This window comes from Spirillospora sp. NPDC029432, assembly GCF_040703975.1.
Taxonomy (GTDB): domain Bacteria; phylum Actinomycetota; class Actinomycetes; order Streptosporangiales; family Streptosporangiaceae; genus Spirillospora.
In genome coordinates this window covers 1-223,975 of sequence record NZ_JBEZWH010000005.1, presented here as the reverse complement: position 1 = coordinate 223,975, position 223,975 = coordinate 1, and the positions used below count along the sequence as shown (strand labels likewise).

At 71.8% G+C, this 223,975-nt stretch carries 213 protein-coding genes, 2 tRNA genes, 2 pseudogenes and 2 riboswitches (1 of these 219 cut by a window edge); of the genes and pseudogenes, 93 read left to right on the top strand and 124 right to left on the bottom strand.

Annotation, left to right across the window (positions count from 1 at the left end):
• From AB0881_RS06150 to AB0881_RS06140, 3 genes are all read right to left on the bottom strand, one after another.
• A protein-coding gene (locus AB0881_RS06150) for a hypothetical protein (RefSeq protein WP_366614649.1) crosses the window boundary here: on the bottom strand, positions 1-395 show its 5' portion. Its footprint begins 157 nt before the window's first position; 395 of the gene's 552 nt are visible here — the first part of the coding sequence; its start codon is at positions 393-395; its stop codon lies off the left edge, out of view.
• Between the two features lie 365 nt (positions 396-760).
• On the bottom strand, positions 761-976 hold the full coding sequence (locus AB0881_RS06145; protein ID WP_366614695.1) for a DUF397 domain-containing protein: 216 nt from the start codon (positions 974-976) through the stop codon (positions 761-763).
• A 23-nt stretch (positions 977-999) separates the two neighbouring features.
• Positions 1,000-1,863: a helix-turn-helix transcriptional regulator gene (locus AB0881_RS06140; RefSeq protein ID WP_366614647.1), complete on the bottom strand. Its 864-nt coding sequence runs from the start codon at positions 1,861-1,863 to the stop codon at positions 1,000-1,002.
• Between the two features lie 172 nt (positions 1,864-2,035).
• Here AB0881_RS06140 and AB0881_RS06135 point away from each other — a divergent pair, with 172 nt between their 5' ends.
• From AB0881_RS06135 to AB0881_RS06125, 3 genes are all read left to right on the top strand, one after another.
• Positions 2,036-2,842: an ATP-binding protein gene (locus tag AB0881_RS06135; RefSeq protein ID WP_366614645.1), complete on the top strand. Its 807-nt coding sequence runs from the start codon at positions 2,036-2,038 to the stop codon at positions 2,840-2,842.
• 660 nt (positions 2,843-3,502) lie between these two features.
• Positions 3,503-3,847 (top strand): hypothetical protein, encoded by a 345-nt coding sequence (locus tag AB0881_RS06130; RefSeq protein ID WP_366614643.1) that lies wholly within the window; start codon positions 3,503-3,505, stop codon positions 3,845-3,847.
• Positions 3,847-5,484: a YDG/SRA domain-containing protein gene (locus AB0881_RS06125; protein WP_366614641.1), complete on the top strand. Its 1,638-nt coding sequence runs from the start codon at positions 3,847-3,849 to the stop codon at positions 5,482-5,484. Before AB0881_RS06130 ends, AB0881_RS06125 begins: the two co-directional genes overlap by 1 nt.
• 38 nt (positions 5,485-5,522) lie before the next feature.
• On the opposite strand, the gene AB0881_RS06120 is transcribed toward AB0881_RS06125, so the two are convergent.
• The 8 genes from AB0881_RS06120 to AB0881_RS06085 all read right to left on the bottom strand — a co-directional run bounded on the left by AB0881_RS06120 (position 5,523) and on the right by AB0881_RS06085 (position 14,541).
• Positions 5,523-6,434, bottom strand: coding sequence for an HNH endonuclease (locus tag AB0881_RS06120; RefSeq protein ID WP_366614640.1), 912 nt, complete (start codon positions 6,432-6,434; stop codon positions 5,523-5,525).
• A 309-nt stretch (positions 6,435-6,743) separates the two neighbouring features.
• Positions 6,744-7,415, bottom strand: a complete 672-nt coding sequence (locus AB0881_RS06115; RefSeq protein WP_366614639.1) for a siderophore-interacting protein — start codon at positions 7,413-7,415, stop codon at positions 6,744-6,746.
• A gap of 58 nt (positions 7,416-7,473) precedes the next feature.
• A complete protein-coding gene (locus AB0881_RS06110; RefSeq protein ID WP_366614638.1) occupies positions 7,474-8,103 on the bottom strand; it encodes an alpha-ketoglutarate-dependent dioxygenase AlkB in 630 nt (209 codons plus the stop codon).
• Between the two features lie 37 nt (positions 8,104-8,140).
• Entirely contained in the window at positions 8,141-9,034 is an 894-nt protein-coding gene (locus AB0881_RS06105) for a helix-turn-helix transcriptional regulator (protein ID WP_366614693.1), read from the bottom strand.
• A gap of 141 nt (positions 9,035-9,175) precedes the next feature.
• Positions 9,176-9,997: an SAM-dependent methyltransferase gene (locus AB0881_RS06100; RefSeq protein WP_366614637.1), complete on the bottom strand. Its 822-nt coding sequence runs from the start codon at positions 9,995-9,997 to the stop codon at positions 9,176-9,178.
• A 220-nt stretch (positions 9,998-10,217) separates the two neighbouring features.
• Complete coding sequence (locus AB0881_RS06095; protein ID WP_366614636.1) at positions 10,218-11,243, bottom strand: CoA transferase; 1,026 nt, start codon at positions 11,241-11,243, stop codon at positions 10,218-10,220.
• Positions 11,240-13,354, bottom strand: a complete 2,115-nt coding sequence (locus AB0881_RS06090) for an acetate--CoA ligase family protein (RefSeq protein ID WP_366614635.1) — start codon at positions 13,352-13,354, stop codon at positions 11,240-11,242. Before AB0881_RS06090 ends, AB0881_RS06095 begins: the two co-directional genes overlap by 4 nt.
• A gap of 38 nt (positions 13,355-13,392) precedes the next feature.
• Entirely contained in the window at positions 13,393-14,541 is a 1,149-nt protein-coding gene (locus tag AB0881_RS06085) for an acyl-CoA dehydrogenase family protein (protein WP_366614633.1), read from the bottom strand.
• Positions 14,542-14,627: 86 nt separating this feature from the next.
• Between AB0881_RS06085 and AB0881_RS06080 the strand changes: the two genes are divergently transcribed.
• From AB0881_RS06080 to AB0881_RS06070, 3 genes are all read left to right on the top strand, one after another.
• Positions 14,628-15,413, top strand: coding sequence for an SDR family NAD(P)-dependent oxidoreductase (locus tag AB0881_RS06080; RefSeq protein ID WP_366614631.1), 786 nt, complete (start codon positions 14,628-14,630; stop codon positions 15,411-15,413).
• Positions 15,414-15,423: 10 nt separating this feature from the next.
• Positions 15,424-16,224: a crotonase/enoyl-CoA hydratase family protein gene (locus AB0881_RS06075; RefSeq protein WP_366614629.1), complete on the top strand. Its 801-nt coding sequence runs from the start codon at positions 15,424-15,426 to the stop codon at positions 16,222-16,224.
• A gap of 66 nt (positions 16,225-16,290) precedes the next feature.
• Positions 16,291-16,923, top strand: a complete 633-nt coding sequence (locus tag AB0881_RS06070) for a TetR/AcrR family transcriptional regulator (protein ID WP_366614627.1) — start codon at positions 16,291-16,293, stop codon at positions 16,921-16,923.
• Here AB0881_RS06070 and AB0881_RS06065 read toward each other — a convergent pair.
• From AB0881_RS06065 to AB0881_RS06000, 14 genes are all read right to left on the bottom strand, one after another.
• Positions 16,910-17,938: a TIGR03617 family F420-dependent LLM class oxidoreductase gene (locus tag AB0881_RS06065; protein WP_366614625.1), complete on the bottom strand. Its 1,029-nt coding sequence runs from the start codon at positions 17,936-17,938 to the stop codon at positions 16,910-16,912. The genes AB0881_RS06070 and AB0881_RS06065 overlap by 14 nt on opposite strands.
• A complete protein-coding gene (locus tag AB0881_RS06060) occupies positions 17,935-19,089 on the bottom strand; it encodes a thiolase family protein (protein WP_366614624.1) in 1,155 nt (384 codons plus the stop codon). Before AB0881_RS06060 ends, AB0881_RS06065 begins: the two co-directional genes overlap by 4 nt.
• A complete protein-coding gene (locus AB0881_RS06055) occupies positions 19,086-19,469 on the bottom strand; it encodes an OB-fold domain-containing protein (protein ID WP_366614622.1) in 384 nt (127 codons plus the stop codon). Before AB0881_RS06055 ends, AB0881_RS06060 begins: the two co-directional genes overlap by 4 nt.
• Positions 19,470-19,472: 3 nt before the next feature.
• The gene (locus AB0881_RS06050; RefSeq protein ID WP_366614620.1) at positions 19,473-20,429 is read right to left on the bottom strand and encodes an oligopeptide/dipeptide ABC transporter ATP-binding protein; all 957 of its coding nucleotides are present in this window, start codon (positions 20,427-20,429) and stop codon (positions 19,473-19,475) included.
• Positions 20,426-21,457, bottom strand: coding sequence for an ABC transporter ATP-binding protein (locus AB0881_RS06045; RefSeq protein WP_366614619.1), 1,032 nt, complete (start codon positions 21,455-21,457; stop codon positions 20,426-20,428). Before AB0881_RS06045 ends, AB0881_RS06050 begins: the two co-directional genes overlap by 4 nt.
• The gene (locus AB0881_RS06040) at positions 21,454-22,353 is read right to left on the bottom strand and encodes an ABC transporter permease (protein ID WP_366614617.1); all 900 of its coding nucleotides are present in this window, start codon (positions 22,351-22,353) and stop codon (positions 21,454-21,456) included. The genes AB0881_RS06045 and AB0881_RS06040 overlap by 4 nt, the downstream gene beginning before the upstream one ends.
• Positions 22,350-23,297, bottom strand: coding sequence for an ABC transporter permease (locus AB0881_RS06035; RefSeq protein WP_366614615.1), 948 nt, complete (start codon positions 23,295-23,297; stop codon positions 22,350-22,352). Before AB0881_RS06035 ends, AB0881_RS06040 begins: the two co-directional genes overlap by 4 nt.
• 25 nt (positions 23,298-23,322) lie before the next feature.
• A complete protein-coding gene (locus AB0881_RS06030; RefSeq protein WP_366614613.1) occupies positions 23,323-24,819 on the bottom strand; it encodes an ABC transporter substrate-binding protein in 1,497 nt (498 codons plus the stop codon).
• 168 nt (positions 24,820-24,987) lie between these two features.
• Positions 24,988-25,956, bottom strand: coding sequence for a hypothetical protein (locus tag AB0881_RS06025; RefSeq protein WP_366614612.1), 969 nt, complete (start codon positions 25,954-25,956; stop codon positions 24,988-24,990).
• Complete coding sequence (locus AB0881_RS06020) at positions 25,953-27,056, bottom strand: hypothetical protein (RefSeq protein ID WP_366614611.1); 1,104 nt, start codon at positions 27,054-27,056, stop codon at positions 25,953-25,955. The genes AB0881_RS06025 and AB0881_RS06020 overlap by 4 nt, the downstream gene beginning before the upstream one ends.
• Positions 27,053-27,502 (bottom strand): DUF4188 domain-containing protein, encoded by a 450-nt coding sequence (locus AB0881_RS06015; protein WP_366614610.1) that lies wholly within the window; start codon positions 27,500-27,502, stop codon positions 27,053-27,055. Before AB0881_RS06015 ends, AB0881_RS06020 begins: the two co-directional genes overlap by 4 nt.
• Entirely contained in the window at positions 27,502-29,136 is a 1,635-nt protein-coding gene (locus AB0881_RS06010; RefSeq protein WP_366614608.1) for a phenylacetate--CoA ligase family protein, read from the bottom strand. Before AB0881_RS06010 ends, AB0881_RS06015 begins: the two co-directional genes overlap by 1 nt.
• 202 nt (positions 29,137-29,338) lie before the next feature.
• The gene (locus AB0881_RS06005; RefSeq protein WP_366614607.1) at positions 29,339-29,968 is read right to left on the bottom strand and encodes an MBL fold metallo-hydrolase; all 630 of its coding nucleotides are present in this window, start codon (positions 29,966-29,968) and stop codon (positions 29,339-29,341) included.
• Positions 29,968-31,053: an S-(hydroxymethyl)mycothiol dehydrogenase gene (locus tag AB0881_RS06000; RefSeq protein ID WP_366614606.1), complete on the bottom strand. Its 1,086-nt coding sequence runs from the start codon at positions 31,051-31,053 to the stop codon at positions 29,968-29,970. Before AB0881_RS06000 ends, AB0881_RS06005 begins: the two co-directional genes overlap by 1 nt.
• A 106-nt stretch (positions 31,054-31,159) precedes the next feature.
• Between AB0881_RS06000 and AB0881_RS05995 the strand changes: the two genes are divergently transcribed.
• The 3 genes from AB0881_RS05995 (at position 31,160) to AB0881_RS05985 (ending at position 36,361) form a co-directional block, all read left to right on the top strand.
• Positions 31,160-32,356, top strand: coding sequence for an amidohydrolase family protein (locus AB0881_RS05995; RefSeq protein WP_366614605.1), 1,197 nt, complete (start codon positions 31,160-31,162; stop codon positions 32,354-32,356).
• A 214-nt stretch (positions 32,357-32,570) separates the two neighbouring features.
• A complete protein-coding gene (locus tag AB0881_RS05990) occupies positions 32,571-35,012 on the top strand; it encodes a substrate-binding domain-containing protein (protein WP_366614604.1) in 2,442 nt (813 codons plus the stop codon).
• A 62-nt stretch (positions 35,013-35,074) separates the two neighbouring features.
• Positions 35,075-36,361, top strand: coding sequence for an ABC transporter substrate-binding protein (locus tag AB0881_RS05985; protein WP_366614602.1), 1,287 nt, complete (start codon positions 35,075-35,077; stop codon positions 36,359-36,361).
• Here the strand turns inward: AB0881_RS05985 and AB0881_RS05980 are convergent.
• The 3 genes from AB0881_RS05980 to AB0881_RS05970 all read right to left on the bottom strand — a co-directional run bounded on the left by AB0881_RS05980 (position 36,337) and on the right by AB0881_RS05970 (position 41,046).
• Positions 36,337-39,297 carry an FAD-linked oxidase C-terminal domain-containing protein gene (locus AB0881_RS05980; RefSeq protein WP_366614600.1) on the bottom strand — a complete coding sequence of 987 codons (2,961 nt, stop codon included), beginning with the start codon at positions 39,295-39,297 and terminating at the stop codon, positions 36,337-36,339. The genes AB0881_RS05985 and AB0881_RS05980 overlap by 25 nt on opposite strands.
• A gap of 405 nt (positions 39,298-39,702) precedes the next feature.
• Positions 39,703-39,915, bottom strand: coding sequence for a DUF397 domain-containing protein (locus AB0881_RS05975; protein ID WP_366614598.1), 213 nt, complete (start codon positions 39,913-39,915; stop codon positions 39,703-39,705).
• 258 nt (positions 39,916-40,173) lie between these two features.
• A complete protein-coding gene (locus tag AB0881_RS05970) occupies positions 40,174-41,046 on the bottom strand; it encodes a helix-turn-helix transcriptional regulator (RefSeq protein ID WP_366614597.1) in 873 nt (290 codons plus the stop codon).
• A gap of 875 nt (positions 41,047-41,921) precedes the next feature.
• Between AB0881_RS05970 and AB0881_RS05965 the strand changes: the two genes are divergently transcribed.
• Positions 41,922-43,325, top strand: coding sequence for a cyclic nucleotide-binding domain-containing protein (locus AB0881_RS05965; RefSeq protein ID WP_366614595.1), 1,404 nt, complete (start codon positions 41,922-41,924; stop codon positions 43,323-43,325).
• 58 nt (positions 43,326-43,383) lie between these two features.
• Here the strand turns inward: AB0881_RS05965 and AB0881_RS05960 are convergent, their stop codons facing one another.
• The 6 genes from AB0881_RS05960 to AB0881_RS05935 all read right to left on the bottom strand — a co-directional run bounded on the left by AB0881_RS05960 (position 43,384) and on the right by AB0881_RS05935 (position 48,563).
• Positions 43,384-44,760: a HAMP domain-containing sensor histidine kinase gene (locus tag AB0881_RS05960; RefSeq protein WP_366614593.1), complete on the bottom strand. Its 1,377-nt coding sequence runs from the start codon at positions 44,758-44,760 to the stop codon at positions 43,384-43,386.
• A 94-nt stretch (positions 44,761-44,854) separates the two neighbouring features.
• Positions 44,855-45,433, bottom strand: coding sequence for a nitrile hydratase subunit alpha (locus AB0881_RS05955; protein WP_366614592.1), 579 nt, complete (start codon positions 45,431-45,433; stop codon positions 44,855-44,857).
• Positions 45,420-45,698, bottom strand: coding sequence for an SH3-like domain-containing protein (locus AB0881_RS05950; RefSeq protein WP_366614591.1), 279 nt, complete (start codon positions 45,696-45,698; stop codon positions 45,420-45,422). The genes AB0881_RS05955 and AB0881_RS05950 overlap by 14 nt, the downstream gene beginning before the upstream one ends.
• Entirely contained in the window at positions 45,691-45,954 is a 264-nt protein-coding gene (locus AB0881_RS05945; protein WP_366614589.1) for a hypothetical protein, read from the bottom strand. The genes AB0881_RS05950 and AB0881_RS05945 overlap by 8 nt, the downstream gene beginning before the upstream one ends.
• 21 nt (positions 45,955-45,975) lie before the next feature.
• Positions 45,976-46,833 (bottom strand): glycerophosphodiester phosphodiesterase family protein, encoded by an 858-nt coding sequence (locus tag AB0881_RS05940; protein WP_366614588.1) that lies wholly within the window; start codon positions 46,831-46,833, stop codon positions 45,976-45,978.
• A 125-nt stretch (positions 46,834-46,958) separates the two neighbouring features.
• Positions 46,959-48,563: an adenylate/guanylate cyclase domain-containing protein gene (locus AB0881_RS05935; protein ID WP_366614586.1), complete on the bottom strand. Its 1,605-nt coding sequence runs from the start codon at positions 48,561-48,563 to the stop codon at positions 46,959-46,961.
• A gap of 216 nt (positions 48,564-48,779) precedes the next feature.
• Here AB0881_RS05935 and AB0881_RS05930 point away from each other — a divergent pair.
• Together AB0881_RS05930 and AB0881_RS05925 are read left to right on the top strand one after the other, a co-directional pair.
• Positions 48,780-48,857 (top strand) — tRNA-Asp (locus AB0881_RS05930).
• Positions 48,858-48,877: 20 nt separating this feature from the next.
• Positions 48,878-48,951, top strand: a tRNA-Phe gene (locus AB0881_RS05925).
• Between the two features lie 79 nt (positions 48,952-49,030).
• Here the strand turns inward: AB0881_RS05925 and AB0881_RS05920 are convergent.
• Both AB0881_RS05920 and AB0881_RS05915 read right to left on the bottom strand, forming a co-directional pair.
• Positions 49,031-49,441 (bottom strand): hypothetical protein, encoded by a 411-nt coding sequence (locus tag AB0881_RS05920; RefSeq protein WP_366614584.1) that lies wholly within the window; start codon positions 49,439-49,441, stop codon positions 49,031-49,033.
• Between the two features lie 94 nt (positions 49,442-49,535).
• Complete coding sequence (locus AB0881_RS05915; RefSeq protein ID WP_366614583.1) at positions 49,536-50,330, bottom strand: site-specific integrase; 795 nt, start codon at positions 50,328-50,330, stop codon at positions 49,536-49,538.
• 397 nt (positions 50,331-50,727) lie between these two features.
• On the opposite strand from AB0881_RS05915, the gene AB0881_RS05910 reads away from it, so the two are divergent.
• Positions 50,728-51,309 (top strand): SMI1/KNR4 family protein, encoded by a 582-nt coding sequence (locus tag AB0881_RS05910; RefSeq protein WP_366614582.1) that lies wholly within the window; start codon positions 50,728-50,730, stop codon positions 51,307-51,309.
• Between the two features lie 179 nt (positions 51,310-51,488).
• Here the strand turns inward: AB0881_RS05910 and AB0881_RS05905 are convergent, their stop codons facing one another.
• The 6 genes from AB0881_RS05905 to AB0881_RS05880 form a co-directional block, all read right to left on the bottom strand.
• Positions 51,489-52,139: a class I SAM-dependent methyltransferase gene (locus AB0881_RS05905; RefSeq protein WP_366614580.1), complete on the bottom strand. Its 651-nt coding sequence runs from the start codon at positions 52,137-52,139 to the stop codon at positions 51,489-51,491.
• A 291-nt stretch (positions 52,140-52,430) separates the two neighbouring features.
• Positions 52,431-53,567 (bottom strand): HAMP domain-containing sensor histidine kinase, encoded by a 1,137-nt coding sequence (locus AB0881_RS05900; protein WP_366614579.1) that lies wholly within the window; start codon positions 53,565-53,567, stop codon positions 52,431-52,433.
• Positions 53,568-53,578: 11 nt separating this feature from the next.
• Positions 53,579-54,235 (bottom strand): response regulator transcription factor, encoded by a 657-nt coding sequence (locus tag AB0881_RS05895; RefSeq protein ID WP_366614577.1) that lies wholly within the window; start codon positions 54,233-54,235, stop codon positions 53,579-53,581.
• 37 nt (positions 54,236-54,272) lie between these two features.
• A complete protein-coding gene (locus tag AB0881_RS05890) occupies positions 54,273-54,740 on the bottom strand; it encodes a PPOX class F420-dependent oxidoreductase (protein WP_366614575.1) in 468 nt (155 codons plus the stop codon).
• A gap of 68 nt (positions 54,741-54,808) precedes the next feature.
• Positions 54,809-56,347, bottom strand: coding sequence for a carboxylesterase/lipase family protein (locus tag AB0881_RS05885; RefSeq protein WP_366614574.1), 1,539 nt, complete (start codon positions 56,345-56,347; stop codon positions 54,809-54,811).
• Between the two features lie 62 nt (positions 56,348-56,409).
• A complete protein-coding gene (locus AB0881_RS05880) occupies positions 56,410-57,204 on the bottom strand; it encodes an alpha/beta hydrolase (protein ID WP_366614691.1) in 795 nt (264 codons plus the stop codon).
• Between the two features lie 361 nt (positions 57,205-57,565).
• On the opposite strand from AB0881_RS05880, the gene AB0881_RS05875 reads away from it, so the two are divergent.
• The gene (locus tag AB0881_RS05875) at positions 57,566-58,480 is read left to right on the top strand and encodes a PaaX family transcriptional regulator C-terminal domain-containing protein (protein ID WP_366614571.1); all 915 of its coding nucleotides are present in this window, start codon (positions 57,566-57,568) and stop codon (positions 58,478-58,480) included.
• Between the two features lie 22 nt (positions 58,481-58,502).
• On the opposite strand, the gene AB0881_RS05870 is transcribed toward AB0881_RS05875, so the two are convergent.
• Positions 58,503-59,339, bottom strand: a complete 837-nt coding sequence (locus tag AB0881_RS05870; protein ID WP_366614570.1) for a helix-turn-helix transcriptional regulator — start codon at positions 59,337-59,339, stop codon at positions 58,503-58,505.
• Positions 59,340-59,440: 101 nt separating this feature from the next.
• On the opposite strand from AB0881_RS05870, the gene AB0881_RS05865 reads away from it, so the two are divergent.
• The gene (locus AB0881_RS05865) at positions 59,441-59,980 is read left to right on the top strand and encodes a YceI family protein (protein ID WP_366614569.1); all 540 of its coding nucleotides are present in this window, start codon (positions 59,441-59,443) and stop codon (positions 59,978-59,980) included.
• Positions 59,981-60,015: 35 nt separating this feature from the next.
• On the opposite strand, the gene AB0881_RS05860 is transcribed toward AB0881_RS05865, so the two are convergent.
• From AB0881_RS05860 to AB0881_RS05825, 8 genes are all read right to left on the bottom strand, one after another.
• Positions 60,016-60,834 (bottom strand): MHYT domain-containing protein, encoded by an 819-nt coding sequence (locus AB0881_RS05860; protein ID WP_366614568.1) that lies wholly within the window; start codon positions 60,832-60,834, stop codon positions 60,016-60,018.
• A gap of 157 nt (positions 60,835-60,991) precedes the next feature.
• Positions 60,992-62,203 (bottom strand): hypothetical protein, encoded by a 1,212-nt coding sequence (locus AB0881_RS05855; RefSeq protein WP_366614567.1) that lies wholly within the window; start codon positions 62,201-62,203, stop codon positions 60,992-60,994.
• A gap of 103 nt (positions 62,204-62,306) precedes the next feature.
• On the bottom strand, positions 62,307-62,714 hold the full coding sequence (locus AB0881_RS05850) for a hypothetical protein (RefSeq protein ID WP_366614566.1): 408 nt from the start codon (positions 62,712-62,714) through the stop codon (positions 62,307-62,309).
• Positions 62,711-63,829 (bottom strand): molybdopterin-dependent oxidoreductase, encoded by a 1,119-nt coding sequence (locus AB0881_RS05845; RefSeq protein ID WP_366614564.1) that lies wholly within the window; start codon positions 63,827-63,829, stop codon positions 62,711-62,713. Before AB0881_RS05845 ends, AB0881_RS05850 begins: the two co-directional genes overlap by 4 nt.
• Positions 63,805-64,422, bottom strand: a complete 618-nt coding sequence (locus AB0881_RS05840; protein WP_366614563.1) for a methyltransferase domain-containing protein — start codon at positions 64,420-64,422, stop codon at positions 63,805-63,807. Before AB0881_RS05840 ends, AB0881_RS05845 begins: the two co-directional genes overlap by 25 nt.
• A complete protein-coding gene (locus AB0881_RS05835; RefSeq protein WP_366614562.1) occupies positions 64,419-65,045 on the bottom strand; it encodes a TIGR04282 family arsenosugar biosynthesis glycosyltransferase in 627 nt (208 codons plus the stop codon). The genes AB0881_RS05840 and AB0881_RS05835 overlap by 4 nt, the downstream gene beginning before the upstream one ends.
• Positions 65,042-65,704: a glycosyltransferase family 2 protein gene (locus AB0881_RS05830; RefSeq protein WP_366614560.1), complete on the bottom strand. Its 663-nt coding sequence runs from the start codon at positions 65,702-65,704 to the stop codon at positions 65,042-65,044. The genes AB0881_RS05835 and AB0881_RS05830 overlap by 4 nt, the downstream gene beginning before the upstream one ends.
• On the bottom strand, positions 65,697-66,830 hold the full coding sequence (locus tag AB0881_RS05825; RefSeq protein WP_366614559.1) for an NAD-dependent epimerase/dehydratase family protein: 1,134 nt from the start codon (positions 66,828-66,830) through the stop codon (positions 65,697-65,699). Before AB0881_RS05825 ends, AB0881_RS05830 begins: the two co-directional genes overlap by 8 nt.
• Before the next feature lie 76 nt (positions 66,831-66,906).
• Between AB0881_RS05825 and cbiT the strand changes: the two genes are divergently transcribed.
• On the top strand, positions 66,907-67,500 hold the full coding sequence (gene cbiT, locus AB0881_RS05820; protein WP_366614557.1) for a precorrin-6Y C5,15-methyltransferase (decarboxylating) subunit CbiT: 594 nt from the start codon (positions 66,907-66,909) through the stop codon (positions 67,498-67,500).
• Here the strand turns inward: cbiT and AB0881_RS05815 are convergent.
• Entirely contained in the window at positions 67,497-68,537 is a 1,041-nt protein-coding gene (locus tag AB0881_RS05815) for a cobalt-precorrin-5B (C(1))-methyltransferase (protein ID WP_366614555.1), read from the bottom strand. The two genes, cbiT and AB0881_RS05815, sit on opposite strands and share 4 nt — an antisense overlap.
• Before the next feature lie 55 nt (positions 68,538-68,592).
• On the opposite strand from AB0881_RS05815, the gene AB0881_RS05810 reads away from it, so the two are divergent.
• From AB0881_RS05810 to AB0881_RS05800, 3 genes are all read left to right on the top strand, one after another.
• The gene (locus AB0881_RS05810) at positions 68,593-69,327 is read left to right on the top strand and encodes a cobalt-precorrin-6A reductase (protein ID WP_366614553.1); all 735 of its coding nucleotides are present in this window, start codon (positions 68,593-68,595) and stop codon (positions 69,325-69,327) included.
• Between the two features lie 126 nt (positions 69,328-69,453).
• Entirely contained in the window at positions 69,454-71,280 is a 1,827-nt protein-coding gene (locus AB0881_RS05805) for a substrate-binding domain-containing protein (protein ID WP_366614552.1), read from the top strand.
• A 168-nt stretch (positions 71,281-71,448) separates the two neighbouring features.
• A complete protein-coding gene (locus tag AB0881_RS05800) occupies positions 71,449-72,411 on the top strand; it encodes an alpha/beta hydrolase (protein ID WP_366614551.1) in 963 nt (320 codons plus the stop codon).
• A gap of 132 nt (positions 72,412-72,543) precedes the next feature.
• Here AB0881_RS05800 and AB0881_RS05795 read toward each other — a convergent pair whose 3' ends face one another.
• A complete protein-coding gene (locus AB0881_RS05795) occupies positions 72,544-73,872 on the bottom strand; it encodes a helix-turn-helix domain-containing protein (protein ID WP_366614549.1) in 1,329 nt (442 codons plus the stop codon).
• 258 nt (positions 73,873-74,130) lie between these two features.
• On the opposite strand from AB0881_RS05795, the gene AB0881_RS05790 reads away from it, so the two are divergent.
• From AB0881_RS05790 to AB0881_RS05750, 9 genes are all read left to right on the top strand, one after another.
• Positions 74,131-74,931, top strand: coding sequence for an ABC transporter ATP-binding protein (locus AB0881_RS05790; protein ID WP_366614547.1), 801 nt, complete (start codon positions 74,131-74,133; stop codon positions 74,929-74,931).
• Positions 74,928-75,815, top strand: a complete 888-nt coding sequence (locus tag AB0881_RS05785; protein ID WP_366614545.1) for an ABC transporter ATP-binding protein — start codon at positions 74,928-74,930, stop codon at positions 75,813-75,815. The genes AB0881_RS05790 and AB0881_RS05785 overlap by 4 nt, the downstream gene beginning before the upstream one ends.
• Positions 75,812-76,711: a branched-chain amino acid ABC transporter permease gene (locus tag AB0881_RS05780; RefSeq protein WP_366614543.1), complete on the top strand. Its 900-nt coding sequence runs from the start codon at positions 75,812-75,814 to the stop codon at positions 76,709-76,711. The genes AB0881_RS05785 and AB0881_RS05780 overlap by 4 nt, the downstream gene beginning before the upstream one ends.
• A complete protein-coding gene (locus AB0881_RS05775) occupies positions 76,704-77,879 on the top strand; it encodes a branched-chain amino acid ABC transporter permease (protein WP_366614541.1) in 1,176 nt (391 codons plus the stop codon). The genes AB0881_RS05780 and AB0881_RS05775 overlap by 8 nt, the downstream gene beginning before the upstream one ends.
• On the top strand, positions 77,876-79,150 hold the full coding sequence (locus AB0881_RS05770) for an ABC transporter substrate-binding protein (protein WP_366614539.1): 1,275 nt from the start codon (positions 77,876-77,878) through the stop codon (positions 79,148-79,150). The genes AB0881_RS05775 and AB0881_RS05770 overlap by 4 nt, the downstream gene beginning before the upstream one ends.
• 4 nt (positions 79,151-79,154) lie before the next feature.
• Positions 79,155-79,916 (top strand): glucose 1-dehydrogenase, encoded by a 762-nt coding sequence (locus AB0881_RS05765; protein ID WP_366614537.1) that lies wholly within the window; start codon positions 79,155-79,157, stop codon positions 79,914-79,916.
• A 144-nt stretch (positions 79,917-80,060) separates the two neighbouring features.
• Positions 80,061-82,880, top strand: a complete 2,820-nt coding sequence (locus AB0881_RS05760) for a LuxR family transcriptional regulator (protein ID WP_366614535.1) — start codon at positions 80,061-80,063, stop codon at positions 82,878-82,880.
• 219 nt (positions 82,881-83,099) lie between these two features.
• On the top strand, positions 83,100-83,726 hold the full coding sequence (locus AB0881_RS05755) for a hypothetical protein (RefSeq protein WP_366614534.1): 627 nt from the start codon (positions 83,100-83,102) through the stop codon (positions 83,724-83,726).
• Between the two features lie 317 nt (positions 83,727-84,043).
• A complete protein-coding gene (locus AB0881_RS05750) occupies positions 84,044-84,463 on the top strand; it encodes an ATP-binding protein (RefSeq protein WP_366614533.1) in 420 nt (139 codons plus the stop codon).
• A 4-nt stretch (positions 84,464-84,467) separates the two neighbouring features.
• Here the strand turns inward: AB0881_RS05750 and AB0881_RS05745 are convergent, their stop codons facing one another.
• Positions 84,468-86,087 (bottom strand): AMP-binding protein, encoded by a 1,620-nt coding sequence (locus AB0881_RS05745; protein WP_366614532.1) that lies wholly within the window; start codon positions 86,085-86,087, stop codon positions 84,468-84,470.
• The gene (locus AB0881_RS05740) at positions 86,084-86,323 is read right to left on the bottom strand and encodes a WhiB family transcriptional regulator (protein ID WP_366614530.1); all 240 of its coding nucleotides are present in this window, start codon (positions 86,321-86,323) and stop codon (positions 86,084-86,086) included. Before AB0881_RS05740 ends, AB0881_RS05745 begins: the two co-directional genes overlap by 4 nt.
• Before the next feature lie 345 nt (positions 86,324-86,668).
• Here AB0881_RS05740 and AB0881_RS05735 point away from each other — a divergent pair, with 345 nt between their 5' ends.
• Positions 86,669-87,724 carry an alpha/beta hydrolase-fold protein gene (locus AB0881_RS05735; protein ID WP_366614528.1) on the top strand — a complete coding sequence of 352 codons (1,056 nt, stop codon included), beginning with the start codon at positions 86,669-86,671 and terminating at the stop codon, positions 87,722-87,724.
• Here AB0881_RS05735 and AB0881_RS05730 read toward each other — a convergent pair.
• Positions 87,705-89,264 (bottom strand): MDR family MFS transporter, encoded by a 1,560-nt coding sequence (locus tag AB0881_RS05730; RefSeq protein WP_366614689.1) that lies wholly within the window; start codon positions 89,262-89,264, stop codon positions 87,705-87,707. The two genes, AB0881_RS05735 and AB0881_RS05730, sit on opposite strands and share 20 nt — an antisense overlap.
• Positions 89,265-89,416: 152 nt before the next feature.
• Here AB0881_RS05730 and AB0881_RS05725 point away from each other — a divergent pair, with 152 nt between their 5' ends.
• On the top strand, positions 89,417-90,007 hold the full coding sequence (locus tag AB0881_RS05725; protein ID WP_366614526.1) for a TetR/AcrR family transcriptional regulator: 591 nt from the start codon (positions 89,417-89,419) through the stop codon (positions 90,005-90,007).
• On the opposite strand, the gene AB0881_RS05720 is transcribed toward AB0881_RS05725, so the two are convergent.
• Both AB0881_RS05720 and AB0881_RS05715 read right to left on the bottom strand, forming a co-directional pair.
• A complete protein-coding gene (locus AB0881_RS05720; protein ID WP_366614524.1) occupies positions 90,004-91,695 on the bottom strand; it encodes an ankyrin repeat domain-containing protein in 1,692 nt (563 codons plus the stop codon). The two genes, AB0881_RS05725 and AB0881_RS05720, sit on opposite strands and share 4 nt — an antisense overlap.
• A 364-nt stretch (positions 91,696-92,059) precedes the next feature.
• A complete protein-coding gene (locus AB0881_RS05715; protein ID WP_366614523.1) occupies positions 92,060-92,320 on the bottom strand; it encodes a hypothetical protein in 261 nt (86 codons plus the stop codon).
• Positions 92,321-92,534: 214 nt separating this feature from the next.
• Here AB0881_RS05715 and AB0881_RS05710 point away from each other — a divergent pair, with 214 nt between their 5' ends.
• Entirely contained in the window at positions 92,535-93,761 is a 1,227-nt protein-coding gene (locus tag AB0881_RS05710; protein WP_366614522.1) for a hypothetical protein, read from the top strand.
• 49 nt (positions 93,762-93,810) lie between these two features.
• Here AB0881_RS05710 and AB0881_RS05705 read toward each other — a convergent pair whose 3' ends face one another.
• Positions 93,811-94,488, bottom strand: coding sequence for a helix-turn-helix domain-containing protein (locus AB0881_RS05705; protein ID WP_366614520.1), 678 nt, complete (start codon positions 94,486-94,488; stop codon positions 93,811-93,813).
• A 93-nt stretch (positions 94,489-94,581) separates the two neighbouring features.
• Here AB0881_RS05705 and AB0881_RS05700 point away from each other — a divergent pair, with 93 nt between their 5' ends.
• From AB0881_RS05700 to AB0881_RS05650, 11 genes are all read left to right on the top strand, one after another.
• Positions 94,582-95,034: a nuclear transport factor 2 family protein gene (locus AB0881_RS05700; protein WP_366614518.1), complete on the top strand. Its 453-nt coding sequence runs from the start codon at positions 94,582-94,584 to the stop codon at positions 95,032-95,034.
• Complete coding sequence (locus tag AB0881_RS05695; protein WP_366614516.1) at positions 95,031-95,819, top strand: SDR family oxidoreductase; 789 nt, start codon at positions 95,031-95,033, stop codon at positions 95,817-95,819. The genes AB0881_RS05700 and AB0881_RS05695 overlap by 4 nt, the downstream gene beginning before the upstream one ends.
• Positions 95,812-96,597, top strand: a complete 786-nt coding sequence (locus tag AB0881_RS05690) for an SDR family oxidoreductase (protein WP_366614514.1) — start codon at positions 95,812-95,814, stop codon at positions 96,595-96,597. Before AB0881_RS05695 ends, AB0881_RS05690 begins: the two co-directional genes overlap by 8 nt.
• Positions 96,594-98,000 carry an FAD-dependent oxidoreductase gene (locus tag AB0881_RS05685; RefSeq protein WP_366614512.1) on the top strand — a complete coding sequence of 469 codons (1,407 nt, stop codon included), beginning with the start codon at positions 96,594-96,596 and terminating at the stop codon, positions 97,998-98,000. The genes AB0881_RS05690 and AB0881_RS05685 overlap by 4 nt, the downstream gene beginning before the upstream one ends.
• Before the next feature lie 25 nt (positions 98,001-98,025).
• Positions 98,026-99,357, top strand: coding sequence for an MFS transporter (locus AB0881_RS05680; protein WP_366614511.1), 1,332 nt, complete (start codon positions 98,026-98,028; stop codon positions 99,355-99,357).
• A 44-nt stretch (positions 99,358-99,401) separates the two neighbouring features.
• Complete coding sequence (locus AB0881_RS05675; RefSeq protein WP_366614510.1) at positions 99,402-99,956, top strand: MarR family winged helix-turn-helix transcriptional regulator; 555 nt, start codon at positions 99,402-99,404, stop codon at positions 99,954-99,956.
• Positions 99,957-100,083: 127 nt separating this feature from the next.
• Positions 100,084-101,289, top strand: a complete 1,206-nt coding sequence (locus tag AB0881_RS05670) for a cupin domain-containing protein (RefSeq protein WP_366614508.1) — start codon at positions 100,084-100,086, stop codon at positions 101,287-101,289.
• A complete protein-coding gene (locus AB0881_RS05665) occupies positions 101,286-102,134 on the top strand; it encodes a hypothetical protein (protein ID WP_366614506.1) in 849 nt (282 codons plus the stop codon). Before AB0881_RS05670 ends, AB0881_RS05665 begins: the two co-directional genes overlap by 4 nt.
• Entirely contained in the window at positions 102,131-103,309 is a 1,179-nt protein-coding gene (gene fahA / locus AB0881_RS05660; protein WP_366614504.1) for a fumarylacetoacetase, read from the top strand. The genes AB0881_RS05665 and fahA overlap by 4 nt, the downstream gene beginning before the upstream one ends.
• 96 nt (positions 103,310-103,405) lie before the next feature.
• Positions 103,406-104,611 (top strand): Ig-like domain-containing protein, encoded by a 1,206-nt coding sequence (locus AB0881_RS05655; RefSeq protein ID WP_366614502.1) that lies wholly within the window; start codon positions 103,406-103,408, stop codon positions 104,609-104,611.
• 57 nt (positions 104,612-104,668) lie between these two features.
• On the top strand, positions 104,669-105,286 hold the full coding sequence (locus AB0881_RS05650; protein ID WP_366614500.1) for a helix-turn-helix domain-containing protein: 618 nt from the start codon (positions 104,669-104,671) through the stop codon (positions 105,284-105,286).
• A gap of 80 nt (positions 105,287-105,366) precedes the next feature.
• Here the strand turns inward: AB0881_RS05650 and AB0881_RS05645 are convergent, their stop codons facing one another.
• Both AB0881_RS05645 and AB0881_RS05640 read right to left on the bottom strand, forming a co-directional pair.
• On the bottom strand, positions 105,367-106,221 hold the full coding sequence (locus AB0881_RS05645) for a carboxypeptidase-like regulatory domain-containing protein (protein WP_366614688.1): 855 nt from the start codon (positions 106,219-106,221) through the stop codon (positions 105,367-105,369).
• 21 nt (positions 106,222-106,242) lie between these two features.
• A pseudogene (locus tag AB0881_RS05640) lies at positions 106,243-107,676 on the bottom strand (MFS transporter); the annotation flags it as partial.
• A gap of 300 nt (positions 107,677-107,976) precedes the next feature.
• Between AB0881_RS05640 and AB0881_RS05635 the strand changes: the two are divergent.
• Positions 107,977-108,510, top strand: coding sequence for a GNAT family N-acetyltransferase (locus AB0881_RS05635; protein ID WP_366614498.1), 534 nt, complete (start codon positions 107,977-107,979; stop codon positions 108,508-108,510).
• Between the two features lie 14 nt (positions 108,511-108,524).
• On the opposite strand, the gene AB0881_RS05630 is transcribed toward AB0881_RS05635, so the two are convergent.
• Positions 108,525-110,057: a hypothetical protein gene (locus AB0881_RS05630; protein WP_366614496.1), complete on the bottom strand. Its 1,533-nt coding sequence runs from the start codon at positions 110,055-110,057 to the stop codon at positions 108,525-108,527.
• Positions 110,058-110,233: 176 nt separating this feature from the next.
• Between AB0881_RS05630 and AB0881_RS05625 the strand changes: the two genes are divergently transcribed.
• The gene (locus AB0881_RS05625; RefSeq protein WP_366614494.1) at positions 110,234-110,803 is read left to right on the top strand and encodes a hypothetical protein; all 570 of its coding nucleotides are present in this window, start codon (positions 110,234-110,236) and stop codon (positions 110,801-110,803) included.
• A gap of 126 nt (positions 110,804-110,929) precedes the next feature.
• On the opposite strand, the gene AB0881_RS05620 is transcribed toward AB0881_RS05625, so the two are convergent.
• A complete protein-coding gene (locus AB0881_RS05620; RefSeq protein WP_366614493.1) occupies positions 110,930-111,295 on the bottom strand; it encodes an ATP-binding protein in 366 nt (121 codons plus the stop codon).
• Between the two features lie 423 nt (positions 111,296-111,718).
• Between AB0881_RS05620 and AB0881_RS05615 the strand changes: the two genes are divergently transcribed.
• Both AB0881_RS05615 and AB0881_RS05610 read left to right on the top strand, forming a co-directional pair.
• A complete protein-coding gene (locus AB0881_RS05615; RefSeq protein WP_366614492.1) occupies positions 111,719-112,564 on the top strand; it encodes a helix-turn-helix transcriptional regulator in 846 nt (281 codons plus the stop codon).
• Between the two features lie 13 nt (positions 112,565-112,577).
• Positions 112,578-112,802 (top strand): DUF397 domain-containing protein, encoded by a 225-nt coding sequence (locus AB0881_RS05610; RefSeq protein WP_366614491.1) that lies wholly within the window; start codon positions 112,578-112,580, stop codon positions 112,800-112,802.
• A 30-nt stretch (positions 112,803-112,832) separates the two neighbouring features.
• Here AB0881_RS05610 and AB0881_RS05605 read toward each other — a convergent pair whose 3' ends face one another.
• Positions 112,833-113,648: a PhzF family phenazine biosynthesis protein gene (locus AB0881_RS05605; RefSeq protein ID WP_366614489.1), complete on the bottom strand. Its 816-nt coding sequence runs from the start codon at positions 113,646-113,648 to the stop codon at positions 112,833-112,835.
• A gap of 95 nt (positions 113,649-113,743) precedes the next feature.
• Here AB0881_RS05605 and AB0881_RS05600 point away from each other — a divergent pair, with 95 nt between their 5' ends.
• The 6 genes from AB0881_RS05600 to AB0881_RS05575 all read left to right on the top strand — a co-directional run bounded on the left by AB0881_RS05600 (position 113,744) and on the right by AB0881_RS05575 (position 119,183).
• Positions 113,744-114,928, top strand: a complete 1,185-nt coding sequence (locus tag AB0881_RS05600; RefSeq protein ID WP_366614488.1) for an FAD-dependent oxidoreductase — start codon at positions 113,744-113,746, stop codon at positions 114,926-114,928.
• Between the two features lie 22 nt (positions 114,929-114,950).
• The gene (locus AB0881_RS05595; RefSeq protein ID WP_366614486.1) at positions 114,951-115,835 is read left to right on the top strand and encodes an RNA polymerase sigma-70 factor; all 885 of its coding nucleotides are present in this window, start codon (positions 114,951-114,953) and stop codon (positions 115,833-115,835) included.
• An 86-nt stretch (positions 115,836-115,921) separates the two neighbouring features.
• On the top strand, positions 115,922-116,443 hold the full coding sequence (locus AB0881_RS05590) for a hypothetical protein (protein ID WP_366614485.1): 522 nt from the start codon (positions 115,922-115,924) through the stop codon (positions 116,441-116,443).
• A gap of 91 nt (positions 116,444-116,534) precedes the next feature.
• On the top strand, positions 116,535-117,380 hold the full coding sequence (locus AB0881_RS05585) for a DUF4097 family beta strand repeat-containing protein (protein ID WP_366614484.1): 846 nt from the start codon (positions 116,535-116,537) through the stop codon (positions 117,378-117,380).
• A 28-nt stretch (positions 117,381-117,408) separates the two neighbouring features.
• Positions 117,409-118,383, top strand: coding sequence for an ATP-binding cassette domain-containing protein (locus AB0881_RS05580; RefSeq protein ID WP_366614482.1), 975 nt, complete (start codon positions 117,409-117,411; stop codon positions 118,381-118,383).
• Positions 118,380-119,183, top strand: a complete 804-nt coding sequence (locus AB0881_RS05575; RefSeq protein ID WP_366614480.1) for an ABC transporter permease — start codon at positions 118,380-118,382, stop codon at positions 119,181-119,183. Before AB0881_RS05580 ends, AB0881_RS05575 begins: the two co-directional genes overlap by 4 nt.
• A gap of 9 nt (positions 119,184-119,192) precedes the next feature.
• On the opposite strand, the gene AB0881_RS05570 is transcribed toward AB0881_RS05575, so the two are convergent.
• From AB0881_RS05570 to AB0881_RS05540, 7 genes are all read right to left on the bottom strand, one after another.
• Positions 119,193-120,188 (bottom strand): DUF664 domain-containing protein, encoded by a 996-nt coding sequence (locus AB0881_RS05570; protein ID WP_366614478.1) that lies wholly within the window; start codon positions 120,186-120,188, stop codon positions 119,193-119,195.
• Positions 120,189-120,197: 9 nt separating this feature from the next.
• A complete protein-coding gene (locus tag AB0881_RS05565) occupies positions 120,198-121,541 on the bottom strand; it encodes a DUF4032 domain-containing protein (RefSeq protein WP_366614476.1) in 1,344 nt (447 codons plus the stop codon).
• Between the two features lie 5 nt (positions 121,542-121,546).
• Positions 121,547-122,827, bottom strand: coding sequence for a sn-glycerol-3-phosphate ABC transporter ATP-binding protein UgpC (gene ugpC, locus AB0881_RS05560; protein WP_366614474.1), 1,281 nt, complete (start codon positions 122,825-122,827; stop codon positions 121,547-121,549).
• A gap of 15 nt (positions 122,828-122,842) precedes the next feature.
• Positions 122,843-123,673 carry a carbohydrate ABC transporter permease gene (locus AB0881_RS05555; RefSeq protein ID WP_366614473.1) on the bottom strand — a complete coding sequence of 277 codons (831 nt, stop codon included), beginning with the start codon at positions 123,671-123,673 and terminating at the stop codon, positions 122,843-122,845.
• Positions 123,673-124,611 (bottom strand): sugar ABC transporter permease, encoded by a 939-nt coding sequence (locus AB0881_RS05550; protein ID WP_366614472.1) that lies wholly within the window; start codon positions 124,609-124,611, stop codon positions 123,673-123,675. Before AB0881_RS05550 ends, AB0881_RS05555 begins: the two co-directional genes overlap by 1 nt.
• Before the next feature lie 13 nt (positions 124,612-124,624).
• Entirely contained in the window at positions 124,625-125,959 is a 1,335-nt protein-coding gene (locus AB0881_RS05545; RefSeq protein WP_366614470.1) for an extracellular solute-binding protein, read from the bottom strand.
• A 329-nt stretch (positions 125,960-126,288) separates the two neighbouring features.
• Positions 126,289-127,266, bottom strand: a complete 978-nt coding sequence (locus tag AB0881_RS05540) for an SCO0930 family lipoprotein (RefSeq protein ID WP_366614468.1) — start codon at positions 127,264-127,266, stop codon at positions 126,289-126,291.
• A 204-nt stretch (positions 127,267-127,470) separates the two neighbouring features.
• Between AB0881_RS05540 and AB0881_RS05535 the strand changes: the two genes are divergently transcribed.
• Positions 127,471-128,547 (top strand): hypothetical protein, encoded by a 1,077-nt coding sequence (locus AB0881_RS05535; RefSeq protein ID WP_366614466.1) that lies wholly within the window; start codon positions 127,471-127,473, stop codon positions 128,545-128,547.
• Between the two features lie 53 nt (positions 128,548-128,600).
• On the opposite strand, the gene AB0881_RS05530 is transcribed toward AB0881_RS05535, so the two are convergent.
• A complete protein-coding gene (locus tag AB0881_RS05530; RefSeq protein ID WP_366614464.1) occupies positions 128,601-128,777 on the bottom strand; it encodes a DUF6243 family protein in 177 nt (58 codons plus the stop codon).
• Positions 128,778-128,993: 216 nt separating this feature from the next.
• Here AB0881_RS05530 and AB0881_RS05525 point away from each other — a divergent pair, with 216 nt between their 5' ends.
• On the top strand, positions 128,994-130,064 hold the full coding sequence (locus AB0881_RS05525) for a quinone-dependent dihydroorotate dehydrogenase (protein WP_366614463.1): 1,071 nt from the start codon (positions 128,994-128,996) through the stop codon (positions 130,062-130,064).
• Position 130,065: 1 nt separating this feature from the next.
• On the opposite strand, the gene AB0881_RS05520 is transcribed toward AB0881_RS05525, so the two are convergent.
• The 4 genes from AB0881_RS05520 to AB0881_RS05505 form a co-directional block, all read right to left on the bottom strand.
• Complete coding sequence (locus tag AB0881_RS05520) at positions 130,066-131,505, bottom strand: class I SAM-dependent methyltransferase (RefSeq protein WP_366614461.1); 1,440 nt, start codon at positions 131,503-131,505, stop codon at positions 130,066-130,068.
• Positions 131,506-131,514: 9 nt separating this feature from the next.
• Positions 131,515-132,327, bottom strand: a complete 813-nt coding sequence (locus tag AB0881_RS05515) for an N-acetylmuramoyl-L-alanine amidase (protein WP_366614460.1) — start codon at positions 132,325-132,327, stop codon at positions 131,515-131,517.
• Positions 132,328-132,405: 78 nt separating this feature from the next.
• Positions 132,406-132,642, bottom strand: coding sequence for a hypothetical protein (locus AB0881_RS05510; RefSeq protein ID WP_366614458.1), 237 nt, complete (start codon positions 132,640-132,642; stop codon positions 132,406-132,408).
• A gap of 142 nt (positions 132,643-132,784) precedes the next feature.
• Positions 132,785-133,840: a LacI family DNA-binding transcriptional regulator gene (locus AB0881_RS05505; protein ID WP_366614456.1), complete on the bottom strand. Its 1,056-nt coding sequence runs from the start codon at positions 133,838-133,840 to the stop codon at positions 132,785-132,787.
• Between the two features lie 287 nt (positions 133,841-134,127).
• Here AB0881_RS05505 and AB0881_RS05500 point away from each other — a divergent pair, with 287 nt between their 5' ends.
• Positions 134,128-134,799, top strand: a complete 672-nt coding sequence (locus tag AB0881_RS05500) for a TetR/AcrR family transcriptional regulator (protein ID WP_366614454.1) — start codon at positions 134,128-134,130, stop codon at positions 134,797-134,799.
• 373 nt (positions 134,800-135,172) lie between these two features.
• On the opposite strand, the gene bldC is transcribed toward AB0881_RS05500, so the two are convergent.
• Together bldC and AB0881_RS05490 are read right to left on the bottom strand one after the other, a co-directional pair.
• Positions 135,173-135,376, bottom strand: a complete 204-nt coding sequence (gene bldC / locus AB0881_RS05495) for a developmental transcriptional regulator BldC (RefSeq protein WP_012850682.1) — start codon at positions 135,374-135,376, stop codon at positions 135,173-135,175.
• Positions 135,377-135,694: 318 nt separating this feature from the next.
• On the bottom strand, positions 135,695-136,573 hold the full coding sequence (locus tag AB0881_RS05490) for a hypothetical protein (RefSeq protein ID WP_366614453.1): 879 nt from the start codon (positions 136,571-136,573) through the stop codon (positions 135,695-135,697).
• Between the two features lie 120 nt (positions 136,574-136,693).
• Here AB0881_RS05490 and AB0881_RS05485 point away from each other — a divergent pair, with 120 nt between their 5' ends.
• Positions 136,694-137,794: a Glu/Leu/Phe/Val dehydrogenase dimerization domain-containing protein gene (locus AB0881_RS05485; RefSeq protein WP_366614452.1), complete on the top strand. Its 1,101-nt coding sequence runs from the start codon at positions 136,694-136,696 to the stop codon at positions 137,792-137,794.
• Positions 137,795-138,088: 294 nt separating this feature from the next.
• Positions 138,089-138,310, top strand: a complete 222-nt coding sequence (locus tag AB0881_RS05480) for a DUF3073 domain-containing protein (protein WP_366614687.1) — start codon at positions 138,089-138,091, stop codon at positions 138,308-138,310.
• A 123-nt stretch (positions 138,311-138,433) separates the two neighbouring features.
• Here the strand turns inward: AB0881_RS05480 and AB0881_RS05475 are convergent, their stop codons facing one another.
• The 5 genes from AB0881_RS05475 to AB0881_RS05455 all read right to left on the bottom strand — a co-directional run bounded on the left by AB0881_RS05475 (position 138,434) and on the right by AB0881_RS05455 (position 142,921).
• The gene (locus tag AB0881_RS05475) at positions 138,434-139,084 is read right to left on the bottom strand and encodes an ElyC/SanA/YdcF family protein (RefSeq protein ID WP_366614450.1); all 651 of its coding nucleotides are present in this window, start codon (positions 139,082-139,084) and stop codon (positions 138,434-138,436) included.
• Positions 139,085-139,206: 122 nt separating this feature from the next.
• The gene (gene purM / locus AB0881_RS05470) at positions 139,207-140,235 is read right to left on the bottom strand and encodes a phosphoribosylformylglycinamidine cyclo-ligase (RefSeq protein ID WP_366614449.1); all 1,029 of its coding nucleotides are present in this window, start codon (positions 140,233-140,235) and stop codon (positions 139,207-139,209) included.
• Positions 140,232-141,686, bottom strand: coding sequence for an amidophosphoribosyltransferase (purF, locus tag AB0881_RS05465; protein WP_366614447.1), 1,455 nt, complete (start codon positions 141,684-141,686; stop codon positions 140,232-140,234). Before purF ends, purM begins: the two co-directional genes overlap by 4 nt.
• 56 nt (positions 141,687-141,742) lie before the next feature.
• A complete protein-coding gene (locus AB0881_RS05460; protein ID WP_366614446.1) occupies positions 141,743-142,369 on the bottom strand; it encodes a LamG domain-containing protein in 627 nt (208 codons plus the stop codon).
• Positions 142,370-142,480: 111 nt separating this feature from the next.
• Positions 142,481-142,921, bottom strand: a complete 441-nt coding sequence (locus tag AB0881_RS05455) for a sterol carrier family protein (RefSeq protein ID WP_366614445.1) — start codon at positions 142,919-142,921, stop codon at positions 142,481-142,483.
• Between the two features lie 168 nt (positions 142,922-143,089).
• Here AB0881_RS05455 and AB0881_RS05450 point away from each other — a divergent pair, with 168 nt between their 5' ends.
• From AB0881_RS05450 to AB0881_RS05440, 3 genes are all read left to right on the top strand, one after another.
• Positions 143,090-144,871 (top strand): serine/threonine-protein kinase, encoded by a 1,782-nt coding sequence (locus AB0881_RS05450; protein ID WP_366614444.1) that lies wholly within the window; start codon positions 143,090-143,092, stop codon positions 144,869-144,871.
• 159 nt (positions 144,872-145,030) lie between these two features.
• On the top strand, positions 145,031-146,197 hold the full coding sequence (locus AB0881_RS05445; RefSeq protein ID WP_366614443.1) for a S8 family peptidase: 1,167 nt from the start codon (positions 145,031-145,033) through the stop codon (positions 146,195-146,197).
• Between the two features lie 162 nt (positions 146,198-146,359).
• Positions 146,360-146,553, top strand: a riboswitch (cyclic di-AMP (ydaO/yuaA leader).
• A gap of 3 nt (positions 146,554-146,556) precedes the next feature.
• Entirely contained in the window at positions 146,557-147,498 is a 942-nt protein-coding gene (locus tag AB0881_RS05440) for a DUF4200 domain-containing protein (RefSeq protein WP_366614441.1), read from the top strand.
• Between the two features lie 51 nt (positions 147,499-147,549).
• Here AB0881_RS05440 and AB0881_RS05435 read toward each other — a convergent pair whose 3' ends face one another.
• Positions 147,550-147,732, bottom strand: a complete 183-nt coding sequence (locus AB0881_RS05435) for a hypothetical protein (protein WP_366614440.1) — start codon at positions 147,730-147,732, stop codon at positions 147,550-147,552.
• A 177-nt stretch (positions 147,733-147,909) separates the two neighbouring features.
• On the opposite strand from AB0881_RS05435, the gene AB0881_RS05430 reads away from it, so the two are divergent.
• Both AB0881_RS05430 and AB0881_RS05425 read left to right on the top strand, forming a co-directional pair.
• Positions 147,910-148,575 (top strand): hypothetical protein, encoded by a 666-nt coding sequence (locus AB0881_RS05430; protein WP_366614439.1) that lies wholly within the window; start codon positions 147,910-147,912, stop codon positions 148,573-148,575.
• Positions 148,576-148,744: 169 nt separating this feature from the next.
• Positions 148,745-149,359: a dihydrofolate reductase family protein gene (locus tag AB0881_RS05425; RefSeq protein WP_366614438.1), complete on the top strand. Its 615-nt coding sequence runs from the start codon at positions 148,745-148,747 to the stop codon at positions 149,357-149,359.
• A gap of 53 nt (positions 149,360-149,412) precedes the next feature.
• Here AB0881_RS05425 and purL read toward each other — a convergent pair whose 3' ends face one another.
• From purL to purS, 4 genes are all read right to left on the bottom strand, one after another.
• The gene (gene purL, locus AB0881_RS05420) at positions 149,413-152,763 is read right to left on the bottom strand and encodes a phosphoribosylformylglycinamidine synthase subunit PurL (RefSeq protein WP_366614437.1); all 3,351 of its coding nucleotides are present in this window, start codon (positions 152,761-152,763) and stop codon (positions 149,413-149,415) included.
• Entirely contained in the window at positions 152,760-153,440 is a 681-nt protein-coding gene (gene purQ / locus AB0881_RS05415; protein ID WP_366614435.1) for a phosphoribosylformylglycinamidine synthase subunit PurQ, read from the bottom strand. The genes purL and purQ overlap by 4 nt, the downstream gene beginning before the upstream one ends.
• Before the next feature lie 108 nt (positions 153,441-153,548).
• Positions 153,549-153,995: an ATP-binding protein gene (locus AB0881_RS05410; RefSeq protein WP_366614434.1), complete on the bottom strand. Its 447-nt coding sequence runs from the start codon at positions 153,993-153,995 to the stop codon at positions 153,549-153,551.
• 281 nt (positions 153,996-154,276) lie between these two features.
• The gene (purS, locus tag AB0881_RS05405) at positions 154,277-154,519 is read right to left on the bottom strand and encodes a phosphoribosylformylglycinamidine synthase subunit PurS (RefSeq protein ID WP_366614433.1); all 243 of its coding nucleotides are present in this window, start codon (positions 154,517-154,519) and stop codon (positions 154,277-154,279) included.
• 92 nt (positions 154,520-154,611) lie between these two features.
• Between purS and AB0881_RS05400 the strand changes: the two genes are divergently transcribed.
• The 5 genes from AB0881_RS05400 to AB0881_RS05380 all read left to right on the top strand — a co-directional run bounded on the left by AB0881_RS05400 (position 154,612) and on the right by AB0881_RS05380 (position 160,469).
• The gene (locus AB0881_RS05400; RefSeq protein ID WP_366614432.1) at positions 154,612-156,231 is read left to right on the top strand and encodes a hypothetical protein; all 1,620 of its coding nucleotides are present in this window, start codon (positions 154,612-154,614) and stop codon (positions 156,229-156,231) included.
• Positions 156,232-156,448: 217 nt separating this feature from the next.
• On the top strand, positions 156,449-157,585 hold the full coding sequence (gene pdhA, locus AB0881_RS05395) for a pyruvate dehydrogenase (acetyl-transferring) E1 component subunit alpha (protein ID WP_366614430.1): 1,137 nt from the start codon (positions 156,449-156,451) through the stop codon (positions 157,583-157,585).
• Entirely contained in the window at positions 157,582-158,592 is a 1,011-nt protein-coding gene (locus AB0881_RS05390; protein ID WP_366614429.1) for an alpha-ketoacid dehydrogenase subunit beta, read from the top strand. Before pdhA ends, AB0881_RS05390 begins: the two co-directional genes overlap by 4 nt.
• A gap of 2 nt (positions 158,593-158,594) precedes the next feature.
• Positions 158,595-159,986 carry a dihydrolipoamide acetyltransferase family protein gene (locus tag AB0881_RS05385; protein ID WP_366614428.1) on the top strand — a complete coding sequence of 464 codons (1,392 nt, stop codon included), beginning with the start codon at positions 158,595-158,597 and terminating at the stop codon, positions 159,984-159,986.
• 162 nt (positions 159,987-160,148) lie between these two features.
• Positions 160,149-160,469, top strand: coding sequence for a PGPGW domain-containing protein (locus AB0881_RS05380; protein WP_366614427.1), 321 nt, complete (start codon positions 160,149-160,151; stop codon positions 160,467-160,469).
• A 7-nt stretch (positions 160,470-160,476) separates the two neighbouring features.
• On the opposite strand, the gene AB0881_RS05375 is transcribed toward AB0881_RS05380, so the two are convergent.
• From AB0881_RS05375 to AB0881_RS05365, 3 genes are all read right to left on the bottom strand, one after another.
• Positions 160,477-160,707 carry a DUF6458 family protein gene (locus AB0881_RS05375; RefSeq protein WP_366614425.1) on the bottom strand — a complete coding sequence of 77 codons (231 nt, stop codon included), beginning with the start codon at positions 160,705-160,707 and terminating at the stop codon, positions 160,477-160,479.
• Between the two features lie 88 nt (positions 160,708-160,795).
• A complete protein-coding gene (locus AB0881_RS05370; protein ID WP_366614424.1) occupies positions 160,796-162,517 on the bottom strand; it encodes an OmpA family protein in 1,722 nt (573 codons plus the stop codon).
• A gap of 181 nt (positions 162,518-162,698) precedes the next feature.
• Positions 162,699-164,534, bottom strand: a complete 1,836-nt coding sequence (locus AB0881_RS05365) for an acyl-CoA dehydrogenase (RefSeq protein ID WP_366614422.1) — start codon at positions 164,532-164,534, stop codon at positions 162,699-162,701.
• A gap of 255 nt (positions 164,535-164,789) precedes the next feature.
• On the opposite strand from AB0881_RS05365, the gene AB0881_RS05360 reads away from it, so the two are divergent.
• From AB0881_RS05360 to AB0881_RS05340, 5 genes are all read left to right on the top strand, one after another.
• Positions 164,790-166,121 (top strand): UDP-glucose/GDP-mannose dehydrogenase family protein, encoded by a 1,332-nt coding sequence (locus AB0881_RS05360; protein WP_366614421.1) that lies wholly within the window; start codon positions 164,790-164,792, stop codon positions 166,119-166,121.
• 44 nt (positions 166,122-166,165) lie between these two features.
• Positions 166,166-166,233: riboswitch (guanidine-III (ykkC-III) riboswitch) on the top strand.
• Between the two features lie 43 nt (positions 166,234-166,276).
• Positions 166,277-166,603 (top strand): multidrug efflux SMR transporter, encoded by a 327-nt coding sequence (locus AB0881_RS05355; protein WP_366614419.1) that lies wholly within the window; start codon positions 166,277-166,279, stop codon positions 166,601-166,603.
• 113 nt (positions 166,604-166,716) lie between these two features.
• The gene (locus tag AB0881_RS05350) at positions 166,717-167,502 is read left to right on the top strand and encodes a sporulation protein (RefSeq protein WP_366614418.1); all 786 of its coding nucleotides are present in this window, start codon (positions 166,717-166,719) and stop codon (positions 167,500-167,502) included.
• An 88-nt stretch (positions 167,503-167,590) separates the two neighbouring features.
• Positions 167,591-169,045 carry a hypothetical protein gene (locus AB0881_RS05345; protein ID WP_366614417.1) on the top strand — a complete coding sequence of 485 codons (1,455 nt, stop codon included), beginning with the start codon at positions 167,591-167,593 and terminating at the stop codon, positions 169,043-169,045.
• Positions 169,046-169,093: 48 nt separating this feature from the next.
• A complete protein-coding gene (locus AB0881_RS05340; protein ID WP_366614416.1) occupies positions 169,094-169,858 on the top strand; it encodes an SDR family oxidoreductase in 765 nt (254 codons plus the stop codon).
• 10 nt (positions 169,859-169,868) lie between these two features.
• On the opposite strand, the gene AB0881_RS05335 is transcribed toward AB0881_RS05340, so the two are convergent.
• Positions 169,869-170,462 (bottom strand): rhomboid family intramembrane serine protease, encoded by a 594-nt coding sequence (locus AB0881_RS05335; protein WP_366614414.1) that lies wholly within the window; start codon positions 170,460-170,462, stop codon positions 169,869-169,871.
• Positions 170,463-170,614: 152 nt separating this feature from the next.
• Positions 170,615-170,932, bottom strand: a complete 318-nt coding sequence (locus tag AB0881_RS05330; protein WP_366614413.1) for a WhiB family transcriptional regulator — start codon at positions 170,930-170,932, stop codon at positions 170,615-170,617.
• 164 nt (positions 170,933-171,096) lie between these two features.
• On the opposite strand from AB0881_RS05330, the gene AB0881_RS05325 reads away from it, so the two are divergent.
• On the top strand, positions 171,097-171,573 hold the full coding sequence (locus AB0881_RS05325) for a GNAT family N-acetyltransferase (RefSeq protein WP_366614686.1): 477 nt from the start codon (positions 171,097-171,099) through the stop codon (positions 171,571-171,573).
• Between the two features lie 135 nt (positions 171,574-171,708).
• On the top strand, positions 171,709-173,208 hold the full coding sequence (locus AB0881_RS05320; RefSeq protein ID WP_366614412.1) for a CYTH and CHAD domain-containing protein: 1,500 nt from the start codon (positions 171,709-171,711) through the stop codon (positions 173,206-173,208).
• Between the two features lie 173 nt (positions 173,209-173,381).
• Here AB0881_RS05320 and AB0881_RS05315 read toward each other — a convergent pair whose 3' ends face one another.
• Positions 173,382-174,308, bottom strand: a complete 927-nt coding sequence (locus AB0881_RS05315) for an NUDIX domain-containing protein (RefSeq protein WP_366614411.1) — start codon at positions 174,306-174,308, stop codon at positions 173,382-173,384.
• Complete coding sequence (locus AB0881_RS05310) at positions 174,301-176,385, bottom strand: RNA degradosome polyphosphate kinase (RefSeq protein ID WP_366614410.1); 2,085 nt, start codon at positions 176,383-176,385, stop codon at positions 174,301-174,303. Before AB0881_RS05310 ends, AB0881_RS05315 begins: the two co-directional genes overlap by 8 nt.
• Positions 176,386-176,552: 167 nt before the next feature.
• On the opposite strand from AB0881_RS05310, the gene AB0881_RS05305 reads away from it, so the two are divergent.
• Positions 176,553-177,017: a gamma-glutamylcyclotransferase family protein gene (locus AB0881_RS05305; RefSeq protein ID WP_366614408.1), complete on the top strand. Its 465-nt coding sequence runs from the start codon at positions 176,553-176,555 to the stop codon at positions 177,015-177,017.
• Positions 177,018-177,083: 66 nt separating this feature from the next.
• On the top strand, positions 177,084-177,383 hold the full coding sequence (locus tag AB0881_RS05300) for a hypothetical protein (protein WP_366614407.1): 300 nt from the start codon (positions 177,084-177,086) through the stop codon (positions 177,381-177,383).
• 24 nt (positions 177,384-177,407) lie between these two features.
• On the opposite strand, the gene AB0881_RS05295 is transcribed toward AB0881_RS05300, so the two are convergent.
• The gene (locus AB0881_RS05295; RefSeq protein WP_366614405.1) at positions 177,408-177,794 is read right to left on the bottom strand and encodes an STAS domain-containing protein; all 387 of its coding nucleotides are present in this window, start codon (positions 177,792-177,794) and stop codon (positions 177,408-177,410) included.
• A gap of 83 nt (positions 177,795-177,877) precedes the next feature.
• Positions 177,878-179,050, bottom strand: coding sequence for a PP2C family protein-serine/threonine phosphatase (locus AB0881_RS05290; RefSeq protein WP_366614404.1), 1,173 nt, complete (start codon positions 179,048-179,050; stop codon positions 177,878-177,880).
• 62 nt (positions 179,051-179,112) lie between these two features.
• Between AB0881_RS05290 and AB0881_RS05285 the strand changes: the two genes are divergently transcribed.
• Entirely contained in the window at positions 179,113-179,592 is a 480-nt protein-coding gene (locus AB0881_RS05285; protein WP_366614402.1) for a MarR family transcriptional regulator, read from the top strand.
• Between the two features lie 8 nt (positions 179,593-179,600).
• Here the strand turns inward: AB0881_RS05285 and AB0881_RS05280 are convergent, their stop codons facing one another.
• A complete protein-coding gene (locus AB0881_RS05280) occupies positions 179,601-180,017 on the bottom strand; it encodes an ATP-binding protein (RefSeq protein WP_366614401.1) in 417 nt (138 codons plus the stop codon).
• Between the two features lie 202 nt (positions 180,018-180,219).
• Here AB0881_RS05280 and AB0881_RS05275 point away from each other — a divergent pair, with 202 nt between their 5' ends.
• Complete coding sequence (locus AB0881_RS05275) at positions 180,220-181,410, top strand: hypothetical protein (protein ID WP_366614399.1); 1,191 nt, start codon at positions 180,220-180,222, stop codon at positions 181,408-181,410.
• A 30-nt stretch (positions 181,411-181,440) separates the two neighbouring features.
• Positions 181,441-181,806, top strand: a complete 366-nt coding sequence (locus AB0881_RS05270) for a signal peptidase I (RefSeq protein WP_366614398.1) — start codon at positions 181,441-181,443, stop codon at positions 181,804-181,806.
• Between the two features lie 51 nt (positions 181,807-181,857).
• Here AB0881_RS05270 and AB0881_RS05265 read toward each other — a convergent pair whose 3' ends face one another.
• The 8 genes from AB0881_RS05265 to AB0881_RS05230 all read right to left on the bottom strand — a co-directional run bounded on the left by AB0881_RS05265 (position 181,858) and on the right by AB0881_RS05230 (position 195,777).
• On the bottom strand, positions 181,858-183,546 hold the full coding sequence (locus tag AB0881_RS05265) for a BCCT family transporter (RefSeq protein ID WP_366614396.1): 1,689 nt from the start codon (positions 183,544-183,546) through the stop codon (positions 181,858-181,860).
• 356 nt (positions 183,547-183,902) lie between these two features.
• Entirely contained in the window at positions 183,903-184,943 is a 1,041-nt protein-coding gene (locus tag AB0881_RS05260; protein ID WP_366614394.1) for a hypothetical protein, read from the bottom strand.
• 25 nt (positions 184,944-184,968) lie between these two features.
• Complete coding sequence (fxsT, locus tag AB0881_RS05255) at positions 184,969-189,048, bottom strand: FxSxx-COOH system tetratricopeptide repeat protein (RefSeq protein WP_366614393.1); 4,080 nt, start codon at positions 189,046-189,048, stop codon at positions 184,969-184,971.
• A complete protein-coding gene (locus AB0881_RS05250) occupies positions 189,045-190,079 on the bottom strand; it encodes a MoxR family ATPase (protein WP_366614391.1) in 1,035 nt (344 codons plus the stop codon). The genes fxsT (AB0881_RS05255) and AB0881_RS05250 overlap by 4 nt, the downstream gene beginning before the upstream one ends.
• A gap of 63 nt (positions 190,080-190,142) precedes the next feature.
• Positions 190,143-191,633, bottom strand: coding sequence for a hypothetical protein (locus AB0881_RS05245; RefSeq protein WP_366614390.1), 1,491 nt, complete (start codon positions 191,631-191,633; stop codon positions 190,143-190,145).
• 83 nt (positions 191,634-191,716) lie between these two features.
• A complete protein-coding gene (locus AB0881_RS05240) occupies positions 191,717-193,234 on the bottom strand; it encodes an MFS transporter (protein WP_366614388.1) in 1,518 nt (505 codons plus the stop codon).
• Between the two features lie 394 nt (positions 193,235-193,628).
• Positions 193,629-195,497 carry a tetratricopeptide repeat protein gene (locus AB0881_RS05235; protein ID WP_366614386.1) on the bottom strand — a complete coding sequence of 623 codons (1,869 nt, stop codon included), beginning with the start codon at positions 195,495-195,497 and terminating at the stop codon, positions 193,629-193,631.
• Between the two features lie 97 nt (positions 195,498-195,594).
• Positions 195,595-195,777 (bottom strand): hypothetical protein, encoded by a 183-nt coding sequence (locus tag AB0881_RS05230; RefSeq protein ID WP_366614385.1) that lies wholly within the window; start codon positions 195,775-195,777, stop codon positions 195,595-195,597.
• Between the two features lie 332 nt (positions 195,778-196,109).
• Here AB0881_RS05230 and fxsT (AB0881_RS05225) point away from each other — a divergent pair, with 332 nt between their 5' ends.
• Complete coding sequence (gene fxsT, locus AB0881_RS05225; protein ID WP_366614384.1) at positions 196,110-198,641, top strand: FxSxx-COOH system tetratricopeptide repeat protein; 2,532 nt, start codon at positions 196,110-196,112, stop codon at positions 198,639-198,641.
• On the opposite strand, the gene AB0881_RS05220 is transcribed toward fxsT (AB0881_RS05225), so the two are convergent.
• Positions 198,638-199,852 (bottom strand): FxsB family cyclophane-forming radical SAM/SPASM peptide maturase, encoded by a 1,215-nt coding sequence (locus tag AB0881_RS05220; protein ID WP_366614383.1) that lies wholly within the window; start codon positions 199,850-199,852, stop codon positions 198,638-198,640. The two genes, fxsT (AB0881_RS05225) and AB0881_RS05220, sit on opposite strands and share 4 nt — an antisense overlap.
• An 88-nt stretch (positions 199,853-199,940) precedes the next feature.
• Positions 199,941-200,438 (bottom strand): GNAT family N-acetyltransferase, encoded by a 498-nt coding sequence (locus tag AB0881_RS05215; RefSeq protein ID WP_366614381.1) that lies wholly within the window; start codon positions 200,436-200,438, stop codon positions 199,941-199,943.
• A 146-nt stretch (positions 200,439-200,584) separates the two neighbouring features.
• Here AB0881_RS05215 and AB0881_RS05210 point away from each other — a divergent pair, with 146 nt between their 5' ends.
• Positions 200,585-200,956 (top strand): ClpX C4-type zinc finger protein, encoded by a 372-nt coding sequence (locus AB0881_RS05210; RefSeq protein WP_366614380.1) that lies wholly within the window; start codon positions 200,585-200,587, stop codon positions 200,954-200,956.
• A 48-nt stretch (positions 200,957-201,004) separates the two neighbouring features.
• Here the strand turns inward: AB0881_RS05210 and AB0881_RS05205 are convergent, their stop codons facing one another.
• Positions 201,005-201,478, bottom strand: a complete 474-nt coding sequence (locus AB0881_RS05205) for a carboxymuconolactone decarboxylase family protein (RefSeq protein WP_366614379.1) — start codon at positions 201,476-201,478, stop codon at positions 201,005-201,007.
• A gap of 148 nt (positions 201,479-201,626) precedes the next feature.
• Between AB0881_RS05205 and bla the strand changes: the two genes are divergently transcribed.
• Positions 201,627-202,589 (top strand): class A beta-lactamase, encoded by a 963-nt coding sequence (bla, locus tag AB0881_RS05200; protein ID WP_366614377.1) that lies wholly within the window; start codon positions 201,627-201,629, stop codon positions 202,587-202,589.
• A gap of 7 nt (positions 202,590-202,596) precedes the next feature.
• Positions 202,597-203,325 (top strand): ATP-binding cassette domain-containing protein, encoded by a 729-nt coding sequence (locus AB0881_RS05195; RefSeq protein ID WP_366614375.1) that lies wholly within the window; start codon positions 202,597-202,599, stop codon positions 203,323-203,325.
• A 12-nt stretch (positions 203,326-203,337) separates the two neighbouring features.
• On the opposite strand, the gene AB0881_RS05190 is transcribed toward AB0881_RS05195, so the two are convergent.
• Entirely contained in the window at positions 203,338-204,387 is a 1,050-nt protein-coding gene (locus tag AB0881_RS05190) for a hypothetical protein (protein WP_366614373.1), read from the bottom strand.
• Between AB0881_RS05190 and AB0881_RS05185 the strand changes: the two genes are divergently transcribed.
• The gene (locus tag AB0881_RS05185) at positions 204,349-204,792 is read left to right on the top strand and encodes a hypothetical protein (protein ID WP_366614371.1); all 444 of its coding nucleotides are present in this window, start codon (positions 204,349-204,351) and stop codon (positions 204,790-204,792) included. The two genes, AB0881_RS05190 and AB0881_RS05185, sit on opposite strands and share 39 nt — an antisense overlap.
• Before the next feature lie 40 nt (positions 204,793-204,832).
• Here AB0881_RS05185 and AB0881_RS05180 read toward each other — a convergent pair whose 3' ends face one another.
• Positions 204,833-205,336, bottom strand: coding sequence for an FBP domain-containing protein (locus AB0881_RS05180; RefSeq protein ID WP_366614369.1), 504 nt, complete (start codon positions 205,334-205,336; stop codon positions 204,833-204,835).
• A 73-nt stretch (positions 205,337-205,409) separates the two neighbouring features.
• Between AB0881_RS05180 and AB0881_RS05175 the strand changes: the two genes are divergently transcribed.
• Positions 205,410-205,775: a hypothetical protein gene (locus AB0881_RS05175; RefSeq protein ID WP_366614367.1), complete on the top strand. Its 366-nt coding sequence runs from the start codon at positions 205,410-205,412 to the stop codon at positions 205,773-205,775.
• 23 nt (positions 205,776-205,798) lie between these two features.
• Positions 205,799-205,924 carry a hypothetical protein gene (locus AB0881_RS05170; RefSeq protein ID WP_366614366.1) on the top strand — a complete coding sequence of 42 codons (126 nt, stop codon included), beginning with the start codon at positions 205,799-205,801 and terminating at the stop codon, positions 205,922-205,924.
• Positions 205,925-205,951: 27 nt separating this feature from the next.
• Here the strand turns inward: AB0881_RS05170 and AB0881_RS05165 are convergent, their stop codons facing one another.
• Positions 205,952-206,350, bottom strand: a complete 399-nt coding sequence (locus tag AB0881_RS05165) for a hypothetical protein (protein ID WP_366614364.1) — start codon at positions 206,348-206,350, stop codon at positions 205,952-205,954.
• 169 nt (positions 206,351-206,519) lie between these two features.
• Positions 206,520-207,155: a TetR/AcrR family transcriptional regulator gene (locus AB0881_RS05160; protein WP_366614362.1), complete on the bottom strand. Its 636-nt coding sequence runs from the start codon at positions 207,153-207,155 to the stop codon at positions 206,520-206,522.
• Between the two features lie 146 nt (positions 207,156-207,301).
• Here AB0881_RS05160 and AB0881_RS05155 point away from each other — a divergent pair, with 146 nt between their 5' ends.
• Complete coding sequence (locus tag AB0881_RS05155; protein WP_366614360.1) at positions 207,302-208,060, top strand: SDR family oxidoreductase; 759 nt, start codon at positions 207,302-207,304, stop codon at positions 208,058-208,060.
• 172 nt (positions 208,061-208,232) lie between these two features.
• On the opposite strand, the gene AB0881_RS05150 is transcribed toward AB0881_RS05155, so the two are convergent.
• A complete protein-coding gene (locus AB0881_RS05150) occupies positions 208,233-208,667 on the bottom strand; it encodes a hypothetical protein (protein ID WP_366614359.1) in 435 nt (144 codons plus the stop codon).
• Positions 208,668-209,047: 380 nt separating this feature from the next.
• Here AB0881_RS05150 and AB0881_RS05145 point away from each other — a divergent pair, with 380 nt between their 5' ends.
• Positions 209,048-209,467, top strand: coding sequence for a hypothetical protein (locus AB0881_RS05145; RefSeq protein ID WP_366614357.1), 420 nt, complete (start codon positions 209,048-209,050; stop codon positions 209,465-209,467).
• Positions 209,468-209,815: 348 nt separating this feature from the next.
• Positions 209,816-211,309 carry an alpha/beta hydrolase gene (locus tag AB0881_RS05140; protein ID WP_366614355.1) on the top strand — a complete coding sequence of 498 codons (1,494 nt, stop codon included), beginning with the start codon at positions 209,816-209,818 and terminating at the stop codon, positions 211,307-211,309.
• A 973-nt stretch (positions 211,310-212,282) separates the two neighbouring features.
• Here the strand turns inward: AB0881_RS05140 and AB0881_RS05135 are convergent.
• Entirely contained in the window at positions 212,283-212,462 is a 180-nt protein-coding gene (locus AB0881_RS05135) for a DUF1737 domain-containing protein (RefSeq protein ID WP_366614353.1), read from the bottom strand.
• A gap of 1,043 nt (positions 212,463-213,505) precedes the next feature.
• Positions 213,506-214,345, bottom strand: coding sequence for an SDR family NAD(P)-dependent oxidoreductase (locus AB0881_RS05130; protein ID WP_366614351.1), 840 nt, complete (start codon positions 214,343-214,345; stop codon positions 213,506-213,508).
• 118 nt (positions 214,346-214,463) lie between these two features.
• Between AB0881_RS05130 and AB0881_RS05125 the strand changes: the two genes are divergently transcribed.
• On the top strand, positions 214,464-215,093 hold the full coding sequence (locus AB0881_RS05125) for a TetR/AcrR family transcriptional regulator (RefSeq protein ID WP_366614349.1): 630 nt from the start codon (positions 214,464-214,466) through the stop codon (positions 215,091-215,093).
• Between the two features lie 385 nt (positions 215,094-215,478).
• Here the strand turns inward: AB0881_RS05125 and AB0881_RS05120 are convergent, their stop codons facing one another.
• The 7 genes and pseudogenes from AB0881_RS05120 to AB0881_RS05090 form a co-directional block, all read right to left on the bottom strand.
• Positions 215,479-216,120 (bottom strand): SMI1/KNR4 family protein, encoded by a 642-nt coding sequence (locus tag AB0881_RS05120; protein WP_366614347.1) that lies wholly within the window; start codon positions 216,118-216,120, stop codon positions 215,479-215,481.
• Positions 216,121-216,414: 294 nt separating this feature from the next.
• Positions 216,415-217,210, bottom strand: a pseudogene (locus AB0881_RS05115) (IS5 family transposase).
• A gap of 480 nt (positions 217,211-217,690) precedes the next feature.
• Complete coding sequence (locus AB0881_RS05110) at positions 217,691-218,020, bottom strand: helix-turn-helix domain-containing protein (protein WP_366614345.1); 330 nt, start codon at positions 218,018-218,020, stop codon at positions 217,691-217,693.
• Entirely contained in the window at positions 218,017-218,391 is a 375-nt protein-coding gene (locus AB0881_RS05105; protein WP_366614344.1) for a type II toxin-antitoxin system RelE/ParE family toxin, read from the bottom strand. The genes AB0881_RS05110 and AB0881_RS05105 overlap by 4 nt, the downstream gene beginning before the upstream one ends.
• 657 nt (positions 218,392-219,048) lie before the next feature.
• Positions 219,049-219,516, bottom strand: a complete 468-nt coding sequence (locus tag AB0881_RS05100) for a gamma-glutamylcyclotransferase family protein (RefSeq protein ID WP_366614343.1) — start codon at positions 219,514-219,516, stop codon at positions 219,049-219,051.
• A gap of 26 nt (positions 219,517-219,542) precedes the next feature.
• Complete coding sequence (locus tag AB0881_RS05095) at positions 219,543-220,103, bottom strand: SUMF1/EgtB/PvdO family nonheme iron enzyme (protein WP_366614341.1); 561 nt, start codon at positions 220,101-220,103, stop codon at positions 219,543-219,545.
• A 461-nt stretch (positions 220,104-220,564) separates the two neighbouring features.
• The gene (locus AB0881_RS05090) at positions 220,565-221,008 is read right to left on the bottom strand and encodes an aminotransferase class IV (RefSeq protein ID WP_366614340.1); all 444 of its coding nucleotides are present in this window, start codon (positions 221,006-221,008) and stop codon (positions 220,565-220,567) included.
• Between the two features lie 488 nt (positions 221,009-221,496).
• Here AB0881_RS05090 and AB0881_RS05085 point away from each other — a divergent pair, with 488 nt between their 5' ends.
• Together AB0881_RS05085 and AB0881_RS05080 are read left to right on the top strand one after the other, a co-directional pair.
• Positions 221,497-221,682 (top strand): hypothetical protein, encoded by a 186-nt coding sequence (locus AB0881_RS05085; RefSeq protein ID WP_366614339.1) that lies wholly within the window; start codon positions 221,497-221,499, stop codon positions 221,680-221,682.
• Positions 221,683-221,931: 249 nt separating this feature from the next.
• Positions 221,932-222,090, top strand: a complete 159-nt coding sequence (locus tag AB0881_RS05080; protein ID WP_366614337.1) for a hypothetical protein — start codon at positions 221,932-221,934, stop codon at positions 222,088-222,090.
• Between the two features lie 68 nt (positions 222,091-222,158).
• Here AB0881_RS05080 and AB0881_RS05075 read toward each other — a convergent pair whose 3' ends face one another.
• Positions 222,159-222,500, bottom strand: coding sequence for a winged helix-turn-helix domain-containing protein (locus AB0881_RS05075; RefSeq protein ID WP_366614335.1), 342 nt, complete (start codon positions 222,498-222,500; stop codon positions 222,159-222,161).
• 136 nt (positions 222,501-222,636) lie between these two features.
• On the opposite strand from AB0881_RS05075, the gene AB0881_RS05070 reads away from it, so the two are divergent.
• Entirely contained in the window at positions 222,637-222,963 is a 327-nt protein-coding gene (locus tag AB0881_RS05070; protein WP_366614334.1) for a hypothetical protein, read from the top strand.
• Positions 222,964-223,975 lie beyond the last annotated feature (1,012 nt).

Genomic DNA, 223,975 nt, shown 5'->3' with positions numbered 1-223,975 from the left:
GAACCGACCTCCTCCATCGGGTCGATCCGCTCGTCCCCGACCGTGCAGAGATGCGCCCAGTCGTCCCCCATGTCGAAGACGTACGCGAACCGTTCGCCCGCCTTCAACCGGCTGAGACTCGTCAGATCGCTGTCCAGCGCCCCCTCGGGCGCCTCCCCGTCCCACATGGCCGTATGCGTGAGCGGCGTCCCGCCGTCCAAGGTGAACATGTGCAGATGCGCCATGTCCCACCGCGCGAACGCCACATCGATCGCCTCACCGAGCTGCGCGAACGTATGCGACCGAGCCGCCGCGAACACCCTGCCGGGCCGAGGCCAGAACGCCTCCCCATGCCCGGACACCAACTCCACCCGGATCGACAGCCAAGAACGCGCCACCGCCGGCCTCTCCTCCACCTACAACAAGCAGAACCGCCCCAACGCTAGCCCGTACAACCCCCCAGGGCACGAACGATCCACACCACCACTCACCACAGCCCGAACACCCCGCTCTTGATCTCCCCAAGGAGAGAACAGCGAGCACCCCAACTGAACACCAGCAACCGACCCGCATGACCTGCGTGTCCCGCACGGCGAGGACGACCGGAGACGTCAAGGCAACCTCGACGCACGTGGTCCCCGCCGCACGCGAGACCGCCGAAGATCGAGAAGGGGGAAGGTTCGCGTCAGGGCTCTGGAGACACGAACGAGCACGTCAAAGCTGCTATCCAGTGCAGCGTTCCTCGCTCAGTGCAGCCTCTTCCACACTTGTTGCCTCACTATCAAGGTGGAGCGATGGACCCTTTCTTAACTTCCATAAAGAACAGTCCCAACTGCCGCTTACTGAAGGTTAATACCGGGCCAGTCGGGTCCACACTGTCTCGGACAGCAACCTTCGAAGAAGGAACAGATGCGAGCTCGACACACTCTCCCTGCTGGCCACTGTAAGAACTCTTGCGCCAGGAAATAGGGGACGAACGATCAGAGTTCGAGTACATCACCGAGCCCCTCTATCCATGCGTCACACTTGCGCCGCCATGGCGGAAATCATGCTCAGCGTATCGCGGGGCGTGAGCGCCACAGCGTTCAGGCGGCGAAAGGCCAGCTGGTAGCTCTGCACCTCCTCCGCCTCCTCAATGAAGAGCTCACCGGCGATCGTCTCCACGTAGACCGCGTCAGGATCGCGATCCTCGGCGAACGAGAGGATCGAGAACGCTCCTGTCATGCCCGCGTGCGCTCCGGCCTCGAAGGGAACGACTCGAACACCAATATGAGGAAGAGCAGCCGCATCCTGTAGATGCTTAAGTTGCGAGCGCATGATCTCGCCGTCACCGACTCGCCTTCTGATGGCCGCCTCATCCAGGATGACCGACAACTCCGGTGGGCGCGGCCCCACGAGTATCTTCTGGCGCTCGGCACGAATATCGACCCGACGCTCGACCTCCTCCGCAGTAATCTCGGCCGGGCCGTCCAGAATCAGCGCACGCGCATAGTCCACCGTTTGCAAGAGACCTGGCACCATCAACGGCTGGAATGTACGCAGCGATGAAGCCTCGATCTCCAGACCGATGTAGGTGCTGTATCGCTCACTGAGCATGTCCTTATAGGCATGCCACCAGCCACGTTGGCGTCCCTGCCTCGCCAGAACAACAAGGGTCTCCCGCTGCCGCTCGTCGACGACCCCGTACACGTTCAGCAGATCAACGATGTCCCGCGGGTTCGGACGCTGCCATTCGCCCCGCTCCATGCGAGTGAGTTTGCTCGTCTGCCAGTCCAGCCGCTTCGCCACCTGGGTCGCTGTCAGCCCGGACTGGTCCCGCAGACTCCGCAACTCGGCGGACAAACGGCGGCGCCGCAGGGTCGGACTCTGCGGTCCCTCGGTCATGCTTCCTCCCTCGCCCGCGCGGTGAACGATCGTAGAGCACACGCTCGATCACAGAGCGAAAACACTCATTACCACATCAATCGTACGCGACTCAAAATAGGTATTGCGAATTGAGCCGCCTTCGAGCATCCTGTCTCCAGACGGTCACTGTTCGTGACCTCCCGCTGAGCTAATGTCTCGCGCCAAGCTGCGGGCTTGCCCACGGGCAAGGTGGCTCAACCAACGCCTTCTGGAGGCAACGGTGTCCCCCGGCAACCCCCTTGACCTGCCATACGGCGGGATCTATCTGCAAAGACTCTCTTCAGCCGCGTGCTGTGCTTCGCAGGCACGGTCGGCCCTGACTCGAACGATGGAGGCCCTCGGCTTCCCTCAGCCGACGATCGACGATGGCGCGCTGGCGATCAGCGAGCTGGCCACGAACGCGCACCTCCACACTCATCCGGAACGGCCTCCCACCGGCCCCGAACTCTGGATCTGGGCCCGAACGCGCCCCACACACGACCTCCTGGTCGCGGTCTTCGACACCTGCCGCGACGCTCTCCCCGCACCATCACCAAGCCACGTACTGGACGAACAGGGCCGGGGCCTCGGAATCGTCGCCACCCTCGCCAGAACATGGGGCTGCCACCCGTCCCGCTCCCGGCTCAACCCCACACCGACCCCCGGCAAGGCCACCTGGTTCACCCTGCCGCTTCCTGCCCACTGGCCAACTCCCCAGCAGCCCATCCCGCCGGCTCTCGCCGCCCAGCGACTCGCCCTCACCCTCCAATCCCGCGGCCTCGACTGCGCCCGGCGCAGCGATGACACCGGCATATCCGTCGTCACCGTCGAAGACCTGATCGTCTGGGTCAAGCGAGCGTCCTTCTCCTGGCGGTCAGACACACGCACCTACGCCAGCCACCCGCTCATCGACCTCCAGGAAGCCGCCGAAAGCGTCGTGCGCACCCTCGAACAGACTGCGCTCCCGTACTCCATCTGACCGGCGACGGCCACTCCCCGAGACAGGACCACACCCCATGGACGAGGACGTCCTACTCCTGTTCCTCCGCAGCCTGTTCCCACTGTGGACGTTCAGCCGGGACACTCACGGCACCTGGCGAGCCACAGGCCGCCTCCACATCAGCTCGTCCACAATCGACGGTCTCCTCGACTCCCTCGCCACCGCCGACCCCACCGCGTTCACCCGAGCCCTCTGCCTACTGAACGGCACCATCGCATGACGGAACGCCAACCCATCGCGGACCTGACGCCCAGGCCAGGGGCATGTCGGCGTGCGAGACACACCACCTTGCTGCGCCGTGCCGGCCACCTGTGGACTGGCCAACGCAAGCACTGCTGCAGTGCATCGCTTCCGCTGACCGCCCACTGACCCTGCCGGAAGAGCCTCGATTGACGGTGCACTGGTACATGAGGCACTCCAGCTTTGAAGTCGTCGCTATGGATCGTTCTAACCAAGGAGAACGGTCGCGGATCGCATGACACCCTTCCGGTAGGGGTCACCTGGAGCGCGGCCGCGATAGATCGCTTCCTCCGCGATCCACCCCACATCACATCAAACGGACATACGAAATAACTCACCACAAGCTCCCCGAGCTGGCATCATCCTGTAGCGATCGTCTTGATCGCCTAAGGAGGGGCCGTGCTCATCAAGGTACGCATCGATGGAAGATACGCTGACGAGGAGCTGCGGTCCCTCTATACCTGGCTCCGTCAGGAGCCGGAGATTCGCCGCAACGTCGAACTTGACCTCGCCACCGAAGGCCCGCTAGAGGGCAAGATGGGCGACGGCCTGGACCTGATCACTTTGGCCGTTACAGGGACTCTCGCGTTTCCCGCGTTCATCCATACTATCGCTAATTGGCGCCATAACAGGCGTCGCGAGTACCAAGTCACGGTCGAGATCGGCGACAAGAAAGTTGTCGTACCTGACGCAGACAAAGACCTGATCCTGAAGATCGTCGAAGAGTTCGACGGAAGCAACTGATGCTCCCAGACGCCTGGACATCACGAGCAGTTTTGGTCGGAACCAGCTCTTACGAGAGCCTTTCTCAGTTGCCGGCCGTACAGCGAAACCTTGAAGAATTCAGTGCACTACTGCAGGACTCGTTTCTCTGCGGGTTGCCACCAGAGCACTGCACCGTGGTTTCCAATCCCACCTCGGCCGCAGAAATGCTGGACCCAATCTCGGAGGCAGCAGCGGAGGCGTCCGATGTACTTATTGTTTACTTTGCCGGTCACGGCAAGCTGCACTCAACAGGCAGCGACCTGTATCTTGCTCTCGTAGGATCTGACCGCAAACGGATGTACAGGTCAGTGGCCTTCAATCACATTCGAGATGAGCTCCGCGAGAGTGCGGCCCAACGGATCATCGTCATACTTGACTGCTGCTATAGCGGCCAGGCACTCAATCAGATGGATGCATCAGATTCAACGAGTCGCCTTGCAGATAACGCGGCGCTCCAGGGAACCTACTTGCTCGCGTCGACCGCAGAGAACCGAATGTCCGACGCCGGTCACACTTATACGGTCTTCAGCGGCCAAATATTTGATCTCATCAAGAATGGGATACCTGGAGAACCAAGTCTCCTCAGCATGGACGCGATATACGCGGCGGCCAGACAAGCACTAGAAGAGCAGGGAATGCCCAGCCCGCAGCGGCGAGAGAAAGGTTACGGCGGAGACCTGGCCATCTTTCGCAACCGTGCACGCAAAGGAAACGGGGATACCACTTTCGGAGAGATCGCCAGGGAAACTCGGGAGAACTGGTTTACAAATCGGCGCGCACTACATGATGAAGGAATACACCGCCCACTTCAAGCTGGCATCTGTGGGACGGCAACTAAGGGTGGCGCCGAATCGATCGTCGTTTCCGGAGGGTATAAGGATGACCGAGACTACGGAGACGTCATCCTGTATACCGGCCATGGAGGGCGGGATCCCGACACAGGAGCCCAAATTAGAGACCAGACACTCAACGATTCTGGAAATGCCGCCCTCTTGAAGAGCCTGCTAGTTGATATGCCCGTTCGAGTGGTGCGCGGATCGGCCGGGAATCCTAAGTTCTCTCCTGACACCGGATACTCGTACGACGGCCTCTACGCTGTGCGTGACTACTGGACCACGCCCGGCGTCGATGGCCCACAGGTTCTACAGTTTAGACTCGAAAAAGTCAATCAGAATGACGCGGACAACGAGTCCGTACACCGAGGACGCGATCTCGCATTCGGTGGACTTAGCAAGTTGCCGTCCGGCGGCTACACAGACCGACAACTGGTCCGCGAACTCGAGAACATTTATGATTTTGCTTGCCAGGTATGCGGCGAAATCCTTGAAGTGCCGGGCGGACTACGCTTTTCATCGGTCTTTCATATACGTGCCCTAGAGTTGCCACATCGGGGGCCCGACTCACTGGACAACATGCTATGCGTGTGCTCCAATCACCGCGACCTCTTCGCCTACGGCGCCATAGTCATCACGGATGACTTCATACTTATCGACCAATCGGATGACGAGGAGATAGGGCCTCTCACCCGCAAACATGAAATAAACCTCGAGCATGTTCGTTATCACCGCATGCACCATAAACTGTCTCAATGGCAGCGCCATGGCAACGCACTCTGATCAGGGTTTTATCGGGCGCACGGTGAGCGCTTAATCTCCTAGGCGACCTGCGCGAAGGCAGCGTACCGGACCTCCAGCGCTTCCCGATCAGGCTGATCGCTTCGCCTGCGCGGGATATGCAGGCGCGTGCCATGCATATCCTGAATACCGTGACGGAGCATGGGGCCGTCCTCTTCCTGCAATATTCCGCTTCTGACCTGAACGACGAAGTCCGGGGTGACTCCGATCAAGTTCTGATCGTACGCAGCATGATGGATCTTGCAGAGTGCGAGCCCGTTTGACACGCTCGGAACACCGTCCGGATGGCGATCAGGCAAGATGTGTGCAGCGTCGAGCAGGCCAGAATGGCGGAGCCGGCACATCGCGCAACTGACTTCGTATGCCTGGATCACTCGCTGACGGAAGACAGGTTGATGGACTCGGTGCTTCGTCATCCGCTCCACGTAACGACGCTGCACCACGCTTTCCAACCCGGCACTGAGAAGTCCCCTTTGGGCTTCATCCACCGCCACCACAACTTGGAGCATCTCGGGCTCATCAGCAATAAGCCATACGGGGTAGAAGGGAATATAAAGGCCGGTGGCCACGCCATAGAACCAGATCAGCGGCACTTGCAACTCGTACGCGCTACGTAGAGCAACGTTATCGGACTGGTTCGGATCCTTGCCTCGGTACTTGTAACGAAGCAGACCGTCTTTTCCTGGACGATCCTCGTACGGAGGTTTCTGCTGCGACGGCGTAAAAGTCGTCAGGATGGACAGGGCGGCCACCAGGTTGCGGGGTTTACGGATTCCTCTGCTCTGGTCAACCAGCCCGATCCGTGCGCCCTCGAACATGAAGTTCATGAGTTCGTCCCGCCTGATCACCGGTTCGTCCGGCGTGCGCCGAGCGTCGAGCCAAGCCATGGCTGCCGCCCGTACCCGGCGGTCGAACTCCACAGGGTCACTCACGAGTGATGTTCTATCTCAGAAGGCAGCCTGGGCGCTATCGCGCACTTCACGGCGGAGCGGATCTCGATGGCCGGGGCGGTTGACGCTGTGCGCCGTGGCCGTCGTCATGCCGGGGAGGGACCGGACGGCGGAGGAGCGGCTGCGGGCCACCCCGCCGTTCTCGTCATGCCGTACGACGCGCACCTGGCGCGAGGAGAGGCGGTCGATCCCGCCCTCATCGATGTGCCGTACTGCTGCGCCTCGCGGCCACCCTGGTAGCCGACTAGGGACGGCGCACGCTCTCCTCGGACGTCGTGTCGGAGGCCGGGGTCACTCCATGCCCTTCTTGCCGGGGGTCCAGAACGGTTTGGTCAGGATCGTGCGTCTCGGCCAGCCTCGGTCGTTGACCAGGTGGGCGCGTACGGACTGGATGGTCTTGGCCTCGCCGGCCACGTAGGCGACGCCTGGTTCGTCGGGCAGGGACAGGTCGCGGACGGCGTTCAGGAGGGTATCCGAGGAGGCGGCCGGGGCGCCTTCACGGTAGTGCCAGTGGACGTTCTCCAAGGGGAGGCGGTCGTCCGGGGTGTCCACCTCGATGACGGCGTGGTGCGGGGAGCCGTTCAGGGAACGGAGCATGGGGCCGAACGGGACGGAGGCCGTCTCCTCGCCCACGAAGAGGTGGTACGGGGCGTCCGGGCGGGGGACGAAGGAGCCCTCGGGCTTGGTGAAGACGACCTCTTGGCCGGGGCGGGCGGTACGGGCCCAGCGGGCACCGGGGCCGTCGCCGTGGTCGAGGACGCGGAGTTCGAGGCCGGTCTCGTCGCCGTCCCAGATGGAGTAGGTGCGGCGGGTCAGGAGGCCGTCCACGCTGATCCGGATCTGCTGGCCCGGGGTCCATGACTGCGTCGGGCAGTTGATGCGCAGGCGGAGCATCCGCTTGGTGACGGGGGTGGGGGCGTCCTCGATGGTGCCGGTGACGAAGAAGAGATCTCGCAGGCGCATGGGATTCCTTGAGATATGTCGCGTTTGAGATCAAGATACATCGTGTTCAGGCCGGGGGTCAGCGGACGCCGCGGGGGCGGAACTGGATGCTCATGCGGGGGCCGGTCGGGCGGGCGGTCTTGGGGATCGCGTGGTCCCAGGTGCGCTGGCAGCTGCCGCCCATGACGATCAGGTCGCCGTGGCCGAGCTCGTACCGGAGGGCGGGACCGCCGGAACGGGGACGCAGGTGCAGGGCGCGGGTGGCGCCGACCGAGAGGATCGCGACCATCGTGTCGTGGTCGCGGCCGCGGCCGATGCGGTCGCCGTGCCAGGCGACGCTGTCGCGGCCGTCGCGGTAGAGGCAGAGGCCGGCGGTGCGGAACGGCTCGCCCAGCTCGTCCATGTAGTGGGCGTTCAGGACGTCCTTGGCCTCATCGAGGGACGGGTCGGGCAGCGGGTCGGTCACGTCGTAGAACGCGAGCAGGCGCGGGACGTCCACGACGCGGTCGTACATCCGGCGGCTCTCCGCCCGCCAGGGAACGGTCTCCGCGAGGCGTTCGAACAGGGCGTCCGCGCCCGCCATCCAGCCGCGACGGAGGTCGATCCAGGCCCCGTGCGCCAGCGGCGTCCGCCGGACGGACGCGCCGAGGGCGCGCGGGCGCGGGTCGTCCCAGCAGTCGAGGAGGGAGCCCTGGAAAGCGCTGCTCATGCCTCCAACATACCCAGCGGGTCAAACATGTGTTCGATCAGCAGGTGGCCAGGACCCCGTCGATGATGTGGCGGGTGCGTTCGGGCGGGTCGGCCTCGGTGACCAGCGTGTTGAAGACGTGCCAGTGGCTCTCGATCTCCTTGGGGCGGCTCGGGTAGCGGGCGGTGCCGAGGCCCTCCAGGTAGACGATGTCGGGCAGGTGCGCCTGCGGGAAGCGGACGAGCGTGAGCGGGCCGGTCGCCGCGCGGCGGGCGTCGTACGGCGCGATCTGGACGGTCACGTTGGGCCGTTCGGCGATCTTCTTGATGTGCTCCAGCTGGGCGCGCATGACCTCGGCGTTCCCGACCGCCCGCCACAGGGCGGCCTCGTGCACGACGGCCCAGAGGTTCACCGGGCGGGGCCGGCGGCGCAGGAGGCGCTGCCGCCTGGCCAGCAGCTCGATCCGCCGGTCCGCGGCGCGCCCGGACGCGGCGGCGAGGCCGTTGGCGAGCAGTTCCCGCGCGTAGGCCTCGGTCTGCAGCAGCTCGGGGACGTACTGGTCGTCGAAGCAGCGGACGAGCTTGGCCGCCTCCTCGGCGCTGAAGTAGCGGCGCTCGTACCGGGCGACGACGTCGCGGAGGTCGTACCACCACGGGCGGGCGCCGGTCTCGTCGGCGAGCGCGAGCAGCGTCGCCCACTCGCCCTGGTCGGGCAGGCCGTACAGGGTGAGCAGCGCGATGACGTCCTCGCGCCGGACGCCGCTGCGGCCGGCCTCCAGCCTGATCACCTTCGAGTCGTGGGAGCCGATCCCCTCGGCCGCCTCCAGGCGGGTGAGGCCCGCCTCCTCGCGCAGATCACGGAGTCGCTTTCCCAGCAGCATCCTCGGGACCAGCGGATCGCCCTGGACCAGCGTGGCCCGCCCGCCGTTCGGCGCGCTGCTCGTCGTCGTCACGGAGGCCAAGGCGGCTCCTCGAAATGGTGGCGGCCGGGGGCACGACCACTTCACTATAGCTTCCGGTTCCGCATCGGTCCCGCGTGCGACCTACGACCCCGGGAGATCTATTGCGGCGGTGCCCCCACCGTACCCGCGAGGCTAGCGTTTGAGCGCGACCCCGCACATTGTGAAATCCTTCGACGGATCGAACACGTCGATTTCCGGACGCCATCGCATGACCGAAACGAGCCCGGGTTCCACCGGTTCGAGCCCGTCGAAATAGCTTTTGATGAATTCCGGGCTGCGCAGAACGTAGGGGACGGCGCCGGTGTCGTCGTAGCCGTCCTGGGCCTCGTTGAACGAGACGTCCTCGTCGGTGCAGTCGTACAGCGTGAGGTAGCTGCCCGGCGGCAGCTGCGCGACCAGCCGGCGGACGATCGTCCGGGCCTCCTCGGCGTCCTGCATGTGCCCGGTGATGCCCATCAGCATCAGGGCAACCGGCTGCGTGAAGTCCAGCCGCTCCTTCGCCAGCTCGATGATCTTGTCGGGGTCGTGCAGATCCGCGTCGATGTAGGTGGTCTCGCCCTCGGGCGTGCTCGTCAGCAGGGCCCGCGCGTGCGCCAGGACGAGCGGGTCGTTGTCGACGTACACGATGCGCGAGTCGGGGGCCACCCGCTGCGCCACCTCGTGGGTGTTGTCGACGGTCGGCAGCCCGGTGCCGACGTCGAGGAACTGCCGGATGCCGGCCTCGCCGGCCAGGTACCGCACCGCCCGGGCCAGGAAGTAGCGGCAGGTGCGCGCCATCTCCTGGATCTGCGGGAACACCTTCACGTACTCGTCGCCGGCGATCCGGTCGACCTCGTAGTTGTCGGTGCCGCCGAGCCAGTAGTTCCAGATGCGCGCCGAATGCGGCACGTCGGTCTTGATCTTCGGGGGAAGACCTTCAGTGGTTTCGGGAGGGCCGTCCTGCACGGTCGACATCTCCTTCCGCTCCGTCGCGCCGAGTGATGCCACCAACCTAGGCGCCAGACCCCCCGAACGTCGAGATTCCGGGATTCGGTCCGCCACCGCACACCTTTTGGAACCCTCCCACGCGCCTCGGGAGTTCAAATACCTCCCGGTACGCAAGAAAGATGTTCCGGCCCCGCCTAAGAATGGTCGCCCGGGCAGTACGCCGCCGCGCCGCGGCGGCCGGTCCGTGCTACGGCATGGCGACCGGGAAGGGGAGGAGCCGGCCGGCGACCGGATCCGCCACCGAACGGGCCGACGCCGCCACGGCCTCGGCCGGCGAGAGCACGGGAGCCGCCGGGACGCCCGCCGCCGAGAGTTCCGCCAGGACGGCCCGGGCCTCGCGCGCCGCCAACGCGGCGGCGATCGATGCGTTGATCTCCTCGGCGGCCTCCTGCCGGGCGCGGTACGCCGACCATCTCGGACCGTCCCACCGGTCCAGGCCCAGGGTCCGTACGAGGCGCGCGAAGAAGTGGTCCTCGATGGCCGCGACCGCCACCGCCCGGCCGTCCGCGCAGGTGAAGGTGCCGTAGGCCGGCCTGCGCAGGGCCATCGCGCGCTGGTCCGGCACCGCCGTGGCGCCGTCCAGGTGGAACGGCCCCAGCCGGGGGTTCAGCCAGTGCGCGAGGCAGTCGCGGATGGAGACGTCCAGGTGGCGCCCGCGGCCGGTGCGGTCCCGCTCGCGCAGGGCGGCGAGCAGGGCCGACATCGCGTACATCGCGGCGCACAGGTCCGCGACCGGAACGCCCGGCCCCCAGGAGGGCGGGCCGTCCGGCGTCCCGGCCAGCGCGGCCACTCCGGCGTGCGCCGCGTACGTCACGTCGTGGCCCGGCTCCCCGGCCAGCGGTCCCGTCTGGCCGAACCCGGAGATCGAGACGTACACCAGCCGGGGATGGGCGGCCACGGTCTCCGCCGGGCCGAGGCCGAGCCGCGCCATGACGCCGGGCCGGAAGCCCTCGACGACGGCGTCCGCGCCGGCGACCAGCCCGCGGACCCGTCTCAGGTCCGCCGGGTCCTTGAGGTCGGCGGAGACCTGCTCCTTCCCCCGGTTGACGGCGGCGAAGAGGCCGGGCGACAGCGTGCGGGCGCCGTCGCCGCCCGGCCGCTCCACCTTGACCACGCGAGCGCCGAGGTCCGCGAGGTTCTGGGTGAGGAACGGGCCGGGCAGCAGCTCGCTGAAGTCGACGACGGTCAGCCCCTCCAAGGGCCCGCCGCTCACGCCCCGACCACCAGCGCGTCCAGTGCCAGCACGGTCGGCCCGGCCGCCCCCGCCGGCCGTACCAGCACCGGGTTGAGGTCGAGTTCGCCGATGGCGTCCGCGTGCCGTTCCACCAGTGCGGAGACCGCGAGGAGGAGGTCGACGAGCCCTTCGACGTCGTGCCGCGGGGCTCCGCGTACGCCTTCCAGGAGCCGTTTGCAGCGCAGGCCGTCCAGCATCTCCTCCGCGGTGCGCCGGTCCAGGGGCAGCAGCCGACGCTGCACGTCGCCGAAGACCTCGACGTGCACGCCGCCCATCCCGACCGAGATCAGGTGGCCGTAGACGGGGTCGCGGTGGACGCCGACGAGCATCTCGACACCGCCGGCCGGCGCCATGCGCTCCACCAGCACGCCCTCGACGGTCCCGTGCGCGGACGCGCTCGCGACGACGCGTTCCCACGCCTCGGCCGCGGCGTCCGCGCCCTCGACGCCGAGGACCACGCCGCCCACGTCGGACTTGTGGTGCAGATCGGGGCTGACGGCCTTGAGGACCAGCCTGCCGCCCAGTTCGGCGGCCGCGGCGCGGGCCTCGGCCTCGGTTCGGGCCACGACGCCCTCCGGAACGGCGATGCCCGCCGCCGCGAGCCACGCCTTCGCCGCCGGTTCGGTACGGACGTCGGGCAGCGGCTCCCCGGCGGCCCGGCCGTTCAGGATCAGCGGGGCGGGCGCGGGGGCGGCCGCGCGCCACCGGCCGTGGTCGGCCCAGTGCCGTACGGCCGAGACCGCCTTGGTGAGGCTGCGCGGCGAGCAGAATCCGGCATCGGCGAGGATCTGCCAGCCCGGTCCCCGCCGGTCGCTCATCCACACCGGCAGCAGCGGCGTCCCGGTACGGCTCTGGACCTCGGCCATCGCGCGCGAGCCGTGCGCGGAATGGTCGCCGTAGTCGAGCGGGATCGGCAGCAGCACGAGGTCCACGTTCGGGTCGGCGGCGACGATCCCGAGCGTGCGGTCCATCAGCCCGGGGGCGGAGATCGTCGTGGCGGTGATGTCGACCGGGTTGCCGACGGCGGCGAACGCGGGCAGCGCCTCGCGCAGCGCCGCGGTGGTCTCCGGGGCGAACTCGGCCAGTTCGAGGCCGGCGGCGCCCACCATGTCGGCCGCCATCGCGCCCGCCCCGCCCGACCCGCCGAAGATCGCGATGCGCGTGCGCGGCGGCGGGGCGGCGCGGGCCAGCAGCCAGCCCACGTCCATCAGCTCGTCGGTGTCGGCCACCTCGACCACCCCGAGCTGGGCGAACACGGCGCTGTTGACCTCGGCCGAACCGGCCATGGCGGCGGTGTGCGACTGGACGGCGCGGACCCCGTACGCCGAGCGGCCGACCTTCAGGGTCACCACCGGCTTGCCGGCCGCGGCGGCGGCGCGGAAGGCGGCCAGCAGCCGGCGGCCGTCCCGGACGCCCTCCAGCAGCGTGAGGATGACCTTGACGCCGTCGTCCTGCGCCAGATGGTGGACGAAGTCGGCGACGTCGAGGTCGGCGGCGTTGCCGAGCGAGGCCCACAGCGCCGCGCCGGCGCCGCGCTCGGCGGCCTGGACGAGGTTGCGGCCGAGCCCGCCGCCCTGGGTGGCGATGCCGATGGGGCCGACGCGCCTGTCGTCGGCGAACGCGGGTGAGAACGTCATCCCGATGCGGTCGGCCAGGTTGGTGAGCCCGGGGCAGTTCGGCCCGTAGATCCGCATGCCGGTGCGGGCCGCGAGCGCGCGCATCCGGTCCTGCTGGACGCGCCCGTCCCCGCCGACCTCGCCGAAGCCCGACGTGAGGACGATCGCGTACGCGATCCCCTTGGTGGCGCACCGTTCGAGGGCGTCCATCACCCCGGCGGCCGGGATGGCGATCACGGCCACGTCGGGGACGGCCGGCAGCGACTCGACGTCCGGATGGCAAGGGTGGCCGTCGATGTCGGCGGCGCGCGGGTTGACCAGGTGGACGTCGCCGCCGAAGTCGGAGGCGTGCAGCAGGTTGTCGGCGGTGCGGCGGCCGAGGCTGCCGGGCTTGGCGGAGGCGCCGACCAGGACGACCGAGCGCGGCCGGACGAGCCGTTCCAGATCCGGGAACTCGGGGAGCGCAAGGGGCACGGGGGACACGGGGGACGCGGAGCTGTCCGCCGGGCCGCTCACTTGATCGCCGAGAGGCCGGTCAGCTCACGGCCGATGATCAATGTCTGGATCTCGCTGGTGCCCTCGGGGATGGTGCCGCCCCGGGTGTCGCGGAAGATCCGTTCGATCGGGAACCCGGTGGCGTAGCCGAGCCCGCCGTGGATCTGGAGCGCCATGTCGGCCACCTCGTGCGCCGCCTCGGTCGCGTACAGCTTGGCGATCGAGCCCTCCATCTTCGCGGGCCGCCCCTTGTCGAGCGCCGCGGCGGCCGCGTAGGTGAGGGCGCGGGCGGCGTCGATCCGCGTCCTCATGTCGACCAGGTGCTTCTGGACGAGCTGGAACGAGCCGATCGGCCGCCCGAACTGCCGCCGCGTCCTCGCGTGCTCAAGCGCGAGGTCGAAGGCGCGCTGCGCGGCGCCGACCGCGCCCATCGCGACGTTCACCCGGGCCACCCCGAGGCCGGCGAGGGTCGCCTTGAGCGCCTGCCCCTCGGCGCCGAGCAGGTTCCCCTTCGGGATCCGCACGCCGTCGAAGCCCAGCTCGGCGGTGCCGGTCGAGCGCAGCACCATCGTGTCGACCATGCGGACCTCGAACGGCGATTCCGCCTTGTCGACGAGGAACAGCGAGAGCCCGCCGTCGCAGGTGGGGCTGTAGGTGCGGGCGACGATCGTGCCGTAGTCGCCCCAGGCGCCGCCGGTGATCCACAACTTCCGGCCGTTGATCACCCACGAGTCGCCGTCCAGCTCGGCACGGGTCCTGATCTCGGCCACGTTGGAGCCGACCTCGGGTTCGGTGATCCCGTTGAAGACCCGGGCGCGGCCTTCCAGCAGCGGTTCCAGGTAGCGCTTCTTCTGCTCATCGGTGCCGTACGCGGCGAGCCGCTGGATGGGCCCGTTGCTGATGTTGACCATCGTGCGCAGGGACGGCCAGGCGTAGCCCAGCTCCTCGATCATCATCGCCCAGGTCACCCGGCTGATCCCGAGCCCGCCCTGCTCCTCGGGCAGCCAGCCGCCCAGGTAGCCGAAGCGGGCGAGCTTGGTCAGCAGCTCGTACGGGAACGTCCCGTCGCGCTCGTGCTCCTCCACGACCGGGTCGACCTCGGCCGCCATGAACCGGCGGATCGCGTCGCGCAACTCGGTCTGCTCCTCGGTGAGGTCGAAGTCCATCGGCCACCTCGCTGCCGTTCGGGGTCGGGGCGTTTTCATCGAAACACACTTGCTGTACGCTCAGCAAGGATCTCAGGGAGGGGCTCATGGCCGATCTGCTGGACCTCAAGGGACGGACCGCGCTGGTCACCGGCGCAGGGCAGGGCGTCGGGCGGCGCATCGCGCTGCACTTCGCCGAGCACGGAGCCGGCGCCGTGGTGGTCAACGACTTCCGGCTCGAACGCGCGCGGAAGGTCGCCGGAGAAGTGGAGGCGGCCGGGGCCCACGCCCTGGCCGTGGCCGGGGACGTCGGCGACCTGGAGGCGGTCACGGCGACCGTCCGCCAGGCGACCGAGGCCTTCGGCGGCGTCGACATCCTGGTCAACAACGCCGGCAACGCCGGCCCGAACCCGACCGAGGAGATGACCGCGCCGTTCTGGGAGCAGACCCCCACCGAATGGCACGGCTACCTCGGCACCAACCTCTACGGCGTCCTGAACAACGCGCACGCCGTGCTCCCCGGGATGATCGAGCGGGAGTACGGCCGGATCGTCACCCTCATCTCCGACGCCGGCCGGTTCGCCGAGCCGGGCCGGGAGTGCTACTCGGCGGCCAAGGCGGGCGCGGCCGGGTTCACCCGCTCGCTGGCGGCCAGCGGCGGCCGGTACGGGATCACCGCCAACTGCGTCTCGCTGGCCGCGACCCGTACGCCGCGCACCGAGGCCCGGCTGGACGGGGAGCGGCTCAAGAAGGTGATGAAGCGCTACATCGTCCGCCGCCCCGGCGAGCCGGAGGACGCCGCGAACATGGTGCTGATGCTGGCCTCCGACGCGGCGTCCTGGGTGACCGGGCAGACGATCCCCGTCAACGGCGGCTACTCGTTCGCGCTCTGAGGAGGCTCACATGACCGACCCCGAAGCTACAGATCCCGAAGCGGCACGTACGGTGCGGACCGAGATCCGAGGCGAGGCCGGGATCGTGACGCTCGACCGGCCGCGCGTCCGCAACGCGCTCAACCTGGAGCTGCGCGAGGCCATGCAGGCCGCGCTGGACGGGTTCGACGCCGATCCGGCGGTGGCCGTGATCGTCCTGACCGGGGCCGGCGGCAACTTCTGCTCGGGCCGCGACCTCAAGGCCGCGGCGGCGGGCGAGCCCATGTACGCCGGCCGGGCCGCGCAGCTCGCCGCGTTCACCCGGACCTCGACCCGCAAGCCGGTGATCGCGGCGGTCGAGGGCTACGCGCTGGCGGGCGGCTTCGAGCTGGCGCTGTCCTGCGACCTGATCGTGGCCTCGCGGGAGGCCGTCTTCGGGCTGCCGGAGGTCCGGCGCAACCTGGTCGCGATCGGCGGCGGGCTGCTGCGGCTGCCGCTGCGGATGCCGTACCACCTGGCGATGCGGCTCGCGCTCACCGGCGAGCACGTGGACGCGGCGCTGCTGGCCGAGGCGGGCGTGGTCACCACGCTGGCCGAGCCGGGGAGGGCGCTGGACGAGTCGCTCGCGCTGGCGGGCCGGATCGCCGCGAACGGCCCCTCGGCGGTACGGGCCACCAAGGAGATCGTGCGGCGGGCGTTCGAGTGGGGCGGCGAGGCCGCCGCGTTCGACGCCCAGCTCGCCGCCGCCGAGCCCGCGCTGGCGTCCCCGGACCGCCAGGAGGGGATCAGGGCGTTCCTGGAGCACCGGGACCCCGTCTGGACCGACCGCTGACCGCACGCCTCTATCCTTGATGGTCATCCAGCAAAGCACGCGATCCACGCGATCTAGGGGGCCATCATGGCGGGGGCGACGCTGCCGCGGCTCGGCACGCAACCGGAACGTACCGAGGCGTCACGCCGGGCGCTGATCGAGGCGACCATCACCGTGCTGGCCGAGGAGGGCTACAAGGCCGCGACCGTGGCCCGGATCCAGAACGAGTCCGGGCTCAGCCGCGGCCTGGTCGGCTACCACTTCGGCTCCAAGCTGAAGCTGATGGAGGCGGTGGTCGAGCACATCCGCAGCGACTACCGCGCGCAGACCGACGCCGCCAACGCCCGCGCGCACATGACCGGGCTCGAACAGGTCCTGGAGTTCTTCGACTCCTACCTGACCCGGCTCGCGCGCAACCCGAAGCCGGCCAAGGTGATGCTCATCCTGGCGGTCGAGTCCGGCACCGAGGCCGTCGCGGTGAGGCACGCGGTCCAGGAGGCGTACGCGCTCATCCGCGAGACGTTCGTCGGCATGCTCCGTACCGGCATGGACGACGGCACCGTACGCGACACGCTCGACCCGGAGTCGCACGCGGGAGTGCTGCAGGGCATGCTGCGCGGCATCGTCCTGCAGTACTCGCTCGACCCGGGCGGGCTGCCCCTGGAGTCGATGAAGGAGGCCGCGCTGGCCTCCCTGCGGCACGACCTCAGCGTCGGCTGATCTCGGCCGCCGCGGCGTCCAGGAGCCGGGCGGGCACCTTCCCGGGGCTCGTGAGGCAGATCCGGTCGAGCAGGCCGCGGTAGCGTCCGGTGATCCGCGCGGCCAGCCCGCCGGGCTCGGCGACGACGCCGATGGTGCGCACCGCCTCGTCCGGGACGAGCCGGGCCATCTCCTCCCAGCGCGAGGCCCGTCCCGTCCGCGAGAGGGCGTGCAGCCGGTCCGCCAGGTCGCCCCAGCCGTGGTGCGCGAGGACGGGCCGGTACGCGGGCGTGCTCCCGTAGAAGGCGACGCGCGCCCGCAGCGCCGCGAGCGACGCCGCGAGCTCCCGCTCATCGCGTCCCGTGGCGACCAGCACCGATCCGGCCATCCTGAACGCGCCGGGCGCCCGGCCGTTGCGCGCGAGGCCGTCCGCGACGCGCGGCCCCGTCACCGCGCGCAGGTAGTCCGCCCCGCTGAACGGATGCACCAGCAGCCCGTCGGCGCTCGCGCACGCCAGCTCGGTCATCGCGGGGCCGACCGCCGCCAGCAGTACGGGCGGGTCGCCGTGACCGTGCGGGCGCGGCACGAATCCCGGCGTCATCAGCGTGTGCGTGTAGTACGGCCCCTCGTGCGACAGCGGGGTGCCGTCCCGCCAGGAGGCCCAGATCGCCCGGAGCGCGGCGAGGTAGTCGCGCATCCTGGCGACCGGGGCGTCCCAGCCCATCGAGAACCGCCGCACCACATGGCCGCGGACCTGCGTGCCGAGCCCCAGTACGAGCCGCCCGCCGGTGAGGGCCTGGAGGTCGTGCGCCGTGTAGGCGAGCGTCATCGGGGAGCGCGCGAACGCGATGGCGACCGCCGTTCCCAGCTCGACGCGTTCGGTGCGCCCGGCCGCCAGGGCCAGCGGCAGGAACGGATCGGAGTCGATCTCCCTGCTGAACGTGCCGGCGTACCCGGCGGCCTCCTGCCGCTCCGCCGCCTCCGCAGCGGCGGCCGCCGCGGGCAGCCTGGCCTCGGCGAGCATCGGCGCGGTCACGCGCCCGGCGCGGCCAGCACGTGCACCGCGCACACCGCCCCGACGCCGACCAGGTGCGCCAGGCCGAGCCTGGCGCCCGGCTGCTGGCGCGCGCCCGCCTCGCCGCGCAGCTGCGCGGTGATCTCGGCGATCTGCCCGACGCCGGTGGGCCCGACCGGATGCCCCATCGCCAGCAGCCCGCCGGACGGGCTCACCGCGACCCGGCCGCCGACGGCGAACTCGCCGTCCGCCAGCCGGCCCGGCCCCTCCCCGTCGCCGCACAGGCCCATGGCCTCCACGTACTGCAGCTCCTCGATCGTGAACGCGTCGTGCAGCTCGACCACGTCGATGTCGGCGGCCGTGACCCCGGCCTCGGCCACGGCCTGCGCGGTCGTCGTCCGGGTCAGCTCGGCGTCGAAGCTCTTGGCGCCGTACAGCTCCTCGCTGCGCTGCGCCGACGACAGCACCCGCACCGCGCGCCCGGCGTCGAGGCCGAGCCGTTCCACGGCCTCCCCCGACACCACCAGCGCCGCCGCCGCGCCCTCGCCGACCGGGCAGCACTGGAGGCGGGTCAGCATCCCCGCGATCGGCCGGTCGGCGAGGACCTCCTCCAGCGTGCGGGCCTTCTGGCGCTGCGCGTAGGGGTTGGCGGCACCGTTGCCGTGGTTCTTCACGGCGACCCGTGCCAGGTCCTCGGCGGTCCCGCCCCGGGCCCGCAGGTACTCCTCGGCGAGCAGGCCGTAGTGGACGGGCGGCACCACCAGCCCCGCGTCCGGGCGGGGCAGCCCGGTCAGGTGCTCGGCGCGCGCCACCTTCCCGACCTTGTCCACGCCGGCCGCCAGCACCACGTCCGCGAACCCCGCGGCGACGTCCCGGCAGGCCAGCCGGAACGCCGACGAGCCCGACGCGGAGGCGTTCTCGACCTGCGTCATCGGGATGCCGGTGGCGCCGAGGTGCCGCAGCATCGGCCGCGACACCGCCATCCCGAGGCGGGTCGTGGCGGTGTACGCCGCCTCCACGCTCGTCCACTCCAGCCCGGCGTCGGCCAGCGCGCGCCGTACGGCGGTGAGCCCGAGCTCGACGAAGCTGGTGTCGCTCCTGCGCTGGTAGCGGTGCAGGCCGACCCCGATCACGTAGACGGGGCGCAGGTCGCGCAGTCGCCGGGATGTCATCGGGCGTCCCTTCCGCTCCGCGGCCGGAAGACCGGCACGCTCTCGCCCGGCACGGCCGTCACGGCCGCGCCCGCCGCCGGTACGCCGTCCACGCGGGCGCGCAGGACCGGCCCCTCGTCGAGCTGGACCGCCGCGACGGTCGCGGGCGTCGGCACCGCCGGGTCGGGATGCTCGTGGACGGTCAGCAGCGCCAGCACGGTGCCGTGCCCGCTCAGCTCCACCGGTTCCAGCTCGGGCCCGTACGCGCCGCAGCGCTCGCACCCGAACTCCTGGGCGGGGTAGGCCGTGCGCCCGCAGGCCCGGCAGCGCACCCCGCGCAACGCCGTCCCGCCCAACGGCACTTCACTCGACGGCACTTCGCTCATCGGCACTTCGCTCATCGGTCACTTCCCCTCGTGGAGCAGGCAGGCCACCCGGTGACTCCCGCCCGCGAGCACCGGGTCGGTCTCGGCGCAGCGCGGCATCGCGTCCGGGCAGCGGCCGCGGAACCGGCAGCCGCTCGGCGGGTTCGCGGGATCGGGCTGCTCGCCGCGCAGCACGATCCGCTCCCGGCCCCGCTGCCGGACCGGATCGGGCACCGGCACGGCCGACAGCAGCGCCCGCGTGTACGGGTGCAGCGGCTCGGCGACCAGCTCGGCGGCGTCGCCCTCCTCGACCACGCGGCCGAGGTACATGACCACGATCCGGTGCGTCAGGTGCCGGACCGTCGCGAAGTCGTGCGAGATCAGCAGCGTGGCCAGGCCGTTCTCGTCCTGGAGCGCCAGCAGCAGGTTCAGGATCTCCGAGCGGGTCGACAGGTCCAGCGCGGACGTCGGCTCGTCGGCCACCAGCACGCGCGGCTCCAGCGCCATCGCCCGCGCGATCGCGACGCGCTGCCGCTGCCCGCCCGACAGCTCGCCCGGGTACCGCTGCGCCAGCACCGGATCGAGCGCGACCCGTTCCAGCAGCCCGGCCACCCGGTCCGCGCGCTCGCCCCGCGTCCCGACGCCGTGGACGGCCAGCGGCTCGCCGACGGCGTGCCCGACCGTCCGGGACGGGTCGAGCGAGCCGTACGGATCCTGGAAGACGACCTGGAGGTCGCGGCGGACGCGCTTCAGCCCGCGGCCGCGCAGCCGGGTGATGTCGCGGCCGTCCAGCTCCACCCGGCCCGAGTCGGGCGCGGCCAGCCGGGACACCAGCCGCCCGACCGTGGTCTTGCCCGACCCGGACTCCCCGACCACGCCCACGGTCTCGCCGGACCGCAGGTCGAGATCGACCCCGTCGACGGCCCGTACCTTCGCGAAGGACTTGCGCAGCTCGCGCGCGCTCAGCAGCCCCGTGTCCATCGGTGTCGTGCTCATCGGGCCTCCTGGAGCTCGATCTCGCCGGCCGCCACGCGCAGGCACCGGGTACCGCGCGCGGCGTGGCCGCCGGTGCCCCCGTCCAGTCGCGCCTCGACGGGTTCGGTACGCGCGCACGCGTCGACCGCGTACTCGCAGCGCGGCCGGAACCGGCAGCCGGCCGGGAAGTCCCCGGCGGACGGCACCCGGCCCGGGATGACGTCGAGCGGCGTGCGCGGCGCGCGGCCGGCCGGGACCGAGCGCAGCAGCGCCCGCGTGTACGGGTGCCGCGCGGACGCGAACAGATCGGTCACCGGCGACCGCTCCACCACGTGCCCGGCGTACATCACCACGACGTCCTCGCAGAAGTCGGCCACCACCCCGAGGTCGTGGGTGACCAGCAGCACGGCCACGCCCGAGTCGCGCTGGAGGTCGCGCAGCAGGCCGAGGATCTCCGCCTGGATCGTCACGTCCAGCGCGGTGGTCGGCTCGTCGGCGATCACCAGCCGGGGATCGCAGGAGATCGCCGCGGCGATCATCACGCGCTGCTGCATGCCGCCGCTCAGCTCGTGCGGGTAGGCCCGCAGCCTGCGCGCGGCGTCCGGGATGCCGACCCGGTCGAGCAGCTCGCGCGCCCGCGAGCGGGCCGTGCCGCGCCGCTCCCCGAGGTGCAGCCGGCGCGACTCGGCGATCTGGTCCCCGACCGTCATCGTCGGGTCCAGGCTGCTCATCGGCTCCTGGAAGATCGTGCCGATCTCCCGGCCGCGGATCCCGGCCAGCTCCCGTTCCGGACGGTTCAGCAGCTCCCGGTCCCCCAGCCGCACGCTCCCGGCGACCGGCCGGATCCCGGCGGGCAGCAGGCCGAGCACCGCCATCGCCGTCATCGTCTTGCCGCAGCCGGACTCGCCGATCAGCGCCACCGCGCCGCCCGCCGGAACGGCGAACGTGACGTCGTCCACCAGCCGCGGCTGCGCGTGCCCGCCGGCGAGATCGAGCGTGAGCCCCTCCACCGACAGCACGTTCCGCGCGTCCTCCAGCCGTTCGCTCACCGGGCCCTCCCTCCGGCCACGGCGTCGCGCAGCCTGTCGCCGAGGACGTTGAACGCCAGGACCGTCAGCAGGATCGCGACGCCCGACGGCAGCACCGAGTACGGCGCCTCGAACTGGTTCTCGTAGGCGGCCTTGAGCATGGAGCCCCAGCTGGCCTCCGGCGGCTGGACGCCCAGGCCGAGGAAGCTCAGGCTCGCCTCGGCCAGCAGCGCGAAGCCCATCAGCAGCGTGACCTGCACCAGCAAGGGGGCGCGGATGTTCGGCAGCACGTGGACGAGCAGGATCCGGCGGGTGCTCGCGCCGATCGCCTCGGCCGAGGAGATGTAGGTCTCCTCGGCGACCACCATCGTCGCGCCGCGCACGACGCGGAAGAGGTGGGGCGCGAACACGATCCCGATGGCGACCATCGCGGTGGTCAGCGACGGGCCCATCACGGCGATGATGGCCAGCGCGAACACGATGGCGGGGATGCTCAGCAGGGTGTCCGACAGCCGGTCGGCGACCGCGTCGAACCAGCCGCGCCGCAGCCCCGCCAGCAGCCCGGCAGGGACGCCGATCGCCATCCCGACCGCCAGCGAGATCAGCGGGGCCAGCAGCGAGATCCGCGCCGCGTAGATCACCCGGCTGGCGACGTCCCGGCCGAAGTCGTCGGTGCCCAGCGGGTGCTCGGCGCTCATCCCGGCGAACCGGTTGAACAGGTCCTGCGCGTTCGGGTCGTGCGGGGCGACCAACGGTGCCGCGACCGCGAGCGCGGCCAGCAGCACCAGGTACGCGGCGGCGGCCACCGCGGACGGCCCGGACAGCATCGACCGCAGCAGTCCCGGGCGCCGGCGCCGCGCCCGTTCGGGCGTCCCGGGCGTTCCGGCCGTGGCGGGCGGGGTGGCGACCACGCTCATGCCGTCCTCACTTTCGGGTTGATCCGGCCGTAGGCCGTGTCGACGAGCAGGTTGGCGGTCACGACCACGACGGCCGCGAAGATGACGAAGCCCTGGAGGACGGGGTAGTCGCGTTCCAGCACGGAGTTGACGGCGAGGGTGCCGAGGCCGGAGATGCCGAAGACGGCCTCGACGACCACGGTGCCGCCGAGCAGCTTGCCGGTCTGGAGGCCGAGCACGGTCACGACCGGGATGGCGGCGTTGCGCAGCACGTGCCCGCGGACGAGCCGGCTCCCGGACGCGCCGCGCGCCCGCGCCGTCCGGATGTACGGCTTGGCCAGCACGTCGGCCACCCCGCCCCGGGTGTGCCGGGCGATCTCCGCCGCGACCGCGACGCCGAGCGTGACCGCGGGCAGGACGAGGTGCCGGAACCACGTCCCGACGCCCTCGCCGAGCGGGGCGTACCCGGTGGCCGGCAGCCACGGGTTGACCAGCGCGAAGAACGTGACCAGGACCAGCCCGATCCAGAAGCTCGGCATCGCGATCCCGACGGTGGCGATCGTGGACACCACCCGGTCGGTCCAGCCGCCCTGCCGCAGCCCGGCCAGCACCCCCGCGCCGACGCCGAACACCGCCGCGAACAGCAGCGCCATCAGCGCGACCGACAGGGTGGCGGGCGCGGCGTCGGCCAGCAGCCGCCCGACCGGCAGGCCGGAGAACATCGACTCGCCGAGGTCGCCGCGCGGCAGCCCGCCCAGCGACCGCGCGTACTGGAGGAGGACGGGGTCCTCCAGGCCGAGCTGCTCGCGGATCCGGAGGACCTCGTCGGGGGTGGCCCGTTCCCCGGCCAGCAGCTGGGCGGGATCGCCCGGAACGAGCCGGATCAGCAGGAACGTCAGCAGGTGCACCAGCCAGATGACCAGGACGGCCGAGGCCAGCCGGCGCAGGAGTCTCGCCAGGTTCATGGGAATCGTCCCTTCCGGGCCGTGGTCAGGCGCCGACGCGGACGCCGCGGAACTCGTACGTGCCGGTCGGCGGGACGACGATGCCCTCGACGTCCGGGCGGACGCCGATGACGTTGTCCGGGGCGCAGATCGGGATCACCGGCGGGCCCGCCTCGTACGCCTTGCGGAACAGCTCCCGCAGGGGTTTCCGCTGCCGTTCGGCGTCCAGCTCGCGGCGCGCCTGGTCCAGCAGCGGCCTGCCGTCCGGCACGGCGAACTTCCCGGGGTTCACCGCGCCGCCCGGCAGGTAGTAGTCGGCGACGAACGTGGAGGCGTCCGGCCGGCCGACGTCGATCGGCGTGACCATGAGGTCGAACTTGCCGGTGCGCAGCGTCGGCGTGGACTGCGCGGTGTCCACGACGCGCAGCTCGGCGCGCACCCCGACCTTCTCGAACTGCGCCTGGAGCGCCTCGGCGAGGATCTGGTACTGGGTGATGTTCGGCGACGTGATGGTGATCGCCAGCGGATTCCCCGGGCCGTGCCCGGCGGCGGCGAGCAGCTCGCGGGCGCGGGCGGGGTCGTGGACGGCGTCCGGCCGCGCGTCCAGGCCCGGCACGTGCGGCGAGTACGACCGGATGAACGGCTGGACGGTCGGGGTGCAGCCGTCGTTCTGGAGGTTCTTGTCCAGGCTGGCGCGGTCGATCGCCTGGCTGAGCGCCGTGCGCACCCGCGGGTCCTTCAGGCCGGGCCGGCCGGTGTTGACGACGGCGGTGTAGATCAGCGAGCGCGGCTTGCTGAGCAGGGTGATCCCGGCCGACCGCAGCCGGGCGGTGTGGGAGGGGCGCAGGTAGGCGGCGTCGAGCTGGCGCGACAGCAGCGCCCGCAGCCGGGTGCTGTCGTCGGTCATCGTGATCATCTTGATCCGCGGCATGGTCACCGAGTCCGGGTCCCAGTAGCCGTCCCACTTCTCGTAGGTGACCTGCCGCATGGTGTACGAGGTGACCTTGTACGGCCCGGCGCCGACCGGCCGCTTGCCCAGGCCGGGGTCGTTCACCGAGCGCGGGCTGATGATCATCCCGGCCTCGCCCGCGAGCACCCCGAGCAGGTGCCCCCCGGGCCCGGACAGGTGCAGCCGGACGCGCCGGTCGCCGACGGTCTCGATCTCCCGGACGACCTCCAGGTCGCCGGCCACCGTGCTCTTGGGCCGCTTGCCGTGCTCCAGGCTGGCCTTCACCGCGGCGGCGTCGAGCGTGGCGCCGTCCTGGAACCGCACGCCCTCGCGCAGCGTGAGCTCGAACGTCAGCCCGTCGTCCGCCAGCTTCCACTCGGTGGCGAGCCCGGGCACGAACCCGCCCTCGGGGTCGATCTTGATGAGGGTGTCGAACACCGGGTGCAGGAAGATCAGGTCGAACTGGGCCCCGCGGTGCGGGTCGAGGGTGGTGGCGCGGGTGGAGTAGCCCCAGCGGAACTCGCCGGTCCGCTCGGCCGGGCCGGTCGTCCCGCACGCGGCGGCGAGCGAGGCGCCCAGCGCGAGCGCCAGCACGGGCGCCGCGCGCCGCTGGGAACTCGTCTTCCGACATCGTCGTGGCCCTGGCCCCATGACGTCCTCCCGGGAGGCGGCAGCGAAGTGTGGCGAACCTAACAAACTTCCTGGACGTATAGCAAGTAGTTGATCCGCGCGGGGCTGGGGCCTGCCGGGCGGCGGGCGGGCCTAGCGGAGGCGGGCGGAGAGGGGCGGGGGTGTGAGGGGGCGGCCGACGCGGGTGATGTTGAGGAGGCGGGACGGGTCGTCGATGTCCAGCAGGCGGGCCAGGCGCTGCTTGGTGCGCTGGGCGTCGATGATCTGGCTGAGCGGGTGCGTCGTGTGGCCGAGGGTGGAGAGGGTGAGCCACTGGCGCATCAGGACGCGGCCGAGGTCGACCTGCTCGGTGTGCGTGGAGCCGGGGCGGGCCACGAGCACCACGACCTCGCCGTCGTAGTCCAGCAGGTCCTCGGAGGCGCCGGCGAGGACGCCGGGGACGCCGAGGCGGCGCAGGAGGGGGTAGGCGCGCGGGGACAGGAGGCGGCCGAGCATCCGGGCCTGGAACGGGGTGAGATCGAGCGCGCGATCGGTGAGGCCGTCCTGGTGGTAGCGCGGGTCCTCGGGGTCCAGGCGCAGCCATTCGCGCAGCTCGCGGGCTATGGACGGGGTCGCGAACATGTGCCGGTCCGCGTCGTACAGCAGGTCGATCAGGTCGCGGCACGGCAGCCGGCGGATCCCGGCCTCCTCCTCGGCGGCGAGCTTCTCCAGGCGGGCGGCGACCGCGTCGTCCAGGCGGCCCGGCTCGTGGCCGGCGCGGCCGGAGCGGCGGGCGCGGACGTCCTGGACGGTGAACGGCGTCGTGTACGGCCCCTCGGCCGCGACGAGGTGGCCGAGGCGGTGCCCGGCCGCGTCCGGGTCGTGCCGGAAGTCCACGTCCAGCCCGGCGTCGGCGCAGACGATCAGGCAGGTCTCGACGAACGCGCCCAGCGCGAGCCGCAGGTCGCGGCCGGACGGGTCGGCGGCGGGGAGGGTCCGCGCCGGATCCCAGCCGATCTCCACCGTCTCCTCGCGGTAGCGGAGCACCCAGGGCTGGGTGTTGTGGGCGCTGGGCGCGCGCCAGAAGTCCGGTTCGAGCTCGCGCAGGGCGTCGGGCTTCAATGCAGCTCTTTCTCGTAGAACGTGTAACCGTGCAAGGGCCTGCCGCCCATCGCCGTGTACTGGGACGCCGATCCGAGGTTGCCCCGTTCCACGTAGGTGCTGCGCAGCGACTCGTATCCGTTCGCCCTGAGGTTGCGGAGCAGTTCGCGGGAGAGCAGCCGCATGTAGCCCTGGCCTTGGGCCTCCGGAACGACGCCCTTGATGATGAGGACGGCGTCGCGGCGGTACCGGGAACGCGTCAGCAGGAGGCGCAGCTGGTTGAGGAGATGCAGATCGCCGCCGGTTCCGGTGACGTACTCGGAGATGTCCGGGACGCAGAGGACGAACGCCACCGGCCGTCCCGCCCTGGTGAGGTAGAGGAGGAGCGATTCGTCGATGAGGTGCGCGAGCCCGTCCGTCTGCCGGTCGAGCTGCTCGGCGGAGATCGGCGTGTAGTAGCCGAGTTGCGCGAAGCTCGCGTTCAGCATCTCGCGGAGGATCGGGAGCTGCTCGCGGAAGCGTTTGCGGTCGCCTTTGTGAAGGTGCAGGTCCTCGGCGGCGAGGCGGTCGTCGTCGAAGGGGAACGCGGTATCGGGATCGGCGGTGGTGGGGCAGATCCAGGTGTCGGATTCGAAGCGCCTGGCGAAGCCGTACGCCTCGTACGCCCGCGGATAGTACGGGTGGTTCCACGCGCTGTCGATGAAGCCGCGGTCCTCGAAGCCCGAGGTGATGACGCCTCCCGACTGGTTCGGGAGCAGCGACACCGGACCGAACGCGGAGTCCTTTCCCGCCGCCCTTCCGGCTTCGCGGACGGCGTCGAAGAGCGCCTCCGCGACGCCGTCCCGTTCGGCGAACTCGGTGAGGCCGAAGAGCTGCGCCTTCCGGCCGAGCCTGGTGTCGAGATCGGCGTCGGTGTGCAGCGTCGTACGCGCGACCACCGCGCCTTTCGCGTCGCGGAGCAGGAACAGGCGGACGCCGGGGACCTCGCCCTTGTGCCAGCCGCGGATCTGCTGCGCCAGCGCCGGTACATGGCGCGGGTCCGCGCCGTACAGCAGGCGCGTGAAGCCGATGAACTCGCGCAGCTCCCGGCGGCTTTCCACGGGGACGAGGGAGAAGCTCACCCGCGCTCACGGACCACGGGCGGGCCCTTCTCCTCGCGGGACAGCGCGGTGAATTCCGGAATGTGCGCCATGACGTCGCCCTCGGCCCGCCAGACGCCGTTGCTGTAGCCCTCCGGCTCGGCATTGTAGAGCCGGATGTAGCCGCCGGTCGCGTTCTTCTTCCCGTTCGTCACCCAGACCATCAGCTTGCGGTGATAGCGGCTGCGCGCGAACTGGAGCAGCGCGTCCCGGTCGGTGAAGAACGCCAGCGTTCCCAGCGTGAACGGGAATTCCCAGTAGACCTTGTGCCAGCAGTAGCCGCGCATCCGCTTCATGTCGCGGACCATGCGGTACCAGGTGAAGCTGAGCGTGATGATGGAGATCGGCCCGCGGTAGCGGGTGGCGCCGACGAACATCGCGGTCGCCTGGCCCTGCGGCGGCGCCTTGCTGAAGTCGGTGGTCCGCATCAGGCCGCCTCCGTCTCCGCCGTGCCCGCGTCCTTGACGAGGTAGGTGTTCTTGAGCCTGCTCGCCCCGGCGAACGGGCCCTCGCCGGCCGCGTGGACGCGCACGCGCAGGTCACCTGCCGCCGGATCCTCCTTCAGCGAGGCCGCGAAGTCCCGCGACACCGACGCCAGGTGATCGAGCACCCCCCGCCGGCAGCGGTCGATCAGGGCGGCGGTCGCGTCGCCGTCCAGCTCGGCGCCCTCGCGCAGCTCGATGTGGACGACCGGCCGCGACTCCAGGTCGGGCAGCTCCTCCAGCGACATGCAGAACCGGGCGATGTCGGACGCGTGCGGGTTGCCCTCGTACAGGCCGTACTCGACGTCCTGCGGGTACAGGTTGGCGCCCATGTACGAGATCGTGCTGTCGGCCCGCCCGAACAGGAACAGCAGCGGGAGCGCCATCTTCTCGTCGGCCGTGGCGCGCCGGCACTCCGCCCACCGCTCCGGATCGCGGCGGATGATCTCCTTGACCCTCGCGAGCGGGTGCAGCAGCGCCTCGTCCCCGACGTTGTAGCGCAGCTTGGGCTGGAGGCAGGTCTTGTTGTTGATCGTGCAGAGCAGCTCGCCACGCTCGTTGACCTCGAGGAACGTCTCCAGCGGGTTGTAGTGGAAGATCATCGGCAGCCGCTGCTCGTCCGCGCCGAGCAGCTCGCGGCGCAGCTCCGGGTCGGTGGCCAGCCGGCGGCGCAGCCACACCGTGAACCCGGTCTCGGCGCCCATCCCGATCGTCAGGTCGCTGGCGCCGTACGCGGACCGCACCTCCTCGAACCGGCGCTCCAGGTACGCGCGCAGCGCCTCGGTCATGGCCTCGCCGCCGACCATGCCGCGGATCCGGTACCGCTCCCACGGGAAGCCGATCTGGTCCAGCCGGTCCTGGAGGTGCTTCAGGAACGGCGGGTACGCGGTGATCACGTAGTCGTAGCCGGGCCCGAAGTGCTCCAGCGTGTCGACGATCTTCTCCAGGTCGGGCCCGGTGTTCTTCACCATCGCGATCCGGGTCATCGCGGTCCCGGTGGTGGTGCCGGTGGCCCAGGCGCCCATCGAGTAGCCGTTGATGACGAACAGCCGGTCGCCGGGGAAGACCAGCTCGATGTAGCCCGCCGCGTTCCGGTAGATGCCCTGGAGTTCGCGCGGGCCGCGCACCCAGTTGTACGGCTTGCCGGTCGAGCCGGACGACTCGTCCACGACGACCCCGGCCCGGTGCAGCTTGCCCTCCTGGCAGCGGCTGGCCTCGTCGTACACGCCCGCGTAGTTCTGCTTCGTCATCTCGGGGTAGTCCCGCAGCCGGCGCGGCGGCCGCCCGCCGCCGGACGACCGCCGGACGAAGTCGCGGTACGCGGGGACGTCCACGGCCCCGAACGCGCAGGCGACGCGCGCGTGCCGGGCGGCGAGGCGGTCCAGGACCGGATGGTAGCCGCGCGCCACGTACCGCCACACGGCCGGGTGCACGGACGCGCTCCGGTACGCCCCGGTGAGCGACCAGGAGTACGCCTGGAGCCGGATCCGGCGCCAGCGTTCGCGCAGGGTCAGCCGGCCGAGCCGCGGCGACAGCCGCTCCCCCGTGCCCGCGGCCGTGCCCGTCTTCGGTGAGGTCATCGCTCGCTCCCCGTCGTTCGCCACCCGCCCGAACGCCGGATGGCCATATGACCACCTTTCCAGCGGAATATGATCATCCGAATCGGGAGAGTAGCGGAGTCGACACCCGTCGTACTACCTAAACGGCCGAGGGCGCCCGTACTCAGGGTGACCCCGCGGGTGCGGCCCGCGGGGTCACGGAGAGCGCGGCACGGGCGGCGGATCAGTGCCCGCGGTCGATCCATTCCTGCAGGTGGGGCGCCTCGGCGCCGATCGTGGTGCTGTCGCCGTGACCGGTGTGCACCACCGTCTCCGCCGGCAGGGTGAGCAGCCGGTCCCGGATCGAGGCGATGATCAGGTTGAAGTCGGAGAACGACCGGCCCGTCGCCCCCGGCCCGCCCTGGAACAGGGTGTCGCCGGTGAAGACGGCGCCCAGCTCGGGAGCGTGGAAGCAGACGGCGCCCGGCGCGTGCCCCGGCGTGTGGATCACTTCCAGGCGGGTGCCGGCGACCTCGATGACCTGCCCGTCCACCAGGTCCCCGTCCGGGCGCCGCTCGGCGTGGGTGAGCCGCCAGACCGGCAGGTCGTCGCGGTGCAGGTACACGGGAGCGCCGGTGGCGTCGGACAGCTCGGGCGCGACCCGCACATGGTCGTCGTGCGCGTGCGTGGCCAGGATCGCCACCAGCCGCCGGTCGCCGACCACCCGCCGGATCGCCGCCGCGTCGTGCGGCGCGTCGATCACCACGCACTCGGCGTCGTCGCCGACCACCCACACGTTGTTGTCGACGTCGAACGTGTCGCCGTCCAGGCTGAACGTCCCGGACGTCACCGCGTGCTCGATGCGCGCGGCCACTAGAACACCACCACCGAGCGCAGCACGTCGCCGTGGTGCATCTTGGTGAACGCCGCCTCGACCTCGTCCAGCGCGATCGTCTCGGACACGAACGCGTCCAGGTCCAGCCGCCCCTGCCGGTACAGGTCGATCAGCATCGGGAAGTCGCGCGAGGGCAGGCAGTCGCCGTACCAGGACGACTTCAGCGCGCCGCCGCGGCCGAAGACGTCCAGCAGCGGCAGCTCCAGCCGCATCTCCGGGGTCGGCACGCCGACGAGGACGACGGTCCCGGCCAGGTCGCGGGCGTAGAAGGCCTGCTCGTACGTCTCCGGCCGGCCCACCGCGTCGATCACCACGTCCGCGCCGAACCCGCCGGTCAGCTCCCGTACGGCCTCGACCGCGTCCAGGTTGGACGAGTTGACGGTGTGGGTGGCGCCGAGGTCCTTCGCCCAGGCCAGCTTGCGGTCGTCGATGTCCACGGCGATGATCTTCGCCGCGCCGGCCAGCCGGGCCCCGGCGACCGCCGCGCTCCCGACCCCGCCGCAGCCGATCACCGCGACGCTGTCGCCGCGGCCCACGTTCCCGGTGTTGATCGCCGCGCCGAGGCCGGCCATCACGCCGCAGCCCAGCAGCCCGGCCGCCGCCGGGCTCGCCTCCGGGTCCACCTTCGTGCACTGCCCGGCCGCCACCAGCGTCTTCTCGGCGAACGCGCCGATGCCCAGCGCCGGCGACAGCTCGGTACCGTCCGCCAGCGTCATCTTCTGCTTGGCGTTGTGGGTGTCGAAGCAGTACCAGGGACGCCCGCGCAGGCAGGCGCGGCACTGCCCGCACACCGCGCGCCAGTTCAGGATCACGTAGTCGCCGGGCTCCACCCCGGTCACCCCGGCGCCCACCGACTCGACGACCCCGGCCGCCTCGTGGCCGAGCAGGAACGGGAACTCGTCGTTGATCCCGCCCTCCCGGTAGTGCAGGTCGGTGTGGCACACCCCGCACGCCTGCACCTTCACCAGCGCCTCGCCCGGGCCCGGGTCGGGCACCAGGACGGTCTCCACCGAGACCGGCTCCCCCTTGCCCCTGGCCACCACTCCGCGCACTTCATGTGTCATGGACGTCCTCCTCGATGGGCCTCGTCGCCGCCGACCAGCCTAGAGATCGTTCCCCCAGCGCGCCCTACCCCGTCCATTCAGCGAAAACGCTGCGATCATTGGAGGCATGAGCGAGCTGACCATCACCGATGCCCTGATCTTCGACGGCTGGTCGGCGGACCTGCGGGAGGCGTCCCTGCACGTGCGCGACGGCGTGATCACCGAGATCGGCGACCGGGTCACGCGGGCGGAGCAGGTGATCGAGGCGCGCGGCCGCACGGTACTGCCGGGCCTGATCGACGCGCACTTCCACGCGTACGGGATCTCCCTGCTCAACCTGGAGTTCGACGCGGGCCCGCTCAGCTACCTCGCGCTCAAGGGCGCGCAGCGGCTCGGCCGGGCGCTGCGCCGCGGCTTCACGACCGTACGGGACGTGGCGGGCGGCGACCCCGGCCTGGCGAAGGCGATCGAGACCGGGCTGATCGCGTCGCCGCGCTACCTCTACACCGGCCCGGCGCTCAGCCAGACCGGCGGGCACGGCGACGGCCGCCCCGGCGACCTGGACATCTGCCTGCACGGCCACCACATGAACGAGGTCGTGGACGGGGTGGACGCGCTGCGCACGGCGGTCCGCGACCGGTTCCGCCGCGGCGCCCACGCCATCAAGATCATGGCGTCCGGCGGCGTGGTGTCGCCGACCGACCCGATCCGCCGCCCGCAGTACTCCGCCGAGGAGATCCGGGCGGTGACCGACGAGGCGGCCCGGCGCGGCAGCTACGTCGCCGCGCACGCGTACTCGCCGGAGGCCATCCGGCACTCGCTGGTCAACGGCGTCCGCTCCATCGAGCACGGCAACCTCATGGACGAGCCGACCGCGAAGCTGATGGCGCAGCACAACGCGTACCTCGTCCCGACCCTGGCCACCTACGACGCCATGGACCGGCGGGGCGAGGAGGTCGGCCTGCCCGCCGTCGGCCGCGCCAAGAACCAGGAGGTCCTGGACGCGGGCCGGCACGCCGTCGAACTCGCCCATAAGGCGGGCGTCCCGGTCGGCTTCGGCACCGACCTCATGGGCGACCTGGAGGACGACCAGCTCCTCGGCCTGCGCCTCCAGACCGAGGCGGCCGGCGCGCTGGCCTGCCTGCGTTCGGCCACCTCGGTGAACGCCAGCCTGCTCGACCGCGCCGACCTGGGCCGCGTGGAGATCGGCGCCCGCGCCGACCTGCTCGTCCTGAACGGCAACCCGCTGGAGACCCCGGCCGTCCTCTGGAACGAGGACGAGCCCCGCCTGATCGTCCAGTCCGGCCGCCCGCTGCTCACCTGAAGCCCGCCCACGGCCGCTCGTCCGCGCCCGTTCCCGCCCCGTCCCACGCTCGCCAGCGCCCGCCCGCGGCCACATCCGGCATGCCCTAATCGACATACCGCTGTTGTGGGCAGGGAACATTCCTGTACACCAGTAGCAGCCCCCGCCCGGAATCAGGCCATGCTTGCCTTCCCCGCATGGCCCCCATCGCCCACCCCTCCCCGTCACGGACCCCATGGCCTTCCGCACGAGACCGCGGCACCGTTCCATCTTCTGGGTCGACATGGTCGGCTCCAGCGACGAGAAGATCAGCGACACCGAGCGCCGGGAAGCCCGCAAGGGCATGTACGAGGCGGCGCACCGGGCGTTCCAGAACGCCGGCCTGCCGGTGTCCGCCCCGCGCCGCTGGTTCGTGCACAAGGAGGACCGCGGGGACGGCGCGTTCTGGCTCTTCCCGCCCCGCTGCCCCAAGCACCGGCTGCTGGACGCGCTCCCGTACCTGGTCACCGCGCTGGAGGAGTACAACCGCGGCGTCCCGCCGGAGAAGTCGCTCCGGCTCCGGGTGGCGCTGAACTTCGGTGAGCTGAACTTCGACCAGGAGGGCGTCAGCGGCACCTGGATGGACCGCACGGCGCGGCTGCTGGACGCGGCCGAGTTCAAGGCCGAGGTCGAGAAGTCCGGCGCCATCGTCGGCGCCATCGCCTCGCGCGGCTTCCACGAATACGTCGTCATGCCGTCCTCCGCCCCCTGGCCGAACGCGTTCGAGCGGCTCACGGTGCTCGTCCGGGTCGGCAGGGCGGCACCGGCGGAGGAGGCGGCGTGGATCGCCTTCCCGCGCGGCGTTCCGCTGCGCGACACCGCCCGGATGAAGGCCGTCCGGTGGCTCGTCCGCGTGCGCTACGCCGCGGTCATGAAGGCGCGGCGGTGGTTCCGCCGCCACCCGCGCGCCATCCGGGCCGCGCTGTCGGCGGCGCTGGTGGCGGTGGCGCTGCTCGTGCCGGCCGGGGCGCCGCGGCCCGCCGAGTGCGAGGGCCGTCCGGTCCAGCTGCGCGTGCGGGTGTCGCCCGAGAAGGAGACGCTGGTACGGGCGCTGGCCCTGCGGTTCGAGCAGACGACGCGCGACCGGGAGAAGTGCCGCAGGGCGGACGTCAACGTCGTGTCCGCGTCGTCGCCGGGCGGCGCGCGGGAGGCCACCCAGCAGGGCTGGCTGATCCGCGACCGCAAGGAGCCGCTGAACGAGGCCGACGTGTGGCTGCCCGACTCGACGCTGGACGTGGAGCAGGCGCAGGCGGCGCTGTGGGCCAACGGGATCGGCACCGTCGCGCTCAGGACGCTCGGCTCGGTCACGACCTCGCGGCTGGTGGTGGCGGTCCCGGCCGCGATGGCCGACGACCTGTCGCTGTCCGGGCACACGATGCGCTGGGACGAGCTGCTCGGCTGGCCGGGCGAGGGCTACGCGTTCGGCAGGGCCAGCCCGCGCGCGTCCAGTACGGGCCTGGTCGCGACGGTCGCGCTCTACCGGGCCGCGCTGAAGGCCCCCATGCTCGACTTCGCGGCGCTGACCACCGACGGCGCGGCCGGGGTGCTGCACGACGTGGAGAAGTCGATCGCCCGCGAGGACGACGAGCCGGGCAAGCTGCTGTGCGCGATGCGGGAGTCGCCGGAGGACGGCGAGCTGCGCCGGACGGCCCTGCTGGTCTCGGAGAAGTCGCTGATCGACTACCGCGTGGGCGCGCCGCTCGGCGGCGGGACCTGCGGCGGGTCCGACACCGCCCCGCCCGAGCTGCGGCCCTTCTACGCCGAGGAGGGGATGCCGCTCCTGGACCACCCGTACGTCGTCGTGTCGCGCACCGCGCCGCTCGCCCCCGAGCGGCGCCGTATCATCCACGACTTCTACCGCTTCCTCAAGCGGCCGGACGCGCAGCAGAGCTTCAAGGACGCCGGCTACCGCGACGGGTCCGGAACGACGACCTCGCACCAGGCCGACATCCCGTCCCTGGTCCCGATCGTGAACCCGAGCGGGCGGTTCCGGGACGGGCCGCTGATGGACGCCTGGAACACCGCCCGCAAGTCGGCGCGGGTGCTGTTCGCCGTGGACGTGTCGCGCCCGATGGCCGCGCCGTTCCCGTACAGCAAGGGCACCCGGGTGGCGGCGGCGGCCGACGCGATCGGGCTGGCCCTGCCGCTGATGGGCGGCCGCGACCAGATCGGCCTGTGGGAGTTCGCGGACGGGGCGGGCGGCGGCGGGCGCGACCACCGTCCGCTGGTGCCGGTCGGCTCGCCGGACGAGGAGCGGCGGATCGAGCGCCTGTCCGACCGGCTGGCGGGCCTGCGCCCGACCGGGCGCGGCACCGGGCTCGTCCCCGCGCTGCGCGCCGCGATCGGGGAGATGCGCGGCGGCGGGGACGGCGCCGACCCGGCCGAGACGACCCGGGCCGTCATCGCGATCACGTACGGCGTCGACGGCGGGCGGGAGGTCGCGGACCTGGCCGCCGACATCTCCCCGGACGACCACGTCCGGGTCTACGTGATCGCGTTCCATCAGGACAGCTGCCTCGCCGGGCTGGACCAGGTCACGCGGGCGTCCGGCGGCGACTGCTACGAGATCGACGGCATGGCGACGATGCGGGAGGCGCTCGACGGCATCGCCGCCGGGCTCTGGGGGGCACCGCGCTGACGCCCCTGCCCCCGCTGCCGACCCGGCTGACCCGGCTGACCCGGCTGACATGGAGGGACCGGATGCGACTGCGAGCGTGGCGGACGGCCGTGGGGCCGGGCGCCTTACTGCTGGCCGCGGCGCTGCTCTCGGCGTGCGGCCAGGGGGACGGCGACCGCCGCGGTACGGGACCGATCGTCTTCGCCGACTCGCGCGACACCAGCCGCGGCTCCCAGCTCAAGCGGCTGGTCGCGGCCTGGAACGCCGGCCACCCCGGCGAGCGGGTGGAGATGGTGGAGCTGGCCGAGTCCAGCGACGACCACCGCGCGCAGGTGGTCGCCCGCGCGCAGGACGCCGCCGCGGCCCGCGAGGCGGGAACGCCCGACCCGCCCTGCTTCGACGTCACGACGGCCGACCTCATCCACACCGCCGAGTACGCCCAGGGCGGCTACATCGAGCCGCTCGGCGAGAACGACTTCGACCATGAGCGGTTCCTGCGCAAGCCCATCGACAGCGTGCGCTACAAGGGGAGGCTGTGGGGGATCCCGCTCCGTTCCGACGTCGGGCTCCTCTACTACCGGAAGGACGTGCTCGCCGCTTCTGGCGTCGCCGCGCCCGGCGCCTGGGAGGACCTGCGGAACCAGGCGCGGACCATCGCCCCCTCCAGGGGGATGCAGGGCTACGTCACCCAGCTCGACCAGTACGAGGGCTTCACCGTCAACACGCTGGAGCAGATCTGGGACACCGGCGGCGGGCTCCTCGATCCGGACGGCGCGGTGGTCGCTACGCCGTCGGCGCTGCGCGAGGGCTTCGAACGCCTCGTCCAGGGCGTGCGGGAGGGGTGGATCCCCAAGGACGCGACGGACTACAACGAAGAGCGCAGCCGCATCGCGTTCCAGGACGGCCGCGCGCTGTTCATGCGCAACTGGACCTACGCCTACGAGCTGCTGCACGCGGACGACTCACCGGTCGCGAACACGTTCGGCGTCGCGAAGCTCCCCACTCCGTCCGCCCTAGGGGGATGGAACCTCACGCTGTCGAGCTGCTCCACGAAGCAGCGCACGGCACTGCGGTTCATGCGCTTCCTCACCAGCGACGACAACCAGCGGCAGCTGTTCACCGGCGCCGGTTTCGCGCCGAGCCGCAAGGCCCTGTACGAGGACGCCGCCCTCCTCCGCAGGTACCCGCATCTGAACGTGATCCGCGCGGCCATCGAGGAGGCCCGCAACCGCGGGCCGAGCCCGTACTACCACGAGGTCTCCAACACGTTCCAGGCGAACCTGCACGACGTCCTCTCCCGCCCCGAGCGGCTGGACGACGGCCTGTCGCGCCTCGGCGACAACCTCTACCGGGCCGCCGAGGGCCGCTGAGCCGCATCCGGCCCGGCCGGCCCGCCGCCGGGCCCGCGGGGCAGGGCGCGGCGCAGGACCTCGGCCAGGTGCAGCGCGCGGTCGCCGGTGCCCTGGGCGATCTGCGTGCGGCAGGAGAAGCCGTCCGCGAGCACCAGATCGTCCGCTCCGGCCTCCCGGACCTTCGGGTACAGCTCCCGCTCGGCGCACGCCTGGGAGACGTCCCAGTGGCCGGGCTCGAACCCGAAGTTTCCCGCCAGCCCGCAGCAGCCCGCGCCGATCACGTCGGGGGTCACGCCCAGGCGTTCCAGCACGGCGCGGTCGGGATCGTACGAGCCCTTGGCCTCCTGATGGCAGTGGACCTGCGCGACCGCCCCCGCGTCGAGCCGCCGGAACGGCCAGTCGCCCTCGTGCGCGGCGACCAGCTCGGCGAGGGTGACGGTCTGCGCCGCGAGCAGCTTCGCGCGCGGATCGTCCGGGAGCAGCTCGGGCGCCTCGTCGCGCAGCATCACCGTGCAGGACGGCTCCAGCCCGACGACCGGCAGGCCCGCCTCCAGCGCGGGCCGCAGGACGTCCAGCGTCCGCCGCAGCACGTGCTGCGTCACGCGGAGCTGCCCGGTCGAGTGCCAGGTGAGGCCGCAGCACACCCGGCCCGGCGGGATCAGCACCCGGTACCCCAGCGCCTCCAGCACCTCGACGGCCGCCTTGCCGGCCGCCGGCTCGTGGAAGTTCGTGAAGGTGTCCGGCCAGAGCACGACCTTGCGGCCGCCCGCCGCCGGCTCCGGCCGCCTGCGGAACCAGCCGCGCAGGGTCTCGTCCGCGAACCGGATCATGTCCCGCCTCGGCTCGACCCCGGCCAGCCGCTTGGCGAGCGCGGCGACCGGCCGCCGCCGCAGCGCCGCGTTCGCCGAGCGCGCCGCGCCCGGGACCCCGGCCACGAGCCGCGACCACAGCGGCAGCCAGCCCATCGAGTAGTGCGCGAGCGGCCGCGGCCGCCCCGCGTAGTGGCGGTGCAGGAACTCCGCCTTGTACGTGGCCATGTCGACGTTCACAGGGCAGTCGCTCGCGCACGCCTTGCACGACAGGCACAGGTCGAGCGCGTCGCGCACCTCCGTGGAACGCCACCCGTCCCGGATCGTCTCGCCGCGCAGCATCTCCGCCAGCACGCGCGCCCGCCCCCGCGTCGAATGCACCTCGTCGCGGGTCACCTTGAACGAGGGGCACATCGCCCCGGTCTCCAGGTTCCGGCACGCGCCGACGCCCACGCACCGGTGCACCGCCGCGGTGAACGAACCCTTGTCCCTTGTCAGGGCGTGTACGGGAGTGAGCGCGAGCGCGTCCCTCCCTTGGCCGGGCCTGAGGTCCGCGTCCGTCGGCACCGGATCGACGATGACGCCCGGGTTGAGCCTGCCCTCGGGGTCGAAGACGCCCTTGAACGCGCCGAAGGCCCGCAGCAGCTCCGGCGAGTACATCGCGCCGAGGAGTTCCGAACGCGCCCGGCCGTCCCCATGCTCGCCCGAGACCGTTCCCCCAAAGGAGACGACCAGCTCGGCGGCGGCCTCCATGAACTCCCTGTAGACGGCGACGCCACGGGGATCGTCCAAGGCGAAGTCGACGCGCAGGTGCAGGCAGCCTTCCCCGAAGTGGCCGTAGGGGACGCCCCGGAGGCCGTGCTCGCGCATCAGCCCGTACAGGCCGCGCAGGTAGTCGCCGAGACGCTCGGGCGGTACGGCCGAGTCCTCCCAGCCGGGCCACGCCTCGCCGCCGTCCGGCAGCCGCGTGACGATGCCCGACCCCGCCTCGCGGATCCACCACAGCGCCCGCATCCGTACGGGATCGTCGACGACCACGGCCGTCGTCGCGGCGAACCGCCCGCGCACCACCTCGACCAGGCCGTGCGCCGCCTCCTCCGCCTCCGCCTTCGTGTCCCCGCCGACCTCGCAGTACAGCCAGCCGCCGCCGGCCGGCAGGTCCGCGCCCGCGCTCGCCCGCCCCGGCTGCGCGCGCAGCGCGGTGAGCAGGTCGGACGCCATCCCCTCAACCGTCAGCGCGCCGGTGCGGGCCGCGAACGGCGCGAGCTCGGCGGCGGTGTAGACGTCCGGGAAGCCCAGCACGGCCAGCGCCCGGTATCTCGGCACCGGTACAAGCCGTACCGTCGCCTCGGTGACCAGCCCGCACGTGCCCTCGCTGCCGACGAGCGCCTTCGCCACGTCGAAGCCGTTTTCGGGAAGCAGGTGGTGCAGCCCGTAGCCCGAGACCTGGCGGCTGAAGCGCCCCAGTTCCGTCCGCAGCGGCCCCAGGTGGGCGTCGCGCAGCCGGGTCAGCTCGGCGTCGATGCCCGCGTCACCGCTCGTGCCCTTGGCGGCGCGCAGCTCGCGGCCGTCGGGCAGCAGCATCCGCAGCGACTCGACGTTGGCGGACGTGATCCCCCAGGCCACGCTGTGCGACCCGCACGCGTTGTTGCCGATCATGCCGCCGAGGGTGCACCGCGAGTGGCTGGACGGATCGGGGCCGAACGACAGCCCGTACCGCCCGGCCGCCGCGCGCAGATCGTCCAGGACCACGCCCGGCTGGACCACGGCCGTGCGGGCCTCGGGATCGACGCGCAGGATCCGGTCGAGGTGCCGCGAGGTGTCGATCACGATCCCGGGGCCGATCGAGTTGCCGGCGATCGACGTCCCGCCGCCCCGCGCGGTGACCGGCAGGCCCTCGGCGGCGGCCAGTTCGAGCACCCGGGCGATGTCGCCGGACGACCGGACCTCCGCGACCGCCACCGGCACCCGCCGGTAGATCGAGGCGTCGGACGAGTACGCCGTGCGCGCCGTCAGATCCGTGCGGAACACCCCGGGCAGCGCCGCGGCCAGCCGCCTGCCGGTCGCCTCCGGATCGCTCGTCCCGCCGCCCGTACCGGCCGGATTGCCCGGCTCGCTCCCGCCCGCCCCGGATGACACCACCACGAAGGTCGCCCCTTCCCCCGCACGATTTCTCCCTGCGCTCCGTAAGGCCCAGGCTAGGCCGTCGCCCCGCCCCGCCGCCCGCCGGAACGCGCCGCCCGCCCAGAACGGCCGCACCGGCGGAACGGCGCCCCGCACGGCCCGCGTACAGAGGCACGGCGGATGCGGGCGAACCCTGACGTGATTACGCAGCGCTAATGGGCACCATCTGCTAACCCGAGCGCTAACGAGGGCAACGGGAATCCCCGCAAACGGCGGCCCGCCATGTGGCCACGAGAGCGGGTCTCCGGGTCACGGAAGTCAATCGGGTACGCGAAGGAAAGGGACGCCCGAAAGGACGCCCCTCCAACACCGAGAAGCTCGCGGTCATTCACTCATGGCGCGCCATCGCGCGTTGAGTCACCAGACTCAGCGGACCTCCGCGTCACCATCGACGATGTGCCGCAAGAGCCGCCGCCACTGCGCGGGAGCGAGTTCCAGCATCTCCGCCGAGGGAGCGTGGGAGTCCCGCACCAGCACAGAACGCCCGGTCGCCGCCACTTCGACGCAATCGTCCTTGTCACCGCTCGCGCTGCTCTTGCGCCAGTCCAGCGCGGCCCCCCGATTCGGCCGATCCACCATCCAGCAACCCTCCATCCATTGCTGGCGGGGTCTGTCTCGCCACCGAACAGGCAAGGACACCCACCGAGCCAAGAGCTGAGCAGGGCACAACAAACCACGACCTTGTGGAAAATTTCCCGTTCATGAGTGTAAACGGTCCTAGTAATTCCGCCTACACCGGGAACACAAGATCAGGCTGTGCGCTATGAAGGCCCGCTCGCCTTGTGGGTGCCGATCGGGGCCGTCACCTCCTGTGATGATCGATTCGGGGTGGACGGGTCAGGCCATGAGGTCCTCGGCCGCCTGCCGGATCAGCGCGATCGACTTGTCGGCGGGCAGGGCCGCCTCCAGGAGCGTCTCGAAGTGGTCCCGGTAGTCGGTGATCTGCGGATCGTCGCCGGTGACCATGATGCTGGCGCCGGGCCGGCCCTCCATGTAGAGGACGTCGCTCAGCCCGCCCTCGAACTCCAGCAGCGTGAACGGCCCGTACAGGCCCAGATGCGCGCCGGCGCTGAACGGGAGCACGCGGATCGTGAGGTCGTCACGCTGCTCGGCCGAGTCGGCGATCGCGTTCAGCTGGGCGGGCATGATCCCCGGATCGACCCCGATGCCCACATGGCGGCGGATGACCGCCTCGTCGAGGATGTAGAACTGGCGGGGCGGGGTCTCCCGCCGGGCCAGCTCCTCCTGGCGCTGCATGCGGACCCGTACGGCCACGCTGCGTGCCGTCTCGCTGACCACGCCGGTGCTCATGACCTCCGCGTACTCGCGGGTCTGGAGCAGCCCGGGGATGAGCGTGCCATGAAAATGCCTGATATATGAGGCACCGGCGGAGTAGCCGACGAATGTCAGGAACATATCGTCGATCTCGCCCTTGTACTTGTTCCACCACGCCGGCTCGCGGGCCCCGCGCGCGAGCGCCTGCAGCCGTTCCTGCCTGCTCTCCGAGGTGACGTCGTACGTCATCAGCAGGGCCTGGAGGTCGGTGCGGGTGATGGAGTTCTTGCCGCCCTCCACGCGAATGAGCTTGGACGGTGACCACTCCAGCGAACTGGCCACCTGTTCCTGCGTCATCCCCTTCTCGCGCCGGAGTCTGACCAGCTCGCTGCGCAGCAGCGCGCTCTGAACGATGGGCCCCTGGTCACTTGCCATCTCACTCACTCTAAGTAGTCGTTGCCATGAACTGCGGTGCTACATAGCACATGGATACCTGCCACCTTAGATGGTGCCATCCGGACACGTTCCGCCGGGCCACTTCCCCCAATCCGGGCGATCATGCGGCGTTCACGCGGCGACGAGCGGGCAACCGCGGAGCGAAAGTTGCATTTCCAGCTTCCGCTCTGCTGCATGTCGCCTCTCTATGTTGTAGCGTGCTAGGTAGCAGATTGGTAGGGGCCGCGCTGACACCGAGCGTACCGCATGGTAGTGTGATCAAACGATCTTGACGCTGGGTGATGAGGCCAGGCGACGACGCCGGGCCGTCCCGCGCACAGCGAGGACCCTCGGAAACGGGAGGCGTGACCAGAGCCCAACCGAGTCGCCCGGAAGAAACGGGCGAACAGCACAAATAAATAGAGTCGCCCTCGGACTCACCTTCGATCACCGGTAGGCAGCCAGGCCGATCGAAGGAAAGCGGAGGGCGACTCCTTCGGGCCCGCAGGAACGTCCCTTAATCGGCGGCGCCGCTTCGCGTACTCGCGGAACGGTACGTTGACCAGGGGAAACGGCCCTTGCGGACTCACCCAGTCTAACCGCGCCCTCGCGGTTCAGGCCATAGGTGACACGATTTCCGCCCCGGTGCACCGCTCCATTCGGTCAGGCCGGTCCGCCGACCAGGACGCCGCCGCCGGAAATCGCATTCGAGCATGGGGTGTTCCGAACATGCACGCAGACCAGTCTTCTTCCCCGGCACAGTCTTCGGCCCCGGCACAGTCTTCGGCCCCGACGCCCACTCCCGCCCCGACCACCGGCCGCCGCCACGCCTTCCCCGCACCGAGAGCGACCCCCGTTCTGGGAAAGGAGGCCCCATGATCGCAGGCCGTCCGGCGCACCGGCACGACCCCGACCGCCTCGGCCGCACCCCGCGGCGGCAGAACGACCCCACCCGGCCGTCCCCGAAGAACGGGCGCGACCGGTCCCACACCCACCAGCGTCCCGTCCACCGCGCCGCCCCGCACCCGGTGCCGGCCCCGCAGGCCCCGGCGCAGGCACCCGCGCAGCCGCCGCCCTGGCGGCCTCCGGCCAGGCCGGCGGCGGTCGCCGACCGCGGGTTCTGGCAGTCGCTCACGCAGATGGAGCGGCACGCGTTCGTCACCGCCGCGGCGGGCGTCGACTACCCCGCGCGGACCGTCCTCTGGCAGGAGGGCGAGGTCGCCGACCACCTCGTGGTGATCCTGTCCGGCTACGTCCGGATCTGCATCGTCCGGGACGGCCGCGAGCGCATCGTCGCCACCCGCGGCCCCGGCGACATCATCGGCGAGCGCGCGGCCCTGATGCTGCGGCAGCGCTCCGCCACCGTCGTCGCGCTCGACACCGTACGGGCCCTGCGCATGACCACGCAGGAGTTCGCGGCCTTCCTCGCCGACCACACCCGCGTCGTGGCCGTGCTGGAGAAGGAGCTGTACGAGCGGCTGACCGAGGGCGGCGGCCCTGCCAGTCCCGCCGGTCCCGCCGGGCCGGCCGGTGACGCGCCGTTCCCCGGCTTCGCGGTCCCGTACGTCTCCGTCGCGCCGCCGCACGTCTACGCCGTCCCGGCACCGGTCCCCGCGCCGGTCCCGGCACCCGAGCCCGCGCCCGCGCCGGCCGCGATCGAGGGCACCGTCGAGTCCACGCCCGCGTGGGCCGGCCGGATGTGCTCGATCATGTTCGTCGACATCGCGGAGTTCACCGCCCCCCGGCGCAACGACGCCGACCGGCGGGAGATCCGGCGCGTCATGTACGACCTGCTGCGCGGCGCGTTCGAGAGCTCCGACGTCCCGTGGAACGCCTGCTACCGCGAGGACCGCGGCGACGGCGCCCTCATCGTCGTGCCGCCCGAGATGCCCACCGCGTCCGTCATCGACCCCATGCTGGCCCTCCTGCTCGCGGGCCTGCGCCGCCACAACCACCGCTCCAGCGACGCCGTGCGCGTCCAGCTGCGGCTGTCCCTGCACGTCGGGCCCGTCATGCCCGACGCCGAGGGCGTGTCCGGCTCGGCCGTCAACCACACCGCCCGGCTGCTGGACGCCCAGCCGCTCAAGCGGCGGCTCGCCGAGACCCGCTCCGACCTGGGCTTCATCGCCTCCGACTTCGTGTACGACAACGTGGTCGCGCACGCCCCCGGGTTCGTAGACCCCGGGAGCTACCAGAAGCTCAGCTGCACGGTGAAGGGCGCGCGGTACACCGGCTGGATGCACCTGTCCGGTCCCGCCGTGCCGCCCGCCGCCGCCTGACGCGCGACGCCCGCAGGCCGGGTCCCCTCCCCCGCCCCGGCCGGCCTCGCGCCCCGCTTCAGTCCCCCGGCCCCCGGAACCACCTCGGGAGCCTGAGGACGAAGCGGGCCCCCGAGGTACTGTCCTCCAGCGTGAGCGTGCCCTGGTGCATCCGGGCGATCTGGCGGGCGATCGGCAGGCCCAGCCCGGTTCCGCCCGCGTCCCGGTCGCAGGCGTCCTTGAGCCGGGCGAAGCGCTGGAACACCACCTCCCGGTCCTCGACCGCGACGCCGCTGCCGTCGTCCCTGACCTCCATGACGGCCGCGTCGCCCTCCGCCCGCACGATCACCGTGATCTCGGCGACGGCGTGCCGCTCGGCGTTGTCCATCAGGTTCGTGAGCAGCCGCGACAGCCGCAGCGGGTCGCCGCGTACCAGCACGTTCGCCTGGAGGTGCGGCACGACCCGCGTGCCGTGCCGCGGCGCGCGCTCCAGCTCCGCCGAGACCAGCGCGGCGAGATCGACCGTATCCGCGTCCTCGCCGGCGGTCCTGGGACGCTCGGCCGCGGTGTCGAGGCGGGCGAGCTCCAGCAGGTCGTCCACGATCGCCTGGAGCCGGTCCAGGCTGCCCAACACCGCCCGGCCGATCCTCGGCCAGTCGGAGTCCGCCGGGCTCAGCAGCGCCTCCTCCAGCTGGAGCCGGGCCGCCGTGATCGGGCTGCGCAGGTCGTGCGAGGCGTCGGAGGTGAAGCGGCGCTGCTGCTCCAGGGCCGCGTCCAGGCGGTCGAGCGTGTCGTTCGCCGCCTCCGCCAGCTTCCTGATCTCGTCCCGGCTGTCCGGGACCGGGACGCGGCGGCCCGACTCGGTGGCGGTGATCTCCAGCAGCTCGCACCTGATGTCGTCCACCGGGGCCAGCGCGTGGTCCACCGTGCGCCAGGTGCGCAGCGCCGTCAGCAGGCTCACCAGCAGCGTCACCGCGAACAGGAACGTGCAGAGGGCACCGCTCACGTACCACGGGACGGCCCTGTCGGCGGCGTACACGATCCGCTCGGCGCCCGGCCGGTAGACCCGGAACGCGATCACCCGCATGCAGCCGTCCATGCCGGCGGGCGGGCACATGACGCGGGTGGAGTACTTCCTCTCCAGCGGCGGCGTGAACGTCGCGATCCGCGGCCGGCCCCGCAGGTTGGGCGTCACGGCGACGACAGTGCCGCGCGGCTCCACGACCTGGACGGCGACGCCCCCCGCCGGCGGCAGCACGGACGCCGCCTGGTCCCGCTCCACGAGCGAGACGATCTGCAGGGTGGCGGTGCCGATCTGCTGGGTCTTGTAGTCGGCGGCCTGGTCCCGGATGCCCACGATGAGCAGGACGTTGATGAGCGCCGAGACCAGCGCCGTGACGATGCCCGTCCGCACCGCCATCCGGACCCGGATCGACCACTTGTGCCGCCTGCTCACCCCACCCCCCGTAGGACCCCCGCTGGCGAGGTAACCACCCCGCGGGCGGCGGGGCGGTCGAGGGACGGGCAAGAGACGACAAAGATCGCCGCCGTCACACGGGAGCGGTCCCGATCAGCCCTTCCCTGGTCACGAGCCCGGCCAGCGCCTCCTCGCCCGCGCCGGCGGTGCCGTCCGGGCGGCGCGGCAGCACCAGGTAGCGGGCCTCGGAACTGGAGTCCCAGACGGCGATCTCCGTTCCGGGGGGCAGCTCCAGCCCGAACTCGGCCAGCACCGCGCGCGGCTCCCGCACGACGCGGGCCCGGTAGGCGGCGCTCTTGTACCAGGACGGGGACGGGCCGAGCAGCCGTACCGGATAGCACGAGCAGAGCGTGCAGACGATCACGTTGTGGACCGCGGCCGTGTTCTCCACCACCTGGAGGCGGTAGCCCGCCTCGATGCCGAGCTCGGCCGCCGCCGCCCGGCCGTCGGCGAGGAGCCGCTCGCGGAACGCCGGATCCGTCCAGGCCCGCGCCACCAGCCGCGCCCCGTTCACCGGGGCGGCGTCGCGCAGGAACGCGTCCAGGAAGCCGTCCAGGCCCGCTTCGGTGGCCAGCCCGGCGGCGATCACCCGTTCCTCGAACCGCCGCACGCGCGCGGCCACCGGCAGGTCGGCATGCTCAGCAGGGCTCAAGGTAGGACTCCCAGAGATCGACGGCCACGGTGTGCGCGCCCTCGCCCCACAGGTCGCGGGCGGCGAACCGGACGGCGTACACGGTCTCCCGGCGCGGCGGGTCGATCCCCCGCGCCCGGTCGTCGGGCAGCGGCCAGGCACCGTGCGCCAGCACGACCTCGCCCCGGTGGCCCCGCACGTACCGGGGCGCCCTCGTGTGGTGCGGAGGGTCGACGGCGCGGACCCGCACCTGGTCGCCGACGGCGTACGCCGCGTTCTCAGACAAGGCCCTTCGCCTCCAGGAGCGCCTCCATGGCGAGCAGCCAGCGCTCGTAATAGGACGAGCCCAGGTACACGTCCGGGGGCAGGCTTTCGATGGCGTCGCGGAACTCGTCCATGTTGAACGCGCCACCGCCGACGAGCGCGCGGTTCAGGGCGAAGACGCGCGCCTCCCAGTCGGCGCCGAACGGAGGCTCGTCCCCCAGCACGACCGGAACGGGGCCGAACCCCTCCTGGCCGCCCAGGTCATGCACTCGGCTCATGGACCGACGCTACCGCGCCGTTCAGTCGAAGTCCTCGTCCAAGCGGGACTTCAGGATGACATCGTCGAGCCGGCCGGGCCGGTTGGTGATGATCCCGTCCACCCCGAGGGCGATCGCGCGCCTCATCTTGGACCTGTCGTCGACCGTCCAGGTGAAGACCTCCATCTTCTGCCTGTGGACGCTCTTGACGTAGGACTCCGTCACGTCGCCGTACGGGGGGTTGATCTGGTCGGCGTACTTCGCCAGTTTCGGCAGGTCGCGCTTGGCGGGGGTGCCGATCAGCCCGGTCGGCGCCGCCGGCATGATCTTGTGGAACCGGCGCATGGACGCGAAGTCGAACGACTGCACCACCAGGCGCCGCTTCGTCCAGGCGGGATTGGCCCGCAGTTCCGCGGCGACCCGCCGCTCGATGCCCGGGTACAGCCGCGGCGACTTGATCTCCAGCTGAATGCCCATTCCGCTGCTCCGCATGGCACGCAGCGTTTCGCGAAGCGTGGGAACGCGCTCGCCCTTGTACCGCTTGCCGAACCACGAGCCGGCGTCCAGTTTGCGGATCTCGGCGAGCGTGAAACTGCCGACCTTCCACGGCTTGCGTCGTGGATAGACCGATTCGACATTGGTCGTACGGGCCAGCGTGGTGTCGTGAATGGCGACCAGTTTGTGGTCCTTCGTCTCCTGCACATCGACTTCGAACTGGTCGGCGCCCTGCCGTCTGGCCAGCTTGAACGCCGCGACCGTGTTCTCCGGCGCGTCCGCGGAGGCGCCCCGGTGCGCGACGTTGACGATGTCCGCGGACCGCGCGCTCGCGTCCGCCGCCGTACCCGTGATCGCCGTCGCGGCCACGACCGCGGCGAGCGAGAGACCGAATCGTCGGAGCATGTGTCACCCTTCGTGGTAGGTGATTATTCGTTCCCACCTTCGGGGTGCATGGTGACACGAAAGTAACGGGGCGATAGCAGATCGTGTACTCGGGATGACGTTGCCCGAGCGCTTTATAACAGATGTCAGGATTGCGGAGTTTCTGGCGCGGGTTCCGATTGTTTGGGAAATGCCCTGCGCGTCCCGCGGATCCTCCGCCGCAGCCGCCGCGCCGCCGACACCTCCGGCACCGCCTCCGCGATCACCACGGGCCGCGGTACGACCAGCCGCGTCTGCCGCCGCCGGCCCCGCAGCGTGACCGGCTTGCCGACGTCCCACTCCCCGGCCTCGTCCCGATGGGCCAGCTCGTGCACCGTCCCCGACGCGAGCACCCGCCCCGGCGCCACCTTCGCCAGATCGCTCAGCCGCGCCGCCTCGTTCACCGGATCGCCGATCACCGTGTACTCGAACCGCCGCTCGGCCCCGATGTACCCGGCGACCACGGGACCGGCGGAGACGCCGATCCCGGCGTCCAATTGAGGAACCTCCGCGCGCAGCCGTACGGCCAGCTCCCGCGCCGCCCCCAGCGCGCCGCCGGCCGCGTCCTCGATCTCCGTCGGCGCGCCGAAGATCGCCAGGGCCGCGTCCCCCTCGAACTTGTTGATCCAGCCCCCGTGCGCGGCCACCACGTCGACCACCACGCCGAAGAACATGTTGAGCAGCTCGACGACCTCGCCCGGCGTATGCGTCTCGGCCAGCCGCGTCGACCCCGTCAGATCGACGAACAGCACCGCCACCTCGCGCGTCTCCCCGCCGAGCTCGATGTCCCCCCGCTCGATCGCCAGCCCCGCGACCTCCTCGCCCACATGCCGCCCGAACAGGTCCCGCAGCCGCTCGTGCTCCCGCAGCCCGGCCACCATGTGGTTGAACCCAACCTGGAGCTGCCCCACCTCGCTGGCGTCGTACACCGGCACCCCGGTGCCCAGATCGCCGCGCTCCACCCGGGCCATCCCCAGCCGTACCGACTTGATCGGATCCGCTATGGCCTGGGTGGCGATGTACGTCACGTACATCCCCACGCTGAGAGCGGCTCCCCCGAGCCCCAGAATCGTGATCGCCAGCTGCGTCGTGTCGATGTCGGGCGCCGCCAGCGCCGCGATGGCCACGCAGATCAGCCCCAGCACCGGGATCGCCGTCCCCAGCGCCCAGGCCAGCATCACCCGCGTCGTGACCCCCGGCAGCCGGATCCGCCCGTGCTGCTCGCTGGCCAGCACCAGCGCCGCCGCCGGCCGCAGCAGCCGCTCGGACAGCAGATAGACGATCGTGCACGTCGTCATGGCCCCCAGCAGGCAGGTGAGCCCCGTCTTGACCGCCAGCCGCGCACTGAACAGCGTCACGTCCAATACAGCCCACCCGACCGCCCCGACGACCCACAGCCCGCCGACAAGAAGCGTCAGCCGCAACGGCCCCAGAAGCACGGCCCGCCGCTGCACCTGGTCAGGAACCCCACCCTCCCGCGCCAACCGCACCACGGGCCGCCACAGATACAGCCCGGACACCAGCGCGACAGGTCCCGCGACCACCGGATAGCTGAAGAACGCGACCGTGTTGACGAGCCTGACCCGTTCCACATCGGCCAGCGGCGGATCCGGCACCACGAAGATCGCGAACAGCAGCACCACCAGCGCGCCGCCGAGGTTCGCGACCCCCACCACCACGAGCAGCACCCAGCGAACCCGCAGCTCCAGCATCGTCCGCGGCACCAACTGAAGACCGCGCCCCACCGCCCTGCCGGCCACATCCGCCTCCATACGCCACGGATAAGCCTCACCGTACTATGCGCCCGCCGACCCCCCACTTAACGAGTTGGCGCTCCCCTCAGCCATCGCGTATGCTTCCGGACGTCGCCAAGAACGGGTCACCCCGGTCAAGGAACACCTCCGGAGCCGCTAAGCTCGGAGCAGCAAGGTCCTGTGGAGCAGTTAGGAGTGCTCGCCACCCTGTCAAGGTGGAGGCCGCGGGTTCAAATCCCGTCAGGACCGCCAGACGTGCGGATGCGCGTCATGGGCAGGTAGCTCAGTCGGTACGAGCGTCCGCCTGAAAAGCGGAAGGTCGGCGGTTCGACCCCGCCCCTGCCCACACCTTCTGAACAGCCAAAAGGCCCGGACCGAGATCGGTTCCGGGCCTTTTTGACGGCAACCCTGACGGCAACGTCCGCTCATGACGGCTTCCAAGGGCCGAGCGGCCGGCCCCGTTCCACGAAGTCCCTGTACTCGTAACCGAGCATCCCCACGTTGACCCACCGGCGCGGCGCAGCCCCCAACTCGCGCCCGGCCAACTCGATCGCGCCCTCCGGTGTCGAGGCACTGCCCACCTGCCGGCCGCCCTCCTGGTCAGCGTCCTCTGGGTAGAAGGCATCATCGCTCGGATAAAGAAGGCCGTCGTGCCGGTCCAGTTCCGCCGTATCCTCAACAGCCCAGCGCCTCACGTGGAAGAGACCAGGCGTCGGCAGGATCGCGGCATATCCGACTCCCCTGCGCCCATCTTCCTCGAAACCGCCCAGGAACTGTTCTATGGCGCGGCCACGACGCAGAGCCCCCAACGCCAGGGACATCGGCAGATAACGCACCAGCCGACCCTAGATTCACCTCGCGTACCTCTCAACCAGTTACGGCCCCGGACTCAGTCCGGGGCCGTTAAGAAGGCGACGTCAGCCGAGGGCCTCACCCCAGCTTCCGCAGCGCCGCCCGCTTGTCGTCGAGCGAGGTGTGCGCGTAGATCGTCATCGTGACTGCGATGTCGCTGTGTCCGACGATCTCCCGGACGACGTTCGGCGCGACGCCCAGGTGCAAAAGCAGCGAGACGCAGGTGTGCCGCATGTCGTAAAAGCGGACTGCGTCCAGGCCGGCGGCCGCGCGGACGCGTCCCCAGCTACGACGGAGGTTGTCCGGCTCCATGGGTGTACCCCGCCGGGGCGGGAAGACGAGGCCGTGATCCTCCCAGTCCTCCCAGGCGTCAGCCCGTTCGAGCGTCTGCCTCATCCTGTGCTCGCACACGGCAACGATGCAGATCGGAGGCAGCGGGATGGTCCGCTCTGAGTCGTCCGTCTTGGGGCGAACGAACCGCAGCGCTCCCCCGACCCGCTGGAGCGTCTGAACCACCTCCAGCGTGGCGCTCTCCACCCCGCTACCGGCACAGGTCCGGCAGTCGTCCCCGTCGATCTCGCCGCCTTCTCCCCCGCAGGCACGGCACCCGACGAGGGTGAGGTCCTCCCAGCGCAGGCCGAGCAGCTCCCCGCGGCGCAGGCCGAGGCAGAGCGCTAGGACGTACAGCGCGTGGAGCCGTTCGCTGGCGGCCGCCTGGAGCACGTCACGCGCCTGGTCGACCGTGAGCCCGCGGTTGACCTTGTACTTGGGCGTGGTGACCTTGACCAGCTTCGCCACGTTGCGCGGGATGACCTCTTCCCGTACTGCCGTTTCCAGCACGTTCCGCAGGACGGCATGGATCGACTGGACCATGCGCACCGAGAGAAGTGACTCGCAGCACTCACCGCCACCGTCGGCTGCGGCACCCCAGCCCGAGACGCCAGCCCGACCCCCGACAGCCCAGCGGCCGACCGCAACCGCCGCAGCTCCCGCCCGATCTCCATCAGCCGCCCATCACCCATAACCCATAACCGAGCGTTCTACCACCCACAGCACACAGCGACAGACCACACGACCAGACCGACCCCTGCACCATCCCGCATCAGCGCCGACAGAGACGGATCCGACCTCCGATCTCGACGGGAAAGCATGTGGCAACCTGCTTCCCAGGCGCCTAATGGGCCCCACGCGAGCGACGCAGCGAAGCCACACCTACCGCGCCTCCACCACCTGGTGTATGACACATCGGGTGACAGAACCAAGCACCAAGTTGGACGAGCTTGTGGCGCTCGTTCCCCCTCCTGAGGATCCCGACCTGGGAACCAAGAGCTGGGACACCGTGTTCGACGAGCTCGGCAGCCCTCTCCCCGCAGACTTCATGGCGTTGGTCGAGCAGTACGGCAGCTTCGAGATCGGCGGCTACGCATTTGACGGGAGAGGCGAGAACACGCGCGGCCTTGAGTACCTGGGAGTGATGGACCCGCGCTACGCGGGCGGAAACTGGGCCAAGGGGGCGGTGAACATCGGCGATGTCTACCGAGAGCTGAGGGAAGAACATCCGGCCAGCTTCCCGCCGGCTGCATGGCCGGAACCCGGCGGGTTCCTGTCCTGGGGCAACACCATCGATGCCGACCACTTCGGCTGGCTGACCGTCGGCCACCCTGACGACTGGCCGATCGTGCTGTGGGGACGAGGCCACGAATGGGATGACCAGGAGCCCCTCCAGACCACGGTGACCGAGTTCCTGGTCAACTGGCTCTCAGGCTCCCCAGACCTCCCACACATGCCCGAGCTATGGCCGGGCGGCAGCTCTGGCCCCGTGTGGTGTGACGCCCTCCCGCTGGAGCACTGACAAGGTCAGACCAGGGCACCAGGCCAGGCCATCAAAGCCGGATGAGAACTTTCTCTACGGTTTCAAGGGCGCCCGCTTCGCGGTCGCCGGCGGCCGCCCGCCCCGGCGCGTCGGGCGTGCGGCCTGTTCCGTCCGGTCCCGCCGCGCCGCGTCGCCCGTCCGCCTTTGCTTGCCGGGATTCAACCGTGAAGCCTCCGGCGCGCGAATACGAGCGCTTGTGAAGCATGCTCACCCGGGTTGAGCAGAATCTGAGCCTCGACATCGAATCCGGTGTCACGGAGCCAGGACGCCACCTGGTCAGGCTGACGGAGGTGGACATGGACCTTCATCGGCTGACCGCCATACCCCTCCGTCTTCAACTGCGACCCGTCGCCGACATGGAACAGGAGTTGAAGCGGTCCACCTGGGCGCAATGCTCGGTGAAAGTGCCGGAACACGGTCAGCACTTGTTCATCAGGGATGTGGATCAAGGATTGCCAGGCGAGCAGGCCAGCAACCGAGACATCCGCAAGATTTGGGTCTGTCATAGAACCCACGTCGAACCGAAGGCTCGGATGATCGCGTCGTGCCACGTCGATCATCCCAGGTGAAAGGTCAATGCCGAACGCGTCTAGACCGAGTTCGTATAGGTGGGCGGTCACGTGGCCCGGACCGCAGCCGACATCCGCCACAGGACCGCCACCAGCCGCCCGCACACTGTCAGCGAACAGCGCAAGAGCCGCGCGAAGGTACTGATGCCCAGCGATGGCATCGCGCACCAGAGCGGCGTAGCTGGCTGCGACCGTGTCGTACGAGATTCGGGTATTGGTCAACCAGTCGTCCGTGTCCATGATCGGCACGGTAGCCCATGACGACAAGCCGTCCGCCGATCTTCGGATGGTGAACGGACCGGGCCGGTTCAGTGGGGCGATCGGTGAAGCGAGCGCGAACCAGGGGGCTGCGCCGCCCCCTGGACCCCCGCGAGCCGGAGCACCGATCCTCGATGAACAGCGGGAGGGCAGCGTCCGACCTAGGTGGGCAGCCGCGCCGCAGGGTGGTCGCTACTTCCGAAAAGGGGAAGGCCGGCGGTTCGACCCCGCCCCTAACCACACCTTCCAAGCAGCACGAACGCCCCGGAGCCGTTAGGTCTGGGGCGTTGTTGTGTGGGGGTTTGAGGTTGTGGGGAAGGTGGCCTTTACCGTTAGGCCGCCTTCTGTGTGGGGGTGGGCGGTGAGGGTGGCGTCGTGGGCCAGGGCGATCGCGTGGGCTATGGAGAGGCCGAGGCCGTGGTGGCCGTCGTCGGGGGCGGAGCGGTCGAGGCGCTGGAACGGTTCGAGGAGCCGGGTCACCTGCTCGGGCGGGACGGCTGGGCCGGTGTTGCTCACGGTGAGCACGGCCTTTCCGTTCTTTGTTTCGGTTGTGACGTCGACTCGGCCGTTGGGCACGTTGTAGCGCGTGGCGTTGTCGACGAGGTTGGCCACGAGGCGTTCGATCAGGGCGGGGTCGCCCGAGGTCGTGGCGGGTTCGATCCGCGAGTGCAGGCGCGGGCCGTCGGTGGGTGTCGCGGACAGGACCTTTTGGGTTAGGGCGGCGAGGTCTACCGGGGCCCGGGTTTCCAGGCCGCGTTCGCTGGTCGCCAGGGTCAGCAGGGACTCCAGTAGTTGTCCCTGCTGGACGCTGATCTGCAGGACTCGTTCGAAGGTGGCGCGGTACGCCTTGAGGGTCGGTCGGCGGTCGGTGAGGGTCTCTTCCAGGAGTGCGCGTTCGAGGGTGAGCGGGGTGCGGAGTTCGTGCGCGGCGTTGGCGACGAAGCGTTTCTGGGAGTCGAGTGCGGCTTCCAGGCGGCCGAGCAGGCCGTCCACAGTGTCGGCGAGGTCCTTGAGTTCGTCGCGGGGGCCGGTGAAGGCCAGCCGTTCGTGCACGTTGCGCGCGGAGATGCGGCGGACGGTGGTGGCCATCGTACGGAGCGGGCGCAGCACCCGTCCCGCGACGAACCAGCCGAGCGCCAGGGAGAACACCAGCATGATCGCCAGTGCGGTTCCGGCCTGGACGAGGGTCTCGCGGACCAGCGAGTCCTGCTGCCGCGCCAGGGTGCCGATCGGGTCAGGCGTACCGGGGGCCATACCGGGCAGCCGGTAGCGGCAGTCCTCCTCGCTGAGGCCGAAGCACGGGACCAGCACCTTGAAGACCGTGTTCCGCCGGACGAGCACGAACGTGATCGCCAGCAGGACCGCGCCGGAGATGGTGAACAGCGCCCCGTACAGGAGGGTGAGGCGCATCCGGATCGTCCTCATATCCGGTAGCCGCTCTGCGGGACGGTCTCGATCACGGGCGGGGGTCCCAGCTTGGCCCGCAGGCGGTTGATCGTCGCCTTGACCGTGGTGGTGAACGGGTCCGCGGCCTCGTCCCAGACGCGCTCCAGCAGTTCCTCGGCGGAGACGACGCGCCCGTCGGCGGCGAGCAGGTACTCCAGGACCGCCATCTCCTTCGGGCTGAGCGCCAGGCGCAGGCCGGAGCGGGTGGCGACCCGCTGTGCCGGGTCGAGGCGCAGGTCGCCGCGTTCCAGGACCGGTGGCAGCGCCGGCTGCGCCCGCCGGCCGAGGGCGCGGATCCGCGCGACCAGCTCGGCGTACGCGAACGGCTTCGGCAGGTAGTCGTCGGCTCCGAGGCTGAGCCCCTCGACGCGGTCGGCGATCGTGCCCGAGGCGGTGAGCATCAGGACCCGGGTACGGCGGTGCGGCCCGGCCACCAGCGCGCGGCAGACGTCGTCGCCGTGCACCAGGGGCAGGTCGCGGTCCAGGACGACCACGTCGTAGTCGGTCAGCGCGGTGCGGTCGAGCGCGGCCCGGCCGTCGCGGGCGACGTCCACCGCCATCCCCTCGCGGTGCAGGACGCGGGCCACGGAGTCGGCCAGTTCCGCGTGGTCCTCGGCCACGAGCACTCTCATGACCGGTCAGGATGCCCGGGACGCGGTCACAGCCGGGTCACAGCCCTTCGGCCAGGTGCGGAGGGAAGCCGCCGGTGGCGATCGGGCCCCACCGCTGCGGGGTCACGCGGATGAGGGACTTGCCCTGCTTGGTCATCGCGGCGCGGTACTCGTCCCAGTCGGGGTGCTCGCCCGCGATGTTGCGGAAGTACTCGACGAGCGGTTCGACGGCCTCGGGGACGTCCAGGACCTCGGCGGTGCCGTCGATCTGCACCCAGGGGCCGTTCCACTCGTCGGACAGGACGAGCAGGGAGACCCGGGGGTTCCGGCGGGCGTTGCGGGTCTTGGCGCGCTCCGGGTATGTCGCGATCACCAGCCGGCCAGAGTCGTCGACCCCGCAGGTCAGCGGGGACGCTTGCGGGGTGCCGTCGGCGCGGGTGGTCAGCAGGACGGCGCGGTGCCGGGGCCGGACGAATTCCAGCAGGTCCGCCAGGTCGACTCGGGTGTTCGTTGCGATGGATGCCATGGTCACCCAGCGTATGGCAGCGGGCGGCGCCGCGAACGGCGCCGCCCGGGACGGTGGTCAGCCGGTGGTCAGCCGGTGGTCTGCGACCACAGGTCGCATTGGTGGTCTTGGGGGAAGGTGGTGGTGGGCCGGATCGCGCCCGGCGCGAGGTCCTGGACCTGCGGGAACCGCTGCCAGGCCGGGGCGCCACTGCTGTTGGGGTCTCCGGTACGGGCGAACGTGGCCCAGTACGAGAGCATCCGGGCGGAGAGGTCGTTCTGTTCCGGTGTGCCGGTGACGTTCCCGAAGATGTAGCGGATCTCGGAGCCGTGCGGGGCGCCCAGCGGGAAGCTCAGGGGAAGCCCCAGGTAGTCCATGGCGTGGGGGTCGTTGAATTCGTAGCCGTATGCCCTGGTGTGCTGTGCCAGGAGGGTGGTGGACGCATAGGAGAGGCACGAGAACTGGGCGTCGGTGTAGATCGCCGCGAGGGCCTCGGCGGGCGAGCCGTGGGCGGACAGCGGGTAGCGGGCGAGGATCCGGTCGGCGTCGGACGGGAAGGCGCGCCGTACGGCGGCCGGGTACTCCTCGGCGGTGAGCCGGCGGCCGGCCAGGTCGTACATGGTCGCCACGGTGAGGCGGCCCTCGTCGCGGGTGGTGCCCTGGATGATCGGGATGCGCGGGAAGTCGCCGGTCCGGAACGCGTTCATGACCTGGTCGCGGATGACGACGCCGTCCTGGATCGGGGCCCAGGCGGTGCGGCCGGTGGTGCCGGCGAGGATCTCCCCGGCGGGTTTGGCGCGCAGGCAGGCGGTGTCGGTGCAGCCGAGCGCGGTCGCGAAGCGTTCGCCGGCGGTCTCGGCGGTCTGGCGGGTGGCGGTCGGGAACGCGCAGCCGGACTGGGCGATGGCGCGGTGGAACAGGCCCCGCGCGGTGGGCGAGATCAGGTTCTGGCAGACGCTGCCGCCGCCGGCGGACTCGCCGAAGACGGTGACGTTGCCCGGGTTGCCGCCGAACGCGGCGATGTTGTGCCGCACCCAGCGCAGCGCGGCCTGCTGGTCGAGGAGGCCGTAGTTGCCGGACGTGCGGGACTCGGCGGTGAGGCCGGGGTGCGCCATGAAGCCGAGCGCGCCCAGCCGGTAGTTCAGGCTGACGACCACGACGTCGCCGCGTTCGGCGAGGGCGCCGCCGTCGTAGAACGTGCCGGAGCCGATGGTGTAGCCGCCGCCGTGGATCCAGACCATAACGGGGCGCGGCTTGGTGGGGCGCTTGGAGGGGACGTGGACGTTCAGGTAGAGGCAGTCCTCGCTGGGCGTGCCAGGGCCGGCGAGGTCGCCCCATGGGGTCTTCGATCCTGTCTGCATGCAGGGGTTGCCTGGTTTGGTGCCGTCCCGCACGCCCTTCCAGGGGGCGGACGGTATGGGCGCCTTCCAGCGGCGTTCGCCGGTCGGTGGTGCGGCGTAGGGGATGCCTAGGAAGGCGGAGCCGTTCTCACCGGGTAGGCCGCGTACCGCTCCGTCTCTGGTGTACGCGATGGGTGTCGTGTCGGCCTGGACGGTGGCGGGGGCGGTGGCGAGCGAGAGACCGGTCAGGAGAGCGGCCAGTGTCGCGAGCGTTCTGCGTCGGGCCATAGGGGGTTCCTCCCAGGGGAGCGCCAGGGGCTGCCACATATGCGGCGGCCCCTGGCAGTGCGTCAGCTCAGGTTCTTCTGCAGGACGTCCCAGTCGGTGTTGCACAGCCCGCAGTCGGGGCCGACGAACTGGGCCTTGGAAGCGGCGTCGCCCTTGAGCTGCCACCTGATCCAGGCGGAGCCGACGCGGCCGAACTCGCCGCCGTTGGGCTGGTCGTACGTGGCGAAGTGGCCGACGTCGAGGTTGCCCATGAAGGCGGGCAGGCCGGACGGGAGGCGCCGCCAGTCGTCCATGGCGTTCTCGTACGCGATGTCGGACGGCCCGCCGATGAAGTAGCCGACCGGGGCGCGGAGCCGCGACAGCATGGGCTTGTCGAGCGCGCTCATGAGGCCGCTGTTGAAGATGCCGGTGGTGGTGACGCGGCGGTCGGTGCTGGAGACCTCGTACGCCTCGATGCCGCCGCAGGACTGGCCCATCACCGCGACCTTGGTGGTGTCGATCTTGCCGCGGTACTTGCTGCCGACGCGGTTGTTCTCGGCGATCGCCCAGTCGATGGAGTCGACGAGCATGTCCGAGTCGGTCTGGCCGGAGCCGCCTGGCCGGCCGTTCGCGATGACCAGGAAGCCGTGCGAGGCGAACTCCTTGAGGATGTTCTCGAACCAGGTGCCGTCGGCGCGGCAGGCGCCGTTGCCCCAGGCGACGATCGGGAGCCTGACGTCGGCGGGGATGGTGTTGGGCCGGTAGATCGTGTGGTTCCGGAGCCGGAGGGTGGTCTCGTAGTCGGCGGGGTACGGGCCCGAGCCGCCCGGCGCGGCGTGGGCGGGCGCGACCGGGACGTGCAGCAGCGCGCCGGCCAGCCCGAAGACGATGCTCGCCTTGGCCAGCCGCCGGATGAACCGTTTGGGGTTCACGATGCGATCTCCTCGTGTAGGGGCGGGGAAGGAGGTCTCCCGCCGTGGCGTCGGCAGGTGTGTCGCCGATCGAAGCGGAACACTTTCTGGGGCGCGCGCACGTTGAACTGTCGCAAGACGAAGGGGGCGCATCAATGGTTCGGGCGGAGGAGTGGGTGGCGTACCAATCCGGACGCAGGTGCCGTGTGCACGCGTCACAGCGGCGCGCCGAGGGCGCCGAAGCACGGCGATCGGAGGTCCTGACGCTCACTCAACTGCGGCTTTTCGGTGATCCGGATGGCGCCGGCCGGCTCTAGACTCGGGCGGTGTGACGGATACGCGCACCGATCCGGAGGTCCGGCTCCCGCGGACGCAGAGCGGCCCCCAGCCGCAGCACCTGCTCCTGACGCTGCTGGGGGACTACTGGTACGAGCTGCACGACCACCTCCCGTCGGCGGCGCTCGTCGCGCTGCTCGGGGAGTTCGGCATCTCGCCGGCCGCCGCGCGGGCGGCGCTCAACCGGCTGGCGCGGCGGGGCGTGCTGGAGTCGTCCAGGACGGGGCGGCGGACCGGCTACGGGCTGTCGCGCCGCCTGCCGGTGGAGGCGCGGCTCGGCCACGCGTCGCGGAACGCGATCCTGTTCGGGGACGCCGCGCCGCCGTGGGACGGGCGGTGGCGCATGGTCGTCTTCTCGATGCCCGAGGACCGCCGGAACGTCCGGCGCTCGGTCCGTTCACGGCTGCGCTGGCTCGGCTTCGCGCCCCTGTTCGACGGGGTGTGGGTGTCGCCGCACGAGCGGGAGGAGGAGGCCGGGCGGTTCCTCGCCGAGCTGGGGATCGAGAACTACGCCGTCCTGACCGCCCAGGCCCTGCCGGGCGTCCCGCAGGGCGTCACCCCGGTGGACGCGTGGGACCTGGACCGCATCCGGGCGGGGTACGACGCGTTCGTCGCGGAATGGGAGCCGCTTCTCGGCCGCGTGCGGGACGGGGCCGTCGGCACCGCGGAGGCCCTGCCGGCCCGTACCGGGCTGATGTACGACTGGATCCGCTTCCCCAGCGTCGACCCGAGGCTGCCGGAGGAGCTGCTCCCCGCCGACTGGCCCCGCCGCCGCGCCCACGAGGTCTTCGCCGAGCTGTACGACTCGCTGGGCCCGCTCGCCGAGACCCGCGTCCGCCAGATCATCGCCCGCCACTCCCCCGACCTGGCCCGGCTGGTACGCCACCACACCCACAAGGGCCCCTGAGCGGCCCGGACGGAGCGCCGGTTCATCTGACGGCGCGGAGCGGGCGCCTGGCGGCCCGGTCGAGCGCGGCGGCGGTGGCGTCGTCGGCGGGCAGGTGGACGAGGATCCGCTGGTCGTCGGGCATGGCGAGGGTCTCGTAGGCGAGCGTGAGCTGGCCGAGTTCGGGATGGGCCAGGCGCTCGGTTCCGATGGGCACGGGAACGGCCGGCACGGACGCCAGCCTCCCGCTGAACGCGGCACCCGCCGTGACGGCCAGTTCGCCGGTCATGTGCAGGAAGTGCGGGTCGCCCGGCGTGGAGCCGCCCTTGAGGGTGGCGACTCGGTCGTCGGCGACGCGGTCCCAGTCCAGATAGGCGTCGCGCGCGCGGGGGTCGGTGAACAGGTGGCGCAGGACGTTGGGGCGCGGCTCGTCCAGGACGCCGAGGGGCCCGAAGACGCGGGCGTACGCGCCGGTGCGGGCGAGCACGTCGCCGAGCCGGTTCAGCAGGACGGCCGGGGCGGGTTCCAGCCGGTCGAGCACGGCCTGGACGGTGGGCCGCACGGAGTCGGCGGGCGGGGCGGAGGCCGGGCAGGCGGACGTGCCGGCGGCGCTCTTGGCGAGGCGGCGGAGGTGGCCGCGCTCCTCGTACGGGAGCCGCAGCGCGTCGGCGAGTGCGCCGAGGACCTGCGGTGAGGGGTTGCGGTCCCGTCCCTGCTCCAGGCGGGTGAGGTACTCGACGCTGACGCCGGCGAGCGTGGCCAGTTCGGCACGGCGCAGGCCGGGGGTGCGGCGTCGGGGTCCGGCCGGCAGGCCGACGTCGGCGGGGGTGACGGCCTCGCGGCGGGCGCGCAGGAAGATGCCCAGCTCGTTGTCGCTCACGCTTCGAGGCTAGCCGGGCCGCCGGCGCTCATCGTGGCCCTGCCACGGCCACCCTTGGCACGGTCTCCCTGGGGCCCGGACGGGACGGCAGGCTCCTCGGCATGACGACGAACACGACCACCCTGCCGCTGAAGCAGGGCCGCTGGGACCTGGACACCGCCCACTCCTCCGCCGGCTTCGCCATCCGCCACCTGGGCATCTCCAAGGTCCGCGGCCGGTTCACCCGGCTGGACGCCGCGCTCCACGTGGGCGCGACGCCGGCCGACATCTCGATCACCGCCACCGTCGACATCGCGTCGATCGACACCGGGAACGCCGACCGCGACGCGCACGTCCTCGCGCCGGACATGCTGGACGTGGAGCGCCGCCCGACGATGGCGTTCCGGTCGACCCGCGTCTCCGGCGAAGGGGACGAATGGTCCATGGAGGGCGAGCTGACCATCGGCGAGGCCACCCGCCCGGTGACGCTGGAGGTGGAGTTCGGCGGCGCCGAGGACTCGGTCGTCGACGAGCGCCGGCACGCCGGCTTCGAGGCGCGCGGCTCGATCCGGCGCAGCGACTTCGGGCTCGACTTCGGGCACGGCATGCTCGGCGACACCGTCCAGATCGTCCTGGACGTCCAGTTCCTGGAGCCCCGCTAGCGCCGCGTCCCCGCCGGTCCGCGTCCCCGCGCCCGCTAGTGGCGGGGGTCGAAGAGGCTGCCGGGGCGTTCCCGCTCGGCGGGCGGCGGCGGGGCGGGCTCGTCGGGGCGCGGCGCGGGACCGCGGGGCTCCTCGTCGCGCGGGTTGACGGCGATGATGGCCAGCAGCAGCATCGCGACCAGGCTGATCCCGACGATCAGCGGGCCGATCAGGTCGGCGACGCGGGCGCCGCCCACGGCCGTCATGGACGGGTCGGGGTGCACGTGCACGGCGAACATGCCCGTGTAGTGCATCCCGCTCACCGCGACGCCCATGATCAGTGAGGCGCCCAGCGTCGCCCACATCCCGCGCACCCGGACGGCGAACCAGAGCGCCGCGGTCGCGGCCACCACCGCGATCAGCACGGACGCGGCCACGGTCAGCGGCGCGTACCCGATGCGGCCGGACATGTTCATCGCCGCCATGCCGAGGTAGTGCATGGCGGCGACGCCGGCCCCGGTGAACACGCCGCCGACCAGCAGCGCGCTCGTCCGGAAGCCGCCGTACCCGACCAGGAACAGCCCGGCGCCGACGACCAGGACGGCGACCAGGGCGCTGATCAGCGTGAGCGACACGTCGTACCGGATCTCCACGCCGGAGACCCGGAAGCCCAGCATCGCGATGAAGTGCATCACCCAGATGCCGGTGCCGCCGATGGACAGCGCGGCGACCGACAGCCACTGGGCCCGCGACGATCCGGTCGAGGTACGGGCGCGGGCCATGCACAGCAGGCCGAGCAGCGCGCCGACGCACGACATCGCGTAGGCCAGCACGGGGGTCAGCGCCCCGTGCGAGAAGTGATCGACATGCCCCACGTCGCCCCCCGGCGATTCCCAGCTGGCCGCACCAGAGTGAGCGATGGTGCGCGGTAACACATCTGACTACATTCGCGACTTTGGTGCACTTTCTTGCCCGGATCCGGCCAGATCCTCCCGTCCAATGGAAGGCGGCGCGCTCGCTCACCACCTGCTCTCACCAGTGCGAGAGGACGAGGGCCTGCACTCCTAAGGTGAGCGCGGCCTGGGTGGCGAGCCAGCCGCGTGCCGGAGGGGCGTGGCGGGCCGCGGCCAGGACGACCCAGGCGGCGTACGGGATCCAGATGCGTTCGACCTCACCTCTGGTCACGCCCGACAGGTCGAGCGCGAGCAGGCCGATCAGGGCGGCTCCCACCAGCCAGGCGATCGGACGGTCACGGAACGGCGCTCGCGCCAGGGCGTGCGCCGTCGCCGGCCCCACCAGGAGCGCCAGGACGGCGATGTTGGCGAACACGAAGTAGGCGTAGGAGCGCTGCGCCGATCCGCGGCTGACGGCGTACGTCTCGTGGGTCGCGGCCACCCCGTCCAGCCACCAGAACCCGCCGAGCGTGAACGCCAGAGGGACGGCGGCGGCGCAGCAGAGAAGGACGGCGAGAAACCGGCGGCTCGGCCGGGTCAGTACGACGACCGCCAGCGGGATCGCGAAGAACGGCAGCAGCCCGTAGCTCAGGTACGGCAGCGCGCCGAGCAGCAGCCCGGCCCCCGCGGCTGCGAGAAGGCCGCCTCGCCTGGCCGTGAGGGCCGCCGCCCACGCGCCGGCGCCCAGGAACAGGGCGTCCATGGAGGTGGCGATCCAGAGTGTGAGCGGCGCCAGTACCAGGAACGGCAGCGCGCGGCGCGCGGCGTCCTCGCCCGCGACGGAACGCGCGGTCATGGCGATGGCGGCCACGGAGGACGTCCCGATGGCGATGATGAACGCGGCGGACCAGCCCGTACCGCGCAGCCCCACCTCCTCCAGCGCCCATAGGACGAGCGTCGGCAGCGGCGGATGCCCCCGTATATGGGTGGTGTAGCCGTGCAGTTCCTCGGTGAACGTACGGATCCACCCGAGAGGGTCGGCGCGTACGGCACCCAACCCGGCGGGGTATTCGGTGGGCGCGTCCAGGGGCCGCCGCAAGGCGCCGAGCCCGTCGCTCAGAGCGAGCACGACCGTCCACACACTCGCGGCACCCCACGACGTCAGCAGGAGAGCGCGCCAGGACATGCGCCGTGCCGCGTACGGCAGTACCGCCACGGCGACGGCGGCCGCGCAGGCGGCCGGAACGATCTGCCACGTCAGCACGCGGAAGCGGGCGTGCAGCGGAGGGAGCTCGTCCTCGGTGGCGAGGCCCGCCCGCCGGAGCACGTACCCGACGAGGAAGGCCGCCACCACTAGAAACACCCAGACCAGGACCGCGACTCGGCCTCCGCGGCCCGGCCGTTCCAGCGAACGCCCCGCCGCCTCTTTCTCGCGGTTCGGAGGTCGCCCTCGGCTACTCACCGGTCGATTTCCGGGGACGGCGCGGGCGGCGGGCCACGAAGGCCAAGGCTGCGGTGACAGCTATGACCAGCAGGAGGTTGCGGGTGTACGGAAGGGGGAGCAGGGACGGGTTGTCGGGTCGTTCACCCAGGCCGAGGACCATGGGGAGGGCCACCAGCGTCACCGTTCCGGCGATCAGGAGCGCGGCTTGGACGCGGTGTTTCCAGGTGGCGGGCAGGCGGGTGGTCAGGGCACCCGCCAGGAGGACCACCGGGACCAGTACGGCATCGTGGACGATCGCCGCTCCCCCCAGCCACAAAGCCCAGTCGGCGGGGGCGGAATCGGTGGACGTGAGGATTCCCCACAGGCCGAAGGCGATGAGGGCGCCGCCCACGGTGCAGGCGGTGAGGCGGGCCTTCACGTGATCACCAGGCGGTGGACCCATTTCGTCTGCTGGACGCCGGGCCGGTTCGGGGCGATGAGTCGGCACGGGTGGCCGTGGTCGAGGTCGAGGGGCGAGCCGTTCAGCCTGAGGGCCAGCAGGGTCAGGGGGTCGTGCCAGTGGGGCGGGTCGACCCAGGACGTCCGGTAGAGGCCGCCGCGTTCCATCGACTCGATCCGTACGCGGGCGTCTTCGGGGGCGCCGGCCGTCCGGAGGATGTCGCGGAGGCGTACGCCCTCCCAGGTGCCGCTCGCGCTCCAGCCCTCCACGCAGGCGATGGGCAAGCGCGCGGTATGGGCGGGGAAGCGGGTGTGGAGGTCTTGCAGGGAGAAGGTGAGGTCCACAGGTCCCTGTACTTGCAGACGCCAGGACGGGCCGACTCTCGCGATGCCCGCGGCCTGCGCCGTCTTGTTCACGGGAAGGGCTTGGGGTCCTACTCCCGGACGGCGGGGAGCCAGCACGGCGAGGTCCGCTAGAGGCGTGAAGGTCTCGCCCACGGTGGTGACCGTCACCGCTCCCCCGGCGGCGGCGACCGTCAGTAGGAAGCGGCGCCTGCCGATGGTGTCTTCCGGTCGGGTCATGACCGTACGGCGTACCTTCGCCCATTCGTTCGCCACGTGGATGACCAGGGCGCCCATCAGGATGTAGGCCGTCCAGTAGTGGGCCGTAGGGAAGAAGAACGGGAACGGATACCAGTAGGCGATGTTGAACAGCCCGGTGGCGAGCTGGAAGAGGGACGCCCCCACGAGCAGGAGGATGAGCGCTCGTTCGATCGCGTGCCCTACGGAACGCACCGGTGGCCATTGCAGGAGCTTCGGGTAGACAGTCCACAGCTTGGCCAGCAGCAGCGGGATGGTCGCCAGGCCACCGATGACGTGCAGCCCCTGAGTGACGCGGTACAGGTTGACCGGACGGGACGGCCAGTACATCCAGTCCGGGGGATGCTGCATGAAGTGACTGAAGAGGCCGGTCGCGAAGGCCGTACCGAAGGAGAGCCCCAGGGCCATGCCGAGCCAGGCCGCGACGCGTTCGTCGTGCAGCGGGCTCGTGAACCGCTCCGCCGGGGGCGTCAGGGGCTCAGGGCGACGAACCACCGGTCCGCCTCCTCCCAGATCTCGGTGACGGCGGCCCCGCAACGGGCGGCGAGATCCGCCATGTCGTCCGCGGACACCCACGCCCACGGGAACCACTCCCCGACGGCCTGCCCGGTACGGAGCCGGACGCGTTCGGCGTACGAGCGCGTCCCCGGCCCCGTCACCTCGGCCAGGACGCGGCCGCCGGGCGCGAGCAGGCCCAGGACGCGGCGCAGCAGCGCGGCCGGGTCGCCGCCGATGCCGATGTTGCCGTCGGCCAGCAGGACGGTCGTCCAGATCCCGGCGCCGGGCACCGCGTCGAACACGTCGCGGCGCAGCGCCGGGCCGCCCGCGGCGACGGTGAGCGCGACCGCGTACGGCGCGACGTCGATGCCGAGCGCGAGCAGGCCGCGCTCGGTCAGCGCGACGGTGAGCCGGCCGGGACCGGAGCCGACGTCCAGCGTGGGGCCGTCGCAACGGTCGAGCAGGGCGGCGTCGCCGGGCCGCGGCGCCATCCACTCCTCGACCGGCAGCGGGCGGCGGCGGCCCGCGCCGTCCTCGACCTCGACGCCGCCGCGACCCTCCAGGGCGCGCTCGTACAGGTCCCCGATCACGGCGCGGCCCCGGCGAGGACGGCGGCGGCGAAGCGGCCGTGCGGGGCCAGCGCGGCGACCTCGGCCGCGTCGGCGGCGGTGTCCACGTCGGTCAGCCGCGGCAGCGTCGCGACGTCCAGCCCGGCGGCGCGCAGCCTCGCCAGCTGGATCCGGCCGGTGTCGGGGCGCGACATCGGCACGCCGCGCAGCAGGCCGGCGTCGGGGCGGGCGAGGCCGAGCAGCCAGAACCCGCCGTCGGCCGCCGGGCCGAAGACCGCGCCGGACGTCCGCAGCGCGCGCCCGGCCCGTTCCAGGAGGGCGGGCGTGACCTGCGGGGTGTCCATGCCGATCAGCACGATCGGGCGGCCGTCGTACGCGTCGTCGAAGGCGTGCGCGAGTCGTTCGTCGAGGCCGCCGCCGTGCTGCGGGATCACCCGCAGGCCGGGCGGCAGCCAGGACCCCGGCCGCCCCCGCAGGGCCAGGGTGCGGGCGCCGGCCGGGGTGGCGGCGACGGTGGCGAGGGTGTCGGCGAGGGCCGCCTCGGCCAGGCGGGCGGCCTCCTCGGCCGTGTAGTGCGGCGTGAGGCGGGTCTTCACCCGGCCGGGGACGGGCTCCTTGGCGATCACGAGCAGGTCGGCGGTCACGGCGCGACCTCGGCGAGGACGCGGCGCATGTCGCGGACGGCCCGGACGGTGCCGCCGACCGTTCCGGTGACCTTGGAACGGCCGCGCCGGGGCCGGTACGCGACGTCCAGCTCGGTGATCCGCCAGCCGGCCGCGGCGGCCTTCAGCACCATTTCGAGGGGGTAGCCGAAGCGGCGGTCGGCCAGCTCCAGCCCGAGCAGGCCGTCCCGGCGCGCCGCCCGCATGGGGCCGAGGTCGTGCAGGACGGTACGCGCCCGCCGGTTGAGGGAGCGCGCCAGTACGGAGTTGCCGAGGCGCGCGTGCAGGGGCCAGGCGCCGCGCCCGTGCGGGCGGCGCCGCCCCAGTACGAGCGACGGCCCATCCCCTAGCGCCCCTAGCGCGCCGACCATGCGGGGCAGCTCGCCTGGATCCAGGGAGGCGTCCGCGTCCATCACGCATACGACGTCCGCTGTGGCCGCTAGCAGGCCGGCGTGGCAGGCGGCACCGAAACCGCGTTGCGGTGCGTGCACGACGTGCGCGCCATAGGCGGACGCGACCGCCGCCGAGTCATCGGTGGACGCGTTGTCCACGACGATCGGGCGGAATCCGTCGGGCATGCGTGCCAGCACCCATGGGAGCGCCTCCTCCTCGTTGAGGCAGGGCAGGATGACGTCAACCATTCGTCCCCGCCCCCACGGCCACCCCGGCGAACCCTGCCATCCCTTCCGAGAACGGCACTTCGGCCACGAATCCGAGCTCGTCCCGCGCGCGCTTGGGGCTCGCCACGATGTGCCGTACGTCGCCCAACCGGAAGCCGCCGGTCACCTGCGGCGCAGGCCCGCCGTAGACGTCCGCCAAGGCTTCGGCCATGTCCGCGATGGAACGGGGCTCTCCGCTGGCGATGTTGTACGCGCGAAGCCCACCGGCGGCCGCGCTGGGGACGCCGGCCGTGGGGAGCGTGCCGGTGTCAGCGTGCTGCTCGGGGTCGTCGCTCGCGCCGGCCAGGTGTTCGAGGGCGAGGTGTTCGAGGGCGAGGACGTTCGCGCGCGCCACGTCGTGCACGTGCACGAAGTCGCGCCGCTGCCGCCCGTCCTCGTAGACGAGAGGCGCCTCACCCCGCTCCAAGCGCGATCTGAACAGCGCGGCCACTCCCGCGTAGGGCGTGTCCAGCGGCATCCGCGGGCCGTACACGTTGTGGTAGCGCAGTGCCGCGACCGTTCCGCCGGTCATGCGCGCCCAGGAGGCGGCGAGATGCTCCTGCGCCAGCTTCGTGTCCGCGTAGACGTTCCGCGGGTCGGGGGCCGTCCCCTCCTGGACGGCGCCGGGCTCCAGCGGCGCGCCGCACGCGGGGCAGCCGGGATCGTACCGGCCGGCCAGCAGGTCCCCCTCCGTACGGGGGCCTGGCCGCACGGCGCCGTGCGCGCGGCAGGTGTAGGCGCCCTCCCCGTACACCACCATCGAGGACGCCAGGACGAGCCGGCCGACGCGCGCCCGCGCCATCTCGGCCAGCAGCACCGCCGTGCCCTGGACGTTCGCACTCGTGTACGCGGGCAGGTCGAAGACGTCCACGCCGAGCCCGACCATCGCGGCCTGGTGGCACACCGCGTCCACGCCGCGCAGGCCGCGCGCCACCGCGGCGGCGTCCCGCACGTCCCCGGTCTCTCCGGCCTGTCCGGCCTGTCCGGTCTCTCCGGTCCCCCCGCCCGGCCTCAGGTCGAGCCCGCGCACCTCGTGGCCGGAGGCCGTCAGGGCCTCGGCGATGTGGGAGCCGATGAATCCGGCCGAACCTGTGAGCAGCACTCGCATGCGACCGAACGTAAGCGCCGGAACGCCGCCCGGCCGCGCCCTGAGGGGTTCCGTACGGACCTCGTAAGATTTGCCGATGCCCGCCGTTCCCACCGTGCCGCCGTCCCCCGTTCCCGGCCTTCCGGACGCGTCGTACGACCATGACGGCCAGCTCACCAAGCGCGAAGTGCGGGCGATCACCCTGGCCCGCCTCGCCCCAGCCCCCGGGGAGCTGCTGTGGGACGTCGGCGCGGGCGCGGGCAGCGTCGCGATCGAGTGGATGCGCGCGCACCCGGAGTGCCGCGCGGTCGCCATCGAGGACCTCCCCGAGCGCGCCGCGCGGATCACCGCGAACGCCGCCGCCCTCGGCGTCCCCGGCCTGGCCGTCGTGACCGGGACGGCACCGGCGGCGCTGGCCGGCCTGGAAGAGGCGCCGGACGCGGTCTTCGTCGGCGGCGGCCTCACCGCCCCCGGCATGATCGGCGCCTGCTGGGACGCGCTGCGCCCCGGCGGCCGGCTCGTCGCGAACACGGTCACGGTCGAGGGCGAGCGCACCCTCCTGGACGCGTACGGGCGGCTCGGCGGCGACCTGGCCCGCATCGCCGTCGACCGCGCCGCGCCGCTCGGCGGCTTCACGGCCTGGCGCCCGCAGCTCCCCGTCCTCCAGTGGGCGGCGGCCAAGCACACCTAGGGGGCGCGGCCCACGATCGTCCCGGCACGGTCGATCACGACGACGTCCACCTCGACGGGGGCGCCGCGCAGCACGTCCAGCGCGACCCCGCGCGCCCGCGCCGCGACCAGGTCACCCAGCGGCAGCCCGGCCGCGGCGCAGATCCGCAGCGCCTCCAGCGCCGTGTTCGCCGCCCGCACCCGCTCGGCCGCCTCCGGATCGGCCGCGGCGGCCAGGTCCGCCAGCAGGGCGAAGTCGACCTGGGAGCGCTTGGAGTGCAGGTCCAGATGCCCGGCCGCCAGCTTGGCGATCTTCCCGATGCCGCCCGCGATCGTCAGCCGCGGCACCGGGTGGCGCCGCACGTACTTGAGCACGGCGCCCGCGAAGTCGCCCATGTCCAGCAGCGCGTCCTCCGGGAGCCCGTGCAGCTCGGCGGCGACCCTCTCGGACGTGCTGCCGGTCGCGCCCGCGACGTGCGTGCGACCGGCGGCGCGGGCCACGTCCACGCCGCGCCGGATGCTGTCGATCCAGGCCGAGCATGAGTACGGGACGACGACGCCGGTGGTGCCGAGGATCGACAGGCCGCCGAGGATGCCGAGCCGCGGGTTCCAGGTGTGCCGGGCCAGCTCCGCGCCGCCGTCCACCGAGATCTCCACGATCGTGTCGGCGTCCCCGAGGACCTCGCGCATCATCCGGCGGGGCACCGGGTTGATCGCCGGCTCGCCGACGTCCAGCGGGAGGCCCGGCTTGGTGACCGTTCCGACGCCCGGCCCGGCGCGGAACACCACGCCCGTCCCCGGGGCGCCGTGCCGGACGGTCGCGCGGACGAGCGCGCCGTGCGTGACGTCCGGGTCGTCCCCGGCGTCCTTGACGATCCCGGCCGTCGCGGCGCCGTCCGACAGCTCCTCGACGGCGAGCGCGAACGCGGGCGTCTGCCCCTTCGGGAGGGTGATCTCGACCGGGTCGGGGAACTCGCCGGTCAGCAGCGCGCCGTACGCCGCCTTGGTCGCGGCGGTCGCGCACGCGCCGGTCGTCCACCCGTACCGAAGAGAACTCACGGCCCTACCTTGCACCCACCGCGCGTGCCGCCGGCGACCGGCCTACGCTGCTGCCGTGCGCGTCCTCCTGCTCAGCGGCACCGCCGAGGGGCGGCGGCTGGCCGGTGCGCTGGCCGGGCGGCCCGGGTTCGAGGTCGTCAGCTCGCTCGCCGGCCGCGTCGCGTCCCCGGCGGACCGCGCCGGCACGACCCGGATCGGCGGCTTCGGCGGGGCGGACGGGCTCGCCGGGTGGCTGGCGGCGGAGCGGATCGGCGCGGTGGTCGACGCCACCCACCCGTTCGCCGCGCGGATCACCGGGTCGGCGGTGACCGCCGCGCGGCGGGCGGGCGTGCCGCTGCTGCTGCTCAGGCGCCCCGGCTGGTCGGAGGGCCCCGGGGACGACTGGCGCCGCGTCCCCTCGCTGGAGGCGGCCGCCGGCGCCCTCCCCGGTCAGCGGATCTTCCTGACGATCGGGCGCCAGGACCTCGCGGCGTTCGCCCGGGACGGCCGCCGCTGGTTCCTGGTCCGCGCGGTCGATCCGCCGGAGCCGCCGCTGCCGCCGCGCGGGCGGGTGGTGCTGGGGCGCGGGCCGTTCACCGTGGCGGACGAGACCGCGCTGATGCGCGAGCACGCGATCGACGCCCTCGTCACCAAGGACAGCGGCGGTACGGCGACGGCGGCCAAGCTCGCAGCGGCACGCGTCCTGGGCCTGCCGGTGGTGATGGTGGACCGGCCTCCCGCGCCGGCCGGCGTACCGGCCGTGGCCACCGTGGACGCGGCGCTCTCCTGGCTCGGAACGATCCATACATAACGCCCTTTTCACAGCAATACGGATACGCCCGAATGGCCTAGCGAAACGGCCGCGGAATGTGTATGACTTACGTCACGCTCCCACCCTCTCCATCTCGCACTCCTCTCCACGGAAACGAGGACGGCCGTGAGCGGACCTCATCAGGCCACCGGGCACTTCGGCCGGCCCGGCCGGGGGAAGGCGGCGGTGCTCGTGCCGCTCGCGGGCGCGATCGTGCTCACCGTCCTGCTGGGGATCGGCGTGTACGCGTTCGCGTCCGCCGGCGCCACCTGCTCGGGCGACAAGGTGATCACGCTGGACGTGGCCGTGGCGCCGGGCGTCGAGCCCGCGGTGAGCGGAGCGGCCAGGCGGTTCAACGCCGACCGCAACCCGGTGGGCCTCGGCACCGCCGCCGCCAGCCCCAGGGCCGGGGGACTGCAGCAGCGGATCGGGCGGGGCGGCGCGCGGTGCGCCAAGGCCGTGGTGCGCAAGGCCGACCCGGCCGCGATGGCGGCGCTGCTGGGCGGGCAGAGCGCGGGCCCGGCCGACCGCGTGCCGGACGTCTGGATCCCCGACTCCTCGTCCTGGATCGCGATGGCGGGCCGCGGCCGGCAACCCGTCAGGATCGAGACGACCCGCACCTCGGTCGCGCGCAGCCCGATCGTGGTCGCGCTGCCCCGCACCCTGGCCGTCGCGCTCAGGGAACGCGGCATCACCGCCGCGCCGTCCTGGGACAACCTCCTCCAGGCCGCCGGCGGTACGGCGGGCGGCGCGGTGACCAAGAACCAGATGATCCCGCCCGGCACGGTACGGCTGCTGACACCCGACCCGGCCCGCGACGCCACCGGGATGAACGCGCTGATCGTCACCAACATCCTGCTGGCGAACGACCCGAACAAGGAGTCCATCTTCACCGGGATCGTCCGCACCGTGCGGGAGAGCGTCCAGCCGACCGTGCAGGCCCAGTTCGCGCGGTTCCGGCCGCAGAGGTCGGGCAAGCGGCCGATCGCGCTGGCCTCCGAGCAGGCGGTGTGGGCGTTCAACCGCACCGGCCCGGCCGAGCCGGCGGTGGCGCTGTACCCGCAGGAGGGCTCGCTCTCCCTGGACCACCCCGTCGCCATCACGACCACCGACGCGGCCCGGCGGAGCGCGGCGCGGCTGCTGGAGACGGCGCTCGCCGCCGAGGAGACCCGCACCGCCGTGCGCGGGCTGGGGTTCCGCACGCCGGACGGGAAGGCGCCGGACACGTTCGGCACGGCGACCGGCACCAGCCCGCAGCGCCCGCGCGAGCTGCCCGCGCCCAAGCCCGCCGCCGTACGGGACGTCATGCAGGCGTGGTCGCGGCTGTCGCTCGGCATCCGGATGCTCACCCTGGTCGACATCTCCGGCACCATGGCCGAGCCGATCGCGCCCGGCACGACCCGGTTGCAGGCGACCGCGCGGACCGCGCAGGGCGGGCTCAGCATGATGGCCAACGACACCGAGCTGGGCGTGTGGGAGTTCTCCACCAAGCTCCGCGGCGGCGAGGACTGGCGGGAGCTGGTCCCGGTCGGCCCGCTCGGTGAACGGATCGGCTCCGCGACGCGCCGGCAGCTCGTCCTGTCCACGCTCGGCTCGCTGAAGCCGAAGGTCACCGGCGACACCGGGCTGTACGAGACGCTGACCGCCGCGTACCGGGAGATGACCCGCACCTACAAGCCGGAGTTCGGCAACACCGTCCTGCTCTTCACCGACGGCAAGGGCAACGACGACCCGGGCGGCCCGTCGCTGCGCGAGACGCTGGCGGAGCTGCGCGAGATCGGCGACCCGCGGCGCCCGGTGCAGGTGATCATGATCGGGGTGGGCCGGAACGTGGACACCCGCGAGCTGCGGCGGATCGCCGAGGTCACCCCCGGCGGCGTGTACGTCGCCGAGAGCCCCGACCAGATCGTCAAGATCTTCCTGCGGGCGCTGTCGAACCGCATCGGCGGCTGACCCTTCTCCTGGTGATCTTCCCATCGCTCGCCGTAACGGGCGATTACACCGATGTGCGCGCGCCCGGGGCGCTTCACCATTGCCGACGTCGATACCCGCGGAGGCGGCGCCGCACCCCCGACGATCCGGCGGCCGCCGCCTTCCCATCCCGAACAGGAGTGCGTCGGCATGCAGTCCCGCAGCATCACCCCCGACGAAGCACCGTCCCTCAGAACGGGCATGTACGCCCGCCGCCGCGGCGGCCGGATCGCGGCCAAGGCGGCCCTCGCCCTCGCCTTGGCCGGCGGCACCCTGGCCGCCGTCCCGGCCACCGCGCAGGCCGCGCCCGCCGCCCCGGCGGTGCGCGCCGCCAACCCGTACGAGCGCGGCCCGGCCCCGACCGAGGCCAGCATCGAGGCCGCGCGCGGACCGTTCGCGACCTCCCAGACGAGCGTCTCCTCGCTGAGCGTCACCGGCTTCGGCGGCGGAACGATCTACTACCCGACCAGCACCAGCGAGGGCACGTTCGGCGCGGTCGCGGTCGCGCCGGGCTTCACCGCCGACCAGTCGAGCATGTCCTGGTACGGTCCACGGCTGGCCTCGCAGGGCTTCGTGGTCTTCACGATCGACACCAACAGCCGGTACGACCAGCCCGCCAGCCGCGGCGACCAGCTGGCCGCCGCGCTCGACTACCTGACCCAGCGCAGCTCGGTGCGCAGCCGGATCGACGCGACCCGGCTCGGCGTGATGGGCCACTCGATGGGCGGCGGCGGCTCGCTGGAGGTCTCCAACGACCGGCCGAACCTCCAGGCCTCGATCCCGCTCACCCCGTGGAACCTGACCAAGAACTGGTCCCGGATCCAGGTCCCGACCATGATCATCGGCGCCCAGAACGACTCGGTCGCGTCGGTGACCTCGCACTCCGAGCCGTTCTACAACAGCATCCCGGCGAGCGCGGAGAAGGCGTACCTGGAGCTGGCCGGCGCCAGCCACTTCGCGCCCAACACCTCCAACACCACGATCGCGAAGTACAGCATCTCGTGGCTCAAGCGCTTCATCGACAACGACACCCGCTACGAGCAGTTCATCTGCCCGCCGCCCAGCGGTGAGCGGGAGATCTCCGAGTACCGCAACACCTGCCCCAGCTCGTAACTCCGGAGCACGGAACGATCCGATGGCGGCCGCGCGACGCGCGGCCGCCATCGGCGCTTCCCCTCCCGGGAAGACGCGAGACCGCCCCGCCCTGAGGGCGGGGCGGTCGCCGGATTCCGGGGGCGGCCCGGGTCAGCCGTCGAGGCCGGAGCCCGGGGTGCTGTCCAGCAGCCGGACGGCGCTCAGCGCCAGCACGACCTCGGTCAGGTCGTTCGGCCGGGCGAGCTGCCGGCCGGTGAGCTGCTCGATCCGCCGCAGCCGGTTGAGCACCGTGTTGTGGTGGCAGTACAGCTTCGCGGCGGCGCGGGCGGCCGAGCCGTCGCACGCCAGCCAGGTGGTGAGCGTCGACAGCAGGACGTCGCGGTACGCGGGGTCGATCTCGTACAGCGGGCCGAGCACGGTACGCCCCAGCCGGCCGGCGAGCCGGGGCTGGGAGACCACCAGCGCGCTCGGCAGCCGGCGGTCGAGCAGCGCGATCTCGGGCTCGGCGGACCAGCAGGTGCGCAGCGCCAGCTCGGCCAGCCAGCGCGCGGTGCCCAGCTCGGCCAGCGTGAACACGATCGGGCTGACGCCGGCGTGCGCGCGCACGTGCGGGCGCAGCGTCTCGATCAGCTCGTCCAGGCTCGCGCCGCCCAGCGCCACGAGGGCGACCTGGGTGTCGGCGCGCATCCGCCAGATGAAGCGGATCGCGCCGGCGGATGAGGACACTGAGGACGCTGAGGACACTGAAGACGCTGAGGACACTGAAGACGCCGAGGACGCTGAAGACGCCGCCCCCGACGCCGGCGCCGGGCCGTCGCCGAGCGGGCCGGCCGCGCCGCCGGGCCGGTCGGGCATCTCGGACTGGCCGAGCACCACGACCGCGTACCGGCCCTGCTCGGGCAGCCCGAGCACCTCGTTGGCGGTGGCCAGCAGGCCACCGTCGACGCCGTGCCCTTCGAGCAGCGCGTCCACGACCGCCTGCACCCGCTCCTCGCTGCGGCGCAGCAGGTCGTACTCGGTGCGGTGGTACGCGGCCGCGGCCGTGCTGGACTGCTCGTCGATGGTGTACCAGGTCCGGGTCGCGTGCCGGACGAGCGTCGGCACGTGCGCGGGCTCGTCCTGGGCGACCGCCTCCACGACGGCCTCCCAGAACACCATGCCCGCCAGCCGGTACGAGCGCAGCAGCTGGTCGAGGGGCTGGCCCTGCTCGGCGCGGCGCCGGCCGAGCCGTTCGGCCCACTCCAGGTCGGTGCGGCCGCGTTCGGGGTCCAGGATGGCCTCCATGCCGTGGCCGAGCCCGACATGGCACACCTGCCACAGGTCGTCGCGCAGGCCGGACGGGCGCTCCCAGTCCTCGCCGCGCAGGATCTCGGCCACCAGCCGGTCGGCCAGGTCGGGGAGCCGGTCGGACAGCCGCGCGACCGCCTTGCGCAGGATCGCGGCTCCGGACCGGTCCGGCGACGACGTCGTGATCGCCACACGTACCTCCTCCCCTCGGGGTGGCGCCATGGTGCCATCGGGGTGCGGCGCCTGGCCAGACGCGTTCCGCTCACAACGCGCGGATTGTGGTGCCTCACAATCCGCGGGGCCGCCCGTTGCGTCGCCTCCCTCAATTAGAACGTCGCTCTAGACCGGCCTTCCGGCCGCGTGCTGATGTTTGGCTCCCCCGACTGCCCAGAGGGGCCAAAGGAGGCAAAAGGTGCGCGTTCAGCGACGCGGGCGCGGAAGGGCTCTCGCATGAGCCCCCCGGCACTGACCGTGACCGATCTGACGGTCGACTACGGCCCGGTGCGGGCCCTGCGCGAGGTCTCCCTCACGGTGCCCGAGGCCGGCTTCGCCGCCGTCCTCGGCAGCAACGGGGCCGGCAAGTCCACGCTGCTGCGCGCCGTCTCCGGCGTGCTCCCCTACCACGGCGGGACGGTGCGCTCCGGCGCGGTCACCGCGGGCGGCACGGCCCTGCACGGCCGCCGCGCGGACCAGATCGTCCGGCAGGGCGTCGTCCAGGTCCCCGAGGGCCGCGAGGTCTTCGCCCGGATGTCGGTCGCCGACAACCTGCGCGCGGGCGCGCTCGGCGCCCGCGACCGCAAGTCCGTGGCCGCCGCCCGCGAGCGGGTGCTGCGGCTGTTCCCCGTACTGGCCGAGCGCGAGAAGCAGCGCGCCGGGCTGCTGTCCGGCGGCGAGCAGCAGATGCTCGCGATCGGCCGCGCGCTGATGGCCGAGCCGCGCCTGCTGCTCCTGGACGAGCCGTCGCTCGGCCTCGCCCCCATCATGATCGGCCGGATCGCCGAGACGATCCGCGCGATCAACGGCGAGGGCATCGCGGTACTGCTCATCGAGCAGAACGCGACGCTCGCGCTCCAGCTGGCCTCGTACGCCTACGTGCTGGAGGTCGGCGCGATCGCGCTGGAGGGCCCGGCCGCCGAGCTGGCCGCGTCCGCCGAGATCAGGGACCGCTACCTGGGCGTCTCGCAGGAGGCCACCGAGGAGGAGATCGCGGCGGCCGGACCGTCGCGCACCCTCGCGAGGTGGTCCGGATGAACGACGTCGTACAGTCGGATCCCCGGTCCAACGGGCAGGGCGCCGGCGAGGCCGCCGCGCCGCCCGTCCCGGAGCTCGCCGTGAACGGGCTCACCGTCCGGTTCGCGGGGCTGACCGCGCTCGACTCGGTGGACTTCACCGTCGCGCCCGGCAGCCTGCACGCGTTGATCGGTCCCAACGGGGCGGGCAAGTCCACCTGCTTCAACGTGCTGTCGGGCGTGTACCGGGCCACAACGGGCAGCGTCCGGCTCGGTGACGCCGAGCTGACCGCGCTCAGCCCGCACAAGATCGCCGCCCTCGGCGTCGCCCGCACGTTCCAGAACATCGCGCTGTCCCCGCGGCTCAGCACCGCCGACAACCTCATGCTCGGCCGGCACCGGCTCACCCGCACCGGCTTCGTGTCGGCCGGCCTGCGGCTGCCCGCCGGGCGCCGCGAGGAGCGCCGGCACCGCGAGCGGGTCCGGGAGATCGCCGAGTTCGTCGGGATCGAGGCGTACCTGGCCACCCCGGCGGGCCTGCTCCCGTACGGCGTGCAGAAGCGGGTCGAGCTGGCCCGCGCGCTGTGCCTGGAGCCCCGGCTGCTGCTCCTGGACGAGCCCGTCGCCGGGATGAACGGCGGCGAGCGGCGCCAGATGGCCGCGCTGCTCCGCCAGGTCAGGACCGGCCTCGGGCTGTCGATCCTGCTGGTCGAGCACGACATGGACATGGTCGCGCGGCTGGCCGACGAGGTCACCGTCCTCGACTTCGGCAAGCGCATCGCCACCGGCCCGCCCGCCGCGATCCAGCGCGACCCCGAGGTGATCCGCGCCTACCTCGGCACGAGCGCCGACGACCAGCCCACCCCGGCCGCGGCCGACATCGACGAAGGGAGGACCAGCACATGACCGCGTTCGCAGAGGTCCTGGTGAACGGGCTGTCCAGCGGGGCGGTCTACGCGCTCATCGCGCTCGGCTTCGTGATCATCTTCAAGGCCACCGAGGTCATCAACTTCGCGCACCCGTCGCTGCTGCTGGCCGGCGGCTACGTGATCGCCGAGGTGCACGACGACATCGGCTTCCCGGCCGCGGTGCTGGCCGGGATCGCCACCACCGCCGTGCTGGCCGCGCTCGTGGAGGTGCTCGTCCTCCGCCGGCTCAAGGCGAGCGCGGCGGGCGGGCACTCCACGCTCAGCATCGTCACGATCGGCGTCGACATCATCCTCACCGTCGAGCTGACCCGCCGGATCGGCACCAAGGTGATGCCGCTCGGCGACCCGTGGGGCAGCCGGGTGGTGGAGATCGGCGGCGTCACGATCGCGCAGACCCGCATCGCGGCGATCCTCGTCGCCGTCATCGCGATCACCGCGTTCCTGCTGGCGTTCAAGTACACCTCGTGGGGCGTGGCGATGCGCGCCACCGCCGAGCGGCGCGAGACCGCGGCGCTGATGGGCGTGCGGCTCGGCCGGGTCTCGGCGGGCGCGTGGGCGGTGGCCGGGGCGTTCGCCGCCCTCGCCGCGCTGTTCCTGTGCGTGTTCCCGACGCCGGGGCTGGACCGCACGACGTCGTTCGCCGCGCTGAAGGCGCTGCCCGCCGCCGTCATCGGCGGGGTCGACTCCACCACCGGCGCCCTGGTCGGCGGGCTGCTGATCGGGATCACCGAGTCGGCGGTGGTCGGCTACCAGAACGACTTCGCCATCCTCGGCGGCGGCTTCGCCGAGGTCGCCCCGTACCTGCTGATGACCGTGGTGCTGCTGGCCCGGCCGGCGGGGCTGTTCGGAACGCGGGAGGCCGCCCGTGTCTAGCACCCAGGTCTCCGGCAAGCGGGGACTCGGCCGCGTCCGGCCGCCCGCCGTGCTGCTCGGCGCCGGTCTCGCCGGGCTGCTCGTCCTGCCGTTCTACGCGGGCTCGTTCTGGCTCCAGGCCGGGCTGTTCGCGATGTCGGCCGCCGTCGGCGCGATCGGCCTGAACGTGCTGACCGGCGCGGCCGGGCAGCTGTCGATCGGGCACGCGTTCTTCCTCGCGATCGGCGCGTACTCCTACGTCTGGCTGGCCGCCGAGCCCGAGACGGTGTCCGGCCACCACCTGACCGGCATGGGCCTGCCCACCGCGCTCGCCGCGCTGGTCGCCGTCGCGGTCGCCGGGATCGCCGGCGGGCTGTGCGCGCCGCTGGCCGGGCGGCTCAAGGGCGCCTCGCTCGGCGTCGCCACGCTCGCGCTGGTCTTCATCGGCCAGCACGTGCTGTTCCGCGCCGAGCCGGTCACCGGCGGCGTGAACGGGCGGACGGTGCCGCCGCTGGAGCTGTTCGGCCTCCGGTTCACCGACACGCCCGAGCAGCTGCTGATCCTCGGCATCCCGTTCGGCGGCCTGGAGAAGCTCTGGTACCTGGGCCTGGCGGTGCTCGTCGCGGCCGCCTGGTTCGCCCGCGGCGTGCTGCGCTCGCGGCCCGGCCGCGCGCTCAACACCCTCCGCGACCACGAGATCGCGGCCGGCGCGCTGGGCGTGCCGGTCGGCCGCTACCGGGCCGGCGCGTTCGTGCTGTCGTCCATGTACGCGGGGCTGGCCGGGGTGCTGCTCGCCCTGGTCTTCCAGCGCACCGTGCCCGACTACTTCGGGCTCGCGCTCGCGCTGGACTACCTCGCGATGATCGTCATCGGCGGGCTGGGGTCGGTCGGCGGCGCCGTGCTCGGCGCGGTGTTCGTCTCCATCCTGCCCCCGCTGCTGACCCGCTACGGCGGCAGCCTGCCGATGGTCGCCGAGCCGGGCGCCGCGTCCGGCCTGGCGCCCGCCGAGGCGGCCCGGCTGGTGTACGGCGCCGTGTTCGTCGCCGTACTGCTGTTCCTGCCCCGCGGCCTGCTCGGCCTGTTCCACCGCTCCCACCGTGCCCGTACCCGCCGTTCCGCCGCCGCGCCCGGGCGCGGCGGCCCCAAGAGCCCCGCCATCGTTCAGGAACCTGAGGAGCAAAAGGCATGAACGCACCGATGTACCGGCGGCGGGTCACCGCCGTCGCCGCCGCGGCCCTGTCCCTGACCGTCGCCGCCGGCGCCGCCGGCTGCAGCGGCAAGTCCACCGGCGGCGGCGACTCCGGCGGCGTGAAGACCGGCCCCGGCGTCACCAAGGACAAGATCACCGTGGCCGCGCTGACCGACATGACCGGGCCGTACGCCGCGCTCGGCAAGGGCGTCACCCAGGCCCAGAAGCTCTACTACGACCAGCTGAACGCGGCCGGCGGCGTCTGCGGCCGCAAGGTCGAGCTGGTCGTCCGCGACCACGGCTACGACGTCCAGAAGGCGCTGGCCGCCTACAGCGAGGTCGGCCCGCGCTCGGCCGCGATCCCGCAGGTCATCGGCTCGCCGGTGACGATGGCGCTGAAGCAGCGGCTGGAGAACGACCACATGCTGACCATCCCGCAGGCGTGGTCGCACACCCTGCTCGGCAGCAAGTACATCCAGCTGTCCGGCACCACCTACGACATCGACATCCTCAACGGCGTCGACTACCTGACCCGGACCCAGGGGCTGAAGAAGGGCGACAAGGTCGGCCACCTGTTCCTGGAGGGCGACTACGGCCAGAGCGCGCTCGCGGGCGCCAAGTTCGCCGCCGGCAAGCTCGGGCTCAGCCTCGTCGAGCAGCAGGTCAAGGCCACCGACGCCGACATGACCGCGCAGGTCGGCGCGTTCAAGAAGGCCGGCGTCAAGGCGATCCTGGTCAGCGTCAGCCCCAAGCAGGCCGCCTCCCTGGTCGGCGTGGCCGCGGCCGCCAAGCTGGACGTGCCGTTCGCGGCGAGCAACTCCGCGTACGCCCAGCAGCTGCTCGCCACGCCGGTCGCCCCGGCGCTGCAGAAGGACTACTACGTCATCACGGCCGCGCCGCCGTTCAGCGCCGACACCCCGGCGATGAAGAAGCTCGCGGGCGAGTACCAGATGGCGTACAAGGGCCAGCCGCTCGACTCCTCGGTCTACTCCGGCTACACCACCGCCGCCATCGTCGGCGAGGCGCTCAAGAAGGCCTGCGCGGACAAGGACCTGAGCCGGGACGGCATCGTGAACGCGCACCGCTCCAGCAAGGCGTTCGAGCTGGGCTTCGGCGGCGCGCCGATGGACTTCAGCCAGTGGACCAAGCCCGCCGCCCGGGCCAGCTACGTCGTCAAGCCCGACAAGGGCTCGGTCGGCGGCACCAAGCTGGTGGAGGAGGCCAAGGAGTCCGAGCTGGTCAAGGGATACTCCGCCCCGGCCGGCGGCTGACCCGATGACCTGGCTCAACGGCCTCACGGCCCTGGTGACCGGCGCCGCCCGGGGGATCGGCGCGGCGGCCGCGCTGCGGCTGGCCGCCGACGGGGCGTCGGTCGCCGTGCTGGATCTCGACGAGGGCGGCTGCGCCGCGACGGCCGCCCTCGTCGAGAGCCGGGGCGGCCGCGCCGTCCCGGTGACGGCCGACGTCACCGACGCGGGCCAGGTCGGCAAGGCGGTGGCCGCGGTGGTGGACGAGTTCGGCGCGCTGGAGATCCTGGTCAACAACGCCGGGATCACCCGGGACAACCTGCTGCAGAAGATGACGGAGAGCGACTGGGAGGACGTCATGGCCGTGCACCTGCGCGGCATGTTCCTCACCGCGCGGGCCGTCCAGCGGCACATGTCCGAGCAGCGCTACGGCAAGATCGTCAACCTGTCCGCCGCCACCGCGCTGGGCAACCGGGGACAGGCCAACTACGCGGCGGCCAGCGCCGGCGTGCAGGGCCTGACCCGGAGCCTGGCGATCGAGCTCGGCCCGTTCGGCATCAACGTCAACGCCGTCGCGCCGGGCTTCATCGCCACCGAGCTGACCGCCCGTTCGGCGCGCCGGCTCGGCGTCCCCCACGAGCACCTCCAGGAACGGGTCGCCGAGGGGACGCCGCTGCAGCGCGTGGGGCGTCCCGAGGACGTCGCCGCGGCCATCGCGTTCCTCGCCAGCGACCAGGCGTCGTTCATCACCGGCCAGACCATCTACCTCGACGGCGGCCTCCGCCTGTGATACGGCGGGGCCACCGGCTCGGCATCCATCCCATCACTCGGGGGCCCCGGGGAGACCCGGGGGTTCGTGCGCCCGCTCGACGCGAACGGAGAGTGTGACGTGGTTACCGGCGTTCCGACCATTCCGACGGCTCTGACCCGCCCCGTGCCCGCGCTCGGCACCGCCGGCCTTTCCGAGGCTCCCCCCGGCGGTGCCGCCCCGGCCGTCCTGTACGGCCGGGACCGCGAGCTGGCCGTACTGGCCGAAGTCCTCGACGCCGCCCGCACCGGCCGCGGCGGCGCGCTCGCCGTCGTCGGCGGCCTCGGCATGGGCAAGAGCGCCCTGCTGGCGGCCGCCGCCGGACGGTCGGGCGAGGGCTTCCGCGTCCTGCGGGTGCGCGGCGTCCGGCAGGAGGGCTCCGTCCCGTACGCGGGGCTGCACCGCCTCCTGCGCCCGCTCGCGAACGTGATCGAACGGCTGCCGCGCCACCACGCGGCGGCGCTCGCGCCCGTCACCGGCGGCGGCACCGAGACGGCGCCGTTCGCCTTGTACGCGGCGGTCTGCTCGCTGCTGTCGGAGGCCGCCGCGGAACGTCCCGTCCTGTGCTGGATCGACGACGCGCACCGGCTGGACCGGGTGTCGCTGGAGGCGCTGGCGTTCGCGGCGCGGCGGATCCCGGACGTCCCGGTCGCGATGCTGTTCGCCACCCGCAAGGGGCATCCGGCGTCCGCCGTCCGCGGCTGCCTGGCCGACCTCCCGCGGCTCGCGCTCGGGCCGCTGGACGAGGCGGACGCCGTCCGCGTGCTGGAGAGCCTGGCCCGCGGCAACGTCGACGAGGAGCTGGCCACCGAGGTGGTGGAGCTGGCCGGCGGCAACCCGCTGGCGCTCGCCGAGTTCGCCGCCGCGTTCACCCCCGACCAGCTGGCCGGGAACGCGCCGCCGCCGCGCGCGCTGCCCGCCCGCAGCGTCCTGCGCGCCCACTACCGCCGCCGCTACCTGCGGCTGACGTCCGGGGCGCGCCGGCTGGTGCTGCTGGCCGCCGCCGACGACCGGCTGGACGTCGGCACCCTCGCCCGCGCCGCGTCCGAGGACGGCATCGATCTGCGCGAGCTGGAATGGGCCCGCGCCTCCGGGCTGATCCGGATCGACGGGGACCGGCTGGAGATGCCCGCCCCGCCGGCGCGGTCGAGCCTGTACGCCGACGCGTCACCGGCCGAGCGGCGCGCCGTGCACGAGCTGCTCGCCCGCGTCCTGGACCGCGGCTGGCACGCGCCGCGCCGCTGCTGGCACCGCGCCGCGCTCGCCGACGGGCCGGACGAGGCGCTCGCCGCCGACCTCGCGGAGTCGGCGGAGTCCCTCCAGAGCGTCAGCCGGCACGCCGAGGCCGCCCGGTCGTGGCAGCGGTCCGCCGAACTCACCGCCGACCCCGAGACGCGCGCCGACCGGTACATCGCCGCCGCCTCGGCGTCCTGGAAGGCGGGCCGGATGCGGCGCGCCCGCGCGATGCTGCGGCAGGTCCGCCCCTGCACGTCCGACCCGGGCAGGCTCGGCCGCGCCGCGCTGCTCCAGGGCGAGATCGAGATGGTCGACGGGCTGCCCGTGATGGCGCTGTGGATCCTCCAGGAGGCCGCCGGCCACCTCGCGGACGTCGACCCGCCGCAGGCCCTCACCGCGCTGCTCCAGGCGTCCGCCGCCGCCGACACCACCGGCGACCGGCACTGCCACCGCGACCTCGTCCAGCGGGCGATCGCGCTCGCCGAGCGGTCCTCGCCGTCCGCGTCGCCGATCGTGGAGTTCGTCCACTGCTACTTCGCGGGAATGCGCGCGGCCGCGCTCCGCGAACCCGACGAGGCGTACCGGCGGCTGCGCCGCGTCCTGGAACTCGCCGACGAGGTCGCCGACGGCTCGGTCAAGTCCTGGGCCGCCACCGCCGCGATGGTGCTCGGCGACGACCGGCGCGCCCGCGACCTGGCCGCCCGCGCCGTCGCCGGCACCCGCGACCGGGAGGGCGCCGTCATGGAGCCCCGCGCGCTCGGCGTCCTCGCCCACTGCGAGGTCCTCCTCGGCCGCTACCCCGCCGCCGAGTCCACCGCCCGCGAAGGGCTGCGGCTGGCGCGCGCCGCCGGGCAGCGCAACCAGGTGATCGAGCAGCGCGCCCTGCTGGCGCTGCTGGCCGCGTTCCGCGGCGACCGGGACACCGCGCTCGGCCACCTGGACGGCCTCGCCGAAGAGGGCGGGCAGCGCGAGCTGGTCCGCGCCACCTCCCTCGAGACCTGGGCGATGGCCTGCCTCGACCTCGCCGACGACCGCCCCGCCGACGCCGCCGCGCGGCTGCGCCACCCCGTCGGCTCCGCCAGCGGCCACCCGATGCTGCGCCTCCTGGCCATCCCCCACTTCGTCGAAGCCGCCGTACGCGCCGGGCGCCCCGACGACGCGCGGCGCGCGTTCGCGGCCTTCGAACGCTGGGCGAGCCTGGCCCGCGGCCCCGGCCGCCCCGCCCTCGCCGAACGCTGCCGCGCGCTGCTCGCCGAGGACGACGAGGCCGCCGCCGAGCACTTCGAGGCCGCGCTGCGCCGGCACGAGGACGGCGACTCCCCGCTGGAGATGGCCCGCACCGCCCTCCTGTACGGCCACCGCCTCCGCCGCGGCCGCCGCCCCCGCGACGCCCGTCCCCACCTCCGCAACGCCGCGCAGATCTTCCAGCGCTCCGGCGCCGCCACCTGGGCCGCCCGCGCCCGCGCCGAACTCCGCGCCGCCGGCGAGACCCTGGACGACCCCGGCCGCCCCGAGGAGTCCGGCCCGCTCGCCGAACTCACCGCCCAGCAACTCCAGATCGCCCGCCTCGTCGCCGGCGGCGCCACCAACCGCGAGATCGCCGCCCAGCTCGTCATCAGCCCGAGAACCGTCGACGGCCACCTCCGCAACATCTTCGCCCGCCTCGGAATCCGCTCCCGAATCGAACTAGCGCACTTGTTCATTGCATAGCCCTTGGCAATCAAGACCACATCGGCCGGCCTGCTGAGGTGGTGCGAACCTCAAGCGTTGCGATCGCGTCCGAAGGCAGATGCGAGCGCGAGCGAGCATCTGATCGTCGAGCGAGCCCCTGGGCGAGTCGAGACGATGCAGCGATCGCCGCAGTGCCCGCCGAAGGAGGGCGCCCAGCGCCCGACGCCAAGGGCAATGCAGGAAGCTAGAGTCCCGATCATGGGGCGGGTCGGGCTGGAGATCATGGAGCTCTGCCGGGAGCGGTTCGGGGTCGCGCCGCGTGCTTTCGGGCGGCGGGACGTTCGGCGGCTGGGGGCTCCGCTCTGGTTGCGGGCCGCCCGGGACGATCCGCTGCACGAGATCCTGCGCAGCCAGGAGATGCTGCTCGCCTCGGGGCGGGTCGTGTGGGGGTGCGTCGTGCAGGCGGACGCCTCGCTGTTCCGGCCGGGGCGCGGGGACCGGGCGGCGCTGGTGATCTACAGTCCGGACCCGGCGTTCGACGAGATGCCCGAGGAGCTGCAGGAGGTCGCGTCGCGGCTGTTCGCGCTCAAGCGGCCGCCGGAGCCGGCCGATCCGGGGCTGCGGGAGTTCGCGCGGCTGCTGAACGGCTCCGGCACGGCCGCGCGGCCGTCGCGGGCGCCGGTGCCGCGGCCGCTGGTCGGGAGCCTTCCGGTGTACGCGACGACCGTGCTGGTCGGGCGGCGGCACGTGCCGGGGCGCTTCCTGGCCGCCGGGACGTTCCCGCTGATCGTCCACCCGGACACCGAGAGCACGATGATCCTGCCGGGGCGGTTCTGGCCGCCCGCGCTCCTGGCGCTCTGGGAGCGGGCGGCGGCCGGGGGTTGAGGATCCTCCACCGGTCCGGATCCGCTCATCGCGCGGACAGCGGCCGGTGAGCGAACGGATCTCGGATGTTTACCGTTCCACACCGCCTGGACGGCAGGCCACGGGTACCGTGGTTTCCGCCACCGGAGCCATGCCCCGTCACCCGCCACGGGAGCCCGCACCGGCGGTACCGGCTACTCGCTTCCCAAAAGATCAGTTGCACGATGCGTTGCCTCATCACTCCCTGTACATGAATGATGACGGTGCGCGCTTCCGATCTCTCAGAGTGGTGATCCTGTGACGTTGGGCAAGACACGTGCGGACATGGACGCGCCGTCATGACGGCCGCCATGGAACGGCTCGGCGATCAGCTGCTGCTGACCGGCGACCGCATGGAAGGGCGTGCGGCTCGCCGCGCCGTCAGGGAGCGCGCCGCCAAGGTCGTCGGCGACGGCGACGTCCTGGACGACATCGAGCTGATGACCTCCGAGGCCATCGCCAACGCGCTGCTGCACGGCTCGGGGCCGATCAGCGTCACGGTGGTGACGGACGGCCGCCGGGTGCGGGTCGAGGTCCGCGACGGCGGTCCCGCCGCGCGGTGCGATCCCGCCCGGCGCGGCATCGACCACGGCCGCGGGCTGAACGTGATCGACTCGCTGGCGGCGGAGTGGGCGCTGGAGCGGTCCTGCGGCGAGACCCGGCTGTGGTTCGTCGTGGACCGCCCCGGCGCGGCGCCGCCGGGGCACGGGCCGCCGTGACGGGTCAGGCGGGGTCCCCCTGCCCTTCGGGGGCGAGCGAGCCGCGCACCACCTTGCCGGTGGCGTTGCGCGGCAGCTCGCGGACGAAGTGCACGTCCCGCGGCACCGCGAAGCGGGCGAGCCGGGCGCGCACGTGCTCGCGCACCGCGTCCGCGTCGAGCGCCGCCCCGGGCCGCGGCACGACGTACGCGACCAGCCGCTGCCCGAAGTCCTCGTCGGGCGCCCCGACCACCGCGACCTCGCGCACCTGCGGCAGCCGGGCCAGCACCTCCTCGACCGCGCTCGGGAACACGTTCTCGCCACCGGAGACGATCATGTCGTCGTCCCGGCCGCGCACCGTCAGCCGGCCGTGCTCGTCCAGCGCGCCGAGATCGCCGAGGCTCATCAGGCCGTCCCGCATCTCCTTGGTGCCGCCGCCGGTGTAGCCCGCGAACAGCAGCTCGTTGGCGGCGAAGATGCGGCCCGTGGCGCCGGGCGGCACCGGCTCGCCGCGCTCGTCCAGGATCGCGACCCGCGTCCCGGGCGGCGGCGTGCCCGCCGTCCCGGGGCTGGCCCGCAGGTCGGCGGGGGTGGCGATGGTGACCCAGCTGGCCTCGGTCGAGCCGTACAGGTTGTAGAGGACGTCGCCGAACGCGTCCATGTACGCGGTCGCCAGCTCGCCCGGCAGCGCCGACCCGCTGACGGCCGTGATCCGCAGCGCCGAGGTGTCGTGCGCGGCCCGCGCCTCCGGCGGGAGCTCCAGGATCCGCTGGAGCATCACCGGGACCGCGACCAGCGCCGTCGCGCCGGTGGACGCGGCCGTCCGCAGCGTGGACTCGGGGTCGAAGCGGCGCCGCAGGACGACCGTCGCGCGCAGCGAGATCGCCGTCTGGAGCATCGCGTACCCCCAGGTGTGGAACAGCGGCGCCTCGATGAGCATCCGCTCGTGCACCCGGTACGGGATCCGCGACAGGATCGACGCCAGCGGCGTCATGCCGGGGCGGGAGTGCCGGTCGGCGCCCTTGGGCGGGCCGGTCGTCCCGGAGCTGAGCATGATCGTACGGCCGGGCCGCGGGGGCGGCGCGATCGCGCCGGCGGGCGCCGCGCCGATCAGTTCGTCCAGGCCGCGGCCGGGGCCGTGCGCCGTGAACACGCGCACCCTGTCCGGCACGGCGTCCAGGAGGTCGGCGAACTCCGGGTCGGCGACCAGCACCTCCGCCTGCTGGTCCTCCAGTACGGCGAGCAGCTGCGCCGTGCTCATCCCGGTGTTGAGCAGGACGAGGTCGGCGCCGCGCTTGCTGCACGCGACGAGCGTCTCCAGCATGCCCCGGTGGTTGCGGCACAGGACGGCGACGCGGGACGACGCCTCGCCGAGGGCCGCGAGGGCGGCGGCGAGCCGGTCGGTGCGGGCGTCCATCTCGGCGTACGTCAGCTCGCCGTCGTCGTCGACGACCGCGATCCGGCCGGGGTCGCGTACGGCCGCCGACGTGAACGTGCCGCCGAGCAGGGTGCCCCAGCGGCGCAGCGCGTTCAGCTGCCGCACCACCCGGTGCGGCGGGCCCGGCCGCAGCAGCCCGCTGCGCGCCATCATCGCCGCCACCCGGCCTACCGCCCGCGCCCGCTGTGCCGTGCCGACTGTGCTCATGTGCCGCCCTCTCGGGGTTCGGGGGGACGGCGGCGGGCCCGGCCGCGCCGCTCGCCGGGGGTCAGCCCGCCCCAGATGCCGTACGGTTCGCCGGCCACCAGCGCGTGCCCGAGGCACTGGTCGCGGACGCCGCAGCCCGCGCAGATCCGCTTGGCGGGGCCGGGATCGGCATGGTCGGGGAAGAAGAGCTCCCAGCTTCCGACGCACTCCGCGCGGTCCATCCACAGCACGGCCATGGCACATCGGCCTCCTCGCGGGCAGGCGGACTCCTGGGGCTCCGTTCGGGACATGACCGTAGGCGCGGGCGCACCGCCCGTACTCCTTCGCCAGGGCAGGTATTCGGGCGCGCCGTTATTACCGTTCTGACAACTTCGCCGTAGGGGCGCCGCGGGTGTTGACGGCGGCGGGCGCACTCGATCTCGCCCAATGTCGCTCAATCTCGCTCAATCTCGCTCAATGTCGCTCAGTCGCGGCGAGCGGGCTTATCACGCTGGGCCATAGATCCACTCCGCCGGCGTGCAGGAGACTGCATCGACGTCCCCGCGTCCGGACCCGGCCGTCCATCGCAGCGAGGTGAACGCATGTCCCGTCAGGCACGCCAGATGAGCCGCCGTGCGAGGAACGGCGGGGCACCGCCGCGGCGGCGTTCGCTGCGCGCCGGGGCGCTCGCCGCGGTCATGGTCGCCTCGCTGGGCGCCACGGCGACCGGAACGGCGCAGGCCCGTACGTACGCGCTCAAGGCGGCCGACACCGGGGCACGCATCACCAAGACGACGAAGCTGAGCGCGCGCCAGGTGGACGTCACCATCGACTCGCCGTCGCTCGGCAAGTCGGTCAAGACGCGCGTGCTGCTCCCGGCGAACTGGAGCGCGGGCGCGACCACGACGTGGCCGGTCCTGTACGCGTACCACGGCGGCCAGGACGACTACACGTCCTGGACGCGCAACACCGACATCGAGGCGTGGGCTGCCCAGTACAACGTCATCGTCGTCATGCCGGAGGCGTCGAACGGCTCCTACGCCGACTGGTTCAACTACGGCAAGGGCGGCACGCCCAAGTGGGAGACGTTCCACACCACCGAGGTCCGCCAGCTGATGGAGCGCAACTACCACGCGGGGGCGCTGCGGGCCGCGATCGGCAACTCGTCGGGCGCGCAGGGCGCCTTCTCGTACGCCGCCCGCCACAAGGGGATGTTCAAGCACGTGGCGTCGCTGAGCGGGCTGCTGTCGATGCGCTCGCCCGGGATCCCGGCGCTGCTGATGTTCACCAACGCCGGGAACGGCCAGGATCCGTTCGCGATCTGGGGCATCCCGTGGGTCGACGACGCCAACTGGAAGTCGTACGACCCGGCCACGCAGGCCGAGAAGCTGCGCGGCACCAAGCTGTTCTTCTCGTCGGGGACGACCGGGAAGCCGGGCCCCGGGGACCCGAACGTGGCGCCGTGGGACATCGGCCTGCTGAGCGAGATCGCCATCGGCGCCAACAACATCGAGTTCCAGAAGACCCTGGACCGGCTCGGGGTCCCGTACACCGCCAGCATCTACAAGGACGGGCGGCACAACTGGCCGGCCTGGACCCGCGAGGCGAAGTCCGTGTGGCCGGCCCTCATGTCCTCCATCAGCGCCCGGCGGCTGTGACCTCGTCCGCCGGGACGCCGGCCGCGGGCTTCTCCTCGGTCTCGGCGGGCAGGTCGAGGGCGTCCCGCAGGGTGACCGGCTTGAGCGCCGCCGCCGCGATGATGCCGACGACCGCGATGGCGGCCGAGAGCAGGAAGATGTGCCCGGTGGCGTCGCCGTAGGCGCCGCGCACGATCTCCTGGATCGGGCCGGGCAGGGCGGCGATGTCGAGGTCGCCGCCGGCGCCCCCGCCGCCCTTGACGCCCATCTTCGCCAGCCCGTCCGCGATGTTCGAGGCGACGTGGTTGGCCAGCACGGCGCCGAGCACCGAGACGCCGATCGTCCCGCCCAGGGAGCGGAAGAACGTGACGGCGCCGCTGGCCGCGCCGACCTCGCGCAGCGGGACGGAGTTCTGGACGACCAGGACGAGGTTCTGCATCGAGGCGCCGACCCCGACGCCGACCAGCAGCATGCCCAGCGACAGGTACCAGATCGGGGTGTCGCCGCCGATGAACGCCAGCACCGCGAAGCCCGCGGTCAGCACGAGCGTCCCGAACACGATGTACGGCTTGACCTTGGCGGTCTTGGTGGTGAGCCGGCCGATGATCGTGGACGAGACCAGCACGCCGGCCATCATCGGGATGGTGAGCAGGCCGGCCTTCGTCGGGCTGTAGCCGCGGCCGATCTGGAAGTACTGGCCGAGGAACACGGCGCCGCCGAACATCGCCATGCCGACCGCGAGGCTGGCCACGATCGCCAGCGCGGTGTTGCGGCGGGCGATGATGTCCAGCGGGACGACCGGCTCGGCGACCTTGGCCTCGACCAGCACGGCCACGGCCAGCACCGCGAGCCCGCCGCCGGCCATCGCCGCGGTCTGCCAGGACAGCCAGTCGAACGACTCGCCGACGAAGGTGATCCAGAGCAGCAGCACGCTGACGCCGCCCGCGATGAGCACCGCGCCCAGGTAGTCGATCTTGACTTCGTCCCGGCGGACGTGCGCCAGCTTCAGCGTCTTCTGCAGCAGGGCGAACGCGACGACCGAGAACGGCACGCCGATGAAGAAGCACCAGCGCCAGCCGAGCCACGCGGTGTCGACGATCAGGCCGCCGAGCAGCGGGCCGCCGACGGTGGCCACCGCCATGACGGCGCCGAGGATGCCGTAGTAGCGGCCCCGGTCGCGCGGGCTGATCATGCTGGCCATCACGATCTGGACCAGGATCTGCAGCGCGCCCATGCCGAGGCCCTGGAACGCGCGGGCGGCGATCAGCTGCGCGGTGTTCTGCGCGAAGCCGGAGAACAGCGAGGCCGCCGTGAAGATCACGATGGACAGCTGGAGCAGCTTCTTCTTGTCGTACAGGTCGGCCAGCTTGCCCCAGATCGGGGTGCTGGCGGTGGAGACCAGCAGCGTCGCGGTGACGACCCAGGTGTACTGCGACTGGCTGCCCTTGAGCGCGCCGATGATCTGCGGCAGCGCGGTGGACACCACGGTGCCGCTCAGCATCGCGACGAACAGCACCAGCAGCAGACCGCTCAGGGCCTCCAGTGTCTGCCGCTGCGTCATGGGTTTGGACTGCACGCTCAAGTAGGGCCTCCTTGGGGGAGCGAGAAGGGAGTGAGCGAGGTGACACGGGTACAAGGCCGGGCGGTCGCATATTATTCCCAGTGGGAAAGTTTGCCCACTGGGAATCATTGCCCCACCGATAGGTTGGCCTCATGAGCACCCCTGGCGGCCTGCGCGAACGCAAGAAGGAGGCGACGCGCACGGCGCTGCACGAGGCCGCGGTACGGCTCACCGTCGAACGCGGCCTGGACGACGTCACGGTCGAGGAGATCGCCGACGCCGCCGGCGTCTCCCGGCGGACGTTCTCCAACTACTTCGCCGGCAAGGAGGACGCCCTCCTGTACGGCGACGAGCAGCGCCTGGAGGAACTGCTGGCGGCGTTCGAGGCGAGCCCGCCCGGCGGATCCGCGTGGACCACCCTCCGCCACGTGCTCCACGTCCTCTACGACGGCAAGGACGACCCCGACCCGCAGCTGGCCGTCAAGGCCCGGCTCGCCAAGCGGCACCCGTCCGTGCTGGGCCGGCAGCTCGCCCACTTCGCCGCGTTCGAGCGCCGCCTCGCCGCCGCCATCGCCGCGCGCGACGGCCTGCCCGAGACGAGTGTGCGGGCCCGCGCGATGGCGGCCGCGTTCCTGACCGCGCTGCGGATCGGCTCCCTGATGTGGACCGACCAGCAGCCGGGGCGCCCCCTGCGCGCCATCGTCGACGAGACCCTCGACGAGATGGCCGCCCCCTTCTCCTAGCCGTCCGCGCCTTCCACGAGCTTCACCAGGAAGTCCAGGTCACCGCGCTGTTCGGCGATCGAGCGCACCCAGCCCAGCACCCGGGAGAGCGCGGCCGGCCGCGCCCCGGCCGCCAGGAGCGCCCGTACGGTCGCGGCGGGCGCGGACCACGCCGCCACCAGCAGCGGCGTGCGCCCCATAGCGTCCCGCGCCTCCAGATCAACGCCCGCCGCCAGCAATCGGGGGAGCAGCTCCTCGTGGCGCACCGATCCCAGGCAGTGCAGCAGCGAGTGCCCGTTCCCGTCCCGCGTGTGCGGATCGTGCCCGGCGTCGAGCATTTTGAGAACGCCCTCGGTGTCGCCGTAGGACACCCTCCGGAACAGCTCCCGCCGCTGCTCTCTGAGAGCCCGCGGCAGGAACCCCCTGCCGTCCCACGTCTCCCGCACGGCGAAGCACCCGGCGGCCTGCCCCCCGAGCGCTTTCAAGGCACTCTCGCGGCGCCGCTCCTCCTCGGAATGCGAGTGGACGCGCAGGTGCCCGTTCCGGATCGACACCTCATGCCACTCCCCCCGGCACCGCACCCGCGCCACCCCGGGCGCCGCGACGCCCGCCGCCGCACGCTCGCCGTCCCATCCCGGGAACAGGGCCGCGCTCACCAGTGGATGCAGCTCCCCGATCCCGAGCCGTCCCGCCCTGACCAGATCCAGATCCGGAGGCCGCTGCCAGAACACGTCGGGAAGCCCCCGCACGTCCTTGGGGTCACGGCCCGCCGGGACGAACTCGGCGCGCAGCCCGGTCCCCTGCCCCGGCACCTCGACGACCAGCCGCGCGATGCCGAGCGGGCCGTAGGGGCGCCCGTACCGGGAGAGCGTGTGAGCGAGCACGAACCGGCGCTCCTCCCCCTCCGTCCCCTCCGCCACCAGCCGCCGCAGCTCCGCCTCGATCCGGTGCGGCGCGATCGGCATCAGGCGGAGGAGCTCGAGCTGCCGCTCCGCGCCGACCTCGTCCGACTCGGCGAGTCGCAGCTCGATCCCGGCCGCCGCGAACGCCGCCGCCACCTCGCCGCGCTCGTGCAGGAGCGAGATCCGCTCGGCCCGCGCCACCGGATCCGCCTCCGGCCCGGCCCCGGGCCGCTCCCGCGGCGTCCCGTCCGCCTCGAAGAACGGCGCCCGCTCCCGCCCGCCACCGCGGACCAGCAGCTCGCCCGCCCACCGGACGTCCCAGAGATGCCGCGGCAGCATCCACTTCCGCCACCCCGCCCGCCCGAACCGCAGGCACATCCGCTCGACCGCGCCCCTCCGCGCGCGCTCCAGATGGAGCATCGGGACCGCGGGCCCTCCCGTCCCGGACGACGACACCCGCGGATTCCCCGGCCGATCGACCCGGTACCCGCTCAGCGCGAACGCCGCCGCGTCCTCGTTCGCGATGTGCCAGCGCAGCAGATCGGGCGCCAGATGCCGCAGATCGTCCGCCAGCGCCTCCGCCACGTCCGCGCCGTACTCGTCCCGCACCCCGTCCGGCTCGAACGCGACCCCGACCCCCGCCGCCGCGCACGCCCCGCGCCAGTCCCCGGCCAGCCGCCGCCCGGTGGCCCGCTCGACCGTCCACGCCGGCACCGCGAACCGCCGAACGGTCTCCCACTCCCCCGCCACCAGCCGAGTGAACGCCCCGCCCCCGGACGCCCCCACCCGCACCGAGCCCGTCCCCACAAAGATCACCCCCACCGCCCCCGCAGCCTAGCCAGGCACCGCAGCCAGCCTCGACCGCCCTGATACGGGCCGGTGTTCCCGTCCGAGGGCCGCTCGCAGACAGCCGACGTCGAACGACGGACTGCCCGTACGACCGGACGGGGGCGTCCCGCGCACCGCGCCCCCAACTCGTCCAGCCGCCGTGCCAGCGCCGCCGGGTTCGGTGCCTCGACCAGGCGATGGCGGCCGGAACGATCCCGCGCCATCGCCCACCAAGAGCCGGTGAACTCGCCCCACCACGCCACGACGCCCGGAAAGCGATGCCGCAGTTCGGCCACCACCCGATCCGGGTCGAGTTCCGCCACCGCCCACGGCGCGACGGCGCTCACCGTCCGACCAGGTAGCCGATGACGGCCTGAGTCGCTTCCGCGATCCGGTCGGCGGGCGCGATCGGCCGGTTCCACGACGTCCAGAACCACACGTTCCCGAAGTCGTCGGCACGCGCTCGGCACGTGATCGTGTCCATCGCGACCTGCGGGTTGGCGACCACGAGCCCGCGCGCGGTCAGCTTGACCTCGAGTCCTCGTGCGCCCAGATGCGCGCCCAGCACTGCGAGCGGGCTGGACGCGGTCGTACGCTCGGCCATGGGTCCGACCTCCATCGGATCAAGGCCCCGGCCACGGTGTTGCCGCACCGGCCGGGGCCGCCTGGTGTTCACGGTCGAGTACGCGACAGTCCGCGCACGTCTCGTGACTTTCAGTGAATCCGAGCGGATACCGGGAGTCCATGGGGAGGATGGGGGAGGACTAGGGGAGGACTAGGGGAGGCCCCCGCCTCCCCCTCGCCGAGAGGTGTGCCAGATGCCCCCGGAGGACAGGAAAGCCGTCGGCGCACGCCTCCGGGCTGCACGGGAAGCGGCACCGTACTGGTCACGTGGAACGCTGGCGCGGCTGCTACGGGCCGCGGCCGAGCCGCGCGAACTCGCCGACGTCGCGCGCGTTCCCAGCCTCACGGACATGATCAAGCAGTGGGAGAACGGGAAGCACGTTCCCGATCACCGCTACCGCACGCTCTACAGCCGGGTGACCGGCAAGCCGGTGGAAGAACTGTTCGCCGCGGGCGGCGAGGACCGGAGCGCGGGCCTCACCGCGCTCTCGCTACATCCGCCCAGCACGAACGGGCCGCTCGCCGACTCCGCTTACCTGGACGCGCTCCGGGAGACCAACCAGGACCTCGTCAGGCTCGACGGCCGGTGGGGCGGCCACGATGTACTGCCTCTCGCCCTACGGGTCTTCCGAACGGCCGTCCACCGGATCGGCGTCGGAGCGTACAAGCCGTCGATCGAACGGGACCTGCTGGCGGTCGCCGGCGAGACCGGGGAGATCACGGCTTGGCTGGCGTACGACGCGGATCAGCAAATGGTGTCCCGCCAGGTCGCTCATGAAGCGCTCATGCTCTCCCGCCAAGCCGGTGACCGCGACATGGAGTTGTTCCTGCTCTCCCATCTCGCCATGCAGTCGCTGTACCTGCAACGTCCCCAGGAAGCACTCAGAATCACCACAGCCGTTCTGGATGAGAGCCTTCCACCCCGCGTCGCCGCGCTTTTCCAGATGCGCCATGGCCGGGGTCTCGCCCAGATCGGCGATGAACGCCGCGCGCTCGACATGCTCGCCAACGTCAGGAGCGCGCTCTCCGAGAGCATCCATCTCCGGGATCCGTACTGGACGTGGTGGGTCAACGAGACGGAGTTGACCTGGCACAGGGCAACGGCCCACGCGCAGCTCGGACAGTGGCGGAAGGCGATTCCGCTGCACGAACAGGTCGCCTTGGACTGCCGGAAAGCACACCTCTACGGCAACCTCGACCTGGCGCAACTGCTGGACACCTTGGTGCGGGTCCGGGACTGGCGGCGGGCCGAGGAGGTCATCGGGGAGATCGCGGCGCTGTCGGACGCCATCGGAAAAGGTCGGACGGCGAGCCTCTTGCGGAGGGTCTTCGCGCGGATCGGGCAGGACGGTGGTGCACCGTCCACGGTCGCCGATGGCGCGGCCGAACTGCGGCGTGCGCTGGACGGGTCGGTGCGGTAGCGCCGCAGTCGACGGACGCGGTCGCGTGGAACCCGTTAAGCGCGGCGGGTCAGTGGAGTAGGGACGCCAGGCGGTGGGCGGCCTCTACGACCAGGGCGCCCAGTTCCTCGACGTCGGGGGCCTCGAAGAGGGACAGGCCGATGACGGTCTGGGTGCGGGCGCCGGGGACGACGGCGGAGACGCCGGTGATGGCGGCGGCTATCTCGCCGTGGGAGACGGCGAAGCCGCGGCGGCGGGCGACGGTGATCTCCTCGCGCTCGCCCGGTACGGGCGGGGCGGCGGCCAGCATCGCCAGGCCCGCGGAGCCGCGGCCTATCGGGTCGACCTGGCCGGGGCGGAACGCGACGTGCATGCGGGCGCGGCGGGGTTCGACGACCATCAGCATCCGGGCGCGGTCCTCGTCCTCGCGGACGACGAGGTGCGCGGTCGCCTGCCGCAGGTCGGCCAGTTCCTCCAGCACGGGGCGGGCGAGGGTGCGCAGGTCCTGCTCGACGGGATCGGCGAGGCGGACGAGGCCGGCGCCGAGCGAGATCCGCTTGAAGCGGTCGCGGCGGCAGAGTTCGTGCGCCTCCAGGGTGCGGACGAGGCGGTGCGCGACGGTGCGGTGCACCCCGACCCCTTCGGCGATCTCCGTCAGCGTGAGTCCGTGGGGGTGTTCCACCAGAAGTTCCAGGATCTGCAGGCCGTTGTGCAGGGTCTTGGACATCCCGGAATCCAGCGCTGACATGCCACTCCTCTTGACGGGTGTGAAGCAGGCTACATAACGTGTCCGTACATCGCACGCTGAGTGCGATAATCGCACATTCTACGGAGAAAGCAAGTGGTTCCGGACGTAAGCAGCGAGACGCTCCTGCGCATCCACCGGATGTACGGGGCGCAGAGCCATCTGATCGACGAGGGCCGGGCCGGGGAGTGGGCGGCGACGTTCACCCCCGACGGGGAGTTCCGGTCGCCGTCCTATCCGGAGCCGGTGACCGGCACCCGGGAGCTGACGGCCTTCGCCGAGCGGTTCCGGGAGCAGGCCGGGCGGACGCGGCACGTGCTGACCAACGTCCACGTGGAGTCGGTGGACGACCACCGCGCCACGGTCCGCGCGTACCTGCAGATCGTCAGCACGCCCCCGGGCGGGCCCTCGCGGCTCGACCGGATGACCACGCTCACCGACGAGCTCGTCCGGATCGGCGGCCGGTGGCTGATCCGCCGCCGGACGGTCCGCCGCGACGACGCGCTTCCCTCCGCCACCCCTGAGAACACCACCGAGGAGAACGCATGACCGATGGGCGCGTACAGCACGACCCGATGACCGCCGTCTACCCGGAGTTCCCGGGCAAGGTCGCGGTCGTCACCGGCGCGGCCCGCGGCATGGGCGCGCGGTTCACCGCCGGGCTCGCCGCCCGCGGCGTGAACGTGGTCGGCGCCGACATCGACGAGACCGCCATGAAGGCCACCGCCGAGGCCCTGGCCGGGGAGCCCGGCGAGGTGGTCGCGGTCCGCGCGGACGTGACGCGCGCCGCGGACCACGAGGAGCTGGCCCGGACGGCCGTGGAGCGGTTCGGCCGGCTGGACTTCTGGATCAACAACGCGGGGATCTTCCCGTACGCGACGGCCGGCGAGATCTCGCCCGAGCAGATCGGCTCGACGCTGTCGGTGAACGTGGAGGGCGTCCTGTACGGCGCGCAGGCCGCGGCCCGGCACATGGGCCCCGGCGGCGCGATCGTCAACATGTCGTCGGTGTCGGCGATCCGCGTCCGCAAGGGGCGCGGCGCGTACTGCGCGTCCAAGGCGGCCGTGGCGCACCTGACCGAGTCCCTCGCCGTGGAGTTCGGCGACCAGGGCATCCGGGTCAACGCGCTCGCGCCCGGCTACATCGACACCGAGATGACGCAGTGGGTGAAGGAGGACCCGGCCGCTCTCAAGCACGCGCTGGACGTCGTCCCGCTGCACCGGCTCGGGTCGCCCGAGGAGGTCCTCGGCCCGCTGCTGTTCCTGCTGTCGGACAGCGCCCGGTACGTGACCGGCCACAGCATCGCGGTGGACGGGGGCTCGCGCCATGTCTGAGGGCGTCCGCTACCCGGGCGTCGTGCTGATCACGGGCGCGGCCGCGGGCATGGGCGCGGGCCACGCCCGCGCCCTCGCGGAGCGCGGCGTCCATGTCTGCGTGGCCGACGTCGCCGACACGGCGGAGGTCGTCGCCGGGATCCGGGACGCGGGCGGCGCGGCGAGCGGCCACGCCCTGGACGTCACCGACCCGGCCGCGTGGGCCCGCGTGGTGGACGAGATCCGCGCGGCGCACGGCGCGCTGGGCGGGCTCGTCAACAACGCCGGGATCTCGCGCCGGCTGGAGTTCCTCGACACCTCCGACGAGGTGTGGGAACGGGTCATGCTGATCAACCTCTTCGGCCCGTTCTACGGGATGAAGGCCGTCGCTGAGCTGATGCGCGACTCGGGCGGCGGCTCGATCGTGAACATCTCCTCGATCTCCGGGCAGATCGGCTACTTCTCGCCCGCGTACTCGTCCAGCAAATGGGGCCTGACCGGGCTGTCGAAGTCGGCGGCCGGCAACTTCGCCAAGTGGGGGATCCGGGTCAACTCCGTCCATCCCGGCCTGGTCGACACGGCGCTGCTGGACGGCGCGGACGCGTTCGTCCAGGCGGCCGTGCGCAGCATCCCGGCCGGCCGCACGGCCCGCCCGGAGGAGATCACCGACGTCGTCCTGCACCTGCTGTCGGACCGTTCCACGTACATGACCGGCAGCGAGGTCACCGTCGACGGCGGCCTGGTCTCCAACGGCCTCTACCACCGCATCGTCACCGACTCCGGAGGTGATCTGTCATGAACACGGATGTGATCGTCATCGGTGGCGGCGGTGCCGGGCTCGCGGCGGCCGCCTCGGCGGCCGAGCGGGGCGCCTCGGTGCTGCTGTTCGAGTCGGAGAAGGAGCTGGGCGGGTCCACGCAGCTGTCGGCGGGGATGTTCACCGCCGCCGGGACGAGCGTGCAGGCCGGGCTCGGGATCGAGGACTCGGCCGAGCGGTTCTTCCAGCACTACATGGACCTCAACCACTGGCGGCTGAACCCGGGGCTCGTCCGGGCGTTCTGCGAGCAGGCGGGACCGACGCTGGAGTGGCTCATCGGGCTGGGCGTGGAGATCCCGGCGCAGGTGTCGCACAACGCGCACACGCCGGGCCTCACCCGGGCCGGGGTCGAGGACGTCTGGCGCGGGCACGTGCCCCGCGACCAGGGGCTCGGGCTGGTGAACGTGCTGGCGCGGGCCTGCCGGGACCGCGGCGTGGAGATCGTCCTCAACACCAGGGTCCAGCGGCTCCTCCAGGAGGACGGCCGGGTCGCGGGCGTCGTGGCGGACGACCTGGAGGTGCGGGCCGGCGCGGTCATCGTGGCCAGCGGCGGTTTCGCGCAGGACCCGGACCTGCTGGAGCGGTACTACCCGGCGGCCGGGCGGGCGGGCGACGACCTGTTCGTCGTGGCGGCGCCCGGGAGCCGCGGCGACCACCTGCGGTTCGGCGAGCAGGTCGGGGCGGCGGTCACCGGCGAGGACTGGGGGCTGATGCTCCCGACCGCGTACTTCCAGCGGCTGCACCACTGGCAGTCGGGCTTCCCGCCGGTGTCGCGCGTCCACGTGAACGGGCGGGGCCGCCGGTTCATGGACGAGGACGCCTCGTACGCGGTGTCCGGCGGGATCATCGACGCGCAGGGCGGTCCGGTCTGGGCGGTCTTCGACGAGCGCGCCCGGCTGGGGCTGCCCGCCGGGTACGCGCACTGGACGCCCGATCACGTGGCGGCGGAGGCCGGCGCGGGCCGTACCGTACGGGCGGGTAGCCTGCCCGAACTGGCCGCGGCGATCGGCGTCCCGGCGGACGCGCTGGCCGCGACCGTGGCCCGCTGGAACGACCAGCTCCCGAACGGCCGCGACGACGACTTCCTGCGGCACGAGACGCTCGCCGCCAAGGGCGCCGCCGCCCCGCCGGAGCCGATCGCCGAACCGCCGTTCTACGCCGTGCGGACGCTGCCCGCCGAGCTGGTGTGCACCCACGCCGGGCTGGAGATCGACCCCGCCGCCCGGGTACTGGACGCCCGCGGCGAGGCCGTCCCCGGGCTGTACGCCGCGGGCGAGGCCGGCGCGGGCGTGCTGGGCCTCCGGTACGTCGGCGGCGGCAACGCCGTCGCCAACGCGCTGACCATGGGCCGCGCCGCCGGACTGGGCGCCGCGGCGCGCGTGTGACCCCCTGAAAGCCGAGGAGAACGTCATGGCCAATCCGACCACCGCCCCCCGGGACGCCGACATCGGCGCCCGCACCGTCCGGCGGGTGTCGACGCGCATCCTGCCGATCGTCGGGCTGCTCTACGTGTTCAACTACATGGATCGTTCCAACATCAGCTACGCGCAGCTGGGCATGGAGCACGAGCTGGCCATCACGGCGGCCACGTTCGGCACCGCGTCGGCGATCTTCTTTCTCGCGTACGTGGTGTTCGAGATCCCCAGCAACATGATCATGAAGCGGGTCGGTGCCCGGGTGTGGCTGGCCCGGATCGCCATCAGCTGGGGCATCATGACCGCGATCACCGGGTTCGTGCACAGCGTCACCCAGCTGTACATCGCGCGGATCCTGCTGGGCGTGGCGGAGGCCGGCCTGTTCCCGGGCCTGCTGCTCTACATGACGCTGTGGTTCCGGGCCGGCGAGCGCGGCCGGGCCATCGCGGCGCTGGCGCTGGCGCAGCCGATCGCGATGATCCTGGGCAGCCTGACCGGCGGGCTCATCCTCGACCACGTGCACTGGTTCGACCTGAGCAGCTGGCGCTGGGTGTTCATCCTCCAGGGCGCCCCCGCGGTGATCCTCGGCGTGATCGTGCTGTTCTACCTGCCGGACCGGCCGGCCAAGGCGCGGTTCCTCAGCGAGGAGGAGAGCACCTGGCTGACCACCGAGATCGACAAGGAGTACACGCGGGAGAAGGAGCACGGCCCGCTGGCCGAGCTGAAGGTGATCCGCGACCCGAAGATCATCTACCTGGCGGTGGCCAACTTCTTCGCCGCCTGCGGCCTGTACGGGTTCACGTTCTTCCTCCCGCAGATCGTCAAGCAGATGGACCCGTCGTACTCGGCGACCAACATCGGCTTCCTCGGCGCGATCCCGTTCCTCGTCGGCGCCGTCGGGATGCTGGTCGTCGCGCGCACCTCCGACCGGACCGGCGAGCGGCGCGGGCACGTGATCGCCCTCATGCTGCTGGCCGCGCTCGGGCTGACCGGAACGGTCCAGTTCCGGCACGATCCGGTGCCCGCGCTGATCTGCCTGTCGATGGTCGCGGTCGGCGTGCTCGGCTACCTGGCGCCGTACTGGGCGATGGCGTCCCGGCTGCTCTCCCAGGAGCAGACCGCGGTCGGGCTGGCGGCGATCAACACCATCGCGGCGCTGGGCGGGTTCTTCGGCCCGTACGTGATCGGCAAGAACGCGACCGTCGACGACGCCACGGCCGGCCTGTTCTTCCCGATCGGCTGCCTGGTGGTCTGCGCCGTGATGCTGCTCTTCCTGAAGGTGCCGCGGGACCGTCCCGGGCTCGCCGTCACCCAGCCGGGCAAGTAGTACATGGATGAACGAGCTTGCCGTACGGCACTAGAGTGATGGGCATGGCCGAGGAGCGGAACGGCGCCGGGACGCCGCCGGAGCGTGCGGTGGACTTCTGGTCGTTCGTCGACCTCGCCGGCCACCGGCTGTCGGAGGAGTTCGGGTTCCCGCACCGCGAGGCCACCCGGACGCTGCTCACCCTCAACCGCGCCTCCATGATCGTCACGTACGACCTGGAGGCGTCGGTGCACCGGCCGCGCGGCCTGTCGTGGGCGGGGTTCCGGCTGCTGTTCGTGACCTGGCTGGCCGGCCCGCTGGAGTCGCGGCGGGCCGCGGCGCTGGCCGGGATGAGCCGCGCGGCGGTGTCCAACCTGGCGAAGTCCCTGGTGGCCGACGGCCTGCTCGAACGGTCGCCGGGCGAGAACGACGGCCGGGCCGTGCTGCTGTCGCTGACCGGGCGGGGCCGGGAGACGATGCTGGAGGTCTTCCGCGCCCAGAACGAGCGGGAGCGGCAGTGGACCGAGGTCCTCACCGAGACCGAGCAGGAGATCCTCGTGATGCTCCTCGGCAAGCTCATCGCGCACCGCGACCAGTTCGACGTCCGCGAGCGCCGCTGACGGGGCCTTTCCCCGCACACCGCCCTTTCCGGGGCGTCCCGTCCCGCTTCTTTCCCTCCCCGGGGTTGAACGCGGCGCAGCGCGGGCGGAAGATAGTAAATGCATTAACTACTTTGAGGAGGCAGCCATGGCGTACTACCGCCGGGTCGGCGACGTCCCCCCGAAGCGGCACACCCAGCACCGCGACGAGCAGGGCGCGCTCTACTTCGAGGAGCTGATGGGCGAGGAGGGCTTCTCCTCCGACTCCTCGCTCCTCTACCACCGGGGCCTGCCGTCGGCGATCGTCGACTCGGCGGTGTGGGAGATCCCGGACGCGGCGACCACCCCGAACCATCCGCTCAAGCCGCGGCACCTGAAGCTGCACGGGCTGTTCCCCAAGGAGAGCTGGGGCGAGACCGACGTGGTCACCGGCCGCCGGCTGGTGCTGGGCAACGCCGACGTGCGGCTGTCGTACGCCGTGTCCACCGTGCCCTCGCCGCTCTACCGCAACGCCACCGGCGACGAGGCCGTGTACGTCGAGTCCGGCCAGGCCGTCGTCGAGACCGTCTTCGGCGCCCTCCAGGCCAAGCAGGGCGACTACGTCGTGCTGCCGACCTCGACCACCCACCGCTGGATCCCCGAGGGCGACGAGCCGCTGCGCGCCTACATCATCGAGGCGACCGGGCACATCCACCCGCCCAAGCGCTACCTGTCGCGCTTCGGGCAGTTCCTGGAGCACGCCCCCTACTGCGAGCGCGACCTGCACGGCCCCGGCGAGCCGCTCACCGCCACCGGCACCGACGTCGAGGTCCTGGTCAAGCACCGCACCTCGCGCGGCCTGGCCGGCACCCGGATGGTGTACGCCGAGCACCCGTTCGACGTGGTCGGCTGGGACGGCTGCCTGTACCCGTTCACCTTCAGCGTGCACGACTTCGAGCCGATCACCGGCCGGGTGCACCAGCCGCCGCCCGTCCACCAGGTGTTCGAGGGCCACAACTTCGTGGTCTGCAACTTCGTCCCGCGCAAGGTCGACTACCACCCGCTGTCGATCCCGGTGCCGTACTACCACTCGAACGTGGACTCCGACGAGATCATGTTCTACTGCGGCGGCGACTACGAGGCCCGCAAGGGCTCGGGCATCGGCCAGGGCTCGATCTCGGTGCACCCCGGCGGGCACTCGCACGGCCCGCAGCCCGGCGCGTACGAGCGCAGCATCGGCGTCGAGGCGTTCGACGAGCTGGCCGTCATGGTCGACACCTTCCGCCCGCTGGAGCTGGGTGAGGGAGGTGTGGCCTGCGAGGACCCCGCCTACGCGTGGACGTGGGCCGGCCGGCGGGCAGGAGGTACACCGTGACCCTCCTGCCCCCGATCGTGCGCGGGCTCTGCGACGACGCGGCGGTCTTCCCGCCCGGGAACATGCCGCTCGCGGAGGCCGTGCCGGCGCACTTCCGCCACAAGTCGTCCGCGCACGCCGATCTCGTCGGGTCGTTCATCGTGGCCGCCCCGGCGCTCGCGGACCTCGGGCCGCTGCTGCCGGACGGGTCGCGGCTCGATCTCGTGGTGACCGTCCCGGCCGGCCCCGCGCACCTGGCCGGGGCGCTGGCCGAGGCGGCCGCCCTTCCGGTACGGCTCGCCGGCGTCGAGGTCGCCGTGCCGGACGGCATGCCTGCGGCGGAGCTGTTCGCCGTCCTCGGCAAGACCGAGACCGATGTGCCGGTCTTCGTCGAGGTGCCGCGCGACGAGCGCCGTCCCGGCATCATCGCCGCGCTGCCGGGCTCGCCGTACCGGGCCAAGTTCCGCACCGGCGGCGTCAAGGCGCACCTCTACCCGGACGAGGCGGAACTCGCGGACGCGGTCGCCGCCGTCGTGGCGGCGGGCGTCCCGTTCAAGGCCACCGCCGGGCTGCACCACGCGATCCGCAACACCGACCCCGAGACGGGCTTCGAGCAGCACGGCTTCCTCAACCTGCTGCTCGCCGTGGACGCCGTGCTCGGCGGCGCGTCCCCGGCCGACCTGGCGGCGCTGCTGGCCCGCCGCGACGGCACCGCCCTCGCCGCCGCCGTCGCCGACCTGGACGAGGCGCGCGCCGCGGCCGTGCGCGGCCGCTTCCTGTCGTTCGGCACGTGCAGCGTCACCGACCCCCTGACCGACCTAGTGAACCTCGGCCTCGCGGCCAAGGAGGGAGACGACCCCACATGACCTCGATCCACATCCCCGAAGGCTCCCCGTTCGGGCTCGCCAACCTCCCCTACGGCGTCTTCTCGACGCCGGGCTCCGCCCCCCGGGTGGGAGTGCGCGTCGCCGACTCGGTCGTCGACCTGGCGGCCGCGCTCGGCGACGAGGTCTTCGCGCGGCCGTCGCTCAACGCGTTCATGGCCGAGGGGTACGACCGCTGGGTCGAGGTGCGCCGCCGCGTCACCGACCTGGTGTCCGGGGACGTGCCGGACGGCGCCGTCCATCCGGCCGGCGCGGTGACGATGCACCTGCCGTTCGAGGTCGCCGACTACGTGGACTTCTACGCCTCCGAGCACCACGCGTCCAACCTCGGGCGGCTGTTCCGGCCCGACTCCGAGCCACTGATGCCCAACTGGAAGCACCTGCCGGTCGGCTACCACGGCCGCGCCGGGACGGTCGTGCCCTCCGGCACGGAGATCGCCCGCCCGTACGGGCAGCGCAAGGCCCCGGCCGACGCGGCGCCGTCGTACGGGCCGTCCCGGCGGCTGGACATCGAGGCCGAGCTGGGCTTCGTCGTCGGCGCCGGCACCCCCCTCGGCACGCCCGTCGCCTGCGGCGACTTCGCGAAGCACGTCTTCGGCTGCGTCCTGGTGAACGACTGGTCGGCGCGCGACATCCAGGCGTGGGAGTACGTGCCGCTCGGCCCGTTCCTCGGCAAGAGCTTCGCCACCTCGATCTCCGCGTGGGTCGTCCCGCTGCTCGCCCTGGAGGAGGCCCGCGTCCCGACGCCGGCGCAGGACCCGGAGCCGCTGCCGTACCTCCGCGAGGACGCCCCCTGGGGGCTGGACGTGGACCTCGCCGTCGAGTGGAACGGCGAGACCGTGTCGCGTCCCCCGTACCGGACCATGTACTGGTCGCCCGCGCAGATGCTCGCGCACATGACGGTGAACGGCGCCTCCGCCCGTACCGGCGACCTGTTCGCGTCCGGCACGATCTCCGGGCCGGAGCCCGGCCAGCGCGGCGCGTTCATCGAGCTGACCTGGGGCGGCAAGGAGCCGGTGAAGGTGAACGGGCAGGAGCGCACGTTCCTCGAGGACGGCGACGAGGTGACGATCACCGCGACGGCGCCCGGCCCGGACGGCGCCCGCATCGGGTTCGGCGAGGTGCGCGGCCGGGTCGTCGACCGAACGCGCGGGTAACCGTTCGATTCCAAATCGCAACCTCGGTCACATGGGACACACCCAGCTAAGGAGGTATTTTCACAGGCATCCACAATTAATGACCTTGAATCGGTCGTGAGCGTGCTCGGGGTGGCGCTGGTGCGGAGGAACGGGATTCGGTTCGGAGCGGCGCTGCTGGCGGGTGCCATGGCACTCACCGCCTGCAGCGACACGAGCAAGGAGGGGACCACCGCGGCCGGCGACACCAAGGTCCCCGCGGCCAAGGTGACGATCACCCCGGCACAGGGCACCGAGAAGGCCCGGCCCGACCAGGGCGTCGTCGTCCGGGCGGCCGGCGGGTCGCTCCAGTCGGTGACCGTGCAGCTCAAGGGCAAGCCGGTGCCCGGGGACTTCAACGCCCAGAAGACCGAGTGGCGGTCCCGCTGGACGCTGCGCCCGTCCTCCTCGTACACGGTGAACGCCACCGCCAAGAACTCCGTCGGCACGACCTCGCAGGCCGCCAGCACGTTCCGGACCCTGAAGCCGGAGGCGACGATCTCCGCCTCGCTGGACTGGATCCTGGAGGGCAACAAGGGCAAGCAGTACGGCGTCGGGATGCCGATCATCCTCGACTTCGACCGCGCCGTCCGGAACAAGGAGCAGGTCGAGAAGGCCCTGGAGGTCAAGGCCGAGAAGCCGGTCGAGGGCGCCTGGCGGTGGATGGGCGACCAGAAGGTGATCTACCGGCCCAAGACGTACTGGCAGCCGCACCAGAAGGTCACCCTGAACGCCCGGCTGGCCGGGGTCCGCGCCGCCAAGGACGTGTACGGCATGCGGAACCTGTCCCGCACGTTCGAGATCGGCGAGTCCCGGATCGCCAAGATCAACATGAAGAAGCACAAGATGGTGGTGACCATCGACGGGAAGAAGGCCCGCACCGTCCCGATCAGCGGCGGCAACGCGAGCACCCGCGAGTACACCACCACCAGCGGCGTCCACCTGACGATGGAGAAGGGCAACCCGGTCCGGATGATCTCGCCGGGGCGCAAGAAGGGCGACCCGGGCTACTACGACGAGATGATCGGGTACGCGGTCCGGATCTCCAACAGCGGCGAGTACCTGCACCAGACCTCGGGCCAGGAGTGGTGCCTGGGCGAGCAGAACTGCAGCCACGGCTGCGTCCGCCAGCCCGCCGACGACGCGCAGTGGTTCTACCGGACCGTGCAGCCGGGCGACATCGTCGACATCAAGGGCACGAGCCGCAAGGTCGAGTGGAACAACGGCTGGTCGTTCTGGCAGCTCTCCTGGGAGACGTGGAAGAAGGGCAGCGCCCTCCAGTAGCCGGCGGGCCGATGCCGCCGATCCGATAGACGACTATCAGTTTGGTAGCATCGGACCGTGCCCAGCGAACCGTCCCGCCCCCTGCGCGCCGACGCGGCGCGCAACTCCGAGAAGATCCTGCGGGCGGCGCGGGAACTCTACGCCGAGCGCGGCTCCGACGTCCCCCTCGAGGAGATCGCCCGCCGCGCCGGCGTGGGCATCGCGACGCTCTACCGGCGCTTCCCGGACAAGGCGATCCTGGTACGCACCGCGCTCGAGCAGACCTTCACCGAAGAGGTCCTCCCCGTCCTCGAACGGGCCCTGGAGGACGAGGACCCGCGGCGCGGCCTGGCCGCCGTGCTGGAGAGCACGATGCGGCTCAACGCCCGCGACTACAACATGATGGCCGCCGCCCGAGACTTCGGCTCGCTGACCGCGGAGGCGGGGACCCGCTTCTTCGAGGCGCTCGCCCCGCTGATCGAGCGCGGCCAGCGGACCGGGGTGATCCGGGACGACATCGTCCTCGACGACCTCCGCCGCATCATGGCGATGCTCCTCAGCGTCCTCTGGACGATGGACCCCCGGGAGGACGGCTGGCAGCGCTACGTCGTGCTCGTCCTCGACGCCCTGTCCCCTGAAGGGGCGAGCCCCCTGCCCCCCGCGGTCCCCCTGTACAAGCGCAGGCCCGGCGGCTGACGCCGCCGGGCCCGCGTTCTACGGAAGCCGGCCCGCGGAACGGGCACCCCCATGCGGATGCCGCCCGGCGGGCCGGCGGGCTACTCGTCGCCGTGGGCGAGATCGATGTCGTGGCCGTCCACGCCGCCCCCCGGAACCGTCAGCCGGGTCGCCCTGGGCGGGTACCCGGTCGCGATGACCGTGTACGCCCCGGTGTCCAGATCGGAGAACGCGTAGGCGCCGTCCGGGCCGGTCGTCGTGGTGGCGACCGCGTTGCCCGCGGCGTCCACCAGCGTCACCCGCGCACCGCTCAGCACGGCGCCCGCCCCGCGGACCGTGCCCCGCACGTGCGCCCCGGGCCGGAGCTCCACCTCGATCCGGGTGGCCCCGGCGGCGCCGATCTCGACCGGCGCCGCGTGCGGCCGGTGCGCGGGCGAGTTGACCGCGATGGTCATCGTCCCGGGCACCAGGTCGGTCACGGCGAACTCGCCGAGCGCGTCGGTCTGCGCGGTGGCCAGCACGTCGCCGCGCACGTCCGTCACGATGACCACGGCACCGGGCACCGGCGCGCCGCCGTCCGCCGACCGCACCGCGCCGGTGAGGCCGCTGGTGCCGCTCAGCAGCACGTCGTACGCGACCGGCGCGTCGTTGACCACGATCGAGGAGGCCTGCGGCTGGTGGCCGTCGGCGGAGGCGATCAGGACGTACGACCCGGCGCCCGGCGCGTTCACGCCGTACGAGCCGTCGGCGTGCGCGACCGCGCGGCCGACCTGGCGGCCTTCGAGCGAGATCAGCGTCACCGCGGCACCGGCCACGGGAACGTCCTCCGCGGCGCGGACATGCCCGGTGACCGGGATCCCGCCGCCGGCGGGGCCGCCGCCCGTACCGCCGCCGTGGACGGCCGCCGCCGGCTGCTCCACGGCGCCCGCCTCGGCGCCGACCAGCACCCGCTCCATGACGGGCTCCTCGGCCGGGACCTCGGCGGTCTCGGCCACCGGTGCCGCGGCCGGGCGCCGGTTCGGGATGAGGGTCGCGATCAGGAAGGCCAGCACCGCGGCGCCGGACCCGACCGCCATGACGACCTTGAAGCCGTCCTCGGAGGGCAGCGATACCCCGCCCATGCTGATGGTCATCTCGGCCAGGATGACGCCGATGACGGCGCTGGCGGTCGAGGTGCCGAGGGACCGCATCAGGGTGTTGAGGCTGTTGGCCGCGGCCGACTCGGACGGCGGCACCGCGCCCATGATCAGAGCGGGCATCGCGCCGTAGGTGAAGCCGATCCCGGCGCCGATCACGCAGGAGACCAGCACGAAGTGCCAGACCTCCGACATCAGCACGATGTTCAGGCCGTACCCCGCGGCCACGATCAGGGACCCGATCATCAGGGTCACCTTCGGCCCGGCGGCCTTGGACACCGCGGCCGAGAGCGGCGCCAGCGCCATCATCACCAGCCCGGACGGCGCCATCACCAGCCCGGCGGCCAGCAGTGACTGGCCCAGGCCGTACCCCGTCGCCTCGGGCATCTGCAGCACCTGCGGGATGACCAGCGACTGCGCGAACATCCCGAAACCGATCGCGATCGAGGCGAGGTTGGTGACCAGCACCTGGCGGCGCGCGGTGGTGCGCAGGTCCACCAGCGGTTCCTTGACGCGCAGCTCGAAGGCGCCCCACGCGAGCAGGACCACGGCGGCCGCCGCGAACAGGCCGAGGGTCGTCCCGCTGTTCCAGCCCCAGTCGCCGCCCTTGGAGATCGCCAGCAGCAGGCAGATCAGCCCGGCCGACAGCCCCACGGCCCCCACCAGGTCGAACCGGCCGCCGGACCGCACCTTGGACTCCGGGACGAAGGCCAGCACGAGCAGCAGCGCGACCACGCCGATGCCCGCCGACACCCAGAACAGCGCGTGCCAGTCGTAGTTGTCCGCGATGAGCGCGGCGGCGGGCAGGCCGAGCGCGCCGCCGACACCGAGCGAGGCGCTCATCAGCGCGATCGCGGAGGCGAGCCGTTCGGCCGGCAGCTCGTCGCGCATGATGCTGATCCCCAGCGGGATCACGCCGGCCGCGAGCCCTTGCAGCGCCCGTCCGACGATCATCGGCACCAGCGTGTCGCTGAACCCGGCGACGACCGACCCGATCACCATCATCAGCACGCTGATCAGCAGCATCCTGCGCTTGCCGTACATGTCGCCCAGCCGGCCGCTGACCGGGGTCGCGACCGCGGCCGCGAGCAGCGTGGCGGTGACCGCCCAGGCGGCGTCCGCCGCGGAGGCCCCCAGCAGCTTCGGCAGCTCGGGGACGATCGGGATCACCAGCGTCTGCATCAGCGAGACACCGATCCCGCCGAACGCGAGGATCGCCACGACGGCGTTCACCCGTACCGGCGGGGACACCCCCGTCTCCGCGGACCGGGGCATTGCGTGGGACATGTGTGGAGCCTCCATAAGGGCGTTCGAGTGGCGAATGGGGAACCGGCAGCGAAGGCCGGCGACCGGCCGCCGGCGCTAGGGGCTCGGCGCGCTCCCCGGCAGGTACAAGTGATATCTCTCTATCACTTATTCCCCAGGAGGCTATCACGACCGATAGTGACCTATCGCTTAACAGCCCGTCGAGTGATCAATGACACAGGGCCGCCGGCGCCGGCCCGGGACCGTCCTTGACGCCGCTCCAGCGCGGAGTAGCGTCCCGAGGCAACGGGGTGAAATCGGGGGCACGGCATGAGGATCGAGCGACTCACCGGACCGCCCGCGCGAGCGGAGGCCGCCACCGCGGAGATCATGCGGGAGTACCTCTTCTGGTGCGGAGAACGCCTCGCCGCGGACCACGGCGTGCGCTTCGACGACACCGAGGCCGCCGTGGCGGCCCACCACCGCGAGTTCACCCGCGAACTCCCGCACCTCCTCGGCCCCCGAGGCCGCCTCCTCGTCGCCCGCACCGGCACCGGCCTCGCCGGCGTCGGCGCCCTCAAGCCCGTCGACACCGCCACCGCCGAGATCAAACGCATGTACGTCCGCCCCGAGGCCCGCGGCCAGGGAGCCGGCCGAGCCATCCTGGAAACGCTCCTGGCCGACGCCCGGACCATCGGCTACCAGACCGTCCGCCTGGAGACGGCGACGTTCATGCGCGAGGCCCACGCCCTCTACCGATCCCTGGACTTCCAGGACAGGCCCATCTTCGACAACACCGAAGCCGCCATGTCCGGCCTGGAACCGTTCATGCTCTTCATGGAGCTACGGCTGCCCCGCCCCTGACGGACGCGGCTCGTTCACGTCGCGGGCCCGGCCCGGGTGATGAGGGCGGCGAGGTCGTCCCGGAGCTCGGCGTGGGGCTCGGCCGCGTGGACGCTCTCCAGCACGTCGAGCGCCTCCTCCGGGAACAGCTCGGGAGACCACCGCTCAAGGGCGCGTACGGCCATCACGCGGTGGGCGTGCACATGGTTGCGCAAGGCGGTGCGGATGATCGCCCACCCGTGGCCCGGATGGGCGCGCAGCCGGCTGACGACCAGATCGAGGATGTCCTCATAGGGGTCGGCGTCCCCGGCGGGTGGCGACGGCCCGGTCATCAGCCGCCGCAGCGGCAGCAGCCGTTCGGCCGCGGCGAGCGCAACGCCGACGTCCTCGGCGGTCGCGGCGGCTCCCGCGGCGGGACCGCCGTCCAGAAGCCAGCACCAGGCATGCCGGTTCAGCGGGTCGGACTCCAGCCGGCGCAGGAGCGGATCCCGGACGGGCAGGCCGACGTGGTCGGCGACCCACACCGCCCCGTTGAACTCATCCGGATCGGCGGAGGCCATGCCCGCGGCCACGATCGCCTGGGCCTCGGGCGACGTCAGCAGTTCCCGGTAGAGGTCGCGTACCCGAGCCAGTCCCTCGGCGCTCCAGGGTCCCTGCCCGGCACGGCCGCTGCGCAAGAACGCGTACACCTCCACCAACCGGCACAGCCCGTCCATCGTCGGCGGCCGGGCAGCGATATGCCGGGCATAGTGCCGTACGGCGGTCTCGGCGTCGCGATAGTCGAGGATGCCGGGCGAGGGCCAGGCGAGTTCGCAGAGCGCGCGCAGCACGCGGCCGGCACCGTCCAGAAGGCCGTCGTCCACGGCCTCGGGGCCGAGCGCCCCGGCCAGGTCGCCGGTCTCGGCGACGACATCGGCGAAGTAGACGTCCAGGAAGCCGCCGTCGCAGGCGTCGCGGATCAGCCAGTCCGCGTCGCGCGGCTCGACCCGTGCCCCGCGCAGCGGCCGGAGCGCGTCCACCCGGGCCCACCCGCCGGACCGGCGGGCCATCTCCAGCAGCGCCTCGTGCGGCCGCGACTGCGACGCGACCAGGGCATCGGCGGCACAGCAGCAGCAGCGTTCCAGGGACCCGAGGGCGAGGATGAGGTCGCGGTCGTCATCGCCTCCGGCCACGCCCAGCAGGATCAGTCCGAGATCGACCGCGCCGGCGTGGGTGCCCGTCCGGGCCAGCCATCGCCCCAGCAGGCGCAGCCGCTCCGCGGGCACATGCTCCAGCGCCCGGATCCCGGCCGCCAGCTCCTCGCGGCCGCCGCTGACGTCCAGTTCCCGGAGCATGCCGTCGAGCGTCGCCAGCAGCCCGCGGTCCAGTGGCCACCGGCTCAGCAACCGTGCCAGCCGCGCGACATCGGCGCGCTCCGGAGTGCGCCGCGAAGGCGGCTCCTCGCCGTCCGGCAGCGGACGACCGCCCTGGGGCAGCGGACCGCTGCCGTGTATCCGCCGCAGACGCCGAACATGCTCGTAGTACGGCTGCCCGTCCCCGATGGGCCCGCCGAGATCCCCCCGGCTCATGCGAGCGGGACCCGGACGTCCTTTCGTTCGATCATGGGGGCAAGGTACACCGGCCCTACGACACCGCAGAACGGTCACGTCCGACCAGGTGTGGTCTGTCCCGCTTCAGGGCGTTGACGGGCGATCTTTGCCTCGCGTTCAATGCGGTCATCGGCTCCCCCGTCCGTTAGGTGGCCATGACGCGGCACCCGGCCTCGCTGCGCCTGTCGCCCTCGCGGCGCCCGTGGATCGTGGTCGCGCCGCTCGTCGCCGCCGCGCCGGCGCTCGCGGCCGGGGCGCAGGGGCTCCGGATCCACACCGACGGCCGCGAGCCCGAACTCCACGCCATCGGGACGGCCCTGCTCTTCGCGGCCCTGGGGCTGACGCTGGCCTGCGTCCGGAGCCTGCTGATCACGTTCTCGGGTTTCACCGAGGCCTGGCCGGACGGCCTGTACAACCAGCTGATCGGCCGCGTGGCCGAGGTCACCTGGGAGCGGGTCGACAGGCTGGAGGTCATCCCGACGCTGTTCGGACGCTACGTCCAGGTCGTCCACCACGACGGCTCGCGCATCTCGCTGGCCGCACCGCGAACGGGCCTGTTCATGCGCGGAGCCGACTTCGACCAGCACCTGACCGCGCTCCGCACCTGCCCGGGCGGCGGCCGTTCCCGCCTGCCCGTCGAGCACCGTTCACGCCACCTGGTGCACTTCCAGCTCTTCCTCATGCTCATCTTCGCAACGACCATCCTCGCAATGGCCGTGCGCTGAGGCGGCCTCACCACGCCGCGGCCGAACGTGCGGCCGGAGACCTGGGGGACGATCACCGGCCGCACGACATCCGGCCAGAACGGCCGGCGGAATCGTGCCTCACGCGAGCGTGAGGCACGTTAGGCCTCACCGGTCGATCGACGCCCAAGCCGCGCGGCCACCCGCGCTGTCGCCGTACCCGACCTGATCCGCGTACGCCCCCGCGAGCACCAGCCCGCGCCCGTGCTCATCGACGTCCTCAGGCACCGCTCTGCCGCCCTCGGACACAGGGCCCTCGTCCAAGACCGTGAGTCGCGCTCGCCGCGCGTCCACGCAGAACTCGATCCTGATCCGGCCGCCGGGCGCACCGCTGGCGCTGTGCCACAGGGCGTTCGTGCCGTACTCGCTGGCGATGAGCTCGAAGGCCTCGGCCAGCTCGGGCTCATCGCCGAGCAGCAACCGTACCCAGCGGCGAAGAAACGGGATCGCTTCCTCCGTCCCCGGTACGTCCATTCGCCACACGCGGTGAAGTCCGCTCGACGCTCGCCTCTTCAACCATGAGGGGCCGTCACTTCGCGCCTTCGCCGTCTCGATGGAACGAACACCGCTTGCGTCACTCGATGTGGAGGTCTCTTCCACAGCCTCCATCAGGTGCAAGGCACCACCGCCGCCCTCCGAGGAGCGTCTCGCGGGCGTCTGTCGGGCTATCCTCATCTCGTCTCCCGTCATGGGGGATGGCAGCCGCGCGGCCGGGTCCAGGGCTCCAATCCACGGGCCCGCCGTGCGGCTCTTTCGTTGTCTGCGCAGGCCTTGTCGGCGTCTCTGGCAGCATTCTGGCCACGCTCAGAGCGGAACGTCAATGCACTGTGCATGATCATTATTTCTCTGTGCAGCTATATACATGCACAGAGCTACCTTTTGGGGCACAATGACGCCATGGCACCGGCACAGCACAGCCCCACAGTTCGAGGACGCAGGCTGGCCCGAGAACTCAAAACGCGTCGCGAGCGCGCGGGGCTGACGCTCGACCAGGCGGCCGCGGCATTGGGCTGGAACAGGTTCAAGCTCGGCCGGATGGAGGCCGGCAAGACCAGGGCCACGGCGGCGGACGTGGAACGCGTCCTCGACCTCTACGGCACCGAGGATGCCGCGAGGGCCGTCCTCCTCCAGCTGGCCCGCGACGCGGGGCGGCGCGGCTGGTGGACGGCCTATTCCGGCGTGTTCACCGGCGGATACGTCGCCTTGGAGAACGAGGCGTCCGAGATCCGCACGTACCACGTCCAGCTCATTCCCGGCCTATTGCAGACCGAGGACTACGCTCGGGCGGTCATCTCCGCAGGCGTCCCGGAAGATCCTGATGAGGTGAACAAGCGCCTGCACGCCCGCCTGGCACGCAAGACACTGCTCAGCCGATCGGATGCTCCTTCGCTCAGGGCGGTGCTCGCCGAATCGGCGCTGCGGCAACTCATCGGCGGCCGGCAGGTCATGCGGGATCAACTCATCGAACTCGACCGCATCGCCCGGCGTCCCAACGTCGCGCTCCGAGCCCTGCCGTACTCGGTCGGCGCCCGGGCCGGGGTCGAAGGCTCGTTCGTCATCCTCGGCTACGCCGACCCGCTTGACCCCGACATCGGCTACTCCGAAGGCATCTACGGCAACGTCTACATCGAGGGCGCGGACCACGTGGCGCGCTGCAATGCCGAGTTCGACGCAGTCTGGAACGCCGCGCTCGACGACGAAGAGAGCAAGGCATTCATCGCCGCAATTGCCGCAGAGTTGTAGATAGCCTGCCCCCATGCCTCCAACCCCGGACCTGGCCGCCCTGGTCTGGCGCAAGAGCTCGCACAGCACCGCTCAGGGCAACGAGTGCGTCGAGATCGCGGGTGTCGGCGGTTACGCCGCCGTTCGTGACTCCAAGGACCCGCGTGGGCCTCGGTTCGTGCTTGGCGCCTCGGCATGGAACGCCTTCATCAGCCAGGTCAAGACCGGCCTTCACGACAGGGTGGAACGCGCTCGGTAGCTCGCGGGCGCGGTCGTCGTTGGCGGTCGTTCAGGCGTGGAAGTGGCCGTTCAGGACGGTTATGGCGCGGCCCGCGAGTTCGACGCGGTCGTTTCGGACGGTGACGCCTACGAGGCCACCGCGGGCGGAGGCCTGGTAGCCGATCAGGTCGGTGCGGCCGAGGCGTTCGCTCCAGTACGGGCCGAGCGTGCAGTGGGCGGAGCCGGTCACCGGGTCCTCACGGTTCTCGGGGCGCCGCGCTCCGCCGCCGAAGAAGCGGGAGACGAACGCGTGGTCCCGGCCCGGGTCGGCGGCGGCCGTGACGATGACGCCGCGGACGTCCATGCGGGCGAGGACGTCGATGGCGGGGGCGAGCCCGCGCACCGTCGCTTCGTCGGCGACCTGGACGAGCAGGTCGTTGAGGGAGTTGCGGCCCACCCAGAGGGGCTCGGTGCCGAGCAGGGCGTCCAGGTCGGGCGGCGGGCCGGTCTCGGTGGCCGGGCTCGCCGGGAAGTCCATGAGGAGCCCGCCGCCGTCCGCGCGCGTCACGGTCAGGACGCCCGAGCGCAGCGTCCGGAGCCGGATCGGCCGCCCGGCCGGGGCGGCGCCGGTCTCGTACAGCGCGTGGGCGCTCGCCAGGGTGGCGTGGCCGCACAGGGCGACCTCGGTCACCGGGGTGAACCAGCGCAGCTCGAAGTCGGCGCCGGGCGCCTCGATCGGGCGGACGAACGCGGTCTCGGAGTGCCTCATCTCCGCCGCGACCCGCTGCATCCAGCCGGGCTCGGCGGGCCCGTCGAGCAAGCAGACGCCCGCCGGGTTCCCGGTGAAGGGGCGGTCGGTGAAGGCGTCCACGACGAGCATGCGCATGACCTGGATGCTAGCCGCCGTGATCTGGCTCACGGGGGTGTCACAGGGGCCGGGGGCGCGGTGTCTTGATGCCGAGCCCAAGACGAGGAGGCATCATGAGCGGCATCGATGTGGTCGTGATCGGCGGCGGGTACGCCGGGGTCATGGCGGCCAACCGCCTGACGCGCAGCGACGATGTGAGCGTGACGCTGATCAACTCGCGTCCGGACTTCGTCGAGCGGGTCCGCCTGCACCAGCTGGTGGGCGGCTCGGACGACGCGGTGGTGGACTACCGGGAGGTGCTGGCCGAGCGCGTGCGGCTGCTGGTCGGCACCGTGACGCGGATCGACGCGGCCGGGCGCGGCGTCGAGCTGGAGGACGGCGGAACGGTCGGCTACGACTACCTGGTCTACGCGGTGGGCAGCGGCAGCGCGGACCCGGGCGTGCCGGGGGCGGCCGAGTTCGCCTACCCGATCGCGGGATTGGAGGAGGCGCGGCGGCTGCGGTCCGTGCTGGACGGCGCGTCCGCGCAGGCCCCGGTGACGGTGGTCGGCGGCGGTCCGCTCGGCATCGAGGCGGCGGCCGAGCTGGCGGAGGCGGGCCGTGCCGTGACGCTCGTCTGCGGCGGTCTCCTGGGCCCGTACCTGCACCCGCGGGGGCGGCGCTCGGTGGCCAAGGGCCTGGCCCGGCTCGGGGTGACCGTGCTCGACGGACCCGGCTCGGTGGCGACGGCGGTGACGCGCGACGCCGTACGCCTTGAGGACGGCCGGGAGCTGCCGAGCGAGGTGACGATCTGGGCCGCCGGGTTCGGCGTGCCCGACCTGGCGGCGCGCAGCGGGCTGAGCACCGACGCCGCCGGGCGCCTGCTCACCGACGAGACGCTGACCAGCGTGGACGACGAGCGCGTCGTCGCGACCGGGGACGCGGCCGCCCCGTCGGGCCTGCCGCTGCGGATGAGCTGCCAGGCCGCCCTGCCGCTGGGCTCGCACGCCGCCGACACGGTGCTCAGCCGGATCGCGGGCGAGCGCCCGGCGGAGTTCGACAAGGGGATCGCCGCCATGTGCGTCAGCCTCGGCCGCCGGGACGGCGTCTTCCAGGTCGCCCACCGGAACGACACCGCGACGCCGCTCCACGTGAGCGGCCGGTTCGGCGCGAAGCTCAAGGAGGCGGCGTGCAAGAGTCCCATCAAGCAGCTGGCGGGCGAGGCGCGCAAGCCCGGCTCGCACAGCTGGATGATCAAGGACGCCGAGCGCGGGAAGACCCTGCGGTCCGGGCGCGCCGGAGCGCCCGCCACCCGCTGACCGGCGAGAGAAGGGTCGGGACATGAGCGACGCGGCCACCGAGGCCTTCCTCGCCCACCGCAATCTGCTGTTCACCGTCGCCTACGAGATGCTCGGGTCGGCGGCCGACGCGGAGGACGTCCTTCAGGAGACGTGGCTGCGGTGGGTCAAGGTGGACACGGCGCGGGTGAACGATCCGCGCGCCTACCTGGTCCGGATCACGACCCGGCAGGCGCTCAACCGGCTGCGCACCCTGAAGCGCCGCCGGGAGGCCTACGTCGGCCCCTGGCTGCCCGAACCGCTGCTCACCACGCCGGACGTCGCCGATGACGTCGAGCTGGCCGAGAGCATGTCGATGGCGCTCATGCTCGTCATGGAGACGCTGGCGCCCACCGAGCGCGCCGTCTTCGTGCTGCGCGAGGCGTTCGACGTCGGGTACGACGAGATCGCGGCCGCCGTCGGCAAGACCCCGGCGGCCGTGCGGCAGATCGCCCACCGCGCCCGCCGGCACGTCGAGGCGCGCCGCCCCCGCCAGGCCGTCTCGCCCGGCCAGGCGCGGGCGGCGCTTGAGTCGCTCCGGCACGCGCTGGAGACGGGCGATCCCCAGGACTTCTTGGACGTCCTCGCCCCCGATGTCGTCCTGGTCAGCGACGGTGGCGGCGTCAAGCAGGCGGCGCGGCGGCCGGTCGTCGGCGCCGAGAGGATCGTCCGCTACATCCTCGGCGGCATCGCCAAGGGCGACTTCGAGGTCACCACCGAGCCGGCCGTGGTGAACGGCACCCCCGCGCTCCTCGTCCGCGTGGACGGCGAGTTCGACGGCGTCATGGCGGCGAACGTCGAGGACGGCCGCATCACGGGCCTCTACTACGTCCGCAACCCGCACAAGCTGACGCGCGTCCAGGCCGAGACTCCGCTGACCCTCCACTGAGCGCGCGACATCATCGTGACGTCACTCCGGGCGGAGTGACGTCACTTTTACTTGACATGACGTCATGACGACGTCATAGTGATGGCATGGATCTGATGCCGTACGTGGAGAAGCTCCGGCGGGAGCTCGCCGTGGCCGCCGAGGCGGGCGGGCCGGAGGCGCGGGCGCTGGCCGAGCGGCTCACCGGGGCCCTGGAGTCGGCCGCCAGGCTGTCCCTGCTGGAGGCGCTGTCGGCCGCGGCGGACGAGATCACCCGCGATCTGGCGCCCGGCTCGGTGGACGTGCGGCTGCGCGGCGGCGACCCGGCGTTCGTGGTGACGCCGCCCGAGCCGGGACCGCCCCCGGCCGGCGCCGGCGCCGAGGCGGAGTCCGCGGCGCCCGCCACTCCGCCGGTCGCGGAGGAGGGCGGCACCGCGCGGATGACGCTGCGGCTTCCCGAGCATCTCAAGGTGCGCGCGGAGGAGGCCGCGGGACGGCAGGGGATGTCGGTCAACGCCTGGCTGGTCCGCGCCGTCTCCGCCGCGCTGGAGGAGGGCGCCGGGAGCCGTCCCGCCGACCCGGCGCGGCGGCCGCAGAGCGGGCGCGGCTACACCGGCTGGGTGCGCTAGCGGCGCCCACGCCCCGTCACAGTTCACCCCGTCACACTTCGCCCGGCCCGAGGCCGGGATGTTCCACCGGACCCATGAGGAGGGCTCCGCCATGCCCGTTTTCGACACGCCCGAACCGATCACCGCCGAGATCCAGACCTACCTGGGCCAGGTCCGCGTCCACGCGAGCGCCCGCGCCGACACCGTCGTGGAGGTGCGCCCCGCGGATCCGTCCACCCCGGCGAGCGTGCAGGCCGCCGAGCGGACGATCGTCGAGTTCTCCGGCGAGCGGCTGCTGGTCAAGGGCCCCAGGCCCAACGTCCTAGGGCAGCTGCGGACCTGGCGCGGCTCCATCGACGTGACCGTCGAGCTGCCGGCCGGCTCCCGCGTCGAGGCCGACGTCGCCGCGGAGCTCATCACGACCGGCCCGCTCGGCCGGACGTCGCTGCGCAGCTCGTACGGCGACGCCCGCCTGGAGGAGACCGGCCCGCTGGAGGCCAGGACGTCCACCGGCGACATCGCCGTCGACCGGGTGACCGGGGCCGCGGAGGTGACCACGTCCACCGGGTCGATCCGGATCGGGACGATCGACGGCCCCGGCACCCTCAAGGCGTCCACCGGCGCCATCACCTTCGGCGAGGTGACCGGAGAGCTGCACCTGAAGACCGGCACCGGCGACATCACGGTCGACCGGGTGGCGGGCGACCTCTCCGCCAAGACCGCGCACGGCCGGATCCGGATCGGCGCGGCGGAGAGCGGCACCGTCCGGCTGGAGACCGGCCACGGCAAGGTCGGCATCGGCATCGCCGCGGGCACCGCCGCCTGGCTGGACCTGCACTCGAAGAACGGCGTGGTGCGCAACGGCATGGACGCCGCGGAAGGCCCCGGCACCACCGACACGGTCGTCGAGGTGCACGCGCACACCAACTGGGGCGACATCGACGTCCACCGGTCCTGACATCCGAAACAGCAGCGAGGAGACCCCCATGACCGACGCGATCACGGCGGACGGGCTCGTCAAGAGATACGGCGAGGTGACCGCCCTGGACGGGCTGAGCTTCTCCGTGCCGCAGGGCACGGTGCTGGCCCTGCTCGGCCCGAACGGCGCGGGCAAGACCACGACGGTACGGGTGCTGACCACCCTGCTGGCGCCCGACGGCGGCCGCGCCACCGTCGCCGGATGCGACGTCGTCCGCGACGCCCGGCGGCTGCGCTCGCACATCGGCCTGTCGGGCCAGTACGCCGCCGTCGACGAGCACCTCACCGGCGCCGAGAACCTGGAGATGGTCGGGCGGCTCTACCACCTCGGCGCCAAGCGCGCCAAGGCCCGCGCCCGCGAGCTGCTCGAACGCTTCGACCTCGCCGGCGCCGCCGACCGTCCGGTGAAGGGCTACTCCGGCGGCATGCGGCGCCGGATCGACCTCGCCGGCGCGCTGGTCGCCGACCCGCCGGTGCTGTTCCTGGACGAGCCCACCACCGGCCTGGACCCCCGCGCCCGCGCCGCGCTGTGGGACACCATCGCCGAGCTCGTCGCGGGCGGCAGCACGCTGCTGCTGACCACCCAGTACATGGAGGAGGCCGACCGGCTCGCCGACCAGATCATGGTGGTCGACCACGGCCGCGCCATCGCCCGCGGCACCGCCGACGAGCTCAAGGACCAGGTCGGCGGCAACCGCATCGAGGTGACCGTGACCGACGCCGCCGAGCTGGAGACCGCCCGGGAGGCCCTCGCCTGGGCCGCGGTCGGCGCGATGCAGACGGTGCCGGAGTCGCTGCGGATCACCGTCCCGGTGACCGACGGCCCCGAGTCGCTCCGCCAGAGCCTCGGCCGGCTGGCCGAGGCGGGGGTCCGGGTACGGGACGCCGGGCTGCGGCGGCCCACCCTCGACGACGTCTACCTCACCCTGACCGGGCGCCGCGCGCCCGGCGCCGACGAGCCGGTCCAGGAGGCCGCCCGATGAACCCGCTCACCATGCCCGTCGCCGATGGCTGGACCATCGCCAGGCGCAACACCCTGAAGATCAGGCGCTCGCCCGACCTGCTCGGCGCCGCCGTCATGTTCCCGATCGTGTTCGTGCTGATGTTCGCCTACGTCTTCGGCAGCGTCATCGACATCCCGGGGGTGCCGTACAAGGAGTTCCTGCTCCCCGGCATCTTCGTCCAGGCCGTGCTCATCAGCGCGCAGACCACCGGCTACACGCTGACGCTGGACCTGCAGAAGGGCATCTTCGACCGGTTCCGCTCGCTGCCCATGGCGCCGTCCGGGGTGCTGATCGGCCAGACCGTCAGCGACCTGCTGATGAACGTCGCCAGCCTGGTCGTCATGGCGACGGTCGGGGTGGCCGTCGGCTGGCGGACGCACTCCTCGCCGCAGGAGGTCGTCCTCGGGTTCGCGCTGCTGCTGCTGTTCGCGTACGCGTTCTCCTGGTTCACCGCGACCGTGGCGCTGGCCCTGCGCACGCCGGAGAGCTTCAACAACATCGCGACCATGGTCTCGTTCCCGCTGATGTTCGTCTCCAACGCCTTCCTCGACACCTCCGAGCTGCCCGCCCCGCTGCGCGTCGTCGCCGAGTGGAACCCCGTCTCGACGTTCACGCAGGCGGCACGCGAGCTGTTCGGCAACACCAGCACCGCGATGAAGGCCTCGGACGCCTGGCCCATGCAGCACGCCATCCCGGCGTCGCTGCTGTGGATCGCCGTGATGCTGCTCGTCTTCGTCCCGCTGGCGACCCGCCTCTACAAGAAGGCCGTCAGCGCCTGACCGCCGGCGCTAACCCGTGAGGACCTGCTCGCGGAGGATGTCGGCATGACCGCAGTGCTGGGCCAGCTCCCGCAGCATGTGAAGGTAGACGAAGCGCAGCGGGAGCGGGCCGCGGCGGTTGCCCCGCAGCTCGTCGTCCAGCGACAGGTCCGCCGTGGCCCGGCGGGACGCCTCGCAGGCCCGCCGGTACTCCTCCTGGACGGACGCGACCGTGTCCCCGCCGTCGAGATCGAAGGACTCGTCCGGAGTGTCGGGGATGCCGATCTCGGTGCGGGGACGGCCGGTGATCCCCTCGTCGAACCAGACCTTCTCGATGAACGTCCCGTGCTTCACCAGGCCGAGGAGGGTGGTCTTGGACGGCACCAGCGAGCGGCGCGCCTGCTCCTCGGTCAGCCCGTCCAGGCAGCCGTGCAGCCGGGCGCGGTGCTCGTCGAGGAACGTCTCGAACTGCTCGCGGAAGGGCGCGTGGAACGTGCCCGGCTCCATCGTCGGCATGCTGACCGGGCCAGGGGCCGCCGCTGCCGCCGGGCCGCCGTCCGCCACGGCCGCCGGGTCCTTGGCATGGTGGTCGCGGATCGCGTCCAGCACCTCGGCGAGCCGGCCGCGCGCCGCGGCCGAGCTGAGATGGTCCAGGTAGTCGCGGGACTCGACGATCTTCCCGTCCCGGACGCGCATGACGAAGACGCCCGGCATGGTGAACGGCTCGCCGGTCTCCACCACGGTGCCCTCGTACCGGAACTCGCCGACGACGACCTCGGGATCGGCGGTCTCGTGGACGCGGATCGCGGCGGGCCGGCGCCGCAGGGTCGGGCCCCGGTACGGCCGCGCCCCGCCGCCGAAGTGGGCGCGCAGCTCGTCCCTGGAGAGCATCGCCGGTTCCTTCAGCGGGTGGAACGGGTGGGACACGTCGGTCCGCTCGGCGTACAGGTCCAGGACGTCCTCCCAGCGCTCCTCACAGACGCCGTGGACGAGCTTCAGGAAGACTTCGCGAGGGGTGTCGGTCACCGTCCCAGCCTAGCCAGCACTGGGTGGGCGGCCCCCGGGCGGTCGGGTGGCAGACCGGGTGTCAGTCCGGGCGTCGGGCCGTGTGTCGGGCGGGGCGTCGGGCCGGGTGTCGCGGCGGGCCTTCGCCGCCGTGAGGGTCAGCTCGACCGGGACGTTCGGGAGGACGTCGCGGAAGTAGTCGCGGGCCGCCGTGCGGGTGCCGACGTCCTGGCCCGACCGCTCGGACAGGAACCAGCGGTGCTCCAGGACCTCGTGGAAGACCTCCACCTCGTCCAGGCGGTCGCGGAGGGCGGGCGGGATGGCCCGGACGATCGGCTCGTAGACGTCGGCCAGCCACCGGTTCGCGGCGACCACCTCGGGGACGGGCCGGCCGCTCTCGCGCTCCAGATGGCCGCGGTAGCCGGCGATGTCGTTCAGGAGGCGGCGGGCCTGGTTCTCCTGGGCGACCAGGCCGGTACGGCTCAACAGGAGCCGGCGGTGGTGCCCCGGCTCGGCCACCCGGGTGCGGACGCGCAGGCGGGACTCGCCGGGGCCGCCCGCGTCCAGCAGCTCGACCTCGTCGACGTCGAAGCCGAGCTCGTTGATGCGGCGCAGCCGCTCGCCGATGCGGTAGCGCTGGTCGTCCGGGTGCAGCACCTCCTCGCGGGTCAGCTCGTCCCACAGCGCCTCGTACCGGCGCACGGTCTCGTCCGCGATGTCGATCGGGTCGATCTCGGCGGGCAGGGTGCCGGCGGCGCGCAGGTCGAACGCCTCGCCCGCGATGCGCTCCCTGGCGAGGTTCACGTCGTAGTTCCGCTGCCCCTCCGACAGGGACGGGTGCAGCTCGGCGGTCTCGGCGTCCACCAGGTAGGCGGCGAACGCGCCCGCGTCCATCCGGAACAGGACGTTCGACAGCGAGCAGTCGCCCCACATGAAACCCGCCAGGTGGAGCCGGACGAGGAGTTCGACGAGCGCGTCCAGGAGGCGGTCGGTGGGGTGGCCGCCGCGCGGGTTGGCGAACAGGGCGCGGTAGGAGCTGGAGAACTCCAGGAACCGCGTCACCAGGATCGCGTCGATCGGCTCGCCCGCGGTGTCGGTACGGTCGATCGCGATGCCGACGACCTCCACCGCGGGCACCTTCAGGTCGCGCAGGGCGCGCAGCAGGCGGTACTCCCGGCGCGCGAGCCTCCCGTCCAGCTCCTTGAGGGCGTAGACCTGGCCCTCCTCGGCGACGAACCGGACGACATGGCGGGAGAGCCCGCGCTGCCGGATCTCCACCAGCCGGTCGTCGGCCCACTCCTCCAGCGGCTCGCGCCACGGGAGGGTCAGCAGGCCGCCGGCCGTGTCCGCCGGCGGGGTGAAGACGAAGTGCATCGCTTCTAGTCGCTGCCCTTGGACACACCGCCCTGAGACGCGCCGGCCGGCTCCTCCGTCCGCTGCGCCCGGCGCTGCGCCTCGCGGGCCTGGTCGGCGCGGCGGCCCAGCGCGGCCACCCGCTCCTCGTCCCGGGTGAGGTTGTCGCCGGACGCCGGGTCGAAGATGTGCATCTTGCCGGTGTCGATCCAGAGGTCGGCCTCGTCGCCCGCGTTGATCAGGCTGGCCGCGTCCAGGGACACCACCGCCTGGGTGCGCATCTGGTCGCTGTCCAGCTCCTTGGACAGCTCGCGCAGCTGCGCGCTCAGGTCGGCGGGCGCCTCGTACGGGACGTACGCGTACTGCTCGTTGCCCAGCCACTCGGTGACGTCCACCTTGGCGCGGACGACCTTGCCGCGCGCCCGCTTCTCGTCCGAGATCAGCTCGGCGTCCTCGAAGTCCTCGGGACGGACGCCGACGAGCACCACGTCGCGGTCGCCCACGGCGGCGATCTCGCGCTCGTCCATCTCGAAGCGGCCGAGCGGGGTGTCCAGGTGCCCCTCGGCGACGGTCGCCGGGAGGAAGTTCATCGACGGGGAGCCGATGAAGCCCGCGACGAACAGGTTGGTCGGCTGCTCGTACAGCTCGCGCGGGCTGCCGACCTGCTGGAGGACGCCCTTGCGCAGCACGGCGACGCGGTCGCCGAGCGTCATCGCCTCGGTCTGGTCGTGCGTGACGTACACGGTGGTGACGCCGAGCCGGCGCTGGAGGCGGGAGATCTCGGTGCGCATCTGCCCGCGGAGCTTGGCGTCCAGGTTGGACAGCGGCTCGTCGAACAGGAACGCGTCCGCCTGCCGGACGATCGCGCGCCCCATCGCGACGCGCTGCCGCTGCCCGCCGGACAGGTTGGCGGGCTTGCGCTCCAGGTGCTCGGTGAGCTCCAGCAGCTCGGCGGTCTCGGTCACCCGCCTGCGGACCTCGTCGTCGGACGTCTTGGCGAGGCGGAGCGGGAACGCGATGTTCTCGTACACGGTGAGGTGCGGGTAGAGCGCGTAGTTCTGGAAGACCATCGACAGGTTGCGCTCGCGCGGCGCCACCCGGTTGACGACCCTGTCGCCGATCCGCATCTCGCCGGAGGTGATGTCCTCCAGCCCCACGATCATGCGCAGCAGGGTGGACTTCCCGCAGCCCGACGGGCCGACCAGGATCATGAACTCGCCGTCCTGGACGTCCAGGGTGACGTCGTTCACGGCCGGGAACCCGTCGCCGTACTTCTTGACGATGTTCTGCATGGAAATGGCGGCCATGGTTGGGCTCCCTATCTATCCCTTGACGGCGCCGGAGGTCAGCCCGGCCACGATGCGGCGCTGGAACAGCAGGACGATGATCACGACCGGGACCGTGACCACGACCGCGGCGGCGGAGACCGCGGTGGTCGGCGCCTCGAACTGCGACTCGCCGGTGAAGAACGCCAGCGCCGCCGGCACCGGCCGGGCGCTGTCGCTGGAGGTGAGCGAGATGCCGAAGACGAAGTCGTTCCAGCAGAAGAAGAAGGTGAGGATCGCCGCGGTGAACACGCCGGGCGCCGCGAGCGGGACGATCACCTTGCGGAACGCCTGCCAGGACGTGGCGCCGTCCACCTGCGCGGCCTGCTCCATCTCCCACGGGATCTCGCGGAAGAACGCCGACAGCGTCCAGATCGCGAGCGGCAGCGCGAACGAGATGTACGGGATGATCAGCCCCGGCCAGGTGTCGTACAGGCCGATGTCGCGCCACAGGTTGAACAGCGGGCCGACCAGCGAGACCACCGGGAACATCGCGATGGCCAGCGCGAACGACAGGATGATCTTCTTGCCGGGGAACTCCAGCCGGGCGATCGCGTACGCGACCAGCGTCGCGAACACCACCCCGATGAACGTCGCGATCAGCGAGATCCCGATCGAGTTGATCAGGGCCGAGGTGAACAGGTCGATCGAGAAGACCGTCTCGTAGTTCTCCCACGTCCAGTCCTTGGGGAAGAACCCCGGCTGGTTGCCGATCTCGCCGGGCTGCTTGAACGACAGCATCACGATCCAGAAGATCGGGAAGATCGACCAGATCAGGATCACGACGGCGCCGATGATCCACAGGACCTTGGAACGCGTCGACTCCATCAGCGATCACCCCGCACCTGCGACAGGTCCACCCGGAACCCCCTGATGTAGATCACCGCGATCAGCAGCACGGACAGGAACAGCAGCACGCCGACGGCGTTGCCCAGCCCGATCGCCGTCCGGGTGATGGTCTGCTGGTAGGTGAGGAACGACAGCGTCTGGGTGTCGTTCTGGCCGCGCGTCATGATGAAGACGTTGTCGAAGATCCGCCACGCGTCGAGCGTGCGGAACAGCATCGCGACCATGATGGCCGCCTTCATGTTCGGGATCGTGACCCGCCACAGCCGCTGCCAGGCGGTGGCGCCGTCCACCGTGGCGGCCTCGCCGAGGTCGCGCGGCACCTGCGCCAGCCCGGCCAGCAGCAGCAGCGACACGAACGGCGTGGTCTTCCAGATCTCGGACAGGATGATCACGAACAGCGAGGACCAGCGGCCCCCGAACCAGTCGTACTCGCCGAGCCCGAACCACGGGTTCACGAACCCCGACGTCAGGTCGAACGCGTACAGCCACGCGAACGCCGAGATGACGGTGACGATGCCGTACGGCAGCAGGATCGCCGTGCGCAGCGTGCGCCGCAGGAACAGCGCCCGGTGCATCACCATCGCCAGCGCGAACCCGATGACCAGTTCCACCGCGACGGTGACGGCCGTGATGAAGAACGTGGTGAGCACGTTCTGCCAGAACAGCGGGTCGCTCAGCGCGGTGGCGTAGTTGGCGAACCAGACGAACTCGCGGTCCTCGGGGCTGGTGAGGCGGTAGCTGAACAGCGACAGGTACAGCGCGTTGAACAGCGGGTACGCCGTCACCAGCAGCATCACGATCACGGCCGGCGCGGCCAGCATCAGCCCGAGCCGGCGCTCGGACCGGCCGCGATCGGAGATCTCCGGCCGCTTCCTGCCGTTCTCGGAGGCGGCCGGGGCCGTTTCCACTGCGGTCATGCGGAGCCTCCGGTCACAGCAGGGCCTGGTCGCGCAGGACCTGGCGGATGAACGTGGCGGACTCGGCCGGAGTCGAGTTCGGGTCGACGCTGCCGGGCGGGTGCCAGCGGCTCTGCACCGCGCCGGACACGTCGGTGTAGTACGGGGTGATCGGGCGCGGGGCGGCCGTGTTGATCGAGTCCCGGATCAGGTCGGCCATCGGGAACTCCTTGCGGACCTCCGGGTCGTCGTAGACCGAGGCGCGGGCGGCCGGGTTACCGGAGTCGATCATGTACTTCTTCATGTTGTCGGCGGAGGTGATGCACCTGACGGCCTCGACCGCGTACGTGTCCTTGTGCTTGCCGTACGCGCCGATGCCGAGCTCGATGCCGCCGAAGGGGGGCTTGCTCTCCTGGCCGGCGACCGCCCGGGGGTAGCGGGCCCAGTCCATGTCGGCGGGGATGCTCTTGTCGATCACGCCGTCCTTGGCGTCGCCGTTCTGCGCCCGCCAGATGTAGCCCCAGTTGACCATGAAGCCGCCGCGCGGGCCGTTCAGCAGGTTGCGCGCCGCCTCCTCGTCGTCGGTCGACATGGTGGGGCCCGCGGCCTTGGAGCCGGCGAGCTTGGCGATGATGGCCGCGGCCTGCCGGCCGGCCGGGGAGCCGATGTCGATGGCGGCGTCGTCGCCGCGCTCGGCGGCGCTGATGATCCGGCCGCCGGCCGACTCGACGAGGGCGTTGATCCACACCATGTAGCCCTCGTACCGGTTGGCCTGGACGCCGACCGTGACCCCGGCCCGCGCCGCGGCGTCGATCAGCTTGTCCCAGGTGAAATCGGCGGCCTTGGGGTCGATCCCGGCCTTCTGCGCGGCCGACTTCCGGTACCAGAGGATCTGCGTGTTGGCCCAGAACGGGGCCGCGTACAGCTTGCCCTCCCAGGTGGAGTTCTCCACGGCGGGCGGGAACACGCCCTGGGTGAACTGCGCCTTCTCGCCCTCCTCGAACGGCCGCAGGAATCCGGCGTTGGCGGCCTCGGCCACGAACACCGGGTCCAGGCTCATGATGTCGATACCGGAATCCTTGGCGGCCAGCCGCCGGATCAGCTGCTCGCGCTGCTGCGTCGCGTCGTTCGGCAGCACCGAGGTGGCGATCCGGTACTTGCCGCCCGCGGCCTTGGTGCAGGACTCCGCCAGCCGCGCCTGCCCGCCGTTGTCGGGATTGATGTACCAGTTGAGGGTGGGCGGCCCGCTCTCACCGCCGCACGCGGACAATCCCGACGCCAGGAGCGCCACCGCGACCGTCGCGCGCGCGCCCCTGCCCGTACCCCGGCTTCCCCCGTACCGGGTCCGGGTCCTCGTTCGTTCGACCATCGGACCTCCAGAAGCTCCCACCACGTGCGGGCACTTCGCCGGGCCGCATTGCGTGGCGAGACCGTCACCTACTCAAACACCCGACTCAGGAGCTGTCGAGAGTGTTGATCAAGTACCCGGGGGATGGTGATCAAAACGCAACGCATCGGCAACGTACGACACAAGGGAAACTGCCGGACATAAACCACAGAACGGTCAAGAGAACCCGGAGAAATAATGACATTCCCGGTATAAGGGAACACTTCCGGGGTAAATGGGAGAAGGCGTGGAGACCCGCGGACCCCGACCGACCCGCGCGTCCCCACGCCTTCGTCTGTGGCGGTACGCGGCTAGTAGCCGCCGTACCCGCCGCCCCCGTCCGGGGCGGCCGTGGTGAGCCTCTCGCCCCGCGCCGACACGAGCCACCAGACGTCCTGCACGCCCTGGCCCCGAGTGTCACCGGGCTCCCGGTCCTTCTCGAAGTAGTACATCGGCCAGCCGTCGATCGTGAGCTGGCAGGCCGGGTCGCCCGCGCGCTCGATGAAACCGACCAGATCGCGGTCGACGCCCTCGACCTTGACCTTCTTCCAGTTCGTGAACTTCACCGGCGGCCACGCCTTCTTGCAATCGCCGAAGCAGTTGGTCTTCTTCACGCGGTCCTTGTCGAACCGGTACATCACGCGGCCCTTGCCGTCGGTCACGATCGGCCCGTACCGCGGGTCCTGCCTGACCTTGACGACCGTCCAGCCGGCCCAGCGGCCGCCCTCGTCCTCGTCCCGGCCGTTCGCCGGGTCGCGCTCCGGGATCTCGGCCTTCTTCCCGTCGGGCGCCGAGGCGTACCAGGTGCCGCCCACGCCCTGGCCCTTCGCGTCACCGGGCCGCTCGTCCTTGGCGTACCGGTACAGCGGCCAGCCGCCGAGCGTCACCTGCCACGCGCCGTCCGGGCGGCGGACCTTGCCGACCAGGTTCTGGTCCACGCCCTTCACCTCGACCTCACCCTGCCCGGTCATCACCGGCGGCCACGCGTCGGCGCAGGCGTCCTCGCAGGTGGAGGCCGGTGGCCGGGCGGTGTCCTTGTCGAACCGGTAAAGCGTGCGCCCCTCGCGGTCGGTGACGACCCGGCCGAGCCGCTCCACGTCCGCGACCTCCAGCGACGCCGGCCGCACCGCCGGCGGCTCCGCCCCGGCGTCCGCGGACGGATCCGCCGCCGGGGACTGCCGCGCGCCCGCCCCGGCGTTCGGGCCGAGCGGCTCCTGGCCGCACGCGGTCAGCGCCGTCGCGCCGGCCACCACGGCGACCACGGGTACCGCCCACCGCGGGAATTCCATGTCTGCCCTCCCAGTCGATCGAGGCGGAGCGGCCGCACCGCTCTACCGGATCGAGGAGCAGTACGCGGGCGGGCCGCGGCCGGTTCAACTTCCGTCCCGAGAGAAACCCAGAAGCGGGCGGAACCGTCCAAACTGGTACTGCCGTCGCCTCCGGGACCCTCCCGGGACCCGCGGGCGGCAGCCGGCCTACCCGTGGAGCACGACGTGACCGAGAGGCAGTTCGAGAAGGCGACCGCCGTACCGCCCATCGACCTCAGCAAGCCCGACCTCAGCGCGCCCGCGCCCGTCGACCTCGCCAAGCCCGCGCCGCCCGCGCGGCGGCCGGTGGCGACGCAGGCGGGGCCCGCCTGGATCGTCGTCCCCGCCCGCGTCGTCGCCGTCGTCTTCGTGCTCCCGTTCCGGCTCGCGTACGACCTGCTGAAAGCGTTCTTCAGCCTCCTGGGACGGGCGCCCCGCTGGCTCGGCCGCGGCCTGCGCGCCGCGTACCTGGCGGTGCTCCACCCGATCCTGCGCCCCATCGGACTGGGACTCGCCTGGCTGTGGACCCGCGCGGTGTACGCGCCGCTCCGCTGGCTGGTGATGACGCTCATCGTCGGCGGCCTGCGCCTGTTCGGCAGGGGTACGGGCCGCGCGGCCCGCTGGTTCTACACCGCGATCCTGGCGCCGATCGGCCGCGTCCTGGCGGCGGGATTCCGCCTCCTCGTCGCCCGTCCCGCGAAGGCGCTCTGGCACGGCGCCCTCTGGCTGCTGAACATCCTGGTCGTCATCCCGGCCGTCGCCGTGTGGGGCGTCCTCGCCTGGCTGGGCAAGGCGATCGGCACGGGGATCGCGTTCCTGGTCAACTACCTGATCGTGGTCCCGGCCGTGGCGCTGTGGCGGTACGTGCTGAAGCCGCCGCTGATGGGCCTGGCCTGGCTGGCGCGGGTCACCGGCACCGGCATCGCCGCCGGCTGGGCGATCTTCGCCGGCGCGGTGGTCTGGGCCTGGCGGATGCTCGGCCGCCTGTTCGCCCTGCTGGGCCGCGCCCTGTTCGTGATCCCGGCCGTGGCCCTGTACCGGTACGTCCTGCGCCCGATCGGCCACGCGGTGGCCTGGACGTGGCGGGCGTTCGTGGTGGCGCCGTGCCGCGCGGTGAAGAACGCGGTGCTCCTCCCCACCGGACGCGCCGTCCGTTCCGTCTGGCGGGGCACGGCGTCCTGGACGCGCGCGAACGTCACGGGCCCGATCCGGCAGGCCGCCCGGGACGTCCGGATGTCCGTCCGGCGCGCGTTCCGCGGCTGAGCGACGCGAGAGAGCCGCCGCGCCCGGACGGGCACGGCGGCTCTCCACTATTTCTAGGCCTCGGAGTCGCGCCGCGCGTTGCGCTCGCGCATCTTCCTCAGCAGCTCCTTCTTCGCGGCGGCGGCGTCGCCGGAGGGCTTGCCGCCCTCGGAACCGGCGCGCAGAGCCTTGCGCGAGAGGTTCTTGCGCTGGCCTCCGACACCGAGCATGCCGTTCCTGCTTTTGGCCATGTGATTCTCCCTGTGCGTTGAGCGTGCGTTCTCGCGCGTGCCCGGCACAGGGACCGTCTGGATCCCTGTTACCGGAGGGAGCCGGCCCGGGGGCGACGGATGCGCTGTGGGACGGCCCGCCAGAGAGCGGCGGGCTGGTAGATCAACATGGCGCCAGGCTAGGACGCGCGGCCCCGGGACCTCAATCGGTTTTCCGGGCTGAGAGAATCGGACCCGATGTACAGACTCCTGTTCTCCGCGGTCATCTCCAGGGTTCCGGCCGAGGCCGTGCACCATCTCACGCTGCGCGGGCTGCGGCTCGTCCAGGCGGTGCCGGGCGCTCCGGCGCTGCTGCGGCGGGCGCTGGCGCCGCGGGATCCGGCGCTGGCCGTACGGGCGCTGGGCCTGGAGTTCCCCGGCCCGCTCGGGCTCGCCGCGGGGTTCGACAAGGACGCGGTGGCGTACGAGGCGCTGGGCGGGTTCGGCTTCGGGCACGTCGAGATCGGCACCGTGACGGGCCGGGCGCAGCCGGGCAACCCGCGCCCGCGGCTGTTCCGGCTCCCCCGCGACCGGGCGATCATCAACCGGATGGGCTTCAACAACGCGGGCTCGGCCGCCGCCGCACGCCGGCTCCGCTCACGCAAGCCCGGAACGATCGTCGGGGTCAACATCGGCAAGACCAAGGCCGTGCCGGAGGAGGAGGCCTCGGCCGACTACGTCGCGAGCGCCGAGCGGCTCGCCCCGCACGCCGACTACCTCGTGGTGAACGTCAGCTCCCCCAACACGCCCGGCCTGCGGAACCTCCAGGCCGTCGAGCACCTGCGGCCGCTGCTGGCCGCGGTACGGGAGGCCGCGGACCGGGCGGCGCCGCGGCGCGTCCCGCTGCTGGTCAAGATCGCGCCCGATCTCGCGGACGCCGACGTGGACGCGGTCGCCGACCTGGCCCTGGAGCTGGGCCTGGACGGCATCATCGCCACCAACACCACGATCGCCCGCGAGGGCCTGGCCAGCGACCCGGAGCTGGTCAAGGAGACCGGCGGGCTGTCCGGCGCCCCGGTCAAGGCCCGCTCGCTGGAGGTGCTGCGCCGGCTGCGGGCCCGTACCGGCGACCGGCTGGTGCTGATCTCGGTCGGCGGGGTGGAGAGCGCCGACGACGTCTGGGAGCGGATCCGCGCCGGCGCCACGCTCGTCCAGGCGTACACGGCCATGATCTACGGCGGCCCGCTGTGGGCCTCCCGGACCCAGCGGGAGCTGGGCCGCCGGCTGCGCGGCAGCGCGTTCCGGACGCTCGACGACGCCCGCGGCTGAGCTACCCGAGCACGAAGAAACCATCGGCGATCAGCTCGGGGAGCACGGCGTCCGCGTGCGCCCGCACCTGCCCGGCGTCCTGGCCGATCAGCTGGGCGATGGCGGCCAGGAGCGGTTCGAGCGGGAGCGTGCCGTCGCAGACCCCGGCGAGGGCCGCCTCGACCGTGCCGACGCCGGCCGCGCGGCGCAGCCGGTGCTCCTGGCGGAGGACGATCCGTTCGGGGTCCTCGGCGCCGGGCGGGCCGATCTGCTCCTGGACGATCCCGGCCGCCGCCCGCACCAGCTTTCCACAGCCTGTGGAAAACTCTCGGGCGCCCACCAGGCCGTCCAGGATCTCCTCCACGTAGGCGCCGACGGGCTCCTCGACCGCGTGCCGCAGCTCCTCCACCCGCGTGGCGGGCGGCCCGCCCGCCGGCTTCCGCAGCGCGATCCAGCCGAACCCGATCCCGGTCACCCCGTGCCGCTCGAAATGGTCCAGCCACGCGCCGTACCGCTCCCGGTACTCGGCCGTGCCCGCCTCGCACGAGTCCCGCAGCCACAGCTCGGCGTACTCCGCCGGATCCTGCACGTCCCGCTGGACGACCCACGCGTCGCAGCCCGAACGCTCGACCCACCCCCCGACGCGCTCCTCCCACGGAACGCCCCTGACCTGCAGCCAGTTGGCCAGGAAGCGGCAGTGGCCGCCCTCGTTCAGCAGCGCCGGCGCCCCGGTCACCAGCCGCCGGCAGAACTCGTCGCCGGGCATGCCCGACTCCCGGTAGACGTATCGCCTCCCGGGCGGCGCCACGACGAACGGCGGGTTGGAGACGATCAGGTCGAACCGGCGCCCGGCGACCGGCTCCAGGAGCGGCCCCTCCACGAACTCGACGTTCGCCACGCCCGAGAGGCCGGCGCTCATCGCGGCCAGTTCCAGCGCGCGCGGGTTGACGTCGGTCGCCGTGATCCGCCCCGCCCGGCCGGCCAGATGCAGCGCCTGCACTCCACAGCCCGTGCCGATGTCGAGCGCGTTGTCCACAGGGCTGTGGACGGCGAGCCGGGCCAGGTTCGCGGACGCGCCGCCCGCGCCCACGACATGATCGGGCCGGACCGTGCCGCCGCTTCCCGGCCGCACCTTCAGATCGGAGACCGCGTACCCCGCGCCCTCGACCGGCTCCACGCGCAGCCGCGCCCGGACCTCGCCGCCCGACGACTCCGCGAGCCCGGCCGCGACGAAATCGTCCAGGAAAGTGTCGGCCGGCACCGGCACCTGCAACCAGAACAGCCGGACGAGCGCCTCCAGCGGCGAGCCTCCCCCGGTCGCCCGCAGGGCCGGAACGATCTCGTCCCGGGCCAGCGCCCCGCCCGCCACCGGGCCGAGCAGCTCCCGGACGCCGTCGATCGTGTACTCAGCGCGTTCCAAGGCGGCCCCGAGCCGCCGCAGGTGATCAGACACCTGCCCCATCCTGCCGGGTCAGGACTGGAAGTAGACCTCGAACCCCTCCGTCAGCGACGCCGCGACGCGCTGCCTGAACTCGGCGCTCTTCATCTTCGCCGCGTCCCCCGGGTTGCGCATGTTGCCGCACTCGATGAAGACCTTCGGCACCTTGGACAGGTTCAGCCCGCCCAGGTCGTCGCGCGGGTCGAGGGCCTTCTTGCCGCGGTAGTTGGAGTACGCGACGCCCGTTCCCTCGTGGTAGGCGTCACGCAGCGCCCGCCCGAGGCGCTGCGAGTCCGGCACCATCCCGGCGTTGTAGCCCTTGACCGCGATCGGCTGGATGATGTGGAACCCGTGCGCCGACGCCGACGCGCCGTCCGCGTGCACCGACAGCGCCGCGTCCGCCTTGAGCCGGTTGCCCAGCGCGGCCCGTTCCGTGATGCACGGCCCCCACCCGGTGTCGTTGTTCCGGGTCAGGTGCACCTCGGCGCCCTTGGCCTTCAGCAGCTTGGCCAGCCGCTTGGACACGTCCCAGGTGAACGCGTGCTCGTTGTAGCCGTCGTTCGTCGCGGTCCCCGTCGTGTCGCAGGCCTTGCTGCCGTTGCCGATCCGGACCTGCTTGTTGATCTTCGACGCGTTATCGCCGTTCCCGCCGTTGTGCCCGGGGTCGATCACGATGACCTTCCCCCGCAGCGACGCGGCCGGCTTGCGCGCCCCCGTCGCCGCCGTCTGCTCCGAGGTCGGCGGCGGAACGCCCGCCCCCTCGGCCGACGGCGCGCCCCCGCCGCCGCCGCACGCGGTCAGGGCCCCCAGGCAAAGGGCCAGGGCCGCGGCCGAGTGGATTCGCATGGGCCGTCCCCCTGTGATGCCTCCGTTATAGACCCTGCCAGTCTGCACACCGGCCCGCGTACGTCAAACGGAAACGGCTCAACGGAGCGGATCCTCCCGCCCCAGCAGCGCGGCCAGCGCCCGCGCCTCCTCCGCGTCCAGGCCCAGCACCACGCGCGGACGCCCCCACGGGTGATCGATCGAATGGGCCACGTAGCTCGCGACCGACTCCGGCGGCCGCTCGTCCAGCCCCCGCGCGTGGCGCCACTCCGACCACGCCCGTTCCAGCTCGCTCGCCGCGCGCTGGGCGCACGACACCAACTCCGGATCACGCACGACTCGCCCCCCTTGGCGTAGGACTCCGCCGAACCGTGCACCCATTAACCCGCCGCCCGCGCCCGGCGACCCGCGGAATTCGCCAGCCTTGGCCATCCCCTTACCCGCGGCCGACCTTCGCGGGCCGCCGGGCGCGGCGCGCTCAGTGCGCGACGGGCTGCGGCACCGGACCCGTCGTGGACCGCACGACCAGGTGCGGGACGACCAGGTTCTGCCGCGCCACCCGTCCCGGATCGTCGATCCGCGCGGTCAGCAGCTCGGCGGCGACGCGCCCCATGTCCCGGCGCGGCTGGTCGACGCTCGTCAGCGAGATGTGCCGGATCGCCGCCAGATGCGTGTTGTCGTACCCGACGATCGAGACCTGCTCCGGCACCGGCAGCGCCAGCTCGTCGGCCGCCGACAGCGCCCCCGTGGCGACCAGGTCGTTCGGCGCGAAGATCGCCGTCGGCCGGTCCTCCCCGGCCAGCAGCGCCCGCGCGGCCCGGTAGCCGCCCTCCTCGGTGAAGTCCCCCGGCTCCACCCTGATCTCCCCCGCCAGCCCGTGCCGCCGCATCGCCTTCTCGTACCCGGCCCGCCGGTAGCGTGCCGTGGTCGAGCGAGCCCCCTCGATATGGGCGATGCGCCGGTGCCCGAGCTGCACCAGATGATCGACGGCCAGGCTGGCCCCCAGCTCGTCGTCGTCCACCACGATGTCGACCCCGACGACATCGCGTTCCCCGACGACGACGACCGGCACGCTCGCCGCGGCGTCCTTCAGCGAGTCCGGCACCACGCTCAGCAGCACCAGCCCGTCCACCCGCATCTCCAGGAACGCCTCCACGGCCTCCGCCTCGAACAGCGGGTCCCACCGCCCGCTGCCGACCAGCATCCGCAGCCCTTCGCCGTGCAGCGTCTCCTGCAGCCCGTCGAGGAACTCGGCGAAGAACGGGTTGTGCAGGTCGGCCACGATCGCGCCGATCAACCGCGTCCGGCCCTCGACCAGGCTCCGGGCCACCGCGTTCGGCCGGTAACCCAGTTCCCTGGCCGCCTGCAGCACCGCCTGCCGGCGCCGTTCGCTGACGTGCGGGGAGCCGCGCATCACCAGCGACACCAGGGATTTGGACACGCCCGCACGTTCCGCGACGTTCCGGATCGTGGGCTTGGGCACGGTCAGTGACCGGGGGTCGCGCGGGGGACTACTACCTTCACGAGCTGACATGGCACTCCGTCCAGGGGGGCCTGCAGGACCTGCCGCCTCGGCGCTCCGGGCCCGCCGTACGGGCCGGGCACGCCTCCCCCCGCTCGGGGGGAGATGCCATGATGCCCCGCCGCCGCCCCGGCGCGTCGCAACAGCGAGTAACGGGCAGCCGTCAATGGCAGTTCGGGCATGTGGTGCTCTGGATCACAGCCCCGAAAAAGCGCTACATATCACCCTGCGCAGCCGTCCGCGTACGGGGCGGATCCACTCCGGCCCTCGGATACGCTTCCCGGGTGGGAGATCGGGCAGTGAGCAAGCCGAAGAACGGGCAACGCACCCGCCGCCGGCTCAGCGTCGACGAGCGTCGCGACGAGCTGATCGAGGCCGCGCTGCAACTCTTCAGCACCCAGCCCCCCGAGGACGTCTCCATTGACGACGTCGCCGCGGCCGCCGGCGCCTCCCGCGCCCTCGTCTACCACTACTTCGGCGGCAAGTACGAGCTCTACCTGGCCGCCCTGGGCAGCGCCGCCAAGCAGCTCTCCGACCTCCTGAAGATCCCCCCGGAGGGCAAGCCGCTGGAGCGCCTCCAGTCCTCCCTCGAACGCTACTTCGACTTCGTCGAAAGCCACGCGGCCGGCTACACGGCCCTCCTGCGCGGCGGCCCCGCCGACCGTTCCGGCGAGGTGGGCGAGATCGTCGACGGCATCCGCCGCCTCCTCCTGGGCCGCATCCTGCACGCCCTGAACATCGAGACGCCCGAGCCCGTCCTGCGCATCACCCTGCGCTCCTGGATGGCGTCGGTGGAGACCGCGGGCCTGGACTGGCTGGAGAACCGCGACGTCACCCGCCAGGAACTGGAAAGCCTCCTGGTGGACCAGCTGATCGTCCTGCTCCACGTGGCAGGCCGCCACGACCCCACCACAGGCGCCCTCTTCGAAGACCTGACCCGCCAAGAGTTCGCGTCCCCAAAGCGCAACTGAACCACCCGCCCCAGCCGACCATGCCCACCACCTGAGGTGGCCTGCCGAGGTGGTCACGCACCCGAGGCGTTGCGATCGCGTGCGAAGCCAGATTCGAGCGCAAGCGAGAATCTGATCGCGCAGCGAGCCGCCAAGGCGAGACGGAGCGATGCAGCGATCGCCGCAGTGCCCGCCGAAGGAGGGCGTCCAACGCCCGACGCCAAGGGCAATGCAATAGACAGGTCCGGGACCGCGATTCTCGGATGATCGTGGTCCCGGATCCATCGTCCGGGAGAGCTCTGGACCGTGGTCCAGGGGTCTCTCCCGGCCTCCCCCCTCTTAAGCCCGTTGTACGGGCGGCGGGTGCCGTGCGGCGCCCGCCGGCCGGAGTGTGCTACTCCGACCGCTGCTGCGGAATTCCCGCGAGCAGCGCTCGCACCTCGGCCTCGCGGTAGCGCCGGTGTCCCCCCAGCGTGCGGATGGACGTCAGCTTTCCAGCCTTCGCCCAGCGCGTGACGGTCTTGGGGTCGACGCGGAACATCGTCGCCACCTCTGCCGGCGTCAGCAGGGGCTCGGCCTCTGGCGTACGTGCTGACATGTGTGCGGCCTCTCCTCCGTGGACCGATGACAGCGATCCTGCGATTGATCTTCGCGCGGTCACTGATGTCCCCTATGGCCCGAAAGAGCCACTATGACATCACAACGTGTAACCTTGCCACCACTCAACGCGACAAGCAAGTTCCTAGGCGATAGTTGCGTGAGAACTTCCCCCACCGATCGCCCGGACCGTGCGCATCATGGCCACTGGGTCACGCTGCGTGATTCTAGCGACACGTATAGTCGTATCGCGCAGGGATTCGGGAAATTTGTTCAGTACGTCCAAGCGAACGGGGCGTTCACCTGGGGCGGGAGGCGCTCAGCTCGCCGACTGGAGGGCCCGTACGGGGCGCCACCGGGTCTCCAGTCGCTTGTGCATCGCGACCCAGAGTTCGGTCTGGCCGCGGGCCATCGCGGCGAGCGCGACCCCGATCTCGGCGACCGACTCGTCCGCGCACAGCGACCGGTCGTCCAGGAGGTGGACGAGTCCGCCGTAGTCGAGCTCGACCAGCGACCCCGGATGGAACGCCGCCAGCCAGCGGTCCAGCGTCTCGAGCTCGCCCGCGCCGAGCCGGGTCCCGTCGCCGGTGTCGGCGCGGACGGCCGGCAGCGCGGCGGCGATCCTGCCGCGCGCGTCGCGCATGGAGGTGACGTAGATGAGCGTGCGGGTGGCGGACGCCGTCGCCGGGCCGCCGCCCTGGCCGCCGTCCGCGGGCGGGGTCCCGAGCGTGAGGCTCCGCTCGGCCGCGGTGAACGGCACGAACCACGGCAGTGGCACGTGCCAATTGCTGGACCTGATGTGCGGATGCAGGGTGCGCCCGGCCAGCCGCCAGCGGTCGAACGCCTGCTCCGCCTCCCGCGCGACCTGCGGCGGCACGTGCCAGCCGGCCAGCCGGGCGGGCGTCTCCTCCCGGAACCGCGCGAGCGCGAGCCACGACCGCAGCCGGGTGTCCCACGGCGCGACGTAGATCGTGTCCTGCGCGAGCCGCACGTACGCGTCCCCGCTCTCGCGTTCGGGGGCGACGATCGGCGGTGCCGCCACGAGCCGCCGCCGGGCGTCCAGGTGCTCGGCCTCCAGCGCGTGCTCGCGGGCGGGGCGCCGCCGCGACTCGGCATAGGCCGTCCACAGCGTCCGGGCCGGTTCGGGGAAGGCGGTCACCGGTTCGTATACCCGTAGGTACGCGGCGTACGGAAGCACCCCCGCATGGTGACATGCCCCCCGCCGGTACGCCGCCACCGAGACCGCTGTGTTACCTCGTCACTCGGGTGATGCCGCTCACCCTTAGGCTGATCTCAAGACGGAGAGGAGGGCACCACCGTGCCTAATGTCTTCGGGTCGCCCCACAAGGGCACAGACCCCACCGCGTCCCGCTTCGGGACGCACGAGCAGGTCGTCTTCTGCCAGGACGAGGCCAGCGGCCTGCGCGCGATCATCGCGATCCACTCGACGGCGCTCGGCCCCGCGCTGGGCGGCACCCGCTTCTACCCGTACGGGTCGGAGGACGAGGCCCTGACCGACGTGCTCAACCTGTCGCGGGGGATGACGTACAAGAACGCCCTGGCCGGGCTCGATCACGGCGGGGGCAAGGCCGTCATCATCGGGGATCCCGGGACCGCCAAGTCCGAGGAGCTCCTGCGGGCGTACGGGCGGTTCGTGCAGTCGCTGAACGGCCGCTACTACACGGCGTGCGACGTCGGCACGTACAGCGAGGACATGGACGTCGTGGCGCGCGAGTCGCGCTTCGTGACCGGCCGGACGCTCGCGCACGGCGGCGCCGGCGACTCCTCGATCCTGACGGCGTACGGCGTCTTCCAGGGCATGCGCGCCGCGGCCGAGGCGCTCTGGGACGGCCCCACGCTGCGCGGCCGCCGGGTCGGCGTCGAGGGCGTCGGCAAGGTCGGCCACCGGCTCGTCGAGCATCTGCGCGATGACGGCGCGGACGTGGTGATCTGCGACGTGGACGAGGCGGCCGTGGAACGCGTCCGCACCCGCCACCCGGACGTGGAGGTCGTCGCGGACAAGGCGGCCCTGATCCGGGCGGGCCTGGACGTGTACGCCCCCTGCGCGCTCGGCGGTTCCCTGGACGACGACTCCGTCCCGGCCCTGACGGCCCGCATGGTGTGCGGCGCCGCGAACAACCAGCTGGCCCATCCGGGCATCGAGAAGCAGCTCGCCGACCGCGGCGTGCTGTACGCCCCCGACTACGTGGTCAACTCGGGCGGGGTGATCCAGGTCGCCGACGAGATCGAGGGGTTCGACTTCGACCGGGCGCGGTCCCGGGCGAGCGGGATCTTCGAGACCACCCGGCGGATCTTCGCGCTGGCCGCCGAGGAGGGCGTCCCGCCGGCCGTGGCGGCCGACCGCCTCGCCGAGCGGCGGATGTCCGCCATCGGGCGCCTGAAGGGCATCCTGCTCTGACCTTCCGGGCCGGACGGGGCCGCGGCGGGCCCCTCGCGATCCCGTCCGGCCCGTCCGCCTGACACGCCCGGTTCGCAGTTCGATGACCGAAGTCAGGCGACTCGCGGGCACCCGATACACTGGGGATCTCCGCAAACGAGCGTGCCGCCACGTACCGACGATGTACCGAGCCGGGCGCAAAACGGGTACGGTTGTATCCGTGACTGACGCATGGCTCATCAGGCATCGGTTCGTGTGGTACACGCGCGCGTTGATGGGCCCACGAAAGCCCTGACCATCGAGGGGGTCGAGCCAATGGGTCGCGGCCGAGCCAAGGCCAAGCAGGTAAAGGTTGCCCGACAGCTCAAATACAACGGCGGCAACACGGACCTCGACCGCCTGAAGAGCGAGCTGGGAGTCTCCGACCCCGCCCCCGCCGGCGACGACTACGACGCTTACGACGAGCTCGCCGAGAAATACGCCGACTACGCCGACGAGGGCACCGACGACCGCAAGGACGGCACGTCCGGCCCCTGAGTCGGCTCTGAGCCGGCTCCTGAACGTGATGCGGGCCGCCCAACCGCGGCCCGCCCGGCATCGCTCCGCGCCCCCTCCCACCGGGAGGCCCGCGCGGGGCGATGTTCTTTTTGGTACGCCCGGCTACGGGGTGGCGAGCGCCTCTCGTACACCCGGTTCCGGGTCACCCAGATGGGTCGGCGCGGGCCGCGTCGTCAGGCTGCCCATCGCCTTGAGCATGGCCAGCGGCTCCCGGGCGTAGCCGACCGCCGTCGCGCCCATCTGGGACGGGCTGGCGTCCCCGACGCCCCAGGCGTCCAGCCCCGCCGCCCGGCAGAGGGCGACGGCCCTCGGCAGGTGGAAGTCCTGGGTGACGACCGTGAGGCGCGTGACCCCGAAGATCTTCTTGGCCCGGACGCAGGAGTCCCACGTGTCCAGCCCGGCGAAGTCCCGCACGACCCGTCCCGCGGGCACGCCCTTGCCGGCCAGGTAGTCCCGCATCACGGTCGGCTCGTCGTAGTCGACGACGCGGTTGTCCCCCGACACCAGCACGACCTTGACCTTGCCCCGCCGGTAAAGCTCGACCGCCAGGTCCAGCCGCCGCGCCAGGAACAGCGACGGCTGCCCGTCCCGGATCCCGGCCCCCAGCACGAGCGCCACCGGCGTGGCGGGCACGTCCGCAACGCTCTTCCTGTGGCCCGCCGTCTCCGCGTACGCCCACCCCGTGGGCACCACGACCCCGTACGCCACCAGCCCGGCCAGCACGGCGACCGGCCCCACCCACCGCCGCAACACCGGCCACCCAGGAAATTTCACGCCCTATGTGACGCCCGGACACCCCGCACAAGTTCCCGCGAAACACCCTCACAGAGGCGTTGCGATCGCGTCCGAAGGCAGATTCGAGCGCCGGCGAGGACTTAAGCGAGGAACGCCTTGCCGGTCCCCGGGGTGATCTCGCCGAGGATCCAGGACGGGACGTCGCGGTCGTTCAGGAGGCGCAGGGCGGCGTCGGCCGTGTCGGCGGAGACGATCGCCGCCATGCCGACGCCCATGTTGAACGTCTTGTCCATGTCGGCGGTCTGGACGTTTCCGGCGTTCCGCAGCACCTCGAAGATCGGCGGGACCGTCCAGGAGGAGCGCCGGAGGGCGGCGTCCGCCGTGGCGGGCAGGGAGCGGGCCAGGTTGGCCGCCAGGCCGCCGCCGGTGATGTGGGCGAACGCGCGTACGGCGGCCCCGTCGATGAGGGCCAGGCAGTCCTTGGCGTAGACGCGGGTCGGGGTGAGGAGTTCCTCGCCCAGGGTGGCGGTCAGCTCGGCCGGCTGCGACTCCAGGGTCAGGCCGGTGGTGGCGAGGATGTGCCGGACCAGGGAGTAGCCGTTGGAGTGGATGCCGGAGGACGCCATCGCGATCACGGCGTCGCCCGGCTTCACGCGCTCGGGCCCGAGCAGCGCGCCGGCCTCCACGACGCCCGTACCGGCGCCGGCGAGGTCGAACTCGTCGGGTTCCAGCAGGCCCGGGTGCTCGGCCGTCTCGCCGCCGACCAGGGCGCAGCCGGCGAGGGCGCAGGCGTCGGCGATCCCGCCGACGATGTCGGCGATCCGCTCCGGAACGACCTTGCCGCAGGCGATGTAGTCGGTCATGAACAGCGGCTCGGCGCCGCAGACCGCGAGATCGTCGATCACCATGCCGACGAGGTCGTGGCCGATGGTGTCGTACACGCCCAGCCGGCGGGCGAGGTCGACCTTGGTGCCGACGCCGTCGGTGGACGTCGCCAGCAGGGGCCGCTCGTAGCGCAGGAGCGCGGAGACGTCGAAGAGGCCCGCGAAGCCGCTGGCGTCGTCCACCACCTCGGGGCGGCGGGACCGGGCGACCCGGGACTTCATCAGGTCGACGGCGCGCTCGCCCGCGGCGATGTCGACGCCGGCGGCCTCGTAGGACGTGCTCATGCGGAGGTCTCCAGGAGGTGCTTGCCGCGCGCGTCCTCGTCCACGGGGATCGGGTAGACCCCGTCGAAACAGGCCCGGCACAGGTCGTTCTTGGGGATCTGGGAGGCGGCGATGAGCTCGTCCAGGGAGATGAAGCCGAGGGAGTCGGCGCCCAGGGAGTCGCGGATGCCCTCGACCGAGAGGTTCCCGGCGATCAGCTCGGCGCGGCTGGCGAAGTCGATGCCGTAGAAGCAGGGCCAGGCGACCGGCGGGCTGGAGATCCGGACGTGCACCTCGGCGGCCCCGGCGTCGCGGAGCATGGCCACGATCGCGCGCTGGGTGTTGCCGCGGACGATCGAGTCGTCCACGACGATCAGCCGCTTGCCCTCGATGGCCTCGCGCAGCGGGTTGAGCTTGAGCCGGATGCCCAGCTGGCGGATGGTCTGCGAGGGCTGGATGAACGTGCGGCCGACGTAGGAGTTCTTCACCAGGCCCTGGCCGTAGGGGATGCCGGACGCCTCGGCGTAGCCGATCGCGGCCGGGGTCCCCGACTCGGGCGTGGGGATGACCATGTCGGCCTCGACCGGGTGCTCGGCGGCCAGCCGGCGGCCGACCTCGACCCGGGTGGCCTGGACGCTGCGGCCGGAGATCGTGGTGTCGGGCCGGGCCAGGTAGACGTACTCGAACAGGCAGCCCTTGGGCCGGGCCTCGGCGAACCGCTCGGAGCGCACGCCGGAGCCGTCGCAGGCGATCATCTCGCCGGGCTCGATCTCCCGGACGAACCGGGCGCCGACGATGTCGAGGGCGGCCGTCTCGGACGCCACCACCCAGCCGACGTCCTCGAAGCTGCCGAGGACGAGGGGCCGGACGCCCTCGGGGTCGCGGGCGGCGTACAGCGTGCCCTCGTCCATGAAGACCAGGGAGTACGCGCCGCGCGTGACCGGGAGGATCTCGCGGGCCGCGGCCATCGGGTCGCCGCCGCCGTGGGTGGCGAGCAGGGCCGTGAGGACCTCGGTGTCGGTGGTCGCGGTCAGCACGCCCGGGTCGAGCCGGTCGGCCAGCTCGGGGGTGTTGATCAGGTTGCCGTTGTGCGCCAGCGCGAGCCCGCCCGGATCGGTGGAGCGGAACGTCGGCTGGGCGTTCTCCCAGGTCGGGGAGCCGGTCGTGGAGTAGCGGCAGTGGCCCACGGCCAGGTGGCCGCGCAGCGTGTTGAGGACGGACTCGTCGAAGACCTGGGAGACGAGGCCCATGTCCTTGAAGACGACGATCCGCGATCCGTCGCTGACGGCGATGCCGGCGGACTCCTGCCCGCGGTGCTGGAGCGCGTACAGGCCGTAGTAGGTGAGCTTGCTCACTTCGGCACGGGACGCCTCGCTGGGCGGCACCCATACGCCGAAGACCCCGCAAGCGTCCTTGGGGGAGCGGTCCGAGGGGTCGAGGTCGTGGCTCAGAAGTCCATCACCGAGAGGCACACCCGTCAGTGTATGCACGTTAATCGTGTGCGCGAGCTGCGGGCTCGTCTTGCGGCCTATGCCTGGGCAAGGGAGTGGATGGTGGCTTCGTCCAGGGCCGAGGCGTACACCCGGAAGTCCGCGAGAAGGCCGGTGAGTCCGGGCTTGCCCGGCTCGCTGCCCAGGTAGAGGGGGCCCGAGAGCGGCACGACGGCGTGCTCCAGCGGGACGGCCACATCGAGCTGGCCGTCGATATACAGGAACATGCCGTCGGAGTTGACCACGAACGCCACGTGGGCCCACTCGTCCAGCGGGAGGGCCCGGCGGCTGTCGACGTAGTCCGGGCCCTTGATCGTGAAGAGCTGGGTGCGGACGCGGGTGGCGTCCGGGTAGAGCCACATGCCGGCGCTGCGGGCGTCGTGCTCGCCGGCCGGCTTGGCGAACAGGCCGCGCCACTCGCCGTCCGGCGCGGCGGTCACCTTGACGTGGAAGGCCAGCGCGAAGCCGAAGGCCTGGCTCAGGACGAGCTGCGGCACCGCGGGGACGACCGCGTGCCCGGCGCCGCCGAAGGAGAGCGCCTCGCCGTCCCGGCCGGGGACGATCCGCACCGACTCGTCCAGCGTCGCGGCGGGACCGCCCTGGACGTCGGCGACCTCCCGGCCGTCGATGGTCCCGATGTCGAAGGTCCAGTGCGCGATGAGCATGGCGCCGCCCTCTTTGCCGTGCCCCGACCGTCAGTGCCTCCACGCTCGCAGCGTCCGGGCGCGCGGGCAAGAGGGGCGGGGCCCGAAATCAGACGGCCCGTACAACAGGGGTCAGGAGGGCGGCACCGGCAGGTGCGCGGACAGGTCCGCCCGCGGGCCGCTCGCCCTGACCCGGCCGGTCTTCATCGCCTCGTCCCAGGTCAGGCGGCCGGTGGCGAGAACGATCCAGGTGTCTGCGTCCATCTCCACCACGTTCGGCGGGGTGCCCCGGGTATGGTGCGGGCCGTCGATGCACTGGACGGCCGCGTACGGAGGCACCCGGACCTCCACCGAGCGCCCGGGGGCCAGCTCGGCGAGCCGGTCCAGCAGGTGCCGGACGGCGCCCCGCAGGATCGGGCGGGCCGGCCCGGCGCCCGCGTCGTACGCCGCCAGGACGGTCTCCAGCGCCGAGCGGCGCAGCTCGGCGGGTTCGTCGGTTCCGGCGTACGGCGGGAGGCCGAGTACGCTGCGCTGTTCGTCCAGCGCGGCACGAGTGAGAGGTGTTCGCGGCACGGCCCGACGCTACCCGGCCCGACGCCGCCCGGCCGCGGCCGCCGGCACGGGAACCCTCGGGCCGGTGGGAGGATGACCGCGCCGTACACGGTCTGCACGGTATGTCGGGAATCCGGGAGACCGGCCGGGGAACCGTTCCCCGGCAGGAGAGTCACGGAGGTTGTGTAGATGGCCGAGGCGCTGCCCCTGCAGCCCGGTGATCCGCGACGGCTCGGCGAGTACGAGATCACGGGCCGGCTGGGCGTCGGCGAGCACGGCGCCGTCTTCCGCGGCCGCGACCGGTCCGGCCGGACCGTCGCGGTGAAGGTGCTGCACCTTCGGGTGAGCGGCGAGCCGGCGGCGCGGTCGCGGTTCGCCGGCGCGTTCGCCGCGGCGCGGAAGGTGTCCGGGTTCTGCACGGCCGGGGTCCTGGACGCCGATGTCGAGGGCGATCGCCCGTACGTCGTCGGCGAGTGGGTCGACGGCCCCTCGCTGCTGCAGCTCGTCGCCGACGAGGGCCCGCGCGGCGCGGCGGTCGTCGAGCGGCTCGCGGTCGGCACCGCGGTCGCGCTGGCCGCCGCCCACCGGGCCGGAGCGGTCCACCACGACCTGGAGCCCGGGGACGTCCTGCTCGGCCGGAACGGTCCGCAGGTCAGCGACTTCGGCCTCACCCAGGCGCTGGACGCGGTCAACGCCGCCCCGACCGGCCGGATCGGCGACGACCCGTCGTACAAGGCGCCCGAGCAGCTCAGCGGCGTCGACATCGGCCCGGCGGCCGACGTGTGGGGCTGGGCCGCGGTGCTGCTGTTCGCCGCGAACGGGCGGCCGCCGTTCGGCGAGGGCTCGCCCTCCGAGATCATGCAGCGGATCATGTACGACGATCCGGACATCACGGCGCTGCCGTTCTACCTGCGCGGGATCGTCGCGGACGCGCTCGCGAAGGAGCCCGCCAAGCGGCCCACCGCGGCCGGGCTGCTCGGCCGGCTCCTGGACGGCGGGGGCCCGCTCGCCGACCGGATGCCGGAGTCGCTGGTCGCCGAGGGCCGCGCGCTCGCCGGCACCCCGGGGCCCGCCGCGGCCGTACCGGCGCCCGAACCGGAACCCGAACGGGAACCGCACCCCGAGCCCGAGCCCGCGCCCGCTCAGGTGCCGGCCGCGTCGCCGCCCGCGAGCTTCGGAGCGCCCGCCTTCCCGGCGGTCCTCGGCCCGCGGAACGAGTGGCCGCCGCAGGAGCCGTCCGACCTCACCCGGGTCGACACGCCGCGCGTCGAGGACACCGTGTTCGACCACGACCCCGCCACCCAGGCGATGGCCCCGCTCGCCACCGCTCCCCCGCCGGATCCGGCGGACCGTACCGAGCCGACGCCGCACCTCATCCCGGGCATGGGCGCGAGCCGGGGCGACGAGGACGACGAGCGCACCTCCACCGCGATCCTGTCGCTGCCGCCCGCGGGCGGCGAGAGCGGGTTCGCCGGGCTCCTGGCGCGGCTGCCGCGGCCCGGCAACCATCTGCTCGGGGTGGCGCTCTCGCTCACCATCGGGGTGCTGGTCGGTGTCGCGATCATCGGCCTGGTGCTCTGGCCGCAGATGCGCGGGGACGACGACGGCGCGCCCGCCGGGAAGGCCGACGGGATCGACGACACCCCGGTCACGGCCGTGCCCGAGGCGTTCGCCGGCACGTGGAAGGGGACGCTGGTCAACACGGGGCGGGGCGCCACGTTCCCGGTCGAGGTGACGTTCGAGAAGGGCACGAAGGCGGCGCGGGCGGTGTACCCGCAGAACGGCTGCACGGGCACGCTCGCGTTCGCCCGCGGGACCAACCGGCAGCTGCACATGTCGCTGACCATCGCCAAGCCCTGCACGGCCGGTGACGTGCTGGTGAGCCGGCAGCCGGACGGGTCGCTGCAGTACGTGTGGTCGGCGCCGGGCAGCTCCCAGGTGGGCTACCAGGGCAAGCTCAGCCGCGACTGAACCGCGAGCCCCTTCCTGGCCTGATTCGGTCGGCGTAGCCGAAATGCCGGATTTAAAGGCTATGTCCAGCAGAGATCCAATAAAGTACCTCCGCCCAGGGTCGCCTCGACCCCGGCCGCGGGCGCCGTGCGCGGCCCCCGCGTGAGAGAAGGAGAGCTCTTGCGGACTTTCCCCCGAAGGGTGCTCATCATCGGCGCGGTCGCCGCGACCGGTACCGCCGCCACCCTGCCCGCCTTCGCCGCCGCCCCCCAGGCGCCGCCCGTCCCGGTGGCCGCGGCGCAGGGCACCCCGGCCCCGGGCCGGTACATCGTCACCATGAAGTCGGGCTCGTCGCCGGCCGGCGCGGCCGCGCGGGTCAAGGCCGCGAAGGTGCAGCGGTACGACCGCGTCCTCAACGGCTTCGCCGCCAAGCTGAGCACGTCCCAGCTCGACCGGCTGCGCCGCGACCCCGCGGTCGCCGCGATCGAGCAGGACCAGATCGTCCGGGCGTCCACCACGCAGAAGTCCCCGGTGTGGGGGCTGGACCGGATCGACCAGCGCAAGAAGACGCTGTCGAAGACGTACACGTACAAGTCGACCGGTTCGGGCGTCAACGCGTACGTCATCGACTCCGGGCTCGCCCACTCCCACCCGCAGTTCGGCGGGCGCGCCTCGATGGTCTGGGTCGCCCCCGAGTTCAACGGCGACGGCTGGGACCACAACGGCCACGGGACGCACGTGGCCGGGACGATCGGCTCCGCGACGTACGGCGTGGCCAAGAACGTCAGGCTGCGCGGCCTGCGCGTGCTGGACGCCGACGGCTACGGCTACGTCTCGACGATCGTGGCCGCCGTCGAGTGGCTGCAGAAGAACGCGGCGAAGCCCGCGGTCGCCAACATGTCGATCGGCGGCGGCAAGTCGGCGGCGCTGAACGCGGCGGTGGAGAAGCTCTCCCGGTCCGGCGTGTTCACCACGGTCGCGGCCGGCAACGAGGGCCAGGACGCCTGCAAGACGTCCCCGTCCAGCGCCGGCTGGGTCATGGCGGTCGGCGCGACGACCATCCACGACAACCGCGCCACCTGGTCGAACTACGGCAAGTGCCTGGACATCCTGGCGCCGGGCTACGGGATCACCTCGACCTGGCCGGGCGGCGGCAAGTCCACGCTGAGCGGCACGTCGATGGCCGCCCCGCACGTCAGCGGGGTCGCGGCCCTGTACCTGGCCGGGAAGAGGACCGCCACTTTCCCGCAGGTGCAGAAATGGCTGAACGACAACTCGACAAAGGGACAAATCGGTCGTCTTGGGAGCGGAACGCCCAACCGGCTGCTCTACAAGTCGGGTCTGTGAGTCGCGTCACGTAAGATGGCCCGGCTCCCAGCGGGGGGCCGGGCCCGGCGGGCGGATGAACCATTCCACTGTCCCCACCGTTTAATCTTGGCGAGGATCCGATTGGTTCCGAACAGTTCGTTATTGTTCGGTCGGTGACTCGCCCTGGGCCCCGGGGTGGGCCGGCCGAACCGGCCTAATCCCGGCGCGTCCCCCCGCGTCCGGGAACCGGGGACCCAAACGCCGGCGGGTCCGGGCTTCACGCCCGGCACGCGCCGGCCGGGGTGAATTCACCGCCCGCCACCAGCGGACGGTGATAGGGCTGCTCCCGGCCCGAACCCGTCAGCTAACCCGGTAGGCGATCGAGGAGAGGAGAGGACGTGGAGACCCCCAACTCCACCCGCCGGTGGCACGCTCGGCTGCGGCGCCCCGCCTTGGCACTCGTGGCGCTCGCCGGTGCCCTGCCGCTGACCGCGGGCACCGTGCCCGCGGCCCATGCCGACCCCGGCGACTCCGGACGCATCAGCAAGTACAACCGCCAGATCGCGAGACTGGAGAAGGCGTACGGCGGCGACCTGGCGAAGCTCAAGGACGCCCAGTACGGCGTCAAGAAGGCCCAGGAGAAGTCCAAGGACCTCCAGGCCGACCTCCGCGTCGCCCGGGGCCTGGTCGCCCAGCTGGCGGCCAACCAGTACATGAGCGGCGGCACCGACCCCAGCGTCACCGTACTGGCCGCCGACGACCCGTCCAACGCGCTCAGCAACATGAGCCTGGCCAGCCACGTCGCGCAGAACCAGTCCAACAAGGTCCAGCAGATCCAGAAGCTGGTGAACGAGCAGGAGAAGGCCCGCAAGGAGTACGAGGCCAAGATCAAGGGCCTGGAGAAGGAGATCAAGGACCTCCTCGGCCAGAAGTCCAAGATCCAGGCGCTGGTGAAGAAGTACAAGCCCGAGTCCCCGAGCGTGGGCATGGGCGGCGTCACGCCCCGGATGCTCAAGGTCAAGAACACCCTGGACATCGAGTTCGGCCCGTTCCCGACCATCGGCTGCGTCCGCAGCACCGGCGACCCGCAGGACCACGGCACCGGCCACGCCTGCGACTTCATGGTCAGTACCGGCGGCTCCTCACCGTCCGCCAGCGGCCGCTCCCAGGGCGACCGCACCGCCAACTACGCGATCGCCAACGCCAACAAGCTCGGCATCAAGTACGTCATCTGGCGCCAGCGCATCTACGACATGCGCAGCCCCGGCTGGCGGATGATGGAGAACCGCGGCGGCATCACCGCCAACCACTACGACCACGTACACATTTCGGTCTTCTAGCCGTTTCCCTGCCAGTGCGGGGTCGAAGCGGCGGGCCGGGCCGTGGCGTGCCTACCTCGACTTGCGTCCGCGGCGGGTGATCCAGGCGAAGACGGCCTGGGAGATCCTCACGATGAAGGAGGGGTCTCCGCCGCCGGACAGCGACTGGGTGCCGAGGAACTTCGCGTTCGGGTTCTGGCGTCCCTCGTACTCGGCGTTGCTCTGCCCAGGAAGGCGCTTCTCGGGTGGGGGCATCGTTCCTCCAGCAGTGTCGCCGAGTCTGCCTCACGGTAAAGGCGTCGGTTGCGGCGTGGCGATACCCAGCGCATGCCGACCGGTCGCGAGGCCAGGTCCGGCCGTCCGGCTCGTCGCGTGCCCTAGGGGCCATGCCGGCACCGTACGGCAACGGTCCGGTCGCGGTATTTTCCCGGCATGTCGCATCGCGTGATCTTCGAGCTGGACGGCCTGGAGGACGACCTCACCCCTCAGGAGCGCGCCTTCGTCGCCGAGACGGCCGAGCGGTCGGGGACGCCCTCCGGCGAGCCCGTGTACGGGACGGTGTCCTGGGACGAGGTCACGGACGCGCTCGTCGCGTCGGTCTCCCTGGGGGACCCGGAGGCCAGGCTGGCCCTGGTGGACTTGGGCGTGCACTTCGCCGGCGACAGGGTCCGCGGCGACCGGCTCCACAGCCAGCTCCACTCGCTCCCCGAGGACCCGTCCCCGTGGGCGCTGGACGCGACCGGGAGCATCGACGAGCTGGCGGGGCGTTCCGCGGAGTGGTTCGCCAGGATGCTGCGCCGTCCCATCGCCCTCTACGTCTGGCTGCACGAGCAGCAGGCGTACGCGGCCCGCTACGTGTTCGCCGACAGCGACGAGACGCTGTGCCAGTCCTATGTGAAGCAGCTGGCGCCCGCCGGCCAGGCCGAAGGGCTGATCGCGGACGGGCACGTGCGGGGGCAGGGCTGGATCCAGACCGCGGGACTGCCCGCGCCGAACCTCTACCTGCACATCCGCGGGGACCGCGAGGCGGCGTCCCTGCCTCCCGGAGTGAAGGAGGCGACCAAGCGCGGGCAGATCTCCGGGGTCTGGTACGAGTGACCCCACGCCCAAGCAGAACGCCCCAGAGAACGGGCGCCGCGGCTGAGGCGTGGCGATACGCCAAGGCGCGGAAAAATTTCTCACGGATTCCGGGCGCCGGTGTCGGATCGGGCCGCGCCGTTCGTAGCACAGGTGAGTGCGACGAACTCAGCGGGAAGGGATCTCCGACATGAAACTGACGACCGTCACGAACGTCTCCGTCGATGGCGTGATGCAGGGGCTCGGCGGGGCGGAGGAGGACCGCGGGGACGGGTTCGAGCGCGGCGGCTGGGCGCTGCCGCTGTTCGACCACGAGGGCGAGGCGTACCTGGGACGGATCTACCAGCGGGCCGGCGCGTTCCTGTTCGGGCGGCGGACGTTCGAGATCTTCGCCGCCTCCTGGGGAAGCGGCACGTGGGGGTCGGACGAGGGCGACAACCCGATCTCGACGGCGCTGAACGGGCGGCCCAAGTACGTGGTGTCGAGCACGATCACCGACCCGGGGTGGGCGGACACGACCGTCATCTCCGGTGACGTCGCGGCCGCGGTCCGGAGGCTGAAGGCCGAGCCGGGCGGTGAGCTGCAGGTGCACGGGAGTGGAAGCCTGGTCCGCTCGCTGCTCGACGCCCGGCTGGTCGACGAGATCATCCTGCTCACCTATCCCGTGGTCGTCGGCCAGGGAACGCGGCTGTTCCCCGCCACCGGCCCGGACATGGCACTCGAACTGGTCGAATCGCAGGTCACCTCGAACGGCGTGACGATCCAGGTCTACCGGCCCGGCGGGCGCCCGCAGTACGCGCCCTAGGCGCAGCGCGAAGCGCCCGGCCCCGTGTGGGGGGCCGGGCGCTTCCGCCGCTTCTAGCCCGCGTAGCTGGGGACGGTGCGCTCGTGCGCGTCCCGCAGCTCGACCAGCGGGATCGAGAAGAGCTCCTGCGTCTCGCCGTCGGTCCCGACGGACGACACGTCGAGAGAGTCGCCGCCGATGATCCCGAGCTGGGAGACGGGGACGCCCGCCGCCTCGCAGAGCTGCGCGACGCGCTGCTCGGCGCCCGGGCGGATCGCCACCACGGCGCGGGCGACCGACTCGCTGAACAGCGAGACGAACGCGTCCCCCCGCAGTGTGATCTTGGCGCCGAGGCCGCCGCGCAGGCAGGACTCGACGAGGGCCTGGGAGAGGCCGCCGTCGGACAGGTCGTGCGCGGCCGTCAGCAGCCCCTCGCGGGCCGCGTTCACCAGCACCGAGGCCAGCGCCCGCTCGGCGGCCAGGTCGACCAGCGGCGGCAGCCCGCCCAGGTGGTCGTAGACGACGTGGGCCCACTCGGAGCCGCCGAACTCCTCGCGGGTCTCGCCGAGGAGGGCGAGGGTGGCGCCGTCGGAGGTGAACGACATGTTCACGTGCCGGCGGACGTCGTCGTGGACGCCCAGCACGCCGATGACCGGCGTCGGGTTGATCGGCGTGGTGCCGGTCTGGTTGTAGAAGCTGACGTTGCCGCCGGTGACCGGGACGCCCAGGTACTGGCAGGCGTCCGCCAGCCCCGTCACCGCCTGCGCGAACTGCCACATCACGCCCGGGTCCTCCGGGGACCCGAAGTTGAGGCAGTTGGTCACCGCGAGCGGGCGGGCGCCGGTGGCGGCCACGTTCCGGTACGCCTCGGAGAGCGCGAGCTGGGCGCCCGAGTACGGGTCGAGGCGCGTGTAGCGGCCGTTGCCGTCCAGGGACAGCGCCAGGCCCAGGCCCGACTCGTCGTCGATCCGGACGATGCCCGCGTCCTCGGGCATCGCCATCACGGTGTTGCCCATCACGTACCGGTCGTACTGCGAGGTCACCCAGGTCTTGCTCGCCAGGTTCGGGGACCCGGCCAGCCACAGGACCGTACGGCGGATCTCGTCGGGGTTGGACGGCCGCGTCAGCCGGCCCGGCGTGTCGGCCTGCAGCCGTCCGAGGTCCGCCGGCGGCTCGTACGGCCGCTGGTACACCGGGCCCTCGTCGGCGGCCGTCGTCGGCGGGATGTCCACGATCGTCTCGCCGCGCCAGGTCATGACCAGGCGGCCGGTGTCGGTGACCGCGCCGATCGTCGTCGCCGGGATCTCCCACTTGGCGCAGATCTCCAGGAACCGGTCGACCTTGCCCGGCTCGACCACGGCCATCATGCGCTCCTGCGACTCGCTCATGAGGATCTCCTCAGGGCGCAGCGTCGCGTCGCGCAGCGGGACCGAGTCCAGCTCCACGTGCATGCCGCCGGTGCCGGCCGCGGCCAGCTCGGTCGTCGCGCAGGACACCCCGGCCGCGCCGAGGTCCTGGATCCCGACCACGAGGTCCTCGCGGAACAGCTCCAGGCAGCACTCGATCAGCAGCTTCTCCATGAACGGGTCGCCGACCTGGACGCTGGGCCGCTTGGCCTGCGACTCCTCGTCGAACGTCGCCGACGCCAGCACGGAGGCGCCGCCGATGCCGTCCGGGCCCGTACCGGCACCGAACAGGATGACCCGGTTGCCCGGGCCCGGGGCGATCGCGCGCTTGATGTCCTCGTGCTTCATCACGCCCACGCACAGGGCGTTGACGAGGGGGTTCTGCGCGTAGCAGGCGTCGAAGACGGTCTCGCCGCCGATGTTGGGCAGGCCGAGGGAGTTGCCGTACCCGCCGACCCCGGCCACCACGCCCGGCAGCACCCGCTGCGTGTCGGGAGCGTCGGCGGGCCCGAAGCGCAGCGAGTCCATCACCGCGACCGGCCGCGCGCCCATCGACATGATGTCGCGCACGATCCCGCCGACCCCGGTCGCCGCGCCCTGGTAGGGCTCCACGTACGACGGGTGGTTGTGCGACTCCACCTTGAAGGTGACCGCCCAGCCCTGGCCCACGTCCACGACCCCGGCGTTCTCGCCCATGCCGACCAGCAGCGCGTCCGTCTGCGGCGCCTTGTCGCCGAACTGGCGCAGGTGCACCTTCGAGCTCTTGTACGAGCAGTGCTCGCTCCACATCACCGAGTAGATCGCCAGCTCGGCGGACGTGGGACGGCGGCCGAGGATGTCGCGGACCCGCCGGTACTCCTCGTCCTTCATGCCCAGCTCGGCGTACGGCAGCGGCCGGTCCGGCGTCGCCGCCGCGACCGCGACCGTGTCCGTCCCCTGCTCGGCCTGGGGACGCGGCTCCGGCGAGACCGGCTCCTGCGCGGCCCACTGCTCGGCGGGCTCGTCCCCCGCGGTGACGTCGGCGGGCTTGCCGAGCCGCTGCAGGATCTCCGCCGCCGTCACCGGCGCGGGCGCCTCGTCCGGCACGAACGGCTCGTTCGCCGTCTCCTGGGTGGGCCCACCGGGCCCGCCCTCACCCTCCGACCCCGCGGGATGCTCACCCGACACCGCGGCCTGCGGGCCCGTGTTACCCGGAACGGCGGCCTGCGGGCCCGTGTTACCCGGACCGGCGGCCTGCGGACCGGTGTTGCCCGGCGCGGCGTACTGCGGGCCTGCCTCGGGCTGAACGGCGGGCTGCGGCCCCGTGTTACCGGGAACGGCCGCCTGCGGGCCCGTGTTGCTCGGCACGCCGTACTGCGGCCCCTGCTCAGGCTGGACGGCGGGCTGCGGGCCTGTGTTGCCGGAAACGGCAGGCTGCGGCCCGGTGTTGCCCGGCACCGCGTACTGCGGACCTGGCCCGGACTGCACGGCAGGCTGCGGGCCCGTGTTGCCCGGCACGCCGTACTGCTGGCCTGCCTCGGGCTGGACGGCGGGCTGGGGGCCCGTGTTGCCGGAAACGGCAGGCTGCGGCCCAGTGTTGCCCGGCGCGCCGTACTGCGGGCCCTGCTCAGGCTGGACGGCGGGCTGCGGGCCCGTGTTGCCCGGCACGCCGTACTGCTGGCCTGCCTCGGGCTGGACGGCGGGCTGCGGGCCCGTGTTGCCCGGCACGCCGTACTGCTGGCCTGCCTCGGGCTGGACGGCGGGCTGCGGGCCGGTGTTGCCCGGTACGGGCGGCTGCGGGCCCGTGTCGGCCGGGACGGCGGGCTGGGGGCCCGTGTTGCCGGTGCGGGCGGCGGCCTCGCGTTCGCCTTCCTCGCGGACGGCCTCGTACGCCTGGGTGACCGAGGGGTCGACCGGCTGCAGCTCGGGGTCGTCGGCGTCGGACTTCAGCTCGACGAGCCACTCCAGGCTCGGCTCGTCGGACGAACCGGGCGCGGGGGCGTCCGGGGTGCCGGGAGAGGTGGGCGGCTGCTCGCTCATGCGTTGACCAGTCTCTTGACGATCGAGGTGAAGAAGCCGAGCCCGTCGGTGGACGGACCGGTGAGGGACTCCACGGCGTGCTCGGGGTGGGGCATCAGGCCGACCACGTTGCCGGCCTCGTTGGAGATGCCCGCGATGTCGTTGAGGGAGCCGTTGGGGTTCAGGTCGAGATAGCGGGCGACGATGCGGCCGCTCTCCTCCAGCTCCTCCAGGGTCTCCTTGTCCGCGGTGAAGCGGCCGTCCGCGTTCTTGATCGGGATGACCAGTTCCTGGCCCTCGCTGTAGTCGGCGGTCCAGGCCGTCCCGGCGTTGTCGACGCGGAGCCGCTGGTCGCGGCAGACGAAGTGCAGGCCGGCGTTGGGCAGCAGGGCGCCGGGCAGCAGGTGCGACTCGCAGAGGACCTGGAACCCGTTGCAGATGCCGAGGACCGGCAGGCCCGCCTCGGCGGCGGCGACCAGCTCGGTCATCAGCGGGGCGAACCGGGCGATCGCTCCGGCGCGCAGGTAGTCCCCATAGGAGAACCCTCCGGGGAGCACGACGGCGTCCACGCCTTGCAGGTCGTGGTCGGCGTGCCAGAGGGCGACGGGCTCGGCCCCCGCGAGCCGTACGGCTCTGGCGGCGTCACGATCGTCGAGGGAACCTGGGAAGGTGATGACCCCAACCCGGGCAGCGTCCATCTCTTCTGTTCCTCCGAAATGAGGGCGGCCGGGGCTGGGCGGCTCTCTTCGCCGAACAGCGATGCCGATCACCGGTGCGCGGTGCGTACCCCGCGCGCGGGTCCCAATCTACCCGGCGCTGTGCATGAGCCTGCCGTCGAGGCGCCTGATCAGGGCCTCGTCACGCCAGGTCAGGCGCTTGTGAAGGTGGACGACGGTGCCGTGTTCGGGGGCCGAGTCGATGCTCAGTTCGTCCACCAGCGCCCGCATGATCCTAATACCGCGGCCTGATTCGGCCAAATCGTCCGGTTCTGTGAGCGGTGGTGCTTTCCGCGGGCCCCGTCCGCCGTCCTCGATCCGCAGCCGGCAGGCGCCGTCGTCGACACTCCCCGTCACCTCGAAATCACCGGACGCGCGGGCGTGCTGGATCACATTCGTGCACGCCTCGGACGCGGCCACGAGGATATCCCCGACGCAGTCTTCGGAAACGCCCAGTGCGCGCAGCGCGTCCCCCAGCACGCGCCGGATCACCGGGATGCTCAACGCCTCGCGCGGTAGTGCGAGCGAGAACTTCATGTCCACCGGTCACCTCGTGTCATGCCCCGCGGCCGAGGCCGCGGTCCCCCGAGCGCGCTGCGCGTCTCGACGTCGCTAAGGTTTCCCCGGCGGTATCTTGCGTAATCGTTGGACCGTCGGCTCTTTCGGTGAAATCTCGGTTGCCGGCAGGCCGCTTTACCCTGCACGGCCGGGACGGCCACCTTCGGCCGCCGGGCGAATCGGACGTTCCAGAAAAGGATCCGAATCGATTGGAACGCGGCAAGATCAATGGGCCCGGCCGGCAATTGCGGCCATTCGCCTCAGAGAACGTGCACCTCGAAGTTCTCGATCACCGGATTGGCCAGCAGCGTCTCGGCGATCTTGCGGACCCGGTCCAGGGCCTCGTCGTCGGCCGGGCCGTCCAGCTCGACCTCGAAGCGCTTGCCCTGCCGGACGGCGGCGACGCCTTCGAAGCCCATCTGCGGCAGCTTGCGGGCGATCGCCTGCCCCTGCGGGTCGAGGATCTCCGGCTTGAGCATGACGTCGACGACCACGCGAGCCACGACCGCCCCCTTATTGATCTGCGGTTTCCTTACCGTCAGAAGCGTACGGCACCATGGCCTGAGCCCGACCACCCGTCCCCCGGAGTCGTCCGATGAACATCGATGAGCTGTCACCACCGGAGCGCCGCCTGTGGGAGGCGTTCCCCCGCGGTGAGTCCGTCGACCTGTCCAGCGGCGACCCCGTACTGAACGACCCGTCGACGGCCGACCGCTGGGGCCCGGAGCGGATGGTCCGCGCCGAGGTGCTGGTCGCGCTGCTGGCGGGCGCGGTGGCGCCGGAGTCGGGGCACATCGCCGCCGTACGGCTGACCGGGGCGCGGATCCTCGGCGCGCTCAACCTCGGGCACGCGCAGGTGACGGTGCCGCTGGCGCTGACGGGGTGCAGCTTCGACAACGCGCCGCACTTCTACTGGGCGGGCATGAACAGCGTCCACCTGATGCGCTGCCGGCTGCCCGGCCTGATCGCGTCCGGGACGCGGGTGGACGGCCATCTCTGGCTGGAGGGCAGCCAGGTGACCGGCGGCCTCCTGCTGGACGGGGCGCACATCGCGGGCATCCTCAACATGTCGGGCGTCCAGCTGCTCAACCCCGGCGGCGACGCGCTGCTCGCCGACCGCCTGACCGTGGACGCGAACGTCTACTGCGACCAGGGCTTCGTCGCGAACGGCGAGGTGCGGCTGCCCGGCGCCCGGGTCGGCGGCCAGCTGATCTTCCGCAAGGCGCGGCTGCACAACCCGTCGGGCGCCGCGCTGTACGCGAGCCGGCTCGACGTGGCGGCGAACGTGTTCTGCGACGGCGGGTTCTCGGCGCAGGGCGCGATCCGGCTGCGCGGCGCGCGGGTCGGCGGCTACCTGTCGTTCGTCGGCGCGGAGCTGTCCAACCCGGAGGGCATCGCGCTCAACGCCGACGATCTCGCGGTGGAGACCGACGTCTACTGCTCGGACGGGTTCAACGCCGCCGGCGCGGTCAGCTTCGCCGGCGCGCGGGTCACCGGCCAGCTCAGCTTCCGCGGCGCCCGCCTGAACAACGCCTCCGGCACGGCCCTCAGCCTCCAGCGGCTCCAGGCGGAGGAGGTGCTGCTGCGCCCGGCCGAGCGGATGGCGGGCGTCGCCGACCTCTCGTACGCGCGGATCAACCTGCTCCGCGACGACCGCGAGACGTGGCCCGAGCGCCTCCAGCTGGACGGCCTCCAGTACGAGACGCTCGAACCGCCGCTGCCGGCCCGCGAGCGACTGGGCTGGATCCGCCGCGACACCGACGGCTACCAGCCGCAGCCGTATGAGCGGCTCGCCCAGACGTACCGCTCGCTGGGGCTGGACGCCGACGGCCGCTCGGTCCTGCTGGCCAAGGCCCGCGACCGGCGCAAGACGCAGGGCGTGCCCCGCAAGATCATCGGCTGGCTGCAGGACGGCCTGGTCGGCTACGGCTACCGCCCGTTCCGCGCCGCGAGCTGGCTGATGGGCCTGCTCGCCTTCGGCACGATCGTCTTCTCGCTGCACAAGCCGGGCATTCTCAACGAGGACGACCATCCGCATTTCAACGCGTTCTTCTACACCCTCGACCTGCTGCTGCCCATCGGCGACCTGGGCCAGGAGCGCGTGTTCGCGCCGCAGGGCGTCTACCAGTGGATCGCCAATCTGATCGTCATCGCGGGATTCATCCTCGGGCTGACGGTGGCGGCCGGGGCGACCCGTTCGCTTTCTCGCGAATGACCGTTCCGGGGGTTCCGCGCTTCGCGGGCGTGTCGCCGGGCTGAGCGGGTCCGGGATGGGTAGGGATCGGGTACCTGGGGGCTTGCGCTCCCCGGTGTGATGTCTGCCACGATGGCATCAGCGGCTTTCGTCCCTTACCAGGGGAGACCGGAAGCCCGCTGAGGCCGGCCGGCCAGCGGCGATCCCGCGAACCGGCCCCGAACGAGGAGTGTCATCGATGACGATCGACTCCGTCCGCGGCGCGCCAGCCATCCCGGGGCACGCCGAACCCGAGCTGATCCAGCTGCTCACGCCCGAGGGCGAGCGGATCGAGCATCCGGACTACCCGCTGGACCTCTCCCCCGAGGAGATCCGCGGGCTCTACCGGGACCTGGTGATCGTCCGCCGGGTCGACCTGGAGGCGGTGGCCCTCACCCGCCAGGGCGAGCTGGGGATCTGGGCGTCGCTGCTGGGCCAGGAGGCCGCGCAGATCGGCTCCGGGCGCGCGCTGGGCGAGCACGACATGGTCTTCCCGACGTACCGCGAGCACGGCGTGGCGTGGTGCCGCGAGGTCGAGCCGCTGCGGCTGCTGGGGCTGTTCCGCGGCGTGAGCCACGGCGGCTGGGACCCGGCCGAGCACGGCTTCCACCTGTACACGATCGTGATCGGCAGCCAGACGCTGCACGCGACGGGCTACGCGATGGGGATCCAGCGCGACGGGGTGCTGGGCACGCCGTCGGCGGGCGCGACCATCGCCTACTTCGGCGACGGCGCGACGTCGCAGGGGGACGTGAACGAGTCCTTCGTGTTCGCGTCGGTGTTCAACGCGCCGGTCGTGTTCTTCTGCCAGAACAACCAGTGGGCCATCTCCGAGCCCCTGGAGAAGCAGACGCGCATCCCCCTCTACAAGCGGGCCCAGGGGTACGGCTTCCCCGGCCTGCGGGTGGACGGCAACGACGTCTTCGCCTGCCTGGCGGTGACGAGGAAGGCCCTGGAGAACGCCCGTACGGGCCAGGGCCCCACGCTCGTCGAGGCGTACACGTACCGGATGGGCGCCCACACCACCACCGACGACCCCACGCGCTACCGCCTCAAGGCCGAGGAGGAGGCGTGGAAGCTCAAGGACCCGATCGAGCGGGTCAAGGCCCATCTCGTCCGGGGCGACATGGCCGACCCCGCCTTCTTCGAGAAGGTCGAGCAGGAGGCCAAGGAGTACGCGGCCGAGCTGCGCCGGCAGTGCCTGGCGCTCCCGGACCCGGCACCGCTGGAGATCTTCGACAACGTGTACGCGGAGCCGCATCCGCTGATGACCGAGGAGCAGGAGCAGTTCGCCGCCTATCTGGCGTCCTTCGAGGGGGAGGAAGAGCGGTCATGACCGAGACGATGGCGTCCGGCACCGCGCGTGCCGCGGGGACCGAGACCCTCACGCTGGCCAAGGCGCTGAACCAGGGCATGCGCAAGGCGATGGAGGACGACCCCAAGGTCCTGATCATGGGTGAGGACGTCGGCAAGCTCGGCGGCGTCTTCCGGGTGACCGACGGGCTGCAGAAGGACTTCGGCGAGGAACGGGTGATCGACACCCCGCTGGCCGAGTCGGGCATCGTCGGCACCGCGATCGGGCTGGCCCTGCGCGGCTACCGGCCGGTCTGCGAGATCCAGTTCGACGGGTTCGTGTTCCCGGCGGCCGACCAGATCATCACCCAGCTGGCGAAGATGCACCTGCGGTCGCTCGGGAAGCTGTCGCTGCCGGTCGTGATCCGCATCCCGTGCGGGGGCGGCATCGGGGCCGTGGAGCACCACAGCGAGTCCCCGGAGAACTACTTCGCCCACACGGCCGGGCTGCGGGTGGTGGCCTGCTCGAACCCGGCCGACGCGTACACGATGATCCAGCAGTCGATCGCCTCGCCCGACCCGGTGATCTTCTTCGAGCCGAAGCGCCGCTACTGGGACAAGGCGCCGGTCGAGCTGGACGCGCCCGGCGCACCGCTGCACGAGGCGCGGGTGGTCCGGCGCGGCGACGACGTGACGCTGCTGGCGTACGGGCCGGCGGTCAAGACCTGCCTGGAGGCCGCCGCGGCCGACGAGGGCCGCTCGCTGGAGGTCATCGACCTCCGCTCGCTCAACCCCCTCGACATCGGCACGGTCGTGGAGTCGGTGAACCGCACGGGCCGGTGCGTGGTCGTCCACGAGGCGCCGGTGTTCGGCGGGTACGGCGGCGAGCTGGCCGCCCGGGTGACCGAGAAGTGCTTCTACCGGCTGGAGTCGCCGGTGCTGCGCGTCGGCGGCTTCTCCACCCCGTACCCGCCGTCCCGGCTGGAGGACCACTACCTGCCCGATCTCGACCGCATCCTGGACGCGGTCGACCGTACGTTCGCGTGGTGACCATGAAGCGGTTCAATCTGCCCGATGTGGGCGAGGGGCTGACCGAGGCCGAGATCGTCAAGTGGCATGTGGCGCCGGGCGACACGGTCGAGGTCAACCAGACGATCGTGGAGATCGAGACGGCGAAGGCCATCGTGGAGCTGCCCTGCCCGTTCGAGGGCGTGGTGGCCGAGCTGCTGGTCGCCGAGGGCGAGACGGTGGACGTCGGGGTGCCGATCATCTCGGTGGACGACGGTACGGCTCCGGACGGCGCGGCGAGCGCCGGGGGCGGCGTCTCGGAACGGGCCGAGGCGCTCAAGGAGGACCTCGTCCCGGCCCCCGAGGAGCCGGGGACCGTGGCTCCGGACGCGCCCAAGCGGCAGCCGGTGCTCGTCGGGTACGGCGTGAAGGAGGGGGCGACCAAGCGGCGCCCGCGCAGGCCCGCCAACGGCAGCGCCGCCGCGCCGCCGGCGGCTCCCGCGCCGCACGCCGCGCCCGCCGCGCCCGCGGCGCCCGTCCCGGCTCCCCGTCCACAGCCTGTGGACAACCCGCTGCCGCTGGCCAAGCCGCCCGTGCGGAAGCTGGCCAAGGACCTCGGCGTGGACCTCACGTCGATCACCGGCAGCGGCCCGCGGGGCTCGATCACCCGGGACGACGTCCAGGCCGCCACCCGGCCGGCCACGGCCGCCGCTCCCGCCGCGGCGCGGGCGGACGAGGAGCGGATCCCCGTCAAGGGCGTCCGCAAGGCCACCGCCGCCGCGATGGTGAACTCGGCCTTCACCGCGCCGCACGTCACCGAGTTCCTCCAGGTGGACGCGACGGAGACGGTCGAGGCGGTACGGCGGCTGCGCGAGCTGCCCGAGTTCGCCGAGGTCAAGGTGTCGCCGCTGCTGCTGGTGGCCAAGGCGCTGATCACGGCGGCCGGGCGGCATCCGATGGTCAACGCCCGCTGGGAGGACACCCCGTCCGGCGCCGAGATCGTGGTCGGCCGGCGGATCAACCTCGGCATCGCGGCGGCGACCGACCGCGGCCTGATCGTCCCGAACGTGAAGGACGCGCAGGACCTGCCGCTGCCCGCGCTCGCCACGGCGCTGAACGAGCTGGCGGCGACGGCGCGGGCGGGCAAGGCGAGCCCGGCCGACCTGACCGGCGGCACGATCACGATCACCAATGTGGGCGTGTTCGGGGTGGACTCCGGTACCCCGATCATCACGCCCGGCGAGTCGGCGATCCTGGCGTTCGGCCAGATCCGCGACATGCCGTGGGTGCACGAGGGCGAGCTGGCGATCCGCAAGGTCACCACGCTGGCGCTGTCGTTCGACCACCGGGTGATCGACGGCGAGCTGGGCTCCAGGGTGCTGCGCGATGTGGGCGACATGCTGTCCGACCCGCTGCGCATCCTCGCCTGGAACTGACCGGCAGGACCCGCACGACCCGTACGGCCGCGCGGTCACGGTGCGCCGTGGCCGCGCGGCCGGCGGTGACGATGGTCACAATCGCCCGTTCGGCGATCTTTCCGGGCGTTCGCGGGGTCTCACACGGTAAGGCACCGCAACCCGACGCCCGCAGGAGGCCGCGTGACCACCGTCGCACCCGACCGCCCCGCCACCACCGTGACCGACCGCGCCGAGCTCGTCCCCGTGCCGGAGCCCGAGCGGAGGCCGCGTTCCGGCGTCCTCCGGCTGGCGCGCAAGATCGGCGTCACGATCGCCGGGCTCGCGCTGATCGTCGCGGGCATCGTCATGCTGGTGATCCCCGGACCCGGCGTGGTCGCGATCCTGGCCGGGATCGGGCTGCTGGGCACCGAGTTCCCCGCCGCCCGCCGGGTGAGCGAGCGGCTGAACGGCTACCTGCGCGCCGCCTGGCGGAAGATCCGGCGCCGCAAGGACGCCGCCTGATCGGCCGTCAGGGCTGGTTGTCGCCGTTGTAGAGGCGGTCGTTGTCGCGCCCTCCCGCGTTCCGGCTCTGCATCCGGGACATCATCAGCAGCTGGAGGGCGAACGACACCCCGCCGACGATGATGAGGATGACCCCGATGACGTGGATGTCCACCGGATCGGTCATCGCGTCCTCGGCGATCGCGAACTTGAGGATCAGCCCGAGGGTGATCGTGAAAATGCTGACACCGACACCCATGCGATGACCTCCGCCGGACGAACCATGGTCGTGTTCTTTAACTATCCGCCAGGCTCGGCCGCCACACGTGGCCGGAGGGACCGGTGGGTCAGGAGACCGGAACCGCGTCGATTTTTCCGAACGGCCCCGCGTCGAAGACGACGCTCGTGACGTTCCCCGGCGGCGCCGGGACGTAGACGAACCCGCGGGCGGGCGTGTTCACCGCCGTACGGAACGTGGCGCGCCCGGGATCGACGTACGTGGCGCTGTTGGCGGCCGGCGGGCCGATCCGGACGGCGCGGTAGACGTCCGTACCGCCCTTGACCCGCACGGAGAACGCGGTGAACGCGCCGCCGAGGTAGTCCTTGTGCGGGTAGACGGCGTCCGGCGGGGTGGTGCCGGGGCCCTGGTTCACGATGTCGAAGACCGCGACCAGGTACGCGCCGTCGCGGTAGAAGGGCTTGACGTCGATCCGCCGCTTCGCGCCGGCGAAGGTCGCGGAACGGCTGGCGACGGTGCTCCCGTCCTCGGCGCGGAAGTCCGCCGGGCGGCCGGACCCGGCCGCGGGCGAGGCCGGCGCGGCGGGGGACGCGCTCGACGCGGTGCCGGCGGCCGGCTGCCGCACGATGTAGGCGATCTCCACGCGCCGGTTGCGGGACCGGGCCGCGGCGTCGCCCGTCCCGCCCTCCTTGGCGATCAGCTCGGCCTCGCCGCGCCCCTGGGCGGTGTAGGTGTACGAGCCGCCGAGCCGGGACTTCAGCTCCTTCTCGACGGCCTTGGCGCGGTCCGAGGACAGCTTGAGGTTCGCGGCGTCGGCGCCCTCGCTGTCGGTGTGGCCGCTGATCGTGATCGGCCCCTTGGCGGGGTCGGCCTTCTGCCGCAGCTCCTGCCCGGCCTGGTCGAGCAGCTCCTTCGCGCGTCCCGACAGCTTGGCGGAGTCCTTGGCGAAGAGCGCGTCGGCCCGCAGGTTGACCTTCACGTCCGTGTTGCCCGCGATGACGTCCTTGGTGGCGCCCTCGGTGACGTCGTACAGGTCCACCGGGTTCCCGGGCGTGGCGGCGGTGGCCGCGGCGGCGGCCGTGCCGGTCACGGGGACGCCGGTGAACTCCCCCGCCGTGCCGTTCACGAGCACGGTCAGCTTCCCCGTCGTCGCCGGCACGGCCGGGAATCCAGCGGCCAGCTCCCGCGTGACGCCCGGCGCGAACTGCTCGACCGCCGGACTCGGAACGGGCGGCGTCGGCGTGGGCGTCTGGGAGGGGGACGGCGACGGGCTGGCCGACCCCGACGCCGACGTCGACGGTGTGGCGGACGGGCTCGACGACGTGGAACCGGACGGGGTGGGCGCGGCGTACGCGACCTTCTCGGCCCTCGCGGTCAGCGGCTCGCCCGGCGCCCCAGGCGTCGTGGTGGCGCCCGGCGCCGTCGGTGTCGTCGGCACCCCGGGTGACGTGGGCACGGTAGGCACGGAGGGCACCCCGGGGCCGGAGGGCGCCGGGGACGTTCCGGCGGCGATCGGCCGGTAGAGCCTGCGGCCCACGGGATCGAACAGGCTCACCGCGAACGGCACGGACTTGGCGGCGGTGTCCAGCGACGTGACGGCGTACCGCAGCACGGTCTGGGCGCCGCGCCGTTCGAGCGCCCTGATCTCGACGCGGGCGTGCAGGCCGTCCGCGCCGCCGTACCAGCCCTCCCTGGCCAGGCCGCCGGACGCGGCGTTCGCGCCGGCGGCGCCCGCTCGCGGCGGGTCCACCTTGCGCGGGGAGTCGTCCGCCGTGCATCCGGCGGCCGCCGTCAGGACGGCGAGGACGACCAGGAGTCTGCGAGCCGGCATGGGGGTCAGCGTATAGATCCGGGGCCGTTCAGGCACTAGTGCGAACCCCGTACAAAACGGGACGCCCCCGGCACCGCGCGGGGTGCCGGGGGCGTCCCTGTTCCAGTCCGCGGGAGGCGGTACCGGGCTCTGCGACCCCTGGGGCGGCCCCAGCTTCCCGGGGTGCCGCCCAAAGGGCGGGTCAGAAGGCCGACTCGGGCAGCTCCATCACGTCGAGGGTGGTGTTCTCGGCGATGGCGCGCTCGGCGGCCAGGCGGGGCAGCACGGTGGCGCAGAAGAACTGCGCCGCGGCGACCTTGCCGGTGTAGAAGTCGCGGTCGGCGGGCGAGACGTCGGCGCCGTCCAGCTTGGCCAGGGCGACCTCGGCCTGGCGGCACAGCAGCCAGGCGACGATCAGGTCGCCGAGGGCGAGCAGGAAGCGGCTGCCGTTCAGGCCGACCTTGTAGATCTCCTTCGGCGCCTCCATGGAGCCGAGCGCCCACCCGATCATCGGGTTCAGGATGCCCTGGACGTCCTCCAGCCCCTGGGAGAGGAGGGCGCGCTCGTTCTTGAGGCGGCCGTTTCCGGCCTCGCTCCCGGCGAACGCCTTGATCTCGCCGGCGAGGTGCTGGAGCGCCGCGCCGTTGTCGCGCAGGATCTTGCGGAAGAACAGGTCCTGGCCCTGGATCGCGGTGGTGCCCTCGTACAGGGTGTCGATCTTGGAGTCCCGGATGTACTGCTCGATCGGGTACTCCTGCAGGAAGCCCGAGCCGCCGAGCGTCTGCAGCGACTCGGCGCCCAGCAGCGCGTAGGCGCGCTCCGAGCCGAAGCCCTTGACGACCGGCAGCAGCAGGTCGTTCAGCTTCTCGGCCAGCTCGTCCTTGCGGCCCTCGTGCTCGGCGATCTGCACGGCGTCCTGGTACGAGGCGGTCAGCAGCACCAGCGCCCGCATGCCCTCGGCGTACGCCTTCTGGGTCATCAGGCTGCGCCGCACGTCCGGGTGGTGGGTGATGGTGACCCGGGGCGCGGTCTTGTCGGTCATCTGCGTCATGTCGGCGCCCTGGACGCGCTCCTTGGCGTACTCCAGCGCGTTCAGGTACCCGGTGGACAGGGTGGCGATGGCCTTGGTGCCGACCATCATCCGGGCGTACTCGATCACGAGGAACATCTGCTTGATGCCCTCGTGCACGTCGCCGACCAGGTAGCCGACGGCGGGGTGCTTCTCGCCGAAGGTGAGCTCGCAGGTCGTGGAGACCTTCAGGCCCATCTTCTTCTCGACGTTGGTGACGTAGGCGCCGTTGCGCTCGCCCAGCTCACCGGTCTCCAGGTCGACCATGTACTTCGGTACGAGGAACATCGACAGGCCCTTGGTGCCGGGGCCGGCGCCCTCGGGGCGGGCCAGCACCAGGTGGAAGATGTTCTCGGACATGTCGTGCTCGGCCGAGGTGATGAAGCGCTTGACGCCCTCGATGTGCCAGGTCCCGTCGGGCTGCTGGACGGCCTTGGCGCGGCCGGCGCCGACGTCGGAGCCGGCGTCCGGCTCGGTCAGCACCATCGTGGCGCCCCACTGCCGCTCCAGCGCCAGCTCGGCGAACCGCTTCTGGTCCGGCGTCCCGATCTGCCACAGGATCTGCGCGAAGCCGGGGCCCGAGGAGAACATGTAGACGGCCGGGTTGGAGCCCAGCACCTGCTCGGCCAGCGCCCAGGTCAGGCTGCGGGGGGCGCCGGTGCCGCCGAAGGCCGGGGCGAGGTCCACGCGGTACCACTCGGCGTCCATCCAGGCCTTGAACGACTTCTTGAAGCTCTCCGGCATCGCCACGGTGCCGGTCGCGGGGTCGAACACCGGCGGGTTGCGGTCGGCGTCCTCGAACGACTCCGCCAGCGGGCCCTCGGCGAGGCGGTTCACCTCGGCGAGCATGTCCCGCGCGGTCTCCTCGTCCAGCTCGGCGTACGGACCGGTGCCGAGCAGGTCCTGGCGGCCGAAGACCTCGAAGAGGTTGAACTCCAGGTCCCGGAGGTTGCTCTTGTAGTGCCCCATGAACACTCCGTCTGGTTCCGGCGGCGCTCGTGGGCCCCGCATCTACTGGTCAGTAACTCGACATCATGCTACCCGCTGGTAACCACGCACAACCCACAACCGTACGGGAGATTTACGACACGGCTCGGCTTTTCGGCCTTACCTCGCCGGCCCCGGCCAACACCGGTCCATATCCGCGCCAAGGAAGGGGACAGGACGGCGCCCGGCCGAGCCGCACCGAGCGGACCGGGAAACCGATCCGATAGGTGAGAGGGCATGGATTCGACGGGGATGCCGAGGCTCACCGTGCTCGGCACCGGGTACCTCGGCGCCACGCACGCGATCTGCGCGGCCGCGCTCGGCGCCGACGTCATGGGCGTGGACGTGGACGAGCGCAGGATCGCCAGGCTGGCCGCGGGCGAGCTGCCGTTCTTCGAACCCGGCCTGCCCGAGCTGCTGGCCAAGGCGCTGGACTCGGGGCGGCTGCGGTTCACGACGTCGTACGCGGAGGCGGGCGCGTTCGGCGACGTGCACTTCCTGTGCGTCGGCACGCCGCAGCGGCCCGGCTCCGACGCCTGCGACCTCTCGTACGTGGACGCGGCCGTGCGCTCCCTCGCGCCCACGCTGGAACGGCGCGCGCTCGTGGTCGGCAAGTCGACCGTCCCGGTCGGCACGGCGGCGCGGCTGGCCCGGCTGCTGCGCGAGCTGGCGCCCGCCGGCGCGGACGTGGAGCTGGCCTGGAACCCGGAGTTCCTGCGCGAGGGCCACGCGGTGGACGACACGATGCGGCCCGACCGGCTGGTGTTCGGCGTCGGCTCGGACTGGGCGGAGGAACGGCTGCGCGCCGCGTTCCGGCCGCTGCTGGAGCAGGGCACACCGGTGATCACCACCGATCCCGCCACCGCCGAGCTGGCCAAGGTGGCGGCGAACGCGTACCTGGCCACCAAGATCTCGTTCATCAACGCGATGGCGGAGGTCTGCGAGGCCGCCGGCGCCGACGTGGCGGCCCTGGCGGCCGCGCTGGCGCCGGACGAGCGGATCGGCGGCGCCTGCCTGCGGCCCGGGCTCGGCTTCGGCGGCGGCTGCCTGCCCAAGGACATCCGCGCGTTCGCGCACCGCGCCGAGGAGATCGGCGCCGGGCGGGCGGTGGCGTTCCTGCGCGAGGTCGACGCGATCAACCGGCGGCGCCGGGCCCGCACCGTCGACCTGGTCCGCGAGCTGCTGGACGGGCGGATCTGCGGGGCCCGGATCGCGGCGTGGGGCGCGGCGTTCAAGCCCAACTCCGACGACGTGCGGGACGCGCCCGCGCTGGACGTCGCCCGCACGCTGCACGGCCTGGGCGCCCACGTGCGGGTCTTCGACCCGGCCGCGCTGGACAACGCCCGCCGCGCGTTCCCCGAGCTGCGGTACGGGCGCAGCGCGCTGGACGCGGCGCGCGGCGCGGACGTGGTGGTGCTGCTCACCGAGTGGGCGGACTTCCGCGCGGTCGAGCCGGACGCGCTGGCCGGGGTGGTCGCGCACCGGCGGATCGTGGACGGGCGGCACGCGCTGGACGCGGCGCGCTGGCGGGCCGCCGGCTGGGAGTACCGCGCCCTGGGACGGGCCTGAGCGCGGGCGGGGAATGCCCGTTCCGCCCCTCTTGTTAAGCTGCTGATGAGGGTCCGTGAAGGCCCTCCCGGACGAGGTGCGCGCCGTACCCGGCAGGCGAAGACGGTGCGCGGTCACGACACCGCACGCACACCGCCCCTCCGGGAGGAAAGATCATGGCCTGGTTCCTCGTCGTCGCCGCCGGTCTCTTCGAGGTCGCGATGGCCCTGTGCCTCAAGCAGAGCAAGGGCTTCTCCGAGCCGCTGCCGGCGGTCGGCTTCCTCGCGTTCGCGATCATCAGCTTCGGGCTGCTCACCGTCGCGCTGAAGGACCTGGAGGTCGGCACCGCGTACGCCGTCTGGGTCGGGATCGGCGCCGTCGGCACCGCCGCGCTCGGCATGCTGTGGATGGGCGACCAGGTCACACCGCTCAAACTCGGCGCGCTCGCACTGATCATCGTCGGTGTCGTCGGGCTCAATCTGGCCGGCGGCGGCGCGCACTGACGTGACCGTTCCCGGCCATAGCCTGGTCGATCTTGGCTTGGAACGTAATCTCCCGAAACAACGTCTATGGGGCGAGGATGCCGAAAACGGCGTCCGAAACACGGGAGGAACCCTTGGTCTTCAAGAAGCTCATGCAGGCGGCCGGTGTCGGGGGCCCGCAGGTGGAGACGGTCCTGCACAGCTCGAGCGTCAAGCCCGGCGGAACCGTCACGGGTGAGGTGACGCTCATCGGTGGCAAGCACGACTCCGACATCAAGGGCGTGTACCTGGCGCTGAAGACGCGGGTCGAGGTGGAGTCCGGCGACAGTGAGCACCGCGCCGACCTCGAGTACGCCAAGATGCCGATCGCGGGCTCGTTCGAGCTCGACGACGACGCGCGCTACAGCATCCCGTTCGAGATGCCCATCCCGTGGGAGGCGCCGATCACGCACTTCTACGGCCGGCCGCTGATCGGCACCACCGTCGGCGTCGCGACCGAGCTGGAGGTGGCGCGGGCGGTCGACGCGACCGACCTCGACCCGATCCAGGTCCACCCGCTGCCCGCCCAGGAGCGGCTCCTCACGGCCTTCGCGAACCTCGGCTTCCGCTACCACAGCGCCGACTGCGAGAAGGGCCGCATCTGGGGCGTGAAGCAGCAGCTGCCCTTCTACCAGGAGATCGAGTTCTACCCGCCGCCGCAGTACAGCCGCGGCATCAAGGAGCTCGAGGTCACGTTCGTGGCCGGGCCGACCTCGATGGAGGTCGTGCTGGAGCTCGACAAGCGCGGGGGCGCGTTCACCGAGGGGCACGACTCGTTCAGCCGCTTCGTGGTCGAGTACGCCACGGTCGAGCAGACCGACTGGGAGAAGCAGCTCGACGGCTTCCTGCAGCAGGCGGGCAAGCGCAAGGGCTTCTTCTAACAGCGGCCTGAAGATGCACACCAAGGCCCCGGGGGGACGCCCCCGGGGCCTTGATCGTTCATAAGGTGAACACGTAGAAAGAGGGTCTGTGGCAGAACCCCCTGGACTGAGCGACGCGGAACGGCGGCTGTGGCAGGCGTTCCCCACCGGAACGGTGGTGGCGCTCGGCGACGAGGCGCCCGCCGGGCCGGATCCGGACCGCATCGTCCGGGCGGAGGTGATCTCCCAGCTGCTGCTGGGGGCGTGCGAGCCGCGCAGCGGGTTCGTCCCGGCGGTCCGGCTCAGCGGCGCGTACGTCATCGGGGCGCTCGACCTGTCGGGCGGCACCGTCGAGTACGAGCTGCGGCTGACCCACTGCCGGCTCGCCGAGGCGCCCGACTTCTCCAACGCGCAGGCGCGCCAGCTGCGGCTGTCGAACTGCCGGCTGCCGGGCTTCGACGGCGGCGGGCTGCGCGCCGACGGCTACCTCAGCCTGTCCGGCTCGGAGATCGGCGGGCCGGTACGGCTGCCGCGCGCCCAGCTCACGGGCGGGCTCCGGATGAACGGCACGAGGATCACCACCACCGAGCCGGCCGACTGGGCGCTGTTCGCCGGCGGGATGGTGGTCGAGGTCGGCCTCTTCGCCCGCGAGTGCGAGATCACCGGCGGGACCCGGCTGGTCGGCGCCCGGATCAACGGCGGGCTCTGGATGGAGGACGCCGTCCTCGCCAACCCCGGCCGGCTCGCCGTCGACGCGCAGAACATGGTCGTGGAGGACGCCGCCGAGTTCAGCCGCGCCACGATCACCGGCACCGTGCGGCTGCGCAGCGCCCGGATCAACGGGCTGCTGTCGTTCATCCGGGCCCGGCTCGACTCGGGCGCGGCGGGCCGGATGGCGCTGCACGCCAGCCACATGCAGTGCGACGAGCTGCTGCTGTGGCCCGCCGAGAAGATCAAGGGAGCGGTCGCGCTGTCGTACTCCCGGATCAACCTGATCTTGGACCATCCGGACATCTGGCCGGACGAGCTGTGGCTGAACGGGCTGACGTACGACACCCTCCGCGGCGGCCGGTTCAAGGACCGGCTGAGCTGGATCTCCCGCGACAGGGAGTTCCACACCCAGCCGTACGAGCAGCTCAGCGCCTGGTACCACGGCATCGGCCACGACGACCTCGCGCGCAAGGTGCAGCTGGCCAAGATGCGCGTGCGGCGCCGCAACGTGCACCCGGTCGGCCGCGCCTGGAACGTGCTGCTCGATTGGACGGTCGGGTACGGCTACCGGCCGTGGCTCGCGTTCGCGTGGTTCGGGGTCCTGGTCGGGATCGGCACGCTCGTCTTCTCCGCCAACCCGCCGCGGTCCATCAAGCCGGGCGACGAGCGGCCCGACTTCCACGCGTTCGTCTACACGCTCGACCTGCTCATCCCGATCGACACGTTCGGGCAGCAGCAGGCGTACGACCCGCAGGGCTGGTCGCGGTGGGTCGCGTACGCGCTCGTCGCCACCGGCTGGATCCTGGCCACCGCGCTGATCGCCGGGGTGACCCGCGTGCTGCGCCCGAACTGATCCGTCCCGCGGCGCGTCGACCCTCATGACAGGGAAGAATGGGGCGCCATGGGCATGTATCTGATCACGGGGGCGACCGGCGGCATCGGCGCGGCGACCGCGGGCCTGCTCGCCGAGCGCGGGCACGACCTCCTGCTGGCGGGCCGCTCGGCGGAGCGGCTCAACGACGTGAACCGGCGGATCACCTCGGGGGCGCACGCCGCCACCCAGCTGATCGTCCGGGACCGCAACGGCGACCCGGGCGCCGTCCGTACCGCCTCGCCGCGCGGCACCACCCGCGCCGTCACGCTCGACCTGACCGAGCCCCGCCGGCTGGAGGCGGCGCTCGCCGAGGCCGGGCTGCCGGACCGGCTGGACGGCGTGGTGCACAGCGCCGGGATGGTGGACCTCGGCGCGGTGGCCGAGCAGGACGTGGACCACTGGATCGACCAACTCATGATCAATCTGGTGTCGGCCGCGGAGCTGACCCGCATCCTGCTGCCCGCGCTCCGCGCCGCGGAGGGGCAGGTCATCTTCGTGAACTCGGGCGCGGGCCTGCGGGCGAACCCGAAGTGGTCGGCGTACGCGGCGAGCAAGTTCGGCCTGCGCGCCCTCGCCGACTCGCTGCGCGCGGAGGAGCCGTCCCTGCGCGTGACGACCGTCTACCCGGGGCGTACCGCCACGGAGATGCAGCGGAAGGTGCACGCCCAGGAGGGCCGCGCGTACGACGCCGCGAAGTTCACCGACCCGGCCACGGTCGCCCGCGTGATCGTCAACGCGCTGGAGACCCCGGCGGACGCGGTCGTGGCCGACATCACCGTCCGGCCGCGCTGAGCCGCCGGCCTCAGGACTCCACGGCGCGGCGGTCGGGCCCGCGCCGCAGCACCCAGGACCCGAGCACCCCGCCGATCAGCCCGAACAGGTGCCCCTGCCAGGAGATGGACGGGTCGCTGGGCAGCACCCCGAAGATCATGGTGCCGTACAGCAGCACGACCCCGGCCGCGATGGCCAGGTCGAGCAGCCGCCGCTCGAACAGCCCGCGCCCGAGCAGGTAGCCGAAGAAGCCGAAGATCAGGATGCTGGAGCCGAGCGTGTTCGCCGAGCTGAGGAACCACACCCCCAGCCCGCCGACCACGATGATGATCAGGCTGGCGACCAGGAACTTGGCGATCCCCCGTACGGCCGCGAGGAAGCCGAGGATCACGAATGGGACGGTGTTGCCGATCAGGTGCCCGAACCCGCCGTGCATGAACGGCGCGGTGAAGATGTCGGTCAGGTCGCCGGCGTCGTGCGGGCGGATCCCGTAGTCGTCGAGGGCCCCGCCCATCACGTAGTCGGCGATCTCCAGCACCCACATCCCGGCGGTGACCACACCGATGATGATGGCCGCCGTGACCGCCCGTGCCCCGTGCGTCGCGAGCCCCTCAGACCGATTCACGGACCGATTCTCAGGCCGGCCGCGCGCAGACCACCGGGAACGGTTCTGTCCGGGTACCTGTGGATAGCCCATGTCTCGCCCACCGTCGGTCGTCGATCCCGTCCCGTCATTATCCGCAACGATTGACGAGATCGCATAGTGCCGGGGACGGATCAGGCCGCGGCCTCGCTGAGGTCGCCGCGTACCTCGATGACGGGGAGGCGGCGGCGGGGCGGGGCCTCGGCGGTGCGGCGGAGGTGGCGGCGCTCCTCGGGCGTGGTGCCGCCCCAGATGCCGTCGGGCTCGCCCACGCGCAGCGCCCAGGCGAGGCAGTCGGCGGTCACCGGGCAGTTGGCGCAGATGGCCTTGGCGGCGCGTTCCTGCTCGCGCAGGATCGGCGCCGCGTAGCCGATCGGGAAGAACAGGTCCGGGTCGGCGCCGCGGCAGATGGCCTGGTCGCTCCAGTGTTCCTCGTTCTCGACGTGCTGCATGGCTGACTCCCTGTGGCGTCGTCGCTGACGCCGGGCAAGCTGGGGTGGGTTCGTACAACACAGCGTAGTACTACAACCTGTAGTACTACAACTCGTTGGCCACCCGGACGATACGGCCCGGAGGGCGGCCGGATAGCCTGTGTGACGTGCGGCGTGATCAAGAAGTGACCTTCCGCGAGGCCAACCGTGACGATCTTCCTGCGATCGTCCGGTTGCTGGCCGACGATCCGCTCGGGGCGACCCGCGAGTCGGCGGGGGAGGTCATCCCGGCGGCGTACTTCGACGCGTTCGACGCCATCGACAAGGACCCCAACAACGCCGTGATCGTGGCGGAGGTCGACGGCTCCATCGCCGGCACGCTGCAACTCACCTACATTCCCGGACTGACCTACACCGGCGGCGAGCGCGCCCAGATCGAGGGCGTGCGGGTCGCCGCCGAGCACCGCGGCGGCGGGATCGGCCAGCTCCTCATCGGCTGGGCCATCGAGCGCGCCCGCGAGCGCGGCTGCCGGGTGGTGCAGCTCACCACCGACCGCCAGCGCCCCGAGGCGGTCCGCTTCTACCAGAAGATGGGCTTCCGGCCGTCCCATATGGGGATGAAGTATCACCTCAAGGACGGTGCCCAAACCGGCGGCCGGTGACCGGGGCCGACGGCCCGCCCGCCCGGGACCTTCGTCTCGGCGACGGCGGCCTCTCTATATCTGTTCACCCTGCCGTGGAATGCTGGTCATGCAGGTGTGGTAACCAGCGCCGACGCGTGTAGGAGGACCCGTATCGTGGCCGTGAAGCATGTCGAGATCGAGCGCAAGTACGACGCCGCCGCCGATTTCTCCGTCCCCGAGCTGACCGTTCTGCCGGGGGTCGCGGACGTCAGCGCTCCCGAGGCGCACCGGCTGCACGCCACGTACTTCGACACCGCCGACCTGCGGCTGGCCGCGCACGGGATCACGCTGCGGCGGCGGCGCGGCGGGACCGACGCGGGCTGGCACCTGAAGATCCCGGCCGGTCCGGACAGCAAGAACGAGCTGCGCGCGCCGCTCGGCCGGGCGCAGGTCGTCCCGGGACGGCTGGCCGCGCTGGTCGCGGCGTTCGCCCGCGGGGAGCCGCTGCGGCCGGTGGCCACGCTGGAGACCGACCGCACGGTCGTGCGCCTCCTGGACGAGTCGGGCGGCGTCCTCGCGGAGGTCGCCGACGACGCGGTCACCGGCACCGTCCTGGACGGCGGCGGCGCGCCGGACGCGTGGCGCGAGATCGAGGTCGAGCTGGCCGGCGGCGACCGCGAGCTGCTGAAGGCGGCCGGCAAGCGGCTGCGCAAGGCTGGCGCGAGCCGGGCCGCGTCGGCGTCCAAGCTCGGCCGGCTGCTGAACGGCCAGCTCCCCCGCCCCACCGCGCGGGAGACCGCGGAGCGGGCCCGGAGCGCCACGGCGGCCGACCACCCGACCGCCGGCGACGCGGTGGTCGCGTACCTGGCCGCGCAGGTGCGGGCGCTCCTCACGTACGACCCGAAGGCGCGGCTGGCCGAGTACGACGCCGTGCACCGGATGCGGGTCGCCACCCGCCGGATCCGCAGCGTGCTGCAGAGCTACCGGCCGCTGCTCGACCGGGAGCGGACCGATCCGCTGCGGCCGGAGCTGAAGTGGCTGGCGGACGCGCTCGGCGAGGTCCGCGACCTGGAGGTGCTGCGGATGCGCTTCACCGAGCGGGTCGAGGGCCTCGACGCCATCGGCGAGCCGGCGTGGCTGGCGGAGCTGGCCCGCCAGGAGCGGTCGGCGTACCGGCGACTCAACGCCGCGCTGAAGGAACCGCGCTACTACGCGCTGCTGGACGCCCTCGAAGCCCTCGTCGCCGAGCCCCCGCTGACCCGGCGCGCCGGGCGTACCGCCCAGAGCGAGCTGCCGAAGCTGGTCGTGCGCGCGTGGGGCCGGATGGCGGCGTCGTACGAGGGGATCGCCGCCGCGGACGACCCGGAGACCGCGCGGCACGACACCCGCAAGGACGCCAAGCGCGCCCGGTACGCGGCGGAGGTCGCGGTCGCCGTCCTCGGCGAGCCCGCGACCCGCACCGTCAGGAACGCCAAGCGCCTCCAGGAGGTGCTGGGCGACTACCAGGACGGCGTGATCGCGAGCGACCACCTGAAGGCGGCCGCGGCCCGCGCCGCCGATACGGCGGACGCGTTCAGCCTGGGCGTCCTGTACGGCATCGAGCGCTGCGAGGCCGAGGCCGCCCTGGAACGCCTCGAAGGCACCTGGGCGTCCATCCCTGCACCCGCCTTCTGAGCGGGCGCGGCTAGGCTGTGTTCAAAGTCCCGGCCCACGGCGCTCGCCTGGCGGCTCGCACCGTGACCGTGCCTGTGCGAGCGCGACATCGCTTCGCGATCTGCCCGGTGAGGCTCGCCTCACCGAGCAGGTAGCGCGCTCGCGCGACGGCTGAGGCCACTTTGAGACAGGCCCTAGGCCCTGTGGCGCTCCAGGGCGGCGATGGCGGGGGTCCCGTCCTCGCCGCCCGCCAGGTGCGCCACCCAGAAGGACCCCTTCCGCAGCGCCGGCTCGTCCGGGACCTTCTCGCCCAGCCGGCGGCACAGCCCGGTGATCAGCTCCGCGACGATCTCGCCGTGCGTGCAGACGATCGCGGGGACGCCGCCGTCGGCCAGTTCGAGCAGCCGGCCGAGGGCGCGGTCGCCGCCGGTGTCGCCGATGGTGAACGCGGCGTCGGTCACGACTGCCGTGCCCGTTGCGCGCGCGTACGGCAGCACGGTGTCGAGGCAGCGCGCGGTCGCCGAGCTCACGGGGCGGGACGGGCCGTACGCGCGCAGCAGCGCCGACAGCCGGACCGCCTCGGCGCGGCCCCGGGCGTCGAGGGGCCGCAGCTCGTCGGGCTCCTCCCACTCGCTCTTCTCGCCCGCGGACCCGTGCCGCAGGATGACCAGCGGCCAGGTGTGCAGGGGGCCGGCGGTGAACTCGCGCAGCAGGTCGACGTCGTGCGAGTACGAGAGCCGCTCCGCGGCCTCGCCGGCCGGGAGCCAGTCGAGCCGGTCGACCTCGTCGTTCGGGACGGCGTGCGCGGACGACGGCTCCACGCAGCGCGCGGCCCAGTAGTCGACGCGCTTGGGCCGGTCGCGGTGCAGGTACGAGACCGGCGGCAGGCGGCGGCCGAGCCGGGCCACGATCCCGGTCTCCTCCTCGACCTCGCGGACGACGGCGCGCAGCACGTGCTCCCCGCCGTCCAGCTTGCCCTTGGGGAACGACCAGTCGTCGTACCGGGGCCGGTGGACCAGCGCCACCTCGGGGCGGCCGGCGGGCCCGTCCCGCCACAGCACGGCGCCCGCCGCCCGGACCGGCTCGGGCGGCCCGGCGGATCCGGCGCGGGGGTCAGCCATCGACGGTCCTCCAGCGGCGGCTCTTGACCAGGTGGCTCTGGATGTCGAGCAGCGGGGCGGCGGTCATCGCGGAGCGGCGCGTCCAGGTGCCGTCGCCCTCCAGCCACCACGTCTCGGTGCCGTCGTCCATGGCGCGGTCGATCAGTTCGAGCAGCTCGGTGAGGTGGCCCTTGTCCGCCACCCGGACCAGGGCCTCCACCCGCCGGTCGAGGTTGCGGTGCATGAGGTCGGCGCTGCCGATCCACACCTCGGGGTCGCCGCCGTTCTCGAACGCGAACACCCGGGAGTGCTCCAGGAAGCGGCCGAGGACGCTGCGCACCCGGATCGTCTCCGACAGGCCGGGGATGCCGGGCCGCAGCGCGCAGATGCCGCGCACCCAGATGTCGACCGGGACGCCCTCGCGCGCGGCGCGGTAGAGCGCGTCGATGACGACCTCGTCGACCAGCGAGTTGCACTTGATCCGGACGCGGGCCGGGCGGCCGGCGCGGCGGTGCTCGATCTCGTTCTCGATCCGCTGCACCAGCCCGGGGCGCAGGCTCTGCGGCGCCACCAGCAGGCGGCGGTAGGTGTTCTGCCGCGAGTAGCCGGTCAGGTGGTTGAACAGCGCGCTGACGTCCTCGCCGACGGTCGGGTCGGCGGTCAGCAGCCCGAAGTCCTCGTACAGGCGGGCGGTCTTGGGGTGGTAGTTGCCGGTGCCGATGTGGCAGTAGCGGCGCAGCGTCCCGTCGGCCTCCTCCCGGACGACCAGGGCGAGCTTGCAATGCGTCTTGAGGCCGACGAACCCGTACACGACGTGGCAGCCCGCCTGCTCCAGCTTGCGCGCCCACGCGATGTTGGCGCGCTCGTCGAAGCGGGCCTTCAGCTCGACCACGACGACGACCTGCTTGCCGGCCTCGGCGGCGTCGATGAGCGCGTCCACGATCGGCGAGTCGCCGCTGGTGCGGTAGAGCGTCTGCTTGATCGCCAGGACGCGCGGATCGTCCGCCGCGTCCTCGATCAGCCGCTGCACGGTGGTGGTGAACGAGTCGTACGGGTGGTGGACGAGCACGTCCCGCTCGCGGATGGCGGCGAAGATGTCGGCGTCGGCGGGGAGCGCCTCCTTGGACGGCACGAACGGGGAGTACTTCAGCTCCGGCCGGTCGAGGTCGGCGATCGCCGACATCCCGGCCAGGTCGAGCGGGCCGTCCACCCGGTAGATCTGCCGCTCGTCGATCGCCAGCTCGGTGGTCAGCAGCTCCAGCACGCCGTCGGAGATCGAGTCCTCGACCTCCAGCCGGACCACCGGGCCGAACCTGCGGCGCAGCAGCTCGCGCTCCAGCGCCTGGAGCAGCCCCTCGCTGATGTCGTCGTCGATCTCCAGGTCCTGGTTGCGGGTGACCCGGAAGGCGTGGTGCTCCAGCACCTCCATGCCGACGAACAGCTGCCCGAGGTGCGCCGCGATCACGTCCTCCAGCGGCGTGAACCGGTTGGGGGAGGCCTCCAGGAAGCGCGGCAGCACCGGGGGCACCTTCACCCGCGCGAACATCGTGGCGTCGGTCTCCGGGTCCCGCATGATCACCGCGAGGTTGAGGGAGAGGCCGGAGATGTACGGGAACGGGTGCGCGGAGTCGACGACCAGCGGGGTCAGCACCGGGTAGATCCGGTCGCGGAAGAGCCGGCGCATCTGCTCGCGCTCGGTCTCCGACAGCTCGTGCCAGCGCAGCAGCTCGATGCCCTCCTTGCTGAGGGCGGGGCACAGGTCGTCGTGGAAGGCGGCGGCGTGCCGCAGGGACAGCTCGCGGGCCACGGCGGCGGTGCGTTCGAGGACCTCGCGCGGCTGCCGGCCGCTGGCCGACTGGACGGCGAGGCCGGTGGCCATCCGGCGGGCCAGCCCGGCGACCCTGACCATGAAGAACTCGTCGAGGTTGCTGGCGAAGATCGACAGGAACCGCACGCGCTCCAGCAGCGGGAGCCGGGGATCCTCGGCCAGCTCCAGGACTCGCTGGTTGAAGCGCAGCCAACTCTCCTCGCGGTCCAGGAACCGGTCGTCGGGCAGCGCTTCCGCACCGTGAGGGATATGTCCTGGATTGACACTCATGGAGGTAATGATCCCTGGTCCAGATGAACAGCGGTCGAACAACGATGACAGGGGCGTTTCCGCCATCGGTCAGATACGCGGATCATGCCCACGGTTCCCAATGATCACTCGGGAATCGGGACGCCGCGTGCGCCGCCGGGACGGGCCGGGCCGTACCCTGCCCGTCCATGAGCGACGAGAGCGGGCCGGACGGGCTGTTCGTCTACGGGACGCTGCGCTTCCCCGAGGTGCTGGAGGCCCTCCTCGGCCGCGTGCCGCGCCTCTCCCCGGCGCGGGTGCGCGGCTGGAGCGTCCGGGCGCTGGCGGGGGAGGTCTACCCGGGGATGGTGGCCGAGCCGGGCGCGGCGGCCGAGGGCGTACTGATCATCGGGCTCGATCCGGCCGAACGGGACCTGCTGGACGCGTTCGAGGGCGAACCGTACGAGGTCGTGGCCGTCCCGCTGGACGGCGGCGGGGAGGCGCGGGCGTACGCCTGGACGGGTCCCACCGAGCCGCACGCGTGGGACGTCGAGCACTTCGCCGAGCACGATCTGCCGGAGTTCGCCGGCTCCTGCCGCGAGTGGCGTGAGTGGCGCGAGTGCCAGGAGTGGGCGGCGGCGGGCGGCGGCCCGCCGGAGGCGGCCGATTCCTGACTCGCGCGGCCGCATTCGGCGATAGCCGCGGATGAATTGTCAGACCCATGGGCAATCATTCGTGGTATGAGCAGAGACTCCCATTCGGGGTTGCAGTGCCCGCAGTGCCGGACGCATCTCGCGCTCGTGACCGCCGATGACGGGCCGGCGCCGGCGACGGGCGATCCGCCAATCCTCGTCCGCGAGGAATGGACCCCGCCGCCGGTGGCCGAGGTGCTGGCCCAATACGCCGGAAGGTCCATCGACAGCGCCACCGCGCTGCGCGGCGCCGCCCGGGTCCGCGACAGCTTCAACCGCGCCCGGCAGGCCGCGGCCAAAAAGCAGGTGGAGCAGAAGGCCGCGCGCCGTGCGGCGCGCTCCGCCTGACCGCGAATTCGATCACGGGAGCGTTCACGGAAGGACGAGCAGCCGCTCCAGTCCGCAGCGTTCGATCAGCATCCTGACCTGCGGTGTCACCCGTGCGAGCAGCAATGTGCCGCCGCGTTCCCGCACTTTCTTGGCCGCATGGACCAGGACCGACAGACCGTAGGAATCGCAGAAAGAGACCTCGCCGAGATCGAGGGCGATCCGGGGCCGCTCCCCGGCCGCGAGCGCCGCGTCCACGGCCCTTCGCAGACTTCCCGCCCGCGCGCAGTCGAGTTCGCCGCGGAAACGCAGTACCCGCCAGGGCTCCAGGGTGACCGCGCCCCCGGCGGCCGATTCCGTTCGCGATCGCACCGGCGCCGGCACCGCCCCCTGCGGCATCCAGAACCACTCCCTCCGCGTCGCCTCCGGCATTCCCGGAAGCACACTCCGTAACCCCCTTCCCACTGAATATCGACGGCACCGCGCGGACGGGCGATGGCAGCATTACCTCACCGTCAGGTAAGCAACTCTGCACCGACCGGACCGCCACCGACCCGGTCAAGGCAGACGATCACGGCATCGTCCACCGGTTCGGAGTCCTGATGAAAAGCCAGGAACTGCCGGGTCAGAGTGCGCACGGCCTCGGCCGGTTTCTGCAACCGGGTGTCCCTGAGAGCGCGCGGAAGGGCGTTCTCACCGAACCTCTCGCCACCGGGAGAGCGGGCGCCGTGGACGCCGTCACTGGCGATGACCAGCCGATCTCCCCGCTCGATACCGAACTCCTCGGTCCGGTAATGGACGTCGCCGAACATTCCGAGCGGGAGCTGGGCGTCGAATTCGACCGCCTCGGTGGCGCCGTCCCGCATCCGGAAGATCCGCGGCGAGCCGGCGTCGACGACCTCGAACCGGCCCGTCCCCGGCGTGTAGTCCATCAGCAGCGTCGCCACGTGCCGCGTGCCGCGGTGGTGGGCGTACAGGATCTGGTCGGCGAGCGCCGCCTGGTCGGCGATCCCGGCGCCCGACCGGCGGGCGTTGCGCAGCGCGTTCACGGCCAGCTGGGTGAGCGCCGCCGACTCCGTCCCGCTGCCCATCCCGTTGCTCACGGTCAGGACGAGCCGGTCCCGGTCCACGGCCCAGTCGAAGTTGTCGCCCCAGACCGCGTACGCGGGCTCCAGCTGCCCCGCCAGGCGGAACTCGGCGGTCTCGCACGCCTGCCCGGGCAGCAGGTCCCACATCATCTCCGCGGCGAGCGTGAGCCGCGACCGCCGCCGGATCCTGCGGAAGACATCGGTGCCGGTGTCGGCGAGCCGCAGCGCCCGCGCCAGCACCGCCGCAGCCCCGGCCAGCCCGCCGCCCGGGGCGGTGTCGACGTCGCCGGCCGCCCGGACGCTGAGCACGCCCACCCGCTCGCCCTGCACGCTCAGCGGGATGTGCACGGCCGGCGGCTCCCGCATCACCTCCTGCGCGGCGAACGCCCGGCCCGCCGGGGTGTTGTCGATCGGCACGGGCTCGCCCCCGGAGACCGCCGGGACGAGCGAGACCCGCCGGTAGTCGGCCAGCAGCACCTCGACCCCGGCCCGCGGATCGCCGATGAGCGTCCGCACCACGGCCTCCGCCGCGCCGAGGAGTTCGTACGGCTGCGCGTTCCAGAGCTCGTCCTCCAGCTCGCGCGGGAACGGCGGGCTCATGGCCCTCCTCGCGCGGGCCTGGGGAGGTGCCCCGGCGCACGCGGTGTGTAACAGTGGAGGACATGGTCAGCACGCCGGGGCGGGACGACGCCGAAGAGGCGGCCGCGGCCCTGGACGAGGCGGCCGGTGCGCTCATGGACGTCTGGGCGCGCGCTCACCACACCTCCGACGTGCCGGTTCCCGCGACGCAGCTGCGGGCGCTGTTCGTCCTGGAGCGGGGCCCGGTCAACGTCAGCAGCCTGGCCACCGAGCTGGACGCGCTGGTGTCGTCGGCCAGCCGGCTCTGCGACCGGCTGGAGGCCGGCGGGCTGCTGCTGCGCGACCCCGGCCGCGACCGCCGCGAGGTCACGGTACGGCTCAGCGCCGAAGGGCAGGCGCTCCTCGACCGGCTCCGGCTGCGGCGCCGGGAGGAGCTCGCGCGCGTGCTCTCCACGATGTCGTCTCCCGCGCGGGCGGCACTGCTGTGGGGGCTCACACAATTCCACGAGGCGGCCTCCGCGTCACCTGACGGGAAGGGCCGTTCCTTCTCGCTGCCCGCCTGACCTCCCCGTCAATCCCGGTGCGCGGCCAGGGACTTCTCAAAATGAACGATCGCGCCGTTCCGGTCGGCGCGATCTGAAATGTCCAGGTCTTCGGTGAAGGCTCTCATGAGCTGGATCCCCCGCCCGCTCTCGGCGACGGGAAGGGGCCGGCCGCCCCGTTTCCAAACGGCCGCGTCGCTCGATCCGCCCCCGTCGATGACGTCGATGACGCACTTCAACCCGTCCATATGCGCGCGGACCTCGTACTCCTTGCTGGATTCCGCGTGCTGGATGACGTTGGCGCAGGCCTCGCCCAAAGCCAGCGCGATGTCTTCGCGAATCTCGGAGGCCACTCCCAGGCCCCGCAGCGACGCGTCGAGCGTGTGCCGCACCAGCGGCGCGCTCTCCGCGTCCCGGGGCAGGGTCATCTCGATCACGACCTCCATGGCTCCCTCCATTCCCCGTCTAGGATCAAGACTTCCCGATGCCGTCCGGTGGAAACGGATCTATCAGCCGGCTGATAAAGATCGCCGCCAATCCCTGTCGCGACGCCACATCGCTCCCCGCCGGCCGCTCGGCATAATCGCCTTCTCCCGGCCGCCCATTCGGCCATGCCCGCACGGGCCGCGACGGTTCGCTGGAGGATCGGTGACGCGACACCCAGACCCCGCCCACGGTGACGACGGCCGGCTGGCCGAGGCGCTGAGGGCGGGCCGCCCCGGCGCCATCGGCCACGTGTACAACGTGTACGGCCCGCACCTTTTCGAATACGCCGACGTCCTGCTCGGCGACCGCGACCTGGCCGTCGATTCCGTGCGCGCGGCCCTTATCGCCAGCGGCGCGGACCCCGCCGCCGTTCCCGATCCGGATCGTTTCCGGAGCTGGTTGTACGGCCTCGTACGGGACGAATGCCTCGGCCGCCTGGGCGTGCGTCCCGAGGAGCCGGTGACGCTGTCGGGCCGGCTCGCCGCGGTGGGCGCCTCCGCCGAGCAGGCGACCGTCGGCCACGTGCTCCAGGCCCGCGCCCCCGTCCAGGAGACGGCCGTCCCGATCGTCTCGCCGGAGCACCGCGACGCCTCGGCGGAGTTCCTCACCGCCGCGGCCCTGGAGGCGACAGGGGCGACACCGGTCCCCGTCCCGGCCCCCGAGCCGCGCGACGGCGGGGAGGCGCTCGGGAAGGTCGTGGCGGGCGCGCGCGCCGTCCCTCCCGCCAAGAACACCGGGACCGGGACGAGCCGGCGCTCGGGCCCGTTCCAGGTCGCCGCCGCCGCGGCCGCGGCGGCGCGCGTACGGGTGCGGCGGGCACGGTTCGTGGTGATCGGGGCCGGAGCGGCCGCCGCCGTCGCGCTCACCGGCCTGCTCGTCCTCGCCCAGTCGCCGGAGGGCGGACCGCCGCCGGCCGGAGCGGCGGCGGCACCGGCGAGCAGCGCCCCGGCGTCCCCGCCCCCGGCCAGCCCGAGCCCGAGCAGGACCCCCAAGGCGGAGAAGAGCGAGAAGCCGGAGCGGACCAAGGCCCGGACGCGGCCCGCGACGTCCAAGCGCGGGCGGCTGTCGATCAGCGACTCGGGCTGCCGCGGCATCGGCGTGGCGGGGCTGGGCGGCTCCTGCACCGTCCGGCTCACCGCGCGCGGCGGGCCGGTGCGGTGGTCGGTCGCCTCGGTGGACGGGCTGGGCGTCTCCGCGTCCGGCGGCGGCTCGCTCGCCAAGGGGCGGACGGCGACGGTGACCGTGCGGGTGCGGCCGTCCATCGGCTGCTACGCGCGCGGCGGCGGCACCGGCAGCGTCTCGTTCGCGCCGGGCGGCAGCGCCGCGGTGTCCTTCACCTGCTGGCGGCGCTGACCCGCCGATCGTGGCCTACGATCGCCTTCCGTGGGCGAGGTGTATGTGGGGAAGGCCGCCGCCGACGCGGCCCTCGATCGCGGATGGCTGCTGGGGCACTTCAAGCCGGCCGCCGACCCGCGGCACAGCGACGACGTCGAGATCAAGTGGGGGACGCACCCGCCCGGCGACCGGCGGGCGGAGTGGGCGGTCAACGAGAAGCGCACCGCGCTGCTCGTCCTGATCAGCGGGCGGTTCCGGGTCGAGATCCCCGGCCGCAGCGTGCTGCTGAGCGAGCAGGGCGACTACATCGTCTGGGGGCCGGGGGTGGACCACTCCTGGTACGCCGAGGAGGAGTCGGTCGTCCTGACGGTCCGGTGGCCGTCCATCCCGGGCTACGCCGTACCGCAGGGGTGAACGCGGGGGGCGGGCGCGCCGCCCGCCCCCCGGTTCGCCCGTTCAGCCCGTTCAGTCCTCCTTGGACACGGGGGTGACGTCGAGCGCCGTGGCGCCGTTGGGGGCGCTCGGCACGACACCGAGCTCGAAGTCGCCGTCGTACAGCTCGTGCCCGGTGATGACCGCCGACTCGACGGCCTCGATGCCGCGCTCGCCGCGCCGGATCAGCGCGTCGCTGCGCAGGTCGCGCATCAGCGCCACGCACATGCCGATCATCACCACCAGGAACGGCACCGCGGCCAGGATCGTCAGGTTCTTCAACCCGGTGAGGGCCGCGTCGCCGCCACCGCCGAGCAGCAGCATGATGGCCGCCACGCCACCCGTCAGCACGCCCCAGACGATCACGACCGCGCGGGTGGGCTCCAGCGTGCCGCGCTGCGACAGCGTGCCCATCACGATGGACGCGGCGTCCGCGCCGGACACGAAGAAGATGCCGACCAGGATCATGACCAGCAGCGTGGTCACGCCGGCGATCGGGTACTCGTTCAGCACCGCGAACAGCTGGCCCTCCTGCGTCGCGTCGGGGCCCGCCAGGCCGGCGCCCTGCGACTCCAGCCGGGTGGCCGTGCCGCCGAACACCGCGAACCAGACCAGGCTCACCACGCTGGGGACGAGGATCACGCCGCCGACGAACTGCCGGATCGTGCGGCCCCGGCTGATCCGCGCGATGAACATGCCGACGAACGGCGTCCAGGAGATCCACCAGGCCCAGTAGAAGACCGACCAGTTCGACAGCCATTCGGCGATGTTCGCGCCCGCCGTGGCCTCGGTACGGGCCGCCATCTGCGGCAGGTCGCCCAGGTACGCGCCGACCGACGTCGGGATCAGGTCCAGGATCTGCACGGTCGGGCCGAACGCGAAGAGGAACACCAGCAGCAGCAGCGCCAGCACCATGTTGGTGTTGGACAGCCACTGGATGCCCTTCTCGATGCCCGACACGGCGGACGCGACGAACGCCAGCGTCAGCACCGCGATGATCGCGATCAGGACGGCCTCGCTGACGTCGTCCATCCAGCCGACCTCCTGGATGCCGCTGCGGATCTGCAGCGCGCCCAGGCCCAGCGACGCGGCCGAGCCGAACAGCGTCGCGAAGATCGCCAGGATGTCGATGACCTTGCCGATGCCGCCGTTGGCGCGCCGCTCGCCGATCAGCGGCGTGAACACCGCGCTCACCGTCTGTCGCCGGCCGCGCCGGAAGCAGCTGTAGGCGATCGCCAGGCCCACCACCGCGTAGATCGCCCACGGGTGCAGCGTCCAGTGGAACAGCGTGGTCGACATCGCGGTCTGGATCTTGTCCGCGGAGTTCTGGTCGTACGTGCCGGGCGGCGCCTCGGCGTAGTGCGTGAGCGGCTCGCTGACCCCGTAGAACATCAGCCCGATGCCCATGCCCGCGCTGAACATCATCGCGACCCAGGAGACGGTCCGGAACTCCGGCTCCTCGTCCTCCTGGCCGAGCGTGATCCGGCCGTACCGGCTGAACGCCAGCCACAGGGCGAACACCACGAAGCCCGACGCCGCCAGCACGAACGCCCAGCCGAGATTGTGCATCGTGCCGGTCAGGAGCGAGGTCGAGAAGCTCTCCAGGGAGTCCGTCGCGACCCCGCCCCAGACCACGAAGGCGAGGGTCAGCACGGCCGTCACGCCGAAGACGACCCAGTCGGTCCGCGGCAGCCCCCGCAGGCCGCCGCCCGACGTACCCAAGATCTCTCCGCCGTCCGGTCGATCCGGTCTCACGCGTTCCTCCGGCATGCTCCTCGTCCTTCTCCGGCTCCTGGCGCGGGAGGGCACGTGACCGTCCGCGACCGCCGGCACGACCGCGCGTGCCCGGCGGATACGTCCCTTATCCCCAACCGGCGGCCGCAACCCACGTCACAGGGCTGGACCGTTCCGATCCGGCGACCGTCCCTTCCCCCGCGCATTGCACGGTGTTGCCCGGCGAGCGGCGCGCGCCACCCGCCGCCACTCCACCAGGGTGGAATGAATTCATCGCAATCAGGTAAACCTAGGGGCCGGTTCGTGCGTCCGGCAACACCCGCCCCAGGGGAACCTCACGCCTCTCAGGGCCCGTCCGGTCCCAGCAGGAGCCGCGCGATGGCCCTTTCCAGGCGCCCCAGGGCCAGGGACTCGCCGGCGAAGCCGCGCAGCGCGCGCAGCAGTTCCTGGAGCCCGCCCGGGTAGTCGAGGCAGGTGCGGATGATCTCGTACGTGTCGGAGCGCGCGTCGAACGACCGGGGGATCACGGACCTGATCTGGAGCGGCAGCGCGTTCACCACCCGCTCCCGGCTGCGCTCCGCCGTCATCTGCGGGATCTCCAGGGCGTACTCCACCAGCTCGAACAGGACGTCGCCGGGCGGGACGGAGCCGCCCGGCGGGGCACCGGCCGCGACCGCCTCCCACCAGGGCGGCGCGACGACGGCCTCCGGCGACGCGGCCACCACGGCGCCGCCGCCCGGCCCGGCGGCGGGCTCGGCGGCGGACTCGGGCTCGGGCGGGAGGCCGCGGCCCGGCAGCGTCACCCACGCGGCCGCCCGCGTCTCCTTCACCTCGACGCCGATCCGCCGGTACGCGTCCGGATCGGCCGCGCCCCGCCCGTGCCGGACCACGTCGCCGTACACCGCCTCGGAGACGGCCAGCGCCAGCTGCGCGCCGGACGCGCGCATCACCTCCTTGAACGCGGGCGCGTCCAGGATCCGGAACGCGTGGTTCACCGCGTCGCCGACGACGCCCGTCCCGTCCCAGTGCGCCTCGCCGGTGTGCAGCGCCGCGCGCAGCCGCAGCCGCGCCGCCTCGTTCGAGACGCCGTTGTGCAGGCGCAGCCGGGCGAGCAGCATGGCGGCGGCCTCGGTGACGCACGTGGCGCGGTCGGCGTGCGGCGGCATGATCACCATCGCGCCGTCGCCGCGGTCCTCCACATGGCAGTCGCCGAGCGGGACCGCGCCGGGCACCGCGAACGCGGCCTCCAGCGCCGCGTACATCGCCCGCCGCACGTGCGCGCGGGCCTCGTCGGTGCGCCCGGTGTCCCCGAACGAGGCGATGTCGCACACGAAGATCGTGCACAGCCCCGAGGGACGCCACCCCTCGCCTGCGGGAACCGGCATGTCGCATCCCCCTTCGCGGGAACGGTCACAGGGACGGAAGCTCGATGTCGCACTCCAGCGGCTCGCCGGCGGCGGCCGCCTGCACTTCCGGATGCCCGTCGCCGAGCGCCGCGGCGAGCCCGGCCAGGGCCTCCTCACCGCCCGACCCCCGGATCCGCTCGCTGTTGTGCGCGCACGCCAGCGTGTACGGGTGCTCGGGGCCGAGTCTCGTCCAGAACTCCTCGGCGGTGCGCGCGGCCAGCTCGTACGCGGCGTCCGGTTCGCCGAGCAGCCAGAGATCGTTGGCCAGCCCGTTCGCGCAGCACAGCGTGTAGTAGTGCTCGGGCCCCGGGTGGTCGCGCAGCGCCGCGTGCGCCGTCTGGTCGATCTCCAGCGCCTCCCGCACGTCGCCGAGGGCGCGCAGCACGACACCGAGCCCGGCGGCGCAGGCGTGCGTGAACGGATGCCGGGGCCCGAGCGTGGCGCGGTACCCGGCCAGGGCCTGCTCGGCGAGGCCGCGCCCCTTCCGGGGGTCGCCGGCGGCCGTATGGGCCAGCGCGGCGGTCATCGCGGCGCCGAGCGCGGCGGGATGCGACTCGCCGAGCCAGGCGGCGTGCCCGTCGAACGCCTCGTCCGCGAGCCGCACGGCCTCCGGCGTCTCCCCCGCCTTGCGCAGCGTCCCGGCGCGCAGCCCGCGCACCCTGAGGACCTCGGGATGGCCGGCCCCGAACGTGGCCGCCGCCTCGTCCGACGCGGCGCCCAGGAGGCGGAGGGCCTCCTCGTACCGGCCCAGGCCGTGCAGGTCGCGGGCGACCCGGCGCCCGGCCGGCAGGACCTGCTCGGGGGCGGGACGGTCGCCGCGGAGGATCTCGTCCAGGGTGTCCATGTCGACGGCGTGGGCCTCGTGGAAGCGGCCGAGCAGGTACAGGTCCGTGCCGACCGCGGCGGCGGCGCGCAGCGTGCTCGTGTCGCCGTCGCCGTACCGCTGCCGCATCCGCCGCCATTCGCCGCTGTCGACCCGGTACGCCCCCTCGAAGTCGCCGCGCAGCCGCAGCTCCGCGCCGCCGGGGTCCGGTGGCGCCGCGCCGTCCGCGGACCGCCCGCCCCGCCTCCGCTCGACGGCGCGTTCCAGCTCGGCGACCAGGGCGTCCCGCGCGCCGAACCGGTCCCGCCACTCGGCCAGGGCGCCCTCCCCCAGGCGGCGGGCGGCGTCGTGCTCACCGATCGCACGGAGGAACACCACCTGGTCCACCACGACCTCGCGCGCCTCGGTCCGCTCCGCCTCGACGAGCTCGGCCGGGACGACCTGCGAGCCGATCGAGACGCGCGCGTCCCAGGACGCCGGGTCGGCCGGGCCGCTCTCGGGCATGGCGGCGGCGAGGAGCGCGTGCACCTCGTTCCGGCGGCGGTCCAGGGCGCCGGTGCTCATCCGCACCGTCACCATGTCCCGGACCTCGGCGGACACCTGGAGGGTGCCGGCCACCGGATCGAACCGGCCGAGCCCCATGCGGTCGATCGCCCGCATCTCGCCCAGGACGCGGTCCACGATCGACCGCCCGGCGGCGAGCAGCCACGCGGGCACCGGCCCGGAGGACAGGAACGGCCACAGCTCCAGCAGCTCCGCCGCGGCGGGGTCGGCCTCGCGCAGCCGGTCGAGGGCCAGGGACGTCGTCGGCGCCAGCCCGGTCGTCGGCCCGTGCGGGGGGTTGTACGGCGCGTGGCCGATCGAGTCGAGGTCCCGGCGGTAGCGCTCGACGTCCAGCCCCGGCGTGCGGAAGAGGCCGATCGCCATCCGCAGCGCCGGAGGCAGGTCGTTCAGCAGGAACGCGAGCCGGTCCTGGTCGGCGTCGGGCAGGGCCGCGATCTGCGCCCCGAGCAGCGCGACGCTCTCCGCGCGCTCGAACGCCCCCACCGCGATCCCCGTGCCCGTCCGCGCCCAGGCGCGGTGGCGGGAGGTGACGAGCACGTCGCCCGCGCCACCGGAGCCCAGCGCTCCGGCAGGCGGCATCAGCCGCAGGAGGTCCCCGGGGGCGCAGGCGCCGTCGTAGACCAGCAGCCAGCGGCCGTCCGGCAGCCCGGCGCGGAGGGCCTCCAGGACCCTGCCCGCGAGCGCGGGCGGATCGTCGCCGGGCGGCAGGCCCAGGTCGGCCGCCACCCGCCGCAGCGCGGCCCGCGCCATCACCGGGTCGGACGCGGGGATCCACCACGTCCAGGCGTAGTCGCGGGCGTGCGCGTGGGCGTACTCGACGGCGATCTGGGTCTTGCCCACGCATCCGAGGGTGCTCCCGCCCTCCGGCAGCAGCGCGGTGAGCCCGCCGCGCAGTTCCGTCTCGATCCGGGACAGCAGCGCGCGGCGTCCCGTGAACGCCGGGTCGCGCGGCGGGACGCCGCTCCGCCGCCCGGCCGGTTCGCTCTCCGGCGCTGCGCCCGGCTCCTGGCCCTGGGGTACGGCGGTCCCGGCGATGCGTTCGGCGATCTCGGTGTAGCGGCCGCCCAGCCGCGCCAGCACCTGCGCCGCGACCTGCGCGAACGGCCGGTCGAGCGGCGGCGGCGCGGTGTCGGTCCGGACGGCGGCCAGCAGCGCGGGGAAGTCGAGCGAGGAGCCCATCCGGGCCCGGACCGTGTCCCACACGGCGCGCAGGACCCCCAGCGCCTCGTCCCGGCGCAGCGCGCCGAGCAGCACGTCGCGGACGCCGTCCTGGAAGTCGTACGCGACCTCGTCGGGATCGCCGCCGCCGTCGCCGGCGACCCGCAGGAGCCCGCTCAGGAAGACCTCCGCCAGGTGCGCCGGTGTCGAGCGGGGCAGCATCGACCGCTGGACCAGCCGCATGACCGGCAGCCGCAGCGGGGCGGCGGCCAGGTACCCCGCCAGCTCGAACGCCGCCGGGGAGGCCGAGGCGCGGAACCGCAGCACCCGCGCCGGCGAGGAGAGGTCCTCCTCCGGCGCGAGGGACGGGACCCGCGCGCCCGCGGCGGCCGCGCCCGCGGCGGCGGCGCCCTCCGCGACCGGGCGGCCGGTGAACAGCGCCGCGCCGGCGATCTCGTGCCCGGCGCCGGCGACCATGCCCGCCCAGGGCCGCAGCCAGCGCGGCTCCAGCTCCATCACCGGCACCGCCACGCCGGGCGGCACGTGGACGCCGCGCTCGCGCGTCCGGACCGCGAGGCGGGCGTTCGCCGCGCCCGGGGCGGGCGCGGCCAGCCGTACCGGTTCGACGGCCGCGCCGCAGCGCCACCACAGCCGCTGCGGCAGCGGCTGGACGATCGCGACCGCGCCCGCCCGGCCCCACCGGCCGAGCAGCGCGGCGGCCCGGCCGTCCTGCCAGGCCGCCCCGATGCAGTCGCTCAGCACGAGCATGATCCGCCGGTGCCCCGGCCCGCCCGGCTCGTTGCCCGTACGCGCCGCCCCGGCGGAGGGGCCCGGGGCGGCGCGCAGCACGAGGGGACCGGCGCCGGTGTCGAGGTACCTGACGCGCACGTCCCGGAACACGCCGAGCCGCTCCAGCAGCAGCCGCAGCTCGTCGGCGGTGCGGCGCCACAGCGCCATCGACGGCGACACGTCCACCACCAGGATCAGCTCGAACCGCCGTTCGGTGGCGGGCCGCAGCACCGGCTCCCACGCGCCGGTCTCGGCGAACCGCCGGGCCGTCTCCGGCTCGTCCAGCCGTCCCGGCAGCGGGGACCGGACGTGCAGCCGCAGCGGCCGCAGCGCCCGGGAGATCGCGAGCGTGCGGGGGACGGCGGGCACGGCGGGACTGCGGACGGGGTACGAGGCGGCCGCCGCGCCGCCGTCGCGGCCGGTGAGGAAGAGGCCCGCCTGCGGTACCGCCGAAGAGGTCTCCGCGGGCCGCGTACCGGGCGTGCCGTCGCCGTTCGCTCCGGCGGGGACCTGCGGCGGGTCCTGCCCGCTCGCGGTGGCCGGGGCCTCCCGGGACGCGCCGGAGCCGTTGGCCGCGCCGCCCGGACCGCCCGGGCCGTCCTGGTACGCCGCCGCGTCCGGCGCGGCGGCGGGGGACGCGCGGCGGTCGTCCCGGGGCAGGTGCCGGGCGAGCCACAGCGCGTCCGCCAGTTCCTCGACCGAGGGCGGCGGGTCCAGCCCGCGCAGCGCCTCGACCAGCCGGGCGATCATCCCGGGCCCGCGGTGTCCAGCGGCCGCATGATCGCCTCCACCAGCTGCGCCAGCGTGGTCTCCGGCGGGCGGGCGCCCGAGGTGGCCAGGTAGATCGCGTTCAGCAGCTGGTCGGTGGCCAGATCGCCGCCGCGCCGCCGGTCGAGGAACTCCTCGATGAGCGCGCGGCCGCCGTCCCTGGCCTCCTCGCCCAGGTGCGCGGCGACGATGTCGGCCAGCCGCTCGCCGGACGGCGGCTCGATCGCGACCCGGACGCAGCGCCGCAGGAACGCCGGCGGGAACTCGCGCTCGCCGTTGCTGGTGATGACCACGATGGGGAAGTCGAGGCAGCGGACCTGGCCGCGGCGGATCGGCGCCCGCCCCTCATCGTCGGCCGTCATCACCTCGATCGGCGGGCCGTCCTCGGGCAGCCGCTCCAGCTCCGGCACCGAGAACCGGCCCTCCTCCAGCACGTTCAGCAGGTCGTTGGGCAGGTCGATGTCGCTCTTGTCCAGCTCGTCGATCAGCAGCACGCGCGGGCGCACCTGCGGCAGCAGCGCGGTCCCCAGCGGCCCCAGCCGGACGTACCGCCCGATCGCGGGCATGGCCTCGTCCGCCGGGACGTTGGCGCGGCGCACGTTCGCCTCCTGCACGCGCCCGATGGCGTCGTAGTCGTACAGGCCCTGCTGGAGCGTCGTGCGGCTGGAGATCGGCCAGTACAGCACCGGCCCGAGCCCCAGCTCGTAGGCGATGTTGTACGCCAGCGTCGACTTCCCCGATCCCGGCTTCCCGGTCACCAGCAGCGGGCGCCGCAGGTGCAGCGCTGCGTTCACCTTGTCGGCGACCAGCGGGTCCACCCGGTACGACACCGCCCGTTCGAGGTCGGCCGGGCGGCCCGCCGTCGCCGGGTCGTACGCGCCGAACCGCCGCCACGGCGGGGGCGGCGGCAGCCGGTCGATGCCGCCGTGCGGCGCGCTGTTCCCCTTGTAGACGCGCCAGTCGCCGCCGGTCCCGTCCGGGGCGGCCTCGGGCGGCTGATCGGGTGGCACCATGCGGACCTCCGAGGGTCTGGGTCGTCTGCGCGATCAGGGGGCGGGGGTCAGGGAGTTCAGGGGTCAGGTGGGCGGTTCCAGCCGGACGTACGGTTCGGGAACGCGGTCGGCGTCGTCGAAGATCAGTGCCAGGTGCAGGCCCAGGTGCTCGTCCGGCCCTTCGGACAGGACGGCCGCGCGGCGCAGGTCGCGCACCCGGCGGGGGAGGGAGAGCAGGTCGCCGGAGTCCAGGAGGGCGCGCGCGTCCGGGTCGAAGCCGTCCGGGCCGCGGCCGTCCCGGCACCAGACCACGACGGGGACGCCCGCCTGGAGGCCGATCCACAGCTCGTCCACGGGCCCGCCCTCCCCGGCGTCCGGGCCTCCGGCGCCCGGCGGGAACGCCAGCGCCAGCCCGGCGGTCGCGTGGTCGGACAGCAGCGTGAACAGCCGCTCGTCGCCGTACTCGCCCGGCCGCCGGATCACGTGCACCGCCGCGTTCTCCGGGTCGTCGCGCAGCCGCTCCCACTTGCGCCGCCAGTTGTGGTGCAGCGCCCGGTGCCGCAGCCGGTCCAGGCTGCGCAGCACCACCGGGTACTCGATGCCCAGCCGCCGCGGCAGCCCGGCGACCGACACCTGGAACTGGTCGAACGGCCGGTCGACCAGCGCGCGCGGCAGCACGAACTCGATGGTCAGGTCGGGCACCTCCCGGCCCGCCACCCGGTGGTCCTCGACCAGCAGCGACTCCACCAGGGCCGGCAGCCGGCCGAGCGGCAGCGGCTCCTCGTCGCAGCGCAGCATGATCCCGGGCTCGCCGGCGAACTGGAGCCACGCGGTGACCAGGAACCGGTCGAAGTCCGCGCCGTCCGGACGGCACTCGATCACCAGGTACGCGCCCCGCTCCGCCGGTCCCGCCCCGCGCCCGGCGGGCAGCGCGCCGGGCCGCCGCAGCCGCTTCCGGTCGACGCCGAACCGGGCGGCGGCGCGGCCCGTCCAGGCGTCGAGCGCGTCGGCCACCGGGCCCTTCGCGTACGCCGACAGGTCGGTGACGAAGGTGAGCAGCGGCGGTACGCCGTCGGCGCCCAGCGGGACCTCTTCCAGGTATGCGACGAAGTCCCGGATGCCCCACACGTTGCCGCCCAGCGCAGGGCCCAGCGGCCCGACGGCGTTCCGGTAGAGGGCGGGCAGGTCGCCGAAGTAGACGGCGTTCAGCCCCTGCGCCTCCAGGGCGTGGACGAGCTGGTACAGCTCGCGGCGCTCGGCCGGCTGCAGCAGCGGCTCGGGCAGCAGCTCCTCGACGACGGCGCGGGCGGCGCGGACGGAGAGGCTGTCCCCGTAGAAGTTCCACAGGGCGTCCACCAGCATGTGGACGCCGCCGGGGCAGGTCAGGCACGCGTCGACCAGCTGCCACACGTCGTGCATGTCCTGCTCGTGCCGGATCAGCTCCAGGCCGCGGCCGAGGCCGCGTTCCAGCACGGTGATGCACAGGTCGCGGGTGCTGCGCACGCGCATCCCGTCGATCTGCAGCAGCGCGGTGACCAGCCTGCGCTGGTCCGCCACGTCAAGAGACCTGACCATCCTCCAAGGCTCCGCGGTTCCTCCTGTCGAGAGCGGGCGGGCCGGCAGGCCCGGCGCGAACGGCGCCCCGCCGCTTCCGATCATCACGGAACGGCGCGCGCGCCCACCGGGGAGTGACCGGATCCGGCCGCCGCGCCCGCGACCGGTGCCTGCCCGTGTCCCTGCCTGCCAACAGGATTAGGCCATGGGGCGAGCGCCGGTCCAGTGTCACGGGACACATTTCCGGCATCCGCGTGATCTCCGTCGGCGCGTACCGCCGGTACGGACGCTGCGGCGGCCGCGCGGCGGCGGAAGAGCCTCGGCAGCAGCGGGAGCGACGACACCGCGGCGAGGGCGCCCATCACGCAGGTGACGAGCACGGCCGTGGTCTCCGGGTTCAGCTCCTCGATGACGTACCCGGCGCTCAGCGCGCCGAGCGGGATGGCGCCGCCGGTGACGAACCCGGTGACCCCGCTGATCTGGCCCTGGAGGTCGCGCGGGACGGTGGCGCCCTTGTGGACCTCCAGCGCCACGTTCACATGGGCGCCCATGATGCTGCAGCAGCCCCAGGCGACGAGCCCGATCATCGGGTGATCGGCCACCGCCACCACGCCGACCAGCAGCAGCCAGCTCCACACGCAGCCCACGACGATGACCGGCGGCCCGTACCTGCGCAGCATCCGCGGCGCGACCAGGGCGCCCACCAGCCCGCCGACGCCGGACGCGGCCAGGAAGAGGCCGGTGAGCGAGCTGGAGATCCCGCGCTCCTCGGCCGTGACCACCAGCAGCAGGACGACCATCTGGAAGAAGAAGTTGGCGATCGCGCAGATCACGATGACCGCGCAGAGGAAGCGGTCGCGGAACAGGTGGGCCAGGCCGTCCCGGATCCGGCCGCGCGCCCGCCGGGGACGCCCGCGCCGCGCGCGGCGGGCGCCGTTGCGGTACGCCGGCTCGAATTCCCCGGTGCGCATTCTCGACATCATGCGCAGCGAGTAGAGGGCGGTCAGCGCGTCGACCAGATAGGGCAGCAGATGCTGGGCGCCGAATAGGAGGCCGCCCAGGGGCCGGCCGACGAACTGGGCGATATGGTGCCGCGCCTCGTGGCGGGCCATCGCGGCCTTGCGTACGGCGGAGCGTTCGGCCTCTTCGCTCTGCCGGAGATCACTTTCTCTCCCGGCCGTCCCCGCTTGAGCGCTTTGGGGGTTTTTCGGGGTTTCCTGATTGATTCCATAAACGATGTCGCGGACCGCGGCGCTTTCCGCGATCCCGAAGAACACCGCGCACGTGCCCGCCACGGTCACGCCCGCCACCAGCAGCCACGGCGGCCCGCCGAGCAGCCAGAAACCGGCGACGAACATCCCCGCCGACACGCACCGGACGATCTGGCTCACCCACATGATCGACCGGCGGTCGGCGCGGTCGGCCAGCCACCCGGCCGGCAGGTGGAACAGCAGGCCCGGCAGCGCCGCGGCCGCCGACACCCAGCCCGCCGAGACCGGCGATCCGTTCAGCGAGAGCGCGAGCAGCGGACTGGCCGTCCCTGCTCCGACGGCGCCGAACTGGGCGACCACCGATCCCCGCCACAGCAGCCTGAAGTCGCGTTCCCATGGAGCCCGTGACATCGGCTACTGCGCAATCACTAGAACGATGGACAATTTCACCTGCCAGGAGGCCCACCGAGAACGCATGGTGACCAGGACCCGATCAACACACCGCCAACATCGGTAAACCGCGGACCGGACTGTGCGGACGGCCGCAAAACAAAGACCCGTGACAGGCTGAGATTTGCTTTTGGCGCTCAGCCGGACGACGGGTCGGGTCGCTTTACGCACTCCGAGCGCATGTTACCGAAGACTCCGGCTCTTCCATGATGTTTCGCGGAAGACGGCATGCCGGATCGCGCCAGGCCGTGCTCACGTACCGGTCAGGAAGAACCGCGCCCCCGGCCCCGGAGCGTCGCGCGGCGCCCGATCTCCCCGGCGGCCTTCTCGCTTCACCTGCCCCGAGAGGTCCGCTTCAACCGTCGGCCCTCGCGGCGAGGATCTCGCCGCGGGTGCGCAGCGCCTCCGGCATGTCGCCGTCCCGCTGGAGCACCGCGTCCAGCACGGCCAGCGCCGCGCCCGGCTGGCCGGCCTGCCACAGCGCCCGGCCCAGCGCCGTCTGCACCACCAGGTCGTGCGGCGACCGGTTGGCGGCGGCGTGCAGCTCGCTGACCGCGCCGGCCGCGCCGTCCTCCATCACGATCCGCGCCGCGGCCGCCAGCAGGAGCCCCACGGCGCGGGTGTCCTGGACGACCTCGAAGAGGCGCGCCGCCGCGCGGTAGCACTCGGCCGCGGTCTCCCGCCGGTCGTACTCGTAGGCGATGTTCCCGAGCAGCCGGTGCGCCCGCGCCAGCACGCGCGGATCGTTCTTGCCCTGCGTGCGGACGACCACCTTGGCGTGGTGCCAGGCGAGCTCGGCCGCCCCCTCGCACAGCGCGCGCTCGGCCGCGCGCAGCCGTTCGGCGGGCTCCCGCCGGCGCGCGGGCCCCGGCCGGTCGGCCAGCATCCCGATCACCGGCAGCAGCCGGGGATGGTGCAGCTCGTACCGGCGCTCCCCGGCGCGCCGGTGCACCCTGATCAGGTGGGCGTCCTCCAGCGCGCGCAGCACCGCGTCCGGCACGCCGGGATCGGACCGCGGCACGCCCCCGCCGGCCGGATCGCCGAACGCCGCCCGGAACCAGGAGACGAGCTCGCGCGGCACCATCCGGTGATCGGACGCGACCGTGGCCAGCGCCTGCCCGCAGTACTCGGCCAGCACCCGGTCGACCCCGGCCGCGAACGACCGTCCCCCGCCGGCCTCGGACTCCGCCTCCGGCTCGCGCACCGGCCCCGCGCGCCCGGCCTCGCCGTCCGGACCGGACCAGCCCCCGGCATCGTCCGCGCCGGGGTCGCGCGAGCCGTCCTCGCCCACCCCGCCGACCTCGCCCACAACGCCGTCCTCCGGCCGGGGCTGCTGCCACGCCCGTACCGCGTCCATGCCGGGCTCGTCCGGGTCGGCGCCGCTCTCGGCGGGCAGGTCGGCCCACAGGCGGTCGCAGACCAGCTGGAGGAGCACCGGGGAGACGGCCGGGATGCGCCGTACGCCGCCGTGCGGGGGCGTCCGGACGGTTCTGAGCTCGTCGGCCAGGGAGTCGGCGGTGCGCCGCTCGACGCGCCGGCCGGTGCGCTCGAACGGGCCGCGCACCGCCTCGGACGCGGCGTCGCGGTCGAGCGCGGCGAGCGGGTGGCAGGCGCTGCGCCCCTCGGCCAGGCGGGCGGCGAGCGCGCGGACCTCGTCCAGGTACTCCTCGCGCACCGCGAGCAGCAGGTGCAGGTTGGGTTCGGCGGCCATCGCCTCCGCGAGCTGGCCGATGAAGCGGCGGCGCTGCTCCCGGTGCGCGACCGGGTCGCGGACGAGCAGCTCGGCGTCGTCGATCGCGGCGAACGTCCGGACCGGCAGGCCGCGGCCGCCCCGCCCGCCCTGGCGGCGCAGGAAGCCGAGGACGGTGCGGCCGGCGACGCCGGGCGCGGGCTCGTCCGGGTACCAGGACGAGAGCAGCGCGAACGTGAAGAGGTTCTGCTCGGGGAACGCGGCCGCCGGGACCGCGTTGCGCCGCCAGATGCGTCCCGGGCGCAGCACGCGCTCGCCCGCGGAGTCGAGCAGCGGCATCGCGCCGGCGCAGACCAGGGAGGTCTTGCCGGCGCCGGCGCCGCCGTGCAGCACCGTCAGCCGGTTGTCGCGCCACAGCCGGACGACGTCCTCGGACTCCCGCCGGCGGCCGTGGAAAAGGTGGTCGTCGCCGCGGCCGAACGGCCGGTCACCGGCAAAGGGCGAGGTGCCTTCGGCTACGGAATTGGTGATCACCGGACGACCTCCGCGCGGATTCTCCCCGGCCGGCGCACCGGACTTCGGGAAGACTCTGGTCCGACCAGAGTAGTACGGCCCGGGCCGGGCGTTCCGGTCAGCCGCTGAGGTTGTTTCCGAAACCGCTCGGCGGGTCGGTGGGCGACCGCAGCGGGTCGATGATCTCCGCCAGCGCGCGCATCAGCGCGGACCCCGGGAACCTGGCCAGATCGGCCCCGCGGAGTTCGGAGGTGTCGATCGGGTCCAGGTCGGGTCGCGGGTCGGTGGCCTGCTGAGTCATGCAATCTCCCGGTCGAGCGCCGGGCCGCCGGATCTTCGGCGGCCGCCGTGTACCTGAGCACATCGCACCGTCGCGATGGGTGTCGCGCCATGCCGCGCCGATGTGATTCTTTCACCGGTGACCGGTTTCGTCCATATCCGAGTTGTGGATCACTGAAAAGCGAATTCGCTGCTGACCGAATCCCGGAGAACCGCCGCCGTGAGTCACGCGACACAGTCATTCTGACTTGCGCATGTTTTCGTTGCGACAGAGATATGGAAGGGTTGCCGGAAAGGCCAGCAGAACGGAAACTCACCAACGGCCCCGTGCCGTTAGTGACGGAGGTGTGCCGGATGAGCAGTCCACGCCCAGGAGCGGCGCGACCGGCGGGGCGTGTGCCCGAGGTGTGGGGCCGGGTCCCCCAGCGGAACAAGAACTTCACCGGCCGCCAGGAACTGCTCGACCGATTGCGCGCCGGCATCGCGGGCCAGGTCACCGCGGTCGTCCCGCACGCGCTGCACGGAATGGGCGGCGTCGGCAAGACCCAGATGGCCGTCGAGTACGCCTACCGCTACCGGTCCGAGTACGAGGTCGTCTGGTGGATCCCCGCCGATCAGCCCGTCCTCGTCCGCGCCTCGCTGGCGAGCCTGGCGCCGTCCCTCGGCCTGCCGCCCGCCACCGCCAGCGGCGTCGAGGACGCGGCCAAGGCGGTGCTGGAGGCGCTGCGCCGCGGCGAGCCGTACGACCGCTGGCTGCTGATCTTCGACAACGCCGACCAGCCCGAGGACCTGCACGACATCATCCCGCACGGCCCCGGCCACGTCCTGATCACATCCCGCAACCACCGCTGGGAAGGCGTCGTGGACACGGTCGCGGTGGACGTCTTCTCCCGCAAGGAGAGCGTCGAGTTCCTCAAGAAGCGCGTCCCCAAGGGCATCGACCCCGACGACGCCGGCCGGCTCGCCGACGAGCTGGGCGACCTCCCGCTGGCGCTGGAGCAGGCGGGCGCCCTCCAGGCCGAGACCGGGATGGGCGTCGGGCAGTACCTGGACCTGCTGCGCGAGCGCACCTCCCAGCTGCTCGCCGAGGGCAAGCCCAGCGAGTACCCGGTGTCGATGACCGCCGCCTGGGGGCTGTCGGTGGCCAGCCTGAACGAGAAGCTCCCCGAGGCCATCGAGCTGCTGCGGTGCTGCGCGTTCTTCGGCCCCGAGCCGATCCCGCGGGACGCGTTCAGCCAGCCGCGCGTCCCGCTCGACGAGCGGCTCTCCACGCTGATCGGCGACCCCATCAGGCTGAGCCGGGTGGTCGGCGAACTCGGCCGGTACGCGCTGGCGCGCCTCGACATCCCCGGCCGTACCCTCCAGATCCACCGGCTGATCCAGGCCCTGATGCGCGAGCAGCTGTCGGAGGCGGAGCAGGAGCGGATGCGCGACCAGGTGCACCGCCTGCTGGCCGGATACGCTCCCGCCGACCCCCTCGAACCCGGCAACTGGGACCGCTACTCGTCCCTGCTCGGGCACATCACGCCGTCCGGCATCGGCTTCAGCGAGCTGCCCGAGGCCCGAGAGACCTGCCTCAACATCGTCCGCTACCTGGCGGCGTCCGGTGACTTCGCCTCCGCCCGGACGCTCATCGACACGTTCCTCGACGACTGGACCGCGACCTCCGGCGAGGAGCACCCCGACGTCCTGTCGCTGCGCCTCGAACAGAGCAACACGCTCCGCGAGCTGGGGTCGTACGACGAGTCCGCGAAACTGAGCCGCAAGTACCTGCCCACCGCCGAGCGGGTGCTGGGCCGCGACGACGACCTGTCGCTGCGCTTCCTGCGCGGCTTCTGCGCCGACCTGCGCGCCGAGGGCCGCTTCCAGCAGGCGCGGGAGCAGGACGAGGACCTGCTGCGGCGGTTCGAGGAGAAGTACGGGGCCGAGGACGTGCGGACCATCCGCACCGTCAACAACCTCGCGCTCGACCTCGGCCTCAGCAGCGACTACGTCGGCTCCCGCGACCGGCTCGGCGAGGCGTACCAGCTCTGCCTGTCCTTCGACCCCACCGCCGTCGACAAGCTCACGCTGCTGAACGTGTGGAGCGGCCTCGCCCGCGCCGTCCGGCTCTGCGGCGACTACGCGGAGGCCTGCGACCTCGGCGAGGACGCGTACGCCTACGCGGTCGAGGAGTTCGGGCCCGAGCACAACCGGACGCTGCGCACCGGCCGGGACCTGTCCATCGCCTGGCGGCGCGCCCCCGACCTCGACCGGGCCAGGGAGCTGGCCGAGGACGTCCACGCGCGCTGCGTCCGGCAGTTCGACCTCGACCATCCCGACACGCTGGCCGCCGCGATGTGCCTGGCCAACCTGCTGCGCACGGTCGGGGAGAGCGACGCCGCCGTCGAGCTCGCCGAGGACACCGTGCGGCGCTACCCGCGGATCTACGGCCCGGCCCACCCGTACAACCACGGCTGCACGGGCAACCTCGCGATCATGTACCGGGTGCAGAACGACCCGGTCACCGCGCGGCGGCTCAACGAGGAGGCCCTGGCCGGCCTGGACGAGTCCCTCGGCCGCGACCACCACTACACCCTCACCGTGGCCACCAACCTGGCCAGTGACCTGGCCGCGCTCGGCGAGTACGGCGACGCCGTCAGCCTCGGGCGCGGCACGTCGCGCCGGCTGCGCGCCGTCCTCGGGCCGGAGCACCCGCTGACGCTGTCCTGCACCGCCAACCTCTCCGCCGACCTGCGCGCCATCGGCGAGAAGGAGGAGGCGGAGAAGCTCTACAAGGAGACCGAGGCCGCCTACACGCGCACGCTCGGCTCCGACCACCCCGACGTCAAGGTCTTCCAGGAGGGGCGCCACCTGGACGCCGACTTCGACCCGCCGCCGATCTAACGGTTCCGCAGGCCCCGCACGTCCGCGGACACCACCCGGTGGATGTGGGTGATGAGCCGGTACAGGTCGTGGCAGTAGACGGACGAGTTGAGGAAGCCGCTGCCCGACCGGTACCGGTGCGGGTAGTGACCCCCGCCGCACACCCGGCGGATCCGGCATGTCCGGCAGCGCGGGCCCATGGCGCGTTCCCCGATCTGCCGCGCCACGATCGGCGGGAGCATCAGCGCCGCGTCGAACGGGTCGCGCGACACGTGCAGGGCCGTCCCGGCCGCCCCGTCGTACGACGACTTCAGCGTGTCCACCTGCTCGATCCGGCCGTTGGTCTCCACGACCACCAGCGAGACCGGCGCCAGGCCCACCGACTCGCCGTACGAGCGCTTCCCCAGCAGCAGCCGGATGATCTCGCTGAAGAGGCGGATCCGCGTCTCCCGGACCTCGGCGCCGTACCAGCGGTCGAACACGGCGATGAGCCAGTCCCCGTACGGCGTCGTCGCGTCCTGCGGCCGCCCGGGCGGGGGCGTGTCCCAGTTGCCGTGCGGGAGCAGGAAGTCGATCGCGGGCGGCCCGGACTCCAGCAGCGACTCGTACGTCCGCACGGGGTCGTTGCGCAGGTCGATGGTGCTGAGGATGCCGCCGTACAGCCGCCGGTACGCGGGCCGGGTCAGCGCGTCGATGCCCGCCCGCACGGACTGGTAGCTGCCCCGACCGTCGGCGCGCCGCCGGTGCAGGTCGTGACCGTCCTCGTCGCCGTCCATGCTGACGCCGATCACGATGTCCAGCTCGTCGAACAGCTCCAGGAACGGGTCGTCGATGAGGACGCCGTTCGTCTGCACGTGCAGGCCCACCTCGATGTCCGGCATGGCGGACCGGAGCGTGGTCGCGACATGGCGCAGATGCTCGACCCCCGCCAGCAGCGGCTCGCCGCCGTGCAGCACCACGTCCACCCGGCGCAGCAGGTTGGACTCGGCGTGCTCGGCGATCCGCCGCGCCGTCAGCTCGACGATGGGGCGGCTCATCCGCCGCGGCTGGCGGCGCCACCCCTGGTCGGCCATCTCGTACATGTAGCAGTAGTCGCAGGCCAGGTTGCAGCGGCTGTGGACCTTCAGGATGAACTCGCGGAACGGCGTCGGGCGCCAGCCGCGTTCCAGCAGGCTCCGCACGTCGAGCGTGTCCGGCCATTCGGCCGTCCCGTTCCCGGCATCGCTGGCCACGCTGAATCGACCTCCCCAGGGGTGGGATCCGAGCGCGGCACTGCGCAGGGTCTGGCCCTCGTCGGCTTATCACGCATAGTCAAGATCGCTAAACCCTCGGGTTAATGATCGCCCATCGTTCGTGATCGCGCCAGATCCCGTCGATCCGGATCAGCTCCGGCGAGAACCCCTCCTTGCGCAGCCCGACCCGCCGCGCCAGCCGCAGCGACGCCTCGTTCCCCGGCTGGATGTCGGCCTCCAGCCGGTGCAGCCCGAGCCGCTCGAACCCGTACCGCACCGCGAGCGCGACGCCCTCGGCCATGAGGCCGCGCCCCTCGTGCGGGACGAACGCCCCGTACCCGAGCACGCCCTTCTCGTACGGCGCCCGCTCGATCCGGCTGATCGTCACGAATCCGGCGATGTCGTCGCCCGAGCACACCAGGAACCCCACGGCCTCGACCCCGTCGAACCTGGCCACGTACTCGCCGAACGCCTCCGGCGTCGTCGGCACGTTCACCCAGGGATGGTGCAGCCGCGCGCTGGCCTTCGCCAGCGCGACGAACTCGTCCAGGTCCTCCGCCGCGACCGGCCGCAGACGCACGCTCATCACCCGCAATCTACGGCAGACCATCCCGTTCCGCCCGGCGCCCTCCCCGCCACGCGAACCGCCTGGCCGGAATGCGCCAGGCCGTTGTCAGGGCATCCCTGGCAACTTAGCCTGTCAGGCACATCCTGACAGCGAAGGAGGGCGCCGTGACCTCGCCCGACACCCTGCCCGAACTCGTCCGCTGCTCCTTCTGCGGCAAGCCCGACGCCGAGGTCGGCAAGCTGGTCGCCGGCGCCGGCGTGCAGATCTGCGACGAGTGCGTCGCCCTGGCCTCATCGATCATCGACGGCAGCCCCGCGGCGCCCCCGGGACCGCGCCCGCCCGCCTGGGAGCCCCTGTCGGACGCCGAGATGCTGGGCCACATCCCGCGCGTCGCCGCGCACATCGACGAGGCCGAGGCCGACCTGCGCTCGTGGGTGCGGGAACTGCGCCGGCGCGGCGTCACCTGGAGCCGGATCGGCGAGGCCCTCGGCGTCACCCGCCAGTCCGCGTGGGAACGCTTCTCCGGCGAGGAGTGACCGCCCGGGGGAGCGTCGGCACGCTCCCCCGGCCCCCGAACCGGCCCGCTACCCCCACTGCCCGGGCACGTAGTCCCCCGCGGGCTGGCGGACGATGACGTTCATCCGGTTGAAGGCGTTGATGATGGCGATGGCGGACACGAGCGCCGCGAGCTGCTCCTCGTCGTAGTGCTCGGCCGCGTTCGCCCACGCCTCGTCGGTGACCCCGCCGGCCGCGTCGGCGATGCGGGTGCCCTGCTCGGTGAGCTCCAGCGCGGCCCGCTCCGCGTCCGTGAAGACCGTCGCCTCCCGCCAGGCCGCGACCATGTTGAGCCGCAGCGGGGTCTCCCCGGCGTGCGCCGCCTCCTTGGTGTGCATGTCGACGCAGAACCCGCAGCCGTTGATCTGGCTGGCGCGGATCTCCACCAGGTGCTGCGTCGCCACCGGCAGCCCCGAGTTCGCCAGCACGCCCGCCGCCGCGGCGACATGCTTCATGATCTTCGCCGCGACGCCGCTGCGCATGAAGTCGAGCCGAGCCTCCATGATGTCCTCCTTGCCGTTGAGCGCTTCCACAGGGAAGACGACACGGCCCGCGCGAACGTGACACCTTGGGGCCATATCCGCCGCAATATCGATCGCCCATGCGTATCGCTATTGGACGCGGCCAGTTGATCTCTGCTGTGCTCTGCGCATGAGAGCTGATTCCCGCCCGCGCACCCGGCTGGGCGCCGCGGCGCTGACGGCGTCCGCCCTGATCGCCTCGGCCTGCGGAACGAGCGCCCCGGCCGCCACGGCGGGCGCCGCGAAGCCCGCCGCCCCCGCCGTCCGGTTCGCGGCGCATGCCGGCCTCGCGAAGGCGCTGCGGGCGCTCGAATCCTCGTACGACGGGCGCATCGGCGCCGTGGCGATCGACCTCGGCACGGGCAAGGCCGTCGGCTACCGGGCGCACGGGCGCTTCCCGTTCAACTCGATGTTCAAGGTTTACGCGTGCGCCGCGGTCATGCGCAAGGCGCGCGACACCGACCCCGGCCTCCTCGACCGCGTGGTGCGCTGGAAGCCCGAGGAGGTGCTGGAGAACTCGCCGGAGACCAAGGAGTACACCGACACCGGCATGACCCCCGCCCAGCTCTGCCGCGCGGGGATCACCAAGAGCGACGGCCTCGCGGGCAACATGCTGCTGAGGCAGATCGGCGGCCCGGCCGGGCTGACCCGGTACTTCCGTTCGCTGGGGGACGGCGTGAGCCGGCTCGACCGCTACGAGCCGTACCTCACCGGCTGGGCGCCCGGCGAGAAGCCCGACACCACCACTCCCGCGGCCGCCGCGGGCTCCTTCTCCCGGATCACCACGGGCGACGCCCTCGACGCCCGGGACCGGCGGCGCCTGGTCGGCTGGCTCCGCGGCTCCCTCTCCGGCACCAAGCGCATCAAGGCCGGCCTCCCCCCGACCTGGACGGTCGGCGACAAGACCGGCACCGGCGGCGCGAGCAACTTCGGCACCGCGAACGACACCGCGATCGTCTGGCCGCCCGGAGCCACCAGGCCGATCATCATGTCCGTCCTCACCAACCGGAACGCCAAGGTCCCCCACGACGACAAGGTGATCGCCGATACCGCCACCGAACTGGCCGAGGCCCTCGGCCGGCTCGGTGCATGATGGGACGGTGATCGAACTCCGCGACCTGACCGTCCACATCGACACGGGCCGGTGGAACGAGACGGTTCTCGACACGGTGAACCTCGCCGTCCCGGCAGGCCGCCTCACCGCTCTCATCGGCGAATCCGGATGCGGCAAGTCCATGGCCGCCGCGGCCCTCGCCGGCGTGCTGCCGGAGACGGCCCGCAGCACCGGCCAGGTACTCGTCGACGGTTCGCCCGTACAGGACCGGTCTCAGTGGCGGCGCCTGCGCGGCCGCACCATCGGGCTGGTCCCCCAAGAGGGCGTCACGGCATTCGACTCCACAGAGACCGTAGGCGCGCAGCTGCGCCGGCTGGAGCGGCGCTGGAGCCTCGACCGCGCGTGCGCCGCGGCCCACTACCCCACCGAGCTGTTCGACCTCTACCCGAACCAGCATTCCGGCGGCCAGATCCAGCGCGCCGCGCTCGCCGCCGCGCTCCTGCCCGAGCCCGGCGTCCTCATCGCCGACGAACCGGCCGGCTCCCTCGACACCGAGACCGCGTACGGGGTGTGGACGACCCTCCGCCGGTACGCCGACGCCGGCGCCGCCGTCCTGGTGATCACGCACGACATCCCCATGCTCACCGCCACCGGCGTCGCCGACCGGCTGGTCCTCATGCGTCGCGGCCAGGTCACCGCCACGGGCGGGACCGGCGACCTGGCGGCCCTCCCCGACCCGTACGTACGCGGCTTCTTCGAGCCGAACACCCTCTGACCGACGAACCCTTCAGCGGCGCGTCCTCGCGAACCAGTGCCCGCGGAAATCCGACGTGGTGGTGAGCGGGTGGTCCGGATCGGTCATCTGGCGGAACAGGAACTCCGCCGCCGTGCACTCGAACCGGCTCCCCGCGTTGAGACTGTCCAGGGCGTAGACGGGCCAGCGGTCGGGATCCGGCCCCTCGGTGATCCAGAAGAACCGCTCCTCGTTCTCGTTGTCCGACCAGGGGATCACGCCGCCGGGATCCGGGAAGGGCGGAGGATGCTCGCCTCCCGGCACGATCCCGGCGTAGAGCTCGGTATGCCAGATCAGCTCCTCCGGGGTGAAGACCCGGAGGAACTCGTCGAACAGCCCGTCGCACCCGAACGTCTCGACGAGCCGCTTGTAGTCGCCCGGCAGCGGAACGCCCAGGCGCGACTCCACCGCCGCCCAGTCCGGCGCGGGCACCTCGGGCACCGTCCCCGCGGTGATCGCGACCAGCCGTTCCACCCATGGCATCTCCGCAGGCAACTCGCCCGGGTCCGGCAGATCACGCTCCGCGACGGCCACGACGGCCCGGCCGTCCACCTCTTGACCGAGCACGACCACCCGCGCGTCCCAAACCCAGGCGCGCCCCCGCGGGGGCAATTCCCCCAACCCATCGGCCCAGGGGAACGGGCCGGCGTAGCGCTCGGTGAGCACTTTCGCCAGACCGTCCACGCCGCCGGAGACCGGCAGGCACACATGCCCGAGCGAATGCCCCTCCTCCTCGCACATTAGACCATCGCGATCCATCTGCATGAGTCTGGCCACGGCGGCCGGAACCTGCTCACCATCCATGACGACACCCAAGCACGCACCAGCGACAACGCGTTGCCACAAAGCCGCCGAATTGGCCAAGGACGCCACATCGTCTGCGACGATATGCCCCACCGCGGAAGAGGAACGATGACCGAACTCGCCAAGCTCGCAAGCCTCGTCGATATGGGCGCCGCCACACGCCGATATGACTGGCCGGCGGCGGCCGCGACGCTGGGAGCCATGCCACCGCCCGATTACATCGAACTGATCGACGCTCACGGGGGCGGCACCCTCGACCGGGACCTCACCGTGTTCGAGCCGGGCGCGGTGCCCGCCGCCTACGACCTGCTGACCGAAGGACTCCTCCGCGCGGAAGACGCCGAAGAGTTCTGGGCCGAGGGCGACCCCGACTTCCCCAGACCGCCCCGGCTGTCCGCCCCCGGCACCAGGCTGATCTGCTGGGCGAGCACGCCCGCCGCGGAGTTCCTCTACTGGGTCGTCCCCAGCGCGGTCCCCTCCGCCTCATGGACGATCGCGCTGCAGCAAGGCGAGGACCACCTCTGGGAGTTCTTCGACCTGGGAACCGTGGCCTTCCTCCACTCGCTCCTCACCGGCGGGATCGAGTCGAGCATTCTGAAGGACTGGTACGCACGGCAGGATTCACACTCGTACACGCACTTCTGAACCCGGTTCGGCGAACCACACTCCGCCCACCATCGGCCCTTCAGGCGACGACCGAGGCGACGAAGGCGTCCAGATTCGCCTTGATCCGCGCCACCTTCTCCTCAAGAGGAAAACCATCGTCGCGGCCATTGCCCAGCAGGGTCTGCTTCTTGCCCCGTACGTATAGGGAACAGGCCAGGTCGGCGCACAGGTACCGTCCGACGGTGTTGCCCTGCTTGCCGGCCTCGCCACTGCGCCGTGCGCTCATCAAAGCGACCCCGCCGCCCGTGTGCACGGTCTGGCAGACCGAGCACAGACTGGACGAGTTGAACCCGCGCGCCCTACCGGGCGCAGACGCCAATCGAAGCGCTATCCCGGTGAGCCGGCCGCCCGTCTCGGCGACCAGGTAGGCCCGGTCGGGGGCCTTCTCATCACGCCAGCCGAGGAAGTCGAGGTCGTCCCAGGGGGACTCCGCGAAGTCCTTGGGAAGGCTGAGCCGCCTGGCGTCGCCCTTGGAGCAGTTGACGAAGCAGGATCGCAGGTCACGTTCGGTAATCGCTTGCACGGCGAGCGAGCCTAGGCTCGCGCCCGCTGCGCAGGCAAAACATTATCGAGCACATCGCCGCACGGGGCCGGGCATGGTGCGGGCAGTGCTCAGGATGCACAACGGGCAGCGCGAGACCATGCTCGCCGGCCGAGCCGGGACCGCGGTCCCGTGCCTGCCCACCCTGATGTTCCTGTCCACCGATCTGATCCTCCAGGAATGGCGGATGTGGCAGAAGGTCGGTGATGTCGTCGACGGTACGGTCCTCCCGGGCGCCGAAGGCATCATCAAGCCGCTGTACGGCTCGCCGGGCTGGATTCCGCTCTGGAGCGACCCGGTCAGTGCCGACTACGTAGGACTCGACCTCGGCCCGGGTCCGAAGGGCACCTCCGGCCAGATCATCGATTTCGGGCGAGACGAGGAAACCACTTCCTCTGCGCCGGCGACTTCACCGAACTAATCTCGCTCCTGCACCACGAAACCGTGATCCGCGGCGCCTGGCAGGCCACCACCATCACCGACGCCGACGGAACCCATCCCTGGTTCGAAGACCCAGAGGAGCATTTCTTCAACACCCTCTACACGAACTTCGCCGAACCGCCCCCCTAAGAAAGCCCCGGTTCGCACACGCTCGACCTACTTGCCGTCGCCGTACGACTCGTACGCGAGGTACTCACCGAAATCGTCCTGGTGCCAGCAGGGAGTACCCCACCGTCCGCCATGTTCCAGCGAACCCTCGTAGTCGATCTCCAAGCTGCTGCCCTCACTATGGCCCATCATCCCGAGTCGCCGGTTCCTGCTGTACAGAAAGAGCGAAACACTCGCGCGAGGCTCCCCGTCGTGCGACATGTCGGCCCCCAGCACCCCTTCCCAGCACAACTGGAAACCATTGCCCTGCGGAGGCGCACTACGAATGCCGCAGGAGAACGTCCACCCCTCGTCCTCCAGGAAGCAGTCGTCCAGCGGCGACACGATCTCGATCGGTTCCTGCAACAACGTGCTCAACTCCGCAACGAGCCGCGTGATCACGCTCACTCGGGGATCATCTCTGCAGGTCACCCGCTACGCCTCCCGAGCCACTAGTGAAGGCAACGGTCCGACACCGAGCATAGGGGCACGTTTACCGACAGCGACGACCCGCGCGGTCGCGGTTCCGCGGGCCCCTCCAGCGCTGGGGCGGCGGCGTACGAATTCCAGCTTCGGATCAGGCTGGTCGATCAGAGGCATAGCGGGCGAGCGTGGTCTCTACCGCTTGCTCGACGGCGTAGCGGATGTCGGAGGCTGTGGGGTTCCAGTCGGTCAGCAGCATGCGGGGCCACAGGACGTAGTTGGCGATCATCCCGAGGAACTGGTTAGCGGCGCTCTCGGCGTCCGGAACGTCGGCGTTACCGGCGTCGTGCTCCGACTCCAGGTAGCGCTGGACAGAGGTGAAGTAGGGCAGCTTGCCGAGCTGGAACTGCATCCGTCCCAGTTCGGGGAAGCGAGGCAGCTCGGCGATGACGATGCGGAACAGGGCTGTCATGCCGGGTCGGCCGATCAGGTCGGCGTAGCGGTGGCCGATGGAGGTCAGGCCGGAACGCAGATCTCCGGCCTGAGGTGGCGCGACGGCGCCGGTGGCGTCGCGCTGCCATGACTCGGTGACGATGGCCTCGAAGAGGGCTGCCTTGGTGGGGAACTGCTTGAACAAGGTGGACTTCGAGACTGCCGCCCCTTCGGCAATGCGCGCGAGGGACGTGCCGTCGTAACCGTGGTTCAGGAAGAGGTCCGTGGCCGCGGAGATGATCGCCTCACGCTTTTGCTGGGCGAGACGGCGGTGGTGTGCGGAGAGCTCTGCTGCCATGCGTGCAGTATGCCCCAGATCCGAGGCGAGTCACTTGACTCGCATCTTTGGGCCGCCTACGCTGCAATGGAAAGGCGAGTCGATCGACTCGCATCTGATGACGGTGCCCGATGTCTCTCTGGTGCCGTGTGATGAGGGAGTAGCGGATGACAGCCGACAGGATCGCTTTGGTCACCGGTGCGAACCGTGGTCTGGGCCGGAGTACGGCTCTTGCGCTGGCGGCGCGCGGGGTGCGGGTCGTGGTCACTCATCGCGGTGATGTGGCCGGGGCCGAGGGGACGGCGCAGCACGTGCACGCTGCGGGTGGGACCGCCGCTGTCGCGCGTCTCGACATCAGCGACGTCTCCTCTTTCGGAGCCTTCACTTCCGAGCTGAGCGGACTGCTTGAGCGCTGGGGGGCTTCGCGGCTCGATATCGTGGTCAACAACGCGGGGGTGGGTGTCTTCGGCCCACTGGAAGCTGTCACGACCGACGACTTCGACACGGTGTTCGGCACGAACGTGCGGGGCACGTTCTTCCTCATCCAGTCGCTTGTGCCGATGCTGGCGAAAGGCGCCCGCGTCATCAACGTCTCGTCGTCGTTGACTCGCCACACCAGTTCCGCGACCTCGGTCTACTCCGCCTCGAAGGCCGCCGTCGAGGCCCTGAGCCGCACTCTGGCCGCGGAACTCGGCCCCCGAGGTATCCAGGTCAACTCCATTGCCCCGGGGCCGACCGCGACCGACTTCAACGGCGGTGCCATGCGGGATGACGCCGGTATGCGCCAGGGGCTGGCCGGGCAGACCGCGCTTGGCCGCGTCGGCGAACCCGAGGAGATCGGCGATGCCATCGCCACACTGGCGTCCGACGGCCTGCGCTGGATGACCGCCCAGCGCGTCGAGGTCTCCGGCGGCGCCCTCCTGTGACCGACCGGGCGAGTCTGTCCCGGGCCACAGGCAACGGCGCGCTGGCCGACCTGCCCGACCCGGCAGGCGACGCGAGACGATATCGAGGCCCACCGAGCACAGCGAACGCGCCTGCCGGGTACTAGCACCGCAGGCGCCCTCCAAGCATTTGCCTTACACGCCGAGAGAAGCATCAAGCATCCGGGGCCGGAAACCGGGCGATGTACCGCAGAGCCCGCTCCCACGGATCGAAGGCAAAGAGCTCCCGTGGCCGGTGGTGGTGGCGCACACAGAACGTGTCGAGATCCATGCGAATCGGACACGGCCGAAGATCACTCTGCGGCTCGGCGGCGCGCGTGACCCGCAGGAGTTCCGACTCCAAGTTCCATCCGTCGTGATCGAACGCCCAGGTGCCGTCCGTGACGTAGATATGGCAGGCGTCCCTCGCCCCACGCGGCCAGAGGCCGACCAAGCGGAACCCGGCATCCGGATAGGTCTCGATGAACGCGTACGCGAGGATGTGGCAGGCTCCAGCGGCGAAAAACGCCACATCATCCCGATTCCACGAGAGCAACTGATCCTCTCGCTCGGCACTGGTGCGTCTGAACTGGGCGCTCGGCCGGTACACACCCGAAAGGCTACGACCCTACGGAGAACGTCAGCGCTCAATCACGGGCTTGGCCGGTGCACGTGTTGCTACAGATCAGGAGCCCCCTGGACTCCCGTGCGCCTTCGTAGCTTCCCGACCCAAACTCGGTCGAGTGCTACTCCCAGGTGTTGCCGCACATGTCGTCCATGCCGTACGGGCTGGCACCACTCGCGTAGCAGCGAACGGGGTCACGCTCCGGCGCGCAGGGGCTGGCGCTGCCTCCGCTTCGAGCAGGTCCAGTAATGACAACCTCAGCAATGTGGTCGCTGCCCTGTCGGAGCGGTCAGGCAGCTTCCGCAAGAGCCTTGCGTACAGCGGATGAGAGGGCCCTCGTGGGCGGATCTGCATGGGACTGCATAGTGCCCTATAACGGAGATGTCGCGGCCGCGCTGGCGACGGCGCGGGAGATGACGTTCCGGGAGGGCGATTTCCACTGGGTGCATGACGGCCGTTGGGGCTTGCCTGAGCGCCCGCGGCCGAACTCGGTCGCGGAACTCTGGGCAGACCCCATCGTGCAGGAGACCGGCACCCACTCAGTGCTGGACATCTGGGACGTTTGCGGCTCTGCCGAGGACTCCGAGATCGCGGTGGCTGCGCTGCTTACGCATCAGACCAGCCAACGACTCTTTGGAACCGACCGCCCGACCCGAGACGACTACCAACGTGCGCTAGTGGCGCTCTGGGATGTCGTAGAGGATCGTGGTTTCGGCTACTACGTGCTCCTATACCGCGACAACGTTCCGGACGAGATCTCCTTCTTCGGAGTCACGGGCGATTAACAACCAGGCGGACGAGCGACAGCACGGCGGGAACAGACGGAAGAGCCCGCATGCCCAGAGCGCCAGGGTGGGCGGACGCCGGCGACCGCGCAGCGGCACTCTTGAAGTCGTAATAAACGCTCTCGTCTTGGGCCGTTGGCCCTGGGAGAGCAGCTGACTCACTCGTAGCGGCGGCGCCATGCTGCGCAGCGTTCGATATAGGCCGGCAGGTACCTCAACGCGTAGAGCGGGGTTCTCGAACGCGTCCAGGATTCCCGCTCCTCCGGTGACACGCCCGTAGTCTACTACAGAGAGAAGTTTGCAGAGAAAACTTTGCAGAGGTAACTCTGTAGAGTAGGTTCTGGCAACATGCAGCCCCCTGGAACCAAGCGCCGTGCCGGGCGTGCGACCGCAGCGAGCCTCGGCGTCATCGCCGGACTGGTTGCGGCCACCGCCGCTGCCACGGCTTTCGTCACCGCTCCCACGGTGAACGCCACGCCCGCGGCGGCTCATCGCCTGAGCTGGACCTCGTGCGATGCCCCGGACTACCCCGGCGCGGAGTGCGCCACCCTGTCACTGCCGGTCGACTGGGACCGTCCCGACGGGCCGACGTTCGAACTGGCCCTGGCTCGGCGCAAAGCCACCGGCCCCCGCGAACGCGTCGGATCCCTGGTGTTCGGTCCCGGCGGCCCCGGTGACAGCGGCGTCGACCGTGTCGTGGAAGGTATCTCCCGCTTCAGTCCCGAAGTGCGCCGGCGCTTCGACATCGTCAGCTTCGACCCGCGCGGCGTGGGCCGCAGCAACCCGATCACCTGCTCCGCCGACCTGCTCGCGCAGCGGCCCTCACCCGAGATCCACGACCAGGCCGCCTTCGAGGCCACCCTCGACTACAACGCCGAGCTGCGCGCCGACTGCCGTCAGCGCACCGGTCCCCTGTTCGACCACCTCGACACCGCGAGCACCGTCCGGGACCTGGAGGCCGTCCGCGTCGCCCTCGGCGAGCCCAAGCTGACCTTCCACGGCAGTTCCTACGGAACGTTGCTTGGCGCACAGTACGCCGAGACCTACCCGCACCACATCCGCGCCATGGTGCTGGAAAGCGTGATGGACCACAGCGTCGCGACCACCCGTACCTTCCTGCGCGACCAAGGCGCTGCGGCCCAGGACTCCTTCAACGAGTTCGTGAGGTGGTGCAAGGCCAGCACCGGCTGCGCCCTGCACGGCCGGGACGTACGAACGGTCTGGAAGGGCCTGCTGACCCGCGCCGAACGCGGTGAACTGGACAACCCGAAGGCGCCCGGGACCCGCATATCCTCGATCGACCTGGTCAACGCGATCGCGTTCCGCGCGTTCTACAAGGCCGACTTCGCCGGCCTGGCCAAGACCATCGCCACCATGGCCGACACCAGCCCGCTCCCGGCGGCGCCCACCGCTCTGTCGCCCCTGCCGCCCACGGCGCCGATCTTCTGCTCCGACTGGAACCTGCCCGCACGCGACCACCGCGAGTACACCTCGCTGGTACGAACACTGCACCGGACGGCCCCGGACATGCCGTACCTGCTACCCGTCCGCGTGGTGGCCTCATGCCTGGGTACGCCCGCCACCAACCTCCAGCATCGTCTGAAGGTCGACGGCGCTCCGAAGATCTTGCTGTCCAACGCCCGGCACGACCCCGCCACCGGCTACCCCTGGGCACAGTCGGCGGCACGTCAACTCGGCCAAAGCGGCGTGCTCCTCACCTACCAAGGCCACGGGCACGGAAGCGTCACCAACGGCGCCTGCATGGAGAACACAGTCGACGCCTACCTCACAGAACTCAAAGTTCCCGCCCGAGGCACCGCCTGCCCTGCCCAAAGCCTCTGAACTCATCGTCGAACCCGACGCCTCAATCAGGGGCCAGATGACGCACACTGGATCCGACCGCACCGTTCCACCACAGCGTCAATCGCCCTCGCCAAGGACGCGAATGCTTTCTCCTGCGGTCTGAACGAATGACGATACGGCGTGAGCACTCGTGCCCGTGCCCCGATCGCATGACCGTCCCTTAGAACGGGCGCAAACAGGCCCAGGCCTCGAGAGTCTCCAGGCCTGGGCCTCCGTTGCGGAGCGGTGTCGGGATTCGAACCCGCGCCGGCAGCTTGGGGAATAGCTTCAATCTTGCCGGTCCACCCGACCGACATGCAATCACAGTATTCCGGGAGTGATTGTGAACGACCCATGATCGTCCTGGCGTGGCCCGCTAATGGTCCGGCTCTCCACTCCTGACCTGCCACTCTCTCGCCGCGCCTCCCGAGCGTGCCGCAGTCGCCCGGACCCCGGCTTCCCTCAGGCGTGAGGCCAGCAACTCCACTTCGGGGAGTGTCCCTGTGAACCTTCCCGCCTGCACTCGGCGCAGCGTCTCCCTGGCCTGCCGTAGATCCCCACCTAGTTCGGCACGCAGGACCTGCATTACCTTCGCCGGACGTACCGACGGATCCACGATCCTGAGATGCGCCTGGCCATGTTGAGCAATAATGCGTGCCCTTAGGTCCGGTGGAACGTCCTCTCGCCCGCAGACGGCGAAAGCATGCCCGCACGCCGAGCAGTTGCTCTGGAAGTCCCAATGCAGCCCATCACTGAGCAACGTCTGCGCACCGCTGCAGATTGCCAGAACACCACAAGCCTCGCACGCACGCAGATACTCAACTGACTCTACGATCGCAGCATCACCAGTTCCAGTTCAGGCACGCCGAGCCAGGACTCACGATCTCTATAGTCTCTCGCACGCGAGAGCTCCCGTTCACCGCTCCTGGTTGCACGCAGAGGCCCCGCTTCGGGCACGCTCATCCAGGGGCAGTCAAGGCTTCGGCCGAACGAGTGCCTGAGCGACGATCACACGCTCCCCGTTGAACGTCAGCGAAGGCGAGCCGTGCAGCTCATAGCCGAGGTCAAGTGCTTCGCTGACCCTTCGACAGAAAGCCTCATCGTCGGGGCCAGTAAGAACGCGGTACCTGGGAAGATCTTTCGGGTCGGGCATGCGGCAAGTGTAGAGACCGGGGCGCGCATGCCCCGGCTGCGAAACGGGACCGGACGGAACAGGGCACCCGCCGGCCCCGCATCAGCGGGGTGCCCATGAAGACGTAATGAAGTCCTCATCCGGGGCCGTTGGCCCTGGGAGGTCAGCTGACTTGCTTCTGGGCCTTGTAGCGGCGCCATGCTGCGCTGCGTTCCGCGTGGGCGAGGAAGTGCTGAGCTTCGAACTCCTCGGCTGACCAGTCCTCTGGCTCCACCCTCGTCCGGTGTGTACATGCTGGCCCTTCCTGGAGTAGGAGGCCCCGCCGGAGGCATTTCTGCGTTGTGTTGATCTAGCCTGGCGACATGCCGAGACCACCAGAGCCCACGGATCCCGGTCGAGAGGCGAGCCTTGGTCGGGTTGCCCTGTGGTTGGCCCCGGAGGATCTCGACTGGTTGGCCTCTCACTGTGTGTGCACTGATGCCACGCCTGATGACGAACGGGAACGGTGCGGCCGAGTTCGGTTCCGTGCCAGTGCTGCGCTGCATAAGGCAGGCGTGAAACCTAGCGGCTCCTGACAGAGCGGCGGCGCGTACCCAGTGGCTGCCGTCAGCCGGGCGACTGGGCTTGGGCGGTGGCTTTCGCGCTCCCGCCTTCGGCCCGCCGTGGTGGGACCTGCGTCCACGCGGCACCTTAACCCAAGGCGGGACCGAAAAGGGATCCGCCGTTCGGGCCGGTGACGGTAGCGAAGGGCTATCGCCTCCTGCGGGCCATTCTCAACACGGCCGTGCGGGACAAGCGGATCAACGAGAGAACCCGTGGCAGATCCCGGGCGCGGATCTGGAGTCGAGCCCGGAACGGCCGGTGCTGGGGGTGGCCGAGGTGTTCCGGATCGCTGACGCCATCGCACCTCGGTACCGGGCGCTGGCGCTCCTCGCGACTTTCGGCACCCTGCCTAATGGCCTGTTAATGGCCCAACGGCTGGCCTGGGCACCCGCCTACCGTCGTGGCCCGATGGCGCATTTCCGCTCGAACGCGCTCCGCTCCGGATTGGGCAGGACGGCCTTTTAGGCCGGTTGGCCGCTCCCGAAGAGCACGGTCTGGGTGATGTTCGCCAACCGTCGTGCGGCGGCGGGATCGAAGGGCGCGCCGTCCACGTCGATCTTGGTGTGCTGCATGTAGGCACTCAACGGTTCTGGGTCGGGGTTGTCGAGGTGGCGTCGCAGCATGCCCACGGCCGCGTCGACCGGCTGGCCGCGGTCGCGCATTCCGGCGACCAGCGCCGCGTCGGCCTCGTTGTAGTCACCGGCGAATCCGGTGGCGGTCAGGCCGGGATGCGCCAGGACGTAACGGATCCGGGTGCCGGGGTGTGCGGCGGTGAATCCGACGCCGGCCAGGTCGCTGAGTTTGCCGCATTGCGACATGATCCGGTCCGGCCGGTAGTCGCGGGTGAACTGGAGGTCCTCCCAGTTCATCGCCGACAGATCACCGCCCGGTCCGGCCAGGTTGAGGATCACTGGCCGCTCCCCTGCCTCGAGCCGGTCGGCCAGGCCGTGGCTGAACAGATACCGGCTGAGGTAGAACAGCGCGAAGTTGTGCTCGATGCCCTCGGCGGTCTCGTGGCGGGTCGAGCGGTAGAAGCGCGCGGCCAGCACCAAGGCGTCCACGACCGGGTGACTCTGCGCGATTTCGGCGACGACCCGCCGGTTCTCGGCCACCAGGCTCAGATCCGCCTGAATGTATGCGGCGCGCTCGCCCGAGCCGATGGCCTGGGCCTCCTCCATGAACCGGCGGCCCTTGTCCGGGTTGCTGCCGACGACGATCACCCGCTCGCCGCGGCCCAGGTAGTGCAGGCCCAGGCCCTTGCCGATCCCGTCGGTGCCCCCGGTGATCACGATGGTCTTCAATGACGCCTCCCCAACTAGACCCGTGAGTCTAACTTAAGAGTCTCATGAGTACAGACATTGGTGCGGGGTCATTAGCCTGGAGAGTCTGGTTCGGTGAACGTCGCGGTATGCTCAGAACATGAGCCCACCGCCGGACAGGGGCCGCATCGACAAGCGGAAGGACATCCTGGACGCCGCGTTCACCGTGTTCGCGCGGGAGGGCTACCCGCAGGCCCGTGTCGATCAGATCGCCGCAGAGGCGGGGGTCGCCAAGGCCACCGTCTACAACCACTTCGGCGACAAGGCGTGCCTGTTCCGCGAGGCCATCGCCGCGCTGTCCGAGCGGGCGCTGGCCCGCAACCTGGCCGCGGTGGCACGGCTGGCCGAGGCGGGTGATGATCTGCCCGCCACGCTGACCAACGTCGGGCTCCACCTCGTCGACTGTTATTGCGACCCGCAGTCCTGGGCGCTAAGGCGCCTGCTGTATGCCGAGACTCCACAATTTCCCGATCTACTCGAACTGACGCGGGTCGGCGTCGCCGAGCCGGTCACTCAAGCGCTCGCTGACCGGCTCGCCCGACTGGCCTTGGAAGGCCACATCGACATCTCCGACCCGGCGTTGGCCGCCGAACACCTCACGGCGCTGCTGAACGGGCCGCTGGAGGCACGGTCACGCTTCGGCACGCGCCGCATCCCCCGCCTCGAACGCAAGGCCATCACCGAATCCGCAGTGGCCACATTCCTCAGCGCCTTCACACCCCGGCCTTGAGCCGCGATGCGCCAGGCTTAGGCCCATTGCGCATGCCTCGGGTCTGCTGCCAACCGGCATCGGGCGCGGCTTCGTTCGACGACGTCTGGACGATGCGGAGGGAGACGATGGGGCAGCAGGGGCGCCTAGAAACGATCAAGGCCCAGGTCTCGAGACTATGCCCCTTGGCCTGGGCTTTCTCATGTTGGATAGGGTGACGCGAATCGAACCCGCGCTGTCAGTTTGGAGCTCATTCGAAACCTGGCCCTCAAGGCGGCTGACCTGGCGATGCGGCGTGCCGCGAGTGACCGCAAATACCCCTTGATCACCGTGCCTAATCGCTCGCTAATCGTTCGCCGCCTACCGCCTGGCCTGGAAAGACCCCCGAAACCGGCGGGCGTGAGCGTCAGGACTTCGGGGGAACGCGCCCTTGGAACCAGTGCCCGCGTACGTGCTCCGCGGCGATGTGGAACGGGTGCCTCTGGTCGGTCATCTGCCGGAACAGGAACTCGGTGGCCGTGCACTCGAACCGGCTGCCCTCGTCGAGGCTGTCCACGGCGTAGACGGGCCACCGGTCGGGGTCGGGGCCGTCGGTGATCCAGTAGTAGTTCTGCTCATGCTCGTTGTTCGACCAGGGGAGCGCACCGCCGGGGGCCGGGAACGGCGGATGCTCGTCTCCGAACGCCAAGTCGTAGTCGGCGTGGTACTCGGTGTGCCAGATCAACTCCTCCGGGGTGAAGACATCGAAGAACCCGTTGAACTTGCCGTTGCAGCCGAACGTCTCGACGAGCCGCTTGTAGTCGCTCGGCAGCGACGTGCCCAGCCGCGACTCGACCGCCGCCCAGTCGGGTGCGGGGACCGGCGACGACGGCCCACCCGTGATCGCTACCAGCCGCTCCACCCACGACATCTCCGCAGGCAGATCGACCGGTTCCGGGATGGTCCGTTCCGCGACGGCGACGACCGACCGGACGTCCGCGTCCGCCCCGACCGCCCGCATGCCGTGTGCCCAGGCGTGGTCCCAGACGTGTTTGTCTGGGACGGCCATCGGCGGTTCGCCCCTCCAGTACACAGGGGGTACCGATTGTTGAACTCGTCCTCTGGAGCGATGCCGTAGTCGGAGACCAGCACGCAGGTGTGCCCGTCCCGATGCCCGGGCTGTTCGCACGTCAGGTCATCGGACTCCGCCTCTAAGAGGCGAGACACGGTCGCTATGAGTTCCTTGCGATCCATGGGAAGCCACCCAAGCACCTGCCACCGACATCACGCCACGGCCGGACGCATGCGCGGGCACCCACGTCGGGACTCTGGACGGTCGGACCACCTGGCCTTAAACACCATCTCAATTGGTGAGTCGGCGGTGGCAGATTAAGACGGCGGCGATGCCGACGAAGGCCAGGAAGTGCTCGGGTTTGCGTTCGTAGCGGCGGTGCAGGCGGCGGCAGCCGTTCAGCCATGACACCGTGCGCTCGACCACCCAGCGGTGCCGGCCCAGCCGGGTCGAGGACTCGATACCGCGGCGGGCGAGCGCGGGGTGATACCGCGTCCGCGCAACCAGCGCCGCACGTCGGCGTAGTCGTAGCCCTTGTCGGCGTGGAGCTTGGCGGGACGGCGCCGGCGTGGGCCGCGCCTCGACCGGATCGGCGCAATGCCGCGCACCAAAGGCTGCAGGGCCAGCTTGTCGTGGGTGTTGGCGGCCGAGATCCCGACAGACAGCGGCAGTCCGGCACGATCGACCAGCAGGTGGATCTTCGACCCGCTCTTGCCGCGGTCGACAGGATTCGGGCCCGTCAGCTCCCCCCTTTGGCGGCGCGGACGCTGACCGAGTCGATCGCGCACCGCGACCAGTCCAGCTCGCCCCGCGCACCCAGTTCGTCCAGCACCAGGCGGTGCAGTTTGGCCCACACCCGCGCTTTGGTCCACTCGGTGAAGCGGCGGTGCGCGGTGGGTCCCGACGGGCCGAACACCGGCGGCAACTGCTGCCAGGTGCAGCCGGTGGTCGCCACGAAGATGATCGCCGCCAGCACCTCACGATCTCCATGCCGGCGCCGCCCGCCGCCCTGTGGTCGCGTCGGAGCAGGCGGCACCACCCGCTGAAACAGCTCCCACAACTCCTCGGGGACCAGCCGTTCAACCATCTCCACGACGGCAGACTAACGCTGACTTACCAATTGAGATGACGTCTTACTCGGTCTCGCCACCGCACTCCCCTGGTTTCCGTAGCGGCTCCGGCACGCGCGGACCTTGGGTACGTACTTGGTACGGCTTGCCGCTGTGAGCCGATGACGGCCAGACACAGCCGGACACGACATGAAGACTGTTCGGAAGTAGCGATCGCCCTGCCGCTCCTCCGTCTACCGAGGTCGGACGGTGGTGAACGTGTGCTGTCGCGCGGGGTAGGTAGCGGACGTTGCCGTCACCCTCCCCGGCGCTGACCTCGCTACTTCACCTGTCGGACGTACAGCTGATGCAGCTCTGTCTGGCGTCCCTGACCACCTGGATGCGAACCACCGGCACCGCCGCCCCGTCCACCAAGGTCAGATTGTGCCTGGAGCGCGCCAGTGGTGCTCTCTGGTGGTCATCGTTGCCGTCAGGGCTGCCGTCAGCGGTCGGTGCTGTCACGCGACCTTGATTGAGTGGGGACCAACGCTGACGGTGATGTCCAGGTGCCCGCCGAGCGCGCTGGCGTAGGCGCGCAGTGTCTCCAACTCCATGGCTCCAATGTCGCCGTTTTCGATCTGGGAGACGCGGGATTGGGAGACTCCCAGGATCTGGGCGACCTCGGCTTGTGTCTTGCCGATGGCCTTGCGGAGTTCCTTGAGGTGGTGGCCGGCGATGTAGGCGTCCAGTTCGGCGCGTGCCTGGACCTGGCGCTCGGGGTCGGCCAGTTCGGGGTTGCGGCGGTGTGCTTCGGCCTTGATGTCCTGCCAGCGGCGTCCGGTGCTCATCGTCCGCCCTCCTTGTCCTTCGCTGCCCGGTACTCGGCGTAGCGGGCTTCGGCCAGAGGAATCGCCTCGTCGTACCAGCGTGACCACTGCCCGGCCTTGTCCCCAGCGACCAGGAAGATCGCGGGACGGTCCGGATCGAAGACGAATAGCATGCGGATCTCCGATCGCCCCCGACTGCCGGGCCGCAGCTCCTTGAGATTGCGTAGCTCGCTGTTTTCCAGGGTGTCTACCAGTGGCCGTCCCAGCGTCGGCCCGACCTCGGCCAGCCTGTCGATGGCCTGCTCGATCAAGGCTGCGGTGTCCGTCTCTGATTCACACAGCTCGAGGAACCAGCTCTCGACCGGTTCGAGGAGGATGACGTCCCAGGGCACCCCACCAATATAACCTCTAACTCATACTGCGGGGGCGTGGGACATCAGGGCGATGCGGCAACTCGTGCCAGAGAGCCGGCCAGAGGTAATGGCACCCCTCGGGCGCGGTGTTCTCAACCAGCCAAGCAATCGGAAGCCGCTGAGGGAGCCCCAGCCGCAGTGCGGTCTCTTCCAGCCTGAGCAGGGAGGGCGTATCAGTCACCTTGAGTTCGCGAGGCACCTGCTGATCCAAGGTCATCAACCCATGCTGCCCCCTCCCTAGACCTTCGTGGTGGAGCGGGTGACGGGAATCGAACCTGCGCTGTCAGCTTGGGCACCAAACCGATCACGCCTCCTGGAGTCGCTGACCTGCCCTCCAGCCCTCCCACGAGTGACCATGAGTACCCCCGGATCACTGCCCCTAGTGCACGCTAATTGCACGACGTCGTGACGCTGACCTCGGCCGTCCTCGCCGCGCGCAACACCTGCTGCACTGCTTCTTCTACCTCCCGTCCACCGCTGTCGTGTGCTCCGCGACGGCTCGGCACACGGTGCCGCGGGACCGGACGGAACAGGCCGCACGCCCGGCGCGCCGGGGCGGGCGGTCGCCGGCGACCGCGAAGCGGCGCCCTTGAAGACGTAATGAAGTTCTCATCCGGGGCTGTTGGCCCTGGTAGTTCAGCTGACTTGCTCCTGGGCCTCGTAGCGGCGGCGCCATGCTGCGCAGCGCTCCACGTAGGCGGGTAGGTGCTGGGCTTCGAAGTCATCGGTTGACCAGTCCTTGGGCTCCACCTCTTCGGGTGTGCAGGCGTAGGCCCATCCGTGGGTGCCGCCGGTCAACTCGACGCGTGTCAGCTCGTAGAGCGGGTTCTCGAAAGCGTCCATAAGGCGCCACTCCTCCGGGGTCAGTCTGGTGAGGAGGTAGCCGCGGGCGGTGGTCTCTCCTGGGACGAGTCCGGGGTAGACCTCGTTGGGGAGTGCTGCCACCCTCCAGCCTTCGGCTGCTGCCGGTTGCTGGTCGGGGACTCGGTCGATCAGGGTGAACAGGACCTCAGGGAACTGGAGGCTTCCGTAGACGAACAAGGCTTGCGGGTCCACCGAGAGGCGATCCCTCGGCCACTGTGGCGGGCTTCCGATGTGCGGCATGGAGCACCTCTCGGTGGACTCTGCGATCAAGGATGGCCGGGGCGGTCTCTCATGTTGAGTACGGCTCGCATGGTCTCGGCTGGTGTGACGCAACGAAAGCCGGTGTCGTCGTCGAGCATGTCTGCTGCTGCGTCGTTGAAGGTTGACGGTGTGCAGCGCAGGAACGGGCTTGTAAAGGCACTGCCCTTCAGTTCGTAGCGTCCCGGCTCGGACTCGGTTGAGCACCACTCCCAGGTGTTGCCGCACATGTCGTATGCGCCGTACGGGCTGACACCGCTGGCGTAGTAGTCAACGGGGGTGGTGCTGCGCTGCCGGCCCTCACGACAGTTGACCTTGGCGGGCGTTCGTTGGCTGCCCCAGGGTAGATGTCGCCTCGGGTTCCTTGGGCGGCCTTCTCCCACTGCTGGGCGGTCGGCAGACCCTTGGCTGACCACTGGGCTTAGGCGGTCGCGTCGTGCCAGGTGGTGAACACGACTGGGTGGTCTGCGAGTCCCTCTGGGACTTCCCCGTTCTCCCAGTGCTGCGGCGGCTTGTAGTCGGTCGCTGCGACGAACCGCCGTAGTCGGCGTTTGTGGTGGGGAACACATCGATGTAGAAGGCCTGGAGGTACACCGGTTCGTTGTTTTCGCCGGCGAAGTAGACGCCTGACGGAACGAGGGTCATCAACTTGCCGTCGATCGGGTGCCTGACCTGGTCTTCGTCTCCGACTGGGATGGACGGCTCTTGCTCGGGGCTCGCGGACTGCTCAGAGATCACGCCGGGATCTTGCGTGGGTGCGTTTGGTGTCGTGAACCCGACCATCCCGGCGAAGCGGGTCTGAACCTCGACGCTGGCGGCAGCGAGGAGGGTATCTAGGGCCTGTTGGTTGACCGGCCGCGGAGTCATCTTCTCCCCGGCCTTCTCCCACTTGACGATGATTCGCTCGCTCACGCCCAGCTCGGCGGCGAAGTCGACCTGACTCGCGCGCTTGGCCTCGCGTAGGGCGCGTGCTTCCAGGCCTGTCCAGCGTTGGACTGCGGGGGCAACTGTGGTCTCCAGAGAGCTGGGCTCAGAGTGCTTCGGTGGGGATCTCTTCGTATTCCTTGCGGAGCGTCCTGAGCACGGGATGCTCTCCGGGGAACTCCACTTCATTGATCGCCGTGATCGCGCGTACGCCTATCGCGGTGTTGGTCGCGAATGCGGCTTCCATGCGGGGAAGATCAGCGATGTTCACGGGGCCCAGTGCGGATGCGTCATGCACCTGCTGCAAGAGGCGCATGGTCACGCCGGGAAGGACCTCAGCGTTAGGCCAGATGACTTGCTGCCCGTCGTAGAAGCCGATGTTCCACGTTGCGCCCTCGGAGAGGTACGCCTCGGCATCGACGAACACGCAGTCATCGAAGCCTTCGAGTTGGGCGTTACGACGGTGCCACAGCGCACCGAACAGACCGACGTGCTTCACCTCTGGTAGGTCCCGCACATAGTGGGCTGCCTGCACCCGGAGAGGTGCCATCGGCAATGTGCCCGCCAGCCTCGTCGTGACGAGGATCTTCGGCTCCGCTGGTCCTCCGGGGTCTGCCCAGCTCCAGATCGGGATCGAAGACGGTGACCCGCACCACGCAGGAGCCCCCTTGACCCGCGGTGGCCTGCCGCACGTAGGAGCAAATCCGGTCCCGGTCCAACTCGCTGCGGAAGAGAACCTGACAGTCGCGCACAAGGCGCTCTATATGGCGCGAAAACCCTCGGATGCGGTGGTTCTCCATGCGCATGGAGGCGAAGTGCCCGTAGTTGATAAGCGCTAGGGCCTTCAGTTCATCGGGACCTACAGGTGCGCCGTTGAGTTCCGCCATGCGCCCCAGTGTGGCAGTACGTATGTGCTGTTCAGAGCCCTGGGGCGGTGGAAGTTCAGCGCTGAGTCGGTGGCGGTACATGGGAAAGTCCGTGATCTGCGAGCACTCTGAGATGCCCATGAGCATTCGTGGACGCGCAGAATGCAAGGTCGTGCGGCTGGACATGCCGCATTCACGGAGCAACACCGCACGGAAGGTGGTCAAGCTGACTGAGGAAGAGCGCCAGGTCCTCCTCGCCGAAGTCACGGCGGAACTCAACTGGTTCCAGGTCCGATCGATGGAGATCGCGGCCCGCGTCCTCGAAACGCCGTCCACTGAGCACGCCCGTACGGCGTAGGCCACAACCTGATCGTGGCTCAGTATCCGAACTCAAAGAGAGACGTGCCGATGGTGGACGAGAGTCTTCGACTGGCTGAGCGGCGCCGGCTGAATGGTGCATTGGGTGCGGGGCGGTTGCATTCGGCGGCGTTGGATGCGGTGTTGGTGCGTCGGTCGGCGGAGGGGCTGGGAGTGGATCGGCCGTTCGGTTTGGCGTGTGGGGTGGTGAGTCGGGCGGGGGGCGGTGCCGGTGCTGAACGTTATCGACGTGGACCCGCCTGAGCGCTCGGTGGACGTGGAGCCCGAACGTGTCGGCGGGCGCTGGTGGTTCCTGGTCGCCGGGAGCGGTGAGGGCCTGGTGCCGGTGGATGAGGTGGACAAGGCTTCGGCCGCGCTGGCCGGTGTTCCGGCGCGGGAGGTGCGGTGATGGTGCGGCGTTTCGATGAGCCCTTCGAGGAGCTGTCCGGGGTGCCTTTGGGGGTGCCGCGGCTCGGCTCAGAAGTTCCGTGTCCGCTCGTCTAGTTCGTCCAGCTTGGCTTTCTGTTGCCGGAGTTGCTCACTGATCTCCTGGAGTTGGTTCCACAGGAGTGTGAACTCCTCGGAATGCTCCGGAGGGGCGTCTTCGGCTGCATCATGTTCGGGCGCGCCCGTGACCACGCTCGGTATGCCCTGCCTGCTCATGATGATCCCCTCCTCGCGGAGGACGGCCAGCGCGCGCTCGACCGTCGCGCCGGCGGCTCCGAACCGTTCGCCGAGCTTGGCGATGGACGGGAGGGTCTCCCCTACCGCGTACCGGCCTGAGGCGATGTCCTGGCGCAACTCGTCGGCGATGCGCACGTAAACCTTGCGGCGATCAGCGGGGCCATGTCTTCCCATGTCAGCAGCATAGCTGCGCAACTTAGGTTCATGGGTTTCTAGGAAGGATTGGGTCAGAGGTTGGCCGCGTGCGCTACCGGGTCTCAAGGGCAGGGTCATGCGGCGCTTCCCGCAGACCTTCGCCATCCGGCTCGCGGCCGAGCGGGTGCTGTGGAAGCTGGCTGAGGACGGGCACGCGGACACGGTCCAGGATGACCGGCTGCGGGCGCTCATCCTGCTCGCCGCGTTCGCAAGCCTGCGGTGGGGCGAGATCACCGCGCTCCGGCGGTGCGGCATCGACACCGTGAACCGGACTGTCCGGGTACGGGCCGCGTACGTCGAGCGGGCCATCGCGGATGGACTGGACGCGCTCCTCCATGCGGAGAACGCGGAGGAGGAGGACGGTGACGGGGGGACGGGCGGCGCCCTGGTGCCGGTGGCCTAATTGCACTCTAATTGCACGGCGGCGCTCTGAGCCAGAAACGATCAAGGCCCAGTGTCGGGGACTAGTTCCCGGACCTGGGCCTTCTTGGTGGAGCGGGTGACGGGAATCGAACCCGCGCTGTCAGCTTGGGAAAACTCATCCAAGATCAGCGATCACCAGGCACACCACTGACCTGCACCTACGCACCAACCACCCCGTTAACGACCGTACGCGACCAACATCAGCCGCTCTGACGGGCACGCAACGGGCACGCATCGAGTAGCTTGGAAGTGGCGTATACGGAGGGCTCCAATCAGGAGTCTGCAAGGGAAATCTGGCCCTAAGGGGTCACCTAAATGATCGACTCGGAAGGGTGCCACCTTCCGCCGAGCGACCGGCGGAGCCAAGCCCACCGGCCCGGAAGAGGCGATCATGAAGGGTGATCGTCGTGGGCAAGAAGTTTTTGCAACTCCGGGAACTCCTTGAAGCGGTACGTGAGTTCAGCGTAGAACTACGCAACGGTCTCGTTCCTGAGGCTGTTCTGTGGTACCTAGCTATCCGCGGATTCTGCGACCTAATTGGACTGGTCTAGCTGGCACGGCAGCGCACCCCTAGCGCCTGATCTTCCCGTCTGCCGTCGTCCCACCCCGAAGGGGAAGCGGACCAGGGCCAGGGCGCCAAGGTGGAGCGCCCCACTGGACGAACGACCTTGGCGCCCTGGCCCTGGTCTGCTTGGCTCGCCTGGGACGTCGGCAGACGGGAAGATCAGGCTTCCACCTCACCTTTCGGCAACCGTCACCGCGCGCGCTGAGCTTCCCAGAGTCAGAGGCCCCCGCCGGAGGCATGTTCGTACCTCGGCCAAGTGCCGGCCTTGGTCGGGCGGCGGCGCGCACCCCGAGCCTGCGGTTAGCCGGGGAGCTGGGCGGCGGCTGCGCGATGCGCGGCCGTCCGGGCCGCCGGTCGGTGACCGGCGCCCACGCCGCACGCGCCGACCGGCGGAGCCGGGCGGCCGGTGTGGCGACGCGAGCGCCGC

What these genes read in the sequence shown, in the direction of transcription:
- AB0881_RS06145 (WP_366614695.1), bottom strand. Translation starts at nt 976, where the DNA reads ATGTACTCGAACTCTGATCGTTCGTCCCCTATTTCCTGGCGCAAGAGT.
- AB0881_RS06140 (WP_366614647.1), bottom strand. Translation starts at nt 1,863, where the DNA reads ATGACCGAGGGACCGCAGAGTCCGACCCTGCGGCGCCGCCGTTTGTCC.
- AB0881_RS06135 (WP_366614645.1), top strand. Translation starts at nt 2,036, where the DNA reads ATGTCTCGCGCCAAGCTGCGGGCTTGCCCACGGGCAAGGTGGCTCAAC.
- AB0881_RS06125 (WP_366614641.1), top strand. Translation starts at nt 3,847, where the DNA reads ATGCTCCCAGACGCCTGGACATCACGAGCAGTTTTGGTCGGAACCAGC.
- AB0881_RS06115 (WP_366614639.1), bottom strand. Translation starts at nt 7,415, where the DNA reads ATGCGCCTGCGAGATCTCTTCTTCGTCACCGGCACCATCGAGGACGCC.
- AB0881_RS06110 (WP_366614638.1), bottom strand. Translation starts at nt 8,103, where the DNA reads ATGAGCAGCGCTTTCCAGGGCTCCCTCCTCGACTGCTGGGACGACCCG.
- AB0881_RS06100 (WP_366614637.1), bottom strand. Translation starts at nt 9,997, where the DNA reads ATGTCGACCGTGCAGGACGGCCCTCCCGAAACCACTGAAGGTCTTCCC.
- AB0881_RS06085 (WP_366614633.1), bottom strand. Translation starts at nt 14,541, where the DNA reads ATGGACTTCGACCTCACCGAGGAGCAGACCGAGTTGCGCGACGCGATC.
- AB0881_RS06080 (WP_366614631.1), top strand. Translation starts at nt 14,628, where the DNA reads ATGGCCGATCTGCTGGACCTCAAGGGACGGACCGCGCTGGTCACCGGC.
- AB0881_RS06075 (WP_366614629.1), top strand. Translation starts at nt 15,424, where the DNA reads ATGACCGACCCCGAAGCTACAGATCCCGAAGCGGCACGTACGGTGCGG.
- AB0881_RS06070 (WP_366614627.1), top strand. Translation starts at nt 16,291, where the DNA reads ATGGCGGGGGCGACGCTGCCGCGGCTCGGCACGCAACCGGAACGTACC.
- AB0881_RS06060 (WP_366614624.1), bottom strand. Translation starts at nt 19,089, where the DNA reads ATGACATCCCGGCGACTGCGCGACCTGCGCCCCGTCTACGTGATCGGG.
- AB0881_RS06055 (WP_366614622.1), bottom strand. Translation starts at nt 19,469, where the DNA reads ATGAGCGAAGTGCCGATGAGCGAAGTGCCGTCGAGTGAAGTGCCGTTG.
- AB0881_RS06050 (WP_366614620.1), bottom strand. Translation starts at nt 20,429, where the DNA reads ATGAGCACGACACCGATGGACACGGGGCTGCTGAGCGCGCGCGAGCTG.
- AB0881_RS06040 (WP_366614617.1), bottom strand. Translation starts at nt 22,353, where the DNA reads ATGAGCGTGGTCGCCACCCCGCCCGCCACGGCCGGAACGCCCGGGACG.
- AB0881_RS06035 (WP_366614615.1), bottom strand. Translation starts at nt 23,297, where the DNA reads ATGAACCTGGCGAGACTCCTGCGCCGGCTGGCCTCGGCCGTCCTGGTC.
- AB0881_RS06015 (WP_366614610.1), bottom strand. Translation starts at nt 27,502, where the DNA reads ATGCGGACCACCGACTTCAGCAAGGCGCCGCCGCAGGGCCAGGCGACC.
- AB0881_RS06010 (WP_366614608.1), bottom strand. Translation starts at nt 29,136, where the DNA reads ATGACCTCACCGAAGACGGGCACGGCCGCGGGCACGGGGGAGCGGCTG.
- AB0881_RS06000 (WP_366614606.1), bottom strand. Translation starts at nt 31,053, where the DNA reads ATGACACATGAAGTGCGCGGAGTGGTGGCCAGGGGCAAGGGGGAGCCG.
- AB0881_RS05995 (WP_366614605.1), top strand. Translation starts at nt 31,160, where the DNA reads ATGAGCGAGCTGACCATCACCGATGCCCTGATCTTCGACGGCTGGTCG.
- AB0881_RS05990 (WP_366614604.1), top strand. Translation starts at nt 32,571, where the DNA reads ATGGCCTTCCGCACGAGACCGCGGCACCGTTCCATCTTCTGGGTCGAC.
- AB0881_RS05985 (WP_366614602.1), top strand. Translation starts at nt 35,075, where the DNA reads ATGCGACTGCGAGCGTGGCGGACGGCCGTGGGGCCGGGCGCCTTACTG.
- AB0881_RS05975 (WP_366614598.1), bottom strand. Translation starts at nt 39,915, where the DNA reads ATGGTGGATCGGCCGAATCGGGGGGCCGCGCTGGACTGGCGCAAGAGC.
- AB0881_RS05970 (WP_366614597.1), bottom strand. Translation starts at nt 41,046, where the DNA reads ATGGCAAGTGACCAGGGGCCCATCGTTCAGAGCGCGCTGCTGCGCAGC.
- AB0881_RS05965 (WP_366614595.1), top strand. Translation starts at nt 41,922, where the DNA reads ATGATCGCAGGCCGTCCGGCGCACCGGCACGACCCCGACCGCCTCGGC.
- AB0881_RS05945 (WP_366614589.1), bottom strand. Translation starts at nt 45,954, where the DNA reads ATGAGCCGAGTGCATGACCTGGGCGGCCAGGAGGGGTTCGGCCCCGTT.
- AB0881_RS05940 (WP_366614588.1), bottom strand. Translation starts at nt 46,833, where the DNA reads ATGCTCCGACGATTCGGTCTCTCGCTCGCCGCGGTCGTGGCCGCGACG.
- AB0881_RS05935 (WP_366614586.1), bottom strand. Translation starts at nt 48,563, where the DNA reads ATGCTGGAGCTGCGGGTTCGCTGGGTGCTGCTCGTGGTGGTGGGGGTC.
- AB0881_RS05915 (WP_366614583.1), bottom strand. Translation starts at nt 50,330, where the DNA reads ATGGTCCAGTCGATCCATGCCGTCCTGCGGAACGTGCTGGAAACGGCA.
- AB0881_RS05905 (WP_366614580.1), bottom strand. Translation starts at nt 52,139, where the DNA reads ATGGACACGGACGACTGGTTGACCAATACCCGAATCTCGTACGACACG.
- AB0881_RS05900 (WP_366614579.1), bottom strand. Translation starts at nt 53,567, where the DNA reads ATGCGCCTCACCCTCCTGTACGGGGCGCTGTTCACCATCTCCGGCGCG.
- AB0881_RS05895 (WP_366614577.1), bottom strand. Translation starts at nt 54,235, where the DNA reads ATGAGAGTGCTCGTGGCCGAGGACCACGCGGAACTGGCCGACTCCGTG.
- AB0881_RS05890 (WP_366614575.1), bottom strand. Translation starts at nt 54,740, where the DNA reads ATGGCATCCATCGCAACGAACACCCGAGTCGACCTGGCGGACCTGCTG.
- AB0881_RS05885 (WP_366614574.1), bottom strand. Translation starts at nt 56,347, where the DNA reads ATGGCCCGACGCAGAACGCTCGCGACACTGGCCGCTCTCCTGACCGGT.
- AB0881_RS05865 (WP_366614569.1), top strand. Translation starts at nt 59,441, where the DNA reads ATGACGACGAACACGACCACCCTGCCGCTGAAGCAGGGCCGCTGGGAC.
- AB0881_RS05830 (WP_366614560.1), bottom strand. Translation starts at nt 65,704, where the DNA reads ATGGTTGACGTCATCCTGCCCTGCCTCAACGAGGAGGAGGCGCTCCCA.
- AB0881_RS05825 (WP_366614559.1), bottom strand. Translation starts at nt 66,830, where the DNA reads ATGCGAGTGCTGCTCACAGGTTCGGCCGGATTCATCGGCTCCCACATC.
- cbiT (WP_366614557.1), top strand. Translation starts at nt 66,907, where the DNA reads ATGCCCGCCGTTCCCACCGTGCCGCCGTCCCCCGTTCCCGGCCTTCCG.
- AB0881_RS05800 (WP_366614551.1), top strand. Translation starts at nt 71,449, where the DNA reads ATGCAGTCCCGCAGCATCACCCCCGACGAAGCACCGTCCCTCAGAACG.
- AB0881_RS05790 (WP_366614547.1), top strand. Translation starts at nt 74,131, where the DNA reads ATGAGCCCCCCGGCACTGACCGTGACCGATCTGACGGTCGACTACGGC.
- AB0881_RS05785 (WP_366614545.1), top strand. Translation starts at nt 74,928, where the DNA reads ATGAACGACGTCGTACAGTCGGATCCCCGGTCCAACGGGCAGGGCGCC.
- AB0881_RS05780 (WP_366614543.1), top strand. Translation starts at nt 75,812, where the DNA reads ATGACCGCGTTCGCAGAGGTCCTGGTGAACGGGCTGTCCAGCGGGGCG.
- AB0881_RS05770 (WP_366614539.1), top strand. Translation starts at nt 77,876, where the DNA reads ATGAACGCACCGATGTACCGGCGGCGGGTCACCGCCGTCGCCGCCGCG.
- AB0881_RS05765 (WP_366614537.1), top strand. Translation starts at nt 79,155, where the DNA reads ATGACCTGGCTCAACGGCCTCACGGCCCTGGTGACCGGCGCCGCCCGG.
- AB0881_RS05755 (WP_366614534.1), top strand. Translation starts at nt 83,100, where the DNA reads ATGGGGCGGGTCGGGCTGGAGATCATGGAGCTCTGCCGGGAGCGGTTC.
- AB0881_RS05750 (WP_366614533.1), top strand. Translation starts at nt 84,044, where the DNA reads ATGACGGCCGCCATGGAACGGCTCGGCGATCAGCTGCTGCTGACCGGC.
- AB0881_RS05745 (WP_366614532.1), bottom strand. Translation starts at nt 86,087, where the DNA reads ATGAGCACAGTCGGCACGGCACAGCGGGCGCGGGCGGTAGGCCGGGTG.
- AB0881_RS05740 (WP_366614530.1), bottom strand. Translation starts at nt 86,323, where the DNA reads ATGGCCGTGCTGTGGATGGACCGCGCGGAGTGCGTCGGAAGCTGGGAG.
- AB0881_RS05735 (WP_366614528.1), top strand. Translation starts at nt 86,669, where the DNA reads ATGTCCCGTCAGGCACGCCAGATGAGCCGCCGTGCGAGGAACGGCGGG.
- AB0881_RS05730 (WP_366614689.1), bottom strand. Translation starts at nt 89,264, where the DNA reads ATGACGCAGCGGCAGACACTGGAGGCCCTGAGCGGTCTGCTGCTGGTG.
- AB0881_RS05725 (WP_366614526.1), top strand. Translation starts at nt 89,417, where the DNA reads ATGAGCACCCCTGGCGGCCTGCGCGAACGCAAGAAGGAGGCGACGCGC.
- AB0881_RS05715 (WP_366614523.1), bottom strand. Translation starts at nt 92,320, where the DNA reads ATGGCCGAGCGTACGACCGCGTCCAGCCCGCTCGCAGTGCTGGGCGCG.
- AB0881_RS05710 (WP_366614522.1), top strand. Translation starts at nt 92,535, where the DNA reads ATGCCCCCGGAGGACAGGAAAGCCGTCGGCGCACGCCTCCGGGCTGCA.
- AB0881_RS05705 (WP_366614520.1), bottom strand. Translation starts at nt 94,488, where the DNA reads ATGTCAGCGCTGGATTCCGGGATGTCCAAGACCCTGCACAACGGCCTG.
- AB0881_RS05695 (WP_366614516.1), top strand. Translation starts at nt 95,031, where the DNA reads ATGACCGATGGGCGCGTACAGCACGACCCGATGACCGCCGTCTACCCG.
- AB0881_RS05690 (WP_366614514.1), top strand. Translation starts at nt 95,812, where the DNA reads ATGTCTGAGGGCGTCCGCTACCCGGGCGTCGTGCTGATCACGGGCGCG.
- AB0881_RS05685 (WP_366614512.1), top strand. Translation starts at nt 96,594, where the DNA reads ATGAACACGGATGTGATCGTCATCGGTGGCGGCGGTGCCGGGCTCGCG.
- AB0881_RS05680 (WP_366614511.1), top strand. Translation starts at nt 98,026, where the DNA reads ATGGCCAATCCGACCACCGCCCCCCGGGACGCCGACATCGGCGCCCGC.
- AB0881_RS05675 (WP_366614510.1), top strand. Translation starts at nt 99,402, where the DNA reads ATGGCCGAGGAGCGGAACGGCGCCGGGACGCCGCCGGAGCGTGCGGTG.
- AB0881_RS05670 (WP_366614508.1), top strand. Translation starts at nt 100,084, where the DNA reads ATGGCGTACTACCGCCGGGTCGGCGACGTCCCCCCGAAGCGGCACACC.
- fahA (WP_366614504.1), top strand. Translation starts at nt 102,131, where the DNA reads ATGACCTCGATCCACATCCCCGAAGGCTCCCCGTTCGGGCTCGCCAAC.
- AB0881_RS05645 (WP_366614688.1), bottom strand. Translation starts at nt 106,221, where the DNA reads ATGGAGCGGGTGCTGGTCGGCGCCGAGGCGGGCGCCGTGGAGCAGCCG.
- AB0881_RS05635 (WP_366614498.1), top strand. Translation starts at nt 107,977, where the DNA reads ATGAGGATCGAGCGACTCACCGGACCGCCCGCGCGAGCGGAGGCCGCC.
- AB0881_RS05630 (WP_366614496.1), bottom strand. Translation starts at nt 110,057, where the DNA reads ATGAGCCGGGGGGATCTCGGCGGGCCCATCGGGGACGGGCAGCCGTAC.
- AB0881_RS05625 (WP_366614494.1), top strand. Translation starts at nt 110,234, where the DNA reads ATGACGCGGCACCCGGCCTCGCTGCGCCTGTCGCCCTCGCGGCGCCCG.
- AB0881_RS05620 (WP_366614493.1), bottom strand. Translation starts at nt 111,295, where the DNA reads ATGGACGTACCGGGGACGGAGGAAGCGATCCCGTTTCTTCGCCGCTGG.
- AB0881_RS05615 (WP_366614492.1), top strand. Translation starts at nt 111,719, where the DNA reads ATGGCACCGGCACAGCACAGCCCCACAGTTCGAGGACGCAGGCTGGCC.
- AB0881_RS05610 (WP_366614491.1), top strand. Translation starts at nt 112,578, where the DNA reads ATGCCTCCAACCCCGGACCTGGCCGCCCTGGTCTGGCGCAAGAGCTCG.
- AB0881_RS05605 (WP_366614489.1), bottom strand. Translation starts at nt 113,648, where the DNA reads ATGCGCATGCTCGTCGTGGACGCCTTCACCGACCGCCCCTTCACCGGG.
- AB0881_RS05600 (WP_366614488.1), top strand. Translation starts at nt 113,744, where the DNA reads ATGAGCGGCATCGATGTGGTCGTGATCGGCGGCGGGTACGCCGGGGTC.
- AB0881_RS05595 (WP_366614486.1), top strand. Translation starts at nt 114,951, where the DNA reads ATGAGCGACGCGGCCACCGAGGCCTTCCTCGCCCACCGCAATCTGCTG.
- AB0881_RS05590 (WP_366614485.1), top strand. Translation starts at nt 115,922, where the DNA reads ATGGATCTGATGCCGTACGTGGAGAAGCTCCGGCGGGAGCTCGCCGTG.
- AB0881_RS05585 (WP_366614484.1), top strand. Translation starts at nt 116,535, where the DNA reads ATGCCCGTTTTCGACACGCCCGAACCGATCACCGCCGAGATCCAGACC.
- AB0881_RS05580 (WP_366614482.1), top strand. Translation starts at nt 117,409, where the DNA reads ATGACCGACGCGATCACGGCGGACGGGCTCGTCAAGAGATACGGCGAG.
- AB0881_RS05575 (WP_366614480.1), top strand. Translation starts at nt 118,380, where the DNA reads ATGAACCCGCTCACCATGCCCGTCGCCGATGGCTGGACCATCGCCAGG.
- AB0881_RS05565 (WP_366614476.1), bottom strand. Translation starts at nt 121,541, where the DNA reads ATGCACTTCGTCTTCACCCCGCCGGCGGACACGGCCGGCGGCCTGCTG.
- ugpC (WP_366614474.1), bottom strand. Translation starts at nt 122,827, where the DNA reads ATGGCCGCCATTTCCATGCAGAACATCGTCAAGAAGTACGGCGACGGG.
- AB0881_RS05555 (WP_366614473.1), bottom strand. Translation starts at nt 123,673, where the DNA reads ATGGAGTCGACGCGTTCCAAGGTCCTGTGGATCATCGGCGCCGTCGTG.
- AB0881_RS05550 (WP_366614472.1), bottom strand. Translation starts at nt 124,611, where the DNA reads ATGACCGCAGTGGAAACGGCCCCGGCCGCCTCCGAGAACGGCAGGAAG.
- AB0881_RS05545 (WP_366614470.1), bottom strand. Translation starts at nt 125,959, where the DNA reads ATGGTCGAACGAACGAGGACCCGGACCCGGTACGGGGGAAGCCGGGGT.
- AB0881_RS05540 (WP_366614468.1), bottom strand. Translation starts at nt 127,266, where the DNA reads ATGGAATTCCCGCGGTGGGCGGTACCCGTGGTCGCCGTGGTGGCCGGC.
- AB0881_RS05530 (WP_366614464.1), bottom strand. Translation starts at nt 128,777, where the DNA reads ATGGCCAAAAGCAGGAACGGCATGCTCGGTGTCGGAGGCCAGCGCAAG.
- AB0881_RS05525 (WP_366614463.1), top strand. Translation starts at nt 128,994, where the DNA reads ATGTACAGACTCCTGTTCTCCGCGGTCATCTCCAGGGTTCCGGCCGAG.
- AB0881_RS05520 (WP_366614461.1), bottom strand. Translation starts at nt 131,505, where the DNA reads ATGGGGCAGGTGTCTGATCACCTGCGGCGGCTCGGGGCCGCCTTGGAA.
- AB0881_RS05515 (WP_366614460.1), bottom strand. Translation starts at nt 132,327, where the DNA reads ATGCGAATCCACTCGGCCGCGGCCCTGGCCCTTTGCCTGGGGGCCCTG.
- AB0881_RS05505 (WP_366614456.1), bottom strand. Translation starts at nt 133,840, where the DNA reads ATGTCAGCTCGTGAAGGTAGTAGTCCCCCGCGCGACCCCCGGTCACTG.
- bldC (WP_012850682.1), bottom strand. Translation starts at nt 135,376, where the DNA reads ATGTCAGCACGTACGCCAGAGGCCGAGCCCCTGCTGACGCCGGCAGAG.
- AB0881_RS05480 (WP_366614687.1), top strand. Translation starts at nt 138,089, where the DNA reads ATGGGTCGCGGCCGAGCCAAGGCCAAGCAGGTAAAGGTTGCCCGACAG.
- purM (WP_366614449.1), bottom strand. Translation starts at nt 140,235, where the DNA reads ATGAGCACGTCCTACGAGGCCGCCGGCGTCGACATCGCCGCGGGCGAG.
- AB0881_RS05460 (WP_366614446.1), bottom strand. Translation starts at nt 142,369, where the DNA reads ATGCTCATCGCGCACTGGACCTTCGACATCGGGACCATCGACGGCCGG.
- AB0881_RS05450 (WP_366614444.1), top strand. Translation starts at nt 143,090, where the DNA reads ATGGCCGAGGCGCTGCCCCTGCAGCCCGGTGATCCGCGACGGCTCGGC.
- AB0881_RS05435 (WP_366614440.1), bottom strand. Translation starts at nt 147,732, where the DNA reads ATGCCCCCACCCGAGAAGCGCCTTCCTGGGCAGAGCAACGCCGAGTAC.
- AB0881_RS05430 (WP_366614439.1), top strand. Translation starts at nt 147,910, where the DNA reads ATGTCGCATCGCGTGATCTTCGAGCTGGACGGCCTGGAGGACGACCTC.
- AB0881_RS05425 (WP_366614438.1), top strand. Translation starts at nt 148,745, where the DNA reads ATGAAACTGACGACCGTCACGAACGTCTCCGTCGATGGCGTGATGCAG.
- purL (WP_366614437.1), bottom strand. Translation starts at nt 152,763, where the DNA reads ATGAGCGAGCAGCCGCCCACCTCTCCCGGCACCCCGGACGCCCCCGCG.
- purQ (WP_366614435.1), bottom strand. Translation starts at nt 153,440, where the DNA reads ATGGACGCTGCCCGGGTTGGGGTCATCACCTTCCCAGGTTCCCTCGAC.
- AB0881_RS05410 (WP_366614434.1), bottom strand. Translation starts at nt 153,995, where the DNA reads ATGAAGTTCTCGCTCGCACTACCGCGCGAGGCGTTGAGCATCCCGGTG.
- AB0881_RS05400 (WP_366614432.1), top strand. Translation starts at nt 154,612, where the DNA reads ATGAACATCGATGAGCTGTCACCACCGGAGCGCCGCCTGTGGGAGGCG.
- pdhA (WP_366614430.1), top strand. Translation starts at nt 156,449, where the DNA reads ATGACGATCGACTCCGTCCGCGGCGCGCCAGCCATCCCGGGGCACGCC.
- AB0881_RS05390 (WP_366614429.1), top strand. Translation starts at nt 157,582, where the DNA reads ATGACCGAGACGATGGCGTCCGGCACCGCGCGTGCCGCGGGGACCGAG.
- AB0881_RS05385 (WP_366614428.1), top strand. Translation starts at nt 158,595, where the DNA reads ATGAAGCGGTTCAATCTGCCCGATGTGGGCGAGGGGCTGACCGAGGCC.
- AB0881_RS05375 (WP_366614425.1), bottom strand. Translation starts at nt 160,707, where the DNA reads ATGGGTGTCGGTGTCAGCATTTTCACGATCACCCTCGGGCTGATCCTC.
- AB0881_RS05370 (WP_366614424.1), bottom strand. Translation starts at nt 162,517, where the DNA reads ATGCCGGCTCGCAGACTCCTGGTCGTCCTCGCCGTCCTGACGGCGGCC.
- AB0881_RS05365 (WP_366614422.1), bottom strand. Translation starts at nt 164,534, where the DNA reads ATGGGGCACTACAAGAGCAACCTCCGGGACCTGGAGTTCAACCTCTTC.
- AB0881_RS05360 (WP_366614421.1), top strand. Translation starts at nt 164,790, where the DNA reads ATGGATTCGACGGGGATGCCGAGGCTCACCGTGCTCGGCACCGGGTAC.
- AB0881_RS05355 (WP_366614419.1), top strand. Translation starts at nt 166,277, where the DNA reads ATGGCCTGGTTCCTCGTCGTCGCCGCCGGTCTCTTCGAGGTCGCGATG.
- AB0881_RS05340 (WP_366614416.1), top strand. Translation starts at nt 169,094, where the DNA reads ATGGGCATGTATCTGATCACGGGGGCGACCGGCGGCATCGGCGCGGCG.
- AB0881_RS05330 (WP_366614413.1), bottom strand. Translation starts at nt 170,932, where the DNA reads ATGCAGCACGTCGAGAACGAGGAACACTGGAGCGACCAGGCCATCTGC.
- AB0881_RS05315 (WP_366614411.1), bottom strand. Translation starts at nt 174,308, where the DNA reads ATGGCTGACCCCCGCGCCGGATCCGCCGGGCCGCCCGAGCCGGTCCGG.
- AB0881_RS05310 (WP_366614410.1), bottom strand. Translation starts at nt 176,385, where the DNA reads ATGAGTGTCAATCCAGGACATATCCCTCACGGTGCGGAAGCGCTGCCC.
- AB0881_RS05305 (WP_366614408.1), top strand. Translation starts at nt 176,553, where the DNA reads ATGAGCGACGAGAGCGGGCCGGACGGGCTGTTCGTCTACGGGACGCTG.
- AB0881_RS05300 (WP_366614407.1), top strand. Translation starts at nt 177,084, where the DNA reads ATGAGCAGAGACTCCCATTCGGGGTTGCAGTGCCCGCAGTGCCGGACG.
- AB0881_RS05295 (WP_366614405.1), bottom strand. Translation starts at nt 177,794, where the DNA reads ATGCCGGAGGCGACGCGGAGGGAGTGGTTCTGGATGCCGCAGGGGGCG.
- AB0881_RS05290 (WP_366614404.1), bottom strand. Translation starts at nt 179,050, where the DNA reads ATGAGCCCGCCGTTCCCGCGCGAGCTGGAGGACGAGCTCTGGAACGCG.
- AB0881_RS05285 (WP_366614402.1), top strand. Translation starts at nt 179,113, where the DNA reads ATGGTCAGCACGCCGGGGCGGGACGACGCCGAAGAGGCGGCCGCGGCC.
- AB0881_RS05280 (WP_366614401.1), bottom strand. Translation starts at nt 180,017, where the DNA reads ATGGAGGTCGTGATCGAGATGACCCTGCCCCGGGACGCGGAGAGCGCG.
- AB0881_RS05260 (WP_366614394.1), bottom strand. Translation starts at nt 184,943, where the DNA reads ATGCCGGTTCCCGCAGGCGAGGGGTGGCGTCCCTCGGGGCTGTGCACG.
- fxsT (WP_366614393.1), bottom strand. Translation starts at nt 189,048, where the DNA reads ATGATCGCCCGGCTGGTCGAGGCGCTGCGCGGGCTGGACCCGCCGCCC.
- AB0881_RS05250 (WP_366614391.1), bottom strand. Translation starts at nt 190,079, where the DNA reads ATGGTGCCACCCGATCAGCCGCCCGAGGCCGCCCCGGACGGGACCGGC.
- AB0881_RS05245 (WP_366614390.1), bottom strand. Translation starts at nt 191,633, where the DNA reads ATGGTCAGGTCTCTTGACGTGGCGGACCAGCGCAGGCTGGTCACCGCG.
- AB0881_RS05240 (WP_366614388.1), bottom strand. Translation starts at nt 193,234, where the DNA reads ATGTCACGGGCTCCATGGGAACGCGACTTCAGGCTGCTGTGGCGGGGA.
- AB0881_RS05230 (WP_366614385.1), bottom strand. Translation starts at nt 195,777, where the DNA reads ATGACTCAGCAGGCCACCGACCCGCGACCCGACCTGGACCCGATCGAC.
- fxsT (WP_366614384.1), top strand. Translation starts at nt 196,110, where the DNA reads ATGAGCAGTCCACGCCCAGGAGCGGCGCGACCGGCGGGGCGTGTGCCC.
- AB0881_RS05215 (WP_366614381.1), bottom strand. Translation starts at nt 200,438, where the DNA reads ATGAGCGTGCGTCTGCGGCCGGTCGCGGCGGAGGACCTGGACGAGTTC.
- AB0881_RS05205 (WP_366614379.1), bottom strand. Translation starts at nt 201,478, where the DNA reads ATGGAGGCTCGGCTCGACTTCATGCGCAGCGGCGTCGCGGCGAAGATC.
- bla (WP_366614377.1), top strand. Translation starts at nt 201,627, where the DNA reads ATGAGAGCTGATTCCCGCCCGCGCACCCGGCTGGGCGCCGCGGCGCTG.
- AB0881_RS05185 (WP_366614371.1), top strand. Translation starts at nt 204,349, where the DNA reads ATGCCACCGCCCGATTACATCGAACTGATCGACGCTCACGGGGGCGGC.
- AB0881_RS05175 (WP_366614367.1), top strand. Translation starts at nt 205,410, where the DNA reads ATGGTGCGGGCAGTGCTCAGGATGCACAACGGGCAGCGCGAGACCATG.
- AB0881_RS05160 (WP_366614362.1), bottom strand. Translation starts at nt 207,155, where the DNA reads ATGGCAGCAGAGCTCTCCGCACACCACCGCCGTCTCGCCCAGCAAAAG.
- AB0881_RS05155 (WP_366614360.1), top strand. Translation starts at nt 207,302, where the DNA reads ATGACAGCCGACAGGATCGCTTTGGTCACCGGTGCGAACCGTGGTCTG.
- AB0881_RS05140 (WP_366614355.1), top strand. Translation starts at nt 209,816, where the DNA reads ATGCAGCCCCCTGGAACCAAGCGCCGTGCCGGGCGTGCGACCGCAGCG.
- AB0881_RS05135 (WP_366614353.1), bottom strand. Translation starts at nt 212,462, where the DNA reads ATGCCCGACCCGAAAGATCTTCCCAGGTACCGCGTTCTTACTGGCCCC.
- AB0881_RS05125 (WP_366614349.1), top strand. Translation starts at nt 214,464, where the DNA reads ATGAGCCCACCGCCGGACAGGGGCCGCATCGACAAGCGGAAGGACATC.
- AB0881_RS05120 (WP_366614347.1), bottom strand. Translation starts at nt 216,120, where the DNA reads ATGGCCGTCCCAGACAAACACGTCTGGGACCACGCCTGGGCACACGGC.
- AB0881_RS05110 (WP_366614345.1), bottom strand. Translation starts at nt 218,020, where the DNA reads ATGAGCACCGGACGCCGCTGGCAGGACATCAAGGCCGAAGCACACCGC.
- AB0881_RS05100 (WP_366614343.1), bottom strand. Translation starts at nt 219,516, where the DNA reads ATGCCGCACATCGGAAGCCCGCCACAGTGGCCGAGGGATCGCCTCTCG.
- AB0881_RS05095 (WP_366614341.1), bottom strand. Translation starts at nt 220,103, where the DNA reads ATGTGTTCCCCACCACAAACGCCGACTACGGCGGTTCGTCGCAGCGAC.
- AB0881_RS05090 (WP_366614340.1), bottom strand. Translation starts at nt 221,008, where the DNA reads ATGGCACCTCTCCGGGTGCAGGCAGCCCACTATGTGCGGGACCTACCA.
- AB0881_RS05070 (WP_366614334.1), top strand. Translation starts at nt 222,637, where the DNA reads ATGCGGCGCTTCCCGCAGACCTTCGCCATCCGGCTCGCGGCCGAGCGG.